The sequence below is a fragment of the Pseudomonas sp. TE3899 genome (assembly GCF_056279105.1).
The window spans coordinates 4,302,104-4,532,789 of the sequence record NZ_JBWBQR010000001.1 but is presented as its reverse complement, the minus strand read 5'-3'; the positions used below and the strand labels follow the sequence as shown (position 1 = coordinate 4,532,789).

187 protein-coding genes, 2 tRNA genes, 8 pseudogenes and 1 riboswitch (2 of these 198 cut by a window edge) are annotated in these 230,686 nt (G+C 60.3%); of the genes and pseudogenes, 111 read left to right on the top strand and 86 right to left on the bottom strand.

Features of this window, described 5'->3' with window-relative positions; genetic code table 11:
* The 8 genes from tatC to ubiE all read right to left on the bottom strand — a co-directional run.
* Positions 1–182, bottom strand: partial view of a twin-arginine translocase subunit TatC gene (tatC, locus tag ACZ89E_RS20620; RefSeq protein ID WP_149659150.1) — the 5' portion only. Its footprint begins 619 nt before the window's first position; the window shows 182 of its 801 coding nt (coding positions 1–182); its start codon is at positions 180–182; the stop codon falls past the left edge of the window.
* Between the two features lie 256 nt (positions 183–438).
* On the bottom strand, positions 439–891 hold the full coding sequence (tatB, locus tag ACZ89E_RS20615) for a Sec-independent protein translocase protein TatB (RefSeq protein WP_149659151.1): 453 nt from the start codon (positions 889–891) through the stop codon (positions 439–441).
* Between the two features lie 10 nt (positions 892–901).
* Positions 902–1,180, bottom strand: coding sequence for a twin-arginine translocase TatA/TatE family subunit (locus tag ACZ89E_RS20610; protein WP_149659152.1), 279 nt, complete (start codon positions 1,178–1,180; stop codon positions 902–904).
* 25 nt (positions 1,181–1,205) lie between these two features.
* Complete coding sequence (locus ACZ89E_RS20605) at positions 1,206–1,538, bottom strand: phosphoribosyl-ATP diphosphatase (RefSeq protein ID WP_007899279.1); 333 nt, start codon at positions 1,536–1,538, stop codon at positions 1,206–1,208.
* Positions 1,539–1,807: 269 nt separating this feature from the next.
* The gene (gene hisI, locus ACZ89E_RS20600; protein ID WP_476256347.1) at positions 1,808–2,200 is read right to left on the bottom strand and encodes a phosphoribosyl-AMP cyclohydrolase; all 393 of its coding nucleotides are present in this window, start codon (positions 2,198–2,200) and stop codon (positions 1,808–1,810) included.
* A gap of 115 nt (positions 2,201–2,315) precedes the next feature.
* The gene (gene ubiB / locus ACZ89E_RS20595) at positions 2,316–3,920 is read right to left on the bottom strand and encodes a ubiquinone biosynthesis regulatory protein kinase UbiB (protein WP_149659154.1); all 1,605 of its coding nucleotides are present in this window, start codon (positions 3,918–3,920) and stop codon (positions 2,316–2,318) included.
* On the bottom strand, positions 3,917–4,540 hold the full coding sequence (locus tag ACZ89E_RS20590; RefSeq protein ID WP_149659155.1) for a ubiquinone biosynthesis accessory factor UbiJ: 624 nt from the start codon (positions 4,538–4,540) through the stop codon (positions 3,917–3,919). Before ACZ89E_RS20590 ends, ubiB begins: the two co-directional genes overlap by 4 nt.
* Positions 4,540–5,310: a bifunctional demethylmenaquinone methyltransferase/2-methoxy-6-polyprenyl-1,4-benzoquinol methylase UbiE gene (gene ubiE, locus ACZ89E_RS20585; RefSeq protein WP_007948968.1), complete on the bottom strand. Its 771-nt coding sequence runs from the start codon at positions 5,308–5,310 to the stop codon at positions 4,540–4,542. Before ubiE ends, ACZ89E_RS20590 begins: the two co-directional genes overlap by 1 nt.
* Positions 5,311–5,465: 155 nt before the next feature.
* Here ubiE and ACZ89E_RS20580 point away from each other — a divergent pair, with 155 nt between their 5' ends.
* The 3 genes from ACZ89E_RS20580 to ACZ89E_RS20570 all read left to right on the top strand — a co-directional run bounded on the left by ACZ89E_RS20580 (position 5,466) and on the right by ACZ89E_RS20570 (position 7,242).
* Entirely contained in the window at positions 5,466–5,741 is a 276-nt protein-coding gene (locus ACZ89E_RS20580; RefSeq protein WP_149659156.1) for a polyhydroxyalkanoic acid system family protein, read from the top strand.
* A 240-nt stretch (positions 5,742–5,981) separates the two neighbouring features.
* The gene (locus tag ACZ89E_RS20575; protein ID WP_149659157.1) at positions 5,982–6,404 is read left to right on the top strand and encodes a phasin family protein; all 423 of its coding nucleotides are present in this window, start codon (positions 5,982–5,984) and stop codon (positions 6,402–6,404) included.
* A 10-nt stretch (positions 6,405–6,414) separates the two neighbouring features.
* A complete protein-coding gene (locus ACZ89E_RS20570) occupies positions 6,415–7,242 on the top strand; it encodes a phasin family protein (protein ID WP_476256346.1) in 828 nt (275 codons plus the stop codon).
* A 150-nt stretch (positions 7,243–7,392) separates the two neighbouring features.
* Here the strand turns inward: ACZ89E_RS20570 and ACZ89E_RS20565 are convergent, their stop codons facing one another.
* The 10 genes from ACZ89E_RS20565 to ACZ89E_RS20520 all read right to left on the bottom strand — a co-directional run bounded on the left by ACZ89E_RS20565 (position 7,393) and on the right by ACZ89E_RS20520 (position 20,261).
* Positions 7,393–8,010 (bottom strand): TetR/AcrR family transcriptional regulator, encoded by a 618-nt coding sequence (locus ACZ89E_RS20565; RefSeq protein WP_476256345.1) that lies wholly within the window; start codon positions 8,008–8,010, stop codon positions 7,393–7,395.
* 59 nt (positions 8,011–8,069) lie between these two features.
* Positions 8,070–9,752, bottom strand: a complete 1,683-nt coding sequence (gene phaC, locus ACZ89E_RS20560) for a class II poly(R)-hydroxyalkanoic acid synthase (protein ID WP_149659162.1) — start codon at positions 9,750–9,752, stop codon at positions 8,070–8,072.
* 125 nt (positions 9,753–9,877) lie between these two features.
* Entirely contained in the window at positions 9,878–10,732 is an 855-nt protein-coding gene (gene phaZ, locus ACZ89E_RS20555; RefSeq protein ID WP_133837875.1) for a poly(3-hydroxyalkanoate) depolymerase, read from the bottom strand.
* Between the two features lie 156 nt (positions 10,733–10,888).
* Complete coding sequence (phaC, locus tag ACZ89E_RS20550; protein ID WP_149659163.1) at positions 10,889–12,568, bottom strand: class II poly(R)-hydroxyalkanoic acid synthase; 1,680 nt, start codon at positions 12,566–12,568, stop codon at positions 10,889–10,891.
* A gap of 259 nt (positions 12,569–12,827) precedes the next feature.
* On the bottom strand, positions 12,828–13,205 hold the full coding sequence (locus tag ACZ89E_RS20545) for a gamma-butyrobetaine hydroxylase family protein (RefSeq protein WP_149659164.1): 378 nt from the start codon (positions 13,203–13,205) through the stop codon (positions 12,828–12,830).
* Between the two features lie 81 nt (positions 13,206–13,286).
* Positions 13,287–14,627: an ATP-dependent protease ATPase subunit HslU gene (gene hslU, locus ACZ89E_RS20540; protein ID WP_133837878.1), complete on the bottom strand. Its 1,341-nt coding sequence runs from the start codon at positions 14,625–14,627 to the stop codon at positions 13,287–13,289.
* Between the two features lie 54 nt (positions 14,628–14,681).
* Positions 14,682–15,212, bottom strand: coding sequence for an ATP-dependent protease subunit HslV (gene hslV / locus ACZ89E_RS20535; RefSeq protein ID WP_007899242.1), 531 nt, complete (start codon positions 15,210–15,212; stop codon positions 14,682–14,684).
* A 255-nt stretch (positions 15,213–15,467) separates the two neighbouring features.
* The gene (locus tag ACZ89E_RS20530; protein ID WP_123402550.1) at positions 15,468–16,175 is read right to left on the bottom strand and encodes an SPOR domain-containing protein; all 708 of its coding nucleotides are present in this window, start codon (positions 16,173–16,175) and stop codon (positions 15,468–15,470) included.
* A gap of 1 nt (position 16,176) precedes the next feature.
* On the bottom strand, positions 16,177–17,913 hold the full coding sequence (gene argS, locus ACZ89E_RS20525) for an arginine--tRNA ligase (RefSeq protein ID WP_149659165.1): 1,737 nt from the start codon (positions 17,911–17,913) through the stop codon (positions 16,177–16,179).
* Positions 17,914–18,041: 128 nt separating this feature from the next.
* Positions 18,042–20,261, bottom strand: a complete 2,220-nt coding sequence (locus ACZ89E_RS20520) for a primosomal protein N' (RefSeq protein WP_149659166.1) — start codon at positions 20,259–20,261, stop codon at positions 18,042–18,044.
* Positions 20,262–20,431: 170 nt separating this feature from the next.
* Here ACZ89E_RS20520 and rpmE point away from each other — a divergent pair, with 170 nt between their 5' ends.
* From rpmE to ACZ89E_RS20505, 3 genes are all read left to right on the top strand, one after another.
* On the top strand, positions 20,432–20,659 hold the full coding sequence (gene rpmE / locus ACZ89E_RS20515; RefSeq protein ID WP_123511093.1) for a 50S ribosomal protein L31: 228 nt from the start codon (positions 20,432–20,434) through the stop codon (positions 20,657–20,659).
* A gap of 14 nt (positions 20,660–20,673) precedes the next feature.
* On the top strand, positions 20,674–21,477 hold the full coding sequence (locus tag ACZ89E_RS20510; protein WP_476256344.1) for a thermonuclease family protein: 804 nt from the start codon (positions 20,674–20,676) through the stop codon (positions 21,475–21,477).
* A gap of 180 nt (positions 21,478–21,657) precedes the next feature.
* The gene (locus tag ACZ89E_RS20505) at positions 21,658–22,926 is read left to right on the top strand and encodes a malic enzyme-like NAD(P)-binding protein (protein WP_054054610.1); all 1,269 of its coding nucleotides are present in this window, start codon (positions 21,658–21,660) and stop codon (positions 22,924–22,926) included.
* A gap of 406 nt (positions 22,927–23,332) precedes the next feature.
* Here the strand turns inward: ACZ89E_RS20505 and ACZ89E_RS20500 are convergent, their stop codons facing one another.
* Complete coding sequence (locus ACZ89E_RS20500) at positions 23,333–25,774, bottom strand: penicillin-binding protein 1A (RefSeq protein ID WP_372242345.1); 2,442 nt, start codon at positions 25,772–25,774, stop codon at positions 23,333–23,335.
* A gap of 218 nt (positions 25,775–25,992) precedes the next feature.
* Between ACZ89E_RS20500 and ACZ89E_RS20495 the strand changes: the two genes are divergently transcribed.
* The 11 genes from ACZ89E_RS20495 to hemE all read left to right on the top strand — a co-directional run bounded on the left by ACZ89E_RS20495 (position 25,993) and on the right by hemE (position 41,777).
* Positions 25,993–27,057: a pilus assembly protein PilM gene (locus ACZ89E_RS20495; RefSeq protein ID WP_476256343.1), complete on the top strand. Its 1,065-nt coding sequence runs from the start codon at positions 25,993–25,995 to the stop codon at positions 27,055–27,057.
* The gene (locus tag ACZ89E_RS20490; RefSeq protein ID WP_149659170.1) at positions 27,057–27,623 is read left to right on the top strand and encodes a PilN domain-containing protein; all 567 of its coding nucleotides are present in this window, start codon (positions 27,057–27,059) and stop codon (positions 27,621–27,623) included. The genes ACZ89E_RS20495 and ACZ89E_RS20490 overlap by 1 nt, the downstream gene beginning before the upstream one ends.
* Positions 27,620–28,243: a type 4a pilus biogenesis protein PilO gene (gene pilO / locus ACZ89E_RS20485; protein ID WP_149659171.1), complete on the top strand. Its 624-nt coding sequence runs from the start codon at positions 27,620–27,622 to the stop codon at positions 28,241–28,243. Before ACZ89E_RS20490 ends, pilO begins: the two co-directional genes overlap by 4 nt.
* Positions 28,240–28,767, top strand: coding sequence for a pilus assembly protein PilP (locus ACZ89E_RS20480; protein WP_476256342.1), 528 nt, complete (start codon positions 28,240–28,242; stop codon positions 28,765–28,767). The genes pilO and ACZ89E_RS20480 overlap by 4 nt, the downstream gene beginning before the upstream one ends.
* A gap of 13 nt (positions 28,768–28,780) precedes the next feature.
* On the top strand, positions 28,781–30,862 hold the full coding sequence (locus ACZ89E_RS20475; RefSeq protein WP_476256341.1) for a type IV pilus secretin PilQ: 2,082 nt from the start codon (positions 28,781–28,783) through the stop codon (positions 30,860–30,862).
* 4 nt (positions 30,863–30,866) lie between these two features.
* Positions 30,867–31,385, top strand: coding sequence for a shikimate kinase AroK (aroK, locus tag ACZ89E_RS20470; protein WP_149659174.1), 519 nt, complete (start codon positions 30,867–30,869; stop codon positions 31,383–31,385).
* A 151-nt stretch (positions 31,386–31,536) separates the two neighbouring features.
* The gene (gene aroB / locus ACZ89E_RS20465; RefSeq protein WP_213940125.1) at positions 31,537–32,637 is read left to right on the top strand and encodes a 3-dehydroquinate synthase; all 1,101 of its coding nucleotides are present in this window, start codon (positions 31,537–31,539) and stop codon (positions 32,635–32,637) included.
* 10 nt (positions 32,638–32,647) lie between these two features.
* Positions 32,648–34,225, top strand: a complete 1,578-nt coding sequence (locus tag ACZ89E_RS20460) for an AAA family ATPase (RefSeq protein WP_463259165.1) — start codon at positions 32,648–32,650, stop codon at positions 34,223–34,225.
* Between the two features lie 351 nt (positions 34,226–34,576).
* Positions 34,577–39,022, top strand: a complete 4,446-nt coding sequence (gene gltB / locus ACZ89E_RS20455; RefSeq protein ID WP_476256340.1) for a glutamate synthase large subunit — start codon at positions 34,577–34,579, stop codon at positions 39,020–39,022.
* 123 nt (positions 39,023–39,145) lie between these two features.
* The gene (locus ACZ89E_RS20450) at positions 39,146–40,564 is read left to right on the top strand and encodes an FAD-dependent oxidoreductase (protein WP_476256339.1); all 1,419 of its coding nucleotides are present in this window, start codon (positions 39,146–39,148) and stop codon (positions 40,562–40,564) included.
* 145 nt (positions 40,565–40,709) lie between these two features.
* Complete coding sequence (hemE, locus tag ACZ89E_RS20445; RefSeq protein WP_133837894.1) at positions 40,710–41,777, top strand: uroporphyrinogen decarboxylase; 1,068 nt, start codon at positions 40,710–40,712, stop codon at positions 41,775–41,777.
* A 58-nt stretch (positions 41,778–41,835) separates the two neighbouring features.
* Here the strand turns inward: hemE and ACZ89E_RS20440 are convergent, their stop codons facing one another.
* From ACZ89E_RS20440 to ACZ89E_RS20430, 3 genes are all read right to left on the bottom strand, one after another.
* Positions 41,836–42,480 (bottom strand): retron system putative HNH endonuclease, encoded by a 645-nt coding sequence (locus ACZ89E_RS20440; RefSeq protein WP_476256338.1) that lies wholly within the window; start codon positions 42,478–42,480, stop codon positions 41,836–41,838.
* Complete coding sequence (locus ACZ89E_RS20435; RefSeq protein WP_476256337.1) at positions 42,477–43,748, bottom strand: AAA family ATPase; 1,272 nt, start codon at positions 43,746–43,748, stop codon at positions 42,477–42,479. The genes ACZ89E_RS20440 and ACZ89E_RS20435 overlap by 4 nt, the downstream gene beginning before the upstream one ends.
* A 78-nt stretch (positions 43,749–43,826) precedes the next feature.
* Positions 43,827–45,056 carry an MFS transporter gene (locus tag ACZ89E_RS20430; RefSeq protein ID WP_476257064.1) on the bottom strand — a complete coding sequence of 410 codons (1,230 nt, stop codon included), beginning with the start codon at positions 45,054–45,056 and terminating at the stop codon, positions 43,827–43,829.
* Between the two features lie 167 nt (positions 45,057–45,223).
* Between ACZ89E_RS20430 and ACZ89E_RS20425 the strand changes: the two genes are divergently transcribed.
* Together ACZ89E_RS20425 and ACZ89E_RS20420 are read left to right on the top strand one after the other, a co-directional pair.
* Positions 45,224–46,126 (top strand): LysR family transcriptional regulator, encoded by a 903-nt coding sequence (locus ACZ89E_RS20425; RefSeq protein WP_149659181.1) that lies wholly within the window; start codon positions 45,224–45,226, stop codon positions 46,124–46,126.
* Positions 46,127–46,476: 350 nt separating this feature from the next.
* Positions 46,477–46,806 carry a DUF6124 family protein gene (locus ACZ89E_RS20420; RefSeq protein WP_178129119.1) on the top strand — a complete coding sequence of 110 codons (330 nt, stop codon included), beginning with the start codon at positions 46,477–46,479 and terminating at the stop codon, positions 46,804–46,806.
* 342 nt (positions 46,807–47,148) lie between these two features.
* Here the strand turns inward: ACZ89E_RS20420 and ACZ89E_RS20415 are convergent, their stop codons facing one another.
* Both ACZ89E_RS20415 and ACZ89E_RS20410 read right to left on the bottom strand, forming a co-directional pair.
* Complete coding sequence (locus tag ACZ89E_RS20415) at positions 47,149–47,403, bottom strand: hypothetical protein (protein WP_133837898.1); 255 nt, start codon at positions 47,401–47,403, stop codon at positions 47,149–47,151.
* 37 nt (positions 47,404–47,440) lie between these two features.
* Positions 47,441–47,824, bottom strand: coding sequence for a DUF6124 family protein (locus ACZ89E_RS20410; protein WP_476256336.1), 384 nt, complete (start codon positions 47,822–47,824; stop codon positions 47,441–47,443).
* 415 nt (positions 47,825–48,239) lie between these two features.
* Here ACZ89E_RS20410 and ACZ89E_RS20405 point away from each other — a divergent pair, with 415 nt between their 5' ends.
* Positions 48,240–48,836 carry a helix-turn-helix transcriptional regulator gene (locus ACZ89E_RS20405; protein ID WP_476256335.1) on the top strand — a complete coding sequence of 199 codons (597 nt, stop codon included), beginning with the start codon at positions 48,240–48,242 and terminating at the stop codon, positions 48,834–48,836.
* The gene (locus ACZ89E_RS20400; RefSeq protein ID WP_476256334.1) at positions 48,829–49,701 is read left to right on the top strand and encodes a queuosine precursor transporter; all 873 of its coding nucleotides are present in this window, start codon (positions 48,829–48,831) and stop codon (positions 49,699–49,701) included. The genes ACZ89E_RS20405 and ACZ89E_RS20400 overlap by 8 nt, the downstream gene beginning before the upstream one ends.
* Before the next feature lie 38 nt (positions 49,702–49,739).
* On the opposite strand, the gene queC is transcribed toward ACZ89E_RS20400, so the two are convergent.
* The 22 genes and pseudogenes from queC to ACZ89E_RS20290 all read right to left on the bottom strand — a co-directional run bounded on the left by queC (position 49,740) and on the right by ACZ89E_RS20290 (position 69,379).
* Complete coding sequence (queC, locus tag ACZ89E_RS20395) at positions 49,740–50,438, bottom strand: 7-cyano-7-deazaguanine synthase QueC (protein ID WP_476256333.1); 699 nt, start codon at positions 50,436–50,438, stop codon at positions 49,740–49,742.
* Positions 50,439–50,764: 326 nt separating this feature from the next.
* Positions 50,765–51,211 (bottom strand): excinuclease, encoded by a 447-nt coding sequence (locus ACZ89E_RS20390; RefSeq protein ID WP_149659183.1) that lies wholly within the window; start codon positions 51,209–51,211, stop codon positions 50,765–50,767.
* Positions 51,212–51,240: 29 nt separating this feature from the next.
* Positions 51,241–52,467, bottom strand: a complete 1,227-nt coding sequence (locus ACZ89E_RS20385) for a beta-ketoacyl-ACP synthase (protein WP_149659184.1) — start codon at positions 52,465–52,467, stop codon at positions 51,241–51,243.
* Positions 52,467–53,195, bottom strand: coding sequence for a 3-oxoacyl-ACP reductase FabG (gene fabG, locus ACZ89E_RS20380; protein ID WP_149659185.1), 729 nt, complete (start codon positions 53,193–53,195; stop codon positions 52,467–52,469). The genes ACZ89E_RS20385 and fabG overlap by 1 nt, the downstream gene beginning before the upstream one ends.
* Positions 53,195–53,653 (bottom strand): hotdog family protein, encoded by a 459-nt coding sequence (locus ACZ89E_RS20375; RefSeq protein WP_149659186.1) that lies wholly within the window; start codon positions 53,651–53,653, stop codon positions 53,195–53,197. Before ACZ89E_RS20375 ends, fabG begins: the two co-directional genes overlap by 1 nt.
* Entirely contained in the window at positions 53,650–54,846 is a 1,197-nt protein-coding gene (locus ACZ89E_RS20370) for a beta-ketoacyl-[acyl-carrier-protein] synthase family protein (protein WP_476256332.1), read from the bottom strand. The genes ACZ89E_RS20375 and ACZ89E_RS20370 overlap by 4 nt, the downstream gene beginning before the upstream one ends.
* The gene (locus tag ACZ89E_RS20365) at positions 54,843–55,325 is read right to left on the bottom strand and encodes a hypothetical protein (RefSeq protein WP_463260560.1); all 483 of its coding nucleotides are present in this window, start codon (positions 55,323–55,325) and stop codon (positions 54,843–54,845) included. Before ACZ89E_RS20365 ends, ACZ89E_RS20370 begins: the two co-directional genes overlap by 4 nt.
* Before the next feature lie 167 nt (positions 55,326–55,492).
* Complete coding sequence (locus tag ACZ89E_RS20360; protein WP_149659188.1) at positions 55,493–56,218, bottom strand: class I SAM-dependent methyltransferase; 726 nt, start codon at positions 56,216–56,218, stop codon at positions 55,493–55,495.
* Entirely contained in the window at positions 56,215–57,462 is a 1,248-nt protein-coding gene (locus tag ACZ89E_RS20355; protein ID WP_476256331.1) for an NAD(P)/FAD-dependent oxidoreductase, read from the bottom strand. Before ACZ89E_RS20355 ends, ACZ89E_RS20360 begins: the two co-directional genes overlap by 4 nt.
* Positions 57,449–58,609 carry a cation:proton antiporter gene (locus ACZ89E_RS20350; protein WP_476256330.1) on the bottom strand — a complete coding sequence of 387 codons (1,161 nt, stop codon included), beginning with the start codon at positions 58,607–58,609 and terminating at the stop codon, positions 57,449–57,451. Before ACZ89E_RS20350 ends, ACZ89E_RS20355 begins: the two co-directional genes overlap by 14 nt.
* The gene (locus ACZ89E_RS20345; RefSeq protein WP_476256329.1) at positions 58,606–60,948 is read right to left on the bottom strand and encodes an MMPL family transporter; all 2,343 of its coding nucleotides are present in this window, start codon (positions 60,946–60,948) and stop codon (positions 58,606–58,608) included. The genes ACZ89E_RS20350 and ACZ89E_RS20345 overlap by 4 nt, the downstream gene beginning before the upstream one ends.
* Positions 60,932–61,534, bottom strand: a complete 603-nt coding sequence (locus ACZ89E_RS20340; RefSeq protein WP_476256328.1) for an outer membrane lipoprotein carrier protein LolA — start codon at positions 61,532–61,534, stop codon at positions 60,932–60,934. Before ACZ89E_RS20340 ends, ACZ89E_RS20345 begins: the two co-directional genes overlap by 17 nt.
* Entirely contained in the window at positions 61,531–61,956 is a 426-nt protein-coding gene (locus ACZ89E_RS20335; RefSeq protein ID WP_149659193.1) for an acyl-CoA thioesterase, read from the bottom strand. The genes ACZ89E_RS20340 and ACZ89E_RS20335 overlap by 4 nt, the downstream gene beginning before the upstream one ends.
* Complete coding sequence (locus ACZ89E_RS20330) at positions 61,949–63,493, bottom strand: HAL/PAL/TAL family ammonia-lyase (RefSeq protein ID WP_149659194.1); 1,545 nt, start codon at positions 63,491–63,493, stop codon at positions 61,949–61,951. The genes ACZ89E_RS20335 and ACZ89E_RS20330 overlap by 8 nt, the downstream gene beginning before the upstream one ends.
* Positions 63,474–64,421 (bottom strand): LpxL/LpxP family acyltransferase, encoded by a 948-nt coding sequence (locus ACZ89E_RS20325; protein ID WP_463259179.1) that lies wholly within the window; start codon positions 64,419–64,421, stop codon positions 63,474–63,476. The genes ACZ89E_RS20330 and ACZ89E_RS20325 overlap by 20 nt, the downstream gene beginning before the upstream one ends.
* Positions 64,418–65,152 carry a glycosyltransferase family 2 protein gene (locus ACZ89E_RS20320; protein WP_149659196.1) on the bottom strand — a complete coding sequence of 245 codons (735 nt, stop codon included), beginning with the start codon at positions 65,150–65,152 and terminating at the stop codon, positions 64,418–64,420. The genes ACZ89E_RS20325 and ACZ89E_RS20320 overlap by 4 nt, the downstream gene beginning before the upstream one ends.
* Positions 65,145–66,824: an ApeI family dehydratase gene (locus tag ACZ89E_RS20315; RefSeq protein ID WP_476256327.1), complete on the bottom strand. Its 1,680-nt coding sequence runs from the start codon at positions 66,822–66,824 to the stop codon at positions 65,145–65,147. The genes ACZ89E_RS20320 and ACZ89E_RS20315 overlap by 8 nt, the downstream gene beginning before the upstream one ends.
* A complete protein-coding gene (locus ACZ89E_RS20310) occupies positions 66,821–67,366 on the bottom strand; it encodes a COG4648 family protein (RefSeq protein WP_149659198.1) in 546 nt (181 codons plus the stop codon). The genes ACZ89E_RS20315 and ACZ89E_RS20310 overlap by 4 nt, the downstream gene beginning before the upstream one ends.
* Positions 67,363–67,617: an acyl carrier protein gene (locus ACZ89E_RS20305; protein WP_007947135.1), complete on the bottom strand. Its 255-nt coding sequence runs from the start codon at positions 67,615–67,617 to the stop codon at positions 67,363–67,365. The genes ACZ89E_RS20310 and ACZ89E_RS20305 overlap by 4 nt, the downstream gene beginning before the upstream one ends.
* Positions 67,618–67,626: 9 nt before the next feature.
* Positions 67,627–67,887, bottom strand: coding sequence for a phosphopantetheine-binding protein (locus ACZ89E_RS20300; RefSeq protein ID WP_149659199.1), 261 nt, complete (start codon positions 67,885–67,887; stop codon positions 67,627–67,629).
* A pseudogene (locus ACZ89E_RS20295) lies at positions 67,868–68,678 on the bottom strand (lysophospholipid acyltransferase family protein). Before ACZ89E_RS20295 ends, ACZ89E_RS20300 begins: the two are co-directional and overlap by 20 nt.
* The gene (locus ACZ89E_RS20290) at positions 68,654–69,379 is read right to left on the bottom strand and encodes a beta-ketoacyl synthase chain length factor (protein WP_476257063.1); all 726 of its coding nucleotides are present in this window, start codon (positions 69,377–69,379) and stop codon (positions 68,654–68,656) included. Before ACZ89E_RS20290 ends, ACZ89E_RS20295 begins: the two are co-directional and overlap by 25 nt.
* Before the next feature lie 355 nt (positions 69,380–69,734).
* On the opposite strand from ACZ89E_RS20290, the gene ACZ89E_RS20285 reads away from it, so the two are divergent.
* A complete protein-coding gene (locus ACZ89E_RS20285) occupies positions 69,735–70,505 on the top strand; it encodes a ParA family protein (RefSeq protein WP_054053184.1) in 771 nt (256 codons plus the stop codon).
* A 126-nt stretch (positions 70,506–70,631) separates the two neighbouring features.
* Here ACZ89E_RS20285 and trxC read toward each other — a convergent pair whose 3' ends face one another.
* The 9 genes and pseudogenes from trxC to ACZ89E_RS20240 all read right to left on the bottom strand — a co-directional run.
* Positions 70,632–71,066, bottom strand: a complete 435-nt coding sequence (gene trxC, locus ACZ89E_RS20280; protein WP_149659202.1) for a thioredoxin TrxC — start codon at positions 71,064–71,066, stop codon at positions 70,632–70,634.
* 136 nt (positions 71,067–71,202) lie between these two features.
* Positions 71,203–71,616, bottom strand: coding sequence for a hypothetical protein (locus ACZ89E_RS20275; protein ID WP_476256326.1), 414 nt, complete (start codon positions 71,614–71,616; stop codon positions 71,203–71,205).
* 118 nt (positions 71,617–71,734) lie between these two features.
* Positions 71,735–72,271 (bottom strand): hypothetical protein, encoded by a 537-nt coding sequence (locus tag ACZ89E_RS20270; protein WP_149659204.1) that lies wholly within the window; start codon positions 72,269–72,271, stop codon positions 71,735–71,737.
* An 86-nt stretch (positions 72,272–72,357) separates the two neighbouring features.
* Positions 72,358–72,696, bottom strand: coding sequence for a DUF7716 domain-containing protein (locus ACZ89E_RS20265; RefSeq protein WP_476256325.1), 339 nt, complete (start codon positions 72,694–72,696; stop codon positions 72,358–72,360).
* Between the two features lie 42 nt (positions 72,697–72,738).
* Complete coding sequence (gene selO, locus ACZ89E_RS20260; protein ID WP_476256324.1) at positions 72,739–74,202, bottom strand: protein adenylyltransferase SelO; 1,464 nt, start codon at positions 74,200–74,202, stop codon at positions 72,739–72,741.
* Between the two features lie 48 nt (positions 74,203–74,250).
* Complete coding sequence (gene mscK, locus ACZ89E_RS20255; RefSeq protein WP_476256323.1) at positions 74,251–77,631, bottom strand: mechanosensitive channel MscK; 3,381 nt, start codon at positions 77,629–77,631, stop codon at positions 74,251–74,253.
* 34 nt (positions 77,632–77,665) lie between these two features.
* On the bottom strand, positions 77,666–79,408 hold the full coding sequence (locus ACZ89E_RS20250) for a potassium/proton antiporter (RefSeq protein ID WP_149659208.1): 1,743 nt from the start codon (positions 79,406–79,408) through the stop codon (positions 77,666–77,668).
* A 292-nt stretch (positions 79,409–79,700) separates the two neighbouring features.
* Positions 79,701–80,300 (bottom strand): annotated as a pseudogene (locus ACZ89E_RS20245) (methyl-accepting chemotaxis protein); the annotation flags it as partial.
* A gap of 303 nt (positions 80,301–80,603) precedes the next feature.
* Positions 80,604–81,260 (bottom strand): annotated as a pseudogene (locus ACZ89E_RS20240) (MCP four helix bundle domain-containing protein); the annotation flags it as partial.
* 340 nt (positions 81,261–81,600) lie between these two features.
* Here ACZ89E_RS20240 and ACZ89E_RS20235 point away from each other — a divergent pair.
* The 3 genes from ACZ89E_RS20235 to ACZ89E_RS20225 all read left to right on the top strand — a co-directional run bounded on the left by ACZ89E_RS20235 (position 81,601) and on the right by ACZ89E_RS20225 (position 84,168).
* Positions 81,601–81,831: a hypothetical protein gene (locus ACZ89E_RS20235; protein WP_008149645.1), complete on the top strand. Its 231-nt coding sequence runs from the start codon at positions 81,601–81,603 to the stop codon at positions 81,829–81,831.
* The gene (locus ACZ89E_RS20230; protein ID WP_123402505.1) at positions 81,828–82,130 is read left to right on the top strand and encodes a cell division protein ZapA; all 303 of its coding nucleotides are present in this window, start codon (positions 81,828–81,830) and stop codon (positions 82,128–82,130) included. The genes ACZ89E_RS20235 and ACZ89E_RS20230 overlap by 4 nt, the downstream gene beginning before the upstream one ends.
* Before the next feature lie 100 nt (positions 82,131–82,230).
* A complete protein-coding gene (locus ACZ89E_RS20225) occupies positions 82,231–84,168 on the top strand; it encodes a methyl-accepting chemotaxis protein (protein ID WP_476256322.1) in 1,938 nt (645 codons plus the stop codon).
* 399 nt (positions 84,169–84,567) lie between these two features.
* Here ACZ89E_RS20225 and ACZ89E_RS20220 read toward each other — a convergent pair whose 3' ends face one another.
* Together ACZ89E_RS20220 and putA are read right to left on the bottom strand one after the other, a co-directional pair.
* On the bottom strand, positions 84,568–86,370 hold the full coding sequence (locus ACZ89E_RS20220; protein ID WP_149659211.1) for an acyl-CoA dehydrogenase: 1,803 nt from the start codon (positions 86,368–86,370) through the stop codon (positions 84,568–84,570).
* Positions 86,371–86,528: 158 nt separating this feature from the next.
* Positions 86,529–90,481: pseudogene (putA, locus tag ACZ89E_RS20215) on the bottom strand (trifunctional transcriptional regulator/proline dehydrogenase/L-glutamate gamma-semialdehyde dehydrogenase).
* A gap of 465 nt (positions 90,482–90,946) precedes the next feature.
* On the opposite strand from putA, the gene putP reads away from it, so the two are divergent.
* From putP to ACZ89E_RS20145, 14 genes and pseudogenes are all read left to right on the top strand, one after another.
* The gene (gene putP / locus ACZ89E_RS20210; RefSeq protein WP_476256321.1) at positions 90,947–92,431 is read left to right on the top strand and encodes a sodium/proline symporter PutP; all 1,485 of its coding nucleotides are present in this window, start codon (positions 90,947–90,949) and stop codon (positions 92,429–92,431) included.
* Positions 92,432–92,750: 319 nt separating this feature from the next.
* Positions 92,751–94,764 (top strand): annotated as a pseudogene (locus ACZ89E_RS20205) (type VI secretion system Vgr family protein).
* On the top strand, positions 94,754–95,491 hold the full coding sequence (locus ACZ89E_RS20200; protein WP_476256320.1) for a DUF4123 domain-containing protein: 738 nt from the start codon (positions 94,754–94,756) through the stop codon (positions 95,489–95,491). Before ACZ89E_RS20205 ends, ACZ89E_RS20200 begins: the two are co-directional and overlap by 11 nt.
* Positions 95,491–100,243 (top strand): annotated as a pseudogene (locus ACZ89E_RS20195) (RHS repeat-associated core domain-containing protein). Before ACZ89E_RS20200 ends, ACZ89E_RS20195 begins: the two are co-directional and overlap by 1 nt.
* Before the next feature lie 7 nt (positions 100,244–100,250).
* A complete protein-coding gene (locus tag ACZ89E_RS20190; protein ID WP_463259192.1) occupies positions 100,251–100,661 on the top strand; it encodes a hypothetical protein in 411 nt (136 codons plus the stop codon).
* A gap of 67 nt (positions 100,662–100,728) precedes the next feature.
* Positions 100,729–101,145 carry a hypothetical protein gene (locus ACZ89E_RS20185; RefSeq protein WP_463259193.1) on the top strand — a complete coding sequence of 139 codons (417 nt, stop codon included), beginning with the start codon at positions 100,729–100,731 and terminating at the stop codon, positions 101,143–101,145.
* A gap of 45 nt (positions 101,146–101,190) precedes the next feature.
* A complete protein-coding gene (locus ACZ89E_RS20180) occupies positions 101,191–101,691 on the top strand; it encodes a hypothetical protein (RefSeq protein ID WP_476256319.1) in 501 nt (166 codons plus the stop codon).
* Between the two features lie 100 nt (positions 101,692–101,791).
* On the top strand, positions 101,792–102,169 hold the full coding sequence (locus ACZ89E_RS20175) for a hypothetical protein (protein WP_476256318.1): 378 nt from the start codon (positions 101,792–101,794) through the stop codon (positions 102,167–102,169).
* 24 nt (positions 102,170–102,193) lie between these two features.
* Entirely contained in the window at positions 102,194–102,547 is a 354-nt protein-coding gene (locus ACZ89E_RS20170) for a hypothetical protein (protein ID WP_476256317.1), read from the top strand.
* Positions 102,548–102,619: 72 nt separating this feature from the next.
* Complete coding sequence (locus ACZ89E_RS20165; protein WP_463259197.1) at positions 102,620–103,069, top strand: hypothetical protein; 450 nt, start codon at positions 102,620–102,622, stop codon at positions 103,067–103,069.
* Positions 103,069–103,485 carry a hypothetical protein gene (locus ACZ89E_RS20160; protein ID WP_476256316.1) on the top strand — a complete coding sequence of 139 codons (417 nt, stop codon included), beginning with the start codon at positions 103,069–103,071 and terminating at the stop codon, positions 103,483–103,485. Before ACZ89E_RS20165 ends, ACZ89E_RS20160 begins: the two co-directional genes overlap by 1 nt.
* Positions 103,479–103,835, top strand: a complete 357-nt coding sequence (locus ACZ89E_RS20155; protein ID WP_476256315.1) for a contact-dependent growth inhibition system immunity protein — start codon at positions 103,479–103,481, stop codon at positions 103,833–103,835. The genes ACZ89E_RS20160 and ACZ89E_RS20155 overlap by 7 nt, the downstream gene beginning before the upstream one ends.
* A gap of 339 nt (positions 103,836–104,174) precedes the next feature.
* Positions 104,175–104,498 (top strand): hypothetical protein, encoded by a 324-nt coding sequence (locus ACZ89E_RS20150; RefSeq protein ID WP_149659218.1) that lies wholly within the window; start codon positions 104,175–104,177, stop codon positions 104,496–104,498.
* Positions 104,499–104,729: 231 nt separating this feature from the next.
* Complete coding sequence (locus ACZ89E_RS20145; RefSeq protein ID WP_476256314.1) at positions 104,730–105,566, top strand: 23S rRNA (adenine(2030)-N(6))-methyltransferase RlmJ; 837 nt, start codon at positions 104,730–104,732, stop codon at positions 105,564–105,566.
* Between the two features lie 98 nt (positions 105,567–105,664).
* Here ACZ89E_RS20145 and msrA read toward each other — a convergent pair whose 3' ends face one another.
* The 5 genes from msrA to aceE form a co-directional block, all read right to left on the bottom strand.
* Positions 105,665–106,312, bottom strand: a complete 648-nt coding sequence (gene msrA, locus ACZ89E_RS20140) for a peptide-methionine (S)-S-oxide reductase MsrA (protein ID WP_149659220.1) — start codon at positions 106,310–106,312, stop codon at positions 105,665–105,667.
* A 69-nt stretch (positions 106,313–106,381) separates the two neighbouring features.
* A complete protein-coding gene (locus ACZ89E_RS20135) occupies positions 106,382–109,075 on the bottom strand; it encodes a sensor domain-containing phosphodiesterase (protein WP_149659221.1) in 2,694 nt (897 codons plus the stop codon).
* Positions 109,076–109,365: 290 nt separating this feature from the next.
* On the bottom strand, positions 109,366–110,760 hold the full coding sequence (locus ACZ89E_RS20130) for an alkaline phosphatase D family protein (RefSeq protein ID WP_476256313.1): 1,395 nt from the start codon (positions 110,758–110,760) through the stop codon (positions 109,366–109,368).
* 276 nt (positions 110,761–111,036) lie between these two features.
* A complete protein-coding gene (gene aceF / locus ACZ89E_RS20125) occupies positions 111,037–113,004 on the bottom strand; it encodes a dihydrolipoyllysine-residue acetyltransferase (protein ID WP_476256312.1) in 1,968 nt (655 codons plus the stop codon).
* A gap of 11 nt (positions 113,005–113,015) precedes the next feature.
* On the bottom strand, positions 113,016–115,661 hold the full coding sequence (gene aceE / locus ACZ89E_RS20120) for a pyruvate dehydrogenase (acetyl-transferring), homodimeric type (protein WP_133837944.1): 2,646 nt from the start codon (positions 115,659–115,661) through the stop codon (positions 113,016–113,018).
* A gap of 383 nt (positions 115,662–116,044) precedes the next feature.
* On the opposite strand from aceE, the gene glnE reads away from it, so the two are divergent.
* The 17 genes from glnE (at position 116,045) to ACZ89E_RS20035 (ending at position 136,018) form a co-directional block, all read left to right on the top strand.
* Complete coding sequence (gene glnE / locus ACZ89E_RS20115; RefSeq protein ID WP_463259203.1) at positions 116,045–118,984, top strand: bifunctional [glutamate--ammonia ligase]-adenylyl-L-tyrosine phosphorylase/[glutamate--ammonia-ligase] adenylyltransferase; 2,940 nt, start codon at positions 116,045–116,047, stop codon at positions 118,982–118,984.
* Between the two features lie 341 nt (positions 118,985–119,325).
* Positions 119,326–120,360, top strand: coding sequence for a lipopolysaccharide heptosyltransferase II (gene waaF / locus ACZ89E_RS20110; protein ID WP_149659225.1), 1,035 nt, complete (start codon positions 119,326–119,328; stop codon positions 120,358–120,360).
* A 1-nt stretch (position 120,361) separates the two neighbouring features.
* Positions 120,362–121,423, top strand: coding sequence for a lipopolysaccharide heptosyltransferase I (waaC, locus tag ACZ89E_RS20105; RefSeq protein ID WP_476256311.1), 1,062 nt, complete (start codon positions 120,362–120,364; stop codon positions 121,421–121,423).
* A complete protein-coding gene (locus ACZ89E_RS20100) occupies positions 121,423–122,544 on the top strand; it encodes a glycosyltransferase family 4 protein (protein WP_149659227.1) in 1,122 nt (373 codons plus the stop codon). The genes waaC and ACZ89E_RS20100 overlap by 1 nt, the downstream gene beginning before the upstream one ends.
* Positions 122,544–123,350: a lipopolysaccharide core heptose(I) kinase RfaP gene (gene rfaP / locus ACZ89E_RS20095; protein WP_149659228.1), complete on the top strand. Its 807-nt coding sequence runs from the start codon at positions 122,544–122,546 to the stop codon at positions 123,348–123,350. Before ACZ89E_RS20100 ends, rfaP begins: the two co-directional genes overlap by 1 nt.
* On the top strand, positions 123,350–124,084 hold the full coding sequence (locus ACZ89E_RS20090; protein ID WP_149659229.1) for a lipopolysaccharide kinase InaA family protein: 735 nt from the start codon (positions 123,350–123,352) through the stop codon (positions 124,082–124,084). The genes rfaP and ACZ89E_RS20090 overlap by 1 nt, the downstream gene beginning before the upstream one ends.
* Entirely contained in the window at positions 124,081–124,833 is a 753-nt protein-coding gene (locus ACZ89E_RS20085) for a lipopolysaccharide kinase InaA family protein (protein ID WP_476256310.1), read from the top strand. The genes ACZ89E_RS20090 and ACZ89E_RS20085 overlap by 4 nt, the downstream gene beginning before the upstream one ends.
* Positions 124,833–126,284, top strand: a complete 1,452-nt coding sequence (locus ACZ89E_RS20080) for a lipopolysaccharide kinase InaA family protein (RefSeq protein ID WP_476256309.1) — start codon at positions 124,833–124,835, stop codon at positions 126,282–126,284. Before ACZ89E_RS20085 ends, ACZ89E_RS20080 begins: the two co-directional genes overlap by 1 nt.
* Positions 126,285–126,405: 121 nt before the next feature.
* Entirely contained in the window at positions 126,406–126,741 is a 336-nt protein-coding gene (locus ACZ89E_RS20075; RefSeq protein ID WP_178129125.1) for a YceK/YidQ family lipoprotein, read from the top strand.
* A gap of 5 nt (positions 126,742–126,746) precedes the next feature.
* Complete coding sequence (locus tag ACZ89E_RS20070) at positions 126,747–127,613, top strand: DUF3800 domain-containing protein (protein WP_149659232.1); 867 nt, start codon at positions 126,747–126,749, stop codon at positions 127,611–127,613.
* 227 nt (positions 127,614–127,840) lie between these two features.
* Positions 127,841–129,598: a carbamoyltransferase family protein gene (locus tag ACZ89E_RS20065; protein WP_133837954.1), complete on the top strand. Its 1,758-nt coding sequence runs from the start codon at positions 127,841–127,843 to the stop codon at positions 129,596–129,598.
* Positions 129,582–130,712, top strand: coding sequence for a glycosyltransferase (locus ACZ89E_RS20060; RefSeq protein WP_476256308.1), 1,131 nt, complete (start codon positions 129,582–129,584; stop codon positions 130,710–130,712). The genes ACZ89E_RS20065 and ACZ89E_RS20060 overlap by 17 nt, the downstream gene beginning before the upstream one ends.
* Complete coding sequence (locus ACZ89E_RS20055; RefSeq protein ID WP_149659234.1) at positions 130,712–131,608, top strand: antimicrobial resistance protein Mig-14; 897 nt, start codon at positions 130,712–130,714, stop codon at positions 131,606–131,608. The genes ACZ89E_RS20060 and ACZ89E_RS20055 overlap by 1 nt, the downstream gene beginning before the upstream one ends.
* A gap of 8 nt (positions 131,609–131,616) precedes the next feature.
* On the top strand, positions 131,617–133,041 hold the full coding sequence (locus ACZ89E_RS20050; RefSeq protein WP_476256307.1) for a PIG-L deacetylase family protein: 1,425 nt from the start codon (positions 131,617–131,619) through the stop codon (positions 133,039–133,041).
* A gap of 58 nt (positions 133,042–133,099) precedes the next feature.
* Positions 133,100–134,020 (top strand): DUF6625 family protein, encoded by a 921-nt coding sequence (locus ACZ89E_RS20045; protein ID WP_149659236.1) that lies wholly within the window; start codon positions 133,100–133,102, stop codon positions 134,018–134,020.
* Entirely contained in the window at positions 133,983–135,137 is a 1,155-nt protein-coding gene (locus ACZ89E_RS20040) for a glycosyltransferase family 4 protein (RefSeq protein ID WP_463259211.1), read from the top strand. Before ACZ89E_RS20045 ends, ACZ89E_RS20040 begins: the two co-directional genes overlap by 38 nt.
* Positions 135,134–136,018 carry a glycosyltransferase gene (locus tag ACZ89E_RS20035; protein ID WP_149659238.1) on the top strand — a complete coding sequence of 295 codons (885 nt, stop codon included), beginning with the start codon at positions 135,134–135,136 and terminating at the stop codon, positions 136,016–136,018. Before ACZ89E_RS20040 ends, ACZ89E_RS20035 begins: the two co-directional genes overlap by 4 nt.
* 25 nt (positions 136,019–136,043) lie before the next feature.
* On the opposite strand, the gene ACZ89E_RS20030 is transcribed toward ACZ89E_RS20035, so the two are convergent.
* Positions 136,044–137,258 carry an acyltransferase family protein gene (locus ACZ89E_RS20030; protein WP_476256306.1) on the bottom strand — a complete coding sequence of 405 codons (1,215 nt, stop codon included), beginning with the start codon at positions 137,256–137,258 and terminating at the stop codon, positions 136,044–136,046.
* Positions 137,258–139,123 (bottom strand): O-antigen ligase family protein, encoded by a 1,866-nt coding sequence (locus ACZ89E_RS20025; RefSeq protein ID WP_476256305.1) that lies wholly within the window; start codon positions 139,121–139,123, stop codon positions 137,258–137,260. Before ACZ89E_RS20025 ends, ACZ89E_RS20030 begins: the two co-directional genes overlap by 1 nt.
* Before the next feature lie 156 nt (positions 139,124–139,279).
* Here ACZ89E_RS20025 and msbA point away from each other — a divergent pair, with 156 nt between their 5' ends.
* The 4 genes from msbA (at position 139,280) to hldE (ending at position 144,099) form a co-directional block, all read left to right on the top strand.
* Entirely contained in the window at positions 139,280–141,082 is a 1,803-nt protein-coding gene (gene msbA / locus ACZ89E_RS20020; protein WP_463259215.1) for a lipid A export permease/ATP-binding protein MsbA, read from the top strand.
* A 184-nt stretch (positions 141,083–141,266) separates the two neighbouring features.
* On the top strand, positions 141,267–141,971 hold the full coding sequence (locus tag ACZ89E_RS20015; protein ID WP_476256304.1) for a sulfotransferase family 2 domain-containing protein: 705 nt from the start codon (positions 141,267–141,269) through the stop codon (positions 141,969–141,971).
* Positions 141,964–142,575 (top strand): adenylyl-sulfate kinase, encoded by a 612-nt coding sequence (gene cysC, locus ACZ89E_RS20010; protein ID WP_149659243.1) that lies wholly within the window; start codon positions 141,964–141,966, stop codon positions 142,573–142,575. Before ACZ89E_RS20015 ends, cysC begins: the two co-directional genes overlap by 8 nt.
* A gap of 102 nt (positions 142,576–142,677) precedes the next feature.
* Positions 142,678–144,099, top strand: a complete 1,422-nt coding sequence (gene hldE / locus ACZ89E_RS20005) for a bifunctional D-glycero-beta-D-manno-heptose-7-phosphate kinase/D-glycero-beta-D-manno-heptose 1-phosphate adenylyltransferase HldE (protein ID WP_149659244.1) — start codon at positions 142,678–142,680, stop codon at positions 144,097–144,099.
* Between the two features lie 117 nt (positions 144,100–144,216).
* Here the strand turns inward: hldE and ACZ89E_RS20000 are convergent.
* The 4 genes and pseudogenes from ACZ89E_RS20000 to ACZ89E_RS19985 form a co-directional block, all read right to left on the bottom strand.
* Positions 144,217–145,186 (bottom strand): annotated as a pseudogene (locus ACZ89E_RS20000) (metal ABC transporter ATPase).
* Between the two features lie 32 nt (positions 145,187–145,218).
* Positions 145,219–146,031 (bottom strand): aldo/keto reductase, encoded by an 813-nt coding sequence (locus ACZ89E_RS19995; RefSeq protein WP_476256303.1) that lies wholly within the window; start codon positions 146,029–146,031, stop codon positions 145,219–145,221.
* The gene (locus ACZ89E_RS19990; protein ID WP_476256302.1) at positions 146,028–147,203 is read right to left on the bottom strand and encodes an NAD(P)/FAD-dependent oxidoreductase; all 1,176 of its coding nucleotides are present in this window, start codon (positions 147,201–147,203) and stop codon (positions 146,028–146,030) included. Before ACZ89E_RS19990 ends, ACZ89E_RS19995 begins: the two co-directional genes overlap by 4 nt.
* A gap of 114 nt (positions 147,204–147,317) precedes the next feature.
* A complete protein-coding gene (locus ACZ89E_RS19985) occupies positions 147,318–147,650 on the bottom strand; it encodes a DMT family transporter (protein WP_123402464.1) in 333 nt (110 codons plus the stop codon).
* 103 nt (positions 147,651–147,753) lie between these two features.
* On the opposite strand from ACZ89E_RS19985, the gene ACZ89E_RS19980 reads away from it, so the two are divergent.
* Positions 147,754–148,674, top strand: coding sequence for a LysR family transcriptional regulator (locus tag ACZ89E_RS19980; protein WP_149659248.1), 921 nt, complete (start codon positions 147,754–147,756; stop codon positions 148,672–148,674).
* Positions 148,667–149,947 carry a lipid IV(A) 3-deoxy-D-manno-octulosonic acid transferase gene (waaA, locus tag ACZ89E_RS19975; RefSeq protein WP_476256301.1) on the top strand — a complete coding sequence of 427 codons (1,281 nt, stop codon included), beginning with the start codon at positions 148,667–148,669 and terminating at the stop codon, positions 149,945–149,947. Before ACZ89E_RS19980 ends, waaA begins: the two co-directional genes overlap by 8 nt.
* Before the next feature lie 161 nt (positions 149,948–150,108).
* On the opposite strand, the gene ACZ89E_RS19970 is transcribed toward waaA, so the two are convergent.
* The gene (locus tag ACZ89E_RS19970) at positions 150,109–151,548 is read right to left on the bottom strand and encodes a TolC family outer membrane protein (protein WP_476256300.1); all 1,440 of its coding nucleotides are present in this window, start codon (positions 151,546–151,548) and stop codon (positions 150,109–150,111) included.
* A 192-nt stretch (positions 151,549–151,740) separates the two neighbouring features.
* Positions 151,741–151,846: riboswitch (TPP riboswitch) on the top strand.
* A 168-nt stretch (positions 151,847–152,014) separates the two neighbouring features.
* On the opposite strand from ACZ89E_RS19970, the gene thiC reads away from it, so the two are divergent.
* Entirely contained in the window at positions 152,015–153,904 is a 1,890-nt protein-coding gene (gene thiC / locus ACZ89E_RS19965; RefSeq protein ID WP_149659251.1) for a phosphomethylpyrimidine synthase ThiC, read from the top strand.
* 468 nt (positions 153,905–154,372) lie between these two features.
* Positions 154,373–155,653 (top strand): putative hydroxymethylpyrimidine transporter CytX, encoded by a 1,281-nt coding sequence (gene cytX / locus ACZ89E_RS19960; RefSeq protein WP_149659253.1) that lies wholly within the window; start codon positions 154,373–154,375, stop codon positions 155,651–155,653.
* Here cytX and ACZ89E_RS19955 read toward each other — a convergent pair.
* On the bottom strand, positions 155,622–156,365 hold the full coding sequence (locus tag ACZ89E_RS19955) for an RsiV family protein (protein WP_476256299.1): 744 nt from the start codon (positions 156,363–156,365) through the stop codon (positions 155,622–155,624). The genes cytX and ACZ89E_RS19955 overlap by 32 nt on opposite strands.
* Positions 156,366–156,593: 228 nt before the next feature.
* Between ACZ89E_RS19955 and ACZ89E_RS19950 the strand changes: the two genes are divergently transcribed.
* The 9 genes from ACZ89E_RS19950 to ACZ89E_RS19910 all read left to right on the top strand — a co-directional run bounded on the left by ACZ89E_RS19950 (position 156,594) and on the right by ACZ89E_RS19910 (position 166,343).
* Entirely contained in the window at positions 156,594–157,211 is a 618-nt protein-coding gene (locus tag ACZ89E_RS19950) for an NUDIX domain-containing protein (protein WP_133840563.1), read from the top strand.
* On the top strand, positions 157,202–157,654 hold the full coding sequence (locus ACZ89E_RS19945) for a DUF1249 domain-containing protein (RefSeq protein WP_149659255.1): 453 nt from the start codon (positions 157,202–157,204) through the stop codon (positions 157,652–157,654). Before ACZ89E_RS19950 ends, ACZ89E_RS19945 begins: the two co-directional genes overlap by 10 nt.
* A gap of 99 nt (positions 157,655–157,753) precedes the next feature.
* Positions 157,754–158,569 (top strand): 3',5'-cyclic-AMP phosphodiesterase, encoded by an 816-nt coding sequence (cpdA, locus tag ACZ89E_RS19940; RefSeq protein ID WP_476256298.1) that lies wholly within the window; start codon positions 157,754–157,756, stop codon positions 158,567–158,569.
* 543 nt (positions 158,570–159,112) lie between these two features.
* The gene (locus tag ACZ89E_RS19935; protein ID WP_476256297.1) at positions 159,113–159,721 is read left to right on the top strand and encodes a YqiA/YcfP family alpha/beta fold hydrolase; all 609 of its coding nucleotides are present in this window, start codon (positions 159,113–159,115) and stop codon (positions 159,719–159,721) included.
* 42 nt (positions 159,722–159,763) lie between these two features.
* The gene (gene parE / locus ACZ89E_RS19930) at positions 159,764–161,668 is read left to right on the top strand and encodes a DNA topoisomerase IV subunit B (RefSeq protein ID WP_054053318.1); all 1,905 of its coding nucleotides are present in this window, start codon (positions 159,764–159,766) and stop codon (positions 161,666–161,668) included.
* Positions 161,668–162,657: an esterase-like activity of phytase family protein gene (locus tag ACZ89E_RS19925; protein ID WP_149659258.1), complete on the top strand. Its 990-nt coding sequence runs from the start codon at positions 161,668–161,670 to the stop codon at positions 162,655–162,657. The genes parE and ACZ89E_RS19925 overlap by 1 nt, the downstream gene beginning before the upstream one ends.
* Entirely contained in the window at positions 162,654–163,178 is a 525-nt protein-coding gene (locus ACZ89E_RS19920) for a retropepsin-like aspartic protease family protein (RefSeq protein WP_149659259.1), read from the top strand. The genes ACZ89E_RS19925 and ACZ89E_RS19920 overlap by 4 nt, the downstream gene beginning before the upstream one ends.
* Positions 163,179–163,185: 7 nt before the next feature.
* A complete protein-coding gene (parC, locus tag ACZ89E_RS19915) occupies positions 163,186–165,453 on the top strand; it encodes a DNA topoisomerase IV subunit A (protein WP_169371899.1) in 2,268 nt (755 codons plus the stop codon).
* A gap of 176 nt (positions 165,454–165,629) precedes the next feature.
* Positions 165,630–166,343, top strand: coding sequence for a PqiC family protein (locus tag ACZ89E_RS19910; RefSeq protein ID WP_133840556.1), 714 nt, complete (start codon positions 165,630–165,632; stop codon positions 166,341–166,343).
* A 306-nt stretch (positions 166,344–166,649) separates the two neighbouring features.
* On the opposite strand, the gene ACZ89E_RS19905 is transcribed toward ACZ89E_RS19910, so the two are convergent.
* The gene (locus tag ACZ89E_RS19905) at positions 166,650–168,176 is read right to left on the bottom strand and encodes an AhpA/YtjB family protein (protein WP_149659261.1); all 1,527 of its coding nucleotides are present in this window, start codon (positions 168,174–168,176) and stop codon (positions 166,650–166,652) included.
* 135 nt (positions 168,177–168,311) lie between these two features.
* On the opposite strand from ACZ89E_RS19905, the gene serB reads away from it, so the two are divergent.
* Positions 168,312–169,526 carry a phosphoserine phosphatase SerB gene (serB, locus tag ACZ89E_RS19900; protein WP_054053330.1) on the top strand — a complete coding sequence of 405 codons (1,215 nt, stop codon included), beginning with the start codon at positions 168,312–168,314 and terminating at the stop codon, positions 169,524–169,526.
* Positions 169,527–169,698: 172 nt separating this feature from the next.
* Here serB and ACZ89E_RS19895 read toward each other — a convergent pair whose 3' ends face one another.
* Positions 169,699–171,480 carry a molecular chaperone gene (locus tag ACZ89E_RS19895; RefSeq protein WP_149659262.1) on the bottom strand — a complete coding sequence of 594 codons (1,782 nt, stop codon included), beginning with the start codon at positions 171,478–171,480 and terminating at the stop codon, positions 169,699–169,701.
* A gap of 199 nt (positions 171,481–171,679) precedes the next feature.
* Between ACZ89E_RS19895 and ACZ89E_RS19890 the strand changes: the two genes are divergently transcribed.
* The gene (locus ACZ89E_RS19890) at positions 171,680–172,081 is read left to right on the top strand and encodes a lectin OAA family protein (protein ID WP_042932429.1); all 402 of its coding nucleotides are present in this window, start codon (positions 171,680–171,682) and stop codon (positions 172,079–172,081) included.
* 282 nt (positions 172,082–172,363) lie between these two features.
* Here the strand turns inward: ACZ89E_RS19890 and asd are convergent, their stop codons facing one another.
* Genes asd through ACZ89E_RS19875 form a run of 3 tightly spaced genes read right to left on the bottom strand, consistent with a single transcriptional unit; the run spans position 172,364 to position 175,639 of the window.
* Positions 172,364–173,224, bottom strand: coding sequence for an archaetidylserine decarboxylase (gene asd, locus ACZ89E_RS19885; RefSeq protein WP_149659263.1), 861 nt, complete (start codon positions 173,222–173,224; stop codon positions 172,364–172,366).
* A gap of 18 nt (positions 173,225–173,242) precedes the next feature.
* Positions 173,243–174,058: a thiosulfate sulfurtransferase gene (gene rhdA, locus ACZ89E_RS19880; RefSeq protein WP_149659264.1), complete on the bottom strand. Its 816-nt coding sequence runs from the start codon at positions 174,056–174,058 to the stop codon at positions 173,243–173,245.
* A gap of 42 nt (positions 174,059–174,100) precedes the next feature.
* Positions 174,101–175,639, bottom strand: coding sequence for an HDOD domain-containing protein (locus ACZ89E_RS19875; protein ID WP_476256296.1), 1,539 nt, complete (start codon positions 175,637–175,639; stop codon positions 174,101–174,103).
* Between the two features lie 166 nt (positions 175,640–175,805).
* On the opposite strand from ACZ89E_RS19875, the gene motA reads away from it, so the two are divergent.
* The 4 genes from motA to ACZ89E_RS19855 all read left to right on the top strand — a co-directional run bounded on the left by motA (position 175,806) and on the right by ACZ89E_RS19855 (position 180,760).
* Positions 175,806–176,657: a flagellar motor stator protein MotA gene (gene motA / locus ACZ89E_RS19870; protein ID WP_149659266.1), complete on the top strand. Its 852-nt coding sequence runs from the start codon at positions 175,806–175,808 to the stop codon at positions 176,655–176,657.
* A gap of 3 nt (positions 176,658–176,660) precedes the next feature.
* Complete coding sequence (gene motB / locus ACZ89E_RS19865; RefSeq protein ID WP_149659267.1) at positions 176,661–177,710, top strand: flagellar motor protein MotB; 1,050 nt, start codon at positions 176,661–176,663, stop codon at positions 177,708–177,710.
* A gap of 86 nt (positions 177,711–177,796) precedes the next feature.
* The gene (locus ACZ89E_RS19860; RefSeq protein ID WP_149659268.1) at positions 177,797–178,963 is read left to right on the top strand and encodes a sterol desaturase family protein; all 1,167 of its coding nucleotides are present in this window, start codon (positions 177,797–177,799) and stop codon (positions 178,961–178,963) included.
* A 1,527-nt stretch (positions 178,964–180,490) separates the two neighbouring features.
* Entirely contained in the window at positions 180,491–180,760 is a 270-nt protein-coding gene (locus ACZ89E_RS19855) for a hypothetical protein (protein WP_149662210.1), read from the top strand.
* Between the two features lie 92 nt (positions 180,761–180,852).
* Here ACZ89E_RS19855 and rsgA read toward each other — a convergent pair whose 3' ends face one another.
* A complete protein-coding gene (gene rsgA, locus ACZ89E_RS19850; RefSeq protein WP_123402441.1) occupies positions 180,853–181,884 on the bottom strand; it encodes a small ribosomal subunit biogenesis GTPase RsgA in 1,032 nt (343 codons plus the stop codon).
* A gap of 107 nt (positions 181,885–181,991) precedes the next feature.
* Here rsgA and orn point away from each other — a divergent pair, with 107 nt between their 5' ends.
* Both orn and ACZ89E_RS19840 read left to right on the top strand, forming a co-directional pair.
* Entirely contained in the window at positions 181,992–182,534 is a 543-nt protein-coding gene (gene orn / locus ACZ89E_RS19845; protein WP_123510830.1) for an oligoribonuclease, read from the top strand.
* Between the two features lie 217 nt (positions 182,535–182,751).
* On the top strand, positions 182,752–183,363 hold the full coding sequence (locus ACZ89E_RS19840; protein WP_133839442.1) for a trimeric intracellular cation channel family protein: 612 nt from the start codon (positions 182,752–182,754) through the stop codon (positions 183,361–183,363).
* A gap of 39 nt (positions 183,364–183,402) precedes the next feature.
* Here ACZ89E_RS19840 and queG read toward each other — a convergent pair whose 3' ends face one another.
* Positions 183,403–184,467 (bottom strand): tRNA epoxyqueuosine(34) reductase QueG, encoded by a 1,065-nt coding sequence (gene queG, locus ACZ89E_RS19835; RefSeq protein WP_476256295.1) that lies wholly within the window; start codon positions 184,465–184,467, stop codon positions 183,403–183,405.
* A 63-nt stretch (positions 184,468–184,530) separates the two neighbouring features.
* Between queG and ACZ89E_RS19830 the strand changes: the two genes are divergently transcribed.
* The 12 genes and pseudogenes from ACZ89E_RS19830 (at position 184,531) to ACZ89E_RS19775 (ending at position 199,538) form a co-directional block, all read left to right on the top strand.
* Positions 184,531–186,030 carry an NAD(P)H-hydrate dehydratase gene (locus ACZ89E_RS19830; RefSeq protein WP_476256294.1) on the top strand — a complete coding sequence of 500 codons (1,500 nt, stop codon included), beginning with the start codon at positions 184,531–184,533 and terminating at the stop codon, positions 186,028–186,030.
* Positions 186,018–186,488: a tRNA (adenosine(37)-N6)-threonylcarbamoyltransferase complex ATPase subunit type 1 TsaE gene (gene tsaE, locus ACZ89E_RS19825; protein ID WP_123402435.1), complete on the top strand. Its 471-nt coding sequence runs from the start codon at positions 186,018–186,020 to the stop codon at positions 186,486–186,488. The genes ACZ89E_RS19830 and tsaE overlap by 13 nt, the downstream gene beginning before the upstream one ends.
* The gene (locus tag ACZ89E_RS19820; protein WP_149662213.1) at positions 186,489–187,919 is read left to right on the top strand and encodes an N-acetylmuramoyl-L-alanine amidase; all 1,431 of its coding nucleotides are present in this window, start codon (positions 186,489–186,491) and stop codon (positions 187,917–187,919) included.
* Positions 187,916–189,826 (top strand): DNA mismatch repair endonuclease MutL, encoded by a 1,911-nt coding sequence (gene mutL / locus ACZ89E_RS19815; RefSeq protein WP_476256293.1) that lies wholly within the window; start codon positions 187,916–187,918, stop codon positions 189,824–189,826. Before ACZ89E_RS19820 ends, mutL begins: the two co-directional genes overlap by 4 nt.
* Positions 189,826–190,797: a tRNA (adenosine(37)-N6)-dimethylallyltransferase MiaA gene (miaA, locus tag ACZ89E_RS19810; protein WP_476256292.1), complete on the top strand. Its 972-nt coding sequence runs from the start codon at positions 189,826–189,828 to the stop codon at positions 190,795–190,797. The genes mutL and miaA overlap by 1 nt, the downstream gene beginning before the upstream one ends.
* A gap of 94 nt (positions 190,798–190,891) precedes the next feature.
* The gene (hfq, locus tag ACZ89E_RS19805; protein ID WP_007902656.1) at positions 190,892–191,152 is read left to right on the top strand and encodes an RNA chaperone Hfq; all 261 of its coding nucleotides are present in this window, start codon (positions 190,892–190,894) and stop codon (positions 191,150–191,152) included.
* A 12-nt stretch (positions 191,153–191,164) separates the two neighbouring features.
* Positions 191,165–192,466 (top strand): ribosome rescue GTPase HflX, encoded by a 1,302-nt coding sequence (gene hflX / locus ACZ89E_RS19800; protein ID WP_149662216.1) that lies wholly within the window; start codon positions 191,165–191,167, stop codon positions 192,464–192,466.
* Between the two features lie 96 nt (positions 192,467–192,562).
* Positions 192,563–193,735, top strand: coding sequence for an FtsH protease activity modulator HflK (gene hflK, locus ACZ89E_RS19795; RefSeq protein WP_054053363.1), 1,173 nt, complete (start codon positions 192,563–192,565; stop codon positions 193,733–193,735).
* Positions 193,735–194,604, top strand: coding sequence for a protease modulator HflC (hflC, locus tag ACZ89E_RS19790; RefSeq protein ID WP_149662217.1), 870 nt, complete (start codon positions 193,735–193,737; stop codon positions 194,602–194,604). Before hflK ends, hflC begins: the two co-directional genes overlap by 1 nt.
* A gap of 314 nt (positions 194,605–194,918) precedes the next feature.
* Positions 194,919–196,106, top strand: a complete 1,188-nt coding sequence (locus ACZ89E_RS19785) for an ATP phosphoribosyltransferase regulatory subunit (RefSeq protein ID WP_133839431.1) — start codon at positions 194,919–194,921, stop codon at positions 196,104–196,106.
* A 54-nt stretch (positions 196,107–196,160) separates the two neighbouring features.
* A pseudogene (locus ACZ89E_RS19780) lies at positions 196,161–197,454 on the top strand (adenylosuccinate synthase).
* Between the two features lie 149 nt (positions 197,455–197,603).
* Positions 197,604–199,538: a methyl-accepting chemotaxis protein gene (locus tag ACZ89E_RS19775; RefSeq protein WP_476256291.1), complete on the top strand. Its 1,935-nt coding sequence runs from the start codon at positions 197,604–197,606 to the stop codon at positions 199,536–199,538.
* Between the two features lie 97 nt (positions 199,539–199,635).
* Here ACZ89E_RS19775 and ACZ89E_RS19770 read toward each other — a convergent pair whose 3' ends face one another.
* The 4 genes from ACZ89E_RS19770 to ACZ89E_RS19755 all read right to left on the bottom strand — a co-directional run bounded on the left by ACZ89E_RS19770 (position 199,636) and on the right by ACZ89E_RS19755 (position 202,802).
* The gene (locus tag ACZ89E_RS19770; protein ID WP_476256290.1) at positions 199,636–201,201 is read right to left on the bottom strand and encodes an ABC transporter permease; all 1,566 of its coding nucleotides are present in this window, start codon (positions 201,199–201,201) and stop codon (positions 199,636–199,638) included.
* Positions 201,201–202,211, bottom strand: coding sequence for an extracellular solute-binding protein (locus tag ACZ89E_RS19765; RefSeq protein ID WP_463259239.1), 1,011 nt, complete (start codon positions 202,209–202,211; stop codon positions 201,201–201,203). Before ACZ89E_RS19765 ends, ACZ89E_RS19770 begins: the two co-directional genes overlap by 1 nt.
* A gap of 251 nt (positions 202,212–202,462) precedes the next feature.
* Positions 202,463–202,549 (bottom strand) — tRNA-Leu (locus ACZ89E_RS19760).
* A 166-nt stretch (positions 202,550–202,715) separates the two neighbouring features.
* Positions 202,716–202,802 (bottom strand) — tRNA-Leu (locus ACZ89E_RS19755).
* A gap of 226 nt (positions 202,803–203,028) precedes the next feature.
* Between ACZ89E_RS19755 and rnr the strand changes: the two genes are divergently transcribed.
* From rnr to ACZ89E_RS19690, 13 genes are all read left to right on the top strand, one after another.
* Complete coding sequence (rnr, locus tag ACZ89E_RS19750) at positions 203,029–205,668, top strand: ribonuclease R (protein WP_476256289.1); 2,640 nt, start codon at positions 203,029–203,031, stop codon at positions 205,666–205,668.
* Complete coding sequence (rlmB, locus tag ACZ89E_RS19745; RefSeq protein WP_149662222.1) at positions 205,665–206,429, top strand: 23S rRNA (guanosine(2251)-2'-O)-methyltransferase RlmB; 765 nt, start codon at positions 205,665–205,667, stop codon at positions 206,427–206,429. Before rnr ends, rlmB begins: the two co-directional genes overlap by 4 nt.
* Positions 206,430–206,668: 239 nt before the next feature.
* Entirely contained in the window at positions 206,669–207,091 is a 423-nt protein-coding gene (gene rpsF, locus ACZ89E_RS19740) for a 30S ribosomal protein S6 (RefSeq protein ID WP_007939579.1), read from the top strand.
* 28 nt (positions 207,092–207,119) lie between these two features.
* Positions 207,120–207,350 carry a 30S ribosomal protein S18 gene (gene rpsR, locus ACZ89E_RS19735; protein WP_002551829.1) on the top strand — a complete coding sequence of 77 codons (231 nt, stop codon included), beginning with the start codon at positions 207,120–207,122 and terminating at the stop codon, positions 207,348–207,350.
* Positions 207,351–207,387: 37 nt separating this feature from the next.
* Positions 207,388–208,278 (top strand): YybS family protein, encoded by an 891-nt coding sequence (locus ACZ89E_RS19730; protein WP_149662223.1) that lies wholly within the window; start codon positions 207,388–207,390, stop codon positions 208,276–208,278.
* A 19-nt stretch (positions 208,279–208,297) separates the two neighbouring features.
* Complete coding sequence (gene rplI, locus ACZ89E_RS19725) at positions 208,298–208,744, top strand: 50S ribosomal protein L9 (protein ID WP_054044100.1); 447 nt, start codon at positions 208,298–208,300, stop codon at positions 208,742–208,744.
* A gap of 121 nt (positions 208,745–208,865) precedes the next feature.
* On the top strand, positions 208,866–210,260 hold the full coding sequence (gene dnaB, locus ACZ89E_RS19720; protein WP_054044099.1) for a replicative DNA helicase: 1,395 nt from the start codon (positions 208,866–208,868) through the stop codon (positions 210,258–210,260).
* A gap of 232 nt (positions 210,261–210,492) precedes the next feature.
* The gene (locus tag ACZ89E_RS19715; RefSeq protein ID WP_476257062.1) at positions 210,493–212,796 is read left to right on the top strand and encodes a YgiQ family radical SAM protein; all 2,304 of its coding nucleotides are present in this window, start codon (positions 210,493–210,495) and stop codon (positions 212,794–212,796) included.
* 197 nt (positions 212,797–212,993) lie between these two features.
* Complete coding sequence (locus tag ACZ89E_RS19710) at positions 212,994–213,512, top strand: hypothetical protein (RefSeq protein ID WP_476256288.1); 519 nt, start codon at positions 212,994–212,996, stop codon at positions 213,510–213,512.
* Between the two features lie 174 nt (positions 213,513–213,686).
* Positions 213,687–216,962, top strand: a complete 3,276-nt coding sequence (locus ACZ89E_RS19705; protein WP_476256287.1) for a transglutaminase family protein — start codon at positions 213,687–213,689, stop codon at positions 216,960–216,962.
* A gap of 88 nt (positions 216,963–217,050) precedes the next feature.
* A complete protein-coding gene (locus ACZ89E_RS19700; protein ID WP_149662225.1) occupies positions 217,051–219,537 on the top strand; it encodes a circularly permuted type 2 ATP-grasp protein in 2,487 nt (828 codons plus the stop codon).
* A complete protein-coding gene (locus ACZ89E_RS19695) occupies positions 219,537–220,427 on the top strand; it encodes a transglutaminase family protein (RefSeq protein WP_149662226.1) in 891 nt (296 codons plus the stop codon). Before ACZ89E_RS19700 ends, ACZ89E_RS19695 begins: the two co-directional genes overlap by 1 nt.
* Positions 220,428–220,478: 51 nt before the next feature.
* Positions 220,479–220,856: an NUDIX hydrolase gene (locus tag ACZ89E_RS19690; protein ID WP_149662227.1), complete on the top strand. Its 378-nt coding sequence runs from the start codon at positions 220,479–220,481 to the stop codon at positions 220,854–220,856.
* A 73-nt stretch (positions 220,857–220,929) separates the two neighbouring features.
* Here ACZ89E_RS19690 and ACZ89E_RS19685 read toward each other — a convergent pair whose 3' ends face one another.
* Positions 220,930–221,121, bottom strand: a complete 192-nt coding sequence (locus tag ACZ89E_RS19685) for a hypothetical protein (RefSeq protein ID WP_149662228.1) — start codon at positions 221,119–221,121, stop codon at positions 220,930–220,932.
* A gap of 68 nt (positions 221,122–221,189) precedes the next feature.
* Complete coding sequence (locus tag ACZ89E_RS19680; protein ID WP_149662229.1) at positions 221,190–221,777, bottom strand: LOG family protein; 588 nt, start codon at positions 221,775–221,777, stop codon at positions 221,190–221,192.
* Between the two features lie 342 nt (positions 221,778–222,119).
* Here ACZ89E_RS19680 and azu point away from each other — a divergent pair, with 342 nt between their 5' ends.
* Together azu and ACZ89E_RS19670 are read left to right on the top strand one after the other, a co-directional pair.
* A complete protein-coding gene (gene azu / locus ACZ89E_RS19675; RefSeq protein ID WP_149662230.1) occupies positions 222,120–222,566 on the top strand; it encodes an azurin in 447 nt (148 codons plus the stop codon).
* Positions 222,567–222,752: 186 nt separating this feature from the next.
* Complete coding sequence (locus tag ACZ89E_RS19670) at positions 222,753–223,874, top strand: hypothetical protein (RefSeq protein WP_476256286.1); 1,122 nt, start codon at positions 222,753–222,755, stop codon at positions 223,872–223,874.
* Between the two features lie 51 nt (positions 223,875–223,925).
* Here ACZ89E_RS19670 and nadE read toward each other — a convergent pair whose 3' ends face one another.
* The 3 genes from nadE to ACZ89E_RS19655 all read right to left on the bottom strand — a co-directional run bounded on the left by nadE (position 223,926) and on the right by ACZ89E_RS19655 (position 227,140).
* Positions 223,926–224,753 (bottom strand): ammonia-dependent NAD(+) synthetase, encoded by an 828-nt coding sequence (gene nadE, locus ACZ89E_RS19665; protein ID WP_149660592.1) that lies wholly within the window; start codon positions 224,751–224,753, stop codon positions 223,926–223,928.
* A gap of 4 nt (positions 224,754–224,757) precedes the next feature.
* Positions 224,758–225,981, bottom strand: a complete 1,224-nt coding sequence (gene pncB, locus ACZ89E_RS19660) for a nicotinate phosphoribosyltransferase (protein ID WP_149660593.1) — start codon at positions 225,979–225,981, stop codon at positions 224,758–224,760.
* Between the two features lie 247 nt (positions 225,982–226,228).
* Positions 226,229–227,140, bottom strand: a complete 912-nt coding sequence (locus tag ACZ89E_RS19655; protein ID WP_149660594.1) for a LysR family transcriptional regulator — start codon at positions 227,138–227,140, stop codon at positions 226,229–226,231.
* Positions 227,141–227,325: 185 nt separating this feature from the next.
* On the opposite strand from ACZ89E_RS19655, the gene amaB reads away from it, so the two are divergent.
* The 3 genes from amaB to ACZ89E_RS19640 form a co-directional block, all read left to right on the top strand.
* Complete coding sequence (gene amaB, locus ACZ89E_RS19650) at positions 227,326–228,816, top strand: L-piperidine-6-carboxylate dehydrogenase (protein ID WP_149660595.1); 1,491 nt, start codon at positions 227,326–227,328, stop codon at positions 228,814–228,816.
* 202 nt (positions 228,817–229,018) lie between these two features.
* A complete protein-coding gene (gene amaA, locus ACZ89E_RS19645; protein ID WP_476256285.1) occupies positions 229,019–230,302 on the top strand; it encodes an L-pipecolate oxidase in 1,284 nt (427 codons plus the stop codon).
* 364 nt (positions 230,303–230,666) lie between these two features.
* Positions 230,667–230,686, top strand: partial view of a branched-chain amino acid ABC transporter substrate-binding protein gene (locus tag ACZ89E_RS19640; RefSeq protein ID WP_149660597.1) — the beginning only. The gene runs 1,114 nt beyond the window's last position; only the first 20 of its 1,134 coding nucleotides appear in the window; the start codon lies at positions 230,667–230,669; the stop codon falls past the right edge of the window.

The window sequence follows — 230,686 nt, the reverse complement described above, 5'->3', positions numbered from 1 at the left end:
ACCGGCAGATACTGGCGCAGCGGCGTGGAGACGAAGGTGTAGATCTGCTGGGTAAACGCGAACAACCCGGCGAAGATGATGAAAATCGCCGCTACACAGCGCAGCAGGCGAGTACGCAACTCGGTGAGGTGCGAAACCAGGGGCATGTGCTGGTCGTTTTCCGGAAGATTAGGGCCTGTCATCGGTCATTTCCTGTGTCGCGCCGAGCCTGTATTTGCGCAGGGCAAGGCGCGAGAAGCGTAGTTTGGCGTTTCAAATAAGCGACGAGTAACGCAGCCCTGCGCAAATACAGGCCGGCCCTTCGGGTTGTGCCTGAAAGCGGGCCAGGCTGCGTTGTAGCCCTTGGAAAGGGAACAACCATTCCCTGCGGCCTACGCCTTGCCTGGCCCGCTTTCAGGCGACAACGCGACACAGGAAATGACCGATGACAGGCCCTTATCATGGGGCTCGCGGCGGCAGTGTTGGGTCGTGAGGAGCCGGCGCAGTTGGCGCGGCAGCAGGAGCAACAGGTTCTACGGGTGTCGGCGCGGGGACAACAGGTGCGGGTTCGACGCCGCCCATGGAGGCCACCGGTTCGGTGCCCGGCGCGTGAATCGTCTGCTCGGCCACCGGTTCAACCGGCTGCACCGGCGTGGCTTCCTGCTGGGTCGGCGTGAAGATCTTCCGCGCCTCCTGCTCCAGGGACAGGATGTGCTCGTTGTGCAGTTGCCGACGAATCTCGTCGGCACCGATTTCACGTTCAACTTCCTGTTTGATCGCGTTGAAGCTGCGCTTCAGCCGCCCGATCCACAGACCGGCGGTGCGCGCAGCACCCGGCAGACGCTCGGGGCCCAGCACCAGCAGGGCCACGAGGCCGACGAGCAGCAGTTCAGAGAAGCTGATACCAAACATTAGTCAGTGCTCACACGTCTTTGCGGATCGGCTCTTCGACTTTCTGTGCCTGCACGTCGATGGTGTGCGGCTGGTTCAGTGGCGAGGTCGTGGTTGGTTGAGCAGGTGGCACCGGTTGCGCCGGGGTCACGGTCGGATCGGCCGGTTTCTCTTCGTCGTTCATGGCTTTGCGAAAGCCTTTGATCGACTCGCCGACGTCAGTGCCGAGGTTTTTCAGTTTTTTGGTGCCGAACACCAGCACCACGACAACCAGGATGACGATCCAGTGTTTCCAGTCAAAAATGCCCATGTTGCTGCTCCTCTCAAATAGTTATTCAGGCGGACGGACGCGAGGCTTTCTCGGCGTGTCCGGACAGACCGAAGCGACGGTCCAGTTCATCGAGCACAGCCTGTGGATGCTGCCCCAGTTGGGCGAGCATGACCATGCTGTGGAACCACAAATCGGCGGTCTCGTAGATCACGTCGCTGCAGTCACCGCTGATGGCGGCGTCCTTGGCGGCGATGATAGTTTCGACCGACTCTTCGCCGACTTTTTCCAGAATCTTGTTCAAGCCCTTGTGGTACAGGCTGGCGACATACGAGCTGTCGGCGGCGGCGCCTTTGCGCTCTTCCAGAACCTGCGCCAGACGCGTGAGAGTGTCACTCATGTGAGGATGTGTCATCAGTCATTTCCTGAGCTGCGCCGGTGCCTGATTTTGTGCAGGGCAAGGCGCGAGGCGTGTGGTTTGGTGTTTCAAATAAACGACGAGTAACGCAGCCCTGCACAAAATCAGGCCCGGCCCTTCGGGTTGCCGGCTCAAAGCGCGCCATGCTGCGTTGCAGGCCTTGGCAAGGAAACGACATTACCGGCGGCCTACGCCTTGCCTGGCGCGCTTTGAGCCGGCAACGCAGCTCAGGAAATGACTGATGACACATCCTAATGTCCTGCGGAATAGATGGCGTGCGGATCTTTCAGCACCGGGTCGACAATTTTCCAGTCGCCGTTTTCGAAGACGCGATAGAAGCAGCTCTGGCGGCCGGTATGGCAGGCGATGTCGCCAATCTGCTCGACCATCAGGATGATCACGTCGGCGTCACAGTCCAGACGCATCTCATGCAGGGTCTGCACATGGCCGGATTCTTCACCCTTGCGCCACAACTTGCCACGGGAACGTGACCAGTAAATGGCACGGTTCTCGGCAGCGCTCAGTTCCAGCGCTTCGCGGTTCATCCAGGCCATCATCAGGACGCGCCCGGTCTTGTGATCCTGGGCAATCGCCGGCACCAGTCCGTCAGCGTCCCACTTGATCTCGTCCAGCCAGTTGTTCATGGTCCGTCCCGGAGCAGCGGCGAGCTTTAAGCTGCAAGCTGCAAGTAAAAAACAATCTGCGTCGTGCAAACGAAGCGCTTGAAGCCTGAAGCTTATCGCTTGCAGCTCAATCCGGCTATCGGCGAACGACCAGATACAAACCGACCACCATCATGATGCCGGCCGGCCAATGCCCCAGTTCATTCAGCGGACCACCTGCCGCGAGCACCGCGCCACCGCCCAGGTGCGCGCAACCGAGCAGGCGCAGGAACCAGTCGTCCTTGCGTCGATGCCACGGTGGCGGCGGGTCATAAGCGTGAGGCTGGGACATGCGTTCCAGCAGGTCGCGGGCCATGTTGGCCAAGTGCGGTAACTGCTCAAATTGGCTCTGTACGTTGCCGATCAAGGCTTTCGGGCTGACGCGCTCGCGCATCCAGCGTTCGAGAAACGGCTGGGCGGTGTTCCACAGATCCAGGTCCGGGTACAGCTGACGGCCCAGGCCTTCGATGTTCAGCAGGGTTTTTTGCAGCAAGACGAGCTGCGGCTGCACTTCCATGTTGAAGCGCCGAGCGGTCTGGAACAGGCGCATCAGCACCTGGCCGAAGGAAATATCTTTTAACGGTTTTTCGAAAATCGGCTCGCACACGGTGCGGATCGCCGCTTCGAATTCGTTGAGTTTGGTTTCCGCCGGGACCCAGCCCGAATCGATGTGCAACTGCGCCACACGCCGGTAGTCACGCTTGAAGAACGCGAACAGGTTGCGCGCCAGGTAGTCCTGGTCTTCCGGAGTCAGGCTGCCGACGATGCCGCAGTCGATCGCAATGTATTGCGGGCTCCACGGGTTGACGGTGCTGACGAAGATGTTGCCCGGGTGCATGTCGGCGTGGAAGAAACTGTCGCGGAACACCTGGGTGAAGAAGATCTCCACACCGCGTTCGGCGAGCATTTTCATGTCGGTGCGCTGGTCGGCGAGGGTCGCCAGGTCCGTGACCTGAATCCCGTAGATGCGCTCCATGACCAGCACTTTCGGCCGGCACCAGTCCCAATAGACTTGTGGCACGTACAGCAGGTCCGAGCCTTCGAAGTTGCGCTTCAACTGGCTGGCGTTGGCCGCCTCGCGCAACAGGTCGAGTTCGTCGTAGATGGTTTTTTCGTAGTCCTGGACCACGTCCACCGGGTGCAGCAGGCGTGCATCGGCCGAGAGTTTTTCAGCGGCGCGGGCGAGGATGAACAGCCACGCGAGGTCCTGGGCGATGATCGGCTTCAGGCCCGGGCGGATCACCTTGACCACCACTTCTTCACCGGTTTTCAGCTGCGCGGCATGCACCTGCGCCACCGAGGCCGAGGCCAGCGGTTCGACGTCGAATCGGCTGAAGACTTCGCTGATCTTTTTCCCGAGCTGTTCTTCAATCAGCTTGATCGAGACTTGCGAGTCGAACGGCGGGACGCGGTCCTGCAGCTTCATCAGCTCATCGGCGATGTCTTCCGGCAACAGGTCGCGGCGAGTGGACAGAATCTGTCCGAACTTGATGAAAATCGGCCCCAGGTCCTGCAACGCCAGGCGCAATCGCGCGCCACGGGTCAGGTCCAGGGTCTTGCGCGGGAACCAGCGCCACGGCAAGGCATAGCGCAGCGCCAGCAGAAACCAGGGCAGCGGCAGGGCGAACAGCAGGTCATCGAGGCGGTAGCGGATCACGACGCGCTGGATGCGCAACAAACGGCGGACGGCAAGCAGCTTCATGCGTTATCGCTTGGGTCGAGGGATCGGGAAAGGCGCTCGAAACGCGCCTCGAGACGTTCAAGATCAAGTTTGATCTGGTCCAGTTCACTGAAACGGGCTTCGGCTTCACGCTGACCGACGAGGGTGCGTGATTCTTCGGCCAGGTATTCGCCCAGGTTCTGATTCAGGCTGGCGAACCCTTGCTGGTAAAAACGTGCGCGGCTGCGCAGGTGACCGCCGACCAGTTGCGTGGCGACCGGGCCGAGCCAGCGCGAGAGTTCGTACTCCCAGTCCAGCTCCAGGTCTTGCAGGATGGCCGCCAGTTCCAGCAGCACGCCGCTGTCACCGTCGAGTTCGACTTCCGGGCTGTGCAAGATCGAAGTCTTATCCTTGCTCAGCGCCAGTTTCAACAGGCTCGAGGCCGGTGCACGCAAGGTGCAGTCGGCGCCGGTTTCCCATTGGGAGGCGAGCATCAGGCCTTCATCGCTGGGCAGGATGAACAGCTGCAGCGCCGGGCTGCGGCAGTCGACGGCAATCACCCGGCCGCTCAAATGCGCCAGGCGCGGCAGCGCGGTGCTGTCGAGCCGCAGCACCCGGTTCAGGCCGAGTTCAACGCTGGCGAGCAGGCCGGCCAGCAGCATCAGGGCTTGATGCCGCGGTGCAGGGCAACGATGCCTGCGGTCATGTTGTGGTAGGTCACGCGGTCGAAACCGGCCTCGACCATCATCGACTTCAGGGTTTCCTGATTCGGGTGCATGCGGATCGATTCGGCCAGGTAGCGATAGCTTTCCGAGTCGTTGGTGATCAGCTTGCCCATCAGCGGCATGAAGGCGAACGAGTAGGCGTCGTAGGCTTTGGACATCAGCGCGTTGGTCGGCTTGGAGAATTCCAGCACCAGCAGGCGACCGCCCGGCTTGAGCACGCGCAGCATCGAACGCAGGGCGTCTTCTTTATGCGTCACGTTGCGCAGGCCGAAAGCGATGGTCACGCAGTCGAAATGGTTGTCCGGGAACGGCAGCTTTTCCGCATCGGCCTGGACGAATTCAACGTTGCCGGCCACACCGAGGTCCAGCAGGCGGTCACGACCGACCTTGAGCATGGATTCGTTGATGTCGGCCAACACCACCTGGCCGGTCGGGCCCACGAGGTGCGAGAACTTTTTGGTCAGGTCGCCGGTGCCGCCGGCAATGTCCAGCACGCGGTTACCGGTGCGAACGCCCGACAGCTCGATCGCGAAACGCTTCCACAGACGGTGCATGCCGCCCGACAGGAGGTCGTTCATCAAGTCGTACTTGGCGGCTACCGAGTGGAAAACTTCAGCGACTTTTTCCGCTTTTTGGCTTTCCGGAACGTTTTTGAAACCGAAGTGAGTGGTGGGTTCGGCATCGCTGCCTTTGCGCTGATCAGTCATATCGCTGTCACCAGAAGAGAATGCGGGACATTCTAATCCCGGTGGCCTGCTTTGTCTTGGCAACACTGAAGGTAAGATAGGCGACCACCGGGACGTTTTGCCGCAGCAGCGGTCAAGATGCTTCAGGAAAGTATCCATAAAGCAGGAGTCATTCGATGGCCCGAATTAGTGTTGAACGTGCCCACGGCCTGGGCAAGGAAGCGGCGCGCGAGAAGGCCGACCTGTTGGCGCAGAAACTGTCCGAGCAATATGGCCTGGAGCCGTCGTGGTCCGGCGATACCCTGAACCTCAAGCGTTCGGGTGTGAAAGGCGCGGTATTGGTCGGTGAGGATTCGATCAAGGTCGATGTCGAGCTGGGCCTGTTGATGTCGGCCATGAGCGGCACCATCAAATCGGAAATCGAAAAGGCCCTCGACAAAGCGTTGGTGTAATTAATACCTGTAGGAGCGAAGCTTGCTCGCGAAGAGGCCGGTACATTCGCTGCATCTTCTTTGGCAGGAACTCCGCCTTCGCGGGCAAGTCGGATCGCCGCACCGCTCGCTCCTACAGGTTTCACGGCACGCAAATGTTGCGGTTGTTAGGGTGCCGTTTCTAATTTTTCTCCCTACTTTGTGCCTGAGCCCGACACTTTCGCGGGCAGTTCCTCAAACCTTCTGCGCGTGAGGTGCACCATGGCCAAAGTTATTTTGAAGAAAAAAATCGACGCATCGACTAACGCTCTGCAAGACGTCAGATCGTATGCCCGCAAGATCTGGCTGGCAGGCCTGGGTGCCTACACTAAGGTTGGCCACGAGGGCAGCGAGTACTTTCAAGAGTTGATCAAGGCTGGTCAAACTGTTGAAAAGAAAGGCAAAAAAGTCGTTGCTGAAAAACTCGAAGCGGCTAATGCCGAGATCGATGAAGCCAAGACTGAAGTGAGCACTTTCAAAGGCAAGGTCGAAGTGCAACTCGACAAGGTCGAGAAGGCTTTTGACTCGCGTGTCGCAAGTGCCTTGAATCGTATTGGCATTCCGTCTAAACATGACGTTGAGACACTCTCTGCTAAGCTCGATGAGCTGACGGCATTGCTCGAACGTGTCGCGCGTAAATCTTAAGGAGAACGGGATGGCTGGCAAAAAGAATACTGAAAAAGAAGGCAGCTCGTGGATCGGGAAAGTCGAAGACTACTCCCGCAAAATCTGGCTGGCTGGTTTAGGCGTGTATTCGAAGATCGACACTGACGGCAGCAAACTCTTCGATACATTGGTTAAAGACGGCGAGAAAGCCGAGAAGCTCACCAAAAGCGCTGTTGGCAAGAAAGTCGACGCCGCCAAGGACTCCGCTTCGTCGGCCAAGTCGCGCATCAGCGGCGTGAAAGATCGCGCACTGGGCAAGTGGGATGAGCTGGAAGGGGCTTTCGACAAGCGTCTGAACAGCGCCATTTCGCGCCTGGGTGTTCCGAGCCGCAACGAAGTCAAAGCGCTGCACAGCAAGGTCGATACCCTGACCAAGCAGATCGAAAAACTCACCGGTGCCAAGGTTGCGCCTGTTGCGGCGAAAACCGCAGCGGCCAAACCAGCGGCTAAAACCGCTGCCAAGCCACTGGCTAAAGCTGCCGCTAAACCGGCTGCCAAACCAGCCGCCAAAACGGCCGCAGCAAAACCTGCAGCAGCCAAGCCAGCGGCCAAACCGGTCGCCGCCAAAGCAGCTGCAAAACCAGCAGCGAAACCTGCTGCCAAAACCGCAGCGGCCAAGCCAGCGGCAAAACCTGCCGCCGCGAAGAAGCCCGTGGTGAAAAAACCGGCAGCACCAAAAGCCGCCGCGCCAAAACCAGCAGTGGCTGCCGCCAAACCGGCAACCCCGGCCACTTCAGCGAACTCCGCTGCAGCGCCGACCCCTGCTGCTACCCCGACTGCCGCGCCAGCTCCATCGACGCCAACCAGTCAGTCCTGATGATCGTTCCCACGCTCTGCGTGGGAATGCCTCAACGGACGCTCCGCGTCCCCTGCGGCAGTGACGCAGAGCGTCACCGGCTGCATTCCCACGCGGAGCATGGGAACGATCACGCCCGGCCTGCAAAGGTCGGGCGTTTTTTTAAAGATCTTAGTGCTCCTCCAGATACTGCAACGCCAACAACTCCGTCGCAGCCTTGATCGGCGGCAGCAAGTGCGGCGCGACCAGCATCATGATCTGGTACACCACCAACCGAACCTCTCCCTCGCGATCCAGAATCCGCTGGTAGTCCAGGGAAAACAGCAACGTCATGGTGATCTGTTCCACCAGTTGGCCCAACGCCTGGGTATCGCTGACCAATTGCCCCTGTGCCTTCAACCGCGCGAGCAATGACGCCAGCGTGCGCTTCAACGCATTGAGCAAATTGCGGATGCCCTTGGCCAGTTTCGGCAGGCGCCCGGCCAGGTTCGACAGGTCCTGGAACAGGAATCGGTAGTGCGCCAGGCGCTCGACGATCAGGTGCAGGAACAGCCAGTAATCTTCAGGCCCCAGCTCCACATCGGAAGGCGGATCGAGCAGCGGCGCCAACTCATTCTGGAAGCGTTCGAACAACCCCAGGATCAGTGGTTCCTTGCCGTGGAAGTGGTAGTAGAGGTTGCCGGGGCTGATCCCCATTTCGTTGGCAACTTCCATGGTGGAGACGTTCGGTTCGCCCTTGTGATTGAACAACTGCAGGGCACATTCGAGGATCCGGTCGCGGGTTTTCATCCAGTCTTCTTAATGGTCGAGTCAGGCCACGGCCGGCGCCGGCCGTGGTGGTTTGAGCGTCAGCGCACGCGGACGTAAGTGCCGGGTGCGGCTTCCATCGGTGGATAGTTCTGGTTGCCGAGGGCCATGTGGGTTTCTTTTTGCGCGCCGGAACGTTCCTGAATCCAGCTCAACCAGGGGGTCCACCAACTGCCATCGGTTTGCTTGGCGTCGTAATACCAGGCCCGTGGGTCGCTGCTCAGTTTCGGGCTTTCGACGAAGTTGGCTTTCGGGTTGGACGGCGGGTTGAGAATGCTCTGCACATGGCCGCTGTTGGACAACACAAAGCGCCGCTCACCGCCCAGCAGCAGGGTCGAGCGATACACCGCATCCCACGGCGTGATGTGATCGTTCATGCCGGCCACGCTGAAACTGTCGACCGTGACTTTCTGCAAGTCGATCGGCGTGCCACACACTTCCAGACCACCTGGATGGCTCAGCGGGTTGTGCTTGAAGAAGTCCAGCAGGTCGCCGTGGAACGCCGCGGGCAGGCGTGTGTTGTCGTTGTTCCAGTAGAGGATGTCGAACGCCGGCGGCTCCTTGCCCAGCAGGTAGTTATTGACGAAATAACTCCAGATCAAATCGTTGGGGCGCATCCAGGCGAACACTTTGGCCATGTCGCGACCGTCGAGCACGCCCTTCTGATAGGAACGGCGCTTGGCCGCTTCCAGGGTCTGTTCGTCGGCGAACAGAGTGGCCGGGCTGTCCATTTGGCTGTCGAGCAGGCTCACCAGATAGGTCGCGCTCGACACTCGGCGCAGTTGCCGCTTGGCCTGGAGATGACCCTGCAACGCGGCAATGGTCAGCCCGCCGGCGCAGGCGCCCATCAGGTTGACTTCCCGGGCGCCGGTGATCGCCCGGCACACGTTCATCGCTTCTTCCACGGCTTCCACATAGGTCGACAGCCCCCACTCGCGATGGCGCACATCCGGGTTGCGCCAGCTGATCATGAAGGTTTGCAGGCCGTTCTTCAGGGCGAACTGGACGAAGCTGTTGTGCGGGCTGAGGTCGAAAATGTAGTACTTGTTGATCTGCGGCGGCACCACCAGCAGCGGTTTGGAATACTGCTTTTCGCTCATCGGCTTGTACTGGATCAGCTCCAGCAGTTCGTTGCGAAACACCACCGAGCCGGTGGTGGTGGCGACGGTTCTACCGACCTCGAAGGCTTGCTTGGTGACCTGCCGGGGCAAGCCATCGTTGTGCAGGAAATCGTCGATCAGGTGCCCGACACCCCGCACCAGGCTGTTGCCGCCGGAGTTGAATATCTCCTTGATCGCCAGCGGATTGAGCAAGGTGTTGGACGGCGCCACGGCATCGTTGAGCAGGGCGAAGGCGAAGTGGGCGCGGGCGCGATCATCGGGGCTCATGGCGCTCTCGTCGATCCAGTTCTTGACCTGTTTCTGCCAGCTCAGATAAGCCTGCAAGCTGCGCCGATAGAACGGGTTGAGGCTCCATGCCGGGTCGGCAAAGCGACTGTCATGCGGGTTGGTCGGGTGCAGGGTTTCCCCCAACAGCACGCGACCCAACTGGCCACCCAGTTTCAGGGCATGCCGGGCGCTGTGCACCGGGTTGCGCAAACCATGGGCGGCAACACTGCGCAGGGTTGAAAACAGATCCCGACCGCGCAGGCCGGTAATCGCACTCTGTGCGTTGATGAACGCGGCGGGAGTGGGCAAAAACTCCCTCGCTGGTTTTTCGCGCATGAATCAACACTCCTTCGTCTTCAGGCCAAAAACAAACACACCGAACCAGAACACCATAGACGCTGTTACGGGTTGTTGCGCGGAACGGCGTCCTGCCATTCCCTTTCCGTCGGCTGAACGGCGGATTAGCCGCCCAATGGCGTCGGATGCGGATGCATCACAGCGCGCTGCCGCTCTTCCTCGAGGAATTTCATGATGATCGGCGCCACCGCTTCGGCGCGGGTAATCAGGAACAGATGCCCGTCATCGATGATGTGCAACTGGGCGTTGGGAATCCGCCAGGCCAGGATGCGCATGTTGATCAGCGGGATCAGCGGATCGTCATCGCCGGCCAGCACCAGGGTCGGCTGGTGGATCTTGTGCAGCCAGTGAATGCTGGTCCAGCCGAGGCCGGCGAACAGCTGCCAGTAGTAACCGAGCTTGCCCGCCGAACGCACCTTCGCCGCATGGCTGGCGGCCAGCGTCGGGTCGCGGCGGAACGAGCCGCCGTAGATCATCGGTGCAATGCGGATCACGTGGGATGGCTGGATATAACGCCGTGGGCTGGCCATCATCCACAGCACTTTCGGCTTGCCGGGCACCATTACCGCGCCCGCTGCCGTGGCCGCCAGCACCAGTTTCTTGCAGCGCTCGGGATAGTCATAGGCGAACTGTTGCGCCAGGGCACCGCCCCAGGACACGCCGATCACGTTGACTTGGCCGTAGTCGAGATAGTCGAGCATCCGTGCCGTGAGTTTTGCCAGGCCCGGGAAGCGATACGGGTGATTCGGCGTTGACGAGCCGCCAACCCCGGGAACGTCGAAGGCGATGACTTCCAGGTCCGGGTCCAGCGCCGCGACGAACGGAAACACCAGCTCCAGGTTGGCGCCGATGCCGTTGAAAATCAGCAAGGGCGTCAAGTGAGGCTTGCCGGGGCGTACCGCAGTGCGGAGGGTCTGGCCATCCAGGTCGACGGTACGAAAAATGAACGGTTGCGGCATGCTTCAGGCCCTGTGGGTCTCGCTCTCAAATTCATCCCCGATCCCCTGTAGGAGCGAAGCTTGCTCGCGAAGACGTCAGTCCAGTCGACATCTACGTTGAATGAACGACCGCTTTCGCGAGCAAGCTTCGCTCCTACAGAGGGCGAGGTGTGTCAGTTACCGCTCATGTACGTAAGTGCCCGGCGCAGCTTCGCCCGCCGTGTAGGTTTTGTTGCCCAGAACAGTCGGGGATTTCTTCAGCTTGCCTGAACGCTCGGCCTGCCATGCTTGCCAATGCAGCCACCAGGAATCGGTGTGCTTGGTGGAGTTCTCTTGCCAGTCCTCGGCCTTCACCGGCATGTCGGCGCTGGTCATGTAGCGCGACTTCGGGTTGCCCGGCGGGTTGAGGATGCTCTGGATGTGCCCGCTGCTCGACAGCACGAATTCGACGTTGCCGCCGAACAGTTGCGCCGATTTGTAGCAGGACTTCCACGGGGTGATGTGGTCGTTGGTGCCGGCCAGGGAAAAGATGTCGGCGGTGACCTGCTTGAGGTCGATCGGCGTGCCGCACACTTCCAGGGCGTTGGCGCGGATCAGTGGATTGCTCTTGAACATCTCGATCAGATCACCGTGGAACGCGGCCGGCAACCGGGTGGTGTCGTTGTTCCAGAACAGGATGTCGAACACCGGCGGCTCGTTACCCAACAGGTAGTTGTTGACCCAGTAGTTCCAGATCAGGTCGTTGGGGCGCATCCAGGCAAAGACTTTCGCCATGTCGCGGCCTTCCAGTACGCCGGCCTGGTAGGAATGACGCTTGGCGGCTTCGAGGGTCTGCTCGTCGACGAACAGGGCCACGTCGCTGTCCAGGGTGGTGTCCAGCACGCTCACCAGCAAGGTCAGGGCGTTGACCTTCTTCTCGCCGATCGCCGCGTAGTGGCCCAGCAGGGCGGTGCAGGTGATGCCGCCGGAACAGGCGCCGAGCATGTTCACGTCTTTGCTGCCGGTGATCGCCATCACCACATCCACCGCTTCCTTGAGCGCCTCGATGTAGGTGGACAGGCCCCACTCGCGCTGTTCCTTGGTCGGGTTGCGCCAGCTGACAATGAACGTCTGTACGTTGTTGCGCAGGCAGAAGCGCGCCAGGCTCTTGTCCGGGCTCAGGTCGAAGACATAAAACTTGTTGATCTGCGGCGGGACCACCAGCAGGGGGCGTTCGTGCACCTGCTCGGTGATCGGACGGTACTGGATCAGCTCCAGCACGTCGTTGCGAAACACCACCGCGCCTTCGGTCACACCCAGGGATTTGCCGACTTCGAAGGCGCCCATGTTGACCTGGCTCGGCATGCCACCGTTGTGGACGATGTCCTTGGCCAGATGGGAGAGGCCGTCGAGCAGGCTCTTGCCGCCGGTTTCGAAGAAGCGCTTGACCGCCGCGGGGTTGGCCGCACTGTTGGTCGGGGCCATGGCTTCGGTCATGAGGTTGATCACGAAGTGCCCGCGGGCGACGTCTTTGGGCGACAGGCTGCTGTCGTCGATCCAGGCATGCAGTTCCTTGCGCCACGCCAGGTAAGTTTGCAGATAACGTTTGTAAAGCGGGTTCTGGCTCCAGGCCGGATCGGCAAAGCGACGGTCATCGCCCGGCGGGTGCAGCTCGGATTTGCCGAACAGCACATTCTTGAGTTCGAGGCTGAAATGAGCGACATGCTTGACGCTGTGAATCGGTTGTTTGATGGCCTGCCGGAGCACCATCCGAGCAGAAGCCAGTAGATCCTTTCCACGCAGCCCAACAACAGGATTAAGCCCCAGGGTGTTTTCCGAGGCTTGATACTTCAGGTCATCGTTGTTCTTGTTACTCATCTACGACGCTCCATTGTCCTGAGACGAGTACCCGGGGCCAGCCGTGTAGTCACACAACCAATACCAGGTACTGCTGCTCGGGTGACCGTTAATACTGCATCGCTGCTTTTTCAACACAACGAGCACTGCAGGGAACTTGCCAGTTCCATTGGTTACCCGAGTTTAATTTTTTTCGCAAGCGGGCCGATCCTCGACGCCGCAGCGGAGCATTCAAACAGATGAAATTAGAAAATGCCCTCTAAAGAGCAAGAGGCCTGACCTAGAGCATCAGCTTGACGATGGACTGGCTCGGATCGCGGGTTTTGCCAGCGGCTTTGAGCTCGGCAAGATAATCGTTCCAGAGGTCTTCCTGGCGCACGGCCAACTGGTACAGGTATTCCCAGGTGAACAGGCCGCTGTCGTGGCCGTCATCGAAGGTCAATTTCAGTGCGTACTGACCGGCCGGTTCTACTTTGCTCAGGCCGACGGCGATCTTGCCAAATTGCAGGATAGGTTTGCCGTGGCCCTGGACCTCGGCGGAGGGAGAATGCACGCGCAGGAACTCGGCGGGCAGGTGATATTCCTCGCCGGACGCGTATTTCAGCGACAGGGTTTTCGAGGCTTTGTGCAACTTGATGTCGGTGGGAATCTGGCTCATGGAGCCAGCCTACAAGCTCCAAGCTTCAAGCTGCAAGAGGTAGGTGACCAACTTGCAGCTTGCGGCTTGCAACTTGTCGCTCTACAGAATGTAGCGCGACAGGTCTTCGTTCTGCGCCAATTCACCGAGGTGGCTGTTGACGTACTCGGCGTCGATCAGGATCACCTTGTCATCGTGGGCGCTGGCCAGGTCACCGGCGCTGAACGACACCTCTTCCAGCAGACGCTCAAGCAGCGTGTGCAGGCGACGGGCACCGATGTTCTCGGTTTTCTCGTTGACCTGCCAGGCGATCTCGGCGATGCGCTTGATCCCGTCCGGCTGGAACTCGATGGTCAAGCCTTCGGTTTTCAGCAGGGCGCAATACTGCTCGGTCAGCGACGCGTGTGGTTCGCTGAGGATGCGCTCGAAGTCTTCCGGGGTCAGGGCTTTCAGTTCAACGCGGATCGGCAGACGACCTTGCAGCTCAGGCACCAGGTCACTCGGCTTGCTCAAATGGAACGCACCGGAGGCGATAAACAGGATGTGGTCAGTCTTGACCATGCCCAGCTTGGTGTTGACGGTGCAGCCTTCGATCAGCGGCAGCAAGTCGCGTTGCACGCCTTCACGGGAGACGTCGACGCCACCGGAATTGCCGCGCTTGGCGACCTTGTCGATTTCGTCGATGAACACGATACCGTGCTGCTCGACCGCTTCCAGGGCCTTGGCCTTCAACTCTTCGTCGTTGACCAGGCGCCCGGCTTCTTCGTCACGCACCAGTTTCAGGGCTTCCTTGACCTTGAGCTTGCGGCTTTTCTTTTTGCCCTTGCCCATGTTGGCAAACAGGCTTTGCAGCTGGTTGGTCATCTCTTCCATGCCCGGTGGCGCAGAGATATCGACGCCCGCCACTTCGGCGACTTCGATTTCGATCTCCTTGTCATCCAGCTGGCCTTCACGCAGGCGCTTGCGGAACAGCTGACGGGTGTTGGAATCAGCCGACGACGTCGATTCTTCGTTGCTGAAACCCATGCGTGCCGGTGGCAGCAGGGCGTCGAGGATGCGGTCTTCGGCGGCGTCTTCGGCGCGGTGGCGAACCTTGGTCATTTCCTGTTCGCGCAGCAGCTTGATCGCGGCGTCAGCCAGATCACGAATGATCGATTCGACGTCACGGCCGACATAGCCGACTTCGGTGAACTTGGTCGCTTCGACTTTGATGAACGGCGCGTTGGCCAGCTTGGCCAGGCGACGGGCGATCTCGGTTTTACCGACACCGGTCGGGCCGATCATCAGGATGTTCTTTGGTGTTACTTCAACACGCAGCTCTTCCGGCAGCTGCATCCGGCGCCAGCGGTTACGCAGCGCGATGGCGACGGCGCGCTTGGCATCGTCCTGGCCGATGATATGGCGATTGAGTTCGTGGACGATTTCACGGGGAGTCATGGACATAGTAATTGGCGGTCCTCTGGTCAAAGTGAGCCGTGGCGCAAGGCCGAAACAGGCTTACTCGGCGAGGTCCTGCTCCTCAATGGTGAAGGTGTGGTTGGTGAATACACAGATGTCGCCGGCGATACCGAGCGCGGTTTCGACGATTTCCCGAGCCGACAGGTCGGTTTTCTTCAGCAAGGCGCTGGCTGCGGCTTGAGCGTAGCCGCCACCGGAACCCATGGCGATCAGACCTTCTTCGGGTTCGACCACGTCACCGTTGCCGGTGATGATCAGGGAAGCGTCTTTGTTGGCGACCGCGAGCATGGCTTCGAGGCGGCTGAGGGAGCGGTCGGTGCGCCATTCTTTGGCGAGTTCGACGGCGGCGCGAACCAGGTGACCCTGATGTTTCTCGAGCTGGCCTTCAAAACGCTCGAACAGGGTGAAGGCGTCAGCGGTGGCCCCGGCAAAACCGGCGATGACCTGACCGTGGTACAGGCGACGAACTTTCTTCGCGTTGCCTTTCATCACGGTATTGCCGAGAGAAACCTGGCCGTCGCCGCCCATGACGACTTTGCCGTGGCGGCGAACTGAAACGATGGTGGTCAAGGGAGAGTCTCCACGCAGCGGGGCGAAAATGCCTTATGCCAACTCATATGGGGGTGGTGGAGATTTTTTCAACTGCAGGCAGCGGCGGGGGACGAGCGGTGTTAAACGGGGGAGGGTGTGTTGTTTGTTCTGGCGCCTTCGCGGGCAAGCCTCGCTCCTACAGGTTTATGTCGTTCGCATTTACGGCGAACGGCGCATTTCCTGTAGGAGCGAGGCTTGCCCGCGAAGAACGATCACGCGGTACTGCTGACGAAATCAGCGGCTCTGGCGTTGTTGTAACAACAGGTTGCTGAAACCGCTGCCGGCCAGTTGTTTCTGGGCGGTGGTCAGTTGTTCGCGGTTGCTGAACGGCCCGACCAATACCCGATACCAGGTTTCATCCTTGACCATGCCGGACTCAACCGCCACGGCCTGGCCGAGCAAGATGATCTGCGCGCGAACCTTGTCGGCGTCAGCTTCCTTGCGGAACGAGCCCGCCTGCAAGAAGAACTTGGTCACCGGTGCCGCTTTGGAAACCGGTGGCGGCGGTGGCGGGGTGATCCCGGCGAGCGCGGCCTGGGCCCGTGCGGTGTCGATCTTCGCGGCTTGCTCTGGCGTCACCGGGGTGGTCGGCACCGTCGGTACTTGCGGCGTCGGCAGGGTTTTCTCCGGCACCGCGTCCGGCGGCACGATCACTTCCGATTCCGGCAACAGGGTGTAGAAGTCGTACTTCGGCTTCACCGGTTGCGTCGGGCTCGGCGGGGTCTTGTTGGCCTCGGCGATCTTGCTGGCTTTCTGCTGCTCGATTTTTTCGCGCTTGACGCTTTCACTGCCCTTGCCCGGCTCCAGTTTCATCAGGAACACGATAAACGCGCCGACCGTCAGGCCGATGGCCATCCACAGCCAGCCCGGGATCGGCTGTTTGGCAGGAGCGGTGTAACGACTGGCGCCACGCTTGGGTGCAGGTTTTTTCTTGGCAGCCAACTTACATACGCTCCAGAGTTTCCAGACCCAAGAGTTCCAGGCCTTGCTTGAGTGTGCGGCCGGTCAGCGCGGCGAGGCGCAGGCGGCTCTGCATTTGCGCCGGAGTGTCGGCGGTGAGGATCGGGCAGTTCTCGTAGAAGCTGGAGAACAGACCGGCGACATCGTACAGGTAGGTGCAGAGGATGTGCGGCGTTCCTTTGTCGGAAACGTTGTTCAGCACTTCGCCGAACTGCGCCAGTTTGGCCGCCAGCTCATGTTCGTGCGGTGCTTCAAGGACAATCTGGCCTTCGACTTCGGTGAAATCCTTGCCCAGCTTGCGGAATACACCGGCGACGCGGGTGTAGGCGTACAGCAGGTACGGCGCGGTGTTGCCTTCGAAGTTCAGCATCAGGTCGAAGTTGAAGCTGTAGTCGCTGGTGCGGTGCTTGGACAGGTCGGCGTATTTCACCGCGCCAATGCCCACGACCTTGGCGATGTTGCGCAGATCGTCTTCGGCCAGCTCCGGGTTCTTCTCTTTCACCAGGGTGTAGGCGCGGTCCTTGGCTTCGTTCAGCAGGTCCACCAGTTTCACGGTGCCGCCGTCACGGGTCTTGAACGGACGGCCATCGGCGCCGTTCATGGTGCCGAAGCCCATGTGCTCCATTTCCATCGGGTGCGTCACGAAACCGGCCAGGCGTGCGACCTGGAACACTTGCTGGAAGTGCAGGGCCTGGCGCTGGTCGACGAAGTACAGCGCGCGATCAGCCTTGAGCTTGCCGCTGCGATAACGCACGGCCGCCAGGTCGGTGGTGGCGTAGAGGTAGCCACCGTCGGCCTTGACGATGATCACCGGCAGCGGGTCGCCGTCGGCGTTCTTGAATTCGTCGAGGAACACGCACTGGGCGCCGTTGCTCTCGACCAGCAGGCCAGCAGCCTTGAGGTCATTGACCACGTTGATCAGGTCGTCGTTGTAGGCACTTTCGCCCATCACGTCGGCCATGGTCAGTTTGACGTTCAGTTGTTCGTAGATCGCCTGGCAGTGGGACAGCGAGATATCGCGGAAGCGTGTCCACAGGGCCAGGCACTCGGCGTCGCCGGCCTGCAACTTGACCACCAGGCCACGGGCGCGGTCGGCGAACTCTTCGGATTCGTCGAAGCGCTGCTTGGCGGCGCGGTAGAAGTTTTCCAGGTCCGACAACTCGTCACTGGTGATCGGGTTTTCTTGCAGGTACGCCATCAGCATGCCGAACTGAGTGCCCCAGTCGCCGACGTGGTTCTGACGGATCACGGTGTCGCCGAGGAACTCCAGCACCCGGGCCACGCCGTCGCCAATGATGGTCGAGCGCAAGTGGCCGACGTGCATCTCTTTGGCCAGGTTCGGTGCCGACAGGTCGACCACGGTGCGCTGCACCGGACCGGACTTGCGCACGCCGACGTGCTGGTCGGCCAAAGCGGCGTCCAGGCGCGAAGCCAGGGCGTCAGTGTTCTGGAAGAAGTTCAGGAAGCCCGGACCGGCGATTTCGGTCTTGGTGACGTTTTCGTCAGCGGGCAGGGCGGCGATGATCTTTTCCGCCAGATCGCGGGGCTTCATGCCCGCCGGTTTGGCCAGCATCATCGCGATATTGCTGGCGAAGTCGCCGTTCTTCTTGTCGCGGGAGTTTTCCACCTGGATCGCCGGCGACAGGCCTTCAGGCAACACACCTTCGTTGACGAGTTGGGTGATGGCTTGTTGGATCAGCTGGCGAATGGTGTCTTTCATGGTGTTCTCTTTCGACCGCAAGCGCGGCGGCGCCTGGATGCGCTAGTGGAAAAACTGGGCATTATCCGTGGCATGGACGTGCTTGCCAACTATAGCGGGCAGGTTAGGGATATGTGGCGATCTCAAAATCAATACAAATCGACGGGATCAACATCCAATGACCACCGCACCGCCCGCCCACTCGGCATCTGTTCCAGCATCAACAACCAGCTGCTGAGCAACCGATGCAGCGGCGCCCGCGCCGTGGCCTGCAACAACAACTGCGCCCGATAACGCCCGGCCCGACGCTCCATCGGCGCCGGCACCGGCCCGAGCAATTCGATCCCGCTCAGGTTCTGCTCGGCCAGCAATCGTTCCGCCTCGCTGCACGCCTCATCGAGAAAGCCTTCGGCCTGTCCCGGTTTGTGCGCTTCGGCCCGCAGCAGTGCCAGGTGCGCAAATGGCGGCAGGCCGGCGGCGCGACGTTCGCTCAAGGCTTGCTCGGCAAACGCGAAGTAACCCTGTTCAGTCAGTTGCACCAGCAGCGGATGGTCGGCCAAGTGGGTCTGGATGATCACTCGGCCCGGCTCTTCAGCCCGGCCGGCGCGGCCGGCGACCTGGACGATCAGCTGCGCCATGCGCTCGCTGGCGCGGAAGTCGCCGGAGAACAACCCGCCGTCGGCATCCAGAATCGACACCAACGTCACCCGTGGAAAGTGGTGCCCTTTGGCAAGCATCTGCGTGCCGACCAGAATGCACGGCTGGCCTTTCTGGATGGTGGCGAACAGCTGATTCATCGCGTCCTTGCGCGACGTACTGTCGCGATCGACCCGCAGCACCGGCACGTCCGGGAACAGAATTGCCAGGCGTTCCTCCGCGCGCTCGGTGCCCGCACCGACGGGCCGCAAATCCACTTTTCCGCATTTCGGGCAGTGCCGGGGCACGCGTTCGACGTAGCCGCAATGGTGGCAGCGCAGCTCGCCGGAGCGCTGGTGCACAGTCATCCGCGCATCGCAGCGCTGACACTCGGACATCCAGCCGCAATCGTGGCAAAGCAGGGTCGGGGCAAAGCCGCGACGGTTGAGAAAGACCAACACTTGCTGGCCGGCGGCCAGGGTCTGACCGATGGCTTGCTGCATCGGCCCGGAAATGCCGCTGTCCAGTGGACGGCTTTTCACATCCAGGCGCAGGAAACGCGGCTGCTTGGCGCCACCTGCACGCTCGTTCAAGCGTAGGAGACCGTAACGACCGGTGTAGGCGTTATGCAGGCTTTCCAGCGAAGGCGTGGCGGAGCCGAGGACAATCGGGATGTTTTCCTGCCGTGCACGGACCAGCGCCAGGTCGCGAGCGTGATAGCGCAGGCCCTCCTGCTGTTTATAGGAGCCGTCGTGCTCTTCGTCGATGATGATCAGGCCGGGGTTTTTCATCGGCGTGAACAGCGCCGAACGGGTGCCGATAATAATGTCGGCATCGCCGTCCCGGGCCGCGAGCCAGGCTTCCAGGCGTTCGCGATCATTGACCGCCGAGTGGATCAGCGCGATGCGCGCATTGAAGCGCTGCTCGAAGCGCGCCAGGGTCTGCGGCCCGAGGTTGATCTCCGGGATCAGCACCAGCGCTTGCTTGCCGGCTTCGAGGGTTTCGCGGATCAACTGCAAATAGACTTCGGTCTTGCCACTGCCGGTGACGCCGGCCAGCAGGAACGCGTGATAGCTGTCGAACCCGGCGCGGATCGCCTCGTAGGCTGCGCGCTGTTCCGGGTTGAGCGGAAGTTCCGGTTGCGCCAGCCAGCGTTCGTGGCGGGCGTCGGGCGCGTGTTTGCGGATTTCGACTTGCACCAGGTCTTTGGCCAGCAACAGGTCGAGGCTGTCCTTGCTCAGCATCAATTTGCTCAGCAACTGATGAGCGACGCCGTGGGGGTGCTGGGCCAGCGTGGCCAGGGCTTCACGCTGGCGCGGAGCGCGGGCGATGCGCGGATCATCCAGGCTGGCGCCGGGGGCGGCGGACCAGAAGCGCTCCTGGCGGGCTTCGGCCAGTTCGCCCTGGCGCAGCAGCACCGGCAGCGCCCAGCTCAAGGTATCGCCGAGGCTGTGCTGGTAATACTGGGACGTCCACAGGCACAGCTTGAACAGCGCCGGTGGCAGCGGCGGCGTGGCATCGAGCAGGGCGATGGCCGGCTTGAGCTTTTCCACCGGCACTTCGCTGGTGTCGGTGACCTCCACCAGAATGCCGATCATCTCCCGCCGGCCGAACGGCACCCGCAGGCGCATGCCCGGCTGCAACTGGGCGCGCAGGACCCCGGCCGGGGCACGGTAATCGAACAGGCGGCGCAGGGGCGAGGGCAGGGCGAGGCGCAGAATGGCGTCGGGCACGCGAAGGTTTTCTCGATGATGGGGCGGTGAAGAAGGCAGGGAGCCTAGCAGACGGTCGGTAGAAGGGACAGCTTGCGTGATTGCAAAGGTCTGGTAGAATCCGCGGCCTAATTACGTGCGGTATTCAACAATAGTGTTGAGTGGCGGCACGCTAGCCTGAGGAATACACCATGAAAGCCGATATCCATCCAGCGTACGAAACCATTGCAGTCACTTGCAGCTGCGGCAACAAGTTCGAAACCCGTTCGAACCTGTGCAAGCCACTGGGTACTGACGTATGCAACGAGTGCCACCCGTTCTACACCGGTAAGCAGAAGACTCTGGATACTGGCGGCCGTGTACAGCGCTTCGCAGACCGTTTCGGTGCCTTCGGCAAGAAACCTGCTGCTGCAGAGTAAGGTTCAAAGGCCTTATGGGCTTTTCCTTGCTAATGAAAAAGGCGTCCCTTGTGGGCGCCTTTTTTGTGTCTGCGATTTGGCTTTCCGGCGCCCAGGCCTTTTGCCCTGCGCCGAGCGGTTTGACGCCTGTTGCCGTGCAACGGGTGGTGGACGGCGACACCCTGCGCCTGCGCGATGGCCGCAGCGTGCGCATGATCGGCCTGAACACCCCGGAACTGGGCAAGCAAGGCCGAAGCGACGAACCCTTCGCCGTGGCGGCGCGCAAACGCCTCGAAGAGCTGGTGGCTGCCAGCAAAGGCCGGGTCGGTTTGCTGCCGGGTAAAGAGGGCAAGGATCGCTACGGTCGCACATTGGCCCATGTCTACAGTGCCGACGGCGCCAGTCTCGAAGCGCAAATGCTCGCCGAAGGTCTCGGTTTTCAGGTGGCGATCGCGCCGAATGTCGATTTGGTGAGTTGCCAGCAGGCGGCGGAACGCGCGGCCCGGCAGGCGGGTCGCGGGCTATGGCGGCAATCGCCTGTACTGAAAGCGGATCAGATCAAGGCGTCCGGTTTTGCGCTGCTCAGCGGTCGTGTGAGCAAGGTCCAGCGCAATCGCGGCGGGGTTTGGATCGAGTTGCAGGATTCAGTTGTATTGCGCGTTGCACCCAATGTGCTGGGGCGGTTCGATGTGGCCGCACTGGAGCGTCTGAAGGGCAAGCAGATCGAGGCGCGCGGCTGGGTGCTGGACCGTTCGCGTCGGGGCGGACTCGAAAAAGGTCAGGCGCGATGGCTTTTGCCTTTGAGTGATCCCGCTATGCTTCAAGCAGGACGCCGATAAAAAATTGTAGACATTTTTTGATGGGATTGTGAACAGTCAATCCCTTGTGTTCCGTGGCTCTTGGCCCAAAGTCGTAGGCCCGGGCGCTTGACAGGGGTGACTGGTCAGTCTTGTAGGGACTTTGCGACACGCGTATCCTCGGCGGTCCGTCTGTCCAACAGTAAAAAGCGGAATGCCCACATGTCTGATTTGAAAACTGCCGCTCTCGAATATCACGCCCATCCTCGTCCAGGGAAGCTGAGTGTCGAGCTCACCAAGGCCACCGCTACCGCCCGCGACCTGTCGCTGGCCTACAGCCCCGGCGTAGCCGAACCAGTACGCGAAATCGCCCGCGATCCTGAACTGGCCTACAAATACACCGGCAAAGGCAACCTGGTTGCAGTCATTTCCGATGGCACCGCGATTCTCGGCCTGGGTAACCTCGGCCCATTGGCTTCCAAGCCTGTGATGGAAGGCAAAGGCGTGCTGTTCAAGCGCTTCGCCGGCATCGACGTGTTCGACATCGAAGTCGACTCCGAAAGCCCGCAAGCCTTCATCGACACCGTCAAGCGTATCTCCATCACCTTCGGTGGCATCAACCTGGAAGACATCAAGGCACCTGAGTGCTTTGAGATCGAACGTGCCCTGATCGAGCAGTGCGACATTCCAGTGTTCCACGATGACCAGCACGGCACCGCGATCGTTACCGCGGCCGGCATGATCAACGCCCTGGAAATCGCTGGCAAAACCCTCGCCGACGCCAAGATCGTCTGCCTGGGCGCCGGTGCGGCCGCCATCTCCTGCATGAAATTGCTGGTGAGCATGGGCGCCAACATCGAAAACATCTTCATGGTTGACCGTACCGGTGTGATCCACTCCGGCCGTGACGACCTGAACCAGTACAAGGCTGTGTTCGCTCACGCGACTGAAAAACGCACCCTGGCTGACGCCCTGACCGGTGCAGACGTGTTCGTCGGCCTGTCCGGCCCGAACCTGCTGAGCGCCGAAGGCCTGAAGTCCATGGCGGCCAACCCGATCGTGTTCGCGTGCTCCAACCCTGATCCGGAAATCGCCCCGGAACTGGCTCACGCCACCCGTGATGACGTGATCATGGCGACCGGCCGTTCGGACTACCCGAACCAGGTCAACAACGTACTGGGCTTCCCGTTCATCTTCCGCGGTGCCCTGGACGTTCGCGCCAAGCGCATCAACGAAGAAATGAAAGTGGCTGCGGCCAACGCCCTGCGTGAACTGGCCAAGCTGCCGGTTCCTCAGGAAGTGTGCGACGCCTACGGCGGCATCAAGCTGGAATTCGGTCGTGAGTACATCATCCCGAAACCAATGGACGCCCGCCTGATCACCGTGATCTCCGATGCCGTGGCCAAAGCCGCTATCGAGACCGGCGTAGCGACCCTGCCGTATCCGAAGAACTACCCGCTGAAAAGCGTGGATGACGTGTTCAACGGATAAGAGCAGCGCCCATAAAAAACCCAGCCAAGTGCTGGGTTTTTTATGGGCTTCAAGTGACAAGCTGCAAGCTGCAAGCTGCAAGTCAAAAGCGGCGCGCATGGCTCTTGCTTTTACTTGTAGCTTGCAGCTTAAAGCTAGTCGCTGCTTTCTTGATCGTTCCCACGCGCAACAAAGGAATGCAGCCCGGGACGCTCCGCGTCCCTTCTCACAGCCGAACGCGGAGCGTCCGTTGAGGCATTCCCACGCGGAGCGAGGGAACGATCATCGCAGCGCCCATAAAAAACCCAGCCTAGTGCTGGGTTTTTTATGGGCTTCAAGTGGCAAGCTACAAGCTGCAAGTTAAGAGCGGTGCGCATGGCTCTTGCTTCTTCTTGTCGCTTAAAGCTTGCCGCTTGTAGCTGTTTCTCTAGAACAAATCGATCGGCGCCGCTTCGTCCGCCGGCAACGGGCTGCCCGGCGCGGTGCCGTTGCCCAGTTCGCTGGCCGTCGGTGGCGTGTCTTCGGCCTTGAACAGCTCGAAGTAGGCCCCAGGCGTGCTTGGCGTGGCCGCACGGCCGCTGACCGGGTCGACCCGCAGGCTGAGGATGCCTTCCGGCTCCGCTTGCGTGTGTGGCGGCTTATCCTTGAGCGCGGCAGCCATGTAGTTCATCCAGATCGGCAGCGCGACGGTGCCGCCGAACTCTCTGCGACCGAGGCTCTCGGGTTGGTCGAAACCGGTCCAGACCGTGGTCACGTAATCGGCGTTGTAACCGGAGAACCAGGCGTCCTTGGATTCGTTGGTCGTACCGGTCTTGCCTGCGATGTCGGAGCGGCCCAAAGCCAGTGCGCGACGGCCGGTGCCACGCTTGATCACGTCCTCCAGCATGCTGTTGAGAATGAACGTGGTGCGACCATCGACGATACGTTCGGCCAGGGCCGGGGTTTGCGGCACCGTAGCGGGAGCGGTCGTGGCCTCGCCAGGAGGCGGGTTGACCGTGAACGTCTGGGCGACCGGTGCGGCAATGCCACTGGTCGCCGCATCGCCTTTAGGCACGCTCGGCGGATTGGCGACGAACAGCGTGTCGCCGTTGCGGCTTTCGATCTTGTCGATGATGTACGGGGTGATCTTGTAGCCGCCGTTGGCGAACGTGCTCCAGCCGGTGGCGATTTCCATCGGCGTGAGGGTCGCGGTGCCGAGGGCCAGGGACAGGTTGCGCGGCAGGTCCTGCTTGTTGAAGCCGAACTTGCTGATGTAATCGATGGTGCGATCAACGCCCAAGGCCTGCAGCAGACGGATCGACACCAGGTTACGCGACTTGTACAGGCCTTCGCGCAAGCGGATCGGGCCGAGGAAGGTGTTGGTGTCGTTCTTCGGACGCCAGACCTTGTCCAGGTACTCGTCGACAAACACGATCGGCGCATCGTTCACCAGGGTGGCGGCGGTGTAGCCGTTATCCAGGGCGGCACTGTAGACGAACGGTTTGAAGCTCGAGCCCGGCTGACGCTTGGCCTGCAGGGCGCGGTTGTAGTTGCTCTGCTCGAAAGCGAAGCCGCCGACCAGCGAGCGAATCGCGCCGTTCTGCGGATCCAGGGAAACCAAGGCGCCCTGTGCCTGCGGGATCTGGCTGAACTTCAGCGAGTTGTCCGGCTGGCGCTGCACACGAATCAGGTCGCCGACTTGGGCCACGTCCGCCGGCTGCTTCGGATTGGCACCCATGCTGTTGGTGTTGAGGAATGGCCGTGCCCATTTCATGGTGTCCCAGCTGACGTGTTCGTCGCCGGTGCGGGTCATCACTTGCAGGCCATTCTTGTCGACCTGGGTGACGATGGCCGGCTCCAGGCTGCTGATGGTGCGCTGCTTGGTCAGTTCGGTGGCCCAGGCTTCGCGGGTCTTGCCCGGCAGGCGCGACTCGGGACCACGATAGCCGTGACGCTGGTCGTAGGTCATCAAGCCTTCGTGGAGCGCGGTGTTGGCCATTTCCTGCAAGTTGCTCGGCACCGTGGTGGTGACGCGGAAACCTTCGGTGTAGGCGTCGCTGCCATAGCGGCCGACCATTTCGGCGCGGGCCATTTCAGCGATGTACGGCGCATTCACTTCCGGGGTCGGCACGTGATAGCTGGCGTTCAGCGGTTCGTTGATCGCGGTGGTGTAGTCGGCTTCGGTGATTTTCCCGAGCTTGTACATCCGCCCCAGGATCCAGTCGCGACGCTCCTTGCTGCGGGCCGGGTTGGCCAACGGGTTGAAGCGCGACGGGGCTTTGGGCAGACCGGCGATCATCGCCATCTGCGCCAGGCTCACATCACGGATCGATTTGCCGTAGTAAACCTGCGCGGCGGCCTCGATGCCGTAGGCGCGGTTGCCCAGGTAAATCTTGTTGACGTACAGCTCAAGGATTTCGTCCTTGGTCAGCTGCCGTTCGATCTGCAAGGCCAGGAGGATTTCGGTGGTTTTGCGCGAGAAGCTGCGTTCGCTGGTCAGGAAGAAGTTCTTCGCGACCTGCATGGTAATGGTGCTGCCGCCGGACTGGATGTGGCCGCTTTTGACCAATTGGGTCGCCGCACGCATCAGGCTGCTCGGGTCGACGCCATAGTGGTTGGCGAAGTTATCGTCTTCAGCACTTAGTAACGCATTGATGAAATTGGGGGGAATGTCGGCGAACCGGATCGGCGTGCGGCGCATTTCGCCGAATTCTGCAATCAACTTGTTATCGCTGCTGTATACCCGTAGAGGAATCTGCAACTGAATGCTTCTCAGCGCCTCCACGGACGGCAAACCCGGACTAAGGTAAAGATAGGCGCCACTGAGACCTAAAAGCAGTCCGCAGAAAACGGCGACGATGGACCAACCGAAAAATTTCAGCAGACGAATCAAGGCGTTTGGACATCCAGGGTAAAGAATGAATTTGGCGTCAGGGTCTCGACTACACAGAGAACGACCCGCGCGGGCAGTAAAAGCGGAAAAAATCGCTGGGCATTATAAGCATTTTTCCGCCGGGGGCGTCATTGGCGCTTCTGTCAAGACGCAGTGATTGAACGCAATGCACATTACAGAGTCCGTAACTCACGGATAGTCATAGGGAATTGGTAGTGCTAGGACTCTTCAATAAAAAGACCAGAACGCTTCTGGGGATCGACATCAGCTCCACGTCGGTGAAGCTTCTGGAGCTGAGCCGCCAGGGCGATCGCTACCGGGTCGAGGCCTATGCGGTCGAACCGCTGCCGGCCAGCGCCGTCGTCGAAAAAAACATCGCCGAGCTCGAAGGCGTGGGCCAGGCCCTGTCTCGCGTGCTGCTCAAGGCCCGCACCGGGATCCGCAATGTCGCCGTGGCCGTGGCCGGTTCGGCGGTGATCACCAAGACCATCGAGATGGATGCCGGGCTGTCCGACGACGAGATGGAAAACCAGCTCAAGATCGAGGCCGATCAATACATTCCTTACCCTTTGGACGAGGTCGCCATCGACTTCGAAGTCCAGAATGTGTCGGTGCGCAACCCCGAACGGGTCAATGTTTTGCTTGCCGCCTGTCGAAAAGAAAACGTCGAGGTCCGTGAGGCTGCCCTGGCCCTGGCCGGGTTGACCGCCAAGGTCGTGGACGTCGAAGCCTACGCCCTGGAGCGCTCCTTTGGCCTGCTGGCGCCCCAGCTCGCTTCCAATCAAGAGCGTCCGACCGTCGCGGTGGTGGACATCGGCGCGACCATGACCACCCTGAGCGTGCTGCACAACGGCCGGATCATCTACACCCGCGAACAATTGTTCGGCGGTCGCCAACTCACCGAAGAGATCCAGCGCCGTTACGGCCTGACGGTCGAGCAGGCCGGGCTGGCGAAGAAACAGGGCGGCTTGCCGGACGACTACGTCAGCGAGGTGTTGCAACCGTTCCGCGAAGCGTTGGTGCAGCAGGTCTCCCGTTCATTGCAGTTTTTCTTTGCGTCCGGCCAGTACAACGCGGTCGACCATATCCTGCTGGCCGGCGGCACCGCTTCGGTGCCCGGGCTCGATCGGTTGATCGAACAACGACTGGGCACCCCGACCCAAGTCGCCAACCCGTTCGCCGACATGTCGCTGAGCAGCAAGGTCAACGCCGGCGCCCTGGCCAGCGATGCGCCGGCCTTGATGATTGCCTGCGGTCTGGCCCTCAGGAGTTTCGACTGATGGCGCGGATCAACCTTTTACCCTGGCGTGAAGAGCTGCGCGAAGAGCGCCGAAAGCGTTTTCTGCTGACGTTGGTGGGCGTGCTGGTCGGTTCGGTGGGCCTGGTCCTGATTGCCAACCAGGTTTTCAGCAGCGCCATCAGCCAGCAAATGGCCCGCAACGATTACCTCGGCAAACAGATCGCCGTGGTCGATGAGCGGATCAAGCAAATCAGCGACCTCAAGGCCCGCCGCCAGCAACTGGTGGAGCGCATGCGCATCATCCAGGACCTGCAGGGCAACCGGCAGATCAGCGGGCGTATCTTCGAGCAGTTGGCACGTACCCTGCCGGACGGCGTGTATTTCACCGAAGTGAAAATGCAAGGCAAGAGCCTGGCGATTACCGGCGCGGCCGAGTCGAACAACAAGGTCTCGGAGCTGATGCGCAATCTCGATGCCTCGGACTGGTTCGACGCGCCAAGCCTGACCGAGGTCAAGGCGACGACCGCCGGTCAGTTGGACCAGGCCAACGTCTTTCAGTTGACCGTGCGTCAGACCCGACCAGTCTCGATGGAGGCTGCTAAATGACGCCATCGGAATGGTTCGAAGGGCTGCGCAAGATCGACATCAATGATCTGGACACCAACAACATCGGCTCCTGGCCACCGGCAATCAAGGCGTTGGCGGGCATCCTGCTGATGGTTCTGGTGTTGGCGCTGGGCTACAACTTCTTCATCAGCGACCAGCAAAACGAGCTCGATCTCAAGCGCACGGAAGAGTCGACGCTCAAGGAGCAATTCGCCAGCAAGGCCAGTATGGCGGCGAACCTCGAGCTCTATACCCAGCAGATGAAGGAGATGGAGAACTCCTTTGGTGTACTGTTGCGCCAACTGCCCAGCGACACCGAAGTCCCCGGTTTGCTGGAGGACATCACCCGTACCGGCCTGGGCAGCGGTCTGGAATTCGAAGAAATCAAGTTGCTGCCGGAAGTCACCCAGCAGTTCTACATTGAATTGCCGATCCAGATCACTGTCACTGGCGCCTATCACGACCTGGCCACGTTCGTCAGTGGCGTGGCCGGCCTGCCGCGCATCGTCACCCTGCATGACTTTGACCTGGCGCCGGCCAATCCCGACGGCGGGACGAAGCTGCGCATGAGCATCCTCGCCAAGACCTACCGCTACAACGACAAGGGGCTGCAAAAATGAGCCCGTTGCGTTGTTTTTCGATGGGGGTGTTGTTGGCGGGGCTGGCCGGTTGCGGCGGCGACAATGGCTTCGGCGACCTGGATGCGTACCTGAACGAAGTGCGCCTGCGTCCGCCGGGCAAGATTGAACCAACGCCGACATTCCGGTCTTACCCCACATTCACGTACAGCGCGGCGAACCTGCGCAGTCCGTTTTCCCGGCAGGTCAGGGTTGACCTGGCGGGCCAGAAGCACGGTTCACGCAACGTCAAGCCCGACCCCAGTCGGGTCAAGCAGTACCTCGAAGGTTTCAACATCGAGCAGTTTGAAATGGTCGGCACCATCTCCAATGCCTCTGGCTCCTTTGCGCTGCTGCGCGGGGCGGGCGGTGTGCATCGGTTGAAAGTCGGCGATTACCTGGGGCGTAACGATGGACGGATCGTCGCCATCAGCGGCTCACAAGTCGATGTGGTCGAAATCGTTCCCGACGGCGAAGGCGCCTGGCTGGAACGACCACGGACCATCCCTTTGAAAGAGCACTCATAGTGGAACTCGAACAATGAACAGGATTTTCTCAACCCTCGGTATTTCGCTATGGATAGCGCTGCTGTCGCCGATGGTACAAGCGGCCAACCTCAATGCGCTGGATGTCGCTGCGCTGCCGGGTGACCGCGTCGAGTTGAAGTTGACCTTCGACGGACCACCGCCGCCGCCCCATGGCTACACCACGGAGCAACCGGCACGCATTGCGCTGGATCTACCGGGCGTGGTCAGCAAACTGGCCAGCAAGAATCGCGACCTGGGTGGCGGTAACGCCCGCACTGCCACGGTGGTGGAGGCCAAGGACCGGACGCGATTGATCATCAACCTGACCCAACTGGCGCCGTACAGCTCCCGGGTTGAAGGCAACAATCTGTTCGTGGTCGTTGGGCAAGGCGCCAAAAGCGCGGCAACCAAGCCCGTCGCACCGCGCGTCGCCACCGCAACGCCGGCCCCGGCGAAAACCTACGCGCCGGCGGGCAAGGCCATCCGTGGCGTGGACTTTCAGCGCGGCACCCAGGGTGAAGGCAATGTGGTGATCGATTTGTCGGACCCCTCCATTGCCCCGGACATCCAGGAGCGCGACGGCAAGATCCTCCTCGGTTTCGCCAGGACCCAATTGCCCGAGCGATTGCGCGTGCGTCTCGACGTCAAGGATTTCGCCACCCCGGTGCAATTCGTCAACGCCAGTGCCACGGGCGACCGCGCCGTGATCAGTGTTGAACCCAGCGGCGCCTTCGAATATTCGACCTACCAGACCGACAACAAGCTGACCGTCAGCATCCGTGCGGTCACTGCCGACGACTTGCAGAAGCGCAATGCTGAACGTTTTGCCTACACCGGCGAAAAGCTTTCGCTGAACTTCCAGGACATCGATGTGCGCTCAGTGCTGCAACTGATCGCCGACTTCACCAATCTCAACCTGGTGGCCAGCGACACGGTGCAGGGCGGCATTACCTTGCGCCTGCAGAACGTGCCGTGGGATCAGGCGCTGGACCTGGTGCTGAAAACCAAAGGCCTGGACAAGCGCAAGATCGGTAACGTGTTGCTGGTCGCGCCGGCCGATGAAATCGCCGCGCGGGAGCGTCAGGAGCTGGAGTCGCAGAAACAGATCGCCGAACTGGCGCCACTGCGTCGGGAGCTGTTGCAGGTCAACTACGCCAAGGCCGCGGACATCGCCAAGCTGTTCACCTCGGTGACCAGCGCCGATGCGAAAGTCGACGAGCGCGGTTCGATCACCGTCGACGAGCGGACCAACAACATCATCGCCTACCAGACCCAGGATCGCCTCGACGAGCTCCGGCGCATCGTCGCGCAACTGGATATCCCGGTGCGCCAGGTGATGATTGAGGCGCGGATCGTCGAAGCCAACGTCGATTACGACAAGAGCCTGGGCGTGCGCTGGGGTGGGTCGGTCCAGAACAAGGGCAACTGGAACACGTCGGGTGTCAGCAACGGCACCGGCGGGTCGGCCACCATTGGTACGCCTGGCGGCACGAACACCAACTCGTCGTTCGTCGACATGGGGACGGCGGCCAACACCTCGGGGCTCGGCATCGCGTTCATCACCGACAACGTGCTGCTCGATCTTGAGCTGACGGCGATGGAGAAGACCGGCAACGGCGAAATCGTCTCGCAGCCCAAGGTGGTTACGTCCGACAAGGAGACCGCGAAAATCCTCAAGGGCACCGAGATTCCCTATCAGGAAGCCAGCTCCAGTGGCGCGACTTCGGTGTCGTTCAAGGAGGCGTCGCTGTCCCTGGAAGTTACGCCGCAAATCACCCCGGACAACCGCATCATCATGGAGGTCAAGGTCACCAAGGATGAGCCGGACTATCTGAACAAGCTCAACGATGTCCCGCCGATCAAGAAAAACGAAGTCAACGCCAAAGTGCTGGTCAACGATGGCGAGACCATCGTCATTGGCGGAGTTTTCTCAAATACTCAGAGCAAGGTTGTAGATAAGGTGCCATTTCTGGGCGATGTGCCGTATCTTGGCCGCCTTTTCCGGCGTGACGTGGTTTCGGAGAAAAAATCCGAGCTGCTGGTATTTCTCACTCCGCGTATCATGAACAACCAGGCGATTGCTGTGAGTCATTGATTCTGTGCGAAATTTGATTCTTGTTGGACCGATGGGGGCTGGAAAAAGCACCATCGGCCGGTTGCTGGCCAAAGAGCTGCGCCTGCCATTCAAAGATTCCGACAAGGAAATTGAATTGCGCACGGGCGCCAATATCCCGTGGATCTTCGATAAAGAGGGCGAGCCCGGCTTTCGTGATCGCGAGCAAGCGATGATCGAAGAGCTGTGCGCCTGCGACGGCGTCGTGCTGGCGACCGGCGGCGGTGCCGTGATGCGCGAAGCCAATCGTCGGGCCCTGCATGCCGGGGGGCGCGTGGTTTATCTGCACGCCTCCGTCGAGCAGCAAGTTGGCCGCACCTCCCGCGATCGCAATCGTCCGCTGTTGCGCACCGCCGATCCGGCCAAGACCCTGCGCGACCTGCTGACGATCCGCGATCCGCTTTATCGGGAAATCGCCGATCTGGTGGTGGAAACCGATGAGCGGCCGCCGCGAATGGTCGTGCTGGACATCCTCGAACGCTTGCAGCAACTTCCGCCCCGTTAAAGCGCGGCGCGAAATGCGCTATCCTCGGCGTCCTGTCATGGCCGCCCGAGGTTGTGGCGGATGGCTATCAAATGGCGTCACACCAGCAGGCGCCGCGCACATTCGTTAACTCAAGGCAGGACGCCTGATTCCATCTTCACTGTGGGGACACATGCAGACACTCAAGGTCGATCTAGGCGAGCGCAGCTACCCGATTCATATTGGCGAAGGTTTGTTGGATCAGCCCGAATTGCTGGCCCCGCACGTTCGCGGACGGCAAGTGGCAATCATTTCCAATGAGACCGTGGCGCCGCTCTATCTCGAACGTCTGACCAAAAGCCTCGCACAGTTTTCAGTTGTCTCGGTGGTGCTGCCCGACGGCGAAGCCTTCAAGACCTGGGAAACCCTGCAACTGATTTTCGACGGTCTGTTGACCGCCCGGCACGACCGCCGCACCACGGTGATCGCCCTCGGTGGCGGCGTGATCGGTGACATGGCCGGTTTTGCTGCCGCCTGCTACCAGCGCGGCGTGGACTTCATTCAGGTGCCGACCACGCTGCTGTCGCAAGTCGACTCGTCGGTGGGCGGCAAGACCGGGATCAACCATCCCCTGGGCAAAAACATGGTGGGCGCCTTCTATCAGCCCAATGTGGTGCTGATCGATACCGCGACGCTCAATACCTTGCCGGCTCGCGAACTGTCTGCGGGCCTCGCCGAAGTTATCAAGTACGGGCTGATCTGCGATGAGCCGTTCCTGACCTGGCTCGAAGAAAACGTCGATCGCCTGCGCGCCCTGGATCAGGTCGCCCTGACATACGCCATCAAGCGCTCCTGCGAGGCCAAGGCTGAAGTGGTAGGCGCCGACGAAAAGGAAACCGGCGTGCGCGCCACGTTGAACCTGGGTCACACCTTCGGCCACGCCATCGAAACCCACATGGGCTATGGTGTGTGGCTACATGGTGAGGCGGTCGCTGCTGGCACCGTAATGGCGCTGGAAATGTCCGCGCGCCTGGGCTGGATCAGCGAACAGGAGCGAGATCGTGGTATTCGCCTGTTCCAGCGTGCCGGTCTGCCGGTCGTCCCGCCAGAAGAGATGACCGAAGCCGATTTTCTCGAACACATGGCAATTGACAAGAAAGTGATCGACGGTCGTTTGCGCCTGGTGCTGCTGCGCCACATGGGCGAAGCAGTGGTGACCGACGATTATCCGAAAGAGGTTCTACAGGCCACGCTGGGAGCGGATTACCGCGCCCTGGCTCAGCTTAAAGGTTAATAAGATCCCGATGACTAGTTTGCATGCCGACGAGGCTTTCCTCGGCCATTTCCAGTTAAGTCATGACCCTTTTGCTCCACGGGTGCCTGGCTTCAAATTTTTCCCGGCCCAGCGCAAACCGGTGCTGGGGCAACTGCATCACCTGGCGCGTTACAGCCAGTTGCTGCTGGTGGTCACTGGCCCGCAAGGCAGCGGCAAGACCCTGTTGCGCCAGGCCCTGGTGGCCAGCACCAACAAGCAGTCCGTGCAAAGCGTGGTGGTTTCCGCCCGTGGTGCCGGTGATGCCGCCGGTGTGCTGCGCCAGGTCGCCCAGGCGCTGAACGTGGCCCAGGCCGAGATCAACGCGATCCTGGCCCAGGTGGTGCAACTGGCCCTGACCGGGCAGGAAGTCTACTTGCTGGTGGATGACGCCGAGCAACTCGACGAGTCCGCGCTCGAAGCCTTGATGGCCCTGGCCGCCGGTGCACCGGAGGGTCGCCCTCATGTGTTCCTGTTCGGCGAATCGTCGCTGATTGCGCAACTGGAGGCGTTGAGCCTCGAGGAAGAGCGCTTCCACGTCATCGAATTGCAGCCCTACACCGAAGAAGAAACCCGCGAATACCTGGATCAGCGTCTCGAAGGCGCCGGTCGGGGTATCGAACTTTTCACCGCGGATCAGATCTCTGATATTCACGAAAGCTCCGACGGTTGGCCTGGCAACATCAACCAGGTCGCCCGCGATGCGATGATCGAAGCCATGATTGCCAGCCGCACAGCGGTGAAGCGTCCAAGTATGGGGTTCAACATGCCGAAGAAACACGTATTGGCGATTTCCGCCGTAGTCGTGGTCGCGGTAGCCGCCGCCTGGCTGATGCCGGGCCGCAGCAAGACACCGACCACCGGCGCACCGGCCAACGAACAGGCCCAACTGCCACTGGGCACGCCAAAACCTAACGCTGCCGGGGGCGCGCCTTCGGTAGAGTTCGCCGGTAACACGCAGCCGATGCCGTTGCCGCTCGTCGGCCAGCAGCAACCGGTCATGCGCAGCCCACTGGCCGAAGCGGCCGGTGGTATCACTGAAGGCGACGACGGCGTGCCGGTCGAAGGCTCCAGCGCCACGCCGCCAACCGTGACCACCATCGCACCGCCGACCGGCATCCAGCCTGGCCCTGCACCGACGCCTGCCGCCAAACCGGCGCCGGCACCGACCCAGGTCGCTACCGCCAAGCCTGCGCCAGCGGCCAAGCCGGCTCCAGCGCCGGCCAAGCCCGTAGTTGCCGCCAAACCGGCCGAGAAGCCGGTTACCGTCGCTAAAGCCGCCGGCGGCACCTGGTACGCCGGGCAGCCGACGAGCAACTACGTGGTGCAGATCCTCGGCACCAGCTCCGAAACCGCTGCACAATCCTTCGTCAAGGAGCAGGGCGGCGAGTACCGTTATTTCAAGAAAGTGCTGAACGGCAAACCGCTTTACGTCATCACCTACGGCAACTTCGCCAACCGCGATGCAGCCGTTACCGCCATCAAGGCCTTGCCAGCGAAGGTTCAGGCTGGTAAACCTTGGCCTCGCTCCGTCGCCAGCGTCCAACAGGAACTGGCTACAGCTCGCTGATGATTGGGCGGCCTTACCCAGGCCGCCTCTCCCGGCACCTCAAAATTTTCCGCAAGTAGCATGCTGCCCTAGAGGCCGCGTGCCTTGTGGTGTCTGCGTTACAGTAGTCTTTGAGTCGTTGCGGTCAAAATTAAAAAAGTTTTGACTAGCACAGCAGATCGCTTTAAACCTTTCACAAATGCGACATAGATTTGCGACAGTTCGTCGTCAAATTTGTGAGCGTCTGTGTCGCTGTGTACAATGACCACCCTTTTGCCCCCGCTAAGCTGGCGTACGTTCGGCGCGGAATGCAAGTGGTTGAATTGAAAAGAAATTTGCCTCGAAAAGAGGCAGCCTGGTGAGAAAGTGTCTATGAAAGCAGGTCTGTACCAACCAGATGAATTCAAGGATAACTGCGGTTTTGGCCTGATAGCCCATATGCAGGGCGAGCCCAGTCATACCCTTTTGCAAACGGCCATTGAGGCCCTGACCTGCATGACCCACCGCGGTGGGATCAACGCCGATGGCAAGACCGGTGACGGATGCGGCTTGCTGATTCAAAAGCCGGACGTGTTCCTGCGAGCCATTGCCCAGGAAACCTTCGGCGTCGAACTGCCCAAGCAATATGCCGTGGGCATGGTCTTCTTCAACCAGGACCCGGTCAAAGCCGAAGCCGCTCGCGAAAACATGAACCGCGAGATCCTTGCGGCCGGCCTGACCCTCGTCGGCTGGCGCAAAGTGCCGATCGACACCAGCGTCCTCGGCCGCCTGGCCCTGGAGCGCCTGCCGCAGATCGAACAGGTGTACATCGGCGGTGAAGGCCTGAGCGATCAGGACATGGCGATCAAGCTGTTCACTTCCCGTCGTCGCTCGTCCGTGGCCAACGCCGCCGACGCCGATCACTACATCTGCAGCTTTTCGCACAAGACCATCATTTATAAAGGCCTGATGATGCCGGCGGACTTGACCGCCTTCTATCCAGACCTCAGCGACCAGCGCCTGCAAACCTCGATCTGCGTGTTCCACCAGCGCTTCTCGACCAATACCCTGCCGAAATGGCCGCTGGCGCAGCCGTTCCGCTTCCTCGCCCATAACGGCGAGATCAACACCATCACCGGTAACCGCAACTGGGCCGTGGCCCGTCGCACCAAGTTCACCAACGACTTGATGGACCTGGAAGAACTCGGCCCACTGGTCAACCGTGTCGGTTCTGACTCCTCGAGCATGGACAACATGCTCGAGCTGATGGTCACCGGCGGCATCGACCTGTTCCGTGGCGTGCGGATGATCATTCCGCCTGCGTGGCAGAACGTCGAAACCATGGACCCGGACCTGCGGGCGTTCTACGAATACAACTCGATGCACATGGAACCGTGGGATGGCCCGGCCGGCGTAGTAATGACCGACGGTCGTTACGCGGTGTGCCTGCTCGACCGTAACGGTCTGCGCCCGGCGCGTTGGGTCACCACCAAGAACGGTTTCATCACCCTGGCCTCGGAAATCGGTGTCTGGAATTACCAGCCTGAAGACGTGATCGCCAAGGGCCGCGTTGGCCCGGGCCAGATCTTTGCCGTGGACACCGAAACCGGTCAGATCCTCGACACCGATGCGATCGACAACCGCTTGAAGTCCCGTCATCCGTACAAGCAATGGCTGCGCAAGAATGCCCTGCGCATCCAGGCGACCATGGAAGACAACGACCACGGTTCGGCTTTCTACGACGTCGACCAGCTCAAGCAGTACATGAAGATGTATCAGGTTACGTTCGAAGAGCGCGACCAGGTGCTGCGTCCGCTCGGCGAGCAAGGCTACGAAGCCGTGGGCTCGATGGGCGACGATACGCCGATGGCCGTGCTGTCCCAGCGCGTGCGCACGCCGTACGACTATTTCCGCCAGCAGTTCGCCCAGGTGACCAACCCGCCGATCGACCCGCTGCGTGAAGCCATCGTCATGTCGCTGGAGATCTGCCTCGGTGCCGAGCGCAACATCTTCCAGGAGTCGCCGGAACACGCTTCGCGCGTGATCCTCAGCTCGCCGGTGATTTCCCCGGCCAAGTGGCGTTCGCTGATGAACCTCGATCGTCCGGGCTTTGAGCGCGCGATCATCGATCTGAACTACGACGAAAGCGTCGGCCTCGAAGCGGCGATCCGCAACGTTGCCGATCAGGCTGAAAAAGCCGTGCGCTCCGGCCGTACCCAGGTGGTGCTGAGTGACCGGCACATTGCCCCGGGCAAGTTGCCGATCCACGCTTCGCTCGCCACCGGCGCGGTGCATCACCGCCTGACCGAAAAAGGCCTGCGCTGCGATTCCAACATCCTCGTGGAAACCGCCACCGCTCGCGATCCGCACCACTTTGCCGTGTTGATCGGTTTCGGCGCCTCGGCGGTCTATCCGTTCCTGGCCTACGAAGTGCTGGGCGACCTGATCCGTACCGGTGAAGTACTGGGCGACCTCTATGAGGTGTTCAAGAACTACCGCAAAGGCATCACCAAAGGCCTGCTGAAGATCCTGTCGAAGATGGGCATCTCGACCATCACTTCGTACCGCGGTGCGCAGTTGTTCGAAGCCATTGGCCTGTCCGAAGAAGTCTGCGAGCTGAGCTTCCGTGGCGTGCCGAGCCGCATCAAGGGTGCGCGTTTCGTCGACATCGAAGCCGAGCAGAAAGCCCTCGCCGCCGAAGCCTGGAGCCCGCGCAAGCCTATCCAGCAGGGCGGTTTGCTGAAGTTCGTCCACGGTGGCGAATATCACGCTTACAACCCGGACGTGGTCAGCACCCTGCAAGCCGCTGTGCAGCAGGGCGACTACAGCAAGTTCAAGGAATACACGGCGCTGGTGGACAACCGTCCGGTGTCGATGATCCGCGACCTGTTCAAGGTGAAGACCCTGGACACGGCGCTGGACATCAGCGAGATCGAACCGCTGGAATCGGTGCTCAAGCGCTTCGACTCCGCTGGCATCTCGTTGGGCGCCTTGTCGCCTGAGGCTCACGAAGCCCTGGCCGAAGCCATGAACCGCCTCGGTGCGCGTTCCAACTCCGGCGAAGGCGGCGAAGACCCGGCGCGCTACGGCACCATCAAGAGCTCGAAAATCAAGCAGGTTGCGACTGGCCGTTTCGGTGTGACCCCGGAATACCTGGTCAACGCTGAAGTGCTGCAGATCAAAGTCGCCCAGGGCGCCAAGCCCGGCGAGGGTGGTCAGCTGCCAGGGGGCAAGGTCAACGGTCTGATCGCCAAGCTGCGTTACGCAGTGCCGGGCGTGACCCTGATTTCGCCGCCACCGCACCACGACATCTACTCGATCGAAGACTTGTCGCAGCTGATTTTCGACCTGAAACAAGTCAACCCGAAGGCTTTGGTCTCGGTGAAGCTGGTGGCAGAAGCAGGCGTCGGCACCATCGCCGCCGGTGTGGCCAAGGCCTACGCGGACTTGATCACCATCTCCGGCTATGACGGCGGCACCGGTGCATCGCCACTGACCTCGATCAAATACGCGGGCGCGCCGTGGGAACTCGGCCTGGCCGAAACTCACCAGACCCTGCGTGGCAACGACCTGCGCGGCAAAGTCCGGGTCCAGACCGACGGCGGCCTGAAAACCGGCCTCGACGTGATCAAGGCTGCGATCCTCGGCGCTGAAAGCTTCGGCTTCGGCACCGCGCCAATGATCGCCCTGGGCTGCAAATACCTGCGCATCTGCCACCTGAACAACTGCGCCACCGGCGTCGCGACTCAGAACGAGAAGCTGCGCAAGGATCACTACATCGGCACCGTCGACATGGTGGTGAATTTCTTCACCTACGTCGCCGAAGAAACCCGTGAGTGGCTGGCCAAGCTGGGCGTGCGCTCCCTCGAAGAGCTGATCGGTCGTACCGATCTGCTGGAAATCCTCGAAGGCCAGACCGCCAAGCAGCAACACCTGGACCTGACCCCGTTGCTGGGCAGCGATCACATCCCGGCAGACAAGCCTCAGTTCTGCCAGGTCGAGCGCAACCCACCGTTCGACAAAGGCCTGCTGGCCGAGAAAATGGTCGACATGGCCACCTCGGCGATCAACGACAAGAGCGGCGCTGATTTCGAGCTGAATATCTGCAACTGCGACCGTTCGATCGGCGCGCGGATCTCCGGTGAAATCGCCCGCAAGCACGGCAACCAAGGCATGGCGAACGCGCCGATCACCTTCCGCTTCAAAGGGACGGCCGGTCAGAGCTTCGGTGTGTGGAACGCCGGCGGCCTGAACATGTACCTGGAAGGCGACGCCAACGACTACGTCGGCAAAGGCATGACCGGTGGCAAACTGGTCATCGTTCCGCCGAAGGGCAGCGTCTACAAAACCCAGGACAGTGCGATCATCGGCAACACCTGCCTGTACGGCGCCACTGGCGGCAAGCTGTTTGCCGCTGGCACCGCGGGCGAGCGTTTCGCCGTGCGTAACTCCGGTGCCCACACCGTGGTGGAAGGCACTGGCGATCACTGCTGCGAGTACATGACCGGTGGTTTCGTCTGCGTGCTGGGCAAAACCGGTTACAACTTCGGCTCAGGCATGACCGGCGGTTTCGCCTACGTGCTCGACCAGGACAACTCCTTCGTTGACCGGGTCAACCACGAACTGGTGGAAATCCAGCGGATCAGCGGCGAAGCGATGGAAGCCTATCGCAGCCACCTGCAACGCGTGCTGGACGAATACGTCGCGGAAACCGACAGCGAATGGGGTCGTAACCTCGCTGAGAACCTCGATGACTATCTGCGTCGTTTCTGGCTCGTCAAACCTAAGGCGGCGAGCTTGAAGTCGCTGCTCTCCAGTACGCGGGCAAGTCCGCAGTAATCGACGTAGCTGCAAGCGGCAAGCTTCAAGCCGCAAGCGAACAGCAGTGCGCGATGTGCCTGCAGAGTGATTTTTTGCAGCTTCAAGCTTGTAGCTTGACGCTGCTGTTATGAGGTTTTGAAGATGGCCGAACGTCTCAGCAACGACTTCCAATTCATCGATGTCGGGCGCAAAGATCCGAAGAAGAAACTGTTGCGTCAACGCAAGAAAGAGTTCGTGGAAATCTACGAACCCTTCAAACCCCAGCATTCGGCCGATCAGGCCCACCGCTGCCTGGGTTGCGGTAACCCGTATTGCGAATGGAAGTGCCCGGTGCACAACTTCATTCCCAACTGGCTGAAACTGGTGGCCGAGGGCAACATCCTTCAGGCCGCCGAGCTGTCGCACCAGACCAACACCCTGCCGGAAGTCTGCGGTCGGGTGTGCCCACAGGATCGTCTGTGCGAGGGTGCCTGCACCCTCAACGACGGCTTCGGTGCGGTGACCATCGGTTCGGTCGAGAAGTACATCACCGACACCGCGTTCGCCATGGGCTGGCGCCCGGACATGTCCAAGGTCAAGCCGACCGGTAAGCGTGTTGCGATCATCGGCGCAGGCCCTGCTGGCCTGGGTTGTGCCGATGTGCTGGTGCGCGGCGGCGTGACCCCGGTGGTGTTCGACAAGAACCCGGAAATCGGCGGTCTGCTGACCTTCGGCATCCCCGAGTTCAAGCTGGAAAAGACTGTGCTGAGCAATCGTCGCGAAGTCTTCACCGGCATGGGCATCGAGTTCCGCCTCAACACCGAAGTGGGCAAGGACGTGACCATCGAGCAACTGCTCGCCGAATACGATGCCGTGTTTATGGGCATGGGCACTTACACCTACATGAAGGGCGGCTTTGCCGGTGAGGACCTGCCGGGCGTGCACGACGCGCTCGACTTCCTGATAGCCAACGTCAACCGCAACCTGGGCTTTGAAAAGTCGCCGGAAGATTTCGTCGACATGAAAGGCAAGAAGGTCGTGGTGCTGGGCGGCGGCGACACGGCGATGGACTGCAACCGCACGTCGATCCGCCAGGGCGCCAAGTCGGTGACCTGTGCGTATCGTCGCGACGAAGCGAACATGCCGGGCTCGCGCAAAGAGGTGAAGAACGCCAAGGAAGAAGGCGTGAAATTCCTCTACAACCGCCAGCCGATCGCCATCGTCGGTGAAGACCGCGTCGAAGGCGTGAAAGTGGTCGAGACCCGTCTTGGCGAACCGGACGCCCGTGGCCGTCGCAGCCCCGAGCCGATCCCGGGTTCCGAAGAGATCATCCCGGCCGACGCCGTGGTCATCGCGTTCGGTTTCCGTCCAAGCCCGGCGTCGTGGTTCGAACAGTACGAAATCCAGACCGACAGCCAGGGCCGCGTCGTGGCCCCGGAGCAGGGTAAATACAAGCACCAGACCAGCAACCCGAAAATCTTCGCCGGTGGCGATATGGTTCGTGGTTCTGACCTGGTGGTGACGGCGATCTTCGAAGGCCGCAATGCCGCCGAAGGGATCCTGGATTACCTGGGCGTCTGACGACGCCAGCGGCAAGCTACAAGCTACAAGCTGCAAGTCAGAAGCAACGGCGCTTTTAGACTTGCGGCTTGTAGCTTGCCGCTTGTGGCTGTCTTTCTGCGTCGCGCTCTGAGAAAATGCCCGCACTTTTTTTCCGGATGCCGACATGACTGCCCTGAAGAACGACCGTTTCCTTCGCGCCCTGCTCAAGCAACCCGTAGACGTCACGCCTGTCTGGATGATGCGTCAGGCCGGTCGCTACCTGCCGGAATACCGCGCCAGCCGCGCCAAGGCCGGTGACTTCATGAGCCTGTGCATGAACCCGGAGTTCGCTTGCGAAGTCACGATGCAACCGCTCGACCGCTACCCGCAACTGGACGCGGCGATCCTCTTCTCCGACATCCTCACCATCCCGGACGCCATGGGCCAAGGCCTGTACTTCGAAACCGGTGAAGGCCCACGCTTCAAGAAAGTCGTCAGCACGATGGCCGACATCGAAGCCCTGCCGATCCCGGATCCGCACAAAGACCTTGGCTACGTGATGGACGCGGTCAGCACCATCCGCCGCGAACTGAACGGCCGCGTGCCGCTGATCGGCTTCTCCGGCAGCCCATGGACCCTGGCCACCTACATGGTCGAAGGCGGCTCGTCGAAAGATTACCGCAAGACCAAAACCATGCTCTACGACAACCCGCAAGCCCTGCACTTGTTGCTGGACAAGCTGGCTCAGTCGGTCACCAGCTACCTCAACGGCCAGATCATGGCCGGCGCCCAAGCGGTGCAGATCTTCGATAGCTGGGGCGGCAACCTCTCGGCGGCGGCGTACCAGGAATTCTCCCTGGCCTACATGCGCAAGATCGTCAGTGGCCTGATCCGCGAACACGAAGGCCGCAAAGTGCCGGTCATCCTGTTCACCAAGGGCGGGGGGCTGTGGCTGGAAAGCATCGCCGACGCTGGCGCTGATGCGTTGGGCCTGGACTGGACCTGCGACATCGGCAACGCCCGCGACCGCGTCGGCAACAAAGTCGCCCTGCAAGGCAACATGGACCCGACCGTGCTCTACGCCAAACCAGAAGCCATCCGCACCGAAGTCGGCCGCATCCTTGCCAGCTACGGCAAGGGCAGTGGTCACGTGTTCAACCTGGGTCACGGGATTACCCCGGAAGTTGATCCGGAGCATGCGGGCGCGTTCCTGCGCGCGGTGCATGAATTGTCGGCGCAGTATCACGAGTGATCGTTGCCCGATAACCAAAACGCCCGGCTTGTGCCGGGCGTTTTTTTTGTGTCGGTTCTTAGTGGCCGAGGAGTTGTTCGGCGTAGCGGGCGATGATGTGGTCGAAAGGTTTTTGGTCGGAGATGTCGGTTGATCGAATCGCGGTGACGAGACGATTGAGGTCTTCTTCACTGGCCTGCGTGATGAATTCTTCATCGAACAGCAGCCGGATGGTGTTCTGACGCCGATTGTTCAGGTAGGCAATATCCAGCGCCAACACTTCAATCATCTTCGATGCGGGGAGGTCTTCAGAGTCTGTTGGTTGGATTTCACCAGTTCTCAGATACCGGAAGCGCAGCTCACATCGTTCATCCATTGGAGAGATATGCAGCGCTTCGTCAAACCAGTTGCCCTTGCGATGGCCGCAGTGCAATGGGGTGCCGGGCCTGGTTTCACGTATGCAGGAGGCGTGGAGATTTTGATACTCCAGCGCCAGTTCTCCATAGTCCTCTTGAGGCTTGAAATGCTCGATATGACTGTTGGACGCTTCTATCTCTCTACCGCAGTAACAACAGAAGTGCCCTTGCTCGATCAGCAAACTGGTATGCAAATCCCGTTTTTGCGGGTTTTGCAGTGTCGGATAAGTGGGTTTCCACTCATCATTTGCCGAGGTTTTCCATTCTGTAAATGAAGCAGGTTCAGTTCCTTTGAGCACTCGCTTCATTTTCCGAGGATCTCCTTGCGCCTCATCAGCGCTTCGGCGCCCGCAAACTCTGGGAGGTCAGGGGCTTTTTTCTTCAGCGTCTCAAGTTGGATTTTTGCTTTTTTGAGGTCGTTGTCTTCCAGCGTGGAAAACAGCTCAGAGAGCAGTTTTTCAATTTCTGGCTCGCGCTGAGTAACACCCATGACTTCCTCCAGAACACTGCTGGAATCCAGGCCATAGGTGACCCGTGGGTGGGAGGCGTCGCCATTGTTTAGCACGATCACTTCTTCGGGTTTCAGGCTGCCGATGATTTGAGGGGAGTGGCTGGCGGCGATGAACTGGACTTTAGGGAAGGCTTCTTTCAATGCCGGAACAATGTTGCGCTGCCAGGCTGGATGAAGGTGGATATCCAGCTCATCGATGATGACCACGCCTGAAGTGTTTTTCAGGACGTCCTTACCCATGTGTGGGTTGAGGATGCACATGCGGCGGGCGATATCGGCGAAGAGAGCGACCATCCCGCGTTGGCCGTCACTCAGTTCGTTAAAGGGAATGGTTTTTTGGTCGTCGATATCGATCAACAGGCTTTGCAGTCTTAGGTCGTAGCGTAAGTTTCGCGCTTTGGGTACTGCAAACTTGATAGCACTATTGACCCATGCGAGTTCGTCTTCGAAATCTACCGAGACAGGTTTTGCATCAAGCAGATTTTGCATCCGCTCAAGCGTCTTACCGATCAACCAACTTTCGAAATCGCGAAGATCGGCGACAGCGTCGAACCAGTTTATGTATCCGTCGAAACGCGATACTCGATGTTGTGCGGCGAACTCAGCAGTTACCCCCGCACCTTGCCAGCGACGATCGGACCGGTAGAAAGCGAGTACGGGTAAATCGACCTGAATAGCCAAGTTGATTTTTTGAAGTACTTTGTCTTTTTCAGCGTCGAAAATGGAATCGACCAGGTGTGGAAGGGCTTCCCCATCTCGTTTCATCACCCATTCTGTTGCTTCGAACACGTCACCCATGCCGTGCACAAGTAATGGAAATTTGCGTTCGTACCGGCTTCGGCCATCAAAACGATCTATGACAAAACGTATGTCTTCATTTTTTAGGGAGGTCTGGCTAGGTTTCATCGCATTGCCAAATTCGATGAATGAAACTGCCACCGCCTGCAACAACGAAGTCTTCCCACTCCCATTAACCCCCACCACCAGATTGAAACCCGGCTGAAAGTCGAAAGTGGCATCTTCGTAGCAACGAAAATTCTGAATGTGAAGACGGTCCAGGCGCATTCTGGCTTCCCTTTACCAAGACTGACGAATGCCGTCAGTGTACCTTGGCTCGCGATTACCGCTAGGGCGCAGTTGTGGCTAGACCTGTGCGGTGCCTGGCAGCGGCGGCAACTTCGCCAGCTTCAACGCTACCAACAGCGCAATCACCAGCAACCCGCCAATAAACAACCCGATCCCGTTCCACCCGCCGAGGTGCCAGAACACTCCACCCGCCGTCCCCGCAATACTCGACCCGGCGTAATAGCTGAACAGATACAGCGAAGAAGCCTGCCCCTTGGCCTTGATCGCCCGCCGCCCAATCCAGCTGCTGGCCACCGAATGCGCGCCGAAGAAGCCGAAGGTGAAGATCAGCATGCCAATGATCACCAGTGGCAGCGGTGTAAACAGGGTCAGCGCCAGGCCTGCGAGCATCAAGGTGATCGTTGCCCACAGCACCTTACGGCGGCCCAGTTTGTCGGCTAAGGAACCGATCTTCGCCGAGCTGTAAATCCCCGACAGGTACACCACCGACAGCAGCCCGACAAAGGCCTGGTCCATGTTGTAAGGCGCGGCCAGCAGGCGATAGCCGATGTAGTTGAACAGCGTGACGAACGCGCCCATCAGCACAAAAGCCTCAAGGAACAGCAGCGGCAGGCCGGCGTCGCGAAAGTGCATGGTGAAGCCGTCGAGCAGGCTGCGCGGGTGCATCGAGCGCGCGCGGAAGTTGCGTGACTCGGGCAGGATCTTCCAGAACACAGCCGCCGCGATCAGCGCCAGACCGCCGATCACCAACATCGCCGTGTGCCAGCTGACGAAGTCGATCAACACGCCAGTAATCAGTCGTCCGCTCATCCCGCCAATCGCGTTGCCGCCGATGTACAAACCCATGGCCAAGCCAATGTGCTGCGGATGAATCTCTTCGCTCAAATAAGTCATGGCGACCGCCGCCAGGCCGCTCAACGACAGCCCGATCAACGCCCGCATGATCAACACGCCTTCCCAGCTCGGCATCATCGCGCTGGCCATGGTGCACAGGGCGGCGGCGAACAACGCGGTCACCATCACCGGCTTGCGCCCGACCCGGTCGGAAATCGGGCCGGTGATCAGCAGACCAATCGCGAGCATGCCGGTGGCCACCGACAGGATCAGGCTGCTCTGGGCCGCGTTGATCGAGTACTCGTGGGACAGCAGCGGCATCATCGGCTGCACGCAATACAGCAGGGCGAACGTCGCGAAGCCGCCGCAGAACAGCGCCAGCACCGTGCGCATGAACATCGGCGTGCCTTTTTCGATGTAGATCTCGTTCAGCTCGGCGACGACATCGTCCAGCGCAGTGGGCGGAACTTCATGGGCGAGTGGGGCGACAGCAGTTTTCACTTCGGACCTCGGAGGGCGCAGCCGGTCAGGTAATGGAAAAAAGCATATAGCCGCCTAACGATTCAATCCAATATATTATTCGACCTGTTTAAGACGTTTAACGACCTAATGGAGTTTTCATGGAATTACGCCATCTGCGCTACTTCATCGCCGTCGCCGAAGAACTGCACTTTGGCCGGGCCGCTCAGGTGCTGGGCATCTCGCAACCGCCGCTTAGCCAGCAGATTCAGGCATTGGAAGCCGAGGTTGGCGCACGGTTGTTTGAGCGGACCAATCGTCGGGTTGAGCTGAGTGAGGCCGGTCGGCTGTTTCTGGAAGAGGCGCGACTGGTGCTGGCCCAAGTCGACAAAGCGGCAGACGTTGCCCGCCGTGCGCAACTCGGGGAGCTGGGCGAGTTGAAAATCGGCTTCACCTCGTCGGCACCCTTCAACTCGACCATCCCCCAGGCGATTTTCTCGTTTCGTCAGCGCTTCCCCGCTGTGCACCTGAACTTGCGGGAGATGAGCAGCACCCAAGTCGCCGACGCGTTAGTGGATGAGTCAATCGAGATCGGAATCATGCGACCGCTCGGGTTGCCGGACTCGCTCAGTGTGGTGGAACTGATGCGCGAGCCCCTGGTGGCGGTGCTCAGTTCCAAGCATCCATTGGCGAACGACAGCGAAGAAGGCCTGTTTCTGTCAGCCCTTGCCCTCGAACCTTTCGTCTTTTTCCCACGCAGTTATGGCAGTGGTCTGTACGCCCAGCTACTCAGCCTGGCGCGAGATGCCGGGTTTAGCCCGCACTTTGCCCAAGAGGCTGGCGAGGCGATGACCATCATTGGGTTGGTAGCGGCGGGGTTGGGTGTGTCGGTACTGCCGGCGTCGTACCAGCGGATGCGGATTGATGGCGTGGTGTATCGGCCATTGCTGGATCCGGAAGCGGTGTCGGCGGTGTGGCTGGTGCAGCGCAAGGATCAGAAATCGCCGATGGCGAAGGCGTTTGTGGAGTTGTTGACGAGGAAGGTGGAGCCCCTGAAATCGTGATGCCCTCTGTGGGACATTTCCGAAGCTATGTTCCGGAAGACTACAACGCCTTGCGGCGGAGCTTACGACAGGCTCAGAATCCGCCGGCTTGTACGCTTTGGGGGCCATCGGTAACTTGATTCGCATCACTGCTCATCAGTGATCGGGTTTAGTAGCTCGTGGTTACACGAAGCGTAATTGCGTTCCAGACAGTCAGGTATTTTCCATGCCTGTGCTTGATGGTAGCTGTGCGCAGGGCGCTCTCGGGCGCGCCGGTTTCGTGTCTCCCCGGTCTACTAACCTGCGTTCAGCTGCCACCCTTTTGTTTAGTAGCAATTCGGTGACGGCTCCACTTTTTTGGAGACCGAATTATGTTCAAGGACACACCAAACCCGCCGGATGGTCATTCGGCATCTCTCGACACGTCCCCGGACGCAGAAACGCTCAATCAGTCCGCCGATAACGTAGCGCCCCTCTACAAGCGACAACCCAGCAACATCGTTTTCATCGCGCCCGAAGTCGACAACCGGACCTTGCTGGAATACGCGAGTGAATCGCTGGCATCGGCGAATGTCATGGCGAGTGATTTCGTGAGATTTCTGGAGGGATCGCAGTGCAACACACTGCTTGGGATTCAGCAGTCGATCATGTTGGGAGAGCTGGCGGTCAACCGGGTGCTGGACAACTTCGACTCACCTTGAAAACGACAGAGATGATCGTTCCAACGCTCCTGCGTGGGAATGCCTCAATGGACGCTCTGCGTCCGCCTCGGCAGGGACGCGGAGCGTCCCGGGCTGCATTCCCACGCAGAGCGTGGGAACGATCAATCAACGGCGAACCCGAAAGGGGCTTGTGAGACTCTGAGGATCCTGGGTAACCAGCCATCGCAGAGCCAGACAGGTGAAGGGCGATGACAAGCCGACCTGTTTGCGAAGGGGCGCCGAAAGGCGCCCTTTGTCATTTCTGGCGTTCATCAAATAAGACGTCCAGCGCAAGTAATCGAAAAAAACGGGCGGCCTCGTCAGGTCGCCCGTTTTTTTATCCTAGGCAGAGACTTGCATCTGCAATCGTCGCCCGATCACATCCATCAAATCGCAGCCATCGCGCAATGACGTCACCAATACCCGCGCCAGCTCGCTATGAATACCTTCGTTAAACGCGATGTTCTCCAATAGCTGAGTTGCGGTGCGGATGCGGTAGGCCGCTGTTTCGTGCAATACGTCCAGCGGTGCTTGTGTATCGATCACCAGCGACGCGATGGTGCAGTCGATGCCGGTGATGGGCATGTATCTATCCATGACAAAAAACCTCCAGTTGGAAAAAGTACGCGATAGCTCAGGCGTTGATGGTGGGTGGAGGATCGCGTAGCTCTTTGGGCAACTCCAGGAGGTCCAATGCTCGGTTAACCAACAACTCGGCCATCGCGGCCAGTTGCTGGATGGCCAGCGCCACATTGCGGCGAGAGCTTTCCAGTTCGTCGGCCAGATCGGTGCTCATGACGTTCAGGGATGCCAGAGTTTCACAGGCGTGACAGAGCAGAGTCTCCTTGTCGACGGTTGGGAGGATGGCAAAGACATGGCTGACCGGGTCGGGGCGGTTGGGATTGCGCAGGCGTGCGCTGACCAGGGGTTCGGTGATATCGGAGAGTTTGGATAGATCGATGTCATCGGCGGGAGATGGCGTTGCTGACTCCGGCGGAACTGGGGGGATCTTTTTCATATTGGAATTCCCTTAAAAATTTACGAAACCACCTAGCCCTATGTCGTCAGCCAAGATTGGTGGGCTGCGTGCAAAGAGGAGTGGCGCGGTAGATTTATTACCAGAAAATTCTTTTTTATTAATCAAATAAATGAACATCTATGTAATTAAATGATTCATTTCTTGTCTGGTAATTTCTGTAAGAATCGGCTGTAAGAAATAGCTGTCGGAAGTTTCTATAAGTGTTGTGGGGTATATCAGCAGGCAGCCCTGCAGGGTGTCGTTTGTGAAATAATATCTAATGATTGTTAAGCGTGTTTGTGATATTGCTTTTGTATAAAGATTGACCCTATAGGATGCTGTACTCACAGCGAGATACGTGCATTCGGTTCGGTTCGGAAGCGCGGTTTGTTGAAAGTGTAAGTGAAGGCCAAACATGCATAAGAAAGAAAAAACAGAAAACTTAAAGAATAATATTAGATATCTGATAAAGAGTCGCGGAGAGACGCAGCTATCCTTGTGCAATTCCGCCGGCCTCACCCGGACCACGATATATAATATTCTGGAAGGACGGGTGGTGAATGTTCAGCAATCTACAATTCGCAAGATTTCTGATTTCTTTGGTGTGTCGTACAAAGAAATAGAGACTGTTGATTTTGAAGAAAAGGAAATAATAGAGAGTGATGTTTCGCTGCTGGGGAATATGAATCCAGCAGCTGTTCCGGTAATTAAAGAAACTCTCTTGATTAGAAGTTTGGAGAAAAGAATCGGCGAGCTGGCGACCATTCAACCGCTTACTTACTATTTTGGTTCAGCTTGCAATGTAATAGGTGTGCTCTTGGAGAATGAAATCAGAGGCTTCTATGAAGCGGGGGATTTGTTAATAGTAAAGAAAGGTCAGTCGAGCAGTGCCAAGGAGAAATTGGTGTATGACAAGAAAACGCAACAGTTGTTTGTGGTCGCCAATGCTTATGTCGACTGTAGTGTTGTTGGTGTCGTAGGAGATATATTGGAGCAACGATTCAATGGATGATGCTGCTGAAAATAGTAGGTACAAACTTCTAGGGTTTGAAAATAGCAAAAGTCTTGCTGTGATCATGGTGATCTCTACAGGGAAAGTTATCCGAATAAAGCTAAGTGAGTTATTGAAGAGTGAAGTGTTAGATAATTTAAATAGATCTGAAATTAAAGATGTGTACAGGAAATTCTACTCCGGTGGAGCCGCCCTGACTGCATATGAAGTCAATGATCGTCATGAAAGATCTTGGTTGACTTATGTTGTGCTCAATCTTTTGCTTTTTGCGCTTTACATATTCACAAACGTCGCAGCTACGAAGCTTATTTATCTGGAGCGCTTTGATGTTGTTGTCACGCCCGGTGTTTTCCTCTATCCGCTAACATTTTTGATAGTCGATTTGCTGAATGAATCCTATGGATTTAGGCTCGCAAGGAAAGCCATATTATTTGCGTTTGCAAGTAATGCACTCATTATTATTCTGCTGAGCACTACCAGTTATCTACCCGGGTTGGCTGGTTGGAAGCTAGATGAACCGTTTGGCGAAGTTATGGGTCATGTTTCTTCAGTTTTGATAGCGTCTTCCATTTCATTTCTTTTTTCTGAGTATTTGAATTCTTGCCTGTTATGTAAGATAAAAGAACTGACAAATTCAAGATTTTTGTTTCTTAGGGTGTTTTTAAGTACATTTTTTGCGGTGATAATAGATAGCTTTATTTTTTGCTCTATTGCGTTTTATGGGACTATGCCAAATAGTGAAATCCTAAGCATAATTTACATTCAGATAGCCATAAAAATGTGTTTCGCTGTTTTTAATGTTTTTCCAGCCTACGGAGCAAGGTACTTATTCAAAAAATACGTGGCGGTGGTTCCGGCTGCATAAAAACGCAAGGGGAGTGGGTCACTCCCCTTGCGGTATAGTTAAGTAGTTATATCCAGTTTTTCTTTTAGACTGTTCTTAATGGCTGTTTTGTTTTTCATGAAGTCATTTAAACCCTTCGCACGAAGAACGCACGCATCGCAAGCGCTACACCCACTACCTATTATTCCGTTGTAACAAGAAAGCGTATGGTTACGAATCAAATCCAGCTGCTTGTAGCAGTCGGCTAGGGCCCAGGTTTCTGCTTTGTTCAACCACATGAGCGGGGTTTCAATTCGTAACTTGTAGTCCATTCCCAGTTCAACTGCGTTATTCAACGCCTTGATAAATTTGTCCCTGCAATCCGGATACCCTGAAAAATCTGTTTCACAAACACCTGTTATGACCGTTTTCGCGCCAACTTGATATGCATAAATAGAAGCTAGCGTTAAAAACAAAATATTCCGGCCAGGTACGAAAGTATTCGGCAGGTTGTCTTCTGATCTGGCAGCAGGAACCGGGATATTGTCGCGAGTCAAACTACTAATCGCCAACTCATTTAATAATGCCGCATCGAGAACCTTGTGCACTGTTACGCCAAGTTTTTCTGATAGTTGAAGTGCAACTTCAATTTCCGCCCGATGGCGCTGTCCATAATCAAACGTGATGCAATGTATTTCATCGTAGTTTGGCAAGGCGTGGATCAAGCAGGTCGTAGAGTCTTGGCCGCCGCTAAAAACAATTACTGCCTTTCTGGTCATATTTTCATCCCTGGAATATCCCGGCAGATCGCCGGGGCCTTGACCCTACCGGGAAGCTCAAGGTCTTGCTGTGGGATGTTTCTGAAATCGTGGACGGTGCTTTCCCTGTTTCATTTTTTTACCGGGATGGAAGCTAGCGAGATGTTCGTCCCACGTCCTTGCGTGGAAATGCCTCGATAGACGCTCCGCGTCCGCATCGGCAAGGGACGCGGAGCGTCCCGGGCTGCATTCCCACGCAGAGCGTGGGAACGATCAACGCTCCGCGTCCGATCAAAACGGGCTCAAAAAAAAGGCGCCTGAAAAGGCGCCCTTTGTCGTATCTGGCCTTACTGAACCTTCACCAAATCCCCTTTCAACGCAACACCGGCCATGATCGCGCCGGCGTGGCACTCATAGTTCTTGGCGTCTTTACGCTCGTTGCTTTTGTAGAAACTCACGATGTTGGTCACGGCATTGGCGCCAGCGCTTTTGGCCGCCTCGTGCAGGCTGATGATGGCCGATTGCGCGACCCATTCGCAGGCCACGGTGTCGGTCTTGTTGAAGGCGTTGGTTTTCTTGTTGGTCACCGAGCCTGCAGTAAGGACGGTGACGTTGCCGGCCGGGTTGTTGCCCGCCAGGTAGAACTTCACGCTGCCATCGATTTTGCCGGTGCGGGTGGCTTCGGCGACGGCTTTGTCGAAGGGCAGGTACACGGCGGTGTCACGGGCCTGGCTGATGGCCGGCAGGGCGCAGATCAGCAGGGTGGCGGCGGTAGCGAGTTTCTTGAAGTGCATGGAGGTCTCCTTGACCCGGATTAGTTCGGTTACGACCAGCGGCGGAAGATCAGCGAAGTGTTGACGCCGCCGAAGGCAAAGTTGTTGTTCATCACGTATTGGTTGCTCATCTGCCGGAACTCGCCGCGCAGGTAGTCGAGCTTGCCGCAGTGCGGGTCGATCTCGTCGAGGTTGAAGGTGTGCACGTACAGGTCGCGATTGAGCATTTCGATGCTGAACCAGGACTCCAGCGCACCGCAGGCACCCAACGTGTGACCGAGGAAGCTTTTCTGCGAACTGATCGGCATGTGTTCACCGAACAGCGCACTGGTGGCCAGTGTTTCGGCAATGTCGCCCTGTTCTGTAGCCGTGCCGTGACCGTTGACGTAGCCAATGTCCGACGGCTGCAAACCGGCATCTTCCAGCGCCAGTTCCATCGCGCGGCGCATGGTCACCTGCTCGGGGCGGGTGGTGTGCTGGCCGTCGGCGTTGCTGCCGAAACCGACGAGTTCGGCATGGATGTGTGCGCCGCGTGCCAGGGCGTGTTCCAGTTCTTCGAGCACCAGCATGCCGCCGCCTTCACCGATCACCAGGCCATCGCGGCCCTTGTCGTACGGACGTGGGCTGGTTTGCGGCGCGTCGTTTTTCAGGCTGGTGGCGTAGAGCGCGTCGAAGACCATGGCTTCGGTCGGGCACAGTTCTTCGGCGCCGCCAGCGAGCATCAGCGGCAGGCGCCCGAACTTGATCGATTCGTAGGCGTAGCCGATACCCTGGCTGCCGCTGGTGCAGGCGCTGGAGGTCGGGATCAACCGGCCGGTGAGGCCGAAGAAGATGCTGATATTCGCTGCCGTGGTGTGCGGCATCATCCGCACGTAGGAGTTGGCGTTCAGGCCTTCGGCCACCGAGTTGAGCAGCATGTTGCCGAATGCCTTGATCTCGTCGGTGCTGCCGGTGGACGAACCACAAGCGACGCCCATGCGCCCGTCCTTGATCGATTCGTCGCCCAACAGCCCGGCGTCGGCCAGCGCTTGCTCAGCAGCACCCACAGCCAGGCGCGAAACGCGCCCCATGCTGCGCAGTTGTTTGCGGGTCCAGTGGCTCGGGACTTTGAAATCATCGATGGGGCCAGCCAGGCGCGTGTTGAGTTCAGTGAAGCGATCCCACTCGTCCATGCGGCGAATGCCGCTGCGGTTGGCCGCGAAGTTGCCGGCGATGGTGTCCCAATCGCTGCCCAGTGAAGTAATGCCGGCCATGCCGGTGACGACGACGCGCTTCATCAGCACAGGCCTCCATTGACGGCCAGAACCTGGCGGGTGATGTACGAGGCTTCCGCCGACATCAGGAAATTCACGGCGCCGGCCACCTCTTCGGGGGTGCCCATGCGTTGTGCGGGGATCATTTTCATCAGTTCTTCCACCGGCACGTTTTCGTCGAGCATTGCGGTGTCGATCAGGCCGGGTGCGACACAGTTGACGGTAATCTTGCGCTTGCCCAGTTCGATCGCCAACGCTTTCGCCGCGCCGATCAACCCGGCCTTGGAGGCGCTGTAGTTGACCTGGCCACGGTTGCCGATCAAGCCGGACACCGACGTGATGCACACTATCCGCCCGGCGGCGCGACGACGGATCATCGGCATCATCACCGGGTGCAACACGTTGTAGAAACCGTCGAGGTTGGTGCGCATCACCACGTCCCAATCATCCTCGCTCAGGGCCGGAAAAGCACCGTCACGGGTCAGCCCGGCGTTGAGCACCACGCCGTAATAGGCACCATGGGCTTCGACGTCGGCTTCGAGAATGGCTTTGCAACTGGCGCGGTCGGACACGTCGAATTGCAGCACGCGGGCATTACGGCCCAACGCCTGAATTTCGCCTTGAACAGCGATCGCCTCGGCCATGCCGCTGCGGCAATGCAGCACGATGTCATGCCCGGCCTGGGCCAGGCGCAAGGCGATGGCGCGGCCGATGCCACGGCTGGAGCCGGTGACCAGTACGAATTCAGTCATCACTCGACTCCTTGGATTTCTTGAAGGTATTGCGCCGCTTGCGGCGGGCGATACACGTTGAGCCGGGCGGTGGCGTGGATGCCGGGCGCGTTGATGTGGCATTCGAACACGCCCATGCCGCTGTCGTCTTCCAGCGAACGCAGGCCGTGGATGGTCAGCTCGGTGCCGGCGGGGAAGTGTTCGACGTTGCATTCGAATTTGCGGGTGCCGAGCAAAAAGCCCAGCTCCACCGCATCGCCACGGGCCCGGGCATGGCAACCGGCGTAGGCGGCGACGCTCTGGGCCATCAGTTCGATGCCGACCCAGGCCGGCAGGCTGCCGTCGGGGCGGTTGAACAGGCCATTGGGTTTGACGGTGAGGCGAGTGTGAATCTGCTCGTCATCGAACGACAGGATCTGCTCGATGAGGATCATGTCGCCAGCGTGAGGCAGCAGTTCGGCGAGCGGCCAGGCAATCATGGGGCGTCTCCGATAATCAGGCTGACGTTATTGCCACCGAAGGCAAACGAATTGCTCATCAGGTAGCGGGGTGCAATGGACGCCAGGCGATGGGCCGGCGTCACCCAGTTCAATGGCGGCAAGTCGGGGTCGGGCTGGCCGTCCCAGAGGTGCGGCGGCAGGGCGTGCTCGGGATTATCGGCGCTCAGGCTCAACCAGCAGAACGCCGCTTCCAGGGCCCCGGCGGCGCCGAGGGTGTGGCCGGTCATCGGTTTGGTCGACGAACAGGGCACGCCGTCCGGGAACAGCGCAGCGACCGCCAGGCTTTCCATGGCGTCGTTGTGCTGGGTGGCGGTGCCGTGCAGGTTCAGATAAGCGATTTGCGACGGCTCCAGGGCCGCGCGGCTCAAGGCCTTGCGCATGGCTTGCTGGGCGCCACGGCCGGTCGGTTCTGGCGCAGAAATATGGTGCGCGTCGGAGCTGGCGCCGCTGCCGAGCAGGGCAATCGATGGGCCGTCGCCCGGTTGCTTGCTCATCAAGAACAGCACCGCCGCTTCGCCAATGTTGATGCCGTTGCGGTTGGCCGAGAACGGGTTGCAGCGCTGCTCGGACACCGCTTCCAGGGCCGAAAAACCATTGAGGGTCAGTGTGCACAAACTGTCGACGCCGCCGCACAGCACGGCATCGCACAACCCCAGGTCGAGCAGGCGCTGGGCACTCATCAAGGCCCGGGCGCTGGAGGTGCAGGCGGTGGAAATCACATAGGCCGGGCCGCTCAATTGCAGCCAGTCGGCCAGGAAATTCGCCGGTGCACCGAGTTCCTGCTGCCGATAATCGTAGTCGGCGGGGAATTCATGCTCACGGATGTAATGCGCCAACCCGCGACTGGCTTCGTCGATGCCCGAGGTGCTGGTGCCCAATACGATGCCGATGCGGTCATGGCCGTAGGTCTGGATCGCTTGCTCGATGTCCGGGCGAATTTGCAGCGCCGCTTCCAGCAGCAGTTGATTGTTGCGGCTGCGCTGGTCGGCCAGTTCCGGGGGAATCGGCGCGAGTTCGCCCTGCACCGCGGCCACGGGCAATGAACGTCCCGTCACCCAGCCCGCCTCGCTGCGCATGCCGGAACAATCGCCGGCAAACAGGTTGCGCGCGACTTCCCGTTTGTCGCGACCCAGGGCGCAGATCACTCCCAAGGCGTTCAACCAGGCGGTCATGGCGTGTCCCCGTTCAGCGGCGTGACTTGGTATTTCGGGCCTTTGGGCAGGTTCAATTCAAAGCTCATCGGGCGTGAATATCGGACGTCCCAGCGCTCGGGCAAGGTTCGTTGCGCGCCATGCTGCCAGGCGACGGGGTAATTGCTTTGCAACTCACCTTCCGGCGTCAACGCAAACAACAGCGCGGCGAACAGCTCCCGGGCTTCCGGATTCGGCGGCAGCAGACCGTCGGCCTGCCAGGCGCCGTCGATCAGCTTCTGCCGGGCCTGGGGAATGCCCAGTAAATCCATCATCGACCAACGCAGGGCCGGGCCTTCTTGCTGAATCACCAATACCCAGTCCTGACGCTGGTCGGCCGCCAGACGCTGGATATGCAATTGCAGCGGCAGCGCCAGGCTCGGGCTGTGCTCGGGCAGCGGGGCGCGGCTGGCGCAGGCGCTCAGCAGCAGGACACAACCCAGGAGCAGGAAACGAATCAGCGAGAATCTCTGTGGCGAGGGGGCTTGCCCCCGTTCGGCTGCGCAGCAGTCGTGAAACCATTGCATGCGGTTAACCAGACATTTTGCGGTTGCAGGTTTTGGGGCCGCTTCGCAGCCCAACGGGGGCAAGCCCCCTCGCCACAAAAGCTCTTCAGTTGCGCCAGACATCACACAGCACCTTCAAGCGGCTTGCGCGCCACCACATTGACCAGGGTTTCTTCCCGTTGGCCAAAGGGCTTGGGCTTGCGCAAACCAAAGCGTTCAAGCAAACCGAAATCCTTGGCGCGGCTCCACCACAGGTACGGATAAGACACATTCTGCGGGCCGAATTCGAAACCCTGCTGGCGAATCATCTCCAGATACCCGGCCGCGCTCTTTTGCACGTGCATCGGGTGGCGGAACAGCCAGCGAATCACCCACGTATCAATGTAAGCCTCGGTGGACTCGGCGAACAGCAGATAGCCGCCGGGCTTGAGTACCCGATAGAACTCGGCCAACGCCTGGTCCTGCTCCACCAGATGATGAAAGGTCTGGTGGCAGAACAGCAGATCGACACTGGCGTCCGGCACGTTGAGCGTCGCGCAATCGCTGCCGATCAGTTCCACGCTCATGCCCTGGCGCGCCGCTTCTTCACCGCTGAGGTTCAGGCTGTGCGGATCGGCATCCACACCGATCAGACGCTGGGGCGCAAAGGTCTGGCGCAGGTACTGGAACGACTTGCCCTGGCCGCAACCAGCATCCAGCAACACCGGGTGGCTGGGTGGCGACTCGCTGAACAAACCGCGCAAATCATTGATTGCCACCCGCAGCACATGGTGCTGCCAGGTATGGCTACGCAGGAACCAGAAACCGAATTTGGTTTCCTCGACGTAGTTGTCGCTCAGGTAGCTCATGTGGCTTCCCGTGCGCAAATTTCCGAAATCACCTTCAACCGGCGTTTCGCTTCGCTGACGAACGGGTTGCGTTCATCCCAGGCGTAACCGGCGAGGATCGAGGCGATCATGCGGCGGATATCGGTGGAGCTGCCGTCGTGGAAAATCACGTCCTGGAAGGTGCCGGCGTACCAGCCTTCGACGTAGCAACGGAAGGTGTCGACGCCGCGTTTCAGCGGGTCGGCGAACTCGGTCTGCCAGTCAACGCTTTCGCCCTGCAATTGCCGATGCAATACACCGGCGGCCATGCTCGCCGAGCGCATGGCGATGGTCACGCCGGAGGAGAACACCGGGTCGAGGAATTCCGCCGCGTTGCCCAGTAGCGCAAAGCCTGGACCATGGAGGGTTTTGACGTTGGCCGAGTAGCCGCCGATGGTGCGTGCCGGGGTGTCCCACACGGCATTGTTCAGCACACCGGACAGGCTTGGGGTTTCGGCGATAAAGCCGCGCAGGCACTCGTCGAGATCATCGGTGCGGCCTTCGAAATGTTCGGCCGCCGCCACCACGCCCACCGAGCAACGGCCGTTGCTGAACGGGATGGTCCAGAACCAGATATCGCGATGAATCGGGTGGGTGGTGACGAGGATCTTGGTACGGTCGAAGTTCGGGTGGTCGATGTGGTCTTCGACGTGGGTGAACACGGCTTGGCGCACCGGGAAATTCGACGGCGCTTCCAGGTCGAGCAAGCGCGGCAACACCCGGCCGTAGCCGCTGGCATCGAGCACGAAATCGGCTTCGACACGGTACTCGCTGCCATCGTCGCGCAGCACCGTCAGCTGCGGTTTCGCCAGGCTGAAATCGGCGCTGACGATGGCTTCGCCATAGCGCAATTCCACGCCTTGCAGCGCCGCTTGATCGGCCAGCAGCTTGTCGAAATCGGCGCGTTGCACCTGGAAGGTGGTCGGCTTGCCGTTGCTGAACGTGTCACCAAAATCGAACGCACTGTACTGCTCGCCCCAGGCGAATGCGGCACCGGTTTTGAGCTGGAACCCGGCGGCGTTTACCGCGTCGAGCATGCCGGCTTCTTCGACGAAATCCAGGCAGTGGGACAGCAGGCTTTCACCGATGGAAAAGCGTGGGAAATGCTGGCGCTCGATCACCAATACATCGTGACCCTTGCGCTTGAGCAGCGCGGCGGCGATGGCGCCCGAAGGCCCGGCCCCGATGACCACTACCTGACGATGTTCCATTTCAACGATTGGCACGTGGACTCCTTGCCGGGGTGGCGATAATCAGCGGGATTCGATGCATGCCGGCCAGTGCCGGCAGCAGTGTTGCGATCAGGCCCATCAGCATCAGCGCAAAGTACAGCGCCGGGCTGATGAGGTGTTGTTGCAGCAGCAGGTTGAGAAAGACGATCTCGCTCAACCCGCGAATATTCAGCAGCAGGCTTTCGCGCCAGCGACTGGCGCCATCCACCGAAACGCCGGCCCAGCCCAGGCCCAGCCAGTTGCCCAGCAGTTTGCTGGCAATCGGCAACAGCAACAGCGCAATCAGTGGCAACCAACCGAGGCTGGCCATGGCGGCGTGCACATCGATCTGCACGATGCCGAATGTGAGGATCAGCGGGATGGCGATCCAGGTCTGCAAACGATTCATCCACAGCGCCGGCAACGGCAACACCAGCGGTATTTTGAGCGCGGCCATGCACAGCAAATAGCCGATGCCGAAAATCAGCGCGTTGAGCTTGAAGTGCTCGGCCACCACCAGCAGTGCGAAGAAGCCGCCGCTGTACAGCAAGGGTTGGCGCAAGCCAAGCAGGCGCAACAGCACCGGCAGGCACGCGCCGGCCAGAGGCAGCAACAGACTGCTCAGGTGCAGGCTGCCCTGGGCGAAGCCGAACAGCGTCCAGCAGGTGAGGTCGATCAGGATCGCGGTCTGCACCAGGCGCCGGGTGGCGTCGGGCGGGTAGTTGATGTGTCGCAGGTAGAGGTACAACACCGGGATCGCGGTGATGGCGAAGACCAAACCGACGGCCAGCGAGCTGATCCACGCTTGCGGCGGCAACAGCCACACTGCCGTCGCCAAGCCGCAGGCGAACGGCAGGCAGAAACTCGGCAGGGCGATTTTCAGGCTCTGGCGGTCCAGCTTCAGGTCGATCACGTCGCTGAGAATGTGCCCCAGCAACAGCGCGAAACTCAGGCTGTAGAGGTTTTTCAGCCACACCGGGGAAATCAGCGCGGCGCCGCTGAGCTCCCAGCCCGGTTCGATCCAGAAATACATCAGCAGCGGCAGGCCGAACGTCGCCAGCAGCAACTGGCTGACAATCGGGATCAAGCCGAAATGCCGACCGACGCGGGTGGCCACGGCGAACATCCCCAGGGCCATGACCCAAAACAGCGCGATCATCATGCTGTTGGCTCCGCGACTGCCACGGCGTGGGTCTGACGGCCCGCCCATGGCGCGAGGATGAAGCTGAACGCCAGGCCGAGGCTCACCGACAGGCCGAAGTTGCTCACTGCCGGTGTGCTGGACACCGCCAGCAAACCGAACGACAGCCACGTGGTCAGCGCCGCCAGCAAGGTGCCCAGCAGGCTCACCGCAGCGCCGCCGACCTGTTCGCGCATGAGGATCGCGTAATCGACGCTGATCGCCGTGACCAGCAGCAGGCCAAACAGGCTGAACAAGGTCAGCGGCTGGCCGAGCCAACCGAGGCTGGCCAGGCTGCACAGTGCGGCGAGCAGCGGCAGGGCGACGATTCTCAAGGCGCCGCTGAGGCCGAACGGCAGGATCAGCACCAGCACGATCAATACGCAGGAGGCGAGTTTCAATTCCGCCGCGCTGATCTGGGTTTCAGCGAACACCTTATTCAGTTCGCCCAGACGATCCACCAGTTCCACCCCCGGCAAGTCCAGGGCCTGGACCCGCAGCAGCGACGGATTGTTCAAGCCTTGCAGGCTGACCATGGCCGCTACGCCACCGTCATCGGTCGGCCCCAGCCACAGGGTGCGATAAGGCTCGGCCAGCGGCCCGACCAGGGCTGCGTCGATGTCTTCGGTGGGCAGCGCCTGTAACTTCGTCAACTCGGCTTGCAACGCCTCGACCGGTACACCGACATTGAGCAACGGTTGCCAGAACTGCGGCAGCTTGGTCAGCGCGTCGCGCACTTGCTTCTGTTCGCTCGGCTGGCTGACCAGTTGGTTGAGGGACAAGAAGCCCTGGAGTTTGTCGAGGTTGACCAGTTGCTCCAGGCGATCACCGAGGGCGGCCTGGCGTTCGAGCAATTCTTGCTGGTTGGCGGCGCGGATCAGGAAAAACTGGCTGGTGGGCTGGTAGCCGGTGATGCGCGCGATGGCTTGCGCTTCGTCGGTCAAATGCTGCGGCATGCCGACCCATTGGCGAATGTCGTTCTTGGTGCTGAGCTGCAACAGACCGCCGATACAGAAGGCGGTCAGCAGGGCCAGCAACACCGGCGTGCGGGCACGCTGGAGCATCGCTTCGCGCAGGTTCACCAAAAATTCGGCCACCCGCAACGGCCATTGCGCCGGACGCAGGTCAGAACCCTTGAGCAGCGCCGGCAACAGGCACACCGCCGACAGGTAGGCACCGAGCAGGCCGGCGGCGGAGAACACAGCGATTTGCGTCAACGCCGGGAACGGTGTCCAGGCCAGGGCGAGGTAGCCGATGCAACTGGTGATCAGGCTCAGGGTCAGCCCCGGCAGGGTCAGGCGCAGGGCGGGCCAACTGTTCCAGGGTTTCAGGCTCCAGCTCTTGGACAGGTAGTGCAGCGGGTAATCGACGGCGACGCCGATCAGGCTTGAGCCCAATACCAACGTCATCACATGCATATGGCCGAACAGCGCCACGCACGCCACGCCACCGAACAACATGCCCACCAACACCGGGACGAATGCGAGCAATACACGCAAACGCCGGAAGGCCAGCAACAGCAGCAACAGAATGCCCAACGTGGCGCCGCCACCGACCCAGGTCATCTCCCGGGTGGCTTGTTGCTGACCGTTGGCCGCATAGAGCAAGCCACTGGCGGCGAGCAATTGCACGTCGCCCTGGGCGGCTTCTTCGCGACTGTGTTTGAGCAGGTCGGCCACTTGCAGCGGCAGGTTCATGTCGAAGGCATTACCGGTGGTACGCGCGCGCAGCAGCACCCAACTCTTGCCGTCGGCATCGGCGATCAAGGCGCCGCTGCCGATGTCCAGTTGCACCGCGCCATGTTGTGGCTGGCTGTTCTGGATGCGCCCGGTCAGGCCCAGCCAGTCGTCCTGGCTCGGCACCAGGCTGAAACCGGTGAAGGGGTCGAACAGCGCTTGCACCCGTTGCTGGATAAAGGCGTCGGGATGTTTGATCAGTTGTTGCCGATCCGCGTCCGCGAGCATCGCCAGCCGGCCTTGCAGCAGTTGCGTGCGCAGGGCGGGCAAGTCGGCTTGCAGGGTCCACTGGACCTTTTCGAACAGGCCGCTGGCCTGCCACTGTTCGCCGAGTTTCTGCGCCATGGCCACCGCGTGCTGGCGATCGGTGTGGCCGACCAGTACCAGCATTTCGCGGTTCAGCGGTTCTTGCATGCGTTGTTCGGCGCGCAGTTCCAGCGCGTCCGGCGCCGTGCCGGGCACCAGTTCCATCAGATTGGCCGACAGCGGGGCGCCGTCACGCCATTGCCAACCGGCGAGTGCGAGCACCGCCAGCAGCAGGATCAGGAACAGCCGTGGGAGCCTCCGTTCACTCGGCAAAATCATGTTGCTCCGCATCGCTTAACGGTTGGGCGCTGGTGCTGTCCTGCATGCGCATGAGGGTGCTGTCGCCCTGGGTTTCGAGCAGTTCGATGCTGTTGACCAGTTCGCCGCCGTCGATGTTGATCTGGTTGAACACCTGCTTGAGCAGCATCGAGCGCGGGGTCAGGGTCAGCTTCCATTTCTGGGCGTCGCCACTCAGCGAGAGCTCGAAATCCCGTTGCAGACCGCTGCTGTCGCCTTGCAACACGGCGAGGAACAAACGGTTCTGCTCCGCGCCCGCGCTCTTGCCCGGCAGCAACTGCCAGCCGTTGGCATCCCGCCGGGCGATACCCTTGGCGGTGATGCGGTAATCCTGTTGCAGCGGGGTTTTCAGCAGCCACAGCAAGCCGTGGTTTTTCGCGAGGACGAAGGTGCCCTTGCTGACCAGCGGCTGCGGCAGGGCGCGCAGGTGTTTTTCCTGGATGAAGTGGCCGTGGATCACGTCGGGTTTGGCCAGTTGATCGCTGAGCTGTTGCAGGTCGAAGGCATTGGCGAGTGACGACAATCCGAGCAGCGCTAACGCGCCGAGGCATTTGAAAATGGTGTTCATGGCAGCATCCTTTCAACAGCATCGGTGAAGACTTTCGGCGAGGCCAATTGCATCTCGCGGCTGCTCATGTCGACGGCGACCTGCACGGTGCTGGCGCGGGTCAGGCGTTCGCCGGTTTGCTGATCGCTGATCAGGTAGTTGATCTTCAACCGGTTCTCCCACTCCACCAGACTGGCGCGCACGTTGAGCGTCTGGCCGAACACCGCGCCGCGCACATAACGCAGTTGCAGGTCGATCACCGGCCAGGCAAAGCCCGACTCGACCATCGCGGTGTAGTTGTGGCCGAGCTTGTCCAGCAGCGCACACCGGGCAACTTCCAGGTATTTGACGTAATGGCCGTGCCAGACCACGTGCATGGTGTCGACGTCGAAGAACGGCACGAGGATTTCCGTATCGGCGTGAAGCACTCCCTTGCTACGCATGCAGCCTCCAGTGTTGCTCGGCGATTCGTTTCAGGCACAGCCGCAGTTCGCCTTCCAGGGCGCGGTCTTCGATGACCGGCGGGAAGTCCTTGGCCAGTTCCTCGTGCATCGCCGCCAGGGACGGCGGCAGGGGGCGTGCGTCCTCGGCCTGGCCACGCAGCCACACGCCTTGATTAGCCGCGAGCAGGGTCGCGGCGGCGACCTGTTCGGTCAGCTCCAGCACCCGAACGGCATCGCGGGCGGCGATGGTGCCCATGCTCACTTTGTCCTGGTTATGGCACTCGGTGGAGCGCGAGAACACGCTGGCCGGCATCGTATTTTTCAGCGCTTCGGCGGTCCAGGCGCTGGTGCCGATCTGCACGGCTTTGAAGCCATGGTTGAGCATCGCGCGGTCGGCACTGGCGCCGGACAGGTTGCTCGGCAAACCGTGGTTGTAACGCTCGTCCACCAGCAGCGCGAGTTGCCGATCCAGCAAGTCGGCGACGTTGGCCACCAGGGTTTTCAGGCTGTCCATGGCGAACGCGATATGGCCGCCGTAGAAGTGCCCGCCGTGCAGCACGCGCTCGGCTTCGGCGTCGATGATCGGGTTGTCGTTGGCGCTGTTGAGCTCGATCTCGATGAACGACCGCAGCCAGTTCAGGCTGTCGGCCAACACGCCGAGCACATGGGGTGCGCAACGCAGGGAATAGCGGTCTTGCAGGCGATGCAGCGGCGCGGTCGGCGCGTCGATCGCCAGATCCTTGCGCAACCACGCGGCGACTTGCATCTGCCCCGGATGCGGCTTGGCGGCGAACAGGCGCTCGTCGAAATGCTCAGGATTGCCTTGCAGCGCGACCACGTTCATCGCGGTGATGCGCGTGGCCAGTTGCAGCAGGTAATCGGCGCGGGCGAAGGCCAGGCAGGCGATGCCGGTCATTACGGCGGTGCCGTTCATCAACGCCAGGGCTTCTTTGGGGCGCAACACCAGCGGCGTCCAGCCCAGTTCACGATGCACATCGGCAGCTTCGCGACGTTCGCCACGGAACATCACTTCGCGCTCGCCGGACAAGGTCGCGGCGACGTAGGACAGCGGCGTCAAATCACCGCTGGCGCCCACCGAGCCTTCTTCCGGGATCAGCGGCAGGATGTCGTGTTCGAGGAAGGCTTGCAGGCGTTCCAGCAGTTCCACGCGCACCCCGGACACGCCGTGGCACAGCGACTGCAAACGCGCCGCGAGTACGGCGCGGGTCGCTTGGGCGTCGAGCAATTTGCCCAGGCCGCAGCCGTGGAACGTGTACAGATGACGCGGTAGCGCTTCGACGTGATGCAGCGGCACCGCGACCACGCAGGAATCACCGTAACCGGTGGTCACACCATAGATCACGCCTTCCTTGTCCAGCAGGGAATCGAGGAATCGCGCGCCTTTGGCGATGCGCTCGCGAAATTCAGGGTCACCCTGCAGCTGCGTCGGCGCCTGACGATTGGCCAGGGCCAGCACGTCTTCGATGCGCAAAGGGAGTTCGCCGAAGGTTACCGGCTCAAGCGTTGGCGTCGTCATCGGTCTTCCAGAAAGGGTAAAAGTTGAACCATTGTTGTGGCGCTTCAAGGCAATAGTGACCCAAGCGTTCGGCGTAGCGGGAAGCCCACTGATGAATGACCTGTTCGCGGTCGCTGCGCTTCCACTCCACGGCCTCGGCGAAGGGTTCGAGGCTTAGTCGGTAGGCGCCCGTCGGTTGCTTGAGGCACAGCAACAGATTGACCTTGCACTTGAGCAAACCGGCCAGCAGCCAAGGGCCCTGGGGGAACGCCGCCGGATGCCCGAGGAAGTCCACGATCACGCGACGCCCGCCATGCAGCGGCACGCGGTCACCGGCAATCGCCAGCCACTCGCCGCGCTCCAGGCGTTCGTGCAGTTGCAGCATGATCACCGGGTCCAGTTCGCTGACCTGAATCAGCCGCAAATTGGTCGCCCCGGCTTCGCCGAGCAGGCGGTTGAACTGTTCGGCGTGCTTGGTGTGCACCAGCACGTTCATGGTGACTTGTTCGCCGATCTCCGCCAGCGCACGGCAGACCTCAAGATTGCCCAGGTGCGCGCCCACCAGCATCTGCCCACGGGCGCCGCGCAGTTGGGTGCGCAACAGCGCCGGGTCGTCGATTTCGATCTGCTGGATGCTCAGCTTGCCGTTCCACACGTCGAGCTTGTCGAGCATGGAATCGGCGAAGGCCATGAACTGGCCGAAGACCCGCCAATGGGTCGGGCGCAACGCTGGGCGCGCGCTGAAGTCGGCGAGGCGTTGCTGGTATTGCCAGGCGCTTTTGCGCGCGCTGCGGCCGAACAGGAAAAAGTACAAAACGATGCCGTACAGCAACGGGCTCAACAGCCGCCGACCGAGCACTTTGGCGCAGACAGCGGTGAATTTCATCAGCCAGAAACTGCCGCGCTCCTGGCGGTCGGCCCAATGCTTTTTATCCGCGTCAGTGCTCATGCCCGCCACCGTCGCCAGAGGATCACCGGAGCACGCAGCAACATGCCGAAGAACAGCCGGGTGTGCATGCTCGAAATCAAAACGTTGTCGTGGAACAGGCGAAAGTGCGAAACGCCATCCAGCGGGTAATGGACCTTGGTTTGCAGCCACTGCATCGGCAGGTTTTGCCAGGCCAGCCGCACCAGAATGTCCGAGTCGAAATCCATGCGCTTGCCGATCTTCGCCGAACTGATCAGCGCCAGGGTCGGTGGCAAGGGATAGACGCGGAACCCGCACATCGAATCGCGGATCTGCAACGACAAGGTGTTGATCCACACCATCACGTGGGTCAGGTAGCGCGCATACAAACGGCCCTTGGGCACGCTGGCGTCGTACAGCGGATAACCGCAGATCACCGCGTCCGGGTGGGCGCGGGACAGTTCGATGAAAGCGGCGACGTCGGTCAGGTCATGCTGGCCGTCGGCGTCCACTTGCAAGGCGTGGCTGAAGCCCAGGCGCGAGGCTTCGCGCAAACCGGTCATGACCGCGCCGCCCTTGCCTTGATTGACGGTGAGGCGGATCAGATAGACGTTGTCCCGCAGCGCCAGTTGATCGAGCACCTTGGCGCAGGCCGGGGTGCTGGCGTCGTCCACCAGAATGCACGGCAAACCTTTGGCGAGCAGGGCATCGACCACCGTGGTGATGGCGGTTTCGTGGTTGTAGACCGGGATGATGGCGCAGGGGTTATGCATCCGCTGCCTCCAGCACAATCCGCCCGCTGGAGCAGGTGGCGGTGTCATTGCGGAAGGTGAAATACAGCTTGCTGCGCACCGGGTCGAACCGCAGGTGCAGCTGGATTTCATCGCCCGGACGCACCAGTTGCTGGAATTTCAGCACTTCCATGCCGGCGAAACTGGCCGGCAGGTCCATCAGCTGTTGACCCAGGCTCAGCGCCCAATCCACCTGCACCACGCCGGGCAAGACCGGTGCCTGGGGAAAGTGTCCGCTGAAGTAGGCGAGGTCCGGTGGCACAGCCAGTTGCAGGCTCCATTCGCCGTCGGTTTCGACCTGTTCCAGCACCTCCGGTCCCTTGGGACGCGGTGCCAGTAGCAGCGCTTCGACCTCGGCCTGAGGCAGTTTGCCTTGGGCGTTCAGTGGCAGTTGCCGCAGCAAGCGCCAGCGCCGAGGCAAGGCCAGGGCTTCGCAATGCTGGCTCAGGTGCTGCCGCAGTTCTTGGGTGAGGGTTCGCCGCCCCTGATTGCGCAGGGCATGCAGCCCTTTTTGGCTGAGCACCAGCAGCGCACCCAGTGAGGCGCGGTTTTCCTGCACCACCCCGAGGCGCACTTCGGCGACCCAGTCGTGGGCCATCAGCGCCTGTTCCAGCATCGGTAGCGAGATACGTTTTTCTTCCAGTTTGACGATGCGGTCCAGCCGTCCCAACAGTTCGAAACGGCCATCGGTGGCGATCCGCGCAGCGTCGGCGGTGTGTTCGACGTGGTCGGCGGGCAAGTAGGGCGAGACGATCAGCAGCGCACCGTCACTGTCCTGGCTCAGGATGACGTCGGCGAACGGCTGCCACAGATCTTGCCCCTGACGCCAGGCAATGCCGCCGGTTTCCGAGCTGCCGAGGATTTCTGTCGGCCATTGCTGCAAGCGCTCGAACAGGCTTCGGGCAGCTTCGGCGGGCAATGCGCCACCGGAGGAAAACACTCGGCGCACCGCGCTCAGGGCGGGCCAGTCGAGGTTGTCACCCATGCGCTTGAGCAGCGCCGGGCTGGCGACCCAGGCGAACACCGGGTGTTCGCGGCTGGCGCGCTGCAAGTCTTCCGGGAAGGCCAGTTGCTTGCGTACGAACGGTCGCCCGGCGCACAGCGGCCACAGTACCCGGAACAGCAAACCGTAAATGTGTTGGGTGCCGACACTGCCGATGATGCACGCCGGGCCGAGGTCAGCGCCCCACAGCTGTTCCAGGGCTTGGACTTCATTGGCCAGCTGGCGCAGGGTTTTGTCGATACGCTTGGGTTCGCCACTGGAGCCGGAGGTGCACAGGCTGAGCTGGCAGCGATCCAGATCCAGCGCGGCGGCGGGCATTGGCGAATGCTGATAGTCGCCGAGGTGTGCGTCGTCGGCCTGATCGGTCAGCCACAGATCGACTTCGTTCGACCAGCGCTGGCGCGTCTGGGCTTGCAGATCGGCCGGCAGCAGCACGCTGACCCCGGCACGCCAGGCGCCCAACAGGGCAATCGCCAGCTCGGCGCCATCTTCAAGGTGCACGGCGATGCGCTGCACGCCCTGGGCTTGCAGGCCGGCGGCGAGGCTCAGGGCCTGTTCGCACAGTTGCGCGTGATTCAGCGCCGGTTCGGCCGTCATGGCACGTTCCGGCTGAGCCTTGAGCAGCAAATGCTCAAGTGTTATCCAATTCATGGGTGGCCTCGTACCCGTTGTCGTATCAGCCATTCAATGGCAAACATCAGGCCGATCAATCCATAGGAGATCAGGCCGGTGTACAACATCCACCAACTCAGCGGCGCCCAGAGCGTCAGCGCGGCGGCGCACAATCCGTTGCAAAGAAAAAACACGCTCCAGGCCACCGTGACCTGGCGGGTATAAACGATTGCCTTGGCCGGCAGTTGCGGTTCACGCAGACGGGCCAGGCGTTCAGCCATGGGCGGGCCATATTTCAGGCTCAGCCCGAACAGCGCGAGCATGAAGCCACTGATCAGCACCGGATACCAACGCAGCAGTTCCGGGCTATCGAACACCGCCAGCAGCAGGCAAAACACGATGGCGATAATGGCCATCCATCGACTGCCCGGGCGCCGCACGCCGGTCAGCGCACGCGCCAGCCACAGGCTGCCCAGCAGCAAGCCAAACTGCCACGGGGCGAAGTGCTCCATGCCGAAATACACCGCAAAGGGGTACAGCAGGCCCGCCAGCAGCAGGCCGAGGCCGATCAATCGGCTCATGCGGCCGGTTGAACCAGACGGTAGACCGCCTCGACCACGTCACTGACGGTACGCACCGATTTGAATTCTTCGGCGGCGATTTTCTTGCCGGTCTGGCGCTTGATGTGGTCGATCAGGTCGACCGCGTCGATGCTGTCGATCTCCAGATCCTGATACAGGTTGGATTCCAGGCTGACACGCGCTGGGTCCAGCTCGAAGAGTTCGACCAGGGCATCGCGCAGGGTGTTGAAAATGTCGTCACGAGTTTGCATGGTCCGGTCTCAAGCTGCCTGTTTTGCAGTGACGAACGCCGCAAGGCTCGCCACGTTGGTGAAGTGATTACGGGTGTCCTTGGCGTCGGCGTCGATCTTGATGCCGTACTTTTTCTGGATCGCCAGGCCGAGTTCCAGGGCGTCGACCGAGTCCAGGCCCAGGCCTTCGCCAAACAGGGTCTGGTCGTCGCCGATGTCGTCGATGCTGATGTCTTCGAGGCCCAGGGCGTCGATGATCAGTAGTTTTATGTCACGGTGCAGATCGCTCATCTTCGGCGAGCTCCTTAATAAAGTAGTGATGCAGATAGTCGTTGAGCTTGCGCGAAGCCTGCGGGGGAGCGCCTTGCGCGGCGAAGGCTTGTGGGTCTATATCGGCACCCACACGGAAACTGAAGTGCACGCGACGTTTTGGTATCCGATACCAGGGCTCGGCCTTGGTCAATGTGCTCGGGCTGACCTTGATGATCACCGGGGTGAGGATTTTCGCACCGCGCAGGGCAATGGCCGCGGCACCCCGATGAAAGGCTGGCGCCTGGCCGGGTTGGGTGCGCGTGCCTTCGGGGAAAATGATCAGGGTCTGGCCGCTTTTGAGGGCATCGGCCGCGGCGTCGAGCATGTCCATGCTGCCATCGTTGCTGATGTATTCGGTGCTGCGCAGTGGACCGCGGGTGAAGGGGTTCTCCCAGAGGCTTTTTTTTGACCACGCAGTTGGCGTGGCGCACCAGGCCGATCAGGAACACCACGTCAATCAGCGACGGGTGGTTGGCGATGATCATCTGCCCCGCACGGCCGAGTTTTTCCGCACCCTGGATGTCGTAGGTCAGCACTCCTGCGCGGGCCATGAACCGGACAAAAAACCAGAAACAGCGACTGACGGTTTTGCGCGCCCGCAGCCGATGGGCCTGGGCATCGCCGGGCAGGCAGCCGAGCAGCGGAAAAACCAGCAGCCGCAGGCACAGCCCGCCCAACCCGAACAGGGTGAAGCTCACGGCGGTGGCCAGCAGGCGCCAGTAATAGGCGTCGCGGTTTTTATCGGCTACAGGTTGCGTTGCCAGGTCCATACACGATTTTTCCAGGCATGTTGGCAGGTTGACTGCTGGCCGAGCAGGGTACGCAATAGATTCAGGGCATGGGGCCAGTGAGCGTTGGACAGTGCATCCGGGTTGCTGTTCAGGGACAGCTGCCAGTCGGTGCCGGGGGTGAGCAGCAGACCGACCGCATAAGGGAAGGGCACATCGTCGATCCAGGCCGAGTAGGCCTTGGGCGGTTGTTCTTCAGTAACCACCAGCAGAACGGCGGGCGCGCCCTCGGAAAGTAGCGCCGCGGCCTCAAGCATGCCGTGTTCAAGGCCGTCGCCAGCGGCGGCCAGGGCCGTCATCTCGCTGGTTTCGCCGCGCATGATCGACCACAGGCCGATGACCGCGTTATGCACAGACAGGCTGAATTGGGTCGGTGACAGCGGCTGATCGGCCGCCAGGTCACTGAGAATGTCGAAGGTGCGTGGGGTTTCGCCGTGACGGGAAATAAAGACCAACGGTAGGTCCCGCCGACCATCGGCCAACGGCCAGCCCACACTGAAGGCCATCCGCGCCAGGCGACTGAGTCGACGACGCTGCATGGCCGGCAGGAGCGACACATCGGGGGCGGCATCGCTGCATGGGAGTGCGACCGGTTGTCGGCTCCAGGCCTGCCAATCGTCCACGCTTTCGAGCCCAGGGGCCCATGCGCGCCATTGGGCGATGTTGAAGTTGATCACAAAGATTCATCCCGCCCCTGCGGGCTTTCCTTGACGGGCCGGTCGCAAAATCCACAGCCGACCTGACGTGGCGCTTAACGCCGAGTGGCGCGCATTATCCCGGTGCGGCCGGCGTGTAGCAAATACTGGTTACAGTTTGCGCAAACAAATGTACCGCTTGGTTCGTGAAAAAGCTGTCGTTTGGCCATTATCCACGTTGCGGCAAGCAAGTCTGTCGTCCCTGTCTGCAATCAACCGACGAGTTCGCGGCTTTTTCGCCAGGAGATTACGTCTGACTGTGTAGTCCCCATGCCCGCGAGGTAGCTAAGCAGCGCTTTGGACTACTACACTCGGTCATTCTTTGGTACACGGAGGTTTTGACATGCGGCGCGTGGTGTTCAATCAGAAAGGCGGTGTGGGTAAATCCAGCATCGCCTGCAATCTGGCAGCGGTCAGTGCCAGCGAGGGCTATCGCACCCTGTTGGTGGATCTCGATGCTCAGGCCAACTCCACTCAGTACCTGACCGGCCTCACCGGCAATGACATCCCCATGGGCATTGCCGATTTCTTCAAGCAGACCCTGTCTTCCGGGCCGTTCTCGAAGAAAAACCAGGTGGATATCTACGAAACTCCGTTCGATAACCTCCACGTCATCACCGCCACCGCCGAACTGGCCGACTTGCAGCCCAAGCTTGAGGCCAAACACAAGATCAACAAGCTGCGCAAACTGCTGGATGAGTTGAGCGAAGACTACGACCGGATCTACCTCGACACCCCGCCGGCGCTGAACTTCTATGCGGTGTCGGCGTTGATTGCCGCTGATCGGGTGCTGATCCCGTTCGATTGCGACAGCTTTTCGCGTCAAGCGTTGTACGGCCTGCTGGCGGAAATCGAAGAGTTGAAGGAAGACCACAACGAAGGGCTGGAAGTCGAAGGCATTGTGGTTAATCAGTTCCAGGCCCGTGCGAGCCTGCCTCAGCAAATCCTCGACGAACTGATCGCCGAAGGCCTGCCGGTGCTGCCGGTGTACTTGGGCAGCTCGGTTCGCATGCGTGAATCGCACCAGGCCAATACGCCGCTGATCCACCTCGACCCGCGGCACAAGCTGACGCAGCAGTTTGTCGAGTTGCACAATTTGCTGGAAAACGCCTGACTGCCCTTTGTAGGAGCGTGGCTTGCCCGCGAAGAGGGTTTAACATTCAACGCTGTCGTTGAATGTCAGTTCGCCTTCGCGGGCAAGCCACGCTCCTACGGTTTCGCGGTGTTTTCGAGATCTCGTTCAAATCCCCTGGCTACGCAACCAGCTCATCAACTGCGGCAACGGAAACGCCCCGCTCTGGCGCGCCACTTCCCGGCCGTTCTTGAACAGAATCAGGCTCGGAATCGAGCGAATCCCCAACTGCGCCGACAACTGCTGATTCGCCTCACTATCAAGCTTGGCCAATCGACACTTCCCCGCCAACTGCCCCGCCGCCTGCTCAAACACCGGCGCAAACGACTTGCACGGCCCACACCACTCCGCCCACACGTCCACCAGCAACGGCAGATCACCCTTGATCTGGCTGGCGTAATCGCCTTGCTTCAATTCGAAAGGCTTGCTCAGCAACACCCCGGCCTTGCAGCGCCCGCATTTCGGATGATCGCTGAGGCGCTCGGCGGGGATGCGGTTGAGGCCGTTGCAGTGGGGGCAGGGGATTAGCAGTGGCTCGGACATGCGTGCGGCTCCGCAAAAATCGATAAGAAGCAGGGTAGATGGTGGCGCGCGGGCGAATATCAAGTTGCCTGAGAGATCCACTACCGTGGACTGGCGCACTCAGACTGGCAATGAGGTCCAGGGCAGGTGCGCGAAATCAGCGGTTTTGTATGAACAGCGCGGTGTCTGGCAGCAACGAGCCCAGGATGCTGAGGAAGCGATCCAGCAAGTGTTCCGGCAGATGCACATCGAACCTGTCATTGCGGTCCGCCTGACACGCGACAACCCGGTTGTTTGGGCGATCGATCAGCACTCGCTGATACGAACTCCAGGGCACCGAGATCTCCGAGCGCGCCTCAATGTCCAGCCCTAGCCAGTGGTGGATGCTGTAGTGGTGGACGGTCTTGCGGCGACCCATCATGACCCACAAGTAGCCCATGATCAGCAGCCAGGTCACGCCAAAGACGCTGTTGAACAGCACGGATTTCCCCCCATGGCCGGGTGGGCCGAAGTGGCTTTCATACAGGCTGTTGGCCAGAACGACGATTCCTGGCAGAACAAGTACCGACATGGCGATATTCCATGCTCCGGTCGGCCGGGTCTGGACCTTGACCGACCAGCACATCAGTGGGGGGTGCGGTCGAATGCGGGTCGTGGGTGGCGAAGTCCTTTTCACCAGAAGGGGATCATCACGACGACGGGCCGTCCTTGCGTGATTGAAACAATATCTGCCATTTATCGCTGGTGTCGACAATGGAGTACTGGTTATTGCAGGTGAGGATGACCCCGATTTTTTTGCAGAACACGACCTCGACAATGTTGTCCTTGGTCGTGCAGACGGTAATGTCTTCGAGCGGCATAAATACTTCTGCACCTTGTATCGCGTAATGCACCTCGCCCCCCGGGTGCATCTGGTAGCCCCATCCGCCTAACGGCCCGCGTAGTTGATAAACCGCAGCTTTCGCGCCTTGCGCGGTGGCCAGTTTGTGCAGCGGCAGTTGCGTGACGCCGACCCAATCAACATAAAACCTGGCGGGACCACCAAGAAATGCGAGCGCGGCTCTTTCTTCGTCGCTTAGTTGACGAACCGGCACGGCGTTCCTGATTACGCTTCGGGTCGTTAGGGCCAAGGAAAAATACTCCCAGGCAATGGGAGTCACCTTGAGCAGCACGATCACTCCAAAACCCAGGATCAGCAGCCCTTCAAGATCGCTTTTGCTGATCACACCAATACCTCATCCTGCTGCGGGGTGTTACAGAAAGGCACGGGAACGTCCTTGTCGTGAAATTTCACGGGTTTACTGGAAAGGGATCAGTCGAAATTCATGAAGCAATCGTGCTCGGCGTAATGCCCGATTGCTTTGAGCAGTTCGGAGTCTGTCACTGACGGTTTGTGGTGCAACGCGCTCATCACCACATCCTCCAGTAGTTCGTCGCTGAACCAGAACTCCAGCCCTTGGTGGACGACAAAGTCCGGGTAAATTTCTTCGTCGTTGTCGGTGATCTGGGGAAAGGCGTCGATCACGCACAAGGTCTGCAAGGTGATGGTGCTGGAGTCCTGAGCGCCATAGACACAGAAATGCAGGGTTTTTTCCTGTTTTCTGAGTATCGCGATCAGTTCGCCGACGCTGAGATGCTGTTGGTAATGCATGGAACGTCCCTGTTCATTGAGTAAGCGTTTACCTGATGGATCTCACGACGAACAACTGATCTCCAGATGCTTGCCCCACTCCGGCGGCCGCTCGGCGTAGCTTTCCATCCCGGCTTGCTCCTCGAACGGGTTGCTCAGCACCGCATGCAGGCGACGAACTTGCGAGTAGTCACCGCTCTCCGCCGCATCGATGGCCTTCTGCGCCAGGTAGTTGCGCAGGATGTACAGCGGATTAACCGCATGCATCCGAACCCGGCGCTGTTCTTGATCAAGCGGACCTTCGCGGCCAACCCGGGCCACATACTGCTCGCCCCAGGCATCAAAGCCCTTGATATCAACGAAGTCATCACGCAAGCGAGCGACGGCCAACTCGGCTGATTCATCCCCCAAACGACGGAAGAACAGCGTGTAATCAACGCCACTGTTCTGCATCAATTGCAGCAGACGCTCCAGCAGTTTCTGATCGTCATCTTCAGCGGTGGTCAGGCCGAGGCGGCGGCGCATCAGGTCGAGGTAGTGAGCCTGGTACAGCGGCAGGTACAGGCCGAGGGTTTCGCGCAGGGCGTCGACGCTGATGAACGGCGTCAGGGCCTGGGCGAGGGCGCTGAGGTTCCACTGGCCGATCGGCACCTGGTTGCTGAAGGAGTAGCGGCCCTGGTCGTCGGAGTGGTTGCAGATGAAGTTGGCGTCGAAGTCGTCGAGGAAGGCGAACGGGCCGAAGTCGAAGGTGATGCCCAGGATCGACATGTTGTCGGTGTTCATCACCCCGTGGCAGAAGCCGTAGGCCTGCCATTTGGCGATGAGTTCGGCGTTGCGCTCGACGATTTCGCGGAACATCGCCAGGTAGGGTTCCGGCTGTTCCAGGCATTCGGGGAAGTGCATGGCCAGCACGTGTTCGCCGAGAGCCTTTTGCTGTTCGGGGCGCTTGGTGTAGTAGAAATATTCGAAATGGCCGAAGCGCACGTGGCTCGGCGACAGGCGCAGGACCATGGCCGCGCGTTCCTGTTTCTCGCGCCATACCGGCGTATCGGAGCCGATCACGCACAGGGCGCGGGTGGTCGGAATGTTCAGGGCATGCAGCGCTTCGGAGGCGAGAAACTCGCGGATCGATGAACGCAAAACCGCTCGTCCATCGCCCATCCGAGAGTAGGGCGTCTGACCGGCGCCCTTGAGGTGCAAGTCCCAGTGCTCGCCCGCTTCGTTGTACACCTCGCCCAGCAACAAACCGCGGCCATCGCCCAGTTGCGGATTGTAGGAACCGAATTGATGCCCGGAATAGACCATCGCCCGGGGTTCGGCTTCGGCCCAGAGCTTGTGCCCGCCAAACAGTTCGGCGAACACCGGCGTCTCGGCCACGGCCGGGTCCAGGTCCAGCAGCGCCATGGCGGCGGGGCTGGCGATCACCAGTCGCGGCGCAGCGATGGGCTCGGGCAGCACGTGGGTTGAGAACGCATCGCCCAGGCGGGCGAAGCGATTGTCGAAGGTCAGTTCGTCGAGGGCTTTCAACGGCCATCTCCAGCAGAATGTCCGAGCATTCTGCTAGGGATAAGGCGGTTAGTCGAGTTTGGTCGGAGGCGGCTCTTGTTCCGGAACGTCGGGCGTGGACTCAAGGGGCGCGTCACGGGGCGCTTCGCGGGAGATGATGGTTTTGTTCTCTTCCTCGACCGGTACCAACTTGTATTCCTGGCCGTGAAGGTTCTTCAGGTACACCTCCATCTGCCGGAACGAGATGTTGATGTGCTGCTTCTTGAACTCGCGGTTGATGAAGCGGTTGACCTCATCGAGCACCGGGTTCCGGTCGCCGAGGTCGCGCACATGCATGCGCAACTCGTGGTCGAGGGTGCTTTCGCCGAAGTTCAGGAAGTACACGTGTGGCTCGGGTTCCTTGAGCACTCGCGGGTTTTCCCGGGCGGCTTGCAGCAACAAGGCTTTGACCAGGTCCAGGTCCGAGCCGTAGTCGACGCCGAGCTTGAGGGTCACCCGGGTGATGGTGTCGGTCAGGGACCAGTTGATCAGTTGCCCGGTGATGAACGTCTTGTTCGGGACAATGATGTCCTTGCGGTCGAAGTCGGTAATGGTCGTGGCACGAATGCGGATCTTGCTCACCGTGCCGGACAGGTTGCCAATGGTGATGGTGTCGCCGATCCGCACCGGGCGTTCGAACAGGATCATGATGCCGGAGATGAAGTTGGCGAAAATCTCCTGCATCCCGAAACCGATACCCAGCGAGAGCGCGGCCACCAGCCACTGCAATTTGTCCCAACTGACGCCGAGGGTGGACAGGGTGGAGACGAAACCAACGCCGGCGATCACGTAGGACAGCAAGGTGGTGGTGGCGTAGGCGCTGCCCTGGGCCAGGTTCAGCTTTGACAGCACCAACACTTCCAGCAGCCCGGGCAAGTTGCGCGCCAGGGCGAAGGTGATGCCGATGATGATCAGCGCGCCGAGCAAGTCGCCGATGCTGATCGGCACCATGCTCAAGTTGGCGCCCGTGCCGCTGGTGTATTCGTAGAGGGTCACGTTGTCCAGGTACGAGAACACTGAGATCAGGTCCGACCAGACCCAATACAGCGCCGCGATGAAGCCGGCCAGCAGCGCCAGGCGGATCAGGCGCAGCGACTGTTCGTTGACCTTTTCGATGTCCAGCGTCGGCTCTTCGATCACCGCTTCGCCTTCGCCAGCCTCTTTCGCCGCCTGGCGTTTGGCCAGGGCACGCTGATACGCCAGGCGCCGCGCCGCCACACTCAGGCCGCGCACGAACGTGGCTTCGATCACCAGCCAGAACATCAGCAGGTACAAGGTGTTGATCAACCGGTCGCTGAGTTTCAGCGCGGTGTAGTAGTAGCCGAAGCACACGGCGACGAACAGCGCGACCGGCAGGACGGTGAACATGATCCCCACGGCCTTGCGGAACAGCGACGCGCTCTCATGGGTCGGGCTGCTGATCAGCAAGCGACCGAGCAGCCAGGCCATCAAGGCATAACAGGTCAGCACTACCGGCATGCCCAGCACGTCATCGGCCAGTGCCGCCGGTTGCAATTCGGCGACGGCCACCACCGCAACCAGAGCCATCACGACCAGCCCGAGACGCCGGACCCAGCCTTGCAGGAATTCGACCTGGGGTTTTTCCCAGCGGAAGTGCAATTCGGCCACGCCACCCGGCGCGAGGATCCGGTAGGCGGTGTAGAACACCAGCCAGGCCTGGCCCATTTGCAGAAGTGCCGCGCCCATATTGGCGTTCTGCCCACGGGCGTCGATCTGCAAGGCCAGGCCACACAAGGCCAGGCCCAGCGCCACCGGCATCGCCAGCAGGATATTGATCAGGATCGCCTGGGGCGTATGCCACTGGCTGTCACGCTTGAAGTGGCCGATGTCCTGGTGAACCTTGTTCAGGCGGGCATATAGACTCTTGCGGCGCCACAGCAGGGCACCGATCAGCAACACCAGGGGCAGGAACAGCAGCGGTCGCTGAACCAGGCCATCGCTCAATTCGCTCAGGCTCGAGGTCCATGGCAGCGTGGTGACTTGCCGTTGCAGACGCTCCGGCACGGCGTGCATCCATTCCAGGTCCAGCGGTTTGTTGCTGGGGATCCAGAACATCTGCTCGTCGAGGGTCGCCCGCAGGCTTTGCGCGGTGCTGAGCAATTGTTTCTGGTTGAGTTGCAGGGTGATCGATTCGTTGAGTACCGCGCTCAATTCCCGGTTCAGGCGTTCCAGCAGGTCGGCACGGGTATTGGCCAGCTCCAGCAGGTTCTTGCGTAACTGCGGGGTGACTTGCTCCGGCGGTTGGGTAGCCAGCAGGTTGTCGACATAGGTCGCCGGGTTGCTGAGCAGTTCGCGCTGTTGGCTGACTTCAAATTGATACAGACGAATGTCGGCGATCTGGTCCGCCAGGTCGCGGTCGAGCTTGAGGCGCGGCAGGGCCTGTTTCTGTTTATAGAGAATCTTCGACAGCAGCAGGCTGCCCTTGAGCACGTTGATCTGCTCGTCCAGGGCCGAATCGCTCTGGGTCACACTGTCCAGCTGTTGCTTGGTTTGCAGGTTTTGCTGGGTGACTTCGTTGAGGCGGTCGGTGCTTTTGAGCAGGTAGTCCGAGAGCTTGAGGTTGGCCGCGCTTTCGGTGGCCAGGAGGCTGCTGCTGCCGGACTTCTGCGCTTCGATGGACTGTTGGGTCACCGTCTCTTGGGACTGGGCCAGGCGCTTCTGGTTGATCAGGGTTTGCAGTTCCTGGATTTCCTGATCCTGGCGCGCGACTTTTTCCGAGAGCAAGTCGTGCTGGCTGTTGCCCAGATCCTGCAACTGGCTGTTGCCGGCCAGTTCCTGGCGGCGCAGCGGGATCAGCGCGTTGAGCGCCGCGAGTTCGGCGTTGAGCTGGTCACGCTGCTCGATGCTCAAGGCCTTGCCGTTGTCTTTGCCGGCCTTGAGGATGTTGTTGATCTGCTGGATACGCGTCTGGCTGCCGGCGATCTCCGCCTGGGCGCGCTCGGGGCGGGTCTGGGCGGTGATGATCAGGCTGTTGGCGTCGGCCAGGGCTTTTTGCAGATTGCCTTGTTGGGTGGAACGCTCGGTCAGCATCTGTTCGAGTTGCTGGATCGACGAATTGGCGTAGCGTTGCTCGATCGGCACGACCTTGGTGCCCTTGAGCCGGGCCAGTTCGCGCTGGTTTTCAATGTTCTGCTTGGGCGCGGTGGCCAGTTGTTGCTTCAGATCGATCAGTTTCTGATCGTAATCGCGCTTGCTGTTGAGCTGGGTCAGCGTGCTCTGCAGGATGTTTTGCAGCGCCTTTTGATCGGCTTCCGGCAGTTTGCGCTCGGCGATCCGGTCCAGGCTGCCCTGCACGGCTTCGCTGGACGGCGGTTCCGCCGCTTGCAAGGTACCGATGGAGAGACTCAAGCCCAGCAGGGCAATGGCAAACAAAGAGCGCAGGGTTGGCATAGAGACCGATCGATCAGGTGAAAAGAATGGCAGTTTAGAGGAAGAGTCCGGGACCCGGGCGACTTCCTTCGGGGAATCTGACGCCCACTTTGCCGATCTTGTTCCCTTCCATGACCGCGACCGTCCAAATGGTGTTGTTCCACTCCACCTGGTCGCCCACGACCGGTGCACCGCCGACCTTCTGGGCAATGAAGCGGCCCAGGGACATGTCCGGATCGATGCCTTCGACTTTCAACCCGTACAGCGCAGCAACCGCGGCCAACTGGGCGTCTCCTTCGAGCACGAAGTCGCCGAAGAAACGCAAATCCAGACCCCGTTGCGGTGCCTGGCTGAAGAGTTTTCCGAGGGCCGTCAAGTTGTGTTCATGGCCGATCACGCAGAGCAAATCGTCGACTTCCAGCACCGTACTACCCGACGGATGGAGCAGTTGCTGGCCACGAAACAGCGCCGCGATACGGGTGCCTTCGGGCATTTTCAGTTCACGAAGGGGCGAGCCGATGCACCATTTCTCGGCGCCGAGGCGGTAAACGAACAGCTCCCACTCGCTGGTGACGTGAACTTCCAGCGCCGAGCGGGAGATCGGTGCCGGCTCCGGTGGGACGGTTACCTTCAGCAGTTTGGCGACCCACGGCAGGCTTGTGCCCTGTACCAGCAGCGACACCAGCACGATAAAGAACGCGAGGTTGAAATACAGCTGGGCGTGCGGCAGCCCGGCCATCAGCGGGAACACCGCCAGAATGATCGGCACCGCGCCGCGCAGGCCGACCCAGGAAATGAAGGCTTTTTCGCGACCATGGAAGGCTTTGAACGGCAGCAGGCCGACCATCACCGACAGCGGCCGCGCGAACAGGATCATCCACAGCGCCAGGCCCAAAGCGGGCAGGGCGATCGGCAGCAAGTCGTGGGGCGTGACCAGCAGGCCCAGCACCAGGAACATGCCGATCTGCGCCAGCCAGGCCATGCCGTCGAGCATGTGCAGAATGCCGTGGCGGCTGCGCACCGGGCGGTTGCCGATCACCAGCCCGCACAGGTAAACGGCGAGGAAGCCGCTGCCGTGCAAGGCGTTGGTCAGGGCGAACACCAGCAGGCCGCCGGCAATCACCAGGATCGGGTAGAGGCCGTTGGCCAGGTTGATGCGGTTCACCAGTTGCAGCATGACCCAGCCGCCGCCCAAACCGATCACGCCGCCGATGCCGAATTCACGCACCAGATGACCGAGCAGGCTCCAGTGCAGGCCGGTCTGGCCGCTGGCGAGCATGTCGATCAGGGTCACGGTGAGGAACACCGCCATCGGGTCGTTGCTGCCGGATTCGATTTCGAGGCTGGCGGTCACCCGTTCGTTCAGGCCCTTGCCGCCCAGCAGCGAAAACACCGCTGCGGCGTCGGTAGAGCCGACAATGGCGCCGATCAGCAAGCCCTGGATGATGTTCAGGTTGAACAGCCACGCTGCGGCCATGCCGGTCAGCCCGGTGGTGATCAACACCCCGACCGTGGCCAGCGACAGCGCCGGCCACAACGCCACGCGGAAACTGGAGACCCGGGTGCGCAAGCCACCGTCGAGCAGGATGACGGCCAACGCCAGGTTGCCGACCAGATAAGCCGTGGGGTAGTTATCGAAAATAATGCCGCCGCCGTCGACGCCAGCGGCCATGCCCACGGCCAGGATAATCACCAGAATCGGGATACCGAGGCGGGACGAAAGGGAACTCACCAGAATGCTTGCACCTACCAGCAACGCGCCGATCAAGAACAGGCTGTTGATGGTCGTCGCATTCAAAGGCAATACTCCAGAAAGCTGAAAGGCGGACAAACTGACCATGCAGTCTGCGTGCCAGCGATTCTAACCTGTTGAAATGTGATGCTGTCAAAAAGGTTTTGACGGTGTGGTGTCGATCGGTTCCACGCTCTGCGTGGGAATGCCTCAACGGACGCTCCGCGATCGGCTCTTGATGGGACGCGGAGCGTCCCGGGCTGCATTCCCACGCAGAGCGTGGGAACGATCAATCAACCTGTAGGAGCTGTCGAGTGAAACGAGGCTGCGATCTTTCCGGCAGTGATGCGATCTTCGTTTAGAGGCTAAACCGCCCAACCATGTTGTTCAGGTCCAGCGCCAACCGCGACAGTTCATTGCTCGCCGCACTGGTCTGATTCGCCCCGGTCGCCGATTGCACCGACAGATCGCGAATGTTCACCAGGTTGCGGTCAACCTCGCGAGCCACCTGCGCCTGCTCTTCGGCCGCGCTGGCGATCACCAGGTTGCGCTCGTTGATCTCGACAATCGCACTGTTGATCGTGTCCAGCGACATCCCGGCACCACGGGCAATGTTCAACGTCGACTCGGCGCGCTCGGTGCTGTTACGCATCGAATCCACCGCGTGTTCGGTGCCGCTCTGGATGCTGCCGATCATGCGTTCGATTTCGCTGGTGGACTGCTGGGTACGGTGCGCCAAGGCACGAACCTCATCCGCCACCACCGCAAAACCACGCCCGGCTTCACCGGCACGGGCCGCTTCGATCGCGGCGTTCAGGGCCAGCAAGTTGGTCTGGTCGGCCAAGCCACGAATCACGTCCAGCACTTTGCCGATGTCGCGGGATTCGTTGGCCAGATCGCCGATCAGGGTCGCGGTGCTCTGCACATCGGCGCTCATGCGTTCGATGGCGCTGACGGTTTCCTGCACCAGGTCACGGCCGTCACCGGCGGAAGTGGTGGCGTTTTTCGAGGCTTCGGACGTGCTCACCGCGTTGCGCGCGACTTCTTCCACGGCGCTGGTCATTTCATTGACTGCGGTGGCGGCCTGTTCGATTTCGTTGTTCTGCTGGGTCAGGCCACGGGCGCTTTCGTCGGTGACGCTGTTCAGCTCTTCAGCGGCGGAGGCCAATTGCGTGGCCGAGCCGGAAATCCGCTGCAGGGTATCGCGCAGCTTGTCCTGCATTTTCGACATGGCCGCCAGCAAGCGACCGGCTTCGTCTTCGCCATCGACCGTAATCGGACGTGTCAGGTTGCCCTCAGCAATTTCTTCCGCAGCGCTCAAGGCGTTGGCGATGGGCTTGGTGATGCTGTTGGTCAGCAGCCAGGCGAACAGCAGGGTCAGGCCGGTGGCGATCACCAGCAGTGTGATCACCAGGTTAAACGACGACGAATACTGATCGCTCGCCCCTTGATCGGTCGCGGCAATCTGCTGGGTATTGATCTCCAGCAGCTTCGCCAAGGCATTGTTGACCGCCTCAGAGTTGGCCAGCAGTTCGGTGTTGAGCATGCTGCGCAACTCATCGATCTGGTTGTTGCGCGACAGGCTCTTCATCCGGTCTTCGAGTTGACGGTACTGCGCCAGCAACTGCACGTACTGATCATAAGCCGCACGTTCCTGCGGGCCGTCGATCAATGGTTCGTAAACCCGCTGGGCGTCGCGGATCTGCTGGTTACGCACCTCGAACAGGTCCATGGTTTTCTGCTGCACGTCCGGTTCGCGGTTGATCAGCAAACGGTAGGACAGCACGCGCAGGCGCAGGGTCAGTTGGGTGAACTCGTCCAGGCTCTTGATGCTCGGCACGCTGGCGTTGGCGATGTCTTCGCCGGCCGAGCGAATTTTGCTCATCTGGTTCAGGGCGAACACACCCAGAATCAGCATCAGGGCGCCAATCAGGGCAAAACCGAGGAACGCGCGCGGCGCGATATTCATATTACGAAGGGACATGGTGTTTACCGTGAAAGCGCATCCGTGCGGGGCTGAGACTGCTGTATGAGTGACTTATCGGTTCTACGACTAAAGTCTTGAGCCCCTGCGCGTATTTGTCGCACGCGGGTTGCGGCGACGAAGTGCAGGAACCAGATCCGCCAATCACAGTCTTTAAAGCTCGCGAGCAAGGTTGCCCGCCAGGAAAATCAAGGCCTTGCGCCCCAATAACCCTGGCATCCGTGGTGACTTTTCTTTATCGTACGCGCCCTTTGAAAAAGCTTGGAAAATCAAAATGTTGGAAGCATCCCTGAGTCAATTGGAACAACTGGTCAGCGACCTGGTGCAACAGAACCAGACTCTGCTCGGCACCAACCAGACCCTGAGCGCCGAACTGGCCCAGGCCAAGGATGAAAACGAAAGCCTGCAACTGAGCCTGATGGAACAGGAAGAGAAACAAGGCGCCACCGCCGCCCGCATCCAGGCCCTGGTCGAGCGCGTCAGCGCCGGCCCTGTCAGCGCATGAATCAGGGCGCCGCAGGGGTAAAAGTCGTCTCGATCCTGGGGGAGGACTATTCGATCAAGGCGCCGGCCGGGGAAGAGCAAACCCTGCTGGACGCCGCCATGATGTTGAAGGCTGCCCTGGCCGACACCAAACGCAAATACCCGACGTTGATCGGTGATCGTTTGCTGGTGCTGGCGGCGATGAATCTGTGCTCCCAGCAGATCGAAATGAAAAAGCAGCACCAGCAGGAACTCGACCGTTACCAAGAGCAAGTCAGCGCCACGGTTGAAGTAATCGCCAAGACGATCAATCAGGCCTGATCAGTTTGCGCACAACCAAAGAATAAAATTGTCGTTTGCGTTGTATACAATCGGCACGGCTGTTGCAGTGTTTCAGCCTCTTATTCTTTGGGGGTGCTCCATGCAGTTCTGGCGACGCAGTATTCAATGGCAGTTGATCCTGAGTATGGGCACCGCCCTGCTGGTCAGTATTCTGATCGTGGTTGGCGTTTATACCTTGGTGGTCAACCGTCTCGCCCAGAGCTATCTGGTCGAACAGGCGCTGCCGTCGAGCATCGAAGCGATGCGCAACGACATCGAACGCATCCTCGTGCAACCCCTCACCGCCGCCAAGGACATCGCCAGCAACAGCATGGTGCGCGACTGGTTGGCCGGGGGTGAAAACAGTGCCCAGACCGACACCTTCGTGAAGTACCTGGAAGGCATCCGCGCCGAGCACAAGGCCTTTACCGCACTGATCGTCGGCACGGCGTCCAACCACTACCTCACGGAAAAAGGCCTGGACCGCACCCTCAGCCGCTCCAACCCGAAAGACGCCTGGTTCTACACATTCCTCGACAGCAACCAGCCGCGCACCCTCAATATCGATAACGACACCGCGACCGGAGAATTGGCGCTGTTCATCGACCTCAAGGTCGAGCAGGCCGGTAAAGTCGTGGGCGTTGCGGGCTTGGGGCTGAGCATGAAAGAGCTGTCGGAGCTGATCCACAACTTCAACTTCGGAGCGCGCGGCAAGGTCTATCTCGTGCGTTCCGACGGTTTGATCCAGGTTCATCCCGAGGCGCAGTTCAGTGGCAAGCGCACGTTGGCCGAGCAAATTGGTGGCCCGGCGGCCCAAGCGGTGATGGGTCAAAAAGTTGCCACCAACAGCAGTTTTGTCCGCGATGGCGAAGATTTTCTGGCATTGAGCCTGCCGCTGCGGGATCTCGGATGGACCTTGGTGGCCGAAGTGCCTCAGTCGCAGATCTACGCCGAAGCCCGCCGCGCGATGTGGACCAGCAGCGCAATCGGCCTGGCGGTGGCGCTGGTGTGCCTGATGCTGGTGGTGTTGCTGGCCCGTGGCTTGGTGCGACCGATTCGTCAGGTAACAGCGGCACTGGTGGCCATCGGTAGCGGTGGTGGAGATTTGACCCACCGGTTAGATTCCAGCCGCGCCGATGAACTGGGCGACCTGGCCCGGGGCTTCAACCGCTTCCTGGAAAGTCAGCGCGAGATGATCGGCGAAGTGCTGACCACCAGCGAACGTCTGCGTACCGCCGTCGGCCAAGTGGCGAAGGTGGTGGACAACACCGCCGAGCGTTCCGGGCGTCAGCAGGAAATGACCGACATGGTGGCCACCGCTGTCCACGAAATGGGCCTGACCGTGCAGGAAATCGCCCAGAACGCCGGCAACGCGGCGGTGGCATCGCAAAGCGCTCGCGATGAAGCGCTGCAGGCGCGGGAAGTGGTCGGTGGTTCGATCCGGCATATAGAAAGCATGTCCGATGAAATCGGTGTCGCGGCCACGGCGGTGGGCGAGTTGGCGCATCAGGTGGCGTCTATCGATCAAGTGCTGGCGGTGATTCGCGGGATTTCCGAGCAGACCAACCTGTTGGCGCTCAATGCTGCGATTGAAGCGGCGCGGGCCGGGGACATGGGGCGCGGCTTTGCGGTGGTGGCGGATGAAGTGCGCACGTTAGCCAGACGTACACAGTCGTCCACCGACGAGATTCAGCAGATGATCGGCAGCCTCAAGCAGGGCGCGGAAAACGCTGTGTCGTCGATGCATTCGGGGCAAGCCGCGACCGGCACCGGCGTCGAATCGAGCCAGCGTACCGGGACCTCGTTGACGGCGATTACCGGGCAGATCGAGCGCATCAGCGACATGAACCATCAGGTGGCGACGGCGACCGAAGAGCAGTCCGCCGTTACCGAAGAAATCAACCGCAACGTGCAGGGCATTTCCGACCTGGCACGGGCGACGGCGGGAGAGGTCAGGGCGTGTCGCGAGGATTGCCAGACGTTGCAGCGCTTGGCGGATGATTTGGCGCGGCAGATGGGTGGGTTCAAACTCACCTGACTGATCGTTCCCACGCCGAATGATCGTTCCCACGCTCCGCGTGGGAATGCCTCCTGTGACGCTCCGCGTCACGCTGTTAATGGGACGCGGAGCGTCCCGGGCTGCATTCCCACGCAGAGCGTGGGAACGATCGGTCGGTGTTTCCGACCTGGCACGGGCGACGGCGGGGGAGGTCAGGGCGTGTCGCGAGGATTGTCAGACGTTGCAGCGCTTGGCGGATGATTTGGCGCGGCAGATGGGTGGGTTCAAGTTGAGCTGACCCATCGTTCCCACGCCGAATGATCGTTCCCACGCTCCGCGTGGGAATGCCTCCTGTGACGCTCCGCGTCACGCTGTTAATGGGACGCGGAGCGTCCCGGGCTGCATTCCCATGCAGAGCGTGGGAACGATCGGTCGGTGTTAGAACCACTCGTCCTGCATGCTCAGACACACATCATCCCGCGCTTCCAGAATCGCCAACTCATGGTGACAACCCGGCACTTCCCACGTCAGGAAATACCGCGCGGCCTGCAACTTGCCCTTATAGAAGCTCACATCCGCCGCATTACCCTTGGCCAGCCCTTCCTCGGCGCGAATCGCCTGCTCCAGCCAGCGCCAGCCAATCACCGTGTGACCGAACACTTTCAGGTACAGCGCCGAGTTCGCCAGGCTGCTGTTGACCTTGCCCTGGCCCAGATCCGTCAGCAGGCCGATGGTCACGGTTTGCAGGCGTGCAACCAGTTTCTCCAGCGGCTCGCGCAGTGGGGTCAGGGATTCGTGGGCTTGGGCGCGCTCGGCGGTGTGGGCGATCAGGCGAATCAATTGCTTGAGGCCGGCACCACCGTTTTGCGCGAGTTTGCGACCGAGCAAGTCCAGGGACTGTATGCCGTGGGTGCCTTCATGGATCGGGTTCAGCCGGTTGTCGCGGTAGTACTGCTCCACCGGGTATTCGCGGGTGTAGCCGTGGCCGCCGAGAATCTGGATCGCCAGTTCGTTGGCCTTCAGGCAAAACTCCGACGGCCAGGATTTGACGATCGGCGTGAGCAAATCCAGCAGTTCATGGGCCTGCTTGCGTGCGTCTTCGGTTTCAAGGGTGGTGGTGTCATCGAACAGTCGCGCCGCGTACAGCCCCAGGTCGAACGAACCTTCGACGTAGGCCTTTTGCGTCAGCAGCATACGTTTGACGTCCGCGTGCTGGATGATCGCCACCGGCGCGGTGTTCGGATCCTTGCTGTCCGGCACCCGGCCCTGCGGCCGCTCGCGGGCGTACTCCAGCGAGTACAGATACCCGGCGTAACCGAGCATCACCGCGCCCATGCCGACGCCAATCCGCGCCTCGTTCATCATCTGGAACATGTAGCTCAAACCGTGGTGCGGCTTGCCCACCAGATAGCCGACACACTCACCGTTATCGCCGAAGTTCAGCGCGGTGGAGGTCGTGCCGCGCCAGCCCATCTTGTGAAACAACCCGGCCAGCAACACGTCATTGCGCTGACCGAGGCTGCCGTCATCGTTGACCAGAAACTTGGGCACGATAAACAGCGAAATCCCCTTCACCCCGGCCGGTGCGTCCGGCAACTTGGCCAGCACCATGTGCACGATGTTTTCCGACAGCGGATGGTCGCCGCCGGAAATGAAGATCTTGTTGCCCTTGAGTCGATAAGTGCCGTCAGACGCCGGCTCGGCCCGTGTACGAATATCCGACAACGACGATCCGGCGTGGGGTTCGGTCAATGCCATGGTGCCGAAGAAGCGACCGTCGATCATCGGTTGCAGGAAGCGCTGCTTCTGTTCCTCGGTGCCGAAACTTTCGATCAGGTTGGCCGCGCCCATAGTCAGGAACGGATACGAGGTCGACGCCGCATTGGCGGATTGGAAGTGGGCAAAACAGGCTTGGGACAGCAGCGTAGGCAGTTGCATGCCGCCGGCGTCGAAACTTCGCGCGGCGTTGAGGAAACCAGCCTCGAGGAACGCATCCACCGCCGGTTTCACCTCAGGAATCAGAATCGCCTGACCGTTCTCATAGCGCGGCTCGTTCTCGTCGCCCTTACGATTGTGCGGGGCGAAGAACTTCTCGGCGATGTTGCGGGCGGTGCCGATGGCGGCGTCGAACGTCTCGCGATTGTGCTCGGCGAACCGCTCACGCTGGGTCAGGCCCTCGGCATCGAGGACTTCGTACAGCTCAAAAGCCAGATTGCGGGAACTGAGCAACGTCTCGGACATGTCGACCTACCTTTAAAAAGTATGCCGCAGTCTAGGTTGGCTTATAAAAATGGGGAAGGAAGATAGATGGGGGTGATGGGGCGGCACAAGTTACAAGCTTCAAGCTGCAAGTAAAAGCAGTTTGCTTCTACTTGCAGCTTATAACTTGCCGCTGCTGCTTAGCCGATGGTCATCAGACTGGCATTGCCTCCAGCAGCAGCCGTGTTAACGCTCAACGCCCGCTCGATCACCAACCGCTCCAGCGCAATGTTGGTCTCGCCCTGGGACAACCCGTGAACCCCGACAATCGCCCCGGCACGCTTGGCCACTTGCTGGCACACCGCACGCAACTGATCGGAATGGCCATGATGCAGGACCGCATCAAACACCACTTCGTCCTTGTTCCAGTCGGAAACCAGCTTGATCCGCGCCTGAACTTCCTTCGGCAAACGTGCGAACAAGGCCTTGGTCAAGTCAGCCTCCGGCCAGACCGCCGAACCGCCCACCGCCAATACCGCCGCCAGTTGCGTCAGCAGATCGCCTTCGACTTCCGCCAGGCACAGCACGTGTTCGCGCGGCAGGATGGCGTAGCTGTTGCGCTCGCCGGTCGGGCCAGCGAGGACGCGGGTGATCCCGCTTTGCGATTGCGCGGCGAACTGCACGCACAAGGTGCTCAGGTCGGCAAACTTGTGGCTGTCGGCCCAGGTTTGCAGGGCGGTCAGCGGTTTGCTCATGGCATCGCGCAAACGCACATCCGGCGCAGCGATGGCATCACCGCGAGCGAAGGATTGTTCGATCGCATCCGTAGGACGGGTCGACAGCAGACGGTACAGGTACAGCGGGCCACCGGCCTTCGGCCCCGTGCCCGACAAACCTTCACCACCGAACGGCTGCACGCCAACCACGGCGCCAACGATGTTGCGGTTTACGTAGACGTTACCGGCATTGACGTTGTCGATCACCTTGGCGATGGTCTCGTCGATCCGGGTGTGTACGCCCAGGGTCAGGCCGTAGCCGGACGCATTGATCTGGCCGATCAGTTGGTCGATGTCTTTGCGCTTGTAGCGAACCACGTGCAGCACCGGGCCGAAGATCTCCCGTTGCAGTTCGTCGAAGCTTTCCAGTTCAATCAGCGTCGGCATCACGAAGGTGCCGCGTTTGACTTCTTCGGCATCGGCGATAGCCACCTGGTACACGTTGCGACCTTTGTCGCGCATGGCCTGGATGTGCTTCTCGATGCCGGCCTTGGCTTCGGCGTCGATCACCGGGCCGATGTCCACGGACAGGCGCTCAGGGTTGCCGAGACGGCATTCAGCCATGGCGCCCTTGAGCATTTCGATGACACGGTCGGCGGAATCTTCCTGCAAGCACAACACACGCAGAGCCGAGCAACGTTGACCGGCACTGTCGAAGGCCGAGGACACCACGTCGATCACCACCTGTTCGGTCAGTGCCGACGAGTCGACAATCATCGCGTTCTGGCCGCCGGTTTCAGCGATCAGCGGAATCGGACGCCCCTGTGCATCCAGACGACCGGCGACGTTACGTTGCAGCAAACGCGCGACTTCGGTCGAGCCGGTGAACATCACGCCTTTAACCCGATCGTCACCCACCAGACGGGCGCCAACGGTTTCGCCACGGCCCGGCAGCAGTTGCAACACGCCTTCCGGAATACCGGCTTCGAGCAGCAAACGCACGGCTTGAGCGGCCACCAACGGGGTTTGTTCCGCAGGCTTGGCCAATACCGGGTTGCCGGCGGCGAGGGCAGCAGCCACTTGGCCGCTGAAGATCGCCAGCGGGAAGTTCCACGGGCTGATGCAGACCACCGGACCCAATGGGCGGTGGGCGTCGTTGGTGAAATCGTTGCGTGCCTGCACCGCGTAATAACGCAGGAAGTCCACGGCTTCGCGCACTTCGGCGATGGCGTTGGCGAAGGTCTTGCCGGCTTCGCGAGCCAGCAGGCCCATCAGCGGCTGAATCTCGCCTTCCATCAGATCGGCGGCGCGTTCCAGGATCGCGGCGCGTTCGGCGGGCGGGGTGGCCTGCCAGATTGGGCCAGCATTCAGTGCGCACTGGATCGCGTTGTCGACGTCTTCGACGGTGGCTTCCTGGACATAGCCGACCACGTCACGCAGGTCGGACGGGTTCAGAACTGGCGCAGGAGTTTCAGTGCTGGACGTGCAACCGAGCATCGGCGCGGCTTTCCAGCTGTTATGTGCGGTGGCCAGCAGGGCGCAGGACAGCGAAGCCAGACGATGTTCGTTGGCCATGTCGATGCCGCTGGAGTTGGCGCGCTCGGCACCATAAAGGTCGCGGGGCAGCGGGATACGCGGGTGCGGCAGGCCGAAGCCGCCTTCCACCGTCGCCATCTGCTCGATGCTGGCCACGGGATCGGCCACCAACGCCTGGATCGAAATCGACTGATCGGCAATCTGGTTGACGAACGAAGTGTTTGCGCCGTTTTCCAGCAGACGACGTACCAGGTACGCCAGCAGTGTTTCGTGAGTACCGACCGGTGCGTACACGCGGCACGGACGATTCAACTTGCCTTCGGAAACTTTGCCTACAACCTGTTCGTACAGCGGTTCACCCATGCCGTGCAGGCACTGGAACTCGTACTGGCCGGGGTAATAGTTCTGACCGGCGATGTGGTAAATGGCCGACAGGGTGTGGGCGTTGTGCGTGGCGAATTGCGGGTAGATGACTTCCGGCACCGACAGCAATTTGCGGGCGCAAGCGATGTAGGAAACGTCGGTGTACACCTTGCGGGTGTAGACCGGATAGCCTTCCAGGCCTTCGACCTGGGCGCGCTTGATTTCGCTGTCCCAGTACGCGCCTTTTACCAGGCGGATCATCAGGCGATGACGGCTGCGGCGAGCCAGGTCGATCACGTAATCGATCACGTACGGGCAACGCTTTTGATACGCCTGAATCACGAAACCGATGCCGTTCCAGCCGGTCAATTGCGGCTCGAAGCACAGGCGTTCGAGCAGATCCAGCGACAGCTCGAGGCGGTCGGCTTCTTCGGCGTCGATGTTCAGGCCGATGTCGTATTGCTTGGCCAGCAAAGTCAGCGACAGCAGGCGCGGGTACAACTCGTCCATCACACGCTCGTACTGCGCACGGCTGTAACGCGGGTGCAGGGCCGACAGTTTGATGGAAATGCCCGGGCCTTCATAAATCCCACGACCGTGGGAGGCTTTGCCGATCGAGTGGATGGCTTGTTCGTACGAGGCCAGGTACTTCTGCGCGTCGTGCTCGGTCAGTGCGGCTTCACCCAGCATGTCGTAGGAATAACGGAAGCCCTTGGATTCGAACTTGCTCGCATTGGCCAGGGCTTCGGCGATGGTTTCGCCGGTGACGAACTGCTCGCCCATCAGGCGCATGGCCATGTCGACGCCCTTGCGGATCATCGGCTCGCCGCTCTTGCCGATGATGCGGCTCAGGGACGAAGTCAGGCCCGGTTTCGTTGTGGGTGGCGACCAGTTTGCCGGTCAGCAGCAAGCCCCAGGTGGCGGCGTTGACGAACAGCGACGGGCTGTTGCCCAAGTGTGGCTGCCAGTTACCGGTGCTGATCTTGTCGCGGATCAGTGCGTCACGGGTGCCTTTGTCCGGGATGCGCAGCAGCGCTTCGGCCAGGCACATCAGCGCCACGCCTTCCTGGGACGACAGGGAAAATTCCTGCAGCAAGCCCTGAACAATCCCGGCACGGCCGCCAGCGCTTTTCTGATTGCGCAGTTTGTCGGCAATCGAGGAGGCGAGTTTGTTGGTGGCTTCGGCCATTGCTGCTGGCAGGCGTGCCTGTTCGATCAGCATCGGCACCACTTCCGGCTCAGGGCGACGGTAAGCGGAAGTGATTGAAGCGCGCAGCACCGATTGCGGCAGGATGCTTTCAGCGAATTCGAGGAAGCACTGATGGGCGTGATCCGTTGGCGCATCGACGGCGTCGTCGGCATCCTTGGGTCAAACCGCTCAGCTCGGTCAGGGTTGCACCACCCTCGAGTTTTTCCAGGTAATTGAAAATTGCCTGCTTGATCAGCCAGTGCGGCGTGCGATCAATCGAGGTCGCGGCAGCCTTGAGGCGCTCGCGGGTTGGGTCGTCAAGTTTGACCCCAAGGGTGGTGGTAGCCATATTTTTATCCTCATGTTTGCCACGACTGCGTGGCATCAGCTGGCGGCAAGATTAGCTGTGCGCTGGCAGAGGTGCAACCGGGTGCAACCCTTTTTTTGTCGGAATAATAAGCAGCTCGTCAGGAATTAAATTCCGGTACGAACGTGCCGCTTCTGCTTGGTGCTTTTGCTTCTAGTAAATGGCCAGGACTGCTCTAAAAAGGAGCAAAAACTAGGCTTTTTCACGAAAATCCGACTAGGTGCAACTTATTCTCAAGAAATGGGTTGCACCTCATTTGGATTGTTGAATAGGATTCGCGCCCAAGGTGCAACCGGTCAAAAAAAGACAGGAGTACCGGCTGATGGCTTTCCTGGGGAAACATCAGTCATAAATGCGCGGGGCTGGAAACCGTCTGAACAAACAGTGTCGTTTGTCGGCGTTTCACACTTCGCCACTACATAAAAACAAAGCCAGGGCAGCATTCGAATGAGCGTAAGCAATCCAACCCTGATCACGTTCGTGATCTACATCGCAGCAATGGTGCTGATCGGCTTCATGGCCTATCGCTCCACCAACAACCTTTCTGACTACATCCTGGGCGGTCGCAGCCTGGGCAGCGTCGTGACCGCGCTTTCCGCCGGCGCTTCCGACATGAGTGGCTGGTTGCTGATGGGCTTGCCCGGCGCCATCTACATGTCCGGCCTGTCCGAAAGCTGGATTGCCATTGGCCTGATCGTCGGTGCCTACTTGAACTGGCTGTTCGTGGCCGGTCGCCTGCGGGTGCAGACCGAGCACAACGGCGACGCGTTGACCCTGCCGGACTACTTCTCCAGCCGTTTCGAAGATAAAAGCGGCGTGCTGCGGATCATCTCCGCCATCGTGATCCTGGTGTTTTTCACTATCTATTGCGCTTCCGGCATCGTGGCCGGTGCCCGTCTGTTCGAAAGCACCTTCGGCATGTCGTACGAAACGGCGCTGTGGGCCGGTGCTGCGGCGACAATTGCCTACACCTTCGTCGGCGGTTTCCTGGCCGTGAGCTGGACCGATACCGTACAAGCGACGCTGATGATCTTCGCGCTGTTGCTGACGCCGGTCATCGTGCTGCTGGCCACTGGTGGCGTTGACACCACGTTCCTGGCGATCGAAGCGCAAGACCCAAGCAACTTCGACATGCTGAAAAACACCTCCTTCATCGGCGTGATTTCGCTGATGGGCTGGGGTCTGGGCTACTTCGGCCAGCCGCACATCCTCGCGCGTTTCATGGCGGCGGATTCGGTCAAGTCGATTGCTAAAGCACGCCGCATCTCCATGACCTGGATGATCCTGTGCCTGGGCGGCACCGTCGCGGTAGGCTTCTTTGGCATCGCCTACTTCTCGGCTCACCCTGAGCTGGCCGCGCCGGTAACCGAAAACCACGAACGTGTGTTTATCGAACTGGCAAAAATCCTCTTCAACCCATGGGTTGCTGGTGTGTTGCTGTCGGCCATCCTGGCGGCCGTAATGAGCACCCTGAGCTGCCAATTGCTGGTGTGCTCCAGCGCGCTGACCGAAGACTTCTACAAAACCTTCCTGCGTAAAACCGCTTCCCAGGTCGAGCTGGTCTGGGTCGGTCGCGCCATGGTGTTGCTGGTTGCCCTGATCGCCATCGCGTTGGCGGCCAACCCGAACAACCGTGTACTGGGGCTGGTCAGCTACGCCTGGGCCGGTTTCGGCGCTGCGTTCGGTCCGGTTGTGTTGATCTCGGTGATCTGGAAAGACATGACCCGCAACGGCGCACTGGCCGGCATTCTGGTCGGTGCAATCACCGTGATTGTCTGGAAACATTTCGAACTGCTGGGTCTGTACGAAATTATCCCGGGCTTCATCTTCGCCAGCCTGGCGATCTACATCGTCAGCAAGCTGGGCGCGCCGACCAAAGGCATGCTGATGCGCTTTGCGGCGGCTGAAGCGGATTTCCGCTTGAACAAGTGATGATTTAACGCCAGCGCTTGTAGGAAAGCGGCCCGTCTCCTTTGGAGGCGGGCCGTTTTTTTTTGTTTGCGGGCAAGCCTCGCGCCTACAGGGTTCAGCTCACGATCCAGCGCAATCCTGTAGGAGCGAGGCTTGCCCGCGAAGGCGTCTTCAGCTTCACCACACTGCTTCCGTAGGGAAATGTCTGTAGCTAAATGCACCGATTCTTGAAGGACAATTCCCTAAAAAAGTAGGGAAAATCTGATTTCCCTGCCCTCTGCTCAAACCGCCCTGTTGCTCATGCAGAATCGCCCGCCCTCATTCTGCAGAGACACATCGGATGTTCGCGCCTGCCAATCAACCGCGTTTCACGTTGACCCTCGACGGTGTCCAGAATGAGCTCAAGGTGCTTGAGTTCACCGGCAAGGAAGCCATCAGCCAACCGTTCCGTTTCGACCTGGAACTGGTCAGCGAGCGGCCGGATCTGGAACTGGAAAACCTCCTGCACCGTCAGGCGTTTCTGAGTTTCGATGGGCAAGGTTCCGGCATTCACGGTCAGATCTATCGCATTGGCCAAGGGGATTGCGGTAAACGTCTGACACGCTATCAAGTCAGCCTGGTCCCGCGTCTGACCTACCTCGGTCAGCGCTTCAATCAGCGGATCTTCCAGCACAAAAGCGTGCCGGCGATCATCGCGCAGGTTCTCAAGGACCACGGCATCCAGCGCGATGCCTTCAAGTTTCAACTTGGCAGCGACTACCCCGAGCGCGAGTACTGCGTGCAGTACGCGGAAAGCGACCTGGCGTTCATCCAGCGCCTCTGCGCCGAGATCGGCATTCACTTCCACTTTCAACACAGCCCCGACGGGCATCTGTTGGTGTTCGGCGACGACCAGACCGTTGTTCCCGCCGCTGCCCGAACCCACGCTGTACCTGCCCGGCAGCGGCATGGCCGCGAGCGCGCCGGCGATCAAGCGTTTCAACGTGCGTTGGGAAACTCGGACTACAACCGTTACACGCCGGGACTACGACTTCCACAAACCGCGCCTGCAACTCGAAAGCCGTGTCGACAGCGAACAGCTGCCGGTACTGGAGGATTACCACTTCCCCGGTCAATTCACTGATCGCGAATCCGGCAAGCAACTGACCCAGCGAGCCCTGGAGCGCCATGCGGCGGATTACCGTCTGGCGGAAGGTCGCAGCGATCAATCGGCATTGGTCAGCGGACATTTCCTGCAGATGGCCGAGCATCCGCGTGCCGACTGGAATGTCTTGTGGCTGGTTACGGAAATCGAGCACCAGGGCCGTCAACCGCAAGTGCTTGAGGAGTCCGTCACCGACGACGGCGGATTCCAGGGCTACCGCAATACCTTTCTCGCGACGCCGTGGAGTGCGCCGTTTCGCCCACCGCTGGGGCCGGACAAGCCGCGCATGCTCGGCTATCAACATGCCGTCGTCACCGGTCCGTCCGACAGCGAAATCCATTGCGACGAATATGGCCGCGTCAAAGTCCAGCTCGCCTGGGACCGCGACGGCCAACTCAACGAGCATTCCAGTTGCTGGCTGCGGGTCGCCACCGGTTGGGCGCACGACCGCTACGGCAGCGTATTGATACCCCGCGTCGGCATGGAAGTGCTGGTGGGTTTCATCGACGCCGACGCCGACAAACCCGTGGTGATGGGCTGCCTACCCAACGCCGCAACCCCCGTGCCGCTGGACCTTCCCGCCGACAAGACCCGCAGCATTTTCCGCAGCCAGAGCAGCCCCGGCGGCGGTGGCTACAACGAATTGCGCATCGAGGATCGCAAAGGCGCCGAGGAAATTTACCTGCGCGCCCAGCGAAACTGGACTCAGCACGTGTTGAATGATCAACAGGTGCAAGTGGATAACGCCCGCAGCATCGTCGTCACCGGCATCGCCCGGCACGAGCTGAAGGCCGACGAGCAGCGCATCACCCACGGCCAGCGCCAAACCGAAATCCGCCAGGACGACCACCTGCTGGTGACCGGCGACCGCCACATCCGCGTGACCAGCCAGGCCCTCAACGCCAGCCAGCAATTCCATGTCCGCGCCGGCCAGCAAGTGGTCATCGACGGCGGCGCCAGCGCAACCATTCAGGCGGGTGGGCAGTGGATCAACATCGGCCCCGGCGGGATTTTCAGCAGCGTGCCGATCCAGGTGGGCGGGGCGCCGATGGCGGCGATGACTGCGGTTGCGAGTTCGCCAGACGTGCCACTGAAACTCGCCGCAGCGCCAGCGGCGTTGCTCAGCACCGCACAGATTCTCAGCCTGAAAAGTGATGCGCCGTTCTGTGAAGAATGCGAGCGCTGCAAGGAGGGTGTTTGTGCAGCCTGATCTCTTGGCTCCTCGCGACTGGCTGGAGCAGCAACCGCTCAAGCCCTCGGAAAAACTCTTCGCCATTTTCAGCAATGCCAGCGCCGCTGAACCTTTCGTTGCCTGGCAACGCTCGATCACCGCGCAAGCACCGAGCCCGATCTGGGCTGACACCGTGTATGCCGAGTGGGAACCGGTGATGCCCTTTGTGGGAATCGTTGCCGCTGACAGTGAGTTTTTGGAGTGGGTCGCCACCACCGAGTCTCGCGATTGGGGTTGGTTGGCGGTTTCTTCCGCGAGCCAGGAAGCGCTGGTCGAGCACTTGCGCTCCCTCACGCAAGCGCTGCTGCCCAACGGCGACTCGGTGTTTTTCCGTTTCTGGGATGGGCGTTATCTGCTGCCGATTCTGCAATCCGGCGAAGTCGATGGTGCGCAACTGCTCCCGCTAATCAGTCGTTGCCTGATCAACGGCCAGCCGCTCGAAATCGGTGGACGCGCACTGAAGAGTTCGCAGGTTTTTCCTTGGTGGCAGATCCCCGAGGCCCTGCTGGAACAACTCGCCACACAGTCTGAAATCACCCGGATCAACAACTTACTGAAGTGGCTGAGTGAGGACCATCGTGATCTGTTCGAAGCTTTTTCCTACAGCGTTTTGCGACACAAGGTCGCGAGTTTTCTTGGGGCGCCGTCCCTTCCTGGAGCACCGAAACAAGCCTTGGTGGATTACCTGACGGCGGAGCTGAATTGATGGATCAGATTGTGCGCATCGAGCAGGAGCTCGACAGTTTTCCAAACACCCTTTCCCTCTACCGTGAACAGCTTAAGCATTGGTTCAGCCGGACGGCGGACGCGGCCAGTCATGCGGCTGATTTGCCTTCGTTGATGGGGATGGAGCGGATCGTCCGGTTCGGCAATGCCAGCACCATTGTGGGCAGTGCTGACGACGACTTTATTTCCACCGTTGTGCAGTGTCCGAAGGGCGGAACGCTCGAGATCGAGAGCAAGTTCGAATCGGTTTATGACATCCCTGTAGGAAATATCCAGGTCGATGTGATTGCGGCCGATGGTTGGGGAGGTGACGCCGGTCACGCTGGATGAAAACGGTAAAGGGACATTCAGAGGAGAAGAGGGCAAGTTCTACCGTATTCACGTTCACGACGAAGTCACGCCGGAGCAGGTTGAAGATCTCTTCTCTTCCTACGATGGGCTGACGAGGGAGCTGGAAACGTGGCTGCGGGATGAGTGGCAGACGTTTAAACCGAAGTGGTCGGAATCTTCTTCGGCGGCTGTAGGCAATGGACTGCTCGCGGGCAGTTGGGCGGCTATCGAAGGCGTGTGGGACGGTATCAGCCTGCTGTCGGAGATTCTCAAGGATCCCGGAAAGTTTGCCGAGCGGTTGGGCGAGAGCGCCGCAGCGCTGAAAGACCTCGCGCAAACCGCCCCGCACGTTATGGAAAAAGCCCAATTGCTGGCCAGTGACGAGGCAGCGCTGTGCTTGCTGGTGCGCAGTGCCAGCCTCTGGTTGGACATGCTGCCACCGAGCGAAATCGCCGGTAAAACCGCCGAAGCAATGTCGATGATCGTGGTGCAGTTGTTGATCGACATCCTGATCGGCATCGTCCTGACGTTCGCCGGAGCGGTTGCTGGCATCGCCTACTTGACGATGCGTCTGGCGGACCGAGGCGCGCAATTACTCAGTGCCGTGCTGCGTCTGGTGAAGGCGATCTTCACGATCATCAACACCTTCATCAGCTACGTTGACCGCTACAAAAAAATCGCCGCACGAGGCATCGCGGCCGGCATGCAAAAAGGCCGGATGCGGCTGAACTGGCGTGCCCGCCGCAACGCTTCGCTGAAGAAAGACGAACACCACGACGACGCCCCCGACCAAGCGAAAAACCCCAACGGCGACAGCGCCACCTGTGTGCCATCGACCTGCAAAAATGGCTGCCCGGTGTCGATGGTCACTGGCGAAGAACTGCTGACGTTGACCGATGGCACCCTCGACGGTGTGCTGCCGTTCGACTTCACCCGGCTCTACCGCACCAGCGCCGCCGAGATCGACAGCGGCCTCGGTTTCGGCTGGAGCCACAGCCTGGCCCATCGCCTGGAAATCGATGGCGAACACGTCATCTGGATCGACCACGAAAACCGGCGTACGACCTTTCCGCTACCGAGCAGCGAACGTCCGACCATCCACAACAGCCTGTCGCGCGCGGCGATTTATCTCGGCGAAGAGCCTGAAGAACTGATCCTCGCCCAGGCTGGCGAAGAAACCCGTTTCTACCACTTTCACAACGGTTTTCTGACAGCGATTAGCGACGGGTACGACAACCGGTTGCGCATCACCCGCGACCACCAGGGCCGGATCAAACGCCTCGACAACGGTGCGGGCCGCGCCTTGCTGTTGCGCTATGTGCGGCGCCATTTGATCGCCATCGACTACCAGCAATTCCGCCCGGCGGCCACCCTCGAGGAGGCCTGGCACACCGAGCAAACGCTGGTCAGTTACGACTACGACGAGCGTGGCCGGCTGATCGCCGCCATCAACGCGGCCGGCGACAGCGAGCGCTACGACTACGACGACCATCACGTCATCCTGCAGCGGCAACTGACCGGTGGGGCGAGTTTCTTTTGGGAGTGGGAAAAGTCCGGCAAGGCTGCGCGATGCGTCCGGCATTGGGCGTCGTTTTCGCAGATGGACACGCGTTATGTCTGGGATGACGAAGGCAGTGTCACCGTCAAGAACATCGACGGCAGCGAGGAGGTTTACGTCCACGACGACCGGGCGCGACTGGTGCGCAAGGTCGAACTCGACGGCGGCGAACACCTCAAGTCCTACGACGAACAGGGGCGATTGATCGCCGAGCAAGACCCGCTCGGCGCGATCACCGAATACCGCTACGACGAAGTCGGACGCCTGGTGGCGCTGATTCCGCCGGAAGACGAGCCAACGGCCTACGAGTATCGCAACGGCTTCCTACACGCGCGCTATCGCGGCGACGCAGTGTGGACCTATCGCCGCAATGCCCAGGGCGATGTGACCGAGGCGGTCGATCCGGACGGGCAGGTCACCCATTACTACTACGACGTCCAAGGGCGGTTGCTGACGATCCGCTACCCCGATACCAGTCGGCACATCTTCGTCTGGAATGGTTTGGGGCAACGGGTAGAAGAGACCTTGCCGGGTGGCGGACAGCGAAAGTTTTCCTACGACGTCTTGGGGCGGCGGATTACCAGCCAGGACGAACATGGCGCCGTCACCCGTTACCAGTGGGACGCCGTTGGCCGACTGATCCAGACGACCCTTCCTACAGGTGCCACTCGCGCCTTCAGTTACAACGCCTACAGTCAGATCACCGCCGAGCGAGACGAACTCGGCCGCATCACCCGTTATGAATACGCCGAAGACCTGCACCTGGTCAGCCGCCGGATCAATCCCGACGGCACGCAGCTGAAATACCGTTACGACAATCCGCAACTTCTGCTGACAGAAATTGAAAACGAATCCGGCGAAAAATATCAGCTGGACTACACCGCCAATGGATTGATCCGACAGGAAACTGGATTCGACGGGCAGCGCACGGCGTATGCCTACGACCTCAATGGCCAACTGCTGGAGAAAACTGAGTTCGGTGATGACGGCTCGCGGTTGGTCACCGGTTACGCGCGGGATTCGGCCGGGCGCCTGTTGGTCAAGACCCTGCCCGATGGCGTCAAGGTCGAGTATCGCTACGACAGCCTCGGGCGCCTGGTCAGCGTCGATGACGGTCACGATCATCCACTGGAATTTGCCTACGACAAACAGGATCGGTTGATCACCGAGCACGAGGGTTGGGGAACGTTGCGTTACAGCTACGACGCCTGCGGCCAACTCAAACGCCTGCGCCTGCCGGACAACAGCAAACTCGACTACCACTACGCCAAGGGCGGTGCGCTGACGGCCATCGACCTCAACGGCGCGCGACTCACCGCTCATCAATTCCAATTCGGCCGTGAGCGTCAGCGCCAGCAAGGTTTGCTGCTCAGCGAATATGCCTACGACGATCAGGGGCGTTTGAAGGCTCACGCTGTCAGCCAACAGCAGCAACCGTTGTATCGCCGCGACTATGCCTACAGCGCCAATGGCAACCTCGACCACATCGCCGACACCCGCCACGGCCAGCGCAGCTATGGTTACGACGCCCTCAACCGCCTGACCCGCGTCCGCCACACCCGCGACGACCCACCGGAAAGCTTCGCCCACGACCCGGCGGGCAACCTGCTGATGCAGGACCGCCCCGGCGCGGCGACCATCAAGGGCAATCGCCTGCTGATGCAGGGCGACCGACATTACGACTACGACGCTTTCGGCAACCTCATCCGCGAACGCCGTGGTACTGCGCAAAAACGGGTCACCGAATACCGCTACGACTGCCAGCACCGGTTGGTGGGCGTTACGTTGCCCGATGGCAGCTGTGCGAATTATCGCTACGACGCCTTCGGCCGCCGCATCGCCAAAACCGTCGACGGCAAAACCACCGAATTCTTCTGGCAAGGCGACCAAGTCGTCGCCGAAAGCAGCCGCGAACACCACCGCAGCTACGTCTACGAACCCGGCACCTTCCGCCCCTTGGCCATGCTCGACGGCAAAGGCCCGCGCAAAGCCTGCCCGTTCTACTACCAACTCGACCACCTCGGCACCCCGCAGGAACTGACCGACTACAGCGGCGAAATCGTTTGGTCCGCGAAATACAACGCCTACGGCAACGTCACCCGCCTGACACGCGGGGCCGGCGAACAACTTGAACAGCCATTGCGGTTTCAAGGGCAGTACTTCGATGCCGAGTCAGGCCTGCACTACAACCGGCATCGGTACTATGATCCGGACATTGGCCGGTACCTGACGCCTGATCCGATCAAGTTGGCGGGCGGGCTGAACCAGTACCAGTACACGCCGAATCCGACGGGGTGGGTTGATCCGTTGGGGTTGAGCTGCCCGCCACCGAAAGCGGCTGGTTGTACAGTGCCGGGTGATACGACTGGCGCTAGGGTTGATGAGGGTGAGCCTGAACTACCGAAGCCCCAATTAAGTCCGGCGGAGCTTGCCGAGATAGAAATCAAACGTTTGGACACGAGCCAAGGCATGCATATGGTGGGGAAACATAGCCCTGAGGTTCCAGATAACAAATGGAAACAGAGAGCTATTGATGGTACGGACCCCATTACTGGTAGAAGACCCAGGAATCGACGTGGTAATCCAAGCTCCAGATTTATCAGTTGGGAGTTGATGCTGGAGGCTTACACTCTTGCAACAACGAGAACGGAGCGCGGGCTGTCTCAATTCACCGGTATAGACCGAGAGGGCAACAATATTGTCAGAATGAGACTTCCGGGTGCAGGGGAAGGGTACATACCAAATGCTAATTCAAAAGAACACCCTGTACGCGTTAGCATGGACCGCTTCGAGATGAAATTCGATGATAAAGGCATACCGTTTACGTTGTATCCAATTAGGTGAGGTGAGTATGTTTGTTGATCTTGGAACTGGGCAGCCATATGTTCCGACACCTTCATATTTTTTGGGGTGTTTCGATATTTATGATCGTGAAGAAACACTTGGAGAGGAGTTGGAGAAATTTAATCCGAATGATCCGGCGGATAGGGAAGAGTTAATACTCAAGTATTGTCTGGTTAGTAATCGTACCTACCGACATCATTTTTTGCTTTATAAATGTTTGGAACAGGCGCTTCAGGACAAAAGCTACGATTTCCAGGCACTTTTTAAGTATGACCCAGAGGCATATTCCTCATTTCCCTATGGGTGGGATGAAATGGAAAATACAAGAGTTTTTTTTGAAGATATTTACCGATTGGCAACTGTCGTATGGAAAGAAGACCTTCAAAGGGCCAGTCTTGAAGATCCAGAGAGTTGGTAAAAAGTCTAGTGATTGTTAGTTTGATTGCTTTTGGCCAGAATTTGCATTTTGGGGGCTGAGACAAATAGTGTTGCGAGACCCATTTTTAGGTGAAGAGTTTCATCCAGGTTTAATGTGGATTATTGGGGTTTTTGATGTTTATGATCGTGAAGAGACGCTAGGTGCGGAGCTTTCAATCTATGATCCTAACAATAGGTGGGATAGGGGCGAGCTGATTAGAAAGTACACATTGAATTTAGGCTATTTGAACTACCGACATAAGCTCGTTTTGGTGGAGTCTTTAGCAGAGAAGCTGAATGACAAAAGCTATGACTTCCAAGGTTTGTTCGATATTGATGAAGACGAGGCTGCGAGCTGGCCACGCGGTGAATGGTACGAATTAGAGAATCCTCGTGGTTTTCTTGAACATGTCTATACCTTGGCGCAAGAAGTCTGGAAAGATGAGCTGCTTAAGGCAGGGTTGGAAGATCGGTCCACTTGGTGAAGAAATAATTTTGAATTGTTTTGGCAATTTAAAATGGAGTGTTAGATGTCTGATCAAAAACTAACGCGTGGGGTAATTACAGATTGGGCCTATGGGCGCACTGTTATTGATTTGGCTGAAAGTGATTGTGATGGAGACGCTGCGTGCTTTGATAATGCTGTGATGAGGGTGCTAGGGGCCAAAGGCTTATTAGAATTTACAGCAGATCCAGCGTGCCCGAATAGAAGATATTTTGTAGATAGGTTTGTAACTCTTTTTTTAAGGATCTTTCGTTCGAATGGAAATCTTCCATTTTATTTTTCACGTTTTCTAGGAGTTAAGTCCAGAGAGGAATATAGGGCTGAGATGGAAGCGCAAGCGGAAGAGATTTATGATATCTGCTTGGTTTTAGATGGTATGAGGCTTATAAAAGATCCCGCAATACAGGCTCTTTACAAACAGCTTCTTGATTTTAGACATGCCTATACAAGTAGCAATAGCGACTTTTATTACAGAAGCTTGGTAGCGTTGGATTTGGGGCTTTTTGGTGGGGAGACGATGCGTTAAGTTGTTTTATTGGGTGGTGTGTCGTTGGTAGGTCTTTAGTTGTTGCTTTTTGGTAAGGAAGTAAAAGTTTGGATTTTCAATAAAGCTGTGGGGGCTTCAAATGATAGATAAGTATGTTGTGACTGTCCTGGCAGTAAGTCTCGTCGTTGAAAAAGAAGTTTTATTGCTTGTTAATGGTGTGGAAGTTAAATGCTTTGCGAGCTGCTGCTCTGAAAAAATTCAGGTAGGGGGATCCTATGAGGCCGAGTTCGAGATAGTCCTTCCTAATGATGACTTCATTACCGTTGCAGAAAAGCGACCCGACTCACTGATTGAAGTGATAGGCGATGGATTTTCATGCTTTATATATGGCTATTTGGACGGAAGTGTCTTCCGATCCTTTGTTGATTTTATGGATCAGGAAATCCACTACGACAATCCAGAGTTTAACGAACAATTCGTAAAGGTCAGGGTGGATAGGATTGATGTTTCTTTCTGATCGACAAACGAATAATTTGAATGATTGAATCTTTTTCGTTTTGCTTTGTTTTTTACTAAAATGACAGAATTTCCAGTTTCAGACGGCGTCATTAAAAAAATAACATGTGGGAGAGAGAGTCTTTTTATAGAGTTTCTAGATTGGCAGGAAGAACGCTGGATAATTACATTTGAGAATGTTCTGGGATTTAAATCCGTTGGGGCAGTGGGGGCGGAGATCTCAGAGATGTTTGTGAAGGATGTAACGCCTTTGTCGCAGGAGCTGGCGTTGAACGACTCTGCAAAAGTAGCGTTTAGCTATTGTTTTACTTGTGCTCGCGAGTGGCATGTTGTGTTGACAGTAGTAGCTAACGGGTATGTGGCTGAAAGGCGTGCATAGCTCTGGGAGTAAATAGAGTTTTTCCATTTTTCAATTCAGGCTGTAATTACGAAGATGAAGTGCTTAAAAAGTATGGCGATTGTATTGAATAATCAGCTTCTAAAGATTGCGTTTTTTAGTGGTCATAGAAAAAGAATTGCTGCAATGAAAAATTCGGATAATCATCAAGTGGAAAATTCCGGCTCTGCAACTGAGCAGCAAACCCTTGGTCGCGAACTTCTTTTTGTAAGTAGGGAGTGGAGAGCTGTTCCAAGCTCTAAATTTATAAGCCATAGAGCGCAACTGAATGCTTACAATGAATCGATGACAAGGGAGGCTAGAAAAATGTCTCGTTTTACTGGTGAGGATAGCAAAGGAAATTTGTTAGTAAGAATGGAGGCTGAAAATGTAGGTCAGGGATATGAGCCTAATCCTTTAGATCCAGAAAATCCGCGTTTCATTCCTCAAATGAATGCGTTTGAGATGAAATTCGACTTCGAGACGTTGCAGCCTATAGCGCTTTATCCGATAGAGAAAATCTAATGCTGATGCATCCATTTCTTGAGGTTCCATATAAGCCCCTCTTAGGGCATTTCCTCGGCGGGTTTGATATATATGACCGCGAGGAGAGTCTTGGTGTTGAATTGTCGGCATACGATCCAGACTGCCCTTCGGATAGAGAATTTTTAATATCTAAATTTATTATCAAGCGCTTCGCGGGTTTGAGTTATCGGCACAAATTTGTTTTGTTTTTTGTACTGAGTGAGGCTCTTGACGGTGACTCTAGTGCTTTCTCTAAGATTTTTGAGCATGATCCGAAGGCGCATTCTTTGCTTCCTGTTGGATGGAGTGAAATGATAGATCCAAAGGCGTTTTTTGAAGATATACACCTTAAGCTATCCGAAGCCTGGTGTGATGAATTGTATAAAGCCAGCCAAGAGGATTTTTCGACGTGGTAGGTGAGGAGTATGGCGATAAAGACGGAAGCAATAAGCAGGATTTTGAAGAGTTGTTCCAGTTCTTTGGTTGTTATTTTCATCAAGACTGGATGTGCATGCATAGGGCGGCAGATGAAGTAATACAGTCGTTTTTTATGGAGTCGTATGTCGACTCCATATTAGAAGTGCGTGCTCAGATGATGACCCTTTTGTCGTTTGATAAAAACGAAGTCGAGCTGCGGCAATTTCTATTGAGTGATATGTGCTGCAGTTACTGTTATTGGCTCGATTGGCCGTCTGGTGAATCTTGGTTGTTACATTTATTGGATTTGTTTGATCGTCAGCTCTTGAGTCTGAAGCCTAATCGTTAGCGAAATTTCCGGACAAGGTCGTCGGAAGTTTCCTTCAAGCTGTGGCGGTTTCCATGAACTGGTGCGATGTGAGATCCGTGGATAGTCTTTGGCTGTCGCTGCGAATGCAGTGGCAGGGTGTAGGAACCCTTAGGTATTCACCGCGCATCTGCGCTGTCGTCTGATTGCGGCACTTAATTCGTGTCCGTAAGATCGTTCGCGGCGGTTGTGCGCGGGACACGCTTCGGCGTGGCTGAGTTTGGTGGGTACCTCAGTTTCCTACTCCCGCGCACGGCTGCCACCCAAGCCCGTAGGAAAGGCCGTTGGTAGCTTCAATCTATCCCCCAAGGTCTAAAAAAAATGAAAACTCTTCATCCCGACCCACCCTACGAAAAACCAGTTCCTCACCCCGACAACCGCTACATGGCACTTACCAGCAATTGCTGCGAAATGCCCACCCTGTTCGTCGACACCCACGCCCCGCTCGATGTTTTGTATGACGCTGCCAACTATCGAATCCGCGCCGTTACCCAGGTGCTGGAAAACCTGTCCATGCGCGATTCCATCGAGTGTGAGTCCTTCATCCTCAGTGACTTTGCCTTGCTCTGTGCCATTCCGTTGCGCGATGGGTGTGATGTGTTGGATGTGATTGGGCGGCGGTTGCGGGCTCGGTCGCCGGAGTAAGGCTGCGTGATGATCGTTCCCACGCTCCTGCGTGGGAATGCAGCCCGTGACGCTCTGCGTCACCTCGGTATCAGGCGCGGCATCGGTGGTGCAGCTGGAACGCGGAGCGTCCCGGGAGGCATTCCCACGCGGAGCGTGGGAATGATCAGAGTGCGGAATGCCCGCTCGGCCGTGAACCCCTGACGTTCGGCTCGGTACAAGGTAAACTTCCCGGCCTTCGCAGGAGCAATCATGAATTATCGTCACGCCTTCCATGCCGGCAATCACGCCGATGTGTTCAAACACCTGACTTTGACCCGCCTCATCGCCCTGATGTCGCGCAAGGAGCAGCCGTTTGCCTATCTCGACACTCACGCCGGCATTGGTCTGTATGACCTGCAGGGTGATCAGGCGAGCCGTACCGGGGAGTACCTGGAAGGGATCGCGCGGTTGTGGGATCAGCCGGATCTACCGGAGCTGACCGCCGATTACATGAAGGTGCTGCACGACATGAACCCGGATGGCCAGTTGCGCTATTACCCGGGCTCGCCGGAGTTGGCGCGGCGCCTGACGCGGCCGCAGGATCGGGTGATGCTCAACGAGAAGCACCCCGAGGACGGTTTGCTGCTCAAGGACAACATGGCCGGTGATCGTCGGGTGAAGGTTCACTTGGGCGAAGGCTGGCATGTGCCGCGGGCGATGCTGCCGGTGCAGGAGAAGCGGGCGGTGATGTTGATTGATCCGCCGTTCGAGCAGCTTGATGAGATGCAGCGTTGCGCGGCGTCGCTCAAAGAAGCGGTGGGGCGGATGCGTCAGACCGTGGCGGCGATTTGGTACCCGGTGAAGGACCAGCGTCTGCTGCGTCGTTTCTATCAGGACCTGGCGGGCTCGGGCGCGCCGAAGTTGTTGCGGGTGGAGTTGTTGGTGCATCCGCTGGATACGCCGAACAGCCTGAACGGTTCGGGGTTGGCGATTGCGAATCCGCCGTGGGGGCTGGAAGAGGAATTGCGTGAGTTGTTGCCGTGGTTGTCCCAGAAGTTGGGGCAGACCCAGGGTGGGTGGCAGATGGATTGGCTAATTGCGGAGTAGCAGCGGTAAGTGGCAAGCGGCAAGCGACAAGTAAAAACGATTAGCGCAGGGCTTTTACTTGAAGCTTGAAGCTTGAAACTTGCCGCTTATAGCTATCTTCAGATCGGGCAAACCACGCCTGTACCGCCAATTCCGCAATACCCTTCAGGGTTTTTGGCCAGGTACTGCTGGTGATACGCCTCGGCGAAGTAGACCGTCGGCGCTTCGTCGATTTCGGTGGTGATGGTGCCTTTGCCAGCCTTGGTCAGTTCAGCCTGGAACACTTGTTCGCTGTGCTTGGCAGCGGCCAGCTGATCCGGGTTGGTGGCGTAGATCACCGAGCGGTACTGGGTGCCGATGTCGTTGCCTTGGCGCATGCCCTGAGTCGGGTTGTGCAGTTCCCAGAACATCTTCAGCAATTCTTCGTAGCTGACTTTGGCCGGTTCGTAGACCACCAGGACCACTTCGCTGTGGCCGGTCAGGCCGGAGCAGACTTCTTCATACGTCGGGTTCGGCGTAAAGCCGCCGGCGTAACCCACCACCGTACTGACCACGCCTTCGCGCTGCCAGAATTTGCGTTCAGCGCCCCAGAAGCAGCCCAGGCCGAAAATTGCGAAATCCACATCCATGGCGAACGGGCCCAGCAGCGGCGCGTCGTGGACGAAGTGTTTTTCCGGCAGGTTCATCGGGGTTTCGCGGCCGGGCAGAGCTTGTTCTTTAGTCGGGAGCACGTTTTTGTTCACCAGAATTTCCGAGCGCAAGACCATGATCAGTCCCCTCAGTCAGGTTGAATGTAAATTGTCAGACACGCAGTTTGCCCGAGTGTTTCGCCGCTGTCAGGCGAGAGGACCGCGCGGGTAGCGTTTGAGCTTTTCGATCAGCTCGGAACCCGGGATCGGGCGGTCGAACAGGTAGCCCTGGCCGACGTCGCAACGGTGGCGCCGCAGGAACGCCAACTGCTCGGCAGTCTCGATGCCTTCGGCCACGACCTTGAGTTTCAGGTTGTGGGCCATGGCGATCACCGCGGAGGTGATTTCCATGTCGTCCTGGTTGTCCGGGATCTCGTGGATGAAGCTGCGATCGATCTTGATGATGTCGATCGGGAATTTTTTCAAGTAGCTCAGCGATGAGTAACCGGTGCCGAAGTCGTCCATGGCCAGGGTCAGGCCCAGGCGCTTGAGTTGGTCGAGCTGCAAGTGCGTGTCTTCGGTGGCTTCCAGCAGCAGGCCTTCGGTCAGTTCCAGCTCCAGCAGGTTCGACGGCAGGGCTTCTTCCTTGAGGATGCTGGCGATGGACGCCACCAGGTCCGGGTCGGAGAACTGCTTGGGCGACAGGTTGATTGCCACTTGCAGGTTGCCCAGGCCAGCAGCCGTCAATTGCTTGCTCATGCGGCAGGCCTGGCGGGCGATCCATTTGCCGATCGGAATGATCAGGCCGGTTTCTTCCGCCACGCTGATGAACTGGTCCGGGCGGATCATGCCTTTTTCCGGATGGTTCCAGCGCAGCAAGGCTTCCATGCCCAGCAGGCGACCGCTGCGCAGGCACAGCTTGGGCTGGTAGAACACGTCCAGCTCGTTCTGGGTCAGGGCGCGACGCAGGTTGTTTTCGACAAACAGCTTGTAGCTGGCCTCGGCGTTCAACGCTTCGGTGAACACCTGGACCTGATGTTTACCGTTGGCCTTGGCCTTGTGCAGCGCCAGGCCGGCGTTGCGCATCAGGGTCTGCGGGTCGCGGCCGTGCAGCGGCGCGCAGGCCAGGCCCACGGAGCCGGTGACGCTGATCAGCTGGTTATCGACGAACATCGGCTTGTCGAGGGTCGCCAGCAACTGGTTGGCGACTTGCTGGCCGGCCGAGAGGTCGGTGTTGTCCAGCAGCACGGCGAATTCGTTACTGGCGAAGCGCGCCAGGCTGCCGCTGGAGCTCAGGCTATTGCGCAAGCGCCGGGCGAGGCTGATCAGCAGTTTGTCGCCGGTCTGATGGCCGAGGCTGTCGTTGATCCGCTTGAAGTTGTCGATGTCCACCAGCAACAGGCTGATAGGGGTATCGCTGTCTCGGGCGAAACGTTCATCCAGGTTGCGGATAAACGCCGGGCGGTTGCCCAGGTTGGTCAGGTTGTCGGTGTAGGCCAGGCGCTCGATGCGCTGCTGAGCCAGTTTGGTCTGGGTGATGTCTTCGTAGATGCCGATGTAATGGGTCAGCTCGCGGTTGTCGCCATAGACCTTGGAGATCGACAACTGGCCCCAGTACGGTTCGAGGTTTTTGCGCCGGCTCTTGAATTCGCCCTGCCAGCTGTTGCTCTTGGCCAGCGCCGAGGGCGCGTCGAACAACAGTTCGCTGAGGTTCTCCAGCGCCGGCAGTTCCGACAGGCGCTGGCCGTGGACTTCTTCGGTGCTGTACTGGGTGATCGCGGTGAAGCTCGGGTTGACGTACTCGACCACGCCGTCGCAATTGACCAGCAAAAAGGCGTTGGCACTTTGCTCGACCGCACGCTGGAACAGGTGCAGGGCGCTGGTGGCGGTGCGGCGGTTGTGGTTGTTGATGACCTGGGCGAACTGATCCGCCAGCTCACCGGCAAAGGCGATTTCGTCCGATTGCCAGGCGCGGGTGGCGCCGGTCTGCTCCAGGCACAACACGCCGACCACTTGGCCATCGACGCGGATACTGGCGTCGAGCATGGCGTTGACGTCCCGTGGCCGCAGGCTTTCGGCCATGTCCCGGGTGCGCGGGTCGCGGATCGCGTTGTGCGCATCGATGGCGCGGCTGGTGTGCAGGGCGTCGAGGTAATCGGGGAAACTGCTGGCGTCGATCGGCTCCGGCATCAGGTATTCCTGAGTGGCGCGGTGATAGGCCGAGATCGGCACCAACGTTGAGCCTTCGAGGTTCCACAGGCTGGCGCAGTCGATTTCGTAGATGTCGCAGGCACAGCGGGTGATCAGTTCGGCGGCTTCTTTCAGGGAATTGCCGGTGCTGTAGCGCTGGCGGGTCAGCAGCAGGATCAAGTCTTGCTGGGCACGCACCCGGTCCAGGTGCTGCAGTTGTTCCTGCTGCGCGCGCTGGTTGAGTTCCAGGGCGATTTGCAGGCGCGAGTTCTGGGTTTCCAGGTCCAGGGCCGGCAGCAGCGGCTCACCGTCGAACAAGCCATCGACGACCAGCAGGTAGCCGCGCAGCAGGTGCCGATTGTGTTGTTTGTAGGCTTCGCCGAGTTCCAGCAGGCTCAAGGTGCCGGCGGCGGTGTGCAGGGTGTAGCGAATCAGGTAATGCGGGCTGTCGGCGAGTTGCAGCTGGATCGCGTCATGCAGTTGATAGCGCGCTTCGGGCTCCATCAGGCTGGCGTAGGGCGAACCCACCAGCGCACACAGCTCCACCGCCGGCAGGCCGAACTGGCGTTCGCAATTGGGATCGAGAAACAGCAACGCCCAGCTCGCTTCATTCAGCCGTTCGAAACGCAGCATGCCGAGCCGCGAGGGCACAGGCAACTGCGTCACTACCTCGGCCACCATACGGCTGGCGGCATCGGGTTGGCTTTTCATGGGAGGGAACTCGCTTCGAATATGCTGATCGCGCCGGGCTCTCGCCCTCTTAACTGTTGCCTGCGGCAAGGTTGCATCATTGCGGCACCGACTGACAAGAGACATGAAGGCCAAGTGCTATAAGAATATGTCGGCAGGAGGGGGGATTTCTCCAGCGCGGGGGTGAAAGTAATCGTTTGGAGCCCTGTGGCGAGCGAGCTTGCTCGCGCTTGAGTGCGCAGCGCTCACAAAAATCCTGAGGCCGCTGCGCAGCCCAGCGCGAGCACGCTCGCTCGCCACGGGATTGCGAATTACCTTAAGTGAATGCTGATGGATTGCAGCAGCCCGCCCTCCCGATCGTGGTAATTGACCCGAATCTGCTCAGCCTCAACCACCAGATGCGCAAAGTTATCCTGGCTGACCACCTTGCTCGTCAGTGCGTGCCGATAGTCCCCGGCCGTTGTTTGCGCCAAAGGCTGATCGAGGATGAACGTCGATTTGTGGGCATACGGCAGCAGCTTGCTGTTGCACAGCGGCGACGAAACGATGGTGTGCACCTCGAAGTCCGGATCTTCGCTGTGGGTCAGACGACTGGTCAGGGAGCCGTGGACATCGCCGGAAACGACGATGACGTTCTGGATGCGATGCGTACGAATGGTTTCCAGCAGCCGCAGGCGTTGTTCCGGGAACGCCTTCCACGCGTCATCACCATGAAGCTTACGATCGGGGTAGAACATCACGCTGGTGACCACGAACTTCACCCGCGCCGGGCTGTGGATCAGCCATTCAAGCAGCGCTTGCTCCTGTGCTTCATCGAGGATCCGTCGATCCTGGGCAGACAAATTGCGTCGGGTCCGGCTATCGGTGATAAACCATTCAATATCACCCTCGGCAAACTGGTACCAATACTGTTCCAGCTTCCGGCTTATTTGTCCGTTCGCCAATAGTTCATGCGCGGGGCTGTGGCTGGCCTGATACAACTCATAGGCGGCGATGGCGTTTTTATACAAGTAATCATCGTTTCCGCTTTTATTGGCCGGCCAGTTGTCTTCGATTTCATGGTCGTCGAGGATCATGTAAGTCGATGTGCCGGACATCAACTTACTGATATTGGGTTGGGAAAACGCCGCCCGGTACTTGCTGAGGATGTCCTTGTATTCACGGTCAGGGGCAATACGGTTCATGTCATCGACATAGATCTGGTCTCCGGTCATCAGCGTGGCGCTGATCGGCGGATTGGCGTGCTCCGCCAGTTGCGTGATCGAGGCAAAGATCCGGTCGCCCAGATGCGGCGCCGAGGCAATGCCCGCCGTCATGCGCAGGTAGCGGCACGAGCCGACGATATAGGCTCGGGGCTGCGCGTGCTGGCTGGAGCGAGTGCGAAATTGATAGATCTCCCGCGGCCATTGCAAGGGCAACTCCTGCACCGTTTCCACGGTATGCACCGGGTTCATCGGGCTGAACCAGCCAGCCTGATATTCGTACTCGGTATCTTCATCCAGATTATTTAATGCAATAACGTCGGACATATCCCGCAAGAGCGACAGTTTGGCAAACACGCCTTTAGTCCAGCGTTCATCGCCCGCGCGCCGGTAACGGATGCCGGCAAATACGGTGTCGCTGTCCTGTGTATTACCGCGCAAGAAAATGCGCGCGTGATGAGTTGTAGTGTGGCCAATGATCGGGCCGACAGTCGGTTTGAACATGTTTCGAATCCGTTCGAAGTAATGCTAACTAAGCTATTAAGGGTGTCAAAGTTCGTGCTGAACTTATGGCAACTAAGACTAGTTACTGGCCGGCAAAAAATATCGAGTCGAAGGGGACTGGAGTTGTAGGTGAAATCAGCCAGGAATGTAGGAAAGTGCCGAGGTTTTTACGAGGCAAAAAAAGCCCCGCCAAATTGGCGGGGTTGAGGTACGAGCGTGGCGCTCGGAAATCTTGGAACACAACAGGCCCTCCGGTGAAGGAGGGCCCATCGGTTGTTACAGCAGGATGGTGCGGATGTCCGCCAGCAGGTCGCTCAGACGCTTGGTGAAGCGTGCAGCAGCGGCGCCGTTGATCACACGGTGATCGTAGGACAGCGACAGCGGCAGCATCAGTTTCGGCTGGAAGGCTTTGCCGTCCCAGACTGGCTGGATGGTTGCCTTGGAAACACCGAGGATTGCCACTTCCGGCGCGTTGACGATCGGCGTGAAGCCGGTGCCGCCAATGTGGCCGAGGCTGGAAATGGTGAAGCAGGCGCCTTGCATGTCGTCAGCAGTGAGCTTCTTGTCGCGGGCCTTGGCAGCCAGCACGGCCGCCTCAGCCGCCAGCTGCAGAAGGCTCTTCTGGTCGACGTTCTTGATGACCGGTACCAGCAGGCCATCCGGGGTGTCGACCGCGAAGCCGATGTTCACGTACTTCTTGCGGATGATCGCCTTGCCGCTTGGTGCCAGCGAACTGTTGAAGTCCGGCAGTTCCTTGAGCAGGTGCGCGCACGACTTGAGCAGCAGCGGCAGGATGGTCAGCTTGACGCCGGCCTTTTCTGCCACGGCTTTCTGTGCGATGCGGAACGCTTCCAGGTCGGTGATATCAGCCGAATCGAACTGAGTCACGTGCGGGATGTTCAACCAGCTGCGGTGCAGGCTCGACGCGCCGATTTGCATCAGGCGAGTCATCGGCACTTCTTCGGTTTCACCGAAGCGGCTGAAGTCCACGACCGGAATCGGCGGGATGCCCGCGCCGCCGGTTGCGCCAGCCGCAGCGGCCGGTGCTTCCTTGGCCTTCTGCATCATCGCTTTGACGTAAACCTGCACGTCTTCTTTGAGGATGCGACCGTGCGGACCGCTTGCGCCAACCGCGTTCAGCTCGACGCCGAATTCACGGGCCAGTTGGCGAACAGCCGGGCCGGCGTGAACCTTGGCGCCAGGCTTGGCCGGGGCAGCAGCAGGTGCGGCCGCTACCGGTGCGGCAGCGGGTGCAGCGGCGGCTGGAGCAGAAGCGGCAGGTGCGGCAGCAGCGGCCGGGGCCGGTGCAGCAGCAGGCGCAGCGCCTTTGATTTTCAGCTTCAGGATCAGGTCGCCGGTACCGACTTCGTCATCCAGCTTGATGGAAACGCTTTCCACCACGCCAGCGGCAGGCGATGGAATTTCCATGCTCGCCTTGTCGGATTCCAGGGTGATCAGCGACTGGTCGGCGGTGACGGTGTCGCCAGCCTTGACCAGCACTTCGATGATCTTGGCCTTGCCCGACGAGCCGATGTCCGGGACATGAATGTCCTGAACGCTGTCGGCAACCGGTGCAGCCGGGGCCGCAGCGGCTGGCGCTGGAGCAGCAGCAGCGGCAGGTGCAGCCGCCTGAGCTGGCGCGGCCGCAGCAGGGGCCGCAGCACCCGCCACTTCCAGGTCCAGGATCAGATCGCCGGTGCCGACTTCGTCATTGAGCTTGACGCTGATGGCCTTGACCACGCCAGCGGCAGGCGATGGGATTTCCATGCTTGCCTTGTCGGATTCCAGGGTGATCAACGACTGGTCAGCCGCGACGGTATCGCCAACCTTGACCTGGATCTCGATGATCTGGGCCTTGCCCGACGAACCGATGTCCGGCACGTGCACTTGCTGAACCGAAGCGGCAGCAGGCGCGGCAGCCGGAGCAGCGGCGGCAGGTGCAGCAGCCGGTTTCGCTTCAGCCTTGGCAGCCGGCGCAGCAGCGGCAGGCGCAGGGGCCGGCGCAGCGGCACCTTCGACTTCCAGCTCCAGCAATTCGTCGCCTTCTTTCAGGCGATCACCCAGCTTCACTTTCAGGCTCTTGATGATGCCGGCTTTCGGCGCAGGCACTTCCATGCTCGCCTTGTCCGACTCAAGCGTCAGGATGCTCTGGTCGGCTTCGATACGGTCGCCGACCTTCACAAAGAGTTCGATTACTTCACCTTCACCGCTGCCGATGTCAGGTACTCGAATGAGTTCGCTCACAGATTGTCTCCTCAGCAGTCCAGTGGGTTGCGTTTTTCCGGGTTGATCCCGAACTTGACGATAGCTTCAGCCACCACCTTAGGTTCGATATCACCACGGTCAGCCAAGGCTTCCAGGGCTGCCAACACCACAAAATGACGGTCGACTTCGAAGAAGTGACGCAGCTTTTTACGGCTGTCACTGCGACCGAAACCGTCGGTGCCCAGGACTTTGAATTCCTTGGACGGGACCCACTGACGAATTTGTTCAGCGAACAGCTTCATGTAGTCGGTAGACGCGATGACCGGACCTTTACGGCCGTTCAGGCATTCTTCGACGTAGCTCAGCTTAGGCTTCTGGCCCGGGTGCAGACGGTTGCTGCGCTCCACGGCCAGGCCGTCGCGACGCAGTTCGTTGAAGCTGGTAACGCTCCACACGTCAGCGCCGACGTTGAACTCTTCACGCAGGATCTTCGCGGCTTCGCGGACTTCACGCAGGATGGTGCCGGAGCCCATCAGCTGAACGTGGTGCGCCGCTTCGCGGGTGTCTTCTTCGAGCAGGTACATGCCCTTGATGATGCCTTCCTCGACACCGGCCGGCATGGCTGGCTGCTGGTAGGACTCGTTCATCACGGTGATGTAGTAGAAAACGTCCTGCTGCTCTTCGGTCATCTTCTTCATGCCGTCCTGGATGATCACCGCCAGCTCATAGCCGTAGGTTGGATCAAAGGTGCGGCAGTTCGGGATGGTGCCGGCCAGGATGTGGCTGTGACCATCTTCGTGTTGCAGGCCTTCGCCGTTCAGCGTGGTCCGGCCGGCGGTGCCGCCGATCAGGAAGCCACGGGTACGGCTGTCGCCAGCGGCCCAGGCGAGGTCGCCGATACGCTGGAAGCCGAACATCGAGTAGAAGATGTAGAACGGCAGCATTGGCTGGTTGTGGCTGGAGTACGAAGTACCGGCAGCGATGAAGGAGCTCATGGCGCCCGCTTCGTTGATGCCTTCTTCGAGGATCTGGCCCTTCTTGTCTTCCTTGTAGAACATCACCTGGTCTTTATCGACTGGCTCGTAGAGCTGGCCGACGGACGAGTAGATGCCCAACTGACGGAACATGCCTTCCATACCGAAGGTACGGGCTTCGTCCGGGATGATCGGAACGATGCGCGAGCCGATTTCCTTGTCCTTGACCAGTTGCGCGAGGATCCGCACGAAGGCCATGGTGGTGGAAATCTCACGGTCGCCCGAGCCGTCAAGGATGGCCTTGAGGGTGTCGAGTGGCGGCGTCGGGATGTTGAAGCTTTGCGCGCGGCGCTGTGGCACGAAACCGCCCAGTGCAGTGCGGCGCTCGCTCAGGTAGCGGGCTTCGGCGCTGTTGGGTTCTGGCTTGAAGAACGGCAGGTTTTCCAGCTCTTCGTCGCGTACTGGGATGTCGAAACGATCGCGGAACAGCTTCAGGCTTTCAACATCAACCTTCTTGGTGTTGTGCGCAGTGTTCTTCGCTTCGCCGGCACCGGTGCCATAACCCTTGATGGTCTTGGCCAGGATGACGGTCGGTTGTTCTTTGTGGTTGACCGCTTCGTGGTACGCCGCGTAGACCTTGTACGGGTCGTGGCCGCCACGGTTGAGTTTCCAGATCTCGTCGTCGGACAAGTCTGCAACCATCGCCTTGAGTTCTGGCGAGTTGAAGAAGTGTTCACGCACGAACGCGCCGTCTTTGGCTTTGTAGTTCTGGTACTCGCCGTCGATGACTTCGTCCATGCGACGTTGCAGGATACCGTCGACGTCTTTGGCCAGCAGTGGGTCCCAGAAACGGCCCCAGATGACTTTGGTCACGTTCCACTGAGCACCGCGGAACACGCCTTCGAGTTCCTGGATGATCTTGCCGTTGCCGCGAACCGGGCCGTCGAGGCGCTGCAGGTTGCAGTTGATGACGAAGATCAGGTTGTCGAGCTTCTCGCGGCCAGCCAGGGAGATGGCGCCCAGGGATTCCGGCTCGTCGCACTCGCCGTCGCCCAGGAAGCACCAGACTTTCTGCTTGCCTTCAGGGATGAAGCCACGGGCTTCCAGGTACTTCATGAAGCGTGCCTGGTAGATCGCCTGGATCGGGCCAAGACCCATGGATACCGTCGGGAACTGCCAGAAATCAGGCATCAGCCAAGGGTGCGGATAGGACGACAAGCCCTGGCCGTCGACTTCCTGGCGGAAGTTGTTCATTTGTTCTTCGGTGATGCGGCCTTCCATGAACGCACGGGCGTAAACGCCTGGCGAGGTGTGGCCCTGGAAGTAGATCAGGTCGCCGCCGTGTTCGTCGGTCGGGGCCTGGAAGAAGTAGTTGAAGCCGATGTCGTACAAAGTGGCGCTGGAGGCGAAGCTGGAGATGTGACCGCCCAGGTCCGAATCTTTCAGGTTCGTACGCATCACCATGGCCATCGCGTTCCAGCGAACCAACGAGCGAATGCGGCGTTCCATGAACAGGTCGCCAGGCATGCGTGCTTCGTGGGTCACAGGAATGGTGTTGCGGTATGGCGTGGTGATGGCGTAAGGCAATTGCGAACCGCTGCGGGTTGCCAATTCGCCCATACGGGTCATCAGATAGTGAGCGCGGTCTTCGCCTTCTTTGTCGAGAACCGATTCCAGGGCGTCCAGCCATTCCTGGGTTTCGACGGGATCGAGGTCTTGCATGGCTTGCTCCAGGGCGGAAAGGCTTCCAGAATCGGTTGCCTGAGTTTGCGACTGGCCTTGTGGGCAGACGATATAAATTCTTGGATTGCCGAGAGGTTGTTCCGGCGGCGTGTAGTTTTACTACAAATCAACGGGCATTTCAGCCTTTCGAATGTATAGACGAGTAGTAAAACTACAGATGAATGGCTTGTGGCCTCCGGCTGCGTTGTGAGAATAATCGTTAAGGTTGGTCTTTTGCCAACCAGAAAAGGTGAAAGCTTGATGTTGGCTGCCAAAATAAAAGAAATTTCAGCTATTTCTAACCTTTGTTCGACAGTCGGTCACGTAGCGTGTTTTCAAGAATCACTACATGCAGCCCTTCACACGCCGATCAAGGATAGACCATGACCCTGCCTTCGCTTGCCGAACTGCCCGCCATTCTTGAGCCGTTGGTCACCCGTGCCGAGCAGTCGTTCCGTGCGGCCGTTGCCTTATTAGAAGACGATCATGGTCTGTCGACCTGGACGCCAGAGCGCTGGGCGCAATTGGCCCGCGTCAGCGCCGCCAGCGACTTCGTGATTGAACAGAGCGTTCGTGACCCTTTGATGTTGCTCGCGCTGGTGCAGTCCGGTGAACTGGATCGCGCTTTTGCCCCCGGCGAACTGTGCGCGCAGATTGCGGCGGCGGTGAATGCGGCGGAAAGCGAAGATGAACTCGGCCGGGTCCTGCGCCGTCAGCGCACCCGCCAGCAAGTGCGGATCATCTGGCGCGACCTGACCCGCCAGGCCGATCTGGTCCAGACCTGCCGCGACCTCTCGGACATGGCCGATGCGAGCATCGATCAGGCCTATCAGTGGTTGTACGCGCGGCATTGCCAGCAATTCGGCGTGCCCACCGGCCGGCGCAGCGGCGAGCCGCAGCAAATGGTCATCCTCGGCATGGGCAAGCTCGGCGCCGTGGAGCTGAACCTGTCCTCCGACATCGACCTGATCTTCGCCTACCCCGAAGGCGGCGAAACCGTGGGCGTGAAGCGCTCGCTGGATAACCAGGAGTTTTTCATTCGCCTGGGCCAGCGTCTGATCAAGGCCCTGGACCCGATGACCGTCGATGGTTTCGTGTTCCGCGTCGACATGCGCCTGCGGCCTTACGGTTCCGCCGGTGCACTGGTCTTGAGCTTCAACGCGCTGGAGCAGTATTACCAGGATCAGGGCCGCGACTGGGAACGCTACGCGATGATCAAGTCGCGGGTGGTGGCCGGCGATCAAGTGGCCGGCGCGCAATTGCAGGAAATGCTGCGCCCGTTCGTTTACCGGCGTTACCTGGACTTCTCCGCCATCGAAGCGCTGCGCACCATGAAGCAGCTGATCCAGCAGGAAGTGCGGCGCAAAGGCATGGCCGACAACATCAAGCTCGGCTCCGGCGGCATTCGTGAAGTCGAGTTCATCGCCCAGGCGTTCCAGCTGATCCACGGCGGTCGCGACCTGAGTCTGCAACAACGTCCGCTATTAAAAGTCTTGAGCACCCTGGAAGGTCAGGGTTATCTGCCGGCACCGGTGATCGCCGAGCTGCGCAACGGGTATGAATTCCTGCGTTACACCGAACACGCGATCCAGGCGATTGCCGATCGCCAGACCCAGATGCTGCCGGACGGCGCACAGGATCAGGCGCGGATTGCTTACATGCTCGGCTTTGCCGATTGGGATGCGTTCCACGAGCGGCTGATGTATTGGCGCGGTCGCGTGGCTTGGCACTTCGCTCAGGTGATTGCCGATCCCGATGAAGAGGAAGGCACTGAGGCCGAAGTGGTGGTCGGTGGTGAATGGCTGCCGTTGTGGGAAGAGTCCCAGGACGAAGAGGCCGCGTGCCGGCAATTGGAGCAGGGCGGCTTTGCGGATGCTTCCAAGGCCCTGAAAACCTTGGCCAGCCTGCGCGGCAGTCCGCAGTTGCGCGCCATGCAGCGTTTGGGGCGCGAACGCCTCGATGCCTTTATCCCACGGTTGCTGGCCCAGGCGGTGGAACACGCCAATCCAGACCTGGTGCTGGAACGGGTGCTGCCCTTGGTGGAAGCCGTGGCTCGGCGTTCGGCTTATTTAGTGTTGCTCACGGAAAACCCCAGCGCGCTGCGGCGCTTGCTGACCCTGTGCGCCGCGAGTCCATGGATTGCCGAGCAGATCACCCGTTTCCCGTTGTTGCTCGATGAGTTGCTCAACGAAGGCCGCCTGTTCAAGCCGCCGCTGGCGCCGGAACTGGCCGCCGAATTGCGCGAGCGCCTGACGCGGATCCCCGAGGACGACCTCGAACAGCAGATGGAAGCCCTGCGCCATTTCAAACTGGCGCACCGCTTGCGTGTTGCTGCCTCGGAAATCGCCGGCAGCCTGCCGTTGATGAAAGTCAGCGATTACCTGACCTGGCTCGCCGAAGCGATCCTCGAACAAGTGCTGGCCCTGGCCTGGCGTCAAACTGTGGCCAAATACGGCACGCCGCTGCGCACCGATGGCACCTTGTGCGATCCCGGCTTCGTGATTGTCGGTTATGGGAAGGTCGGCGGCCTGGAATTGGGGCATGGTTCGGACCTGGACCTGGTGTTTATCCACGACGGCGATCCGCAAGCGGAAACCGACGGGGCCAAGCCGATTGATGGCGCGCAGTTCTTTACGCGGCTGGGGCAGCGGATCATTCACTTGCTCACGGCGCAGACCAACTCCGGTCAGTTGTACGAAGTGGACATGCGTTTGCGACCGTCCGGTGCGTCGGGGTTGCTGGTGAGTTCCCTCGGGGCGTTTGCCCGGTATCAGGAAAACGAGGCCTGGACCTGGGAGCATCAGGCGCTGGTGCGGGCGCGGGTGCTGGTGGGCAGTCAGGAAGTCGGCCAGGCGTTCGAGAAGGTTCGGGCGGCGATTCTGGGCAAGGCCCGGGATCTGCCGACCTTGCGCCAGGAGGTCAGCGAGATGCGCGCCAAGATGCGCGATAACCTCGGCAGCAAGAGCACCGCCGCCGGCACCGGGGCAAATGCCTTCGAGGCCACGGCGCCGTTCGATCTCAAGCAGGACGCCGGAGGTATCGTCGATATTGAATTTATGGTGCAATACGCGGCCCTGGCGTGGTCCGAACAGCACCCGTCATTGCTGCGCTGGACCGACAACATCCGCATTCTGGAAGAGTTGGAAAAGGCAGGACTGATGCCCGTCGAAGACGCGAGCCTGCTGCGCGAGGCCTATAAAGCCTACCGCTCCGCCGCGCACCGACAGGCCTTGCAGAAGGATCCCGGGGTGATTCCAGGCGACCAGTTCGTGGACGAACGGCGGCAAGTGTCGCGGATCTGGCGTGAGCTGGGGCTAAGCTGAAGCTGATTTGGAATGTGGCTGGCTTTTGTGGCGAGGGGGCTTGCCCCCGTTAGAGTGCGAAGCGCTCCCAAATCAGATTGCGCGGTCCGTCAGATGAAAATGCAGTGGCAGGTTTTGGGTCTGCTTCGCAGCCCAGCGGGAGCAAGCTCCCTCGCCACGAGATTTATGTAAATTGACACAGATGTCATAAATACAATGTGTATAAATTGACTCGAATATGCATGAAATTGATCCGACGAGCCCCAACCGGCTCGTCCAAATGACCTGCCGGCCAAGGCTGCAGGTGCTGGATTCTCGAGGCGGGGAGGCGTATGCCTCCCCGGTTCGTTTTTGGAAACCACATGAAAATTCTGATCGTTGGGCCCAGTTGGGTCGGTGACATGGTGATGGCGCAGACACTGTTTCAGTGTCTCAAGCAACGCCACCCGCAGTGCGAAATCGACGTGCTGGCCCCCGAGTGGAGCCGGCCGATCCTTGAGCGTATGCCCGAAGTGCGTCAGGCCTTGAGCTTCCCGCTCGGCCACGGCGCCCTTGAGCTGGCGACCCGTCGGCGCATCGGCAAATCCCTGGCCGGCCAGTACGACCAGGCGATCCTGCTGCCCAATTCCCTGAAGTCGGCGCTGGTGCCGTTCTTCGCCGGCATCCCGAAACGCACCGGCTGGCGTGGCGAATTCCGCTACGGCCTGCTCAATGACGTGCGCACCCTGGATAAAGAACGTTACCCGTTGATGATCGAGCGCTTCATGGCCCTGGCCTACGAGCGTGGCGCTGAGCTGCCGCAACCGTATCCACGGCCGAGCCTGCAAATCGACCCGATCACCCGCGAAGCCGCACTGGCCAAATTCGGCCTGACCCTGGATCGTCCTGTATTGGCCCTGTGCCCTGGCGCCGAGTTTGGCGAGTCCAAGCGCTGGCCGTCCGAGCACTACGCCAAGGTCGCCGAAACCAAGATCCGCGAAGGCTGGCAAGTCTGGCTGTTCGGCTCGAAAAACGATCACGCGGTGGGCGAAGACATCCGCGCGCGGCTGATTCCCGGTTTGCGTGAAGAGTCGGTGAACCTCAGCGGCGGCACGTCCCTGGCCGAGGCCATCGACCTGATGTCCTGCGCCGATGCCGTGGTGTCCAACGACTCCGGCCTGATGCACGTCGCCGCTGCGCTGAACCGTCCGCTGGTGGCGGTCTACGGCTCGACCTCGCCGGGCTTCACGCCGCCGCTGGCCGAGCACGTCGAGATCGTGCGCCTGGGCCTCGAATGCAGCCCGTGCTTTGATCGCACCTGCCGCTTCGGCCATTACAACTGCCTGCGTCAGTTGGAGCCGCAACCGGTCAATGAAGCCTTGCAGCGGTTGCAGGGCACTGTGGTCGAGGTCAATTAGTTTGCGGGTACTGTTGATCAAGACTTCCTCGCTGGGCGACGTGATTCACGCGTTGCCAGCGTTGACCGACGCGGCGCGGGCGATCCCCGGCATCACGTTCGACTGGGTGGTGGAAGAAGGCTTCGCCGAGATTCCGACCTGGCACCCGGCTGTGGGCAAGGTGATCCCGGTGGCGGTCCGGCGCTGGCGCAAAAACATCTGGCAGACCATCAAGAGCGGCGAGTGGAAACGCTTCAAACAAAGCGTTCGCGCCACCAAATATGATCTGGTGATCGACGCCCAGGGCCTGCTGAAAAGTGCCTGGCTGACGCGCTACGTCAAGGCGCCGGTGGCCGGGCTGGACAAGGATTCGGCTCGCGAGCCGATGGCTGCGCGTTTCTACTCCCGACGTTTGTCCGTGGGCCGTGGTCAGCACGCGGTCGAGCGAGTTCGTCAGTTGTTTGCGTTGGCTCTGGGCTACGACTTGCCCAAGGGTTTGGGCGATTACGGGCTGAGCGTCGAGCGCCTGGTGGAACTGCCGCGCAAGAATCCATACGTGCTGTTCCTGCACGGCACCACATGGGACACCAAGCACTGGCCCGAAGCCTACTGGCGCGAGTTGGCCGAGCGTGTCGGTCACCTCGGTGTGGCGGTGAAGCTGCCGTGGGGCAATCCGATCGAGAAGGCCCGCGCCGAGCGCATCGCCGCCGGTTTCCGCCATGTCGAAGTGCTGCCCAAATTGAACCTGGCCGGTGTCGGCAAGGTTTTGGCCGGCGCGCAAGCGTGCGTGGCGGTGGACACTGGCCTCGGTCACTTGGCCGCCGCGCTGGACGTGCCGACCCTGTCGCTGTTCGGCCCGACCAACCCGGGCCTGACCGGCGCCTATGGCAAGGCGCAGATTCACATCGCCAGCGACTTTCCCTGCGCGCCGTGCCTGCAAAAGAAATGCACCTATCAACCGACGGCCGAAGACGCCCGTCAGTTCGACCTGAAACGCGAGTGGCCTCTGTGCTTCACGCGTCTGAATCCCCAGCGTGTCGCCAGCCGACTGAGCACGTTGTTACTGGCTGAGGAGCTGCGCTGATGCAATTGGCTTTTGTCCTTTATAAATATTTCCCGTTTGGCGGATTGCAGCGCGATTTCATGCGCATCGCCCTGGAATGTCAGCAGCGCGGGCATCAGATTCGCGTCTACACGCTGATCTGGGAAGGCGACGTGCCGTCGGGTTTTGAAGTGCTGGTGGCGCCGGTCAAAGCGTTCTTCAACCATCGGCGCAACGAAAAGCTCAGCGAATGGATGGAGGCCGACCTGGCCAAGCGTCCGGTGGATCGCCTGATCGGTTTCAACAAGATGCCGGGCCTGGACGTCTACTACGCCGCCGACGGCTGCTTCGAAGACAAGGCGCAGAACCTGCGCAACTCGCTGTACCGGCGCTGGGGCCGCTACCGGCACTTCGCCGAATACGAGCGCGCGGTGTTTGCCAAGGACGCCAAGACCGAAGTGCTGATGATTTCCGAAGTGCAGCAGCCGCTGTTCATCAAGCATTACGACACGCCGCTGGAACGCTTCCATCTGCTGCCACCGGGCATTTCCCAGGACCGTCGCGCGCCAGCGAATGCGGCTGAGATACGCGCCGAATTCCGTCGCGAGTTCAACCTCAAGGATGACGATTTGCTGCTGGTGCAGATCGGCTCCGGGTTCAAGACCAAGGGTGTGGATCGCAGCCTCAAGTCATTGGCGGCGTTGCCCGCTGATCTGAAGAAACGCACCCGGCTGTTTGTAATTGGCCAGGATGACCCCAAATTGTTCCAGATGCAGAGCGCCACACTGGGGCTCGGCGACAACGTGACGTTCCTCAAGGGTCGCAGCGATATCCCGCGTTTCCTGTTGGGCGCCGACTTGTTGATCCATCCGGCGTACAACGAAAACACCGGCACGGTGCTGCTTGAGGCGCTGGTCGCCGGGTTGCCGGTGCTGGTCAGCGCGGTGTGTGGTTACGCCCATTACATCGCCGAGGCCGACGCCGGCCTGGTGCTGGACGACCCCTTCGAGCAGGCGCAACTCACGCAGTACCTGACCGGCATGTTGAATGACGCTCAAGCACGGGCGGCCTGGAGCCGCAACGGTCTGGCCTTCGCCGAGACGGCCGACCTCTACAGCATGCCGCAACACGCGGCCGATGTGATTCTGGCGGAGCACGCTTAATGAAGTTGATGCTGGCTGAACCGTTCAAAAGCCTGTGGGCCGGACGTGACCCGTTCGCCGAAGTCGAGGGCTTGCAGGGCGAGGTGTACCGCGAGCTTGAAGCGCGCCGGACCCTGCGCACTGAAGTGAACGGCAACGGGTTTTTCGTGAAAATCCACCGTGGCATCGGCTGGGGCGAGATCTTCAAGAACCTGCTCACCGCCAAGCTGCCGGTACTCGGCGCGGGCCAGGAATGGAAAGCCATCCAGCGCCTGCAAGACGTCGGCGTGCCGACCATGACCGCTGTGGCGTACGGCGAGAAGGGCAGCAACCCGGCGGACCAGCACTCGTTCATCGTCACCGAAGAATTGGCGCCGACCGTCAGCCTCGAAGATTTCAGTATCGACTGGGTCAAGAGTCCGCCTGAGCCGAAACTCAAGCGCGCACTGATCGCCGAAGTCGCGCGCATGACCGGCATGATGCACCGCGCCGGGGTCAACCATCGCGACTGCTACATCTGCCACTTCCTGCTGCACACCGACAAACCGGTGTCGGCCGACGACTTCAAGCTCTCGGTGATCGACCTGCACCGCGCCCAGACCCGCCCGGCGATTACCCAGCGCTGGCGCAACAAGGACCTGGCGGCGCTGTACTTTTCGGCCCTGGACATCGGCCTGACCCAGCGCGACAAATTGCGTTTCCTCAAGGGCTACTTCCAGCAGCCATTGCGCCAGATCCTGGCCGAGGAAGCGGCGCTGCTTGCCTGGCTCGAAGGCAAGGCCAACAAGCTTTACGACCGTAAACTGCGATACGGGGATGCGCTCTGATGCCGGGTTGGAGACTGGAACCTGCTTACAGCGATCTGGCGGAAGATTTTGGCAGTCTTGAGGCGGTCTTCGCGCTTCAGGGCGAGCGCCTGACGCGCGACCCGTTGTCCGAGGTGATTCGAGTCGAGCGCAACGGCGTCAATTATTACGTCAAGCGCTACGTCGGCGCTGGCAAAGGCCTGCGTCGTTACCTGGGCAAGCCACGAGTGAAAGCCGAATGGCAGAATCTCAAGCGCTTCGCCAAGTGGGGCATCCCCACCGCCGAAGTGGTGGCCTGGGGCCTGGAGCGTCGTGGTGCGGCGTACGACCGTGGGGCGATGATCACCCGCGAGTTGCCGCACACCGAAGACTTGTCGGCCCTGGCTGACCGGCATGACCCGAAACTGGCGGATCGCGCCTGGGTCGACGGTGTCAGTCGGCAGTTGGCGGGTTACACCCGGACCATGCACGACAATCGCTTCACTCATAACGATTTGAAGTGGCGCAACCTGCTGATCGATGACGAAGCCAAACTGTTCCTGATCGATTGCCCCAACGGCGATTTCTGGCGCGGCTTCTGGCTCAAATACCGCATCACCAAGGACCTGGCCTGTCTCGACAAGGTGGCCAAGTATCACCTGTCCGCTACCCAGCGCCTGCGCTTTTACCTGCAATATCGCGGACGGACCCGGCTCAACGCGGCCGACAAAAAACGCATCCGGCACGTGGTGAGATTCTTCGAGGGACGCGAATGACTGATTTTCTGGCCGCTGAAGACCAGGTGCTGCTTGAGCGCCATGGTCTCAGCACTTTCGACGCCCTCTGGGCCAAGCAGCTCGACGCGGTGGATGAACCCAACACCGCGGGTGGCGGCTGGAGCAGTGTGTTTCGGCTGGACCTGGAAGGTCAGGGCTTTTACCTCAAGCGCCAGAGCAACTACCTGACGCGGACCTTGCATGCACCGTTCGGCGAACCGAGTTTTGCTCGCGAGTTTCGTAACATCACCCGCTATCAAAAGATGGGCATCCCGGCGCTGCAAGCGGCGTTCTTCGGTGAGCGCAAGGTCGACGGCGAAGTCCGGGCGATTCTGCTGACCCGTGCCCTGGATGGCTGGGATGACCTGGATTCGCTGTTGCAGCGCTGGTCGGACCTGAGCCCGGCGCAGCACTCGGCGATTCTGCACGCCTGTGGGCAACTGGCGCGGCGCCTGCATGGCGTGCGACAGGTCCACGGTTGCTTCTACCCCAAACACATTTTCCTGCGGGCCACCGGCGACGGTTACCAGGCGCAATTGATCGACCTGGAAAAGACCCGGCCCTTGCTGTTCGGTCAGCGTGACCGGATCAAGGATCTGGAACCGTTGCTGCGTCGGGCGCCGGAATGGACCGAAAGCCAGCTGCGCGAGATGTTGGCCAGCTATGTGGATCAGTCGCCGGCCAGTTCGCTGGTAGACACCTGGGTTTCACGACTCACCGCGCGGCGCAGTCACAAGGAGACGCGTTGATGCGTTTGTCCGACCTGAAAAACGCCGGCCGCAGCCCGAGCCTGCCGTTGAACATTCCATTGGCCGATGCCGCCGGGCCTGCCGAGTTGCAACTGTTGAGTCTGTTGCGGGTGTTGCCGGGGCAGCGTTATGTGGGCGCGGGCGTCTGGCGTGGCCGGCCGGTGCTGGCCAAATTGCTGGTCGGCAGCAAAGCGGCGCGGCATTTCCAGCGTGAGCGCGATGGCGTGCGTTTGCTCGCCGATCAGGGCCTGACGACGCCGCAGTTGTTGGCGGATGGGCTGAAGGATGGCGAGGGCGGCTGGCTGCTGTTCGAGTTCATCGAAGGCGCCGAGAGCCTGGGCGAGACCTGGAAAAAAGTTGAACACCAGCCAGTGCTGGCAGACATGCAAGGTGCCGTGCTGGCCGAGGCGTTGGGCGCCATTGGCCAAATGCATCGCAAGGGCCTGTGGCAGGAAGACTTGCATCTGGACAACCTGCTGCGTCAGCGCGGTCGGTTGTACCTGATCGATGGCGGCGGCGTCTGCGCCGAAACCCCTGGCCAGCCGCTGTCGCGACAGAAAGTCCTGGAAAACCTCGGGGTGTTTTTCGCCCAGTTGCCCAAGTCGCTGGAACCGTTCACCGAAGAACTGCTGGTGTATTACCTGTTGAGCAACGGCGAGCACGCGTTGCCGATGGAAGCCTTGCAGAAGCAGATCGACAAGGTTCGGCGCTGGCGCTTGAAAGACTTCCTGATCAAGTGTGGCCGCGAATGCACGCTGTTCAGCGTCCAGCGCGGGGCCTTCGGCTTGCGGGCGATTCGTCGCGAGGAAGAAGCCGCGATGGTGCCGGTGCTGGAGCAGGCCGATGCCTTGCTCGATCAGGGCCACTTGTACAAGACCGGCGGCGCGGCGAGCGTCGGCAAGGTCGAGGCGGGCGGGCGCACGCTGGTGATCAAACGCTACAACATCAAGGGCTTTGCCCATTGGCTCAAACGCTTCTGGCGCCCGAGTCGCGCCTGGCATTCCTGGCGCGAAGGCAATCGCCTGGAGTTCCTGGGTATCGCCACGCCGAAGCCATTGGCGGTGCTGGAGAAGCGTTTTCTCTGGCTGCGCAGCCGGGCTTATCTGGTGACCGAGTACCTGTCGGGGCCGGACATCATCGAGCGCTTTGCGCCGTATGTTGAGAGTGGTGCTGCGCCGGAAAATGAACTGCTGGCGCTGGATCATCTGTTCGCGGAACTGATTCGCGAGCGGATCAGCCATGGCGATTTCAAGGGTCACAATCTGTTCTGGCAGCAGGATCGTTGGGCGCTGATCGATCTGGATTCGATGTGTCAGCACGGCTCGGCGGGCAGCTTCGCCCCGGCGTATGCGCGGGATCGGGCGCGATTCATGCGCAACTGGCCTGAGAGCAGCGCGCTGTATCAGGTGATTGATCAACGATTGCCGAAGGACATCTCCAGCCCGGTCTGAATCCCGATCCGTCATCGGAGGACAAGTTCTTAAGAACTGTCCTACATGATCCACAGACCCCATGAACTGTGCCCTGAACAACCCCGATGCTAGTTTGCCTGACGATTTCGACAGGCAGATTTTGATGAAGAAAATGGCGGTTGTACTGGGCGCATGTTCACTGACCTTATCCGGCTGCGGCACCGCGCTGACGGTGCTGCAAGACGACGCCGACGCCGCTCGCGGCCTCAGGAAACAAAAGACCTATTGCCAATCCATCCCCCGCGTCTACAGCGGCCTGGCCTATGACTTCTGCGTACTGAACGCACCGCCCGACCCCACCGGGGTTCTGGTGCCGCTGGTGTTGCTGGACTTGGGCCTGTCGGGGGCCTTGGACACGGTGGTCTTGCCGTACACGATCTATCGGCAGGGCACCGACGGCAATATCGCGATTTATTGGCGGGCGGGGCGTGGGTAACTCACTTGCCTCAACAACTCTTTCTTTTTGAAAACCAAAGCGATAGCGATAGCGAAGCCAATGCTGATAGGAAGAGGCTGTTGCCTTCGGCTGGGAAGTACAGCGACTTCATCGTTTATGTCGACGAGAGCGGCGACCATGGAATGCAAAAGCTAGACCCAAACTATCCAATGTTTGTGTTGGCATTCTGTGTTTTTCATAAAAGGCATTATTGCGAAAAGGTCATTCCTTCCCTTCAGAAATTTAAATTCAATCACATGGGGCACGATCTGATCGGTCTGCATGAATTGGAAATTCGGAGGGAAAAGGGCGAATTTTCCGGACTCTTCCTGTCCAGGCAACACAAACATGCCTTTCTCGATGAGCTGACGGACATTATTGAGGCCAGCAATTTCGTCCTGATCAGTTGCGTGATCGACAAGGCCGTCCTCCGCGAAAAAGAGGGATCTGTTCACAATCCTTATCACGTCGCACTCGGCTTCTGCTTGGAAACGCTTTATGAGTTTTTGCAGGAAAAGAACCAGCAGAGCGCATTGACTCATGTGATTTTCGAGCGACGGGGGAAGAGAGAGGATAACGAGCTTGACTTGGAGTTTCGCCGCATGCGCGATGGCGCGAACCGATTGGGCTTTAAGCTGCCGTTCGAAATCGTCTTTGCAACCAAACAAGTGAATTCCACGGGGCTACAGCTGGCGGACCTCGTTGCAAGACCCATTGGTATGAGCGTTTTGCGGTCGGGGCAGGAAAATCGTGCCTTTGACGTGCTCAAACGTAAGTTTTATTGCAGTGGTGGCCGTAATCATGTGGGAGAGGGTTTCGAAAATTGGGGTTTAAAGATTTTCCCGCGCTCAGAAAGCGAAAAGCCCCGATGAAACTCACCGAGGCTAGAACGCCGACCAGGTTCTCCCAGTCCACTTGCGCAGGAGTCTATGTCGTGGTCGCGTGTCTGTCAACGCGCGACCCCGCCGCTTCCCGCTAGAGGTTTGCCAGCGCTTTTACGCTATAATCCCGCCCTTTAGCTGTCTCTCGCCCCTTGCGAGGGCACATTAATTTTTGAGGCGCTTGTCGCCTGAATGCAGACTAAAGAGGCTAGACCCCTGTGGCATTGACGATTCTTGGCCTGTCCGGCGCCCTTAGCCATGATCCTTCCGCAGCCTTGTACATCGACGGCAAGCTGGTCGCGGCGGCTGAGGAAGAGCGCTTCGTACGCGATAAACATGCAAAGAACCGCATGCCCTACGAATCGGCGAAGTTCTGCCTCGAACAGGCAGGCATCAAGCCGTCCGACGTTGATGTGGTCGCGATTCCGTTCGCCCCGATCAGCCTGTTCGGCAAGGCACGCTGGCACTACGCCAAGCGTTACTGGTACGCCCCGGACCGCGCCCTCGACGCGATCCTGATGGGCAACCGTCGCTACAAGCGCTATCGCAACAAGATCGTGTTCTGCCTTGAACAACTGGGCTTCGACCCGAAGAAAATCAAGATCGAGCCGGTCGAGCACCACCTGGCCCACGCCTCCAGCGCTTACCACTGCTCCGGTTTCAAAGAGAAAACCGCGATCCTGGGGATCGACGGCAAGGGTGAGTACGCCACGACCTTCTTCGGTTATGGCGAAAACGGCAAGATCCACAAGATCAAGGAATTCTTCGATCCGGACTCCCTCGGCGGCCTGTATGGCGCGATCACCGAGTTCCTCGGTTTCGAGATGCTCGACGGCGAGTTCAAGGTCATGGGCATGGCGCCGTACGGCGACGCCAGCAAATACGATTTCTCGCGCCTGGCGTCGTTTGAAAACGGCGAACTGGTGATCAACACCGACTACGCCAACGTCATCGGCCTGCGTCGTTATAAAGAGAAGGGCAAAGGCTTCTACTTCTCGCCGAAGCTGATCGAGTGGCTGGGTCCAAAGCGCGAAGGCGACATCGCCGACGAGCCGTACATCCACTACGCCGCCAGCATGCAAGCGCTGTTCGAAAAGATCTCGCTGCAGATGATCGACCACTACCTGGGCGACGTGCTCAAGGAAACCGGCAAGCTGGCCTTCGCTGGTGGCTGTGCGTTGAACGTCAAGCTGAACCAGAAAATCATCGCCCGCGACGACGTCAAGGAACTGTTCGTGCAGCCTGCGTCGGGTGATGCCGGTACGGCGGTGGGTGCAGCGGCCTATGTGTCCCACGCCCGTGGCGTACCGGTCGAGAAGATGGAACACGTCTACCTCGGCCCGTCCTACAGCAACGAAGACGTGATCGCCGCGTGCGCCCGTCACCCGAGCAAGCCGGCCTGGCGCAAGATCGAGAACATGCCGGAAAACATCGCCAAGATCATGGTCGACGGCAACCCGGTGGCCTGGTTCCAGGGACGCATGGAGTTCGGTCCGCGTGCCTTGGGCGGTCGTTCGATCATTGGTTGCCCGAGTGCCACCGGCGTGGCTGACCGTATCAACCACCAGATCAAGTTCCGCGAGCGCTGGAGGCCTTTCTGCCCGTCGATGCTCGACACCGTGGCTCCGCAGATGATCAAGGTCGATCACCCGGCGCCGTTCATGACCTTCACCTTTGAAGTGGCGGAGGAGTGGAAGACCCGCGTGCCGGAAGTCGTCCACGAAGACGGCACGTCCCGGGCCCAGGTGCTCAAGCGCGAATACAACCCGCGCTACTACGACATGATGAAAGCGCTGGAAGTGCTGACCGGCAACGGCGTGTCGCTGAACACCTCGCTCAACCGTCGTGGCGAGGCAATGATCTGCTCGCCGACCGACGCTCTGAACATGTTCTTCGGCTCCGACCTGCAATACCTGATCATGGAAGACATTCTGGTGGTCAAAGAAGGCGCGGACGCTTATGACACGCTCGGCTGAACGCCATGTGCTGCAGTTCTGCCACGGCTATGACGGGCCGTTCCTGGACTGCGCCCGGCAATACGCCAGCCTGTTCGCGGGGACTGGCTATCGGGTGACCACGGTCTTCTTGACCGGGGCCGCCGATAGCGAAGTCGCCGCGGGCTGCGCTTCCGATGAAGTGCTGTTCATGGAATACAGCTCCAAGGCCATTCGCGGCCTGAAGCTGGGCGCCATCGGCGATCTGCGCAAGATCGCCGCCTCGCGCAACTTCAGTTTCTGCATCGCCCATCGCTTCAAGCCGATCTACATCGCCTTGCTCGGCACCTCGTTGCCGGTGATTGGCGTGCACCACGCGTTTGGCGATTACAAACGTGGTACGCGCAAACTGTTCGCGCACATCTTCCGCAAGCGCTTGAGCCTGCTCGGCGTGTCCGATGCGGTGCGCGACGACATGCGCAAGTGCCTGCCGAAATGGCCGGCGGCGCGGATTCAGACGCTGTACAACCGTATCGACGTGCAGGCGTTGCAGGTCACTCAGGTGTCGACTCGCGAGGCCCGGGAAACCCTCGGTCTGGCGGCGGACGCCTGGGTGGTCGGCAACGTCGGGCGGCTGCACCCGGACAAGGATCAGGCCACGCTGCTGCACGGTTTTGCCGCAGCGTTGCCGGGTTTGCCGGGCAATAGCCAACTGGTGATTCTCGGTTCCGGTCGCCTGGAACAGAACCTCAAGGACCTGGCCCGTGAACTCGGGATCGGCGATCGCGTGCTGTTCCTCGGCCAGGTGCCTGACGCCCGACGTTACTTCCGCGCTTTTGATGTATTTGCCCTGAGTTCCGATCACGAACCGTTCGGCATGGTGCTGCTCGAAGCCATGGCCGCCGGTGTACCGTTGCTCGCCACGGCCTGTGGCGGGGCGAAGGAAGTGGTCGAAGGCGTGGGCATTCTGTTCCCGCTGGGCGATGCCGAGCACCTGGCGCAAGGGTTGCAACATTTGGCCGCGATGAACGAGCAGCAACGCCGCCAGTGTGCCGAGCTGATGCTCGACCGCTTGCGTGAGCGCTTCTCCGACCGCGCGGTACGCGAGGCTTTCTGGCATTTGCCGCACGTTACCGAACTGGCACAGAGGGGCTGATGCTCAACCGATTTCAAGGCTGGCGCGAACGAGGCTGGGCGTCGGTTGACGCCTCGACGTATGCCGATGCCTGGCAGCGTTTTGGCGGCAGTGTCGCTACCCATCCCATCGTCGTCGAGCGCCTGGCCGCGCTGGCGCAGATTCCGGTGCGCTACCTGGCCTGGGAGCACGATGGCGACATCAAAGCCGCGATCCCGACCTGGGGCCGCGACCTCGCACTGTCCAAGGACGTGCTCAAGCGCAGCGGCAAAAAAGGCCTGTTCGACCTCGGCAACGCCGAGCTGATCCTGCCGGCCGCCGCCGAGACCCTGGCCCCGTTGCGTCATCGCGGGCGTTACTTGTCCGCACTGAACGAAGGCCGCTTCACCGGCATCAAGTTGCAGACCGAACAACTGGCCATGGCCCGCACCCCCGAAGAACTGTCGAAGAAGTTTCGCTACAACCAGCGTCGCGAATTGCGCCTGCTGGAAGAGGCGGGTGGCGTGGTGCGGCCGGTCAGCGAGTTTTCCAGCAGCGAACTGGCGGCGATTTACTGCGACCTGTTCCTGCGGCGTTGGGGCTTCCCGGCCACCGGCGCGGCGCGCATGGCCGAGGTGATCGAGTTGCTGCGCGAGTTGCTGATCGGCTCGGTGATATTCCTCAACGAGGCGCCGATTGCGATTCAACTGGTGTATCGCGTCGAAGCCCCGGAGTGGATCAGCGTCGAGTACATCAATGGCGGCGTCGACCCGGAAACCCGCGAGTTCAGCCCCGGCAGCGTGCTGAGTTTCCTCAATACCCAAAGCGCCTGGGAACACGCTCGCGCGTTGGGTAAACCGTTGCGGTTTTCCTTCGGTCGGGCCGACCGTGAATACAAGGACCGCTGGTGCAATCCTGTGCCGGTCTTCACCGTATGAGCCAGCCCATGAGTCGCAAACAGCAACTGCTCAAGCGTCACCGTCGCAACAAGCGCATCGGCCTGCTGATCGCGCTGGCGCTGTTGATCGTCATCGGCCTGCTGGTGGCCTGGTGGTTGCCGCTGGTGCTGGCGGTCCTGGGCTGGATCGCCCACGAGGCGTGGTTTGCCGACCATTTGTTCTATTCGCCCAAAGACGATTACCAGTACAGCTTCCCGCCCTACACCCAGCGGCCCAAGGTCCATCTGGTGGGCGAGCATCTGCGGCTGGATGAAGGCGTGATGCTGGTCGACGACGCCACGCTGGTCCTGGCGTTGCGGGTCAAGAGCACCTGGCTGGGCCGTTTTATTGACCCGGTGATCGAGTTGGCGGGTGGTAACCACCCGGACCGGCAAACCTTCGAACGCGGCGTCGATGGCCTGCGCTACTTGAACCTGACGGGTCAGTCGCACGTGCTGTCCCAAGGGCAGTTGCGTTTGCGCGGGCGCTTCTGCCGGTTGCTCGGCGAACCGGTGCTCTGGGCCTTTGAACAACCGGATTACCACCGTCAGCGGGTCATGGTGATCGCGCCCCACGCCGACGACGCCGAACTGGCGGCCTACGGTTTGTACAGCCAGGCCAATGAAGCCTGGATCGTCACCCTTACCGCCGGCGAAATCGAAGCCGAACATTATCAGCAGATGGGCCTGAGCAAGGTTGAAGCGGCGCGGCTCAAGGGCCGCTTGCGCGCCTGGGACAGCATCGCCGTGCCGCGTTGGGCTGGCGTGCCGCAAGAGCATTGCGTGCAGTTGGGTTATTTCTGCCTGCAACTGGCGGCCATGAAAGCGGCGCCATCGCAACCCATGGGATCACGGGAAGCGGAGCTGGGCGACACCCGCCTGTTCCGCCAGTTGAACCCGTTTACCCTGCCCGGTGACGCCGACGGTGCGCCGACCTGGAACAACCTGCTGGCCGACCTGCGTGAAGTGCTGTTGCGAGCCCGTCCGGAGGTGATCGTGCTGCCGCACCCGACCCTCGATCCGCATCCCGATCATATCTGCGCCCAGGAAGCGGTCCTCGAAGCGCTCCGTGGCCTGGACTGGCAGCCGACGCTGCTCGGCTACGCCAATCATCTGCACGACAACGATCGCTGGCCGATGGGCAATGAGGGTCATGGCGTCGCGCTGCCGCCGGCGTTCGATTCGTCCATGCCCATGCAGCCGTGCTGCCTGCCGATGTCCATTGAGCAACAGCGCGACAAGGCGATGGCGCTGGGGATGATGCATGACCTGCAACCGCCCATGCCGTTCAAGCGACGTTTGCGCCGCTGCATACAGCGACTGTTGGCGGGGCGGGTACCGCCGACTTATGGCGAGAACGAGTTCTTCCGTAAAGCGGTCAGACGCCATGAATTGTTGTGGGTTTTGAAGCATACAGATACATCTGCACAGTAAAAATGAAGCATGACGCGGTTTAGCATGGCGTCAAATCAACCAGCCGTGACTTTGTGTAATGGACCAGCGCCCGCGTATTCTTTTTCTGATTCCTTACTTCGGCCAATGGCCGTTCTGGATGCCGTTCTTTCTGGAGAGTTGCAGGCGTAACGCCGACATCGACTGGCTGCTGTTCAGTGACTGCGGCACGCCTGAAAATCTGCCACCCAATGTCACCGTCGAGGCCATGACCTTCAGTGATTATTGTGCGTTGGTCTCACGGCGCTTGAAGATCGACTTTGCGCCCACTGCCGCTTACAAGCTGTGCGACATCAAGCCGGCGTTGGGGCATATTCATGTCGACCGCCTGCAAGGCTATGATTTCTGGGCGTTTGGCGATATTGATCTGGTGTATGGTGACCTGCGAAGTTACTTCACCCCGGATCGCTTGGCCGGTTATGACCTGTTTTCCACCCATGAGCGGCGGGTTGCGGGGCATTTGTGCCTGATGCGCAACACCGCGCGCAAGCGTGAGTTGTTCATGCAGATCAAGGGTTGGCAAAAGCGTTTTACCGACCAGGAGCATCACGCGCTGGACGAAGGGGCCTTCAGCCGTATCTTCCACTGGCGCAAGAATTTTCCCGAGCCTCTGTTCACCCTGGTGGGCAAGCTCAATCCGTGGCGTCGCCGCAGCGAGTTCACCGAGGCCTTCAGCACGCCGGGTGGCTGCATCAAATGGCATGACGGCACGGACGATTTTCCGCGTCACTGGTATTGGCGCGATGGCAGTTTGAGCAATGATCGCGATCGCGATGGCGATCGCCGGTTTCCGTACTTCCACTTCGTTTGCTGGAAACGCAACGAGTGGTCACGGTTGACCCCACCCGATCCAGCCGAGGTCAGGCGCCTCGCCGCCGAACCGGTCTGGGTCATCGATGCGACTGGTTTCCACGGGGAGAGTTATGAGTCAACGGTCAAAGGTTCTGCAACTGCAGCCTGACTACAACGTCAAAGCCCATGATTTTGCCGACCTGGCAGAGCAGATCGTCAAGGCGCTGCCAAGCGATCGCTATGAGGTGACTGCCGCGTTCCTGCGCGGCAAGCCGGGGCCAGGCGAGGCGGTGAGCCGTGCCGACCGTTCGGTGTATTTCGAGTTTTCCGACAAATCCCTCAAGGGCATGCGCCTGCGTGCGATGTGGGCGTTGTACAAGTTTTGCCGCGCCGAAAAATTCGACGTGGTGATCTGCAACCGTTTCAAACCCGTGAACATGATGCTGACGCTCAACCGTTGGCTGAAAGTGCCGCTGTGCATCGGCATCTCCCACGGCTTCGGCGAGTACGACCGGTTTTACCGGCGCCGCCAGACCCAGCGCCTGGTGGATCGTCACTGGCGCTTCGTCGGCGTCTCGCCGGCGGTCAAGCAGTACCTGTTGGATGCCGACTGCGGCTTTACCGACCAGAACACCTACGCCATTACCAACGCCATCGACATCGAGCAGGCCGAAGGCTTGCAGCACAGCCGCGAGCGCGCCCGCGAGATGCTGGGCATCGATCCGTCGGTGCGACTGATCGGCGCACTGGGCCGTCTGGTGCCGGTCAAGGGTCACACCTATCTGTTGCAAGCGTTTGCCGCGCTCAAGGACAAATACCCCGACACCCAACTGGCGATCATCGGTGCCGGGCGCGAAGAAGCGAAGCTGGCGGCCGAGATCGAACGCCTGGGCCTGACCGGCCGGGCGCACCTGCTGGGCTTCAAGGAAATCGCCTTGCAGTACATTCGCGCGTTCGATGTCTGGACCATGCCGTCCCTGGCCGAAGGCCTGGGCCTGGCGCTGCTCGAAGGGATGAGCGGGCATCTGCCGGTCATCGCTTCGAACGTGCCGGCGATGCTGCCGCTGATCGAGGGCGCCGGTGGTCTGGCGATTACCCCGAAAGATGTGCCAAGTCTGGTCGCGGCGCTGGATAACTACCTCGCCCTGTCGGATGAAGAACTCAAGGCCAAGGGCGAGCAGGCGTTCCGATATCTGCAGACCGAACACGACATCGAGGTGTTCCGCCAGGAATACCTGAACCTGATCGACTCCGGCCTGGAACAGGCTCGCAAGGAACCCAAATGAACGACGAGCAACCCATCGTCACGGTCATTATCGCGTCGTACAACCACGCTCCCTACATCGAGGAAAGCATCCTCAGCGTCGTCAACCAGACCTATCCGAACATCGAATTTCTGGTGGTTGATGATGGTTCAAAAGACGACAGCGTCGAGCGCATCAAGGCGTTGCAGGCGCAGCATGGCTTCGACTTTCGCGTCCAGGAGAATCAGGGGCTGACCAACACGCTCAACGGCGCGATCGCCCGCTCCAAGGGCAGCCTGATCGTGCCGTTCGGTTCCGATGACATCATGTTGCCGGAACGCATCGCCACGCAGGTGGCGTACATGGATGGCAAGCCCGAGGTCGGCATTTGCGCCGGCAACATCGAGCTGATCGACGCCGACGGCAATCTGTACCCGGAGAAACGCCAGCGCCGGGATGTACCGTTCCGTCGTCTGGATTTCGATGACATGTTCCTGGAGCGCAAGCCCTATCCACCGGCGCCGACCCTGATGATCCGTCGTGAAGCGCTGGACAAGGTGGGCGGGTTCGATACGAACATCCGCCTGGAGGATTTGCTGATCGAACTGAAGGTGACCCGTGCCGGTTACTTCATCGATGGCCTGAATGTGCTGATGGCGCGCTATCGCAAGCACGCCACCAATTCCTACAAGAACCACCGCTTCATGATCGACAACATCCTGCGGTCCTACGCGCTGTTCAGCGATCATCCGCTGTACGACGAGGTGCGCTACAAGTTCCTCAGCTCGATGTTCCTGAAAACCGCCAACCGCGACCGCAAACTGGCGCGGGAGCTGCTGTCGCAGATCCCGTTCAAGGCCTGGAACAAGAAGACCTGGCGTGGTCTGGGGCGACTGTTCTTTTCGCCGCTGGAAAAGGACTGAATCCGCTGAGGAAGATCGCTCGATGTTATCGAGCGAACTTTTCTCTCAGGCTCTTTGTCATCCGACCCTGACGCAGCCACTTCAGGACGTGCTTGCCGGCGTTGATGCCAGGCTTTTCGATGTACAGGAAGGTCGCGCTGCTGATGATGATCAGCAGGCACGCGCACAGCGCCATCATCGGCAGGAAGGTCCAGGTTTCACGCGTATCGATGGGCAGTATGTGTGGCAGACGCTGCAACATAATCCAGAGCAGGAAACCGTGCAGCAGGTAAGTGCTGTAGCTGATTTCTCCGAGCCAGCGGATGCTGCGCGGCTTCAAGGCGCCGAATAGCGTGTGCCCCGACGCCACGATCACGAAAAACACCGACATCAGCAACAGCGGAATCAGGCTGAACGCCCGGTTGAAAGCGGTAAAGGCAATCGCGAGGGCGAGCAACGCGATAATGCCCGCCAGTCGTGTTTGGCTCCAGGCCACCAGTTGCGGGCGGCGTACCCAGTACGCGGCACCGATGCCACCGAGGAAGCTGGCCAGAAAGTGCTTCTTGAGCGAATGCTCCCAGCCGACGACCTGGTACAGCGCGTAAATGCCGACCAGGCACAACACCACTTGTAGCCAGCTACCGCGATAGATGAACACCATCGCGGCCAAGGGCAGCGCCAGATAGAAAAACACCTCGTAGCCCAGGGTCCAGGTGACGTTGGAAATCAGCATGCCGGTCTGGTGGTACTGGTTGATGTCCGGGCGGTCGAAGGTCAGCCAGGCCAGAATCTGCCCGGCGAGCCGGAAGCCGGTCTCCTTCAGCTCCCAGTTCTGCAGGTGGAAGACGGAGACAAACACCAGCAACATCAGTGGCAGGTACAGCGGGTAGAGGCGAAACAAGCGGGAGACCGCGAAGGCCAGCCAGTCATGTTCGCGCCCTTGGGTGAGCAGTCGGCTCCAGAACAGAAAACCGGTGATCATGAAAAACAGCGCGACGCTGCCCTGGCCAAGCTGCGAGTAGAAGTTGCTCGGTGGAAAATCAATCACGCCGGTGCGCAGAAAGATCCAGGTAATGATCGAGTGGTGTACAAAAACCCCAAACGCCAGATAGCCACGCAGGCCGTCGATGCTGGCAAAGCGACTTTCGCCGGAATGCTGCAGGTGCCGGGCGATTTTCGGAACGGCGCGCAGCAGTAACGCGGCGGTCACGATGGCCACCAGGTAGGCGCCCAGCGCGATGAAGGGGTTGGTTTCGGTCATCAATGAGCCTTGGCCGTGTTGCTGGCGGCCAGCACTTGCCTGTGCAGGTTGTCTACGGCGGATGTGGAGGCGGTGGCGGCGTATCCCTGGAGCAGCGCCTGGAAGTGATCCTCGAACAGCCAGCGCCGATCCTCGTTGTAGCGTTGCATATGGCGCAAATTACGCTGACGCAGCGACAGGCTCAATGACGACGGGTAGATGCGCATGTCGGCCAGATCGATCAGGCCGAACTCGCCGTCGCTGAGCACCAGTACATTGCCCAGGTGCAGTGAGCGGAAGTACACGCCTTGCTCATGCAACTGCGCCATGAACTTGCCAAAACGCTCCACCAGTGCCTGACGCACCGCCGGTGCGGTGATCCCTTGCAGGACCTGGCGCAGGGTGTTGCCGGGCAGTGGCGAGTAATGCACGGCACTGCTGCCGTCTTCGAGGCGATACAGGCCCAGGGTCTGTGGGGTTGGAATGCCCAGGGTCCGCAGTTGCTCGCTGTTGATGGCAAAACGTTCGGAATAAGGGTTGAAACTGCCCGAGGTGTACCAGCGGCGACGGCGGAACAGCTTGAGGAAACTGCCATCGACCAGGCGCAGCACTTTCGGCCCGAGGCCATCCTCTTCGATTACCTGGGCATTGGCAGTCATGTGCTCGAATGCCATTGGCGTCAGCCCGTTGACCGGCGTGGCCAGCAGGCGCCTGGCGCGCTGGTTGATGCTCAGTGCGGCGATCAGCGCCAGGGGGATCCACAGCAGGAACCAGTGCTCCTTGGGACGGGAAATGATGCCGCCGCCCTCGGTCAAACCCGCACCGATGCCGAATATCAGCCAGGTCGAAGCGACGATAAACAGTGGCTGCACACGATTGCGCCAGCTGCTCAGCAGGGCCCAGCCCTGAAAGAACAGCCAGGGCAACAAGCCTAGAATGCCGACGTAATAGAGCACGCCAAGGGCAAAACTATGGGGTTCTTGCAGGTTGTAGCCGACGCCGGGGTCGAGTGACAGGCTGGCGTTGTAGCCATGGCCGATCCACGGGTGCTCGGCAATTCGCTGCAGCACCAACTGCCAGATTTCGAGGCGGAAGGAGTCGCCTCGCTCAACGATCATCCGCGAAAACAGCACGCTGACCCCGACTCCACTGACGATCAGGGCGGCGAGCAATACGATCGAGCGACGATTCCAGCAGATGAAACTCAGCCACAGCGCTGCCAGCGTCAAGGCCACCAGTGGGGTTCTGGAGCCCGTGGCGATGACCGCGGCGAACATGATGGCCATCGCCGGAAGGCTGAGCCAGAGCATCTGCCGCCGCTTGCAGGTCATGCTCAGGCTTAACCAGTAGGCGCAGAAAAAGCCGAAGATGTGCGAGCTGAGCAACGGGTTGTCGAACGCACCGCCACCAATCAGACGCATGCCCGGCTGATAGATATGGGCAAACATGAACAGGTTGTAGACCGAGGCAATCAACCCGACCAGCGCGGCACTGAACAGCAGCGGCTGGATGATTTCGCTGCGATGGCGCACCAGCAGATAGGAACCGGCGAACAGCAGCAGCGTATGCAGCGCCGGCTTGAACTGGGCGGGGATGCTCTCGTCATCCGCCGGTCCCCAACACAGGCTCAGCAGGGCCCAGGCAGCGAACAGCAATAGCGCGACAAACACCGGCTCACGCACTAATTCCTTGAGTTCCCGCGGTCGCAGGCACAGGGCAATCAGCGATGGAATGCTAAACAGGCCATAAAACAGCTTATGGTGAAGACTGCGCCCGGGCAGAAAGAACAGCGCGCACAGGAGCAAAAGATAGCCCAGTGGAAGTATCCACAGGCAGATGAAGTCGAAAACTCGATTGGACGTGCTGTTGAAACCGCTGAGTTGCATGCTGAGAGATTCAATCCTGAAGTTGATCGGCCATTTCGGGGTGATGGCTATTTGATGCTGAATGCAGTGCCTAACAATAACAGCCTTTATGCGTTTGCCAGAACCCTGAAGAAGCTGTGCTAAAGTCAGCGTCCTTTTTATCGACATTCGCGTGATATGACCGACTCCAGTCTCTCCGCAAGCCCATCGAGCTTGAAAATCTACTTCCGTCTGCTCGGCTATGTCCGGCCGTATATCAGCCTGTTCCTGATCAGCATTGTAGGCTTTCTGATTTTCGCCTCGACGCAGCCAATGCTCGGCTACATCCTCAAGTACTTCGTCGATGGCCTGTCCAATCCGGAGGCCGTGCTGTTTCCGACCGTGCCCTACCTGCGCGACCTGCAACTGCTGCAGGCGGTCCCGTTGCTGATCATCCTGATCGCGGCGTGGCAAGGTTTCGGTTCCTACCTGGGCAACTACTTTCTGGCCAAGGTTTCCCTCGGGCTGGTCCATGACCTGCGGGTGCAGTTGTTCAACAACCTGCTGGTCCTGCCGAACCGGTATTTCGACAAGCATAACTCGGGTCATCTGATTTCGCGTATCACCTTCAACGTGACCATGGTCACCGGGGCGGCCACAGATGCGATCAAGGTCGTAATCCGTGAAGGCATGACGGTGATCTTCCTGTTCGCCTCGCTGCTGTTCATGAACTGGAAGCTGACGCTGGTGATGATCGCGATCCTGCCGCTGATCGCCGTCATGGTGCGCACCGCGAGCAAGAAATTCCGCAAGCAAAGCAAGAAGATCCAGGCCGCCATGGGCGACGTGACCCACGTGTCGTCGGAGACGATCCAGGGCTATCGCGTGGTCCGCAGCTTTGGCGGCGAAGTCTACGAGCAGAAACGCTTCCTGGCCGCCAGCCAGGGCAACACCGACAAGCAATTGCGCATGACCCGTACCGGCGCGATCTACACGCCGCTGCTGCAACTGGTGATCTACTCCGCCATGGCGGTGCTGATGTTCCTGGTGCTGTACCTGCGCGGCGATGCTTCGGCCGGTGACATGATTGCCTACATCACCCTGGCCGGCCTGCTGCCCAAGCCGATCCGCCAGTTGTCCGAAGTCAGCTCGACCATCCAGAAAGGCGTGGCCGGTGCCGAGAGCATTTTCGAACAGCTGGATGTCGAGCCGGAAATCGATACCGGCACCATTGAGCGCGATGCGGTCACTGGTCGCCTGGACGTGCGCCACTTGAGCTTCACCTACCCGGACACCGATCGCCAGGTCCTCAACGACATCAGCTTCTCGGTTGAACCGGGGCAGATGGTGGCGCTGGTAGGGCGCTCGGGCAGCGGCAAGTCGACCCTGGCCAACCTGATCCCGCGCTTCTATCACCACGACAAGGGCGAGATCCTGATCGATGGTGTTGAAGTCGAACAATACAAGCTGTTGAACCTGCGCAAGCACATCGCCCAGGTCACCCAGCATGTGACGCTGTTCAGCGACACCGTGGCCAATAACATCGCCTACGGCGATCTGGCCGGCGCGCCCCGTGAAGACATCGAGAAAGCGGCGAAAGACGCTTATGCCATGGACTTCATCGCGCAGTTGCCCGAAGGCCTGGACACTCAGGTCGGCGAGAACGGCGTGTTGCTGTCCGGCGGTCAGCGCCAGCGCCTGGCCATTGCCCGGGCACTGCTCAAGAACGCACCGCTGTTGATCCTCGACGAAGCCACTTCGGCCCTTGATACCGAATCCGAGCGGCATATCCAGGCAGCACTGGACCAGGTCATGAAAGGCCGGACCACCCTGGTGATCGCTCACCGTCTGTCGACCATCGAGAAGGCTGACCTGATTCTGGTCATGGACCAGGGTCGGATCGTCGAGCGCGGCACCCATGCCGAGTTGCTTGCACAGAACGGCTACTATGCCCGCTTGAACGCCATGGGCCTCGACGCCCCGGCAGAAGACATCGCCTGACATGCGTGAGGGTGAGCGTGTCTCACCCTCGCTCACCGCAAGTGCAAGGCTTGCGGTGATTTGTATCGGCATGCTTACCCGTCTTGACCAAACCTGAATAAATCTCTGCACCGCGCTTGTTAAGGTTCCTGAACGAACTTCTGACTTTCATCGAGGGGGTCATCCCCGTCGCGCGGGTACTGTCATGTTGCAACGCTATCTCTGGAAACTGTTGCCCAAGCAGCAGCGGGCCTTCCTGCTGGGGCGCCTGTCGGTCGTCGATCGCCAGGTTGTGAACAAGTCGATGTCAGCCAATCTGCAATTCCCCCCGTCCTTCGCCCGGCACGCCTGCCTGTTCATTCACGTCCCTAAATGTGCCGGAAGCAGTGTATGTGCCGCGCTATTCGACGACTGGAGCCCCGGGCATTTGCCGTTGTACTGGTACGAACAGCAATTTCCCGAGGCGTTTGCCACCAGTTTCAAGTTCGCCTTCGTTCGCGATCCGCTGGAAAGGGCCTACTCGGCTTACGCATTTCTGCGCGGCAATGAGCTGGGTCGGCGCGATCACGCTGCGCAGAAACTGGTCAATCAGTACCGCGACTTCGATGACTTCGTGGCGCGTTGGCTGCATCCGGAGACGATTGGCCGACAACTGCATTTTGCCGCGCAAACGGATTTTCTCACCGATTCCCTGGGGCATCTGGCCTTGGACTTTATCGGCTATCAAGAACATCTGGCGCGGGATTTCGCACTGGTTTGCGAGCAGTTGAAGCATCCGGTGGCGCTGCCCCATATCAACAGTTCGCAGCAGCGTCAGCCCAGGCTGGCCCGTGATTTCTGTTCGGTTCGGACCCGTCGCCTGGTGCGCCGGGTTTATCAGCGCGATTACGAGATGCTCGGCTATGAATGAGGCCCCGTCGATGTCAGCACCCATGCCTGGGATTCGCCCCTATGGATTGGCGCTGTCGAGCCAGGCCCGGGCCGCGCTCAAGTCCCAGCGTCCGCGTTGCCTCTGGTTGACCGGGTTGTCCGGGGCGGGCAAGTCGACGCTGGCCAATGCCCTGGAGCTGCAACTCAATCAACGTGGCCTGCACACCTTTATCCTCGATGGCGACAACCTGCGCGGCGGCCTGTGCAGCGATTTGGGGATGGGGGCTGATTGTCGCCGGGAAAACATCCGGCGTATGGCCGAGGTGGCGCGGCTGATGGTCGATGCCGGGCTGATTGTGATCGTGGCGGCGATCTCGCCGTTTCGCGCCGAGCGTGAGGCGGCGCGGCAGCTGTTCGCCGAAGATGACTTCATCGAGGTCTACGTGAGCACGTCCTTCGCGGTCTGCGCGCAACGCGACCCCAAGGGTTTGTATCAGGCCGCCCTGCAAGGCCGGATCAAGGACTTCACCGGCATCGACAGCCCGTATGAGCCACCGCTGAGCGCAGAGTGCGAGATCGACACGCAGCGGCTGGCGCTGGAAGACGCCTGCGCTCGGCTATCGAGTTTTTTGCTCAATAAATGATCAAAAAAACCTGTCAATTCATCCTGTTGCAGCCGTCGCGCAAGCCTGCGCCAACCCTGTGGTAATATCGCGCCCCTGTTCATTTTGTATGTGGGTTGCTCCATGAAGTTGTCCATGCCGCGATTCGATCAAGCCCCTGTCTTGGTGGTCGGCGATGTCATGCTCGACCGTTACTGGCATGGTGGTACCTCACGGATTTCCCCTGAGGCGCCGGTGCCGGTGGTCAAGGTCGAGCAAATCGAGGACCGCCCGGGCGGTGCCGCCAACGTTGCCCTTAACATTGCCGCCCTCGGCGCCCCGGCCTCGCTGGTCGGCGTGACCGGCGACGACGAAGCCGCCGACAGCCTGGCCAACAGCCTCAAGGGCGCTGGCGTACGGGCGTTGTTCCAGCGCATCGCGCACCAGCCGACCATCGTCAAGCTGCGGGTCATGAGCCGTCACCAGCAACTGCTGCGGATCGACTTCGAAGAACCCTTCGCCACCGACGCCCTGGCGCTGGGCGAACAGGTTGAAGAACTGCTCGAAGGCATCAAGGTGCTGGTGCTGTCCGACTACGGCAAAGGCGCGCTGAAAAACCATCAGGTGCTGATCCAGGCCGCCCGTGCCCGTGGCATTCCGGTGCTGGCCGATCCCAAGGGCAAGGATTTCTCGATCTACCGCGGTGCGAGCCTGATCACCCCGAACCTCAGCGAATTCGAAGCCATCGTCGGCGGTTGCGCCGATGAGCACGAACTGGTGAGCAAGGGCGCGACCCTGATGCACGACCTCGACCTCGGCGCCTTGCTGGTGACCCGTGGCGAACACGGCATGACCTTGTTGCGCCCGGATCATCCGGCGCTGCACCTGCCGGCCCGCGCCCGTGAAGTGTTCGACGTGACCGGCGCCGGCGACACGGTGATTTCCACTCTGGCGGCGGCGATTGCCGCTGGCGAAGAACTGCCCCACGCGGTGGCCCTGGCCAACCTGGCGGCGGGCATTGTGGTGGGCAAGCTCGGTACGGCGTGCATCAGCGCACCGGAACTGCGCCGCGCCATCCAGCGTGAAGAAGGTTCCGAGCGCGGTGTGCTCGGTCTTGAGCAATTGCTGCTGGCAGTCGACGATGCCCGTGCGCATAACGAGAAGATCGTCTTCACCAACGGCTGCTTCGACATTCTGCATGCCGGCCACGTGACCTACCTTGAGCAGGCGCGGGCCCAGGGCGATCGTCTGATCGTCGCAGTCAACGACGATGCCTCGGTAAGCCGCTTGAAAGGGCCGGGTCGCCCGATCAATAGCGTTGACCGGCGCATGGCGGTACTGGCCGGTCTGGGCGCAGTGGATTGGGTCATCAGCTTCCCTGAAGGCACCCCGGAAAACCTGCTGCGCGAGGTCAAGCCGGACGTGTTGGTCAAGGGCGGGGATTACGGGATCGACCAAGTGGTCGGCGCAGACATCGTCAGCGCTTACGGCGGCACGGTGAAAGTGTTGGGGCTGGTGGAAAACAGCTCGACCACGGCGATTGTCGAGAAGATCCGCAATAACTGACTGCGGTTGATCGTTCCCACGCTCTGCGTGGGAATGCCTCAATGGACGCTCTGCGTCCGCTGTTGGGACGCGGAGCGTCCCGGGCTGCATTCCCACGCGGAGCGTGGGAACGATCAATCAAGAGCCGACTTTCTTGCGCGGCACGATTTTCTTCAGCAGTTGCTTCGCCTTCCCCCGCAACCGCGCCAACCCCGAATCTTTACCCGGTGGTTGCCAGCCCTTGCTGGCGCACCCAATCCTTCCAGCGAATCCGCTCATCGCGTACCAGCCAGCCTTCCTGCTGGGCAAAGCTCTCCGCCAGGTACAACCCACGCGTACTCGCCGGGTACAGCTGATCCTTTTTCAGCGTGTAGAGCTCAGCCATCGGCTGGCCGTCCTCCAGGGGCATCAAGTACAAGTCTGGACGCTTGCGGTCCAGCCGCGCCACCAGTTGATCGCCCTCCAGGCGCTCGTCGACATGAAACAGGCTCAGGGATTTGGCTTCCTTGGGCACGTCCAGGCGCAAGTCGTAGATCAGTTGCAAAGAAGCGGTTGGCAAATGCACGTAAGCCCGAGGCCGTTCGATCAACTGCATATTGGCGCAACGCACCGGTCGCGCCGCGCCGGACAGCGGCGTCAGGCGAAACGGCAGGGCTTCGCGATAATGCAGGGCGGACGAGTAGGGCGCAGGTAGCCAGGTGTCATTGAAACGCCCGGTCAACCAGCCTTCCGGGGTTTCCAGCAGGCACTCTTCGGCAATCTCCTGGATCGCCGTGTGCAGCGGCAGGTTCAGCTCGTGGGCCGGCACGTAACCGGAAATCAGCTTGAGCACCACGTCGCCACGGTCTTGCCGACGCTGGCGCACCAGCACCCAGTAATCGCGATTCTGCCAATGCAGGGTCAGGCGCACGGAGACCCCGAGATTGGCCAGTTCCAGGGCAAAGCGCTCGGTGTCGGCCACGGCCACCGGGCGGCGACGTTGCAGGGTCTGGGAGAAATTGAGCGGCATCCCGACGCTCTGGTAACTCAAGCCTTCGGGAGTCGCTTCGACGTACAACGGCAGGGTCTTGAAGTTGCTCGGGTTCTTTCTAATGAGCGTACGCGGCATGTCGGCTCCTGCTTAAGGCCGCGTGGGCGGCGTCAGTGACTACGAAGGACCTGGGCAACGGTCGCGACGTTGTGGGCGAGGTGCAGCGGATTGATGGTCCCGACAATAGCACTGGCAACACCCGGATGTTGGAACAACAACTCGAAGCTGGCACGCACCGGGTCCACGCCGGGGCTCAGGCACACATGACCGCTGGCGAGGGCCTTCTTGACCAGGATCGCTTTGCCATGGGCAGCAGCATAGTCAATCACGGCTTTTTCGTTTTGTTCGTTCAGATTGTAGGTGACCATGGCGCAATCACCTTGTTCCAGAGCCTTCAAACCGCCTTCGACGGTTTTGCCGGAAAAGCCGAAGCCGCGAATCTTGCCCTCGTTCTTCAGCTCGGCCAGGGTGGCATAGACCTCGCAGTCGTTGAGGATCCTAAGGTCGTTGCCGTCGGAGTGCACCAGCACCAGGTCGATAAAATCCGTTTCCAGACGTTGCAGGCTGCGCTCCACCGACAGGCGTGTGTGGGCGGCGCTGAAGTCGTGGCTCGACTGGCCATCGACAAACTCTTCGCCGACCTTGCTCACGATCACCCAGTCCTGACGCTGACCGTGCAGCAATGGGCCGAGGCGTTCTTCGCTGCGGCCATAGGCCGGGGCGGTGTCGATCAGGTTGATGCCCATGTCCCGGGCGAGTTTGAGCAACATGCGCGCTTCGTCATCGTCCGGGATCTGGAAACCGTTGGGATATTTCACGCCTTGGTCGCGACCGAGTTTCACGGTGCCCAGGCCCAGGGGCGAAACCAGCAGGCCGGTGCTGCCCAGCGGGCGATGCAAGTCGTGCAGGGTTTGTACGCTCATGGCAGCAGTTGCTCCCAGGCAGGGACGCCCATCGGTGGTTTTGGCAGTTCAGGCAGCGGCGCCGCCGGGCCGGGTTGAATGCCGTCCCGGGCGAGGCTGGCGATGACGCGGTCGGCGAAGTCCGGCGCCAGCGCCAGTTTGGTTGGCCAGCCGACCAGCAACCGACCCTGTTCGGCCAGGAAGGCGTTGTCCGGGCGGCTCAGGCCGGTTTGCAGCGGCTCGGCGCGGTCCACGCGCAAGGTTGCCCATTGCACCGTGCTGAGGTCGATCCACGGCAGCAATTGCCCAAGTTCTTTTTGCGCGGTGGCGATTTGCTCGGCGGGTTCGCGAGCTACACCTTCGGCTTCGGCGATGTCGCCGCCCATGTACCAGACCCACTGACCATCGGCGGCCGGGTGAGTGGTCACGGTGATGCGCGGCTTGGTGCCGCCGCCCAGGCAATGGGCGTACAGCGGTTTGAGGCTCGGGCCTTTGGCGATGATCATGTGCAACGGTCGGCGCTGCATGGCGGGTTGAGTCAGCCCCAACGCTTCGAGCAACGCGGCCGTGCCACCGCCGGCGCTGAGGACGATGCGCTGGGCGCGGATCTCGCGTCCGTCGACCTTCAGACCAACCAGAATGCCACCGTCCAGCAACGGCTCAATTGTTTGCCCAGCGAGCAAACCGTCACCCGCCAGATCGGCCAGGCGCTGGATCAGGCTCGGCACGTCGATCACCAATTCGGCCAGGCGATAGACCTTGCCCTTGAAGCGCTTGTCTTGCAGCGCTGGCGGCAGTTGATCGCCCTTGACCTGATCGACCCGGCCGCGCACGGCTTTGCTGGCGAAGAAACTGGTGAGGTTGCCGGCGATCGTGCCGGGGGACCAGAGGTAGTGAGCTTCGGACAACAGGCGCACGCCGCTCAGGTCCAGCTCGCCGTCACCGGCCAGCGCTTCACGCCAGCGTCGTGGCATGTCGGCGATGGCCTCCGAGGCGCCGGTCAGCGCACCGTGCAGCGCGTACTTGGCGCCGCCGTGGATGATGCCTTGGGATTTCACGCTCTGCCCGCCACCGAGGCTGGCGCTTTCCACCAGCACGGTCGAAAAACCCTGGCGGCGCAGACGCGCATTCAGCCAGAGGCCGGCGACACCAGCGCCGACAATCAGAACGTCGGTGGAAATAACGGATGGCATGCAGCAACCTCGGGCTAAGTGAAGCGGCAAGTTTCAAGCTTCAAGCCGCAAGCTGCAAGCAAGAACACATCGCGCACTTGCTTGCAGCTTATGGCTTGTCGCTTGTAGCCGCTCTTAATGCCCGGCGGTTTTGGAAAAGAGCTGGATCACGACGACACCCAACACAATCAGTCCCATCCCCAGCATCGCCGGCACATCCAGCTTCTGCCCATAGATAAACAGCGCCGCCACGCTGACCATCACAATCCCCATGCCGGCCCACACCGCGTACGCCACGCCTACCGGCACGCTGCGCACCACCAGGGTCAGCATCCAGAAGGCGATGCCGTAGCCGACGATCACCAGGATCAGCGGCAGGGGTGTGCTGAAGCCTTTGACCGCTTTCATCGAAACAGTGGCGATCACTTCGGCGCAGATGGCAATGGCCAGGTAGTAGTAGGCGGTCATGGGGTAATCCTCGAATGAAGTGTTGCTCTCTGAGGTCGGCATTCTAGAGATTCCCCAGATGCGGTAAAGTCATTACCTATCTGCCGTAGAGATGGGTTGAGCCATGAACATGCAATGGAATCTGGAACAGCTGCGTTTGTTTGTCAGCGTAGCGGAACAGCGCTCGTTTTCGGCGGTGGCGCGGGACCAGCGCAAGGCGCAGTCGGCGGTCAGTAGTTCGATTGCGTTGCTGGAAGAAGACCTGGGCGTAAGCCTGTTCGACCGCAGCAGTGGCCGCCAGCCGAAGCTGACCGAGGCCGGCGGTGCGCTGCTGGAAGAGGCGCGGGAGGTGCTGCGTCAATGCGAACGCCTGAACGGTCGGGCGCTGGCGATGATGCGCGGTCAGGAAGCGCGTCTGCGGGTAGCGCAGGACGAGGCGATGCCTTATCAGCCGATCATCGAAAGCTTCGAAGCCCTGGCGGAAAAATTTCCCAGCCTCGAAGTGCAACTGACCAGCGCCGCCCAAGGCGATGTGGCGCGCAAACTGGTGGAGCGCCGGGCCGACCTGGGGCTGCTGTTCTTCCATGATCAGATTCCCGAAGCGCTGGAGCGCCGCGTCGTCGGCAGCGTCGAAATGGTCACCGTGTGCGGCAAGGGCCATCCGCTGGCGGCCATGGGCGAAGTCGATTGCCAGCAATTGGCGCAGCACCGGCAATTGCTGATGTCCACCGAGTCCAGCGTTTACCCCGGTAGCGAGCCCGCCAGCCCGCAAGTCTGGCGCGCCGACAGTTTTTATGTGATGGCCGAATGGCTGGTGCGCGGCCTCGGCTGGGCCTGGCTGCCCCGGCATGTGGTGCAGTACCCGACGTATCAGGATCAGATGGTCGAACTGGTCAGCGAATGGACCCCGCCGGCCCTGGTGGTGGAGCTGGTCTGGCGCCGCGACGAGCCCCTCGGGCCGGCGGCGCGTTGGTTGGCCGAACGTTTTGCCGTGCACTTGCAGGCGATCGGCTTAAAAACCGATAAACTCCGCCGCCATGAATAGAACTCTCTACACCGCGCTGTTTTACCTGGGGCTGCCATTGGTAGCGATTCGGCTATGGCTGCGTTCGCGCAAGGCGCCGGCGTATGCCAAACGCATTGGCGAGCGCTTCTCCTACGGCTTGCCGACGATGCAGCCGGGCGGCATCTGGGTGCACGCCGTGTCCGTGGGGGAGAGCATTGCGGCGGCGCCGATGATTCGCGCCTTGCTGCAACGCTATCCCACGCTGCCGATCACCGTGACCTGCATGACCCCGACCGGCTCGGAGCGCATCCACGCCTTGTTTGCCAACGAGCCACGCATCCAGCACTGTTATCTGCCTTACGACTTGCCGTGCGCAGCGGCGCGGTTTCTCGATCGGGTTCAGCCGAAACTGGCGGTGATCATGGAAACCGAGCTGTGGCCCAACCACATCCACCAATGTGCCAAGCGTGGGATTCCTGTGGCGCTGGCTAATGCGCGGCTGTCCGAGCGCTCGGCCAAGGGCTATGGCCGCTTCCACAAACTGACCGGACCGATGCTGGCCGAGATGAGCCTGTTCGCGGTGCAGACCGAGGCCGAGGCCGAGCGCTTCCGTTCACTCGGTGCGCGTGCGGAAACGGTCGAGGTCACCGGTTCGATCAAGTTCGACCTGACCATCGACCCGCAATTGCTTGAGCGCGCCGCCGAGTTGCGCGGGCAATGGCAGGCGCTGGAGCGTCCGGTTTGGATCGCCGCGAGTACTCACGAAGGTGAAGACGAAGTGGTGCTGGCCGCCCATCGCCGGTTGCTGGCCAATCACCCCGATGCGTTGCTGATCCTGGTGCCGCGTCACCCGGAGCGTTTCAATTCGGTGTTCGAGTTGTGCAAGCAGCAGGGTTTCGCCACGGTGCGCCGCTCCACCGGCGAGCCGGTCACCGCCGATACGTCGGTGCTGCTGGGCGACACCATGGGCGAGTTGCTGTTTCTTTACGCACTGGCCGACAGCGCGTTTGTTGGCGGCAGCCTGGTGCCGAATGGCGGGCATAACCTGCTGGAACCGGCAGCACTGGCCAAGCCTGTTTTGAGCGGCCCGCACCTGTTCAACTTCCTCGAAATCGCCACGCAATTGCGCAGCGCCGGGGCGTTGGCGGAAGTCGATGATGCCGAAGGGTTGGCGGTGGCGGTGCAGCGATTATTCGAACTGCCGCGAGATGCGCAGCGCATGGCCGAGGCGGGGTTGAAGGTGATGCGCACCAATCAAGGCGCATTGCAGCGGTTGTTGGATGGGCTCGGGCGGTTGATTGACAAATCTTGACTCCGCCGTAGATCCATTGTGGCGAGGGGGCTTGCCCCCGTTGGGCTGCGAAGCAGCCCCAAAACCTGGATACGCGGTCTGCCAGGCAAACCGCATCGGCTGATCTCACGACTGCTTCGCAGCCGAACGGGGGCAAGCCCCCTCGCCACAGGGGTTTGCGTTTACTTGCCCGGCCGAGCCTTCAATTGCTCGGCCGCAGCCTTCGCCAGATCCGGCGGCAGGAAGTCTGTGTCCGGGTTGTAGTCAGCCTTGAGATATCGCGACAAATCCTGCAAATCCCCCGGGTTCAACGTGCCCGCTGCCTGCTTCAAGCGCAGGTTGTCGAGGATGTAGTCGTAGCGGGTGTTGTTGTAGTTGCGCACCGAGGTGTACAGCTGACGCTGGGCGTCGAGCACGTCGACGATGTTGCGCGTGCCTACCTGATAACCGATTTCGGTGGCTTCCACCGCGCTCTGGTTAGAGATGATCGACTGCTTGCGCGCCTGCACCTGCTCGACATCGGTGTTCACCGCGCGGTGCAGGTTGCGGGTGTTTTCCACCACTTGCCGGCGCAGTTGCTCGCGCTGTTGCTCGATTTGATCCAGGCGTGAATACGACTCGCGCACCTGGGAGTTGATCAGGCCGCCGCTGTAGATCGGGATGTTCACTTGCAAGCCGACGGTGGTCTGCTCGACGTTGCCGCCGTAAGGCTGGCCGAAGGCGCTCGGGTTGCTGAAGCCCAGGGCGTCGTTGTCACCCTTTTCGTATTTGGCCACCGCATCGAGGGTCGGCGCGTGGCCGGCCTTGCGTTGCTTGAGGGTTTCTTCGGCGGCGCTGACTGCGTAGTTGCTGGCCAGCAGGTTGAGGTTCTGTTTGGCGGCGGTGTCGACCCAGGCCTTGGCGTCGTTCGGTGCCGGCGGCAGGATCGGCAAGGTGTGGACGATGCCCTGGATCGCGTTGTACTGACGGTTGGTCAGGGTGATCAGGGCTTCGAACGCATCATCCACCTGGCGCTGGGCGAGGATCCGATTGGCTCGGGCGGTGTCGTAGCTGGCCTGGGATTGCAGCACGTCGGTCTTGTCCGACAGGCCGACATCGAAGCGCTCGTTGGACTGGTCGAGCTGACGCTTGAACGCTGCTTCTTCCGCCTTGGTCGAGGCCAGGTTGTCCTGGCTGCGCAGCACGTTGAAATAGCTTTCCGCCGATTGCAGGATCAGGTTCTGTTCGGTGGCCGAGAGTTGCAGCGAGGCTTGCTCGTTGACGTCCTTGGCGGCCTGGAACTGGAACCAGCGATCGGCGCGGAACAGTGGCTGGGCCAAGGTCGCCTGATAGGAATGAGCGTTGCGGTTGGCGGTGCCCGACGGTTGATCGAGCTGGGTGCGCACGGAACTCAAATTGGCCCCGCCCGACAGGTTCGGCAGCAGCCCGGCGCGGGCCTGGGGCACGACTTCTTTCTGGGCGCCATATTGGGCGCGGGCGGCCGCCAGGTCGGCGTTGTTGTCCACCGCTTCCTGGTAGACGCTGACCAGATCGGTCTTGGTGGATAAGGGCGCTTCTGCTGCCCAGGCCATTCCATTGGAAGCACAAGACACGGCAAGGGCCAGTGAGAGTTTGCGCAGCATGCGGCCATCCCTAAAAAATTACGCTGATAATTTGAGCGCCAAAGGTAAGGCGCGGCCCGCGCAGCGTCAAGGCGCAGCACGGCGTAGCGAGTGTAGTTGCACGGGCGTACCGCAACAATCTGGTAATTGCGCCATTCATCATGGTGTTTACCGCGGTGTTGGCGTTCTTTGCCAGTTGTGTCTAGACTGGCCGGGTTCTTGTCGGGGTGCCTTGCTATGAGGCTGAGATCGAATAATTTCGGATCCCGTTGAACCTGATCAGGTTAGCGCCTGCGTAGGGAACAAGATTTCTCGTCACCCGGCGAGTCCTCTTGTGCTTCGTCCGGGATGTTGTTCGACAATCGAACACCCCTCGAGCACTGAGCACAGCACCAACGGCATTTCTATCGCTGATTGGTCGCGTCCATTCGTTACAGGTTCACTCCGACAAAATTCCACTGCCTGGATGCTGTCTGGAGAGCCCGTGATGACGATAAAACTAAAAAATACGACGAACCTGAGTGATTCGGCCCAAGTCGATCAACAGTCGGTTCAACCGTTTACCCGCTCGCAAAAAATCTATGTCCAGGGCTCCCGCCCGGACATCCTCGTGCCAATGCGCGAAATCAGCCTCGACGTGACCCCGACCGATTTTGGCGGTGAGATCAACGCGCCAGTCGTGGTGTACGACACCTCGGGCCCGTACACCGACCCCAACGTCATCATCGACGTGCGCAAAGGCCTGGGCGATATTCGCTCGCCGTGGATCGAGTCCCGTGGCGACACCGAGCGCCTGCCGGGCCTGAGCTCCAACTTCGGCCAGGAACGCCTCGCCGATGCCGAATTGACCAAGCTGCGTTTCGCCCACGTCAACAACCCGCGTCGGGCCAAGGCCGGGGCCAACGTCAGCCAGATGCACTACGCGCGCAAAGGCATCATCACCGCCGAGATGGAATACGTCGCCATCCGCGAAAACATGAAGCTCGAAGTGGCCCGTGCCGCCGGGCTGCTGGACCAGCAACACGCCGGTCACAGCTTCGGTGCCAGCGTACCGAAAATCATCACCCCCGAATTTGTCCGTGACGAAATCGCCCGCGGTCGCGCGATCATCCCGGCCAACATCAACCACACCGAACTGGAACCGATGATCATCGGCCGTAACTTCCTGGTGAAGATCAACGGCAACATCGGCAACAGCGCACTGGGTTCGTCCATCGAAGAAGAAGTGGCGAAACTGACCTGGGGCATTCGCTGGGGTTCGGACACGGTCATGGACCTGTCCACCGGCAAGCACATTCACGAAACCCGCGAGTGGATCATCCGCAACTCGCCGGTGCCGATCGGTACCGTGCCGATTTATCAAGCGCTGGAAAAAGTCGACGGCGCCGCCGAAGACCTGACCTGGGAGTTGTTCCGCGACACGCTGATCGAACAGGCCGAGCAGGGCGTCGACTACTTCACCATCCACGCCGGCGTGTTGTTGCGCTACGTGCCGCTGACCGCCAAGCGCGTGACCGGCATCGTGTCCCGTGGCGGTTCGATCATGGCCAAGTGGTGCCTGGCGCATCACAAGGAAAACTTCCTCTACACCCATTTCGAAGACATCTGCGAAATCATGAAGGCCTACGACGTCAGCTTCTCGCTGGGCGACGGCCTGCGTCCGGGTTCGATTGCCGACGCCAACGACGCCGCGCAATTCGGTGAGCTGGAAACCCTCGGCGAGCTGACCAAAATCGCGTGGAAGCACGACGTGCAATGCATGATCGAAGGCCCGGGCCACGTGCCGATGCAGTTGATCAAAGAGAACATGGACAAGCAGCTTGAGTGCTGCGACGAGGCGCCGTTCTACACCCTCGGCCCGCTGACCACCGACATCGCGCCGGGCTACGACCACATCACCTCCGGCATCGGTGCGGCGATGATCGGCTGGTTCGGTTGCGCCATGCTTTGCTACGTGACGCCGAAGGAGCACTTGGGCCTGCCGAACAAGGATGACGTGAAGACCGGGATCATCACCTACAAAATCGCGGCCCATGCCGCCGATCTGGCGAAGGGGCATCCGGGCGCGCAGATTCGCGACAATGCCTTGAGCAAGGCGCGGTTCGAATTCCGCTGGGAAGACCAGTTCAACCTCGGCCTCGACCCGGACACCGCCCGTTCGTATCACGATGAAACCCTGCCGAAGGATTCGGCCAAGGTCGCGCACTTCTGCTCCATGTGCGGGCCGAAGTTCTGTTCGATGAAAATCACCCAGGAAGTCCGCGAATACGCGGCCAACCAGCGGATCGAAACCATCGATGCCGAAGTCGCCCAGGGACTGGCGGACCAGGCAGAGCGCTTCAAGCAGGAAGGCAGTCAGCTGTACAAGAAGATCTAAGCGGCAAGTTACAAGCGGCAAGCGGCAAGTTAGAAGCAAGGCTGGATCTGCTTTTCCTTGAGGCTTGCCGCTTGAAGCTAGTAACCCATGTTGCAGCCCGGAACGCTCCGCGTCCCCGAACGGCGTGACGCAGAGCGTCACAGGAGGCATTCCCACGCGGAGCGTGGGAACGATCAAAAGTTCTAAGCGGCAAGTTGCAAGCGGCAAGTTAGAAGCAAGACTGGATCTGCTTTTCCTTGAGGCTTGCCGCTTGAAGCTAGTAACCCATGTTGCAGCCCGGAACGCTCCGCGTCCCCGAACGGCGTGACGCAGAGCGTCGCAGGAGGCATTCCCACGCGGAGCGTGGGAACGATCAAAAGATCTAAGCGGCAAGTTGCAAGCGGCAAGTTAGAAGCAAGGCTGGATCTGCTTTTCCTTGAGGCTTGCCGCTTGAAACTAGTAACCCATCTTTCCCTCGAGATACCTGACTTGAACACCTATTCCCCTGACACAGCCGTACCCGCCGATAGGCGCGTCTTCGGCGGTCGCGATCTGTTTTCCCTGTGGTTTTCCCTCGGCATCGGCCTGATGGTCTTGCAGACCGGCGCATTGCTCGCGCCGGGCCTGGGCCTGTCTGGCTCGTTGCTGGCGATCTTCCTCGGCACGCTGGTCGGCGTTTTGCTGCTGGCCGCCGTGGGCGTGATCGGCAGCGACACCGGCCTGTCGTCGATGGCCGCGCTCAAGCTCAGCCTCGGCAAACATGGCGCGAGCCTGCCGGCGGTGCTGAACCTGCTGCAGCTGATCGGTTGGGGCTCGTTCGAAATCATCGTCATGCGCGACGCCGCCAGCCTGCTCGGCGCCCGGGCGTTCAGCGAAGGCAGCTTGCTGTCGAACCCTTTGCTCTGGACCGTGTTCTTCGGTGGCTTGGCGACCTTGCTCGCCGTCAGCGGCCCGCTGACGTTCGTGCGGCAGATCCTGCGCAAGTGGGGCATCTGGCTGTTGCTGGCCGCGTGCATCTGGCTGACCTGGAACCTGTTCGCCAAAGCCGATCTGGCCGCGTTGTGGGCTCAGGCCGGTGACGGTTCGATGCCCTTCGCCGTGGGCTTCGACATTGCGATTGCGATGCCGCTGTCGTGGCTGCCGCTGATTGCCGACTACTCGCGTTTCGGCAAACGCGCGAAAAACGTGTTCGGCGGAACGGCGCTGGGTTTCTTTATCGGTAACTTCTGGCTGATGAGCCTGGGCGTGGCCTACACGCTGGCGTTCGCGCCGAGCGGTGAAGTGAATGCCTTGCTGCTCGCGTTGGCCGGCGCCGGCCTGGGGATTCCGCTGCTGCTGATTCTGCTGGACGAGTCGGAAAACGCTTTCGCCGATATTCACTCGGCGGCGGTGTCGAGCGGGATTCTGTTGCGCTTGAAGGTCGAGCATCTGGCGTTGGCCATTGGTGTGATTTGCACACTGATCGCCTGCCTGGCGCCTTTGGCCCAGTACCAGAACTTCCTGCTGTTGATCGGTTCGGTGTTTGCGCCGCTGTTCGGCGTGGTGCTGGTGGATCACTTCATCCTGCGCAAACGCAGTGCCCAGGTCGCGTCAGCCGCGTTGCGCTGGCCGGCGTTGCTCGCCTGGTTGGGCGGGGTGAGCACTTATCATCTGCTGGCGAATCTGTATCCGGATGTCGGCGCAACCCTGCCGTCGCTGGTACTGGCAGGGCTGCTGCAACTCGTGCTCGGTCGAGCCTTCAGTTACGGCCGGGAAACAGCTCGGGCCTGAGAATACCGTTCAGGCGCGGGTAGGGGATCTTCAGTTCGATGTGGCCCAGGGCGTAAGGCGCGATGGTGCTCACTTCGTACTTGAGGATCACCCCGCCGTAGGTCAGCGCCACGTTCTGGGTTTTCTGGAAATGCCAGTTCTTCAGGAAATCCGGCTCCTGATCGAGTTTGGTGCTGATCAGCCAGCTGTTGTGCGCCACCTGCGCGGCTTTCCAGAACGCGTCTTCCTGACCCGGCAGCAACATGTCCGACAACGTCAGCACTTTGTGCTGCTGGCGCGAATAGTTGATGAAGCTGCGGCCCGGCGTGCCATGGGCGCCGCCGGTGTCCAGGTAGCTGGAAAACTCGACGATCACCAAGCCGTCATGCTGCTCACGTACTTTGGCTTGCAGGTAACTGCTGGAGCGCGGTGCGGCGGTGCGCAGGAACTGATCGCGGTAGGCGGCCAGGGTCGGCGCCGCCGGAGCGTCCGGGGTGCGGGTCAATTGCAGCAGGTTCTTTTCAACGATGCCGTCCAGTTGCGGTTCGGCGGGGAATGTCAGGGTATCGATGTTCACCAGTGGGCAGTCAGGCGTGGTGCAACCCGGTTTCAGGATTTCCGAAGCATCGCGGGTGGTTTCCAGCGGCGTGCGGTAGTTGGGTTGGAACAGGCTCTGGCAAGCGCCCAGCGTCAGGGCGATAGCGGCCACGGAGGCGATTTTAAAAAGCGACATGGGCGTCCTTCATAAAACAGGGAAAGGCGAAAAGTTACCGCTTCGACTGTCAACGAAGCAGTCAGTTCGCCACTAAGCTAATTAGAGTTGGTTTCGCCCTCACCGTCTATCCCGCTGAAGGTAAAGGGGCTGCATCAAACATCAACGGCGCGTTAGGATGGCGCGAAGTCGAGGCTGCCAGGTACAAAAAAGGCGCCTCGTAACGGATTGCAGTAAACGAGGATTGTCATGACTGATTTTGCCAACGCCATTCCGACCACCGTTGAGATCGTTCGGCGCGAGCAGTGCTACGCGGGCTTCTACAAGCTCGACCGCCTGCATTTGCGCCATGAATTATTCGCCGGCGGCATGAGTCGCGAGATCAATCGTGAAGTGTTCGTGCGCCACGATGCGGTGTGCGTGCTGCCCTACGATCCGCAACGCGATGAAGTGGTGTTGATCGAGCAGTTCCGGGTCGGCGCCATGGGCAAGACCAGCAACCCGTGGCTGATCGAGCTGGTCGCCGGTCTGATCGATAAAGACGAAGAACCGGAAGAAGTTGCTCACCGTGAAGCGCAGGAGGAAGCTGGGCTTGTGTTCGGGGCGCTGTGGCCGATGACCAAATATTTTCCATCGCCCGGCGGCAGTAACGAATTCGTGCATTTGTACCTGGGGCGTTGTGAAACCAACGGAGTAGGCGGCCTGCATGGACTGGCAGAAGAAGCGGAAGATATCCGCGTCACGGTCTGGGCGTTCGAAGATGCGCTGCAAGCCGTACGCGACGGACGAATTGCCAACGCGGCCAGCATCATTGCTTTGCAATGGCTTGCTTTGAACCGCGCTGAAGTGAGGGGGTTATGGTCGTAAACAAGCTGCGCGATCGCTATCGGGTGGACCTCGTGGGGCTGCAAGCCTCCTGCGAGGCGAACTATGCGCGTTTGATGCGACTGCTGCCCGACATGCGCAGCGAACCCGAGGCACGGCGCATCGCCGTGACCCAGGGCGAGCAGATGCTGGGCGTGCTGGCCCTGGAAGTGCTGCAAGTCAATCCGTACACCACCACCCTGCAAGTGCGCCAGGAACACAGCCTGCCGTGGTTGCCGGTGCCGCAACTGGAAGTCCAGGTCTACCACGACGCGTGCATGGCCGAGGTCGTCAGCGCCGAACATGCAAGACGCTTCCGGGGCATCTATCCTTACCCGAACGCCGCGATGCATCAGCCGGATGAAAAGGCGCAGCTCAATCTGTTCCTGGGGGAATGGCTGAGCCACTGTCTGGCGTGTGGGCACGAGTACGCCGTCGTGCGATAGATGTGAACTGCGTCCGGTTCACAGGTTTCCTCTTTTGACCGTCCCCCAGCATAATTGCGGCCTCTATCCAACCCCGTGATTCACCCCTGGGAGAACGCCTTGCCGAGCGTATCCACATTGACCACCGCCGATCCGGCGTTGTTGGTGCAAATCTCCGACAGTCATTTGTTCGCCGAGGCGGATGGCACGTTGCTGGGCATGAATACCCGCGAGAGCCTGCAAAAGGTCATTGAACTGGTGCGTGTGCAACAGCCGCGAATCGATCTGATCATTGCCAGTGGCGACCTGTCCCAGGACGGCACGCTGGAGTCGTATCAGCTTTTTCGCGATCTGACCCGGCAGCTCGACGCCCCGGCGCGCTGGATTCCCGGCAATCACGATGAACCGCGGATCATGGCTGAAGCGGCGGTGCAGAGTGCGTTGCTGGAGCCGGTGGTGGACATCGGTAACTGGCGGGTGACGTTGCTCGATTCCGCCGTGCCGGGGTCGGTGCCGGGGTATTTGCAGGATGAGCAGTTGCAGTTGCTGGCTCGTTCGCTGAGCGAGGCGCCGGAGCGGCATCATCTGGTGTGTTTCCATCATCATCCGGTGTCGATCGGGTGTGCGTGGATGGAGCCGATTGGGTTGCGCAATCCTGAGGGGTTGTTTGCGGTGCTGGATCGGTTTCCTCAGGTGCGCGCCGTTTTGTGGGGGCATGTGCATCAGGAGATCGATCAGTTGCGCGAGGGGGTGCGGTTGATGGCTTCGCCTTCGACTTGCATTCAGTTTGAGCCGGGGAGTGAGGATTTCAAGGTCGGGGAGCAGGCGCCGGGGTATCGGTGGTTGCGACTGATGCCGGATGGGCTGATTGAAACTGGGGTTGAGCGTGTTACTGGTTTCGAGTTTACGGTTGATTACGGTTCCAACGGTTACTGAGACTTGGCGGCCTTTGGGCCGACCATGTTCTTGGTTGGAGTACATATCCATTTCTGCGGTAACGGCGGCTTATGGTTCCGCTCTTACAGCGGGTCACTTTTGGCAAACGCCCCAAAAGTAACCAAAAGGTCTCGCCCCGGCGTCCGGCCCCTCGCTGAGGCTCGGCGTTCCTTCGCTCCGGTGTCCATCTGGGGGCATCGCCTCCGGTCGGCTTCGCTTCGACCTCCTCTCGATGTGTGCGGCTTCGCCGCACGGCGCTACGCGCCCACCCCCAGATGAACACCTCCACTCAGCCTCCCGAAGGGGCGGGTAAATCAAAAGCAGGCGAGCTAACGCTCGGCCTAATGAGTGGTGAAGAGCGGGGCGGTGTACATCAATCCTGTAGGAGCGAGGCTTGCCCGCGAAGGCGTCCTGACAGACGACCGATCCCTCCCGGATGCAACGATTCTGTACGTAACCGTGTTCATTTCGATGGATGCTGGCGCCAACATTCCTCGTCTCCCTGTAAACTGCGCCTCTTTACCCGACGCTCAGGGAGTTCAAATGTCCGGTTCGATCCTTTATATCCACGGTTTCAACAGTGCGCCGGCCTCGAAGAAGGCCTGCCAGTTGATCAATGTGATGGAGCGCCTGGGCTTGAGCGATCGGTTGCAGGTTCCGGCCTTGCATCATCACCCGCGTGAGGCCATCGGTCAGTTGAACCGGGCGATCGAGGAGCTTGGGCGGCCGCTGCTGGTCGGAAGCTCACTCGGCGGCTACTATGCGACTCACTTGGCCGAGCACCATGGCCTCAAGGCCCTGTTGATCAACCCTGCTGTCAGTCCGCACCGGATGTTCGACGGGTTTCTGGGGACGCAGAAAAACCTGTATACCGATGAGGCCTGGGAATTGACCCACGACCATGTGACGGCCCTGGCCGAGCTGGAAGTGCCGGCGCCCCGGGACCCGCAGCGTTATCAGGTGTGGTTGCAGACCGGCGATGAAACGCTGGACTATCGCCTCGCCCAGCAGTATTACCGCGCCTGTGCCTTGCGCATCCAGGCCGGCGGCGACCATAGTTTCCAGGGTTTTGCCGGGCAATTGCCGGCCATGTTGAGTTTTGCCGGCATCGGCGCAGATTTGTATCAGTCGATCGATTTCACCGCACTGTGAATCATCGCCCCCCATTTAAACGAACACTGACGACGAGACCCCATGGCCACTCCCAGCGCTAGCTCTTATAACGCAGACGCCATCGAAGTCCTCTCGGGCCTCGACCCGGTGCGTAAACGCCCCGGCATGTACACCGACACCAGTCGGCCGAACCACCTCGCCCAGGAAGTCATCGACAACAGCGTCGACGAAGCCTTGGCCGGGCACGCGACTTCGGTGCAGGTCATCCTGCACGCCGATCACTCCCTGGAAGTCAGCGATGATGGCCGTGGCATGCCGGTGGACATTCACCCGGAAGAGGGCGTGTCGGGCGTCGAGCTGATCCTCACCAAGCTTCATGCGGGCGGCAAGTTTTCCAACAAGAACTACCAGTTCTCCGGCGGTTTGCACGGGGTGGGTATTTCCGTGGTCAACGCCTTGTCGAACGAAGTCCGGGTGCGCGTAAAGCGTGACGGCAACGAATACCAGATGACCTTCGCCGACGGTTACAAGAAAACCGAGCTGGAAGTCATTGGCACCGTCGGCAAGCGCAACACCGGCACCAGCGTGTTCTTCGCGCCGGACCCGAAGTACTTCGATTCGCCGAAATTCTCCATCAGCCGCCTCAAGCACGTGCTCAAGGCCAAGGCTGTTCTGTGCCCGGGGCTGCTGGTCAGTTTTGAAGACAAGGCCACCGGCGAAAAAGTCGAATGGCATTACGAAGACGGCCTGCGCTCCTACCTGGTGGACGCGGTCAACGGCTTCGAACGCCTGCCGGACGAGCCGTTCTGCGGCAGCCTGGCCGGTAATAAGGAGGCGGTGGATTGGGCGCTGCTGTGGTTGCCGGAAGGTGGCGACAGTGTGCAGGAAAGCTACGTCAATCTGATCCCGACGGCCCAGGGCGGTACCCACGTCAACGGTTTGCGTCAGGGCTTGCTCGATGCGATGCGCGAGTTCTGCGAATTCCGTAGCCTCTTGCCACGGGGCGTGAAGCTGGCGCCGGAAGACGTCTGGGAACGCATCGCCTTCGTGTTGTCGATGAAGATGCAGGAACCGCAATTCTCCGGCCAGACCAAGGAGCGCCTGTCGTCCCGTGAAGCGGCGGCGTTCGTCTCCGGCGTGGTCAAGGACGCGTTCAGCCTGTGGCTCAACGCCAATCCGGAAACCGGCATGCTGCTGGCGGAACTGGCGATCAACAACGCCGGCCGTCGCTTGAAGGCGAGTAAGAAGGTCGAGCGCAAGCGCGTCACCGCCGGTCCGGCACTGCCGGGCAAACTCGCCGATTGCGCCGGGCAGGACCCGATGCGTTCCGAGCTGTTCCTGGTCGAAGGTGATTCCGCTGGCGGTTCGGCCAAGCAGGCGCGGGACAAAGAGTTTCAAGCGATCCTGCCGTTGCGCGGCAAGATCCTGAACACCTGGGAAGTCGACGGCAGCGAAGTGCTGGCCAGCCAGGAAGTGCACAACATCGCCGTGGCCATCGGCGTCGATCCGGGCTCGGCGGACATCGCCCAGCTGCGCTACGGCAAGATCTGCATCCTCGCCGATGCCGACTCCGACGGCCTGCACATCGCCACACTGCTCTGCGCCTTGTTCGTCCAGCATTTCCGTCCGTTGGTGGATGCCGGCCACGTCTACGTCGCCATGCCGCCGCTGTACCGCATTGACCTGGGCAAAGAGATTTACTACGCCCTCGACGAAGCCGAGCGCGATGGCATCCTCGATCGCCTGGTGGCCGAGAAGAAACGCGGCAAGCCGCAGGTCACACGATTCAAAGGCCTGGGTGAAATGAACCCGCCGCAGCTGCGCGAAACCACCATGGACCCGAACACGCGGCGTCTGGTGCAGCTGACGCTGGACGATTTCGAAGCAACCTCGGAAATGATGGACATGCTGCTGGCGAAGAAACGCGCCGGTGATCGCAAATCCTGGCTGGAGTCCAAGGGCAACCTGGCCGAGGTTCTGGGCTGATGCGGTTTGGCTTTGCCCTGGCGTGTGCGTTGCTGCTGACCTCGTTGACGGTGTCTGCCGAGCCGGCGCCGGAGCTGCGCGTGTTGTCCGAGCATGCCGTCGATGGCATGCGCGGTGGCAATCTGTCGGGGCTGGCCCAGTGTGGCAAGGACCTGTGGACCGTTTCCGATCGCGACGACGATCAAATCTACCGCCTCGATACGACCGCCAGCACCTGGCAAGCCGAACCCGTGCACATCGATGTGCCCGAGGTGCCGGATACCGGTTTGCCCTGGGGTTTGCGTTCGCGGACCTGGGCGGCGTCTTTCGTGCGCGGCGGGGACCTGGATTTCGAAGGCATCACCTGCGACAGCGCCGGCAATCGTTACATTGTCAGCGAAGGCCATGCGGCCGTCTTGCAAGTGCCGCCAACGGGCCCGGCGAACTGGCTGAAAATCTCGCCCATGATGGTTCGCGAAGCACGGGCTCGGGGCATGTTGCTGCAATTCAATGCGATATTCGAAGGCCTGGCGATCAATCCGGCAGGCGACCAGATGTGGCTCGCCGCCGAGCGTCAAAGCCGGGGCTTGCTGCTGATCAAACGTCAGCAGACCGTGTGGGATTGCGACGGTCGCTGTGTGCTGTTGAGTGAAGCCGGCAAGGAAATGCAGCCGCCGCAGTTTCCCAAGGCCCGCGCGGTTGACCGGGATTTTTCCGACCTGTCGTTGTTCGAGGGCAAGCTGTTTACCCTTGAGCGCAACGCCTACCAGATTTGTCGCCGCGACCCGCAGACGGCCAAGGTCGAGCGCTGCTGGTCGTATGCCGCTGAGCTGTTGCAGGAAAACCGGCGTTATTCGCAGAATTTTGGTTTGGAGGAGGCATTGATCATCGACGCCGATGGCGCCTGGATCGGTGTCGACAACAATTTCGGCCCTCGCGCCGATGGTGAAGTCCGCCCGGTTGTCTGGCGCTTCGCCGCGCCGGAAGGTGGCTGGAGCGCCAAGCCATGAGCCAGCAACCGCCGGGTAAACGCGCCGGTCGGGTGTTTATGGTGTTGGCCTGGTGCGCGGCACTGTTTTTGGCCACGCGGTTTTTCGGGCAGTGGGAACAGCGTCAGCAAAACCCCAATGCGGTGGTCACTTCACAGCAGGGCGAAGGATTTGTCGAAGTGAAACTGGTCAGTAACAGCCAGGGTCATTTCGTCGCCAGCGGCCAGATCAACGGCCAGCCGGTGGATTTCATGCTGGATACCGGGGCGACCGATGTGTCGATCCCGGCCAGCCTGGCCGAACGGCTGAAACTGGAGGAGGGCTTCGGGGTGACCCTGAGCACGGCCAACGGTTTGAGCCAGGGTTACCGAACCCGCATCGACCGGCTGCAACTGGGCGATATCGTGCTGCGTGATGTTCGCGCGCTGGTCGCGCCAGGGCTGGATGGCAATCAGGTGCTGCTCGGCATGAGCGCACTGAACAAACTTGAATTTACCCAGCGCGGTGGCACCATGCTGCTGCGCCAGACAACGAACCGATGAGGCCCGCATGAGCGACTCCCTTGATCTCAGCCTGGACGGTGTAGAGCGCCGGTCACTGGCTGACTTCACCGAAAATGCCTACCTCAACTATTCCATGTACGTGATCATGGACCGTGCCTTGCCGCATATCGGCGACGGCCTGAAACCGGTACAGCGGCGCATCATCTATGCGATGAGCGAGTTGGGGCTGGACGCCGATTCCAAGCACAAGAAATCGGCGCGTACCGTCGGTGATGTGCTCGGTAAATTCCACCCCCACGGCGATTCGGCGTGCTACGAAGCCATGGTCCTGATGGCCCAGCCGTTCAGCTATCGCTACACCCTGGTGGATGGCCAGGGCAACTGGGGTGCGCCGGATGATCCCAAGTCCTTCGCTGCCATGCGTTACACCGAAGCGCGGTTGTCCCGTTATTCCGAAGTGCTGCTCAGCGAATTGGGCCAGGGCACCGCGGACTGGGGCCCGAACTTCGACGGCACCCTCGACGAGCCGCTGGTGTTGCCGGCGCGTTTGCCGAACATCCTGCTCAATGGCACCACCGGCATCGCCGTGGGCATGGCCACCGACGTGCCGCCGCACAACCTGCGGGAAGTCGCGACGGCGTGTGTGCGTTTGCTCGATGAGCCGAAAGCCACGGTCGAACAGCTCTGCGAACACATCCAGGGCCCGGATTACCCGACCGAAGCGGAAATCATCACCCCCCGCGCCGACCTGCTGAAAATGTACGAAACCGGCAAGGGCTCGGTCCGTATGCGCGCCGTGTACCACATCGAAGACGGCGACATCATTGTCACCGCGCTGCCGCATCAGGTATCTGGTGCCAAGGTGCTGGAGCAGATCGCGGCGATGATGCAGGCCAAGCCGTCCAAGGCCCCGCAAATCGCCGACCTGCGTGACGAATCGGACCACGAAAACCCGTGCCGGATCGTGATCATCCCCGGTGCGCGCAAGAACTTTGACCACGATGCCTTGATGACCCACCTGTTCGCCAGCACCGAGCTGGAGTCGAGCTACCGGGTCAACATCAACATCATCGGCCTGGACGGCAAACCGCAGCTGAAAAACCTGCGGGCGTTGCTGGTCGAGTGGCTGGAATTCCGGGTGCAGACCGTGCGTCGTCGCCTGCAATTCCGCCTCGACAAGGTCGAGCGTCGCCTGCACCTGTTGGACGGTTTGTTGATTGCCTACCTCAACCTGGATGAAGTGATCCACATCATCCGCACCGAGGAGCACCCGAAAGCCGCGCTGATCGCCCGTTTCGCCCTGAGCGAAATCCAGGCCGACTACATTCTCGACACCCGTTTGCGTCAGTTGGCGCGACTGGAAGAAATGAAGCTGCGTGCCGAGCAGGATGAACTGCTCAAGGAACAAGCCAAGCTGCAAGCCTTGCTGAGCAGCGAAGCCAAGTTGAAAAAACTGGTCCGCACCGAGCTGATCAAGGACGCCGAAACCTATGGCGACGACCGCCGTTCGCCAATCGTCGAACGCGCCGAAGCCAAGGCCCTGACCGAACACGACCTGCTGCCGAACGAAAAAGTGACGGTGGTGCTGTCGGAAAAAGGCTGGGTTCGCTCGGCCAAGGGTCACGAGATCGACGCCACCGGGCTGTCGTACAAGGCCGGGGACGGCTTCAAGGCTCTGGCGCCGGGGCGTTCCAACCAGTTTGCGGTGTTTATCGACTCCACCGGTCGCAGTTATTCGGTGCCATCCCACACCTTGCCATCGGCCCGTGGCCAGGGCGAACCGTTGACCGGTCGTCTGACGCCACCGCCAGGCGCGACCTTCGAATGCGTGCTGATGCCGGAAGACGATTCGCTGTACGTGATCGCCTCCGACGCCGGTTACGGTTTTGTGGTCAAGGGTGAAGACTTCCAGGCCAAGAACAAGGCCGGCAAGGCGCTGTTGAGCTTGCCGAACAACTCGAAGGTCATCCTGCCGCGGCCGGTGGCTGATCGTGAGAACAACTGGCTGGCTTCGGTCACGACCGAAGGTCGCCTGCTGATCTTCAAGATCAGCGACCTGCCACAATTAGGTAAGGGCAAAGGCAACAAGATCATCGGCATCTCCGGTGAGCGTGTGGCCAGCCGCGAAGAATACGTCACAGACATCGCCGTTCTGCCGGAAGGTGCCACCTTGGTGCTGCAGGCCGGAAAACGTACCTTGTCACTGAAAGCAGACGATCTCGAACACTACAAAGGTGAGCGAGGACGTCGTGGTAACAAATTGCCACGTGGCTTCCAGAGGGTAGATGCGCTGCTCGTCGAAAACCTCAATTAGGCGTGCTAGAGGCGCGGATCTACGATTTAACCCGTAGATCGGCGCTTTGCCGCTGGAGTCGGAACGCATATTCACGGATGATATGGCCTTTCAAGCGCCGGCGTGGCCGAGCGTTCTTCATATTTATTGAGTATTTTCACTGTGGTTAGCCTTGTGGCAACCACCTGGATGGGACGATGACTGCTCTGCGCCTTCCGTTAATTTTGATGCTCGCTGGCGTTCTTGGCCTGGCGGGTTGCAGCGTTCACCAACCGGTGTCGCTGTATCAGCTGGACAGCGGAAGTCCGGCTCAGCCTGCGCAAAGCGCGGGCATGGCTGTATTGCTGGGCCCGGTAACCATTGCCGACTACCTGCAACGCGAAACCTTGCTGCAGCGTCAGCCGGATGGCAGCCTCCAGGCTTCGTCAGATGGGCGTTGGGCGGGTAGCCTGTCTTCGGACATCGATCAGTTGCTGCTGCGTCAGGTTGCCGGTCATCTGGACAGCCAACGCGTAGTGCTGGCACCGGCAACCTTGGGGTTTACCCCGGATGTTCAGGTGCTGCTGACGATCACGCGCCTGGATTCGGGTGAGTCGCAACCGGCGATCCTGGATGCGCAATGGCGTTTGATCGACCGTCGTGGCCAGGTTCGCGATAACCGCATCATTCACCTGCAAGAGCAACATGCAGGCGGGACGGCGGCGCAGGTTCAAGCGCAAGGTGTGCTGGTGCAGCGTCTGGCCGAGCAATTGTCCGTGGCGCTGAAGCCATTGGCCAACCAGCCGCCGATTGCCGAAGCACCGCGTAAAAAGGAGCCCAAGCCTGTGGCGCCGGCCGCCGAGCAAGACAAACAGCCGAAGATCCCGATGGCCTCGCCGATTCGGACCGATATGGAAGTGTTCAGGTTCTGAGCCTGGATTGATCCAACACAAAGCCTGCAGAGATGCGGGCTTTGTTGTTTCTGCGGATTGGAGAGCTGATCGTTCCCACGCTCTGCGTGGGAATGCAGCCCGTGACGCTCCGCGTCACATCGGTACCGGACGTCGCCTGTGAGGTGAGGCTGGAACGCGGAGCGTCCCTGGAGGCATTCCCACGCAGAGCGTGGGAACGATCAGTAAACCCTGTAGGAGCGAGGCTTGCCCGCGAAGGGGCCAGCGAGAACAACAAAAAAGCCCGCCGACAATCACTTGTCGGCGGGCTTTTTCACAGCAGGGCTTTTACGCCCGACGCTCATGCATCCGCGCCAGTTGCCGCTCGAGCATCGACGGATAAGGCTCCATCAATCGCTCGACACAGCAAGCCCCCTCAGGGCTGGCGATCGGCCGGATCCGCGCACGCTGGCGGATCAGGGCGTCGTCGCCGATCTTGCGCTCCACCAGCAGCAGGTTGCGGCTGTGTTGCGACAGGGCCAGGGCGTCCTGGGCCGACTCGGTCAGCAGCAGGTCGATCTGGCTCAGGCCGAACAACTCGTCGCCCAGGGTCAGGCCCAGTTGCAATTGCAGGGTGATGCCGCTGTCGGCGACTTCGATCTGCAACTGGTGGCCCAGGGCGCGCAGCAACTCACCGCAGCAGATCGCGTTGGTCAGGTAGTCGTCGCCGCTGTCTTCGGTGTGGAACAGCATCAGCGTGCTGCCATCGTTCAGGGTGTGCAGTTCGCTCTGATACAGCGACGCCGCCTGGTCAAGGCAGTCACGGTAACGTTTGAGCAGTTCCTCAAGGCGCGTGCGGGGCAGGCGACGCAGTTGATCCTGGGCGCCCAGTTGCACGGCGAGCACCGCGCTGTGCTGCGGCACGTTGGAAACCGCCGGTTTGGCCAGGGTGATCGGCGCGTTGTCTGCCGACTCGTCACGCAGGTCGGCGAACGCATCATCGTCGTCATCGTCTTCGACGGTGCTGACACTGCGCTTTGGCGCAGGCTTAAGGCTGGCCACCGGCTTGGTTTCATCAAAACTTGGATCGCGCAGGTTACGCACTTCGAAGGCTGGATCAGCCTCTTCGTCGTAATCGACGTCGTCGAATTCAGGCTCCGGCACGGGCTCAGGCTCGGCCGGCTCCGGGGCGAAGTTGGCGTGCAACTGACGGGCGAGATCGCCGATTTCATCCTGACGCTCGATGGCCGGGGTGTATTCGTCGATATTGCGCAGCCACACCCGCAATTGCATCAGCGGCGTGGAGATGTGGCGACCCAGGCGCAGGCTCAAGGCTAGGGACAGGGCCAGCAAAATCGCACTCAGGATGCCCATGCTTTGCAGACTGATGGTCATCGGCTGCTGGAACTGATCCATGTCCAGGCTGATGCGCAGTTGCCCGGCGGTCACGTCCTGGAAGGTGATTTTGCTCTCATACATGCCTTCGGCTTCGCCCAACAGGCTGTGCTTGGGGCGCTGGCCGGACTCGGCGAGGATGCGGTTATCCACGCTGTAGATAGCGGCGTGGGCCACCAGCTTGTTCTTGGTCAGGTTGTTGAGCAGCACGTTGAGGCTGAGGATGTCGTTGGACACCAGCAACTCGGTGGCCGAGGTGGCGGTCTGCGTGGTCAGGCTTTCGCCCAGCGCATCGGCCTGCTCGTGCATGGCCTGCTTGAACTGCAAACCCATCACACAGGCATAAATCACCAGGGCCAGAGCGACCAGGATCACGTTATGGCTGGCAATGCGCAATGCAATCGGTACACGGCGGTGGCGCAGTGCCCGGAAGATCAGCAGGAAGAAGTTATCGGTTTTTACTGGCGTGGGCCGGTTCACTTGAGCTCGGCTCTTTTGTCCGTGAAGTTGACGCGCAGTATAGCGACAGGCCCTAGACCGGCAAAGCGCTGACGGTGCCCGATGGTCACTGAAAGTGGGTAGAATGCGGTTTTTTTCCACCTGCGGGGGTGCGCCTTGCGCGAAATCGTCCTGATAAACATCACGGGAGTCGACCGACCGGGTCTGACTGCGGCCATTACCGGCGTTCTGGCCCAGGGTGGTGTGAACATTCTCGACATTGGTCAGGCGGTGATCCACGACACCCTGTCGTTCGGCATCCTGGTTGAAATTCCTGACACCGAGCAAGGCAAGTCGGTGCTCAAGGACATCCTGTTCAAGGGTTACGAACTCGACCAACAGGTGCGTTTCACCCCGGTGTCCGAAGAGGATTACCAGCAGTGGGTCGGCAATCAGGGCAAAAAACGCCATATCGTCACCCTGTTGACCCGCAAGGTCACCGCCGGGCAATTGCAGGCTGTGAGCTCGATCACCGCCAAATACGGGCTGAACATCGACCATATCGATCGCTTGTCCGGGCGCATGCCGCTGGACACCCCGGCCGACAAGGGCAAGGGCTGCATCGAGTTCTCCGTGCGTGGCGAAGCGGCCGATCCGCAGGCCCTGCGCGCCGAGTTCCTGAGCGTCGCCCAGGAGCTGAACGTCGACATCGCCTTCCAGGAAGATTCGCTGTTCCGCCGTAACCGGCGCCTGGCGGTGTTTGACATGGACTCGACCTTGATCGAAGCCGAAGTCATCGACGAACTGGCCAAGGCGGCCGGCGTGGGCGACCAAGTGTCTGAAATCACCGAGCGGGCCATGGCCGGTGAACTCGATTTTCGCGCCAGCTTCAAGGAACGCCTGGCGTTGCTCAAAGGGCTGGACGTCAGCGTGCTGGACTCCATCGGCGCCTCGTTGCGCCTGACCGAGGGCGCCGAAACCCTGTTCGCCGAACTCAAGCGCCTGGGCTACAAGACCGCGATCCTGTCCGGCGGCTTCACCTACTTCGCCAAGCAGTTGCAGGCGAAATTGGGCATCGACTACGTGTTCGCCAACGAGCTGGAAGTGGTGGACGGCAAGGTGACGGGCGTGGCGGTCGAGCCGATTGTCGATGCCCAGCGCAAGGCCGATCTGCTGAAAGAGCTGGCGCACAAGGAAGGTTTGCGGCTGGAGCAAACCATCGCGGTCGGCGACGGCGCGAATGATTTGCCGATGCTGGCGATTGCCGGGTTGGGCGTGGCGTTCCGCGCCAAGCCGTTGGTGAAACAGTCGGCGAAGCAGGCGATCTCGACGCTTGGGTTGGATGGGGTGTTGTATTTGTTGGGGTTCAGGGATCGTGATGGGCAGCTCTGAGTTCTTGGTTTCCTGAGCGGTCCTCTGTGGCGAGGGGGCTTGCCCCCGTTCGGCTGCGTAGCAGACGCAAACCTGTAAATGCGTTGTGCCTGAAATAACTCGATGGCAGGTTTGGGGCCGCTTCGCGACCCAACGGGGGCAAGCCCCCTCGCCACAGGGGTTTATGTCTCTCTTAAAGCGACTTCCACAACGAATCAAAATCCTCTTCCGCCCCGACCACGCCGCTCCCCGGGTTGTTTTCGGTTTTGCTCGCCTCCAGCGAGCGATAAGCAAACTGGTTGAAACTGTTGGTACTCGACACCCGCCGATCCAGCCCGGCGCGGCGTTCCTGGCCGTTGGTGTTGATCAGCACCTTGTTGCCTTCCTGGAACGGCAAACGCGGGGCCAGCAGGGTGGCGGGCAGATCAATCGCGCTGATCGCCGGTAGCAACAAGCCGCGCAGATACTGACTGTGATCGTCCCGGGTGCGCACCAATTGCAAGCCGCAGGGCTCGGCATACGGCGCGACCTGCTCGATGCCCATCTGGGTCCCACCGCCCCGAACCTGGCGAATCCAGCGCACCACGGCGATGCTCCAGCCCTGGCCAGCAGCGTCTTCGATGCCGACCATTTCCCCGGCTTGCAGCTCGGGCGGCACGGCGCCGGGCCATGCCAGGCAATAACCGCCGGGGCTGTGGTTGATCACCGGCAAGGCGTAGGTCGGGAAGTGCCGGTTGCGGTCGGCGGCTTCGTGGCTGTCGTCGTTCTGCAACGTCGGGTATTCGATTTCTTCGTAGGGCAGCAGGTCGTTAGCGGTGCCATTGGGCCCGGCGTCGAACGCCTGACTCCAGTTGTCCTTGCCGCCGGCCGGTGCCGTCGCCGCAAACTGCGCCAGTCGCCCGGCGGGGTTTTTCAGGATGTCGCTGAACGAACGTTGCCCGCCCAGGTAGAAGTGCAACGCGCTCATGCCCACGCACAGGGTCAAGGTGCCGTTGCCGGCGGTGCGCTGGAAACTGCGCTCGGCGGCCTGGCCCCAGGCGGCGTTCAAGTGTTGCAAGGTATCGAGGTTCAGGCCGGTCGGGACGGGCAACGCGGTGTCGGTCGGGTTCAGCAGCCGGGCCTCGATGGCGGCCACCAGCGGCTGCGGATCAATTCCCAGCAAACTCGCCTGCTGCTCGGCGCGGAACTTGGACCGATAGCGTGGCCCGACATCGAGTTCCGGCGCCACCGCAAACAGCTCATTGCCCGGTTTGCCGGGGTGCAACTTGATCCATTTGCTCCAGGGTTCCAGCACCTCGGCGAGGCGGGCGATCTGGTTCTGGCGCAGTTGATTGCAGCGTGAGGCGCCCAGCAGCAGGGCGGCCACGTAGGTCTGCTCGATGCTCAGGTCGGGGGTCTCGCTGGCCAGTTCATCGCGCACGCTGATGTTTTGCAGCCGATGCTCGCAGCCGATTCGATACAACTGATGCAGCTCCAGCCACACCCCTTCCGGCACCGGGCAATACAACTGGGTAGCGCGGATCAACGGGCCGTTCAGGCAATGGATCGCCCGTTGCAACGCCTGGGTCAGCAGCGGCGCGCGGTCCTTGCTGAAGCGCGGGGCGATGCGCATGACGATCTGTTTGTAGCCGATTGCCAAATGACTTTGCAGCGCCTGGCAGAGGTTGGCGATCTTGCGCGAACGCTCGTCGAGGACAATCGCCTGATGCAGGAAATGCCGCTCCAGGTGCTTGCAGACGTAATACACCTCGGGGCGCAGCAGTTCGAGCAATTGCAGGCGATTATCGCTGGGGGTCAGCAATTGATTGAGTTCGCTCAAGCCTTGATACAACTGGCGAGCGGTTTCGCCAATGTTGGCTTTGGGCAGGTTGGCGATCCAGCGCTTGAGGTCGCGCGGGGTGGCTTCGCAGAACGACAGGCGCAAGCCGGCGGGGATCGGTGCGCGCAGCAACAGTGTGGGCTTGTTCTCATTCATGCCGTGGAAAAACTCCGACCGGGAAATGGGCAGTGAATGGTCTGACTGTAGCACTTGCGGGTCGTTACCGTTTGTCTGCCAATTGAGTGAGGGCCGAGCGTCCGACTAATCTCTCAGGCGTGCGACTGGATACGCACAGTCGTACGGCCTGCTGCCTACGCAGAGCAGGTCTCTTTGTAACTTCAAGGAGATGAGGTTCATGTCTAGATACGTAGTGGCAAATCAATGGGGCGGTAGTTCGGCACCCTGGCATCCCGGTGGAGACTGGACGCTGGGCGCGCGGGACAACCAGAACGTTGTCGCGATCGAGATCAAGTCAGGCGATGGCGGCAAGAGTTTCACCGGCACCATGACGTATGCGGGTGAAGGTCCCATTGGCTTCAAGGCTCAGCGCACGGGCCAGAACCAGTACAACGTTGAAAATCAGTGGGGCGGCAACGACGCTCCATGGCACCCGGGTGGCAAGTGGGTCATCGGTGGTCGCGATAATCAGAACGTTGTGGCGTTGAGCGTGACCTCCAGCGATGGAGGGAAAAACCTCAGTGGCACCAATACCTACGCCAACGAAGGGCCGATCGGTTTCCGTGGACAGATAGAGTAACGGCACCACCGAGTGATATCCGCCCCTTCGAAGACGTTCGAAAGGGCGGAACTGTGGTGAATGCCAGTCAGTGTAGAAGTGGAGCGCCGCAACCCATGTAGGTGCGAGCTTGTGTGGCGAGGGGGCTTGCCCCCGTTCGACTGCGAAGCAGTCGTAAAACCAATCGGTGCTTCTATATTTAGATCGCGTTGAGTCGTTTTCAGGTGCGCTTCGCGCCCCAACGGGGGCAAGCCCCCTCGCCACAAAGGCTCGCCCACAGGTTCTTCATTCGGCCATCCGGGATCAGGCGTTCGGCAAACCCAAAGCCTGGCCCATCTGCACCGGCGACGTCGCGCCGAGGCCTTCGACCCATTTCACTTGATCCGGCCCGAACAGCACGACCGCCGTCGAACCCAGTTTGAAGCGACCCAGTTCCGCACCTTTCTCCAGATGGATTGGCGCACGGGCGGCTTCGTCGTAGCGGAAAGTTTTCAGCTCGCGTTTCGGCGGCGTGACCAGCCCGGCCCACACGGTTTCAATCGACGCCACGATCATCGCGCCCACCAGCACCACGGCCATCGGCCCGCGCTCGGTGTCGAAGATGCACGCCACACGCTCGTTGCGGGCGAACAGTTCGGGGACGTTTTCGGCGGTGGTCTGGTTGACCGAGAAGATCCGGCCCGGGATGTAGACCATCTCGCGCAGGGTGCCGGCCAGCGGCATGTGCACGCGGTGGTAGTCCTTCGGCGACAGGTAGATCGTTGCGAAATCACCGCCCATGAACGGCGCGGCATTCGCGGTATCGCCACCCAGCAATTCCAGCACGCTGAAGCTGTGGCCCTTGGCCTGGAACACGCGACCGTGTTCGATCGGGCCGAGTTGGCTGACCGCACCGTCGGCCGGGCTGAGGATCGCGCCCGGGGTTTCGTCCAGCGGCCGCGCGCCGTCTTTCAAGGCGCGGGTGAAGAACGCGTTGAAGTGCTCGTAGGCGGTCAGGTCTTCGACCAGCGCCTGGGACATGTCCACCTGATAACGCTTGGCGAACCACGCGGTGAACGCATTCTTGAACCAGCGCACGCGGCATTCGGCGACGCAGCCGGCCAGTCGCGAGAGCAAGTGGTGAGGCAGCAGGTATTGGCTGAGGATAAACAGACGCTTATTCATTAACTGTCCTTAAAAACCTTAAATCTCTACGGGGGTGTCGGGATGGTTGCCCCATTCGCCCCAGGAGCCGGCGTAGCCTTTGACCCGCGGATAACCGAGGGACTTGGCCACTAGATAAGTGAAGCCAGAGCGGTGGTGGGTCTGGCAGTGAGTGATGATTTCTTTGTCTTTGGTGATGCCGAGTTGTTCGAGGATCTTCGGCATGTCGGTACGGATGCGCAGGTGACGCGACTGATCCATGCCGGCGGTCCATTCAAAATTGACGGCGCCCGGAATGTGCCCGGCCTTGGCCGCCAGCACTTTCTCGCCGGAGTACTCCAGCGGCCCACGGGCATCCCAGATCGCCAGGTCGGCGGCGCCGAGACGGCTTTGCAGGTACTCGCGGGTGGCGGTGGGTTCGTCGTGCAAGGTCAGTTTGACCGGGCCGCCGACCGGGGCCGGGACCTGGATCGACATCGGCAAGCCCGCCGCCAGCCAGGCTGGCAGGCCACCGTCGATGTAGTGATATTTGTTGTGGCCGATCACATCCAGCAACCAGATGAAACGCCCGGCCCAACCGCCGCCTTCGTCGTCATACACCACGTAGACCGCATCGGGGTTGTGGCCCAGTTCGCCGAACAATGTTTCAAGGGCCGCGTGGGTCGGCAGCAAGCCAGGCGCCGGAGCCTGGCCGAGCTGGGTGCGTTTCGGATCGACAAACCGCGCGCCGGGCAAATGCCCTTCGGTGTAGCGGGCGGTGCTGGTCAGGTCCACCAGAATCAGTTCGCGGGCGTCGAGGCGCGGGAGCAAGTCGCTCGGCTCGATCACCAGCGGCAAGCCAGAGAAGTCAGACATGTGAGGTCTCCAGGGCGAAAAAGGGAGGATTGTAGCGCAGCATCATTGGCCGCGGCTGCTAAAGGTACTCAGTGCCTTTTCGATGCACTGCGCGGTTTTGCCAAAGGCTTGCACGGTAATTTCCGAGAACGGCCCGCCACCCTGGTCCGCCACCACAATCATGATCACCCGGCCATTATTGACCAGTGAGCGCAACAGCAAGTGTTCGCCGCTGAACTGCGAACGCAGGCTGGCAGGCAGCAGGGCGGAGAACTGGGCATTGTTGGCCGGCGTCAGGCGTACTTGGGCCTGCTGCGAGAGCAAACGCTGCAACACGCTGCTCTGGCTGACCAGGAAATTCAGGCCGGCGGCTTCTTTCGGCAACCCGGCGGTCTGGTGCACCCGCAGATTGGCGTGGGTGCGGTCGGCCATCAGGATCATCACCCGTCGCATGCCGCAGGCCACCAGTGCATCCCGGGCCGAGGTGGTCAGGTGCATTGCGTTGGAGAAGCGGCTCGGTTCCACCAGCAGATCGGCGCATTGTTTGCGCCAATGGCTCAAATCTTCAGTGGTCGGTGCCGGGGCCGGCAGCAACCCGGCGTGAATACGGTTCATGCCCCACGGCCACAGCAGCGAAACCGCCGGGTGCCACAGATCCGGCATCGCATGCTGGCGGGCGCTGTTGGCGGCCTGTTGGTGCAACTGTTGCTGTACTTCGTCCATCGATATTTGCAGATAAAGACTGGTCAGGTACTGCCAGCGCTCAGCGTGCGGACAGTCCCAGGCCTGTTGCGCCGACAGCGCCAGGCCGTTGGCCAGCAGCACGGTGTTGGCCGGCTGATTGAGCCAGCGGCGCAGGGTAGGATCGTCGTCGAGGCGGTTTTGCTGACGCAGCGGGTGCTCGCTGTCCCGGGCGATGCGCAGCACTTTGACCAATTCCCGCTGCTCGTTGAGCAGCAGGCGATAACCCTGTTGCACCCAGATCGGCAGCCGCCAGATGTCCACCAGTGCCAGGCAGATTTCCAGCAGGCGTACGCCGAACAACTGCTTTTCGACTTTGCGCGCCGACTCGCCTTTATGGATGACCCGCAGTTCCCACTCTTCGAGCAGATGCGGGTGCGTCAGCGCCATTGGCCACAGCGGCGAGAGAAACAGCAGGCTGCCCCAATGAATGTCCTGCCACAGCCGCGCCAGGCGATTGGCGAAGAAGCCGTTGGCCTGTTGCGTCGCGTGCTGGCTGATCAGTTGCAGCTGGCGCAGGGCCTTGGGGATCTCGGATTGCGGTTCGGCGGGCAGGCGATCGAGCAGTTCTTCGGTGCGTTTCAGCCCGAGGCGATTGAGCGCCACATCGAGGTTTTCCGCCGGCTCCGTCATGCTGCCGTGGGTGTGGCGGTTGGCCTCGCGAATCACGCTCAAGGCCAGGGCCGGGCTTTCCTGCATCAATTCGGCAATGTCGCGCAGCGAGCTGCGGTTATTGCGAATGGCTTTACAGACCCGGTCGTGACTCTCTTGCGGAACCGGCAGGCGCACGCCATCGAGAAGCTTGACCCAGCCTTCGAGAGTGGTCGGTTTTGGAGGTGGAACGTTCGTTTCGTTAGCCATGGCTGGACGGGATCATCATTGGCTGTAAACACGCCCGGCGCGGGCTAAATTGGCTTTTCGCCTGAACTGGCTATAGTCTGGCGCAGTTTTGCCGATAAGTAGAAGAAGAGATTTTTTAACTTCCGAATATGACCTTGAACCCGACTCAGTAAGTGCTCTCCTACCTATGGCTAAAATAATCGGCATCATCGTCGTATTCGCGAGCGTGCTCGGCGGATACGTGCTTTCCCATGGCAAAATCGCCGCCCTGATTCAGCCCTTCGAGGTGATGATCATCGGTGGTGCGGCCCTCGGTGCATTCCTGCAGGCCAACCCCGGCTACATGACCATGCACGTGCTCAAGAAATCCTTGAGCATGTTCAGTTCGCGTTTCAACCACACCTTCTATCTTGAAGTGCTGGGCCTGATCTACGAGATCCTCAACAAGAGCCGTCGCGAAGGCATGATGGCCATCGAAGGCGACATCGAAGATGCCGCTGCGAGCCCGATCTTCGCCAAGTACCCGACAGTCTTGAAAGACGAACGCATGACTGCGTTCATCTGCGACTACCTGCGCATCATGTCCTCCGGCAACATGGCTCCCCATGAGCTGGAAGGCCTGTTCGACATGGAACTCTACAGTCTCAAGGAAGACCTGGAGCACCCGTCCCACGCGGTGAACGGCATTGCCGACGCCATGCCCGGTTTCGGTATCGTCGCGGCGGTACTCGGTATCGTGGTGACCATGGCCTCCCTGGGCGAAGGCGACCAGAAAGCCATCGGCATGCACGTAGGTGCGGCGCTGGTCGGTACCTTCTTCGGTATTCTCGCGGCCTACGGCTTCTTCGGCCCGCTGGCCCATTCCCTGGCCCACGATGCCAAGGAAGAACTGAACGTCTACGAAGCCATCAAGGCCTCGCTGGTTGCCTCCGCTTCCGGCATGCCGCCATCGTTGGCGGTGGAGTTCGGGCGCAAGGTTCTGTACCCGGCGCACCGTCCTAGCTTCGCTGAGCTGGAACAAGCGGTTCGCGGTCGTTAAGCCATGGAAAATAACCAGCCGATAATCATCAAGCGCGTCAAGCGCATCGCCGGCGGGCATCACGGGGGCGCCTGGAAAATCGCCTTCGCTGACTTCGCCACGGCGATGATGGCGTTCTTCCTGGTGTTGTGGCTGCTGTCCACCGCCACGCCGGAACAGAAGATCGCCATCGCCGGTTACTTCAAAGACCCGGTCGGCTTCTCCGAAAGCGGCACGCCCTACATCATCGACCTGGGCGGCACGCCGACCCTGGCGCCGGAGAACACCCTCAACCCCGAGGTGAAATCCCAGCCCCAACCGGACAAAGTGACCGTCGATACCGATCAGGTCGAAGGCATGGCCGAACAGGTCGAGAAAGAACGCCTGGAATTGCTGCTGCAAGAATTGCAGAACAAGGTTGAAGAGAATCCGCAACTGCAGAAGTTCAAGGACCAGATCCTGTTCGAGATCACGCCGAACGGCTTGCGCATCCAGATCATGGACGCGGATAACCGGCCGATGTTCGACTCGGGTTCGGCGCGTCTGAAACCGTATTTCGAAGACATCCTGCTGGCCATGGCCGACACCATTAAAGCGGTGCCGAACAAGATCAGCATCAGCGGCCATACCGACGCCAAGCCGTACACCGGCACCGGTGATTTCGGCAACTGGGAATTGTCGGCCAACCGCGCCAACGCCGCGCGCCGTGCCTTGGTGGCTGGCAGCTATCCGGAGTCGCAAGTGGCGCGGGTGGTGGGTTATGCGTCGTCGGCGTTGTTTGATCGGGAACATCCGTTCAACCCGGTCAATCGGCGGATCGATATTGTCGTGCTGACCAAGAAGGCACAGGCGGCCATCGAAGGGGCGCAAGGTGCCGATCCAACAACGACGCCGGGGCAGGGCGCGCCGGGTGAAGCGCCAAACGCGCCAGCCACACCGGTTGATCCGAATGCGTTGCCTGCGGACAAGCAGCCGGTGCCGGCCCATGAGCTTCGCGAGCGGTTGAATCTGTTCGAGGACGCGGCGCCGAAGCCGGGTGATCCGGCTAAACCGGCGGAGCCACCCAAGCAATAACCTCAAAAAAGCCACGGTAATCGTGGCTTTTTTGTGTCTGGCGGCGTCACCACTGCACGTTTTTTTAGAATCAGGGAAGATCAGAGATGGAAAGACTCAAAGCCTATTTCCAGCGACACGGCAATGCGCCCTTCAAATTCGGTGAAGGCCGGGTCAGTGGCTACATCTCGGCCACGCTCGGGCTGTTGAGCCTGCTCGCAGTATTCTGCTTCCTGTTTCCCGAGTGGCTGACCACCGCCGAATTGCGCAAGGTCTACGACGAGCAGTTCGCACGCACCACGCTGTTGCTCGGGCTGGTGCTGTCGTTCAGCCTCGGCACCCTGAATATCCTGCTCAACAAGCGCAAGCGCCTGGGGATCACCGGGTTGGTGGCCTCGGGGCTGGCGGTGTTCCTCGGCGGCACCAATGTGCAGATCAGCTCGATCGGGCAGACCCCTTACTCGCTGGGGCTGGACTGGTTCGTCCTGGCCCTGTTGGTGTCGGCCATCGTTTTCATCCCCCTGGAAAAACTCTATTCCAAGGACCCCGAGCAAAACATCCTGCGCCCGCACTGGCGAACCGACCTGACCTATTTTTTCGTCAGCCACATGCTGGTGCAATTCATCCTGATCTTCATCACCGCCTCGTCGAGCTACGTGGCGGGTTGGGCGATGTCGACGGAATTGCAGGCCAGCGTGCAAAGCCTGCCGCTTGTTGTGCAGTTCTTCCTCGCCGTGCTGGTGGCCGACCTTGGTCAGTATTGGTTGCATCGTCTCTATCATGTGGTGCCGTGGCTGTGGCGCATCCACGCGGTGCATCACTCGAGCACGCACATGGATTGGCTTGCCGGTTCGCGGGTGCACTTTATCGAGATTCTGCTGACCCGTACCGGCGTGCTGGTGCCTCTGATGCTGCTGGGCTTTGCGCCGCAGGCGTTGAATGCCTATGTGATTCTGGTCGGCGTCCAGGCTGTGTTGGCCCATGCCAATGTGCGGATCAATGGTGGTTGGCTGAACTACGTGATGGTTTTGCCGCGTTATCACCATTGGCACCATGCGCGGCACAAGGATTACATTTACAAGAACTACGCGATCCACACGCCGTTGGTGGACATGCTGTTTGGTACGTTCAAGTTGCCGCCCAAGGAATGGCCGGTGCGCTACGGGGTGTTTGGCAAGGAGTTGCCGGGTGGGATTGTGCGTCAGCATCTTTATCCGTTTCAGAAGCCTGAGCCGAAGGTCGTTGCGCCGAAGCCGCCGGCGGCGGTTTCCTGAGTTAGCGATGAAGCCGACAGTGATGTCGGCTTTTTTGTGCCTGGAGGCCACTTCATTTTCAGTGCGGGCACGATCCCTGTAGGAGCGAGGCTTGCCCGCGAAGGCTTTGTGTCAGGCGCCGGAGGATTTGTGGGGGTACATATCCATTCCTGCGGTAACGGCTGCCTATGGTTTCGCTCTTACAGCGAGTCACTTTCGAAAAGCGCGAAAGTAACCAAAGCGCTTTTGCCCCTTTCGTTCGGTGCCTCGCCCAGGCTCGGCATGCCCTCGCTCCGGTCCTGCTCCGTGGGCCCGCCGCCATCGGCCATCCATGGCCGGGGGCGGCTAACCCGGCATCCATGCCGGGTTGCCCACTGCGCAGAACCTCCACTCGGCCTCTCGAGGGGGCGCACATCGCACCGCGAGGCGGCCTGATAGCCGGCCTGGTTCGGGCGCGTGCGTTCTGCTGATCCATTTTCAGCGTGGGCACGATCCCTGTAGGAGCGAGGCTTGCCCGCGAAGGCTTTGTGTCAGGCGCCGGAGGATTTGGGGGGTACATATCCATTCCTGCGGTAACGGCCGCTTATGGTTTCGCTCTTACAGCGAGTCACTTTCGAGAAGCGCGAAAGTAACCAAAGCGCTTTTGCCCCTTTCGTTCGGAGCCTCGCTGTGGCTCGGCATGCCCTCGCTCCGGTCCTGCTCCGTGGGCCCGCCGCCATCGGCCATCCATGGCCGGGGGCGGCTAACCCGGCATCCATGCCGGGTTGCCCACTGCGCAGAACCTCCACTCGGCCTCTCGAGGGGGCGCACATCGCACCGCGAGGCGGCCTGATAGCCGGCCTGGTTCGGGCGCGTGCGTTCTGCTGATCCATTTTCAGCGTGGGCACGATCCCTGTAGGAGCGAGGCTTGCCCGCGAAGGCTTTGTGTCAGGCGCCGTGGTTTTTGGGGGGTGTACATATCCATTCCTGCGGTAACGGCCGCTTATGGTTTCGCTCTTACAGCGAGTCACTTTCGAGAAGCGCGAAAGTAACCAAAGCGCTTTTGCCCCTTTCGTTCGGAGCCTCGCTGTGGCTCGGCATGCCCTCGCTCCGGTCCTGCTCCGTGGGCCCGCCGCCATCGGCCATCCATGGCCGGGGGCGGCTAACCCGGCATCCATGCCGGGTTGCCCACTGCGCAGAACCTCCACTCGGCCTCTCGAGGGGGCGTGCACCGCAACAGCGCCGCGAGGCGGCCTGATAGCCGACCTGACTAGGGCGCGTACGTTCTCCTGATCCATTTTCAGTGCGGGCACGATCCCTGTAGGAGCGAGGCTTGCCCGCGAAGACGGCCTGATAGTCGACCTTATTGTCGGAGGGGCGCGTTTTCCTGTTGGATGCGGTTTGCTGGCGAGATGAGTGGTTGTAGGAACGGTCTGAAATTGCGGTTCGGGGTTCTCAGTCCTGCGAGCATCTGCCTATAGTTTCGCCCGTTGCTGCCAGTGCGGTGACCGATCTTAGCCGGTCGAATTACAGATGATATCTCTCGACCGTTAACGGAGTTTTGACCCCATGGCTAAGTACCACCCGCTCCAAGGCAATTTCAGCGTCGGCCCGACGCTGTACATCGACACCGAAGCCAAAGTCACTGACCTCCTCGAAACCGCCACCCACCGAATCAAAGCTGCCCGCAATCTGCTCAACAGCGTCACCTGCCTGTGCGTCAAAGACGCTGAAGGTCACGATCTGGAGCATTTTGCCAATGCTGCGCATATGTTGATTCAGGATGGCTGTGACGCCTTGGATGCGTTGGGTTGGAAGCTGGAAAAAGCAGTGCTTTGAAAACCAGAAAGCCGCGAGATGATCGCGGCTTTTTAGTGTTTGCTGGAAACGGCTGATCATTTTCATGGCATCACGAAAATGATCATGGCTACTTAGTAACTAGTTTCCGGCAAACTCGCGATGATCGAGCGATAGCTGTTCATCCGTTGCTGCTGCACACGCCCATCTTCCAACGCTTTGAGTAACGCACACCCCGGTTCACGATCATGTTTGCAATCGCGGAAGCGGCAGGTGCCGATCAAGTCGTTGAACTCGATGAACCCGGCTTCGACGTCGGCGCGGCTGACGTGGCCCAGACCGAATTCACGGATGCCCGGGGAGTCGATCAGTTCACCGCCGCCGGGGAAGTGGAACAACCGCGCGGTGGTGGTGGTGTGGGTGCCCTGGCCGGACAGTTCGGACAGCGGGCCGACGCGGGTTTCGACTTCCGGCAGCAGGCTGTTGACCAGCGAGGACTTGCCGACGCCGGACTGGCCGACGAAGACGCTGATGCGTCCGTCCAGTTGTTCCTGCAATTGCTCCATGCCGTTGCCGTGGTGGGCCGACACTTCGAGCACCGGGTAGCCGAGTGTGCGGTAGACCGCGAGCAAGGCGTTCAGGGCCGGGGCGTTCTGTTCGTCGATCAGGTCGAATTTGTTGAGCAGCAGCAGCGGACGAATCCCGGCGTGCTCAGCAGCGACCAGATAGCGGTCGATCAGGTTGGCGTGGGGCTCGGGCAGCGGGGCGAAGACGATGACGATCATGTCGACGTTGGCCGCTACGGGTTTGAGCTGGCCACGGCTGTCCGGGCGGCAGAGTTCGGTTTTACGCGGCAGTTGCGCCACGATTACACCGATGCCCTGGTTGCCGGCACGCCAGACCACCTGATCGCCGGTCACCAGCGCGGGCAGGTTGGCGCGCAAGTGGCAACGGAACACTTCGCCGGCCAGCTCGCCTTCAAGCGCTTCGACTTCGACCTGCACACCGAAGTGCGCGATCACCAGGCCCGTCTGTTCCGGACCCAGGTCGCCGCCTTCAAGTGCCTCGACAGCCGAGGACTCGCGTTTGGCGGCGCGGGCAGCGCGTTCGCCCTGAATTTTTTCGATGCGCCAGTTTTGACGACGATTGAGTTGGCGTTTGGCCATGGGTGTTCCGTATCAAGAATGCAGCGATTAGGTAAAACGGCCGCGAGTTTAGCACGCCCGGCCACTTGCCTAGGCTAAACTGCGCAGCATTGCCTAGGAGCCGACACATGCAAAACCCGCAGAATCTGATCTGGATCGACCTGGAAATGACCGGTTTGAACCCTGATACCGACGTCATCATCGAGATGGCGACCATTGTCACCGACAGTGACCTGAACACCCTGGCCGAAGGCCCGGTGATCGCGATCCACCACAGCGACGCGATCCTGGCTGGCATGGACGAGTGGAATACCCGTCAACACGGCGGCTCGGGCCTGACCCAGCGCGTGCGCGACAGCCGCATCAGCATGGCCGAAGCCGAGGCCGAAACCATCGCCTTCCTGGAAAAATGGGTGCCGAAGGGCAAGTCGCCGATCTGTGGCAACAGCATCTGCCAGGACCGTCGCTTCCTTTATACGCACATGAAAGCGTTGGAAAGCTACTTCCACTACCGCAACCTCGACGTGTCGACCCTCAAAGAACTGGCCGCACGCTGGGCGCCGGACGTGCGCGACAGCTTCCAGAAGGGCAGCACGCACCTGGCGCTGGACGATATCCGCGAGTCGATTGCTGAGTTGCAGCATTACCGTAAGCATTTCATCAAGTTCTGATCCTGCGGTGCCTTTGTGGCGAGGGGGCTTGCCCCCGTTCGGCTGCGAAGCAGTCGTAACACCTGAGAATGCGATGTGACTGGCGGAATGCAGGGGAGTGCTTCGCACTCCAACGGGGCCAAGCCCCCTCGCCACAGGTCCCAGTGGTTTCTGTTGCCCCCTTTTGGTGCCGCGACTAAATGGCTAGACTGCGCGCCTTCCTGCCAGGACCGCCACCATGTTGCTGATGCTCTACCTGATTGCCATCACCGCCGAAGCCATGACCGGCGCCCTGTCTGCCGGCCGTCGGGGCATGGACTGGTTTGGTGTGGTACTGATCGCCTGCGTCACGGCGTTGGGCGGCGGTTCGGTGCGTGACGTGCTGCTCGGCCACTACCCCCTGACCTGGGTCAAGCACCCGGAATACCTGATCCTGACCTCGGTCGCCGCGATGTTCACAGTCTTCGCCGCGCGCTGGATGCGGCACCTGCGCTCACTGTTTCTGGTGCTCGATGCCGTGGGTCTGGTGGCGTTCACCCTGATCGGCTGCATGACTGCGCTGGAAATGGGCCACGGCATGTTGGTGGCCTCGGTCAGCGGTGTGATCACCGGGGTATTCGGCGGCATCCTCCGAGATATCTTCTGCAACGACATCCCGCTGATCTTCCGTCGCGAGCTCTACGCCAGCGTCTCGTTCGCGGCCGCGTGGTGCTACATGCTCTGCATCTATCTGGAATTACCGGGGGAGCAGGCGATCCTGATCACCTTGTTCGGCGGGTTTTTGCTGCGGTTGCTGGCGATCCGGTTTCATTGGGAAATGCCGAAGTTCGTCTACAACGACGAAGCCTGATTTACACAGGGTCCCTTTAGGAGCTGCCGAAGGCTGCTCCTACGCTAGACCGTGTTGTTTCAACGCCCACTCCACATGTTCGCGCACCAACTCTGACGGATATTCCCGGCGCGCCTTCAACGCCTCCAACACCGGAATACTCGACGGCGCATTACCCAACCCCACCGCCAGATTGCGCAACCAGCGCTCATAACCGGCGCGGCGTAACGGTGAACCTTCGGTATTGCTGAGAAACTTATCTTCGTCCCACATGAACAACTCGGCCAATTGCGCATTGTCCAGATTGTGCCGTGGCTTGAAGTCGCTTTCCCCGGACGGACGGGCGAAGCGGTTCCACGGGCAGACGATCTGGCAATCATCACAGCCGAACACCCGATTGCCGATCAGCGGTCGCAAGTCTTCCGGGATCGCGCTTTTCAGTTCGATGGTCAGGTAGGAAATGCAGCGCCGGGCGTCCAGTACGTAAGGGCCGACGAAAGCGTTGGTCGGGCAAATGTCCAGGCAGGCGGTGCAGCGGCCACAGTGTTCGGTGCTGTGGGGCGGGTCTTCCGGCAGCGGCAGATCGACAAACAGTTCGCTGAGGAAGAAGTAACTGCCGGCCTTGCGATTCAAGACCAGGGTGTTTTTGCCGATCCATCCCAGGCCAGCCTTCTCGGCGATGGCTTTTTCCAGCACCGGGGCGCTGTCGACGAAGGCGCGGAAACCGAAGGGGCCGATCTCGGCCTGAATTTTATCCGCCAGTTGTTGCACACGTTTACGGATCAATTTGTGGTAGTCGCGGCCCAAGGCATAACGCGATACGTAGGCTTTTTCCGGTTGGGCGAGTAATTGCGCCATTTGCGTGTCGCCGGGCAGGTAGTCCATGCGCAGCGACACTACACGCAAAGTGCCGGGCACCAGTTCTTCCGGGTGCGAGCGTTTGCTGCCGTGGGCGCCCATGTAGTCCATTTCGCCGTGGTAGCCGGCTGCGAGCCAGCGCTCCAGGTGCTGCTCATGCTCGGCGAGGTCCAGGCCGCTGATGCCGACTTGCTGGAAGCCCAGCTCGCGGCCCCAGTCCTTGATGGATTGGGCGAGGGCGGGCAGGTCTGTAGTAATAGCGGGCATGAGACGAGAGAAACCGGAGCTGAGGTGCGTATAATTCTGCCAGACATCGGAGCCCGAAGACGCATGCCGCACACTAAAGATGATTTACCCGACGCGCTGTACAGCGCCGCGCAAGTGCGAGGGCTCGATGCGAGCCTGATCGCGGCCGGCACGCCGGGCTTCGAATTGATGCAGCGGGCGGCGCGAGCGACGTGGCGGGCGTTGGTCCGTCAGTGGCCGACGGCCAACGAATTGACTGTGCTGGCGGGTCACGGCAATAACGCAGGCGACGGTTATCTGGTGGCGGTATTGGCCCAGCGTGCCGGATGGCAAGTGCGGGTGCTGGCGGTCGGTGAGCCCCAGCGATTGCAAGATGATGCGGCGCGGGCTCATGCCGAGGCCTTGAGTGAGAACGTAATTATTGAAGCCTGGACTGCCGACACCGAGTTGCGCGGCATTGTCCTCGATGCCTTGCTCGGCACCGGCCTGACGGGCGAGGTCCGTGAGCCCTACGCCAGCGCCATTGCCGCGATCAATGCCAGTGGCTTGCCGGTGGCGGCGGTGGATATCCCATCGGGACTGTGCGCCGATACCGGTCGCCTGCTCGGCGCGGCGGTTCGGGCGGATCTCACCGTGACGTTTATCGGCTTGAAGCTGGGCCTGTTCACTGGTGATGCGGCGGACGTGGTCGGTGAACTGGCGTTCAACGATTTACACGCCGATCCGCAAATTCTTGAGAGCGCCGCGATCAGCGCCCGTCGTTTAGGCGCTAATAACCTGCCGCTCCTGGCCCCTCGGGCACCAACCTCCCATAAAGGCAAATTCGGTCATGTGCTGCTGATCGGCGGTGATCGCGGTTTTGGCGGCGCGATCCTGCTGAGTACGCAAAGTGCGCTTCGCAGTGGCGCGGGCATGGTGTCCGTGGCCACTCGCAGCGAACATGTGCCCGCTGCGTTGGCGAGAATCCCGGAGGCGATGGTGCTTGGCACCTCGTCATCCAATCAGCTGATGGGTTTGCTGGAAAAAGTATCTGTATTGGTGGTCGGCCCCGGTCTCGGTCAGGCCGGTTGGGGCTGCAGCCTGCTGTCCGCAGCGGCCAGCGCGCCGTTGCCGCAAGTCTGGGACGCCGATGCGCTGAACATGCTCGCCGAAGAGCAGGTGAAACTACCCATCGATTGCATCATCACCCCGCATCCGGGCGAAGCGGCGCGTTTGCTCGGCATCAGCACCGCACAAGTACAGGCCGACCGTCCCGCCGCCGCGCACGCATTGAGCAAAAAATACACAGCAGTAGTCATTCTGAAAGGCGCTGGCAGCCTGATCGCCAGTCCCGACGGGCGGTTGTCGGTGTGTCATCAGGGCCATCCGGCGATGGCTACGGCAGGGTTGGGCGATGTGCTGGCCGGTCTGGTCGGCGCCTTGCTCGCCCAAGGCATGAACGCTTTCGATGCCGCCTGCCTGGCGGTCTGGCTTCACGCCAATGCCGGCGCGCAACAAGGTAAATCGGGCCGTGGGCTGGCGGCCAGTGATCTGATTCCGGCCATTCGTCAGTTGTTGGAGGAGCAAGCACCGTGTCTGAAGTAACCCTGTACCTGGCTGATGAAGAGGCGATGACCGCATTCGGTGCTCGCATAGCAAAAACCACCCAAGGGCACGGTCTGATTTTTCTCGAGGGCGATCTGGGCGCGGGCAAAACCACGCTGTCCCGGGGCATCATCCGGGGCTTGGGGCATGTGGGCGCGGTAAAAAGTCCGACCTTCACCCTGGTCGAGCCCTACGAGATTGGCGACATCCGTGCCTTCCATTTCGACCTGTATCGACTGGTCGATCCGGAGGAACTGGAATACCTCGGCATCCGCGATTACTTCGATGACGATGCCATGTGTCTGATTGAATGGCCCCAGAAGGGTGCAGGCTTTTTGCCAAAGCCCGACCTGACCATTACCATTAGCCCGCAAGACAGCGGGCGTTCGCTGAAAATTTTATCCCAGGGCTCGCGTGGCGAGTCGTGGTGTGCCGCTTTGGCATTGGAAACCAATTAAATGATGGGGTCAGGTATGCGCTTTCGCGCGATGGTAGCTGCCGTAGGATTGTTGTTTTTGGCGGTGACCGTCGACGCTGTGGCCGAAACGAAGGTCAACAGCGTTCGCCTGTGGCGAGCTCCGGATAACACACGACTGGTGTTCGACCTCTCGGGGCCGGTACAACACAGCGTTTTCACCCTGACTTCGCCGGATCGGCTGGTCATCGACATCAACGGCGCGACCCTCGGTGCGCCGCTCAAAGTCAACGCCTCCAACAGCCCGATTACCGCCATGCGTTCGGCCCAGCGCACGCCGACCGACTTGCGGGTGGTCATCGACCTGAAAAAAGCCGTCACGCCGAAAAGCTTCACCCTGGCGCCGAACGCCCAGTACGGCAATCGTCTGGTGGTCGACCTGTTTGATAGCGCCGAAGCCGCTGCCCCGATTCCGCCGCCGCCGACCAACGTCGCGACCGTGGCCCCGGTGCCAGTGACCCCGATCGATCCGCCGGTAAAACTGCCGCCGGCTCCGGCGGGCAAACGCGACATTATTGTGGTGATCGATGCCGGCCACGGCGGCGAAGACCCGGGCGCTTCGGGCTCGCGCGGTCAGCATGAGAAAGACGTGGTGTTGGCCATCGCCCGTGAGTTGCAGCGCCAGGTCAACGGCATGAAAGGCTTCCGCGCCGAACTGACCCGCACCGGCGACTACTTCATCCCGTTGCGTGGCCGTACCGAAATCGCCCGCAAGAAAGGCGCCGACCTGTTCGTCTCGATCCACGCCGACGCCGCGCCGTCTTCGGCGGCCTTCGGTGCCTCGGTGTTTGCCCTGTCGGATCGCGGCGCCACGTCGGAAACGGCCCGTTGGCTGGCCGACAGCGAAAACCGTTCCGACTTGATCGGTGGTGCCGGCAGCGTCAGCCTCGACGATAAGGACCGCATGCTGGCCGGCGTACTGCTCGATTTGTCGATGACGGCGTCCCTGACGTCCAGTCTGAACGTTGGTCAAAAAGTCTTGAGCAACATCAGCCGCGTCACGCCGTTGCACAAACAACGGGTGGAGCAGGCCGGGTTCATGGTGCTGAAATCGCCGGACATCCCATCGATCCTGGTGGAAACCGGCTTCATCTCCAATGCTAACGAAGCGAACAAGTTGTCCGGGGCGAGCCATCAGCAGGCCCTCGCGCGTTCCATCAGCGCCGGTGTTCGCCAGTTCTTCCAGCAGAATCCACCACCGGGCACCTACATCGCCTGGCTGCGTGATTCCGGCAAGATCGCCCAAGGCCCACGCGACCATCGCGTCAGCCCCGGCGAAACCCTGGCGATGATCGCCGTGCGTTACCAGGTGTCCCCAGCGACCCTGCGCAGCGCCAACAACCTGAAAAGCGATGAGCTGAAGATCGGTCAGACTCTGACCATTCCCGGCACTGAGCTGGCGGCCAAAGAATGAATCAGGCGCTGACCAATACCGCTCGTATCGAGCTGCTCAGCCCGCGACTGGCGAACCAGATTGCCGCCGGTGAGGTGGTTGAGCGCCCGGCTTCGGTGATCAAGGAATTGCTGGAAAACAGCCTCGACTCCGGTGCCAAACGCATCGACGTCGATGTCGAGCAGGGCGGCGTCAAGTTGCTGCGAGTGCGCGACGACGGCAGCGGCATTTCCGCCGATGACCTGCCGCTGGCCCTGGCGCGACACGCCACCAGCAAAATTCGTAACCTTGAAGACCTCGAACAGGTGATGAGCCTCGGGTTTCGCGGCGAAGCGCTGGCGTCGATCAGCTCCGTGGCGCGACTGACCCTGACGTCTCGCACCAAAGATGCCGATCAAGCCTGGCAAGTCGAAACCGAAGGCCGGGACATGGCGCCGCGCGTGCAACCGGCGGCTCACCCGGTCGGTACTTCGGTGGAAGTGCGCGACCTGTTTTTCAATACCCCGGCCCGGCGCAAGTTTCTCAAGACCGAAAAAACCGAATTCGATCACCTGCAAGAAGTGATCAAGCGCCTGGCCCTGGCACGCTTCGACGTGGCGTTCCATTTGCGCCACAACGGCAAAACCATCCTCAGCCTGCACGAAGCCCATGACGACGCGGCCCGCGCCCGGCGTGTGGCGGCGATTTGCGGCTCGGGGTTCCTGGAGCAGGCGCTGCCGATCGAAATCGAGCGCAATGGCCTGCATTTGTGGGGTTGGGTCGGCTTGCCGACGTTCAACCGCAGCCAGGCAGACTTGCAGTATTTCTTTGTGAACGGCCGTGCGGTGCGCGACAAACTGGTGGCCCACGCGGTGCGCCAGGCGTATCGCGACGTGCTGTTCAACGGCCGGCATCCGACCTTCGTGCTGTTTTTCGAAGTCGATCCGGCGGGCGTCGACGTCAACGTGCACCCGACCAAACACGAAGTGCGCTTCCGTGACGGGCGCATGGTTCATGATTTCCTCTACGGCACCTTGCACCGCGCCTTGGGCGATGTGCGGCCGGAAGATCATCTGGCGGCGCCGGTGGCGACGGCCATTGTTCGGCCTACCGGCATCGATGCCGGCGAGTTCGGTCCACAGGGCGAAATGCGCCTCGCGGCCAATGCTTTGCTGGAACAGCCTCAGGCGCAGCCGACCTTTAATACGACGGCAGGCTCGGGTGCTGGCGCCGGTTATCAATATCAGTACACGCCAAAACCTCAATCCGGCGTGCCGGTGGCTGAGGCTCAAGTGGCATATCGCGAATTTTTCGCGCCGTTGCCGGAAGCCAATGCGGTCGCGCTGCCCGCCGGGCAGGATGATATTCCGCCGTTGGGTTACGCACTGGCGCAGCTCAAGGGCATTTATATCCTGTCGGAAAACGCCCAGGGCCTGGTGCTGGTGGACATGCACGCCGCCCACGAGCGGATCATGTATGAACGCCTGAAAGTGGCCATGGCCAGCGAAGGTTTGAGCGGCCAACCGCTCTTGGTGCCGGAATCCCTGGCGGTGAGCCAGCGCGAAGCCGATTGCGCCGAAGAGAACGTCGCGTGGTTCCAGCGCCTGGGCTTTGAATTGCAGCGCCTGGGCCCGGAAACCCTGGCGATCCGGCAGATCCCGGCGTTGCTCAAGCAGGCCGAAGCCAATCGCTTGGTCAGCGACGTACTGGCCGACCTGATGGAATACGGCACCAGCGACCGGATCCAGGCGCACTTGAACGAACTGCTCGGCACCATGGCCTGCCACGGTGCGATCCGGGCCAATCGGCGCCTGGCGATACCCGAAATGAACGGTCTGCTGCGGGACATGGAAAACACCGAGCGCAGCGGTCAATGCAACCATGGCCGACCGACCTGGACCCAATTGGGCCTGGACGATCTGGACAAACTGTTCTTGCGCGGTCGTTGATGAGCCAGCTCCCTCCAGCGATTTTCCTGATGGGCCCGACCGCAGCGGGCAAGACCGACCTGGCCATCGAGCTGACAAAAGTCCTGCCGTGCGAGCTGATCAGTGTCGATTCGGCGCTGGTCTACCGAGGCATGGACATCGGCACTGCCAAGCCTTCCAAAGAAATTCTGGCCGAGTTCCCGCACCGGTTGATCGATATTCTCGACCCGGCCGAGAGCTATTCCGCCGCGGATTTCCGTCGTGATGCCCTTGAGGCGATGGCCGAGATCACTTCGCGGGGAAAAATTCCGCTGCTTGTAGGCGGCACGATGCTCTACTACAAGGCTTTGGTCGAAGGACTGGCGCAAATGCCGGCGGCCGATCCCGAGGTTCGCGCGCAAATCGAAGAAGAGGCTGAACGCCTTGGCTGGCAAGCCTTGCACGACCAATTGTCAGTGATTGATCCGGTTTCTGCGGCGCGCATTCACCCGAACGATCCCCAGCGCCTCAGTCGAGCGCTGGAAGTTTATCGCGTGAGCGGTCAGAGCATGACCGAGCTGCGCCTCATACAATCTGCGCAAAGTACTGAAGCAGCCGCTTCGGGACTGCAACAATTGCCCTATACTGTCGCGAACTTGGCTATCGCCCCGGCAAATCGCCAGGTACTGCACGAGCGTATTAAACAAAGATTCACAAATATGTTGGAACAGGGATTCATCGACGAGGTCGTAGCCCTGCGTACGAGAAGTGACCTGCATTCAGGGTTGCCATCCATACGCGCTGTAGGGTACCGACAAGTTTGGGACTACCTGGATGGCAAGCTGACGCAAGCCGAGATGCAGGAGCGTGGAATCATTGCCACGCGCCAATTGGCAAAGCGCCAGTTCACCTGGCTGCGCAGTTGGGCTGATTTACATTGGTTGGACAGCCTGGATTGCGACAATCTGCCGCGCGCCTTGAAATACCTCGGGACCATCTCCATATTGAGCTGAGTCCTTGCAATTGCCGTCTATCCTTGGGGGTGTGACGGCCACAAGCCATCTGTTTACCTATTTTTTATATTGAATCCTTAAAGGAGTGCGGCACATGTCAAAAGGGCATTCGCTACAAGACCCTTACTTGAATACTTTACGTAAAGAGAAAGTTGGGGTGTCCATCTACCTGGTCAACGGGATCAAACTGCAAGGCACGATCGAGTCTTTCGACCAGTTCGTCATCCTGCTGAAAAACACCGTTAGCCAGATGGTTTACAAGCACGCTATCTCGACAGTGGTACCGGTTCGTCCAATTCGTCTGCCTAGCGCAACCGAATCGGAAGCGGGTGACGCTGAGCCAGGTAACGCCTGATAGGAGTCTCCTTTGTTCTTTGAGCGCCACGGTGGTGGTGAACGAGTGATCCTCGTTCACTTGGATGGACAGGACCCTGAGGCGCGCGAAGATCCGCAGGAGTTTCAGGAATTGGCTAATTCGGCTGGCGCCGAGACCGTTGCGTTTTTTAACGTGCCGCGTCATCGGCCAACTGCCAAATTCCTGATTGGCAGCGGCAAGGTCGAGGAACTGCGCGACCTGGTCCATGCCAAAGAGGCCGATCTGGTCATCTTCAATCACATCCTCACGCCCAGTCAGGAACGTAACCTCGAACGTGTTTTCGAGTGTCGCGTGATCGACCGTACCGGTCTGATTCTCGATATTTTTGCCCAGCGCGCCCGTACCCATGAAGGCAAGCTCCAGGTCGAACTGGCCCAGCTTGACCACATGAGCACACGGCTGGTTCGTGGCTGGACTCACCTTGAGCGTCAGGGTGGCGGTATCGGTATGCGTGGCCCGGGTGAAACCCAGTTGGAAACCGACCGCCGTCTGCTGCGGGTTCGCCTGCGACAGATCAAGGGTCGGCTGGAAAAAGTGCGCAGTCAGCGGGAACAGTCGCGACGCGGCCGCACGCGTGCGGATATTCCTACCGTGTCTCTGGTGGGGTATACCAACGCCGGCAAATCCACGCTCTTCAATAACGTGACGAAATCCGACGTGTACGCGGCTGACCAGTTGTTCGCCACGCTGGACCCGACCTTACGCCGTCTGGAACTCGACGACCTGGGGCCGATTGTCCTGGCCGACACGGTGGGTTTCATCCGCCACTTGCCGCACAAACTGGTCGAGGCATTTCGGTCTACGCTCGAAGAGTCGAGCAACTCGGACCTGCTGTTGCACGTGATCGATGCGGCCGAACCGGATCGCATGTTGCAGATCGAGCAGGTGATGGTGGTGCTGGGCGAGATTGGAGCCCAGGACTTGCCGATCCTTGAGGTCTATAACAAACTCGATTTGCTTGAAGGCGTTGAGCCGCAAATCCAGCGTGATGAAAACGGCAAGCCCCAGCGGGTCTGGCTGTCGGCGCGTGATGGCAGTGGTCTGGAACTGCTTGAGCAAGCCATTGCCGAGTTGCTGGGCGGTGATTTGTTTGTTGGCACCTTGCGCTTACCGCAACGTTTTGCTCGACTGCGTGCGCAGTTTTTCGAACTCGGTGCGGTACAGAAAGAAGAACACGACGAAGAGGGCATCAGCCTGCTGGCCGTCCGCTTGCCTCGGGTCGAGTTGAATCGACTGGTGAGCCGCGAAGGCCTGCAACCGATGGACTTCCTCGAGCAACACACTTTGCAATAAAAGCCTGAGAAAGCGGTTGTGCCGTGGTGACAGGCATTCTGTAGCATTGGTCGGCGCGCCGTGGGTGCGTCTTTGCTTTATCAGATGGAGAGCGCTATGGCTTGGAATGAGCCGGGTGGCAACTCGAATAATCAGGATCCTTGGGGTGGCAAGCGCCGCAATAACGGCGACCGCAAGGGGCCACCGGATCTCGACGAGGCCTTCCGAAAGCTGCAGGAAAGCCTGAACGGGTTGTTCGGTGGTGGTAAAAAACGCGGTGATGACGGCGGTGGTTCGGGCAAGAGTGGCGGCTTCGGCGGCCTGCTCGGCATCGGCCTGGTCGTGCTCGCTGCCGTCTGGCTATACAGCGCGGTCTACGTGGTCGACGAGCAGGAGCAAGCCGTGGTGCTGCGCTTCGGCAAGTACTACGAAACCGTCGGCCCGGGCCTGAACATCTACTTCCCGCCGATCGACAAGAAGTACATGGAAAACGTCACGCGTGAGCGTTCGTACACCAAGCAAGGCCAGATGCTGACTGAAGACGAGAACATCGTCGAAGTGCCGCTGACCGTGCAGTACAAGATCAGCAACCTGCAGGACTTCGTGCTGAACGTCGACCAGCCGGAAATCAGCCTGCAGCAAGCGACCGACAGCGCCTTGCGCCACGTGGTGGGTTCCACCGCTATGGACCAGGTCCTGACCGAAGGTCGTGAGTTGATGGCCAGCGAAATCAAGGAACGTTTGCAGCGTTTCCTCGATACCTATCGCACCGGTATCACCGTCACCCAGGTCAACGTACAGAACGCAGCCGCACCGCGTGAAGTCCAGGAAGCCTTCGATGACGTGATCCGAGCCCGTGAAGACGAGCAGCGTTCGCGCAACCAGGCTGAAACCTACGCCAACGGCGTCGTGCCGGAAGCCCGTGGCCAGGCCCAGCGTATCCTTGAAGATGCCAACGGTTACCGCGACGAAACGGTCTCGCGCGCCAAGGGTGAGGCGGATCGCTTCACCAAGCTGGTCGCCGAGTACCGCAAGGCCCCTGAAGTTACCCGCGAGCGTCTGTACCTGGACACCATGCAAGAAGTCTTCACCAACACCAGCAAGGTTCTCGTGACCGGCAACAAGAATGGTCAGAGCAATCTGCTGTACTTGCCGCTGGACAAGATGATCGACAGTGGCCGCAGCACCAGCGCACCGGTAACGGGCGCGGCAGCCAGCAGCAATGAGGCGAATGCCCGTGCAGCCGCTGATCTGCAACAACAGCAAGCACGTACCAGGGAGAGTCGCTGATGAGCAATAAATCGCTGATCGCCCTTATTGTCTGCGTCGTCGTGGCGATCGCAGCCTGGAACTGCTTCTACATCGTGGGTCAGACCGAGCGTGCGGTAATGCTGCAATTCGGTCGTGTGGTCCAGACCGATGTTCAGCCGGGCCTGCATGTGAAGGTGCCTTACGTTAACCAGGTGCGCAAATTCGACGCACGCCTGATGACGCTGGATGCACCGACACAACGCTTCCTGACGCTGGAAAAGAAAGCCGTCATGGTCGATGCCTACGCCAAGTGGCGCGTGAAAGATGCCGAGCGCTTCTACACCGCGACCTCCGGTCTCAAGCAGATTGCCGATGAACGTCTGTCCCGTCGCCTGGAATCGGGCCTGCGTGACCAGTTTGGTAAGCGCACCCTGCACGAGGTGGTTTCCGGTGAACGTGACGCGCTGATGGCTGACATCACCGCTTCGCTGAACAAGATGGCGGAAAAAGAGCTGGGTATCGAGGTTGTCGATGTCCGGGTCAAGGCCATCGACCTGCCGAAAGAAGTAAACCGCAGCGTGTTCGAACGTATGAGCACCGAGCGTGAGCGTGAAGCTCGCGAGCACCGCGCCAAGGGTAACGAGCTGGCCGAAGGCATCCGTGCCGACGCCGATCGTCAACGCCGCGTGTTGCTGGCCGAAGCCTATCGTGAATCCGAAGAGGTTCGCGGTGACGGTGACGCCCAGGCGGCTTCGATCTACTCCAAGGCCTACGGCCAGGACCAGGAGTTCTACGCGTTCTACCGTAGCCTGCGTGCCTACCGTGAAAGCTTCGCGAACAAAACCGACGTCATGGTCCTGGACCCAGGCAGCGACTTCTTCCGTTACCTGGAAAAAGCCAAGCCTTGATACGGCGTTGACCTGAATCATCCCCCGCCTGGCGGCTAAAACCTCGGGCGGGGTGATCCTTTGGGAAAACGTGTGTATGATGCGGCAGCCGGGAAATTCCCGGCTTTTTTGCGTCTGCACGTTTGATTGTGGTTTTTTGCAGGCGCCCGAGTTGAATGACTCGACAGGTTTTTCGAGGAAAGTGGTTGGCGAAGCCGGTTTCAGGCTTTTCGCCACGTCGTTCATGCGCGTTGTTTGCACATGGGTCGATCATTTTCTGCTTCACTCAAGGCTCGCCCAACGGCTGGCCGCCCGGATCATAGGGGAATGGCGTAATGGCAACGGTAGACCGCTGGCTGCTGCCAGATGGCATCGAAGAAGTACTGCCACCAGAAGCGGCGCGCATTGAAGTCGCGCGTCGTCAGGTGTTGGATCTGTTCCAGAGCTGGGGTTACGAGTTTGTCGTGACTCCCCATATCGAGTACCTGGAATCCCTGCTGACCGGCGCGGGCCAGGACCTGGATCTGCGTACCTTCAAGGTCATCGACCCGCAATCGGGCCGGCAGATGGGTTTCCGTGCTGACATCACGCCGCAAGTGGCGCGCATCGATGCGCACACCCTGCGCCGCGAAGGTCCGAGCCGCCTGTGCTACGCCGGTAGCGTGCTGCATGCGCAGCCGCGGGCCTTGTCGTCGTCGCGCAGCCCGATCCAGTTGGGCGCCGAGTTGTACGGCGATGCCAGCCCGAGCAGCGACGTGGAAGTCATCAGCCTGATGCTGGCCATGCTGCAACTGGCCGATGTGCCGGATGTGCACATGGATCTCGGCCATGTCGGCATCTACCGTGGCCTCGCCCGCGCCGCCGGTTTGTCCGGTGAAACCGAGCAGCAATTGTTCGACGCATTGCAACGCAAGGCCATCGACGAGGTCATTACCTTGACCGAAGGCCTGCCCGCCGATCTGTCGGGCATGCTGCGGGCGTTGGTCGACCTGTGTGGTGGGCGTGAAGTATTGAGCGCTGCCCGTGAGCGCCTGGCCAATGCGCCGGCGCCGGTACTCGCTGCGCTGGAAGACTTGCTGGCTATCGCCGATCGTCTGTCCACGCGTTTCCCGGAATTACCGCTTTACTTCGATCTGGGTGAATTGCGCGGCTACCACTACCACACCGGTGTGGTGTTCGCCGTGTTCGTGCCGGGTGTTGGCCAGTCCATTGCCCAGGGCGGTCGTTACGACGACATCGGCGCCGACTTCGGTCGTGCCCGTCCAGCAACCGGCTTCTCCACCGATTTGAAAACCCTGGTGACCCTGGGGCGTGCTGAGATCGAGCTACCGTCTGGCGGTATCTGGATGCCTGACAGTACGGATGCGGCACTCTGGCAGCAGGTTTGCCAGTTGCGCAGTGAGGGTCAGCGTGTCGTCCAGGCATTGCCTGGGCAACCATTGGCCGCCGCCCGTGAAGCGGACTGCGACCGGCAATTGATTCAGCAGAACGGGCTTTGGCAAGTATTGCCGCTGGCTTCTTGAGTTTTCCTGCCGGCGGCTGCCGGCACCAAGTTTGCGCGAATGAGGACAAGTGTTATGGGTAAGAATGTCGTAGTCCTGGGCACCCAATGGGGTGATGAGGGCAAAGGCAAGATCGTTGATCTGCTGACCGAACATGCTGCCGCCGTAGTGCGCTACCAAGGTGGCCACAACGCGGGTCACACCCTGGTGATCGACGGCGAGAAAAACCGTCTTGCACCTGATCCCGTCGGGCGTGCTGCGCGAAGGCGTGCAGTGCCTGATCGGCAACGGCGTGGTGGTTGCACCGGACGCTCTGCTGCGCGAGATCATCAAGCTGGAAGAGAAAGGCGTACCGGTGCGTGAGCGCCTGCGTATCAGCCCGTCCTGCCCGCTGATCCTGTCCTATCACGTCGCGCTGGACCAGGCGCGTGAAAAGGCCCGTGGCGAGCTGAAGATCGGCACCACCGGTCGCGGCATCGGCCCGGCTTACGAAGATAAAGTTGCCCGTCGCGGCCTGCGCATCGGTGACCTGTTCCACCGTGAGCGTTTCGCCGCCAAGCTGGGCGAGTTGCTGGATTACCACAACTTCGTCCTGGTCAATTACTACAAAGAGCCAGCGATCGACTTCCAGAAGACACTCGACGAGTGCATGGAATACGCCGAGCTGCTCAAGCCGATGATGCTCGACGTCACCGCCGAGCTGCACGAGCTGCGTCGCGCTGGCAAAGACATCATGTTCGAAGGCGCCCAAGGCTCCCTGCTGGACATCGACCACGGTACCTACCCGTACGTCACCAGCTCCAACACCACCGCGGGCGGCATTGCCACCGGTTCGGGTTTCGGTCCGATGTACCTGGATTACATCCTCGGCATCACCAAGGCCTACACCACTCGCGTCGGTTCGGGTCCGTTCCCGACTGAGCTGTTCGACGACGTTGGCGCGTTCCTGGCCAAGCGTGGCCACGAGTTCGGTGCTACCACCGGCCGTGCCCGTCGTTGCGGCTGGTTCGATGCCGTCATCCTGCGTCGCGCTATCGACGTAAACAGCATCTCGGGCCTGTGCCTGACCAAGCTGGACGTGCTGGACGGCCTGGAAACCATCAACATCTGTGTCGGCTACAAGAACCAGGATGGTGCAGTGATCGACGCACCGACCGACGCCGACAGCTACATCGGCCTCGAGCCCGTGTACGAAGAGATGCCAGGCTGGACCGAATCCACCGTCGGTGCCAAGACCCTGGAAGAGCTGCCGCAAGCCGCTCGCAACTACATCAAACGCGTTGAAGAGTTGGTCGGTGCGCCGATTGACATTATTTCGACGGGCCCGGACCGCAACGAAACCATCGTTTTGCGCCATCCGTTCGCTTAATAAGTCGTTGATGTAAAACGCAAAGGCCCCTCATTTGGGGCCTTTGTCGTATCTGTCTGTCGGACGGCACGACCTTTGCTGTGATGTTGATTAAAAGCATCGCTTCCAGTGCGCCATCAATTTAATGGCGCTAAGCAGAGGGATTTTAAGTGTCAGCCATTCTCTCACTGTTACAAAGCCGTCTTCTGCGGCCTGTGTTCGTTACCCTTGGTATCGCCCTTTTGGTGCAAGTGCTGGTTGCCGTCGCCCTGACTCGGAGCACGGTGACTGCACTGGAAGCTGATCTCGGTGTACGCCTGGGGGCTGACAGTCAAAAGCTCTCCGGTGAACTGGAGCAGGCGGGGCGTGAAGTCACGTCGAGCCTGGACAGCCTGTCGACCAACACCCGTCAACGGCTCACTGCCGGTTTGTCCTCGCGTCTGAAGGACGAGCAGGCGCAGTTGCGTGGGACATTGGAAAAAGACCTGAAGGACTCCGCCAATGACATGGCGCAGCTACTGGCTTCGGTCGCACCTCGCGCCATGTGGGACAGCGACGTTCCAACCCTGTCCGAATTCGCCCGCCGGGCCCAGCGCAATCCCAACGTGTTGTTCGTGATCTACGACGACGCCACTGGCCAGCACCTGACGCGTTATTTGAACCGTGAGAACCCGATCAACAAGGCGCTGCTGGAGAAAGGCCAGGGCGAGCGCGCTCTGGACAAAGTGCTGGATGCGGCGAAGCACGATCCATCGGTCTACTACCTCGAAGCTTCGATCAGCCCCAATGGCGTGGAAATCGGCAAAGTCTTGATGGGCGTCTCCACGGCGTCGGTGGAAGTCGACCTGGCGGCCCTCGACAAGCGCTTCTCGGCGCTGATCGCCAGCAGTGATCAACTGGTCGGCGACAGCCTCAAAGGCGCGGCGGCGGACAGCGCAGCAGCGATGGGCGCGCGTCTGAAGTCGGCGCAGTCCACGGCTTCGCAAATGCAGGCCAATACCACCAGCACCGTGCAGGAAGCGGCGGGCACCTTGCGCTGGCGCATCGGCATGGGCCTGGCGGTGGTGGGTTTCGGCGTATTGCTGTTGCTGGCCGTGGTGCTGGGGCGTCGTGTGGTCAATCGCCTGAAGCTGCTGATTGCGGCCATGGATGATCTGGCGGCGGGCGAGGGTGACCTGACCAAGCGTGTGCAGATCAACAGCAAGGACGAAATCGGCGACATGGCTTCGGCAGTCAATCGCTTTGTGGATAAGTTGCAGCCGATCGTGCGCGAAGCGGGCGACGTGGCTCAGCGTACTGGCGTGGAAATCGGCGCCATGACCTTGCGCAATGCCGGGGCCGATAAAGCGGCGGGCATGCAGCGTGATGAAGTCGCCGAGAGCCTGCGTGCGTTGTCGCAAATGGCCGATGAAGCGCAATCGGAAAGCCATGCGATGCAGGCCGCCTTGCAGCAAGTGGTGGATATCCGTTCGGCGACTGATGAGAACACCCGGACTTCGGCCAAGGTCGGCAGCCTGATCGAGGCGTTGGCCGGCCAGGTCGATACCGGCGCGAAAGTTATCGAGCGTCTGGCGCAGCAGAGTGAACAAATTGAAGTGGTGTTGACGGTGATTCACGGGATCGCCGAGCAAACCAACCTGCTGGCGCTGAACGCGGCCATCGAAGCGGCGCGGGCGGGCGAGACCGGTCGCGGGTTTGCCGTGGTGGCGGACGAAGTGCGGGCGCTGGCGAGCAAGACGCAAAGCTCTACTGGCGATATCCAGGCGCATATCGTCGCCTTGCAGCAAGGTGCGCGTGAGGCCGTTGCCGCGATTGGGCAGGCCGGGCGTCAGGCCAGTGAAGGTTTGCTGGTGTTGCGTGACAGCGCGCGGTTGCAGCAGTCGGTGCAGGCCTCGGTCGAGCAAGTGCATGCGGCAATCGGCCTGGCGACCCAGGCAGCGGCGCATCAGGCGCAAGGTGCGCAAGCGGTGCGGGGTCGGGTTGAGACGATTCATGCACAGGCGGAGAAAGCGGCTCAGGCGGTGGTGGAAACCACGGCCAGCGGCAAAGTGCTGGATGGGTTGGCGGCGCAGTTGAAGGCGAGCCTGGGGCAGTTCAGGGCTTAGGATTTGTATTGACGGGGCTGGCGCCTTCGCGGGCAAGCCTCGCTCCTACAGGGGATTGCGTGATCCTTGTAGGAGCGAGGCTTGCCCGCGAAGCTTTTCAACGGCTCAAATACATTCGAGTTGTTAACAGGTACACCGGCAACCCCGACACCAAAATCAACAACGCCGCATAAGGCGCTGCCGCCGCAAACTCCACGTTCGCGGTATGCGCCCACACTTCCGTCGCCAACGTATTCAGCCCGGTCGGGCTCAGCAGCAGCGTCGCCGTCAGTTCCTTCATCGCATCCAGAAACACCAGCGCAAACGCCGCGCCCAATGCGGGGAAGATGATCGGCAAGGTTACCCGGCAAAACGCGCTGAAAGACGACGCGCCCAGCGTGCGGGCCGCCTCTTCCAGTTGCGGTGCTGCCTTGTTCAGTGCCGTACGAATCGGCGCCTGGGCCAGCGGCAGAAACAGCAGCGCATAAGCGATCAGCAGCAACGTCGACGTCTGGTACAGCGCCGGCACGTAGTGCAGGGCGAAATACACCAGGGTCAGCGCAATCACCAGGCCGGGGAGCGCGTGCAGCAGATACGGCAAGCGCTCGGCCCAGATTGCCAATTGGCCTTTGTAGCGCACCACCAGCAAGCCCACAGGCACTGCCAGCACCAGGCACAACGCTGCGCCGCCCAGCGACAGCGCGAGCGACGACAGCAACGCTTCGCTGATCGCCGCCACCGGGAAGGCTGCTGACGAGCCGACTGCCAGCCAATACGCCAACATCCCCAGCGGAATGCCGCTGCCAATGATCGCCAGCGCCAGGCAGTAAACCTGTCCGGCGGCGGCCCACGGCCCTAATCGAACTTGTTCTGCATGTCGCGCGGCGCCTTGGCCGGTCCGCACATGTCGACCCTTGCCACGCACTCGCAGCTCCAGCCACAGCAGCACCAGGCACAGCGCCAGAAGCACCGCCGACAGCATCGCCGCATTGGCGTTGTTGAATTCCAGTTCGAACTGTTGATAGATCGCCGTGGTGAAGGTTTGCAGGCCGATGATCGACAGCGCGCCGAATTCCACCAGCATGTGCAGCGCAATCAGCAGTGAGCCGGCCAGCAAGGACGGCCAGAGTAGTGGCAAGGTGATGCGGAAAAACACGCCCCAACGATTCTGCCCCAGGGTGCGGGCGGATTCTTCCAGCGAGGGATCAAGATTGCGCAGGGTCGCCGCCACTGGCAGAAACACCAGCGGATACTTGGACAGGGTCATCACCAGAATCGCCCCGCCTAACCCTTCGAAGTGCGAGCTGAGGGACACCCAGGTAAAGCTGCTGACGAATGCCGGAACGGCAAACGGCAAGCACAGGATCACACCCCAGATTCGCCGGCCCTTCAGATTGCTGCGCTCCAGCAGCCAGGCCAGGGACAACCCGATCACCCCGCAAGCCAGCGTCACGCCAATCATCAGCGACAACGTGTTGCGCAGCAGGCCAAACACATACGGCCGCCAAAGCAAATGCAGCGCCTCGGCCCAGCCCGCCTGCCAGGTCTTGAGCCCGACATAGGCCAGCGGCAACAGGCTGAGCACCACCAGCAGCAACACCGGCAGCAGCAACCAGATCGGCGGCCGTTTACGCCGTGGCACGTAACGCCCGCGCGAGGCGGGGGCGGATAGCGATGCGCTCATCAGTTCAAGCCAACGTCACGTTCCAGGTCCAGGGCTTCTTCGGCGTTGCCGAGGTCGGCCGGGGTGACTTTCGGCGCTTGGAGTTCGCTGAACGGCTTGAGCCCGCGATCCGATTCCATGCCTTTGTGCAGCGGGTATTCGGCGGTGGTCTGGGTGATCACGCGCTGACCTTCTTCGCTGGCCATGTAGGCGAGCAATTGCTGGGCTTCTTTTGGATGCTTGCTGGATTTCAGCACGGCGGCGCTGGAAACGGTGATCAAGCCACCGACATCGCCGCCGGTGAAGTAATGCAGTTTCGAATCGAGCTGGCCTTTTTCGCGCTGCAAGGCGAACCAGTAGTAGTTGTTCACCAATACGGTGGCGACTTCGCCGTTTTCCACGGCTTTGAGCGCAACCATGTTGTTGCTGTAGATCTTGCCGAACGCGCGCAGGCCAGTCAGCCATTCTTCGGCAGCGTCCATACCGTGGGTCTTGATGATCGCCACGGCTTGTTCCTGGAAGGCGCCGCTGGTGGGTACGAAGCCGACCTTGCCTTGCCATTTTGGATCGGAGAATTCCATCACCGATTTGGGCAGGTCTTTTTCGTCGATCAGTTTCGGGTTGAAGGCGACCACGCGGACCCGGGCGGTGATGCCGATCCAAGTGCCATTGCCGGCGACATAGTCTTTTGGCAGGACAGCCAGGGTGGCGGCGTCGGTCTGGGCCAGCAGGCCTTGTTCGCCGAGTTTGTTCAGCGGCGGCGATTCTTCGGTGTAGATCACGTCGGCGGGGGAGCGGTCGCCTTCTTCGACGACCTGGCTGGCGAGCTGGTTGCTGCTGCCCTTGCGCACATTGACGTGAATCCCGGTCTTGGCTTCGAAGGCTTTGGCGACAGCGTCACCGACTTCCTTGTGTTGGCCGTTGTAGAGTGTCAGGGAAACCGGGTCGGCGGCTTGGGTGAGGGGAGTGGCGAGTGCCAGGCCGAGCAGGGTAAAGGTCAGACTACGGCGCAGGGTATTTCGAAACGTCATTCGCAGGGTTCCTCACTGTCGCATTGCAAAAACTTGCAACAATGATAAACGATATTGTTTCTCAAGTGCGCTTCGCGGGCCGTATGCCTGACCTGTAGGGGCAAGGCTTGCCCGCGATGGCGATCTCAAGGGCGCCATCGCGAGCAAGCTTTGCTCCTACAGGGATGCATCCGGATTTTGGGAGGTCAGAAACGCAAAAACCCGCTTTCGCGGGTTTTTGTGAAATTCCAGATCGACTCTGAAATTTGAATTGGTGCCCAGAAGAAGACTCGAACTTCCACGACCTTGCGGTCACCAGCACCTGAAGCTGGCGTGTCTACCAATTTCACCATCTGGGCAGTATCAGCAACGTCGCCGCTGTTGATGTGGCGCACTATACGGAGCGCTTCTAAATCTGTAAACCCCTGATTTGGTTTTAATAAATCAGAAGCCCTGAATGCAAAAAACCCGCTTTCGCGGGTTTTTGTGTGAGCCTTGAAATTGATCTAATCTCAAGCTCTAAATTGGTGCCCAGAAGAAGACTCGAACTTCCACGACCTTGCGGTCACCAGCACCTGAAGCTGGCGTGTCTACCAATTTCACCATCTGGGCAGTATCGGCAACGCTAGTGCGTCGTCGATGGCGCGCACTATACGGAGCGTCTTTTTAACTGTAAACCCCTGTCGCTAAAAAAACCTGGAAAATTTCGCCAGCGGCATTTAAATCAGCTTTGCGGTGTCAATAAAGGGCTTTAGATGGGCTGTCACAGTCTGAAATTTCCCGTTTCATTACGCCTATGCCAAACTAACCCGCATATAGACAAGGTGAAAACTCTCTAATGGCCGATTGGCAGTCCCTCGATCCCGAGGCCGCTCGTGAAGCGGAAAAATATGAAAACCCTATTCCTAGCCGCGAATTGATCCTTCAGCACCTTGCTGATCGAGGTTCGCCTGCTAACCGCGAGCAGCTGGTCGAGGAGTTTGGTCTGACCACAGAAGACCAGATCGAAGCCCTGCGTCGCCGCCTGCGCGCCATGGAGCGCGACGCTCAACTCATCTATACCCGTCGCGGCACCTATGCGCCTGTGGATAAGCTCGACCTGATCCTGGGCCGCATCAGCGGTCACCGTGACGGTTTCGGCTTCCTGGTGCCGGACGACGGCAGTGACGACCTGTTCATGAGCCCGGCGCAAATGCGTCTGGTGTTCGACGGTGACCGTGCACTGGCACGTGTTTCCGGCCTGGACCGTCGCGGTCGCCGCGAAGGCATGATCGTCGAAGTCGTTTCCCGTGCCCACGAGACCATCGTCGGCCGTTACTTCGAAGAGGGCGGTATCGGCTTCGTGGTTGCCGACAATCCGAAGATCCAGCAGGAAGTGCTGGTTACGCCGGGTCGCAATGCCAATGCCGATATCGGTCAGTTCGTCGAAGTGAAGATCACTCACTGGCCGACGCCACGCTTCCAGCCGCAAGGCGACGTGGTTGAAGTCGTGGGCAACTACATGGCGCCGGGCATGGAAATCGATGTCGCCCTGCGCGCATACGATATCCCGCATGTATGGCCTGAGGCGGTGTTGAAAGAAGCCGCCAAGCTCAAGCCTGAAGTCGAAGAAAAAGACAAAGAGAAGCGCATCGACCTGCGCCATCTGCCGTTCGTGACCATCGACGGTGAAGATGCGCGCGACTTCGATGACGCGGTGTATTGCGAATCCAAGCCAGGCAAGCTGCGCCTGTTCTCCGGTGGCTGGAAGTTGTACGTGGCGATTGCCGACGTCTCCAGCTACGTGAAGATCGGTTCGGCGCTGGACAACGAATCCCAGGTTCGCGGCAACTCGGTGTACTTCCCCGAGCGCGTCGTGCCGATGCTGCCTGAGCAGCTGTCCAACGGCCTGTGCTCGCTGAATCCGCACGTCGATCGTTTGGCCATGGTTTGTGAGATGACCATCTCCAAATCCGGCGAGATGACCGACTACTGCTTCTATGAAGCGGTGATTCACTCCCACGCTCGCCTGACCTACAACAAAGTCAGCGCGATGCTCGAAACGCCGAAACTCACCGAAGCCCGTCAGCTTCGCGGCGAGTACACCGACGTTCTGCCGCACCTCAAGCAGCTTTACGCGCTATACAAAGTGTTGCTGGGCGCTCGTCACGTGCGTGGCGCGATCGATTTCGAAACCCAGGAAACCCGGATCATCTTCGGCACCGAGCGCAAGATTGCCGAGATTCGTCCGACCGTGCGTAACGATGCGCACAAACTGATCGAGGAATGCATGCTCGCGGCCAACGTGGCCACGGCTGAATTCCTGAAGAAACACGAAATTCCTGCGCTGTATCGCGTGCACAACGGTCCGCCACCGGAGCGTCTGGAAAAACTGCGCGCCTTCCTCGGTGAACTCGGCCTGTCCCTGCACAAAGGCAAGGACGGCCCGTCGCCGAAGGATTACCAGGCATTGCTGGCGAGCATCAAGGACCGTCCGGATTTCCACCTGATCCAGACCGTCATGCTGCGTTCGTTGAGCCAGGCGGTGTATAGCGCCGATAACCAGGGCCACTTTGGCCTGAATTACGAAGCCTATACCCACTTCACCTCGCCGATTCGCCGCTACCCGGACTTGCTCACGCACCGGGCGATCCGCAGCGTGATCCATTCCAAGCAAGACACGCCGCACGTTCGCCGTGCCGGCGCGATGACCATTCCGAAAGCGCGGATCTATCCGTACGACGAGGCGGCCCTGGAGCAACTCGGCGAGCAGTGCTCGATGAGCGAGCGCCGTGCCGACGAAGCGACCCGCGACGTAGTGAACTGGCTCAAGTGCGAGTTCATGAAAGACCGCGTGGGCGAGTCGTTCCCGGGTGTGATCACCGCCGTGACCGGTTTCGGCCTGTTCGTCGAACTGACCGACATCTACGTCGAAGGCCTGGTGCACGTCACCGCGCTGCCGGGGGATTACTACCACTTCGATCCTGTGCACCACCGCCTCGCCGGTGAACGTACCGGTCGCAGCTTCCGCCTGGGCGACACCGTTGAAGTGCGCGTGATGCGCGTTGACCTCGATGAACGCAAGATCGACTTCGAGATGGCTGAAAAGACCATCAGCGCGCCGATCGGTCGCAAGAAACGTGGCACTGAAACCACTGCACCTGCGGCTTCTGCTGCAAAAACAGGCGCCAAAACCGCTGCAGAGCCGGCCCCGGCAAAAACCGGTCGTCGTCCTGCCAAGGAAAAAGCGCCCGAAGCCTATCGCCCAAGCGATGCGGCGGCAAAAAACGCCGAGCTGCGCAAAAGCCGTGAACTGAAGCAGGCGTTGCTGTCTGAAGCGAAAAGCGGCGGTAAAGCGGCGTCTGGGGGAAAGACCGGACGGTCGGTGCCTGAAAAGGCTTCCGGCAGCAAGCCGAGCAAACACCGTAAAGGCCCGCCAAAAGCGGGCTCGGCCCCAGCCAAAAGCGGCGGGGCGCGTAAACCTAAGGCCAAGTCATGAGTCAGTTGGAAAAAATCTACGGCGTGCACGCGGTAGAAGCATTGCTGCGTCACCACCCGAAACGCGTCAAGCAGATCTGGCTGGCTGAAGGCCGCAGCGAGCCGCGTGTACAGGCGCTGATCGCGCTGGCGAATGAAAATCGCGTGCCCGTCGGCAACGCTGAACGTCGTGAACTCGATGCCTGGGTTGATGGCGTGCACCAGGGCGTGGTGGCGGACGTGAGTCCGAGCCAGGTCTGGGGCGAGGCAATGCTCGACGAACTGCTCGATCGCTCCGAAGGCGCACCGCTGTTGCTGGTGCTCGACGGCGTGACCGACCCGCACAACCTCGGCGCTTGCCTGCGTTCGGCCGATGCGGCCGGTGCGTTGGCGGTAATCGTGCCGAAGGACAAGTCAGCCACCCTGACCCCAACGGTGCGTAAAGTGGCCTGCGGCGCGGCGGAAGTGATTCCGTTGGTGGCCGTGACCAACCTGGCGCGCACCCTGGAAAAGCTTAAGCAGCGTGGCTTGTGGGTTGTCGGCACGGCGGGCGAGGCTGAGCAGAGTCTGTATCAGCAAGACATGACCGGCCCGACCATCCTGATCATGGGCGCCGAAGGCAGCGGCATGCGTCGCCTGACTCGCGATCTGTGTGACTATCTGGTGCACCTGCCGATGGCCGGTAGCGTCAGCAGTCTCAACGTTTCCGTGGCGACTGGCGTTTGCCTGTTCGAGGCCCAGCGCCAGCGCAGCGTGAAGGCGAGCGCTTCGCGCAAGTCCTAAGCGTCAAGCTGCAAGCCTCAAGCTAAAAGCAGCCTGCTTGCAGCTTGAGGCTCGAAGCTTGCAGGCTGCTGTTCAAATAATCACCAATTGCCTTGCACCTCTTCTGTCCCTTCTCTACAATTGCGCCCCTTGCTGTGACGGCAGGCACGCATGTGTCTATCGCAAGCAAGTCCATAAGTGTCATTCACTCCTTGTCTGACCGTTTTTGAACGGCAGGCTACAACCCGTAAGGAGCATTCATGCGTCATTACGAAATCATCTTTTTGGTCCACCCGGATCAAAGCGAGCAAGTCGGCGGCATGGTAGAGCGTTACACCAAGCTGATCGAAGAAGACGGCGGCAAAATCCACCGTCTGGAAGATTGGGGCCGTCGTCAACTGGCCTATGCAATCAACAATGTTCACAAGGCTCACTACGTGATGCTGAACGTTGAATGCACTGGCAAGGCCCTGGCCGAGCTGGAAGACAACTTCCGCTACAACGATGCAGTGATCCGTAACCTGGTCATCCGTCGCGAAGAAGCCGTTACCGGCCAATCCGAGATGCTCAAGGCTGAAGAAAACCGCAGTGAGCGCCGTGAGCGTCGCGACCGTCCTGAGCACTCCGACGCCGAAGGCGTTGACAGTGATGACAGCGACAACAGCGATAACGCTGACGAGTAATCCACGGACCTTTTGAGGAGCCTATTACATGGCACGTTTCTTCCGTCGTCGTAAATTCTGCCGCTTCACCGCTGAAGACGTGAAAGAGATCGATTACAAAGATCTCAACACTCTGAAAGCCTACGTATCCGAGACCGGCAAAATCGTTCCAAGCCGTATCACCGGTACCAAAGCACGTTATCAGCGTCAGCTGGCCACCGCTATCAAGCGCGCCCGCTTCCTGGCCCTGCTGGCCTACACCGACAGCCACGGCCGCTGAGACCGGGCAGTCGACAAGTAAGTAAGGGATCGAATGCATGCGTGCCTTAGCTGAATTCATCATGCGGGGACGGGTGCAGGCCACGCTGGTTGTGGCCGGATCTGCGGCATTGCCGCTGTTGTTCTGGTTGAGTGCCGCTGCAGGTTGCCTTGTGCTCCTGCGGCGCGGTTCGGACGCCTTGAGCGTCCTGGGTCTGGGAGTGTTGTCAGCGTTAGTGAGCTGGCACTACCTGCATGACCCGACGGCATTAATCGTGCTGCTCGGGACTTGCAGTCTGGCGTTGGTTTTACGCGCCGGCCATTCCTGGAATCGCGTGCTGCTGGTCAGCGTGGTCGTGGGAGTGTTATTTGCGGTGATTCTGGGGACTGTATTCAGTTCCTTCATCGAGTCACTAGCGCAGACGTTTGAACAAGTCCTGCCGCTGGCGATGGGTGAGGTCTACGAGAAGTTTTCGGCAGACCAGAAAGCGTTTCTCACGGCATTGGCTGTTCCACTGTCGATCATTTCAACTGCGGTTTCGTTGCAGGTTTTTAGCGTGCTGTGCCTGATTCTTGGGCGCTATTGGCAGGCGTTGTTGTATAACCCCGGCGGTTTTGGTCGCGAGTTTCGCGCCATCCGACTGCCCAAAGGCGTTGCGCTGTCGCTGCTGGCCGTCATGTGTGTTGCCCCGTTTTTCGGGTTGCATGCCTTGATCCTGTTGCCGTTGTGCAGCGTACCGCTGTTTTTCGCCGGTCTGGCCCTGATTCATGGGTTGGTGGCGCAGAAACGGTTGGCCGGTTTCTGGCTGGTGGGGATATACGTCACGCTCGTGCCTTTCATGCACTTGCTCGGTCCGTTACTGGTGGTCTTGGCCATCGTCGACAGCCTGATTGATTTTCGCGGTCGTCTCGCGTCGAAAGACGCCGATAACGCGAACGGTGAAGGTTAAAAGTTAAGAGGATTTTCACATGCAACTGATCCTTCTGGAAAAAGTCACCAACCTGGGCAACCTGGGTGACAAAGTGAACGTTAAGGCTGGTTACGGTCGTAACTACCTGCTGCCTTACGGCAAAGCTACCGCTGCGACCGCTGCCAACGTGGCTGCGTTCGAAGAGCGTCGCGCTGAGCTGGAAAAAGCCGCAGCAGACCGTAAGACTTCGGCTGAAAACCGCGCCGCCCAACTGGCTGAGCTGGAAGTGACTATCACTGCCACCGCTGGTGACGAAGGCAAGCTGTTCGGTTCGATCGGTACTCACGACATCGCTGATGCACTGACCGCCTCCGGCGTTGAAGTGGCAAAAAGCGAAGTTCGTCTGCCGAACGGCACCATCCGCAACGTAGGCGAATTCGACGTAGCCGTGCACCTGCACGCTGAAGTTGAAGCCACCGTACGCGTTGTCGTGGTAGCAGCTTAAGCAGCACTTGTCGGCTGGCACCCTCGGGTGCTTGCCGGTAACATCGGGCACGATCCTGTTTACAGGTCGTGCCCTTTGTCTTTCTGCAGTTCCTGATTTTCACAAACCTATTCAAGTGGCCATGAACGATATCTCCGCTCCTGAGCAATACGATCTGCAAACCGCTGCCCTGAAGGTGCCACCGCACTCCATCGAAGCCGAACAGGCTGTGCTCGGTGGTTTGATGCTGGACAACAACGCCTGGGAACGCGTGCTCGATCAAGTGTCGGACGGCGACTTCTATCGGCATGACCACCGCCTGATCTTCCGTGCCATCGCCAAACTGGCGGACATGAACTCGCCCATCGACGTCGTAACCCTGGCCGAGCAATTGGACAAGGAAGGTCAGACTTCGCAAGTGGGTGGCCTCGGTTACCTCGGTGAACTGGCGAAAAACACGCCGTCCGTCGCGAACATCAAGGCCTATGCCCAGATCGTCCGCGCGCGGGCCACCTTGCGCCAACTGATCGGCATCGCCTCGGAAATCGCCGACAGTGCCTTCAACCCCGAAGGCCGTACCGCAGAAGAAATTCTCGACGAAGCCGAACGGCAGATCTTCCAGATCGCCGAGGCCCGGCCAAAAACCGGCGGCCCGGTGAGCGTGAATGACCTGCTGACCAAGGCCATCGACCGCATCGACACCTTGTTCAACACTGACAACGCCATTACCGGCCTGTCCACCGGCTACACCGACCTCGACGGCATGACCAGCGGCCTGCAACCGTCTGACCTGATCATCGTCGCCGGCCGTCCGTCCATGGGTAAAACCACCTTTGCGATGAACCTGGTGGAAAACGCCGTGTTGCGCAGCGACAAGTGCGTCCTGGTTTACTCGCTGGAGATGCCAGGTGAATCGCTGATCATGCGTATGTTGTCGTCCCTGGGCCGCATCGACCAGACCAAGGTCCGGGCCGGTCGCCTCGACGACGACGATTGGCCGCGCCTGACGTCGGCGGTCAATTTGCTCAACGATCGCAAGCTGTTCATCGACGATACGGCGGGTATCAGTCCCTCGGAGATGCGCGCGCGGACCCGACGCCTGGTGCGCGAGCACGGCGATGTCGCCCTGATCATGATCGACTACCTGCAATTGATGCAGATTCCAGGTTCCGGCGGCGATAACCGGACCAACGAGATTTCCGAAATCTCCCGTTCCTTGAAAGCCCTGGCCAAGGAATTCAACTGCCCGGTGGTGGCGCTGTCGCAGCTCAACCGTTCCCTGGAGCAGCGACCGAACAAACGTCCGATCAACTCCGACCTCCGGGAATCCGGAGCGATCGAGCAGGATGCTGACGTGATCATGTTCGTGTACCGGGATGAGGTGTATCACCCGGAGACCGAACACAAGGGCATCGCCGAGATCATCATCGGTAAACAGCGGAACGGCCCGATCGGCACGTCGCGCCTGGCGTTTATCGGTAAGTACACCCGTTTTGAGAACCTGGCGCCGGGTAGCTACAACTTCGACGACGAATAAGATATTCGGCGTTTGATAGGGCCTCATCGCGGGCAAGCCTCGCTCCTACAAGGGTTCACACACGACCTTTAGGAGCAAAGCTTGCTCGCGATGAACGATAACGCGGTCCTTGTTTTTGCTCCGCGTTTGGGCCAACACCTATTTCCGACCATAGCCGTCGGAATTGGTTATTTTTTGTGCTATATTCCGCGCCCGCGAAATTCAATGAAAGCCAACACCGGTTATCGACATGATGCAAGCAGCCAAGCCGTTATTTGACTATCCCAAGTACTGGGCCGAATGTTTCGGGCCAGCGCCATTCCTGCCCATGAGCAGGGAGGAGATGGATCAGCTTGGCTGGGATTCCTGCGACATCATCATCGTCACCGGCGATGCGTACGTTGACCATCCGTCGTTCGGCATGGCGATCATCGGCCGGCTGCTGGAGTCCCAGGGCTTCCGCGTCGGGATCATTGCCCAGCCGAACTGGCAGTCCAAAGACGATTTCATGAAGCTCGGCGAGCCGAACCTGTTCTTCGGTGTCGCGGCCGGCAACATGGACTCGATGATCAACCGTTACACCGCCGACAAGAAAATCCGTTCCGACGATGCCTACACCCCCGGTGGCCTGGCGGGCAAACGTCCGGACCGCGCGAGCCTGGTCTACAGCCAGCGCTGCAAGGAAGCCTACAAAAACGTGCCGATCGTGCTCGGTGGCATCGAAGCTTCCCTGCGTCGCATCGCTCACTACGATTACTGGCAGGACCGGGTGCGCAACTCGATCCTGATCGACGCCTGCGCCGACATCCTGCTTTACGGCAACGCCGAGCGTGCGATCGTCGAAGTCGCCCAGCGTCTGTCCTTCGGTCACAAGATCGAAGACATCACCGACGTGCGCGGCACCGCTTTCATCCGTCGTGACACGCCGAAAGACTGGTACGAAGTCGATTCCACGCGCATCGACCGTCCGGGCAAGGTCGACAAGATCATCAACCCGTACGTCAACACCCAGGACACCCAGGCCTGCGCCATCGAGCAGGAAAAGGGGCCGCTTGAAGATCCGGAAGAAGCCAAGGTCGTGCAGATCCTGGCCAGCCCGAAGATGACTCGCGACAAGACCGTGATTCGTCTGCCGTCGGTTGAGAAAGTTCGTGGCGACGCCGTTCTGTATGCTCACGCCAACCGCGTGCTTCACCTGGAAACCAACCCGGGCAACGCCCGTGCGCTGGTGCAGAAGCATGGCGAAGTCGACGTCTGGTTCAACCCGCCGCCGATTCCGATGACCACCGAAGAAATGGACTACGTGTTTGGCATGCCTTACGCACGGGTTCCGCACCCGGCGTACGGCAAGGAAAAAATCCCTGCCTACGACATGATCCGCTTCTCGGTGAACATCATGCGTGGCTGCTTCGGCGGCTGCACCTTCTGCTCGATCACCGAGCACGAAGGCCGGATCATCCAGAACCGTTCCGAAGAGTCGATCATTCGCGAAATCGAAGAGATCCGCGACAAGGTCCCCGGCTTCACCGGCGTCATTTCCGACCTCGGCGGCCCGACCGCGAACATGTACCGCATCGCCTGCAAAAGCCCGGAAATCGAATCCGCGTGCCGTAAGCCGTCGTGCGTGTTCCCCGGCATCTGCCCGAACCTGAACACCGACCACTCGTCGTTGATCCAGCTCTATCGCAGCGCCCGTGCCTTGCCAGGTGTGAAGAAGATCCTGATCGCGTCCGGCCTGCGCTACGACCTCGCGGTCGAGTCGCCGGAATACGTCAAGGAGCTGGTGACCCACCACGTCGGTGGTTACCTGAAGATCGCCCCGGAACACACCGAGGAAGGTCCGCTTAACCAGATGATGAAGCCGGGCATTGGCAGCTATGACAAGTTCAAGCGCATGTTCGAGAAGTACACCAAGGAAGCCGGGAAAGAGCAGTACCTGATTCCGTACTTCATCGCGGCTCACCCGGGCACCACCGACGAAGACATGATGAACCTGGCCTTGTGGCTCAAGGGCAACGGTTTCCGCGCCGACCAGGTGCAGGCGTTCTACCCGTCGCCGATGGCCACCGCCACCGCGATGTACCACTCGGGCAAGAACCCGCTGCGCAAGGTCACGTACAAGAGCGACACGGTGACCATCGTCAAGAGCGAAGAGCAGCGTCGCCTGCACAAGGCGTTCTTGCGTTATCACGACCCGAAAGGCTGGCCGATGCTGCGCGAAGCGCTGACCCGCATGGGCCGCGCCGACCTGATCGGGCCGGGCAAGACTCAGTTGATCCCGCTGCATCAACCGGCCACCGACAGCTACCAGAGCGCCCGTCGCAAGAACTCGACGCCGGCTGGCAGCCATAAAGTGGCAGGCGAGAAAACCACCAAGATCCTCACCCAGCACACCGGCCTGCCGCCGCGTGCCAGTGACGGTGGTAACCCGTGGGACAAACGCGAACAGGCCAAGGCTGCGGCGTTCGCCCGCAACCAGCAAGCGGCCAAGGATCGCAAGGACGCGGCCAAAGGCAAAGGGCCGAAGCCTGCGCGTAAGCCGGTTGTACCGCGCTAAACGCTGATCGCTGACAACAGAACGCCAACCTTCGGGTTGGCGTTTTGCTAACCGTTGCTGATCGTTCCCACGCTCTGCGTGGGAATGCCTCTGGGGACGCTCCGCGTCCAGTGACGCGGAGCGTCACGGGCTGCATTCCCACGCAGGAGCGTGGGAACGATCCAGTTTGCAGTCTTTCAACTTCAAGGAAGAACACCGTGTCCCGTCGCAAGAAATCCCCCGCACCACCCACCGCCGCCGACAAACTCATGCAGCTGAAATTCGCCTACTGGCTGGCCTGGCAACCGTATGTGCGGCGCTACGGCTGGATTCATGTGGCGGTCATGATGATGACGATTTTTGCCATGTCGTTGACCGGCTCGGTGTTCGGTACGGCATTTTTCCCACATGACTACCCGATGATGGAGTACGTCCTCTTCGTCATGTTCGGCGGGTGTCTGGTGATGTGCCTGTGCTTCATCGCGCTGCTTCGCGGTTACCCCAAGGCGGTCTGGGGCTTGTTCACGATGCTGGTGTTCTGCCTGTCGATCACCTTGCTGGTGATGCTCGAAGCGGGTCATGTGGGATTTGCCTGGATCGCGGCGGTGCCGGCGCTGATCGGTTTGTATTTGATGAGCAAGCGTCGCTATCAGCGTGGGATCAAGGTGCTGCAGGTGGGCGACCGCATCCGTCGGCGGATCAAGCGGCTCGAAGCGAGCCTGAAGCACACGCTGTGAGGCTCACACCGTAGCGGCTTGCAACATTTGCGTGCACCTGGCCCAAACCAATTTCCCGCGTCGCCCGATTTTGGTGCTGTACTGCCCTAAGCAATCCATGAAAGCGCCAGCGCTGCGCGATGGCATAAGTCTTGCGCGCTTTCGAATACGCTTAAGGCTCGCAGGAGGCACGCCGTGTCGATTCATGTCGCATTGCATCACGTCACGCACTACCGCTACGACCGCGCCGTCGAGCTCGGTCCGCAGATCGTTCGTCTGCGCCCGGCGGCCCACAGTCGCACGCGGATTTTGTCCTATGCGCTGAAAGTCTCGCCCGAGCAGCACTTCATCAACTGGCAACAGGACCCCCAGGGCAATTACCTGGCGCGGTTGGTGTTCCCGGAGAAAACCGATGAGCTGCGCATCGAGGTCGACCTGCTGGCGGAAATGGCGGTGTTCAATCCGTTCGACTTCTTCCTCGAGCCCTACGCCGAAAAAATCCCGTTCACTTACGCCGCCGATGAGCGCAAGGAACTGGCGCCGTACCTGGAAACCTTGCCCCTGACGCCGAAGTTCAAGGCCTATCTGGACGGCATCGACCGCACACCGCTGCCCAGCGTGGATTTCCTCGTCGCCCTCAACCAGCGTCTGAGCGAAGACATTGGTTACCTGATCCGCATGGAGCCCGGCGTCCAGACCCCCGAACACACCCTCGTACACGCCTCCGGTTCCTGCCGCGACTCGGCGTGGCTGCTGGTGCAATTGCTGCGCAACCTCGGCTTGGCGGCGCGTTTTGTTTCCGGTTACCTGATCCAGTTGACCGCCGACGTCAAAAGCCTCGATGGCCCCTCGGGCACCGAGGTGGACTTCACGGACTTGCACGCCTGGTGCGAGGTCTACTTGCCCGGCGCCGGCTGGATCGGCCTGGACGCGACATCAGGGCTGTTTGCCGGTGAAGGACATATTCCGTTGGCGTGTAGTCCCGATCCGGGCTCTGCGGCGCCGATCAGTGGCTTGGTGGAACCGTGTGAGTGCGAATTCACCCACGAAATGTCCGTGGAGCGGATTTGGGAAGCGCCACGGGTCACAAAGCCCTACACCGAAGACCAGTGGCTGGCGATCCAGGCCCTGGGCCGGCAGATCGACGCCGACCTGCTGGAAGGCGACGTGCGCCTGACCATGGGGGGCGAGCCGACCTTCGTGTCCATCGATGATCCGGACGGCGCCGAATGGAACACTGCCGCCCTCGGGCCGGACAAGCGGCGTCTGTCCGCCGAACTGTTCCAGCGCATGCGCAAGCACTACGCGCCCAAAGGCCTGGTGCATTTCGGCCAAGGCAAGTGGTACCCCGGCGAACAACTGCCGCGCTGGTCGCTGAACTGCTACTGGCGGCGTGACGGCGTGCCGATCTGGCACAACAGCGCGCTGATTGCCGATGAGCAAGAAGACTACGGCGCCGATGGCGAACTGGCCGGGCGTTTTCTCGCGAGTGTCGCCGAGCGCCTGAAAATTCCGACACGCTTTGTGTTCCCGGCCTACGAAGACAATTTCTATTACCTCTGGCGCGAAGGTGCGTTGCCGCAGAACGTCAGCGCCGAAGATTCGCGCCTGGAAGAACCGCTGGAGCGGGCGCGACTGCGCAAAGTCTTCAGCCAAGGGCTGGACAAGGTCATCGGCCAGGTCCTGCCGCTGGCGCGCACCGCCAAGGGCGATCAATGGCAGAGCGGCCGCTGGTACCTGCGCGACGAACACTGCCGGTTGGTGCCGGGGGATTCGCCGTTGGGTTATCGCTTGCCGCTGGGCTCGCAGCCTTGGGTGAAAGCGGCCGAGTATCCCTTCATCTACCCCAACGACCCGAACCAGGAATTCCCGGCGCTGCCGGACACTCAGCAGTTGAACAGCCCGGGCACGCCGGCCGAAGCGGTTGAACGGGATATCGAGGTCGACGAATCCGCTGACTGGCTGACCCGCACCGCGTTCTGCGCCGAAGCGCGGGAGGGCCGCTTGTACCTGTTCATGCCGCCATTGGAACGGGTCGAGGATTACCTGGAACTGGTCGCCGCCATCGAAGCCACGGCTGAAGAACTGCTGTGCCCGGTCTTGCTGGAAGGCTACGAGCCGCCAAGCGATCCGCGCCTGAGCAACTTCCGCATCACCCCGGATCCGGGCGTGATCGAGGTCAATGTGCAGCCGTCCGCGACGTGGGATGAATTGGTCGAGCGCACCGAATTTCTCTATGAAGAAGCACGCCAGACTCGCCTGACCACCGAGAAATTCATGATCGACGGCCGCCACACCGGCACCGGCGGCGGTAACCATTTCGTCCTCGGTGGCGCGACGCCGGCGGACTCACCGTTCCTGCGCCGTCCCGACTTGCTGCGCAGCCTGATCAGTTATTGGCATAACCACCCGTCCTTGTCCTACCTGTTTTCCGGACTGTTCATCGGCCCGACGTCCCAGGCGCCGCGAGTGGACGAAGCGCGCAACGATTCCTTATACGAACTGGAAATCGCCTTCGCCCAGATGCCGAAACCGGGGGAAGAGTGCGCGCCGTGGCTGGTGGATCGCTTGCTGCGCAACCTGTTGATCGACGTCACCGGCAACACCCACCGCGCCGAGTTCTGCATCGACAAACTCTACTCACCGGACGGCGCCACCGGGCGTCTCGGTTTGCTGGAGTTGCGCGCGTTTGAAATGCCGCCCCACGCGCGCATGAGCCTGGCCCAGCAATTGTTGCTGCGGGCGCTGGTGGCGCGGTTCTGGCGCGAGCCGTATGCGCCGCCGAAACTGGCGCGTTGGGGCACCGAGCTGCACGATCGTTTCCTGTTGCCGCACTTTATCGAACAGGATTTCGCCGACGTCATCGTCGATCTGAATGCCGCCGGTTACCCGGTGCGGGCCGAGTGGTTTGCCGCGCATCTGGAGTTTCGTTTTCCCAAGGTCGGCGATTACGCCGTCAGTGGTATCGAGCTGGAAGTGCGTCAGGCCCTTGAGCCTTGGCATGTGCTGGGCGAGGAGGGCGCGGTCGGCGGCACGGTGCGATATGTGGATTCGTCCCTGGAGCGTTTGCAGGTCAAGGTTACGGGACTGGCGCCACAGCGTTACCTGTTGACCTGCAACGGCATCCCGGTGCCGCTGCAACCGACGGGGCGGGTCGGCGAATTCGTCGCGGGCGTGCGCTTCCGTGCCTGGCAACCGTTCAACTGTCTGCAACCAACCATCCCGGTCCACGCACCGCTGGTGTTTGATCTGCTCGACACCTGGATGGAACGTTCCCTGGGCGGCTGTCAGTACCACGTCGCCCATCCGGGCGGGCGCAACTACGACAGCCTGCCGGTGAATGCCAATGAAGCGGAGAGTCGGCGCATGGCACGCTTCTTCCGAATCGGACACACCCCGGGGAAACTTCCTATACCTAACGTGACGATTAACGACGAGCTGCCGATGACGCTCGATTTACGACGTTTCTAAGCCCTACACGACGCTCGGATTTTTCGTATATCCGGGCGTCATGAGCCTGCGTTAGTCTGACCGTTCTTTGCTGTCTGCCGAGCTTTCCATGCCTGACCTGCTTGACCGCTACCCGCTGACGGCGGGCACTTATCACGAACTGCTCGACGACAGCGGCGCGGTGCGCCCGCACTGGCGTCGGCTGTTCGACCAATTGCAACGCAGCACCCCGACGCAACTGGTGCAGCGCCAGGCATTGCTGACCCGGCAAATCCAGGAAAACGGCGTGACCTACAACGTCTACGCCGATCCCAAGGGGGCCGACCGACCCTGGGAACTGGACCTGTTGCCCCATGTAATAGCCGCCGATGAGTGGCAGCATTTGTCGGCCGGAATTGCCCAGCGGGCGCGTTTGTTGAATGCGGTGCTGGCGGATTTGTATGGCCCGCAACGGCTGATCGCGCAAGGTTTGTTGCCGGCTGAGCTGGTGTTCGGGCACAACAATTTTCTATGGCCTTGTCAGGGGATTTCTCCGCCAGACGGGGCCTTTCTGCATCTGTACGCCGTGGATCTGGCGCGCACGCCGGACGGTCGTTGGTGGGTCACTGCTGACCGGACCCAGGCGCCGTCCGGTGCCGGTTACGCGCTGGAAAACCGCACCATCGTGTCCCGGGCCTTCCCCGAGTTGTACCGGGATTTGAAGGTGCAGCACCTGGCCGGGTTCTTCCGCACCTTGCAGGAAACATTGGCCCGCCAGGCACCCTGTGACGATGAAGCGCCGCTGGTGGTGCTGCTGACGCCGGGGCGCTTCAACGAAAGCTATTTCGAACATTTGTACCTGGCGCGTCAGCTCGGTTATCCACTGGTGGAGGGTGGCGATCTGACGGTGCGCGATGCCACCGTCTACCTGAAAACCCTGAGCGGTCTGCGCCGGGTCCACGCGATCATGCGCCGCCTCGACGATGATTTCTGCGATCCGCTGGAGTTGCGCACCGACTCGGCCCTCGGCGTGCCGGGGTTGCTGGAAGCCGTGCGCCAGGGCCGGGTGCTGGTGGCCAATGCCCTGGGCAGCGGCGTGCTGGAGTCGCCGGGGTTGCTGGGCTTCCTGCCAAGGATCAATCAATTCCTGTTCGGCGAAGAACTGATCCTGCCGTCCATCGCCACCTGGTGGTGCGGCGAAGCCCCGGTACTGGCCCAGGCACTTGAAAAACTGCCGGAATTGCTGATTAAACCGGCGTTCCCGTCCCAGAGCTTTGCGCCGGTGTTTGGCCGGGATTTGAGTGAAAAACAGCGCAAGGCCCTGGCCGAGCGCATGCAAGCGCGGCCGTATGCCTATGTCGCGCAAGAACTGGCTCAGTTGTCCCAGGCGCCGATCTGGCAGGCCGAGGACGGTCAATTGCAACCCCGGGCGATCGGTATGCGCGTGTACGCGGTGGCCAGTCGTGAGGGTTATCGAGTGTTGCCCGGCGGCCTGACCCGAGTGGCCGCCGAGGCTGACGCCGAAGTGGTGTCGATGCAGCGCGGCGGCGCGAGCAAAGATACGTGGGTGCTGGGTGAACGAGCGCCGAGTGGCGAACAATGGAAAACCCAACGCACCATCGGTGTTCATGACTTGGTGCGGCGCGATCCGTATCTGCCCTCGCGGGTGGTGGAGAACCTGTTCTGGTTCGGTCGCTACTGCGAACGCTGCGATGACAGCGCGCGGCTGCTGCGGGTGATGCTGGCGCGCTACGTCGATGGCGACGACCCACAAGCGCTGGAAGCGGCGGTTGACCTCGGTGAACGCCTGCACCTGTTGCCCGACGAAGGCGAACTGCCGGAGCGCTTACTCGCTGCGTTGCTGGGCGATGACTGGCCGTTCAGCCTGCGTTCCAATTTGCAGCGCTTGCAGTGGGCCGCCTCGCAAGTGCGCGGCAAGCTCTCCCGGGAAAACTGGCAGGCGCTGGTGGAGTTGCAGCGCGAGGCACTGGAACTGGAAACCGAAGAACCGGATTTCGGCGAGTTGCTGGATTTCCTCAACCGCTTGGTGATGTCTTTGGCGGCGCTGTCCGGTTTTGCCCTGGACGACATGACCCGGGACGAAGGTTGGCGCTTCTTGATGATCGGCCGGCGAATCGAGCGCTTGCAGTTTCTCAGTGGCAGCCTCGCGGCGTTTCTGCGCGGTGCCGGGGCCTTCGATCAGGCTGGGCTGGAATGGTTGCTGGAGCTGGGTAACAGCAGCATCACTTATCGCTCGCGGTATCTGGCGGTGGCGCAGTTGATCCCGGTGCTCGACCTGTTGCTGCTGGACGAGCAGAACCCCCATGCGGTGCTGTTCCAGTTGAAACTGGTGACGCGGACCTTGAAGCGCCTGAACGACGATTTCGGCGCCCCGCGCGAGGCTGGGTTGCCGCGGTTGGTGGAGCGCTTGATGCATTTCGATCTGGGCTGCCTGGAGAATTCGTTGTTTGGTGAAGCCAGCGTCCATGCGGCCATCGAGGGCCTGGCTGATCTGCTGCAAGAAATCGCTGATGCCAGCGGCCAGGTCTCGGATCGCCTCGCCTTGCGCCATTTTGCCCATGTCGATGATGTCAGCCAGCGCACGGTGTCCGTCTGATGAATGCCCGTTACCAGATTTTCCACGACACCCATTATCACTACGACAGCCCTGTGTCCCTGGCCCAGCAACTGGCACATCTGTGGCCGCGCGTCTGTGATTGGCAGCGTTGCACCGCCCAGGCGTTGTTGATCAGCCCGGAACCGACGACCCGCCGGGATGAACTGGACGTGTTCGGCAATCCGCTGACCCGCTTGGCGTTCGAACGGCCCCACGATGAATTGCTGGTGAACGCCGAGCTTACGGTCGAGGTGCTGGCCCGTCCGATCCTGGATTTCACTCAATCGCCGGCCTGGGAAGCAACCCGCAATGCGCTGACCTACAGCAGTCAGCCGCTGTCACCGCAGGTGCTGGAGGCTTGCCGCTACCGTTTCGAGTCGCCGTACGTGCACTTGAAGCGCAACTTCGTCGAATTCTCGGAAAGCTGTTTTCCTCCGGGGCGGCCGCTGCTGTTGGGCGTCCAGGCGTTGATGGAGAAGATCTTCAGCGAATTCACCTTCGATGCCGAAGCGACCCAAGTGGCCACGCCGCTGGTGGAAGTGCTGGAGCGGCGTCGCGGCGTCTGTCAGGACTTCGCGCACCTGATGCTCGCGTGTGTGCGCTCTCGTGGTTTGGCCGCGCGCTATATCAGCGGGTATCTGCTGACCCAGCCACCACCGGGCCAGCCGCGATTGATCGGCGCCGACGCGTCCCATGCCTGGGTCTCGGTGTTTTGCCCGGTGCTGGGCTGGGTAGACTTCGACCCGACGAACAATGTGCAACCGGCGCTGGAACACATCACCCTGGCCTGGGGCCGGGACTTTTCCGATGTGTCGCCGCTGCGTGGGGTGATTCTTGGCGGCGGCAACCACGACCCGGAAGTCCGAGTCACCGTAATGCCACTGGATTGAGCCGATCGTTCCCACGCAGAGCGTGGGAACGATCATTACAGGAGGAATTCAATGTTCCCGGTTTCAATCAAAGGCGTCCTGCAATCCCCCGAAGGCCAGATCGTGCTGATGCTCAACGAGCGCGACGAATGGGAATTACCCGGTGGGCGAATCGAACTGGGCGAGACGGCGCCGGGCTGCCTGGCACGGGAAATCGCCGAGGAGCTGGACGTCGAGGTGGAGGTGGGGGAGCCGCTGGATTCGTATCTGTTCGAGGTGATCCCTGGCAAACACGTGTTCATCTCGACTTACCGCTGCCAATTGCTGGGCGGTTTTGTGCCGAAAATCAGTCATGAACACAAGGAGATCGGGCTGTTTGATCCGGCGGACTTGCCGGCCAACTTGCCCAAGGGGTATCGCGATTCGATTCACAACGCGTTGGGCCTGTGAGGGTCAGCAGCGGGGCTGCTGACCCTGGACACAGATCCGGTGAGCCTGATCAGATCATCGGGCCCTGAGGGTCTCAGGCGTCGGGCGCCTGATCTTTCGGTGCTTCTACATCGTCTTCTGGCGCCACTTCACCTTCTGCATCCGGGTTCAGTGCTGCTGCTTCTTCTTCAGCTGTAGCTTTCTTGCGCTGAAGCTTTTCCTCTTTCTTCTGCTCCTTGGCCAAGTCTCTCTGACGTTTGGCGAAGGAATAATTAGGTTTAGCCATGGGCGATCCTCTGGGGTCGAAGGTGAGGTTGAGCGGCGCATATTCTGCCTTGTATCGGTGCCTAGCCGTTAGCTGGGTTTTTGCTCGGCCCATTTTGGCAGGACCGAGGGTTGCCAGGCGTCCAGGGCATCGAGCAGAGTTTGCGGCGATTCGCTCACTTGCAGCATGTCACGGTGTGGTTCGCGAACGAAGCCTTCGCCGACGATATGATCAAGAAAAGCGGTCAATTGGCCATAGAAACCGTTTACTTCGAGCAAGCCGAGGGGTTTGCCGTGGTAGCCGAGCTGCCCCCAGGTCCAGACTTCGAACAATTCTTCCAGGGTGCCCAAGCCACCAGGCAGCGCTACAAACGCGTCGCTGAGTTCAGCCATCCGCGCCTTGCGCGCATGCATGCCGTCGACCACTTCCAGACGGGTCAGGCCACTGTGGCCGATTTCCTTGTCCTTGAGGCTTTGCGGGATGATGCCGATCACTTCACCGCCCGCCGCCAGTGCTGCGTCAGCCACGATCCCCATCAACCCGACGGCGCCGCCGCCATAGACCAGGGTCAGCTTGCGCTCGGCCAGTGCGCGCCCCAGGGCGACAGCCGCTTCACGATAAGCCGGGTTGGTGCCAGTGCTGGCACCGCAAAATACACAAACGGATGCGATAGACATGCCTTACTCCAGGGTCAGGATGGCCACAGAGTAAAGGCAGGTACACCTCGATCCAAGGGCTAAACCTCGCGTTGGGGTGTTTCATAAGTGCCGCTGGCGCCAGAGGCGTAGGCGGCGAGCAAACTGCGCAATAAGCTGTTGATGGACATGACAGACGCTCCAGATGAGTGATGACGACCTGAGGATAGGGCCGGAACAGACGCCTGACTGTTAGATTGTTTCGATGAGTGTCATAGCCCGAAAGTTGTATACAATTTTTGATTCAGGTCATAGGAACTTGCGAAGTTTTCAGGCAGTCTTCTGTCCATTCGCGATTTGTTAACCCTGCCTTGGAGATTCACCATGTTTGCCAAACTTGTTGCGGTATCCCTCCTGACCCTGGCCAGCGCCCAGTTAATGGCTGCGGAGTGCAAGACCACCATCGACTCCACAGACCAGATGACCTACAACACCAAGGCCATCGAAATCGACAAGAGCTGCAAGACCTTCACCGTGGAACTGACCCATTCCGGCAGCCTGCCGAAAAACGTCATGGGCCATAACTGGGTGCTGAGCAAAGAAGCTGACATGCAGCCAATCGCTACCGCTGGCCTGGCCGCGGGCATCGACAAGAACTACCTGCCGGAAGGTGATGCACGCATCATTGCTCACACCAAAATCATTGGTGCCAAAGAGACTGATTCGGTGACATTCGATGTTTCGAAGCTTGATGCTGCTGAAAAGTACGGTTTCTTCTGCTCGTTCCCGGGCCACATCTCGATGATGAAAGGCACGGTTACCCTGAAGTAACTCTTGCAGGATCTAAAAGAAGACGCCCGCACAGGCGTCTTTTTTTCGCCTGCCAGAACCCGACCATTGGTCCGAAAGCTAGGTTGACCTGTTATTTATGACAGTAGGCAGGGCTTCAATTCCAGGCGTCAAATCGCTCTTGAGTTCTCCGCTATCGCGGTGATGCCATCGAGAGAGCATCGGATCATGTCGAATCGAAACGTTGTGCCTGAAATTACGTCCATCACCGACGCTGAGGGACGCCCGATTCTTGACGGGGGAGCCACCAGCTCCACCACGCTGAACCTGAGCGGAACCGCAGGGATGGACGATGTTGTTGACGTTCTTGTCGACGGGCAAAAACGAGGGGTAGCCCAAGCAACAGATGGCAAATGGGACTATTCCCTGGAAAATTTGACCAGAGGCAGGACGTATGGCATCAGGGCTTCTGCCTACGGGGTGCCTTCGCTTGCCTGGCAGGTTCGGGTAGAAGAGATACAACCCTTGATTTTGGAGGTCGTGGACACTGAGGGAAATTCGGTTCCTGACGGCGGCGTTACCGCCTCCACCACTCTAGTGTTTAAAGGCTCAGCCGCTGTTAATGGCTACGTCGAATTTTTTGTCGGGGATTCACATTGGGGTGGAGCGTATTCTCCAAAGGGTAACTGGGCTTTCATGGTGACGGACTTGAACCAGGACACGCAATATGCGTTCAAGGCAGTGAGCCGCGAAGTATCGTCCAACATCTGGCACGTGACCGTGGAAGCTGTGAAAGGGACGGTCTGGATCAGAGCAATAAAAGACCGCGACGGTTATGACATTCCACCCGCTCGTTACACGGCTTCGACGACAGTGGACGTCATAGGCACCGCTTCACCGCTTCAGTTGGTCAGGGTTTTCCCCGCCAGCGGTGAAGAAAAATCTGCAATGGCCGATCCTGAGGGTAACTGGAAAGTACGATTGGAGGACCTCACTCAACAGCTCTATGTCGTCAAGGTGGCTGAATCCATTGCTGGTCATAATCGTGTATTTCGCTGTGTGGATCAGCGCCTGCCAATCATTCGACTGGCGAGAGACTCCACGGGCAATCCCATTCCAATCAATGGGACGACGAGGGATCGTTCGATTGTATTGACCGGTACTGGTGCCGCGGGAGAAGAACTCAGCGTTAAAAATAGAACGGATCTGGTGGGCAATCCGATCGTCGACGCCCTCGGTGTTTGGGAACTGCAGCTCCGAGATTTAGCGAGCGATACTCACGTGTTCCACGTAGAAGGAAGCTATGACTCTGGGCTAGTGAGGGAAAGCTACTCTTTCCAGGTGGTATGAACACAGCACTGCCTTCGGCATTCGGAGAATGCTGAAGGCAGGTATTACGGCTTACGGCGCAAACGGCATCACCCGCTTGTGATGCGTCTTCCTGTACGTATCACAGATGATCTTGAACGCGTCCTCACGCACCGGCTCGCCGTGCAGGAACGCGTCAATCTCGGCATACGTCACGCCATGGGACGCTTCGTCCGGCTTGCCCGGCGACAGGTCTTCAAGGTCCGCTGTCGGGACCTTCTCCACCAACGACTCCGGCGCACCGAAGCTGCGGGCAATCGCCCGGACTTGGTTCTTCACCAACCCGCTCAACGGCGCCAGATCGCAGGCGCCGTCACCGAACTTGGTGAAGAAGCCCATCACGGCTTCCGCCGCGTGGTCAGTACCGATCACCAGCCCCTGTGCCGCGCCGGCGATGGTGTACTGGGCGACCATGCGCATCCGCGCCTTGGTGTTGCCGAGCACGAAATCCACCGACACCGCATGCTTGCCTTCGAACGCTGCGACTTCACTGGCCAGGGATTTGACCGCCGGGCCGATGTTCACGGTGTGGCGTTCGTCCGGCGCGATGAAGTCCACCGAAGCCTGGGCATCGTGTTCATCAAACTGGGTTTCGTACGGCAGGCGCACGGCGATGAACTTGTAACTGTCGTCACCGGTGCGGGTGCGCAGTTCGCGCATGGCACGCTGGGCCAACAGCCCGGCAGTCAGGGAATCGACGCCGCCGCTGATACCCAGTACCAGGGTCTTGAGACCGGAATTGACCAGGCAATCCTGGATAAAGGTAATCCGCCGGGCGACTTCAGCCTCGAGGGCGGCCTGGTCGGCGAACGGCGGCTGGACGTTGAGCTGTTCAGCAATCTCACGCTGTTCGGCTTGCATGAATTCACTCCTTGCTGGGAATACTGGAAAGGGCAGGGACTTTGAACACGTGTCGCAAGTAGGCGACGAAATTCGGGTCTTTGCAGTGAGTCTTGCCAGGCTCATCGGAAATCTTGGCCACGGGCTGACCGTTGCAGGCGGTCATTTTAAGCACGATGCTCATTGGTTCAACACCTGGTATGTCACAGGTCAGGTTGGTGCCGATGCCGAAACTGACATTGATCCGACCGCGCAGCGCACGGAATATTTCCAGGGACTTGGGCAGCGTCAGGCTGTCGGAGAACACCAGGGTCTTGCTCATCGGGTCGATGCCGAGCTTGTGGTAATGGGCGATGGATTTTTCCGCCCACAGCACCGGGTCCCCGGAATCGTGGCGCAAACCGTCGAAGAGCTTGGCGAAATACAGGTCGAAATCGCCGAGGAAGGCATCGGTGGTGATGCAGTCGGTCAGGGCGATCCCCAGCAAACCGCGATACTCGCGAACCCAGCAATCGAGGGCCGCAATCTGACTGTCGATCAACCGTGGGCCGAGTTGTTGATGGGCCATGATCCACTCGTGGGCCATGGTGCCCAAGGGTTTCATGTTCAGCTCCCGGGACAGGTGCACGTTGCTGGTGCCGACGAAACGCCCGGGGAAATCGTGCTTGAGCACGTTCACCACTTCTTCCTGCACTCGGTACGAAAACCGGCGCCGGGTGCCGAAATCGGCGACCTGCAATTCGGACAATTCGTCGCTGCTGGCGTTGGCGGTCAGCCAGTCGAACTTGCGGTAGAGCTGCTCGCGCGCCTGTTCCAGAACGACTTCGCGGTAGCGATAGCGGTTACGCACTTCGCTGACAATCGCGAGCATCGGCACTTCGAACAGAATCACATGCAGCCACGGCCCGCGCAGGCGGATAAACAGCTCGCCGTTTTCGATGCCGGTGTGGACGTAACGCAGGTTGAAGCGGAACAAGCCGAGAAAGCGCAGGAAATCCGGCTTCATGAAGCTGATGCGTTCCAGGAAACTCAACTGGTCGGCGCTCAGGCTCAACTCGGCCAGACGCTCGATCTGGTAGCGGATCTCCGCCAGGTACGGGCGCAAATCCTCACTGTTACGGCAACGAAACTCCCATTCGACTTCCACGTTAGGGTAATTGTGCAGCACCGCCTGCATCATCGTCAGTTTGTAGAAGTCGGTGTCGAGCAGGTTCTGCACGATGCGATCGCCGAATACGCTCTCGCTCATAAGGGAATCTCCAGGCTGGCCGCGGCCCGTGCTCGCGACGTTTCAGCTGTATTAATGAATGGGGCTAGTGGCGCATATCAGAGGTGCGGATTGCCAGCGATTTTTTAGACCGCAGCCGATTCCTGTAGGAGCGAGCCTTTGTGGCGAGGGGGCTTGCCCCCGTTCGGCTGCGCAGCAGTCGTCGATTTCAGGGCCGCTTCGCGACGCAACGGGGGCAAGCCCCTCGCCACAGGTATCGCATGCGGACTTAATGTTGCGGCGCATCCGGGCTATCAATCTGCTCCAACATCCACTTCACAAAATCCCGCACCTTGGGCACTTCCGCCGAATGCTCGGGGTACGCCAGGTAATAAGCGTCGGAACTGGGCATCGCATGCTTCCAAGGAATCACCAGTTTGCCGTCCGCCAATTCCTCCTCCACCAGAAACCGTGGCAACAACGCCACGCCACAGCCAACCTGTGCGGCACGGATGCACATATAAAAGGTTTCGAAGCGCGGGCCGTGGTAGCTGTGTTCGGTGTGGTAGCCCTGGTTGTCGAACCAGTCGTGCCAGGCCTGGGGCCGGGAGGCGTTTTGCAGCAGGACCAGGTCGGCGAGTTGCGTCGGGTCGGTGAAAGGCTTATCCGGCAGGCTGCCCGGTGCACACACAGGAACAAGCTCCTCGCCAAACAGCTTCAGGCTTTCGGTGCCGGGCCGCGAGCCTTGGCCGAAGTAGAACGCCAGGTCGCTGCGACCTTGCAGCAGGTCGTCGGCTTCCTGCTCGCTGCACAAATCTAGATGAATCGAGGGATGACGCAGGCGCCAGCCTTTCAGACGCGGCACCAGCCAGCGGGCGCCGAAGGTCGGCGGCGTCGACACGCGCAGGACTTCGGTATCACCGCCGTAGGAACGCAGGTAGTGGGTCGACATCTCCACTTGCGTGAGGATTTTTCGCACTTCCACCAGGTACAAATCACCGGCCGGGGTCATTTGCAGGCGTCGGCGCACCCGGCGGAACAGCAGGTGCTGCAGTAATTCTTCCAGCTGCGCCACCTGCTTGCTGACGGCGCTCTGGGTCAGGTTCAGCTCTTCGGCGGCCCGGGTGAAGCTCAAATGCCGGGTCACGGCCTCGAAACACTGCAGGGCGGTGATCGACGGCAAGTAGCGTTTATTCAGCATGGGTGGTCCTTTTTCTTGTTGCTCTATGCTTTTCTTTTACCGACAGATGCGAAGCATGAATAAACGGAATGATATCTCGCTTAATGGTCGTTTGTTGGCTCGTCTGAGTGGCGCTACAACTACAGGCCTGATCAGCCGTGATATTCCGGCTGCACGATTTCCGTTTTTTGCTTGAGGAGTGACCCATGGTTGCCGCATTGCTTGATCGTCTTGGTGTAAACCCGGCCCTGTACCAGAACGGCAAAGTGCCGGTGCATTCGCCGATCGATGGCAGCCAGATTGCCAGCGTGAACTGGGAAGGCGCTGCCGAAGTCGAGCAACACATCAGTCGCGCAGATCATGCGTTCGAACTGTGGCGCAAGGTCCCGGCACCGCGCCGTGGCGAACTGGTGCGCCAATTGGGCGACATCCTGCGTGAATACAAGGCTGATCTCGGTGAGCTGGTGTCCTGGGAAGCCGGCAAGATCACCCAGGAAGGCCTGGGCGAAGTTCAGGAAATGATCGACATCTGCGACTTCGCCGTCGGTCTGTCCCGCCAGCTGTACGGTTTGACCATCGCTTCCGAGCGTCCTGGCCACCACATGCGCGAAACCTGGCACCCGCTGGGCGTTGTCGGCGTGATCAGCGCGTTCAACTTCCCGGTCGCGGTTTGGGCCTGGAACACCGCGCTGGCGCTGGTCTGCGGCAACCCGGTGATCTGGAAACCGTCGGAGAAAACCCCGCTGACCGCCCTGGCCTGTCAGGCACTGTTCGACCGCGTCCTGAAAAACTTCAGCGATGCGCCGCCGCACCTGAGCCAAGTGATCATCGGCGGCCGCGATGCCGGCGAAGCCCTGGTCGATGACCCGCGTGTCGCGCTGATCAGCGCCACCGGCAGCACCCGCATGGGCCGCGAAGTGGCGCCGAAAATCGCCGCCCGTTTCGCTCGCAGCATCCTGGAACTGGGCGGCAACAACGCCATGATTCTTGGCCCAAGCGCCGACCTGGACATGGCCGTTCGCGCGATCCTGTTCAGCGCCGTCGGCACCGCCGGTCAACGCTGCACCACCCTGCGTCGCCTGATCGCTCATGAATCGGTAAAAGAAGAAATCGTCACCCGCCTGAAGGCTGCCTACGCCAAGGTGCGCATCGGCAACCCGCTGGAAGGCAATCTGATCGGCCCGCTGATCGACAAAAACAGCTTCGAAAACATGCAGGAAGCGCTGGAACAAGCCTTGAGCGAAGGCGGCCGGGTGTTTGGCGGCAAGCGTCAACTGGAAGACAAATTCCCGAATGCTTACTACGTTTCGCCGGCCATCGTTGAGATGCCGGAGCAAAGCGACGTGGTGTGCAGCGAAACCTTCGCGCCGATCCTCTACGTGGTCGGCTACACCGATTTCAACGAAGCGATGCGCTTGAACAACGCCGTACCGCAAGGTCTGTCGTCGTGCATCTTCACCACCGACGTGCGTGAAGCCGAGCAGTTCATGTCGGACGTGGGCAGCGACTGCGGCATCGCCAACGTCAACATCGGCCCGAGCGGCGCGGAAATCGGCGGGGCATTTGGTGGCGAGAAAGAAACCGGTGGCGGTCGTGAATCGGGCTCCGATGCCTGGCGCGCCTACATGCGCCGCCAGACCAACACCGTGAACTATTCGCTGGAGCTGCCGTTGGCCCAGGGGATTACGTTCGATTAAAAGCAGCCTGCAAGCTGCAAGCCTCAAGCTTCAAGCAGACTGGCTTGCAGCTTGTGTTGATCGTTCCCACGCTCTGCGTGGGAATGCCTCAATGGACGCTCTGCGTCCGCTTTTGGGACGCGGAGCGTCCCGGGCTGCATTCCCACGCAGAGCGTGGGAACGATCAGTGTGTGATGGTTAGGTTTCTGATTGGAGTCTGGCAATGCCGTTACGCGAAGAGTGTCTGTGGGAAAAACTGACGCCGCAAAGGCCTGATAACGCGGCGCTCAAGGGCGAAGTAACGGTCGATGTCTGCGTCATCGGCGCCGGTTTCACCGGTCTGTCGGCGGCGGTGCATCTGTTGGAAGCAGGTAAAAGCGTCTGCGTGGTGGAAGCTCATCGCGCCGGCCATGGTGGCTCGGGGCGCAACGTCGGGCTGGTCAACGCCGGGATGTGGATTCCACCGGACGAGATCGAAGCCGGGTTCGGCGAAGCGGTGGGCAGTCAGCTCAACCGCATGCTTGGTGCAGCACCGTCCCTGGTGTTCAGCCTTGTGGATAAGTACAACATCGATTGCCAACTGCGCCGCGAAGGCACGCTGCACATGGCGCACAACAGCCGTGGCGAAGCGGATCTGCGCAGTCGTGAAGAACAATGGAAGCGCCGTGGGGCGCCGGTGGAACTGTTGACCGGCCAGGCCTGCGAACAAGCGACCGGCACCAAAAAGATCGCCGCCGCGCTGCTGGATCGACGTGCCGGCACTATCAATCCGATGGCTTATACGACCGGGCTGGCCAAAGCGGCCATCAACCTCGGCGGTCAACTGTTCGATCATTCCCCGGTGACCCGGCTGGAACGTCAGGGCCAGCGCTGGTCGGTGCAAACCGCCCAAGGTTCGGTGCTTGCCGATCAGGTGGTGATCGCTTCCAACGCCTACACCGAAGGCGACTGGACAGAACTTCGGCGCAACTTTTTTCCCGGTTATTACTACCAAGTGGCCTCGGTGCCGCTGACCGATGACGCTGCGCAACAGATTCTGCCCGGCGGCCAGGGTTCGTGGGACACCCGCCAGGTTCTGAGCAGCATCCGTCGCGATAAGGACGGGCGTCTGTTGCTCGGCAGCCTCGGTAATGGCAATCAGAAACCGACCTGGTTCTTGAAAGCCTGGGCCGACCGCGTTCAGCAGCATTACTTTCCCTACCTGAAACCGGTGGAATGGGAGTGCACCTGGACTGGCTGCATCGCCTTTACCCCCGATCACCTGATGCGCCTGTTCGAACCGGCGCCCGGAATAGTGGCAGTTACCGGTTACAACGGCCGGGGCGTGACGACGGGCACGGTGGTCGGCAAAGCGTTTGCCGACTATTTGTGTAACGGAAATCCTCAAGCACTACCGATTCCGTTCGCACCGATGCAGCCCCTGGCGGGTGTCGGCTTGCGCAGCTGTCTGTATGAGGCCGGTTTTTCGCTGTATCACGCAGGCCAGTGCTTGCGGATCGTGATTTGATTGTTGAATTTTGTTGCGGGGGAGCGGCGCTTTTTCGCGCAGCGACTAGCCTGTAGTGGTGCGGGTTGTAGCAGTTGCGCACCACGAGTGTGCACTTCGGTGACGCAGGCTGTTACAGGCTGGTTGCACGTCGTTTGGCGCCGCGGTTGCAATGATGGCGCGTGCGGGTTGCGCCTTTTGAAATAAATGGTTTCACCTTCCGCGGTTTAGACGGTTGCACACCCAATGAAAATGGGATCGAAACAGTCGAAATAACAATAAAGCAGCGACTTTTTTCAGAATAAAAAACCGATGGCACGGCGCTTGCTCTGAGCAACCACAGAAGTCGCAGTGCCAACTAAAAAAAACCTTGGAGCACCACCTCATGTCCCAGACGTTTTACAA

Bases quoted from the DNA above. Each gene is read 5' to 3' on its own strand.
- ACZ89E_RS20050 (WP_476256307.1), top strand. From the start codon at position 131,617: ATGAGTCGCAAACAGCAACTGCTCAAGCGTCACCGTCGCAACAAGCGC.
- ACZ89E_RS20145 (WP_476256314.1), top strand. From the start codon at position 104,730: ATGAATTATCGTCACGCCTTCCATGCCGGCAATCACGCCGATGTGTTC.
- rpsF (WP_007939579.1), top strand. From the start codon at position 206,669: ATGCGTCATTACGAAATCATCTTTTTGGTCCACCCGGATCAAAGCGAG.
- ACZ89E_RS20030 (WP_476256306.1), bottom strand. From the start codon at position 137,258: ATGACCGAAACCAACCCCTTCATCGCGCTGGGCGCCTACCTGGTGGCC.
- trxC (WP_149659202.1), bottom strand. From the start codon at position 71,066: ATGTCCGAGCCACTGCTAATCCCCTGCCCCCACTGCAACGGCCTCAAC.
- msrA (WP_149659220.1), bottom strand. From the start codon at position 106,312: ATGGTCTTGCGCTCGGAAATTCTGGTGAACAAAAACGTGCTCCCGACT.
- gltB (WP_476256340.1), top strand. From the start codon at position 34,577: ATGAAAGCAGGTCTGTACCAACCAGATGAATTCAAGGATAACTGCGGT.
- ACZ89E_RS20160 (WP_476256316.1), top strand. From the start codon at position 103,069: ATGCTGATGCATCCATTTCTTGAGGTTCCATATAAGCCCCTCTTAGGG.
- ACZ89E_RS20350 (WP_476256330.1), bottom strand. From the start codon at position 58,609: ATGATGATCGCGCTGTTTTGGGTCATGGCCCTGGGGATGTTCGCCGTG.
- ACZ89E_RS20335 (WP_149659193.1), bottom strand. From the start codon at position 61,956: ATGCGTAGCAAGGGAGTGCTTCACGCCGATACGGAAATCCTCGTGCCG.
- ubiE (WP_007948968.1), bottom strand. From the start codon at position 5,310: ATGACTGATCAGCGCAAAGGCAGCGATGCCGAACCCACCACTCACTTC.
- ACZ89E_RS20265 (WP_476256325.1), bottom strand. From the start codon at position 72,696: ATGCATTACCAACAGCATCTCAGCGTCGGCGAACTGATCGCGATACTC.
- ACZ89E_RS19695 (WP_149662226.1), top strand. From the start codon at position 219,537: ATGAATGCCCGTTACCAGATTTTCCACGACACCCATTATCACTACGAC.
- hslU (WP_133837878.1), bottom strand. From the start codon at position 14,627: ATGTCCATGACTCCCCGTGAAATCGTCCACGAACTCAATCGCCATATC.
- nadE (WP_149660592.1), bottom strand. From the start codon at position 224,753: ATGCAAGCCGAACAGCGTGAGATTGCTGAACAGCTCAACGTCCAGCCG.
- ACZ89E_RS19890 (WP_042932429.1), top strand. From the start codon at position 171,680: ATGTCTAGATACGTAGTGGCAAATCAATGGGGCGGTAGTTCGGCACCC.
- ACZ89E_RS19950 (WP_133840563.1), top strand. From the start codon at position 156,594: ATGACTGATTTTGCCAACGCCATTCCGACCACCGTTGAGATCGTTCGG.
- ACZ89E_RS19925 (WP_149659258.1), top strand. From the start codon at position 161,668: ATGCGGTTTGGCTTTGCCCTGGCGTGTGCGTTGCTGCTGACCTCGTTG.
- putP (WP_476256321.1), top strand. From the start codon at position 90,947: ATGAGCGTAAGCAATCCAACCCTGATCACGTTCGTGATCTACATCGCA.
- hisI (WP_476256347.1), bottom strand. From the start codon at position 2,200: ATGAACAACTGGCTGGACGAGATCAAGTGGGACGCTGACGGACTGGTG.
- ACZ89E_RS19875 (WP_476256296.1), bottom strand. From the start codon at position 175,639: ATGGCTAACGAAACGAACGTTCCACCTCCAAAACCGACCACTCTCGAA.
- ACZ89E_RS20175 (WP_476256318.1), top strand. From the start codon at position 101,792: ATGATAGATAAGTATGTTGTGACTGTCCTGGCAGTAAGTCTCGTCGTT.
- ACZ89E_RS20150 (WP_149659218.1), top strand. From the start codon at position 104,175: ATGAAAACTCTTCATCCCGACCCACCCTACGAAAAACCAGTTCCTCAC.
- ACZ89E_RS20315 (WP_476256327.1), bottom strand. From the start codon at position 66,824: ATGAATTGGATAACACTTGAGCATTTGCTGCTCAAGGCTCAGCCGGAA.
- phaC (WP_149659162.1), bottom strand. From the start codon at position 9,752: ATGCGCGAAAAACCAGCGAGGGAGTTTTTGCCCACTCCCGCCGCGTTC.
- ACZ89E_RS20135 (WP_149659221.1), bottom strand. From the start codon at position 109,075: ATGAAAAGCCAACCCGATGCCGCCAGCCGTATGGTGGCCGAGGTAGTG.
- cysC (WP_149659243.1), top strand. From the start codon at position 141,964: ATGAATGAGGCCCCGTCGATGTCAGCACCCATGCCTGGGATTCGCCCC.
- ACZ89E_RS20345 (WP_476256329.1), bottom strand. From the start codon at position 60,948: ATGATTTTGCCGAGTGAACGGAGGCTCCCACGGCTGTTCCTGATCCTG.
- ACZ89E_RS20575 (WP_149659157.1), top strand. From the start codon at position 5,982: ATGGCCAAAGTTATTTTGAAGAAAAAAATCGACGCATCGACTAACGCT.
- argS (WP_149659165.1), bottom strand. From the start codon at position 17,913: ATGAAAGACACCATTCGCCAGCTGATCCAACAAGCCATCACCCAACTC.
- dnaB (WP_054044099.1), top strand. From the start codon at position 208,866: ATGAACGATATCTCCGCTCCTGAGCAATACGATCTGCAAACCGCTGCC.
- ACZ89E_RS19770 (WP_476256290.1), bottom strand. From the start codon at position 201,201: ATGAGCGCATCGCTATCCGCCCCCGCCTCGCGCGGGCGTTACGTGCCA.
- ACZ89E_RS19685 (WP_149662228.1), bottom strand. From the start codon at position 221,121: ATGGCTAAACCTAATTATTCCTTCGCCAAACGTCAGAGAGACTTGGCC.
- ACZ89E_RS19910 (WP_133840556.1), top strand. From the start codon at position 165,630: ATGACTGCTCTGCGCCTTCCGTTAATTTTGATGCTCGCTGGCGTTCTT.
- ACZ89E_RS20580 (WP_149659156.1), top strand. From the start codon at position 5,466: ATGGCCCGAATTAGTGTTGAACGTGCCCACGGCCTGGGCAAGGAAGCG.
- ACZ89E_RS19830 (WP_476256294.1), top strand. From the start codon at position 184,531: ATGCCGCACACTAAAGATGATTTACCCGACGCGCTGTACAGCGCCGCG.
- ACZ89E_RS20375 (WP_149659186.1), bottom strand. From the start codon at position 53,653: ATGATTGCCTGGCCGCTCGCCGAACTGCTGCCTCACGCTGGCGACATG.
- ACZ89E_RS20425 (WP_149659181.1), top strand. From the start codon at position 45,224: ATGGAATTACGCCATCTGCGCTACTTCATCGCCGTCGCCGAAGAACTG.
- ACZ89E_RS20045 (WP_149659236.1), top strand. From the start codon at position 133,100: ATGGACCAGCGCCCGCGTATTCTTTTTCTGATTCCTTACTTCGGCCAA.
- ACZ89E_RS20325 (WP_463259179.1), bottom strand. From the start codon at position 64,421: ATGAGCACTGACGCGGATAAAAAGCATTGGGCCGACCGCCAGGAGCGC.
- ACZ89E_RS20510 (WP_476256344.1), top strand. From the start codon at position 20,674: ATGGGCTTTTCCTTGCTAATGAAAAAGGCGTCCCTTGTGGGCGCCTTT.
- ACZ89E_RS19990 (WP_476256302.1), bottom strand. From the start codon at position 147,203: ATGCCATCCGTTATTTCCACCGACGTTCTGATTGTCGGCGCTGGTGTC.
- mutL (WP_476256293.1), top strand. From the start codon at position 187,916: ATGAATCAGGCGCTGACCAATACCGCTCGTATCGAGCTGCTCAGCCCG.
- ACZ89E_RS20390 (WP_149659183.1), bottom strand. From the start codon at position 51,211: ATGCACTTCAAGAAACTCGCTACCGCCGCCACCCTGCTGATCTGCGCC.
- ACZ89E_RS20490 (WP_149659170.1), top strand. From the start codon at position 27,057: ATGGCGCGGATCAACCTTTTACCCTGGCGTGAAGAGCTGCGCGAAGAG.
- ACZ89E_RS19715 (WP_476257062.1), top strand. From the start codon at position 210,493: ATGCAAGCAGCCAAGCCGTTATTTGACTATCCCAAGTACTGGGCCGAA.
- ACZ89E_RS19860 (WP_149659268.1), top strand. From the start codon at position 177,797: ATGGAAAGACTCAAAGCCTATTTCCAGCGACACGGCAATGCGCCCTTC.
- queC (WP_476256333.1), bottom strand. From the start codon at position 50,438: ATGACCAGAAAGGCAGTAATTGTTTTTAGCGGCGGCCAAGACTCTACG.
- rhdA (WP_149659264.1), bottom strand. From the start codon at position 174,058: ATGTCTGACTTCTCTGGCTTGCCGCTGGTGATCGAGCCGAGCGACTTG.
- rpmE (WP_123511093.1), top strand. From the start codon at position 20,432: ATGAAAGCCGATATCCATCCAGCGTACGAAACCATTGCAGTCACTTGC.
- ACZ89E_RS19730 (WP_149662223.1), top strand. From the start codon at position 207,388: ATGCGTGCCTTAGCTGAATTCATCATGCGGGGACGGGTGCAGGCCACG.
- ACZ89E_RS20420 (WP_178129119.1), top strand. From the start codon at position 46,477: ATGTTCAAGGACACACCAAACCCGCCGGATGGTCATTCGGCATCTCTC.
- ACZ89E_RS19680 (WP_149662229.1), bottom strand. From the start codon at position 221,777: ATGTCTATCGCATCCGTTTGTGTATTTTGCGGTGCCAGCACTGGCACC.
- ACZ89E_RS20230 (WP_123402505.1), top strand. From the start codon at position 81,828: ATGAATCAGGGCGCCGCAGGGGTAAAAGTCGTCTCGATCCTGGGGGAG.
- miaA (WP_476256292.1), top strand. From the start codon at position 189,826: ATGAGCCAGCTCCCTCCAGCGATTTTCCTGATGGGCCCGACCGCAGCG.
- ACZ89E_RS20015 (WP_476256304.1), top strand. From the start codon at position 141,267: ATGTTGCAACGCTATCTCTGGAAACTGTTGCCCAAGCAGCAGCGGGCC.
- phaC (WP_149659163.1), bottom strand. From the start codon at position 12,568: ATGAGTAACAAGAACAACGATGACCTGAAGTATCAAGCCTCGGAAAAC.
- pncB (WP_149660593.1), bottom strand. From the start codon at position 225,981: ATGAGCGAGAGCGTATTCGGCGATCGCATCGTGCAGAACCTGCTCGAC.
- hfq (WP_007902656.1), top strand. From the start codon at position 190,892: ATGTCAAAAGGGCATTCGCTACAAGACCCTTACTTGAATACTTTACGT.
- rsgA (WP_123402441.1), bottom strand. From the start codon at position 181,884: ATGGCCAAACGCCAACTCAATCGTCGTCAAAACTGGCGCATCGAAAAA.
- waaA (WP_476256301.1), top strand. From the start codon at position 148,667: ATGAATAGAACTCTCTACACCGCGCTGTTTTACCTGGGGCTGCCATTG.
- ACZ89E_RS19855 (WP_149662210.1), top strand. From the start codon at position 180,491: ATGGCTAAGTACCACCCGCTCCAAGGCAATTTCAGCGTCGGCCCGACG.
- rplI (WP_054044100.1), top strand. From the start codon at position 208,298: ATGCAACTGATCCTTCTGGAAAAAGTCACCAACCTGGGCAACCTGGGT.
- ACZ89E_RS20405 (WP_476256335.1), top strand. From the start codon at position 48,240: ATGCATAAGAAAGAAAAAACAGAAAACTTAAAGAATAATATTAGATAT.
- ACZ89E_RS20480 (WP_476256342.1), top strand. From the start codon at position 28,240: ATGAGCCCGTTGCGTTGTTTTTCGATGGGGGTGTTGTTGGCGGGGCTG.
- amaB (WP_149660595.1), top strand. From the start codon at position 227,326: ATGGTTGCCGCATTGCTTGATCGTCTTGGTGTAAACCCGGCCCTGTAC.
- rlmB (WP_149662222.1), top strand. From the start codon at position 205,665: ATGAGTCAGTTGGAAAAAATCTACGGCGTGCACGCGGTAGAAGCATTG.
- ACZ89E_RS20415 (WP_133837898.1), bottom strand. From the start codon at position 47,403: ATGGATAGATACATGCCCATCACCGGCATCGACTGCACCATCGCGTCG.
- ACZ89E_RS20440 (WP_476256338.1), bottom strand. From the start codon at position 42,480: ATGAAGCGAGTGCTCAAAGGAACTGAACCTGCTTCATTTACAGAATGG.
- parC (WP_169371899.1), top strand. From the start codon at position 163,186: ATGAGCGACTCCCTTGATCTCAGCCTGGACGGTGTAGAGCGCCGGTCA.
- msbA (WP_463259215.1), top strand. From the start codon at position 139,280: ATGACCGACTCCAGTCTCTCCGCAAGCCCATCGAGCTTGAAAATCTAC.
- azu (WP_149662230.1), top strand. From the start codon at position 222,120: ATGTTTGCCAAACTTGTTGCGGTATCCCTCCTGACCCTGGCCAGCGCC.
- motA (WP_149659266.1), top strand. From the start codon at position 175,806: ATGGCTAAAATAATCGGCATCATCGTCGTATTCGCGAGCGTGCTCGGC.
- ACZ89E_RS20305 (WP_007947135.1), bottom strand. From the start codon at position 67,617: ATGCAAACTCGTGACGACATTTTCAACACCCTGCGCGATGCCCTGGTC.
- ACZ89E_RS20085 (WP_476256310.1), top strand. From the start codon at position 124,081: ATGACTGATTTTCTGGCCGCTGAAGACCAGGTGCTGCTTGAGCGCCAT.
- ACZ89E_RS19945 (WP_149659255.1), top strand. From the start codon at position 157,202: ATGGTCGTAAACAAGCTGCGCGATCGCTATCGGGTGGACCTCGTGGGG.
- ACZ89E_RS20370 (WP_476256332.1), bottom strand. From the start codon at position 54,846: ATGACCGCCTGGTTGAACGCCTTGGGAGTGATCTGCGCCCTGGGTCGC.
- ACZ89E_RS19935 (WP_476256297.1), top strand. From the start codon at position 159,113: ATGTCCGGTTCGATCCTTTATATCCACGGTTTCAACAGTGCGCCGGCC.
- ACZ89E_RS20565 (WP_476256345.1), bottom strand. From the start codon at position 8,010: ATGAAAACCCGCGACCGGATCCTCGAATGTGCCCTGCAGTTGTTCAAT.
- glnE (WP_463259203.1), top strand. From the start codon at position 116,045: ATGACCCTGCCTTCGCTTGCCGAACTGCCCGCCATTCTTGAGCCGTTG.
- ACZ89E_RS19895 (WP_149659262.1), bottom strand. From the start codon at position 171,480: ATGAATGAGAACAAGCCCACACTGTTGCTGCGCGCACCGATCCCCGCC.
- ACZ89E_RS20410 (WP_476256336.1), bottom strand. From the start codon at position 47,824: ATGAAAAAGATCCCCCCAGTTCCGCCGGAGTCAGCAACGCCATCTCCC.
- ACZ89E_RS20590 (WP_149659155.1), bottom strand. From the start codon at position 4,540: ATGCTGCTGGCCGGCCTGCTCGCCAGCGTTGAACTCGGCCTGAACCGG.
- ACZ89E_RS20055 (WP_149659234.1), top strand. From the start codon at position 130,712: ATGCTCAACCGATTTCAAGGCTGGCGCGAACGAGGCTGGGCGTCGGTT.
- ACZ89E_RS20225 (WP_476256322.1), top strand. From the start codon at position 82,231: ATGCAGTTCTGGCGACGCAGTATTCAATGGCAGTTGATCCTGAGTATG.
- ACZ89E_RS20090 (WP_149659229.1), top strand. From the start codon at position 123,350: ATGCCGGGTTGGAGACTGGAACCTGCTTACAGCGATCTGGCGGAAGAT.
- aroB (WP_213940125.1), top strand. From the start codon at position 31,537: ATGCAGACACTCAAGGTCGATCTAGGCGAGCGCAGCTACCCGATTCAT.
- pilO (WP_149659171.1), top strand. From the start codon at position 27,620: ATGACGCCATCGGAATGGTTCGAAGGGCTGCGCAAGATCGACATCAAT.
- ACZ89E_RS20035 (WP_149659238.1), top strand. From the start codon at position 135,134: ATGAACGACGAGCAACCCATCGTCACGGTCATTATCGCGTCGTACAAC.
- ACZ89E_RS20610 (WP_149659152.1), bottom strand. From the start codon at position 1,180: ATGGGCATTTTTGACTGGAAACACTGGATCGTCATCCTGGTTGTCGTG.
- ACZ89E_RS20165 (WP_463259197.1), top strand. From the start codon at position 102,620: ATGGCGATTGTATTGAATAATCAGCTTCTAAAGATTGCGTTTTTTAGT.
- ACZ89E_RS19985 (WP_123402464.1), bottom strand. From the start codon at position 147,650: ATGACCGCCTACTACTACCTGGCCATTGCCATCTGCGCCGAAGTGATC.
- ACZ89E_RS20220 (WP_149659211.1), bottom strand. From the start codon at position 86,370: ATGTCCGAGACGTTGCTCAGTTCCCGCAATCTGGCTTTTGAGCTGTAC.
- ACZ89E_RS19955 (WP_476256299.1), bottom strand. From the start codon at position 156,365: ATGTCGCTTTTTAAAATCGCCTCCGTGGCCGCTATCGCCCTGACGCTG.
- ACZ89E_RS19690 (WP_149662227.1), top strand. From the start codon at position 220,479: ATGTTCCCGGTTTCAATCAAAGGCGTCCTGCAATCCCCCGAAGGCCAG.
- ACZ89E_RS20450 (WP_476256339.1), top strand. From the start codon at position 39,146: ATGGCCGAACGTCTCAGCAACGACTTCCAATTCATCGATGTCGGGCGC.
- thiC (WP_149659251.1), top strand. From the start codon at position 152,015: ATGACGATAAAACTAAAAAATACGACGAACCTGAGTGATTCGGCCCAA.
- ACZ89E_RS20435 (WP_476256337.1), bottom strand. From the start codon at position 43,748: ATGCGCCTGGACCGTCTTCACATTCAGAATTTTCGTTGCTACGAAGAT.
- parE (WP_054053318.1), top strand. From the start codon at position 159,764: ATGGCCACTCCCAGCGCTAGCTCTTATAACGCAGACGCCATCGAAGTC.
- ACZ89E_RS20320 (WP_149659196.1), bottom strand. From the start codon at position 65,152: ATGCATAACCCCTGCGCCATCATCCCGGTCTACAACCACGAAACCGCC.
- ACZ89E_RS20040 (WP_463259211.1), top strand. From the start codon at position 133,983: ATGAGTCAACGGTCAAAGGTTCTGCAACTGCAGCCTGACTACAACGTC.
- ACZ89E_RS20100 (WP_149659227.1), top strand. From the start codon at position 121,423: ATGCAATTGGCTTTTGTCCTTTATAAATATTTCCCGTTTGGCGGATTG.
- ACZ89E_RS20385 (WP_149659184.1), bottom strand. From the start codon at position 52,467: ATGAAGCGCGTCGTCGTCACCGGCATGGCCGGCATTACTTCACTGGGC.
- ACZ89E_RS19840 (WP_133839442.1), top strand. From the start codon at position 182,752: ATGTTGCTGATGCTCTACCTGATTGCCATCACCGCCGAAGCCATGACC.
- ACZ89E_RS20180 (WP_476256319.1), top strand. From the start codon at position 101,191: ATGTCTGATCAAAAACTAACGCGTGGGGTAATTACAGATTGGGCCTAT.
- ACZ89E_RS20460 (WP_463259165.1), top strand. From the start codon at position 32,648: ATGACTAGTTTGCATGCCGACGAGGCTTTCCTCGGCCATTTCCAGTTA.
- hemE (WP_133837894.1), top strand. From the start codon at position 40,710: ATGACTGCCCTGAAGAACGACCGTTTCCTTCGCGCCCTGCTCAAGCAA.
- ACZ89E_RS19970 (WP_476256300.1), bottom strand. From the start codon at position 151,548: ATGCTGCGCAAACTCTCACTGGCCCTTGCCGTGTCTTGTGCTTCCAAT.
- fabG (WP_149659185.1), bottom strand. From the start codon at position 53,195: ATGACTGAATTCGTACTGGTCACCGGCTCCAGCCGTGGCATCGGCCGC.
- ACZ89E_RS19920 (WP_149659259.1), top strand. From the start codon at position 162,654: ATGAGCCAGCAACCGCCGGGTAAACGCGCCGGTCGGGTGTTTATGGTG.
- ACZ89E_RS20285 (WP_054053184.1), top strand. From the start codon at position 69,735: ATGCGGCGCGTGGTGTTCAATCAGAAAGGCGGTGTGGGTAAATCCAGC.
- hflK (WP_054053363.1), top strand. From the start codon at position 192,563: ATGGCTTGGAATGAGCCGGGTGGCAACTCGAATAATCAGGATCCTTGG.
- ubiB (WP_149659154.1), bottom strand. From the start codon at position 3,920: ATGAAGCTGCTTGCCGTCCGCCGTTTGTTGCGCATCCAGCGCGTCGTG.
- ACZ89E_RS20330 (WP_149659194.1), bottom strand. From the start codon at position 63,493: ATGACGACGCCAACGCTTGAGCCGGTAACCTTCGGCGAACTCCCTTTG.
- ACZ89E_RS19765 (WP_463259239.1), bottom strand. From the start codon at position 202,211: ATGACGTTTCGAAATACCCTGCGCCGTAGTCTGACCTTTACCCTGCTC.
- ACZ89E_RS19785 (WP_133839431.1), top strand. From the start codon at position 194,919: ATGGCAACGGTAGACCGCTGGCTGCTGCCAGATGGCATCGAAGAAGTA.
- hldE (WP_149659244.1), top strand. From the start codon at position 142,678: ATGAAGTTGTCCATGCCGCGATTCGATCAAGCCCCTGTCTTGGTGGTC.
- ACZ89E_RS20340 (WP_476256328.1), bottom strand. From the start codon at position 61,534: ATGAACACCATTTTCAAATGCCTCGGCGCGTTAGCGCTGCTCGGATTG.
- ACZ89E_RS20080 (WP_476256309.1), top strand. From the start codon at position 124,833: ATGCGTTTGTCCGACCTGAAAAACGCCGGCCGCAGCCCGAGCCTGCCG.
- ACZ89E_RS20605 (WP_007899279.1), bottom strand. From the start codon at position 1,538: ATGAGTGACACTCTCACGCGTCTGGCGCAGGTTCTGGAAGAGCGCAAA.
- rnr (WP_476256289.1), top strand. From the start codon at position 203,029: ATGGCCGATTGGCAGTCCCTCGATCCCGAGGCCGCTCGTGAAGCGGAA.
- mscK (WP_476256323.1), bottom strand. From the start codon at position 77,631: ATGCCAACCCTGCGCTCTTTGTTTGCCATTGCCCTGCTGGGCTTGAGT.
- ACZ89E_RS20025 (WP_476256305.1), bottom strand. From the start codon at position 139,123: ATGCAACTCAGCGGTTTCAACAGCACGTCCAATCGAGTTTTCGACTTC.
- ACZ89E_RS20190 (WP_463259192.1), top strand. From the start codon at position 100,251: ATGTTTGTTGATCTTGGAACTGGGCAGCCATATGTTCCGACACCTTCA.
- ACZ89E_RS19995 (WP_476256303.1), bottom strand. From the start codon at position 146,031: ATGAGCGTACAAACCCTGCACGACTTGCATCGCCCGCTGGGCAGCACC.
- ACZ89E_RS19670 (WP_476256286.1), top strand. From the start codon at position 222,753: ATGTCGAATCGAAACGTTGTGCCTGAAATTACGTCCATCACCGACGCT.
- waaF (WP_149659225.1), top strand. From the start codon at position 119,326: ATGAAAATTCTGATCGTTGGGCCCAGTTGGGTCGGTGACATGGTGATG.
- asd (WP_149659263.1), bottom strand. From the start codon at position 173,224: ATGAATAAGCGTCTGTTTATCCTCAGCCAATACCTGCTGCCTCACCAC.
- ACZ89E_RS19980 (WP_149659248.1), top strand. From the start codon at position 147,754: ATGAACATGCAATGGAATCTGGAACAGCTGCGTTTGTTTGTCAGCGTA.
- ACZ89E_RS20400 (WP_476256334.1), top strand. From the start codon at position 48,829: ATGGATGATGCTGCTGAAAATAGTAGGTACAAACTTCTAGGGTTTGAA.
- ACZ89E_RS19655 (WP_149660594.1), bottom strand. From the start codon at position 227,140: ATGCTGAATAAACGCTACTTGCCGTCGATCACCGCCCTGCAGTGTTTC.
- ACZ89E_RS19820 (WP_149662213.1), top strand. From the start codon at position 186,489: ATGATGGGGTCAGGTATGCGCTTTCGCGCGATGGTAGCTGCCGTAGGA.
- motB (WP_149659267.1), top strand. From the start codon at position 176,661: ATGGAAAATAACCAGCCGATAATCATCAAGCGCGTCAAGCGCATCGCC.
- ACZ89E_RS20235 (WP_008149645.1), top strand. From the start codon at position 81,601: ATGTTGGAAGCATCCCTGAGTCAATTGGAACAACTGGTCAGCGACCTG.
- ACZ89E_RS20360 (WP_149659188.1), bottom strand. From the start codon at position 56,218: ATGAGCTACCTGAGCGACAACTACGTCGAGGAAACCAAATTCGGTTTC.
- phaZ (WP_133837875.1), bottom strand. From the start codon at position 10,732: ATGCCGCAACCGTTCATTTTTCGTACCGTCGACCTGGATGGCCAGACC.
- rpsR (WP_002551829.1), top strand. From the start codon at position 207,120: ATGGCACGTTTCTTCCGTCGTCGTAAATTCTGCCGCTTCACCGCTGAA.
- ACZ89E_RS19700 (WP_149662225.1), top strand. From the start codon at position 217,051: ATGCCTGACCTGCTTGACCGCTACCCGCTGACGGCGGGCACTTATCAC.
- aceE (WP_133837944.1), bottom strand. From the start codon at position 115,661: ATGCAAGACCTCGATCCCGTCGAAACCCAGGAATGGCTGGACGCCCTG.
- ACZ89E_RS20060 (WP_476256308.1), top strand. From the start codon at position 129,582: ATGACACGCTCGGCTGAACGCCATGTGCTGCAGTTCTGCCACGGCTAT.
- ACZ89E_RS20545 (WP_149659164.1), bottom strand. From the start codon at position 13,205: ATGAGCCAGATTCCCACCGACATCAAGTTGCACAAAGCCTCGAAAACC.
- rfaP (WP_149659228.1), top strand. From the start codon at position 122,544: ATGAAGTTGATGCTGGCTGAACCGTTCAAAAGCCTGTGGGCCGGACGT.
- ACZ89E_RS20475 (WP_476256341.1), top strand. From the start codon at position 28,781: ATGAACAGGATTTTCTCAACCCTCGGTATTTCGCTATGGATAGCGCTG.
- ACZ89E_RS20505 (WP_054054610.1), top strand. From the start codon at position 21,658: ATGTCTGATTTGAAAACTGCCGCTCTCGAATATCACGCCCATCCTCGT.
- ACZ89E_RS20275 (WP_476256326.1), bottom strand. From the start codon at position 71,616: ATGTCGGTACTTGTTCTGCCAGGAATCGTCGTTCTGGCCAACAGCCTG.
- ACZ89E_RS20570 (WP_476256346.1), top strand. From the start codon at position 6,415: ATGGCTGGCAAAAAGAATACTGAAAAAGAAGGCAGCTCGTGGATCGGG.
- ACZ89E_RS20300 (WP_149659199.1), bottom strand. From the start codon at position 67,887: ATGAGCGATCTGCACCGTGACATAAAACTACTGATCATCGACGCCCTG.
- ACZ89E_RS20130 (WP_476256313.1), bottom strand. From the start codon at position 110,760: ATGTTCAAACCGACTGTCGGCCCGATCATTGGCCACACTACAACTCAT.
- hflC (WP_149662217.1), top strand. From the start codon at position 193,735: ATGAGCAATAAATCGCTGATCGCCCTTATTGTCTGCGTCGTCGTGGCG.
- ACZ89E_RS20310 (WP_149659198.1), bottom strand. From the start codon at position 67,366: ATGAGCCGATTGATCGGCCTCGGCCTGCTGCTGGCGGGCCTGCTGTAC.
- amaA (WP_476256285.1), top strand. From the start codon at position 229,019: ATGCCGTTACGCGAAGAGTGTCTGTGGGAAAAACTGACGCCGCAAAGG.
- queG (WP_476256295.1), bottom strand. From the start codon at position 184,467: ATGCCCGCTATTACTACAGACCTGCCCGCCCTCGCCCAATCCATCAAG.
- orn (WP_123510830.1), top strand. From the start codon at position 181,992: ATGCAAAACCCGCAGAATCTGATCTGGATCGACCTGGAAATGACCGGT.
- tatB (WP_149659151.1), bottom strand. From the start codon at position 891: ATGTTTGGTATCAGCTTCTCTGAACTGCTGCTCGTCGGCCTCGTGGCC.